The sequence below is a fragment of the Algoriphagus yeomjeoni genome, from assembly GCF_049821175.1.
Classification (GTDB): Bacteria; Bacteroidota; Bacteroidia; order Cytophagales; family Cyclobacteriaceae; genus Algoriphagus; species Algoriphagus yeomjeoni_A.
In genome coordinates, this window is sequence record NZ_CP187512.1 from 1,095,755 (window position 1) to 1,326,440 (window position 230,686).

The 230,686-nt window shown below is 39.4% G+C and carries 196 protein-coding genes, 4 tRNA genes, 1 pseudogene and 1 riboswitch (2 of these 202 cut by a window edge); of the genes and pseudogenes, 94 read left to right on the forward strand and 107 right to left on the reverse strand.

Annotation, left to right across the window (positions count from 1 at the left end; all coding sequences use genetic code 11):
- Together ACPUEN_RS04455 and ACPUEN_RS04460 are read left to right on the forward strand one after the other, a co-directional pair.
- On the forward strand, positions 1-325 hold the 3' portion of the coding sequence (locus ACPUEN_RS04455) for a DUF5675 family protein (RefSeq protein ID WP_425638844.1). It extends 104 nt beyond the left edge of the window; the window shows 325 of its 429 coding nt (coding positions 105-429); its start codon lies beyond the left edge, outside the window; it ends in the stop codon at positions 323-325.
- Positions 301-537, forward strand: coding sequence for a hypothetical protein (locus tag ACPUEN_RS04460; protein ID WP_425638846.1), 237 nt, complete (start codon positions 301-303; stop codon positions 535-537). Before ACPUEN_RS04455 ends, ACPUEN_RS04460 begins: the two co-directional genes overlap by 25 nt.
- A 239-nt stretch (positions 538-776) precedes the next feature.
- Here ACPUEN_RS04460 and ACPUEN_RS04465 read toward each other — a convergent pair whose 3' ends face one another.
- On the reverse strand, positions 777-1,685 hold the full coding sequence (locus tag ACPUEN_RS04465; RefSeq protein WP_425638847.1) for a pirin family protein: 909 nt from the start codon (positions 1,683-1,685) through the stop codon (positions 777-779).
- Between the two features lie 228 nt (positions 1,686-1,913).
- Positions 1,914-2,930, reverse strand: coding sequence for a glycoside hydrolase family 43 protein (locus ACPUEN_RS04470; RefSeq protein ID WP_425638848.1), 1,017 nt, complete (start codon positions 2,928-2,930; stop codon positions 1,914-1,916).
- Positions 2,931-4,060: 1,130 nt separating this feature from the next.
- Between ACPUEN_RS04470 and ACPUEN_RS04475 the strand changes: the two genes are divergently transcribed.
- Positions 4,061-5,011 (forward strand): NmrA/HSCARG family protein, encoded by a 951-nt coding sequence (locus ACPUEN_RS04475; RefSeq protein ID WP_425638849.1) that lies wholly within the window; start codon positions 4,061-4,063, stop codon positions 5,009-5,011.
- 90 nt (positions 5,012-5,101) lie between these two features.
- Here ACPUEN_RS04475 and ACPUEN_RS04480 read toward each other — a convergent pair whose 3' ends face one another.
- The 3 genes and pseudogenes from ACPUEN_RS04480 to smc form a co-directional block, all read right to left on the reverse strand.
- On the reverse strand, positions 5,102-6,643 hold the full coding sequence (locus tag ACPUEN_RS04480; protein WP_425638851.1) for a M28 family metallopeptidase: 1,542 nt from the start codon (positions 6,641-6,643) through the stop codon (positions 5,102-5,104).
- Between the two features lie 344 nt (positions 6,644-6,987).
- Positions 6,988-7,466: pseudogene (gene tnpA, locus ACPUEN_RS04485) on the reverse strand (IS200/IS605 family transposase).
- Between the two features lie 205 nt (positions 7,467-7,671).
- A complete protein-coding gene (smc, locus tag ACPUEN_RS04490; RefSeq protein ID WP_425638853.1) occupies positions 7,672-11,211 on the reverse strand; it encodes a chromosome segregation protein SMC in 3,540 nt (1,179 codons plus the stop codon).
- A 322-nt stretch (positions 11,212-11,533) separates the two neighbouring features.
- Here smc and ACPUEN_RS04495 point away from each other — a divergent pair, with 322 nt between their 5' ends.
- The 4 genes from ACPUEN_RS04495 (at position 11,534) to ACPUEN_RS04510 (ending at position 14,318) form a co-directional block, all read left to right on the forward strand.
- A complete protein-coding gene (locus ACPUEN_RS04495; protein ID WP_425638854.1) occupies positions 11,534-12,151 on the forward strand; it encodes a hypothetical protein in 618 nt (205 codons plus the stop codon).
- Between the two features lie 264 nt (positions 12,152-12,415).
- Entirely contained in the window at positions 12,416-12,910 is a 495-nt protein-coding gene (locus ACPUEN_RS04500; RefSeq protein WP_425638855.1) for a ubiquinol-cytochrome c reductase iron-sulfur subunit, read from the forward strand.
- Positions 12,910-13,449: a YceI family protein gene (locus ACPUEN_RS04505; protein WP_425638856.1), complete on the forward strand. Its 540-nt coding sequence runs from the start codon at positions 12,910-12,912 to the stop codon at positions 13,447-13,449. The genes ACPUEN_RS04500 and ACPUEN_RS04505 overlap by 1 nt, the downstream gene beginning before the upstream one ends.
- A complete protein-coding gene (locus tag ACPUEN_RS04510; RefSeq protein WP_425638858.1) occupies positions 13,449-14,318 on the forward strand; it encodes a DUF5777 family beta-barrel protein in 870 nt (289 codons plus the stop codon). Before ACPUEN_RS04505 ends, ACPUEN_RS04510 begins: the two co-directional genes overlap by 1 nt.
- Before the next feature lie 110 nt (positions 14,319-14,428).
- On the opposite strand, the gene ACPUEN_RS04515 is transcribed toward ACPUEN_RS04510, so the two are convergent.
- Positions 14,429-16,021: a hypothetical protein gene (locus tag ACPUEN_RS04515; RefSeq protein WP_425638860.1), complete on the reverse strand. Its 1,593-nt coding sequence runs from the start codon at positions 16,019-16,021 to the stop codon at positions 14,429-14,431.
- A 132-nt stretch (positions 16,022-16,153) separates the two neighbouring features.
- Between ACPUEN_RS04515 and ACPUEN_RS04520 the strand changes: the two genes are divergently transcribed.
- Both ACPUEN_RS04520 and ACPUEN_RS04525 read left to right on the forward strand, forming a co-directional pair.
- On the forward strand, positions 16,154-17,065 hold the full coding sequence (locus ACPUEN_RS04520; RefSeq protein WP_425638861.1) for a helix-turn-helix transcriptional regulator: 912 nt from the start codon (positions 16,154-16,156) through the stop codon (positions 17,063-17,065).
- A gap of 135 nt (positions 17,066-17,200) precedes the next feature.
- A complete protein-coding gene (locus ACPUEN_RS04525; RefSeq protein WP_425638862.1) occupies positions 17,201-18,763 on the forward strand; it encodes a S8 family peptidase in 1,563 nt (520 codons plus the stop codon).
- A 79-nt stretch (positions 18,764-18,842) separates the two neighbouring features.
- Here the strand turns inward: ACPUEN_RS04525 and ACPUEN_RS04530 are convergent, their stop codons facing one another.
- From ACPUEN_RS04530 to ACPUEN_RS04560, 7 genes are all read right to left on the reverse strand, one after another.
- Positions 18,843-19,148, reverse strand: a complete 306-nt coding sequence (locus ACPUEN_RS04530; RefSeq protein ID WP_425638863.1) for a DUF3784 domain-containing protein — start codon at positions 19,146-19,148, stop codon at positions 18,843-18,845.
- 154 nt (positions 19,149-19,302) lie between these two features.
- A complete protein-coding gene (locus ACPUEN_RS04535) occupies positions 19,303-20,184 on the reverse strand; it encodes an ORF6N domain-containing protein (protein ID WP_425638864.1) in 882 nt (293 codons plus the stop codon).
- Positions 20,185-20,339: 155 nt separating this feature from the next.
- Complete coding sequence (locus ACPUEN_RS04540) at positions 20,340-22,445, reverse strand: M28 family peptidase (protein ID WP_425638865.1); 2,106 nt, start codon at positions 22,443-22,445, stop codon at positions 20,340-20,342.
- A gap of 2 nt (positions 22,446-22,447) precedes the next feature.
- Positions 22,448-23,617: an NlpC/P60 family protein gene (locus ACPUEN_RS04545; RefSeq protein WP_425638866.1), complete on the reverse strand. Its 1,170-nt coding sequence runs from the start codon at positions 23,615-23,617 to the stop codon at positions 22,448-22,450.
- Positions 23,618-23,700: 83 nt separating this feature from the next.
- Complete coding sequence (locus ACPUEN_RS04550) at positions 23,701-25,002, reverse strand: amidohydrolase family protein (protein WP_425638868.1); 1,302 nt, start codon at positions 25,000-25,002, stop codon at positions 23,701-23,703.
- Positions 25,003-25,023: 21 nt separating this feature from the next.
- Positions 25,024-26,409, reverse strand: a complete 1,386-nt coding sequence (locus tag ACPUEN_RS04555) for an amidohydrolase family protein (protein WP_425638869.1) — start codon at positions 26,407-26,409, stop codon at positions 25,024-25,026.
- A gap of 4 nt (positions 26,410-26,413) precedes the next feature.
- Complete coding sequence (locus ACPUEN_RS04560; RefSeq protein ID WP_425638870.1) at positions 26,414-28,105, reverse strand: amidohydrolase family protein; 1,692 nt, start codon at positions 28,103-28,105, stop codon at positions 26,414-26,416.
- Positions 28,106-28,423: 318 nt separating this feature from the next.
- On the opposite strand from ACPUEN_RS04560, the gene ACPUEN_RS04565 reads away from it, so the two are divergent.
- The 5 genes from ACPUEN_RS04565 to ACPUEN_RS04585 are packed head-to-tail and all read left to right on the forward strand — an operon-like array spanning position 28,424 to position 34,229.
- Entirely contained in the window at positions 28,424-28,786 is a 363-nt protein-coding gene (locus tag ACPUEN_RS04565; RefSeq protein WP_111610154.1) for a response regulator transcription factor, read from the forward strand.
- 48 nt (positions 28,787-28,834) lie between these two features.
- Complete coding sequence (locus ACPUEN_RS04570; protein ID WP_425638872.1) at positions 28,835-30,349, forward strand: HEAT repeat domain-containing protein; 1,515 nt, start codon at positions 28,835-28,837, stop codon at positions 30,347-30,349.
- A complete protein-coding gene (locus ACPUEN_RS04575; RefSeq protein WP_425638873.1) occupies positions 30,342-31,805 on the forward strand; it encodes a glycosyltransferase family 2 protein in 1,464 nt (487 codons plus the stop codon). The genes ACPUEN_RS04570 and ACPUEN_RS04575 overlap by 8 nt, the downstream gene beginning before the upstream one ends.
- A gap of 4 nt (positions 31,806-31,809) precedes the next feature.
- Positions 31,810-33,039 (forward strand): YaiO family outer membrane beta-barrel protein, encoded by a 1,230-nt coding sequence (locus ACPUEN_RS04580; RefSeq protein ID WP_425638874.1) that lies wholly within the window; start codon positions 31,810-31,812, stop codon positions 33,037-33,039.
- Positions 33,039-34,229, forward strand: a complete 1,191-nt coding sequence (locus ACPUEN_RS04585) for a hypothetical protein (protein ID WP_425638875.1) — start codon at positions 33,039-33,041, stop codon at positions 34,227-34,229. Before ACPUEN_RS04580 ends, ACPUEN_RS04585 begins: the two co-directional genes overlap by 1 nt.
- Here the strand turns inward: ACPUEN_RS04585 and ACPUEN_RS04590 are convergent, their stop codons facing one another.
- On the reverse strand, positions 34,230-36,236 hold the full coding sequence (locus tag ACPUEN_RS04590) for an LTA synthase family protein (protein WP_425638876.1): 2,007 nt from the start codon (positions 36,234-36,236) through the stop codon (positions 34,230-34,232).
- 17 nt (positions 36,237-36,253) lie between these two features.
- Between ACPUEN_RS04590 and ACPUEN_RS04595 the strand changes: the two genes are divergently transcribed.
- From ACPUEN_RS04595 to ACPUEN_RS04615, 5 genes are all read left to right on the forward strand, one after another.
- Positions 36,254-36,859: a class I SAM-dependent methyltransferase gene (locus ACPUEN_RS04595; protein ID WP_317046649.1), complete on the forward strand. Its 606-nt coding sequence runs from the start codon at positions 36,254-36,256 to the stop codon at positions 36,857-36,859.
- Positions 36,860-36,868: 9 nt separating this feature from the next.
- A complete protein-coding gene (locus tag ACPUEN_RS04600; protein WP_425638878.1) occupies positions 36,869-37,114 on the forward strand; it encodes a DUF3253 domain-containing protein in 246 nt (81 codons plus the stop codon).
- Between the two features lie 42 nt (positions 37,115-37,156).
- Positions 37,157-37,735: a peptide-methionine (S)-S-oxide reductase MsrA gene (gene msrA, locus ACPUEN_RS04605; protein ID WP_425638879.1), complete on the forward strand. Its 579-nt coding sequence runs from the start codon at positions 37,157-37,159 to the stop codon at positions 37,733-37,735.
- Between the two features lie 38 nt (positions 37,736-37,773).
- Positions 37,774-39,441 carry a DUF6909 family protein gene (locus ACPUEN_RS04610; RefSeq protein ID WP_425638880.1) on the forward strand — a complete coding sequence of 556 codons (1,668 nt, stop codon included), beginning with the start codon at positions 37,774-37,776 and terminating at the stop codon, positions 39,439-39,441.
- A gap of 65 nt (positions 39,442-39,506) precedes the next feature.
- On the forward strand, positions 39,507-39,848 hold the full coding sequence (locus ACPUEN_RS04615; RefSeq protein WP_425638881.1) for a hypothetical protein: 342 nt from the start codon (positions 39,507-39,509) through the stop codon (positions 39,846-39,848).
- 41 nt (positions 39,849-39,889) lie between these two features.
- Here ACPUEN_RS04615 and ACPUEN_RS04620 read toward each other — a convergent pair whose 3' ends face one another.
- Genes ACPUEN_RS04620 through ACPUEN_RS04635 form a run of 4 tightly spaced genes read right to left on the reverse strand, consistent with a single transcriptional unit; the run spans position 39,890 to position 44,353 of the window.
- The gene (locus tag ACPUEN_RS04620) at positions 39,890-41,281 is read right to left on the reverse strand and encodes a prolyl oligopeptidase family serine peptidase (RefSeq protein WP_425638882.1); all 1,392 of its coding nucleotides are present in this window, start codon (positions 41,279-41,281) and stop codon (positions 39,890-39,892) included.
- A complete protein-coding gene (locus ACPUEN_RS04625) occupies positions 41,274-41,765 on the reverse strand; it encodes a GyrI-like domain-containing protein (RefSeq protein WP_425638883.1) in 492 nt (163 codons plus the stop codon). The genes ACPUEN_RS04620 and ACPUEN_RS04625 overlap by 8 nt, the downstream gene beginning before the upstream one ends.
- Positions 41,766-41,796: 31 nt before the next feature.
- Positions 41,797-42,450 (reverse strand): SGNH/GDSL hydrolase family protein, encoded by a 654-nt coding sequence (locus ACPUEN_RS04630; RefSeq protein ID WP_425638885.1) that lies wholly within the window; start codon positions 42,448-42,450, stop codon positions 41,797-41,799.
- A gap of 34 nt (positions 42,451-42,484) precedes the next feature.
- A complete protein-coding gene (locus tag ACPUEN_RS04635) occupies positions 42,485-44,353 on the reverse strand; it encodes a gamma-glutamyltransferase family protein (protein WP_425638886.1) in 1,869 nt (622 codons plus the stop codon).
- A gap of 325 nt (positions 44,354-44,678) precedes the next feature.
- On the opposite strand from ACPUEN_RS04635, the gene ACPUEN_RS04640 reads away from it, so the two are divergent.
- The 3 genes from ACPUEN_RS04640 (at position 44,679) to ACPUEN_RS04650 (ending at position 47,429) form a co-directional block, all read left to right on the forward strand.
- Positions 44,679-46,073 carry a DEAD/DEAH box helicase gene (locus ACPUEN_RS04640; RefSeq protein WP_425638888.1) on the forward strand — a complete coding sequence of 465 codons (1,395 nt, stop codon included), beginning with the start codon at positions 44,679-44,681 and terminating at the stop codon, positions 46,071-46,073.
- A 76-nt stretch (positions 46,074-46,149) separates the two neighbouring features.
- Entirely contained in the window at positions 46,150-46,977 is an 828-nt protein-coding gene (locus tag ACPUEN_RS04645; protein WP_425638889.1) for an N-acetylmuramidase domain-containing protein, read from the forward strand.
- Between the two features lie 5 nt (positions 46,978-46,982).
- Positions 46,983-47,429, forward strand: coding sequence for a DinB family protein (locus ACPUEN_RS04650; RefSeq protein WP_425638890.1), 447 nt, complete (start codon positions 46,983-46,985; stop codon positions 47,427-47,429).
- A gap of 67 nt (positions 47,430-47,496) precedes the next feature.
- Here ACPUEN_RS04650 and serA read toward each other — a convergent pair whose 3' ends face one another.
- Complete coding sequence (gene serA / locus ACPUEN_RS04655) at positions 47,497-49,389, reverse strand: phosphoglycerate dehydrogenase (protein WP_425638892.1); 1,893 nt, start codon at positions 49,387-49,389, stop codon at positions 47,497-47,499.
- A gap of 223 nt (positions 49,390-49,612) precedes the next feature.
- On the opposite strand from serA, the gene ACPUEN_RS04660 reads away from it, so the two are divergent.
- Genes ACPUEN_RS04660 through ACPUEN_RS04670 form a run of 3 tightly spaced genes read left to right on the forward strand, consistent with a single transcriptional unit; the run spans position 49,613 to position 50,777 of the window.
- On the forward strand, positions 49,613-50,131 hold the full coding sequence (locus tag ACPUEN_RS04660; RefSeq protein WP_425638893.1) for a DUF4920 domain-containing protein: 519 nt from the start codon (positions 49,613-49,615) through the stop codon (positions 50,129-50,131).
- Between the two features lie 5 nt (positions 50,132-50,136).
- Positions 50,137-50,343, forward strand: coding sequence for a hypothetical protein (locus tag ACPUEN_RS04665; protein ID WP_425638895.1), 207 nt, complete (start codon positions 50,137-50,139; stop codon positions 50,341-50,343).
- Positions 50,344-50,402: 59 nt separating this feature from the next.
- Entirely contained in the window at positions 50,403-50,777 is a 375-nt protein-coding gene (locus ACPUEN_RS04670) for a DUF983 domain-containing protein (RefSeq protein WP_425638897.1), read from the forward strand.
- Here ACPUEN_RS04670 and ACPUEN_RS04675 read toward each other — a convergent pair.
- Positions 50,774-52,309, reverse strand: coding sequence for a BCCT family transporter (locus ACPUEN_RS04675; protein WP_425638898.1), 1,536 nt, complete (start codon positions 52,307-52,309; stop codon positions 50,774-50,776). The two genes, ACPUEN_RS04670 and ACPUEN_RS04675, sit on opposite strands and share 4 nt — an antisense overlap.
- Positions 52,310-52,387: 78 nt before the next feature.
- Here ACPUEN_RS04675 and ACPUEN_RS04680 point away from each other — a divergent pair, with 78 nt between their 5' ends.
- The 6 genes from ACPUEN_RS04680 (at position 52,388) to ACPUEN_RS04705 (ending at position 58,369) form a co-directional block, all read left to right on the forward strand.
- The gene (locus ACPUEN_RS04680; protein WP_425638899.1) at positions 52,388-52,768 is read left to right on the forward strand and encodes a DoxX family protein; all 381 of its coding nucleotides are present in this window, start codon (positions 52,388-52,390) and stop codon (positions 52,766-52,768) included.
- A gap of 116 nt (positions 52,769-52,884) precedes the next feature.
- Positions 52,885-53,562, forward strand: coding sequence for a TetR/AcrR family transcriptional regulator (locus ACPUEN_RS04685; RefSeq protein ID WP_425638900.1), 678 nt, complete (start codon positions 52,885-52,887; stop codon positions 53,560-53,562).
- Positions 53,555-55,264 (forward strand): peptidase domain-containing ABC transporter, encoded by a 1,710-nt coding sequence (locus ACPUEN_RS04690; protein WP_425638902.1) that lies wholly within the window; start codon positions 53,555-53,557, stop codon positions 55,262-55,264. The genes ACPUEN_RS04685 and ACPUEN_RS04690 overlap by 8 nt, the downstream gene beginning before the upstream one ends.
- 5 nt (positions 55,265-55,269) lie before the next feature.
- A complete protein-coding gene (locus ACPUEN_RS04695; protein WP_425638904.1) occupies positions 55,270-56,625 on the forward strand; it encodes an HlyD family secretion protein in 1,356 nt (451 codons plus the stop codon).
- A complete protein-coding gene (locus tag ACPUEN_RS04700; protein ID WP_425638905.1) occupies positions 56,622-58,010 on the forward strand; it encodes a TolC family protein in 1,389 nt (462 codons plus the stop codon). The genes ACPUEN_RS04695 and ACPUEN_RS04700 overlap by 4 nt, the downstream gene beginning before the upstream one ends.
- A 74-nt stretch (positions 58,011-58,084) precedes the next feature.
- A complete protein-coding gene (locus ACPUEN_RS04705; protein WP_425638906.1) occupies positions 58,085-58,369 on the forward strand; it encodes a DUF1330 domain-containing protein in 285 nt (94 codons plus the stop codon).
- Between the two features lie 69 nt (positions 58,370-58,438).
- Here the strand turns inward: ACPUEN_RS04705 and ACPUEN_RS04710 are convergent, their stop codons facing one another.
- Positions 58,439-59,074: a peroxiredoxin gene (locus ACPUEN_RS04710; protein WP_425638908.1), complete on the reverse strand. Its 636-nt coding sequence runs from the start codon at positions 59,072-59,074 to the stop codon at positions 58,439-58,441.
- Positions 59,075-59,262: 188 nt separating this feature from the next.
- Here ACPUEN_RS04710 and ACPUEN_RS04715 point away from each other — a divergent pair, with 188 nt between their 5' ends.
- The 6 genes from ACPUEN_RS04715 to ACPUEN_RS04740 all read left to right on the forward strand — a co-directional run bounded on the left by ACPUEN_RS04715 (position 59,263) and on the right by ACPUEN_RS04740 (position 63,765).
- Positions 59,263-59,595: an arsenosugar biosynthesis-associated peroxidase-like protein gene (locus ACPUEN_RS04715; RefSeq protein ID WP_425638909.1), complete on the forward strand. Its 333-nt coding sequence runs from the start codon at positions 59,263-59,265 to the stop codon at positions 59,593-59,595.
- A gap of 3 nt (positions 59,596-59,598) precedes the next feature.
- A complete protein-coding gene (gene arsS / locus ACPUEN_RS04720) occupies positions 59,599-60,651 on the forward strand; it encodes an arsenosugar biosynthesis radical SAM (seleno)protein ArsS (RefSeq protein WP_425638910.1) in 1,053 nt (350 codons plus the stop codon).
- Between the two features lies 1 nt (position 60,652).
- Positions 60,653-61,246, forward strand: a complete 594-nt coding sequence (locus ACPUEN_RS04725) for a TIGR04282 family arsenosugar biosynthesis glycosyltransferase (protein ID WP_425638911.1) — start codon at positions 60,653-60,655, stop codon at positions 61,244-61,246.
- Between the two features lie 113 nt (positions 61,247-61,359).
- On the forward strand, positions 61,360-61,983 hold the full coding sequence (locus ACPUEN_RS04730) for a DUF6134 family protein (RefSeq protein ID WP_425638912.1): 624 nt from the start codon (positions 61,360-61,362) through the stop codon (positions 61,981-61,983).
- Positions 61,976-62,683, forward strand: a complete 708-nt coding sequence (locus tag ACPUEN_RS04735; RefSeq protein ID WP_425638913.1) for a TIGR04283 family arsenosugar biosynthesis glycosyltransferase — start codon at positions 61,976-61,978, stop codon at positions 62,681-62,683. Before ACPUEN_RS04730 ends, ACPUEN_RS04735 begins: the two co-directional genes overlap by 8 nt.
- A gap of 20 nt (positions 62,684-62,703) precedes the next feature.
- Positions 62,704-63,765, forward strand: coding sequence for a VOC family protein (locus ACPUEN_RS04740; RefSeq protein ID WP_111610123.1), 1,062 nt, complete (start codon positions 62,704-62,706; stop codon positions 63,763-63,765).
- A 6-nt stretch (positions 63,766-63,771) separates the two neighbouring features.
- Here ACPUEN_RS04740 and gap read toward each other — a convergent pair whose 3' ends face one another.
- On the reverse strand, positions 63,772-64,782 hold the full coding sequence (gap, locus tag ACPUEN_RS04745; protein ID WP_425638914.1) for a type I glyceraldehyde-3-phosphate dehydrogenase: 1,011 nt from the start codon (positions 64,780-64,782) through the stop codon (positions 63,772-63,774).
- 190 nt (positions 64,783-64,972) lie between these two features.
- On the opposite strand from gap, the gene ACPUEN_RS04750 reads away from it, so the two are divergent.
- From ACPUEN_RS04750 to ACPUEN_RS04760, 3 genes are all read left to right on the forward strand, one after another.
- Positions 64,973-65,044 (forward strand) — tRNA-Glu (locus ACPUEN_RS04750).
- Between the two features lie 49 nt (positions 65,045-65,093).
- Positions 65,094-65,168: transfer RNA gene (locus ACPUEN_RS04755), tRNA-Glu, on the forward strand.
- Positions 65,169-65,349: 181 nt separating this feature from the next.
- Entirely contained in the window at positions 65,350-68,769 is a 3,420-nt protein-coding gene (locus tag ACPUEN_RS04760; RefSeq protein ID WP_425638916.1) for a HEAT repeat domain-containing protein, read from the forward strand.
- 521 nt (positions 68,770-69,290) lie between these two features.
- Here ACPUEN_RS04760 and ACPUEN_RS04765 read toward each other — a convergent pair.
- From ACPUEN_RS04765 to pdeM, 11 genes are all read right to left on the reverse strand, one after another.
- Positions 69,291-70,754, reverse strand: coding sequence for a hypothetical protein (locus ACPUEN_RS04765; protein ID WP_425638918.1), 1,464 nt, complete (start codon positions 70,752-70,754; stop codon positions 69,291-69,293).
- Positions 70,755-70,766: 12 nt separating this feature from the next.
- Positions 70,767-73,631, reverse strand: coding sequence for a TonB-dependent receptor (locus ACPUEN_RS04770; RefSeq protein WP_425638919.1), 2,865 nt, complete (start codon positions 73,629-73,631; stop codon positions 70,767-70,769).
- 321 nt (positions 73,632-73,952) lie between these two features.
- The gene (gldC, locus tag ACPUEN_RS04775; RefSeq protein ID WP_111610941.1) at positions 73,953-74,291 is read right to left on the reverse strand and encodes a gliding motility protein GldC; all 339 of its coding nucleotides are present in this window, start codon (positions 74,289-74,291) and stop codon (positions 73,953-73,955) included.
- 93 nt (positions 74,292-74,384) lie between these two features.
- Entirely contained in the window at positions 74,385-75,044 is a 660-nt protein-coding gene (locus ACPUEN_RS04780; protein ID WP_425638921.1) for a CoA transferase subunit B, read from the reverse strand.
- A 51-nt stretch (positions 75,045-75,095) separates the two neighbouring features.
- Complete coding sequence (locus ACPUEN_RS04785) at positions 75,096-75,791, reverse strand: CoA transferase subunit A (protein WP_425638923.1); 696 nt, start codon at positions 75,789-75,791, stop codon at positions 75,096-75,098.
- 11 nt (positions 75,792-75,802) lie between these two features.
- Complete coding sequence (locus tag ACPUEN_RS04790; protein ID WP_425638925.1) at positions 75,803-76,726, reverse strand: bifunctional riboflavin kinase/FAD synthetase; 924 nt, start codon at positions 76,724-76,726, stop codon at positions 75,803-75,805.
- Complete coding sequence (truB, locus tag ACPUEN_RS04795; RefSeq protein WP_425638926.1) at positions 76,713-77,399, reverse strand: tRNA pseudouridine(55) synthase TruB; 687 nt, start codon at positions 77,397-77,399, stop codon at positions 76,713-76,715. Before truB ends, ACPUEN_RS04790 begins: the two co-directional genes overlap by 14 nt.
- A gap of 1 nt (position 77,400) precedes the next feature.
- Positions 77,401-78,195 (reverse strand): undecaprenyl-diphosphate phosphatase, encoded by a 795-nt coding sequence (locus ACPUEN_RS04800; RefSeq protein ID WP_425638927.1) that lies wholly within the window; start codon positions 78,193-78,195, stop codon positions 77,401-77,403.
- Positions 78,196-78,204: 9 nt separating this feature from the next.
- Positions 78,205-78,417: a DUF3098 domain-containing protein gene (locus ACPUEN_RS04805; protein ID WP_425638928.1), complete on the reverse strand. Its 213-nt coding sequence runs from the start codon at positions 78,415-78,417 to the stop codon at positions 78,205-78,207.
- Positions 78,418-78,422: 5 nt separating this feature from the next.
- A complete protein-coding gene (locus ACPUEN_RS04810) occupies positions 78,423-79,313 on the reverse strand; it encodes a cell division protein FtsX (protein ID WP_425638930.1) in 891 nt (296 codons plus the stop codon).
- Positions 79,314-79,362: 49 nt separating this feature from the next.
- Positions 79,363-80,019 (reverse strand): ligase-associated DNA damage response endonuclease PdeM, encoded by a 657-nt coding sequence (gene pdeM, locus ACPUEN_RS04815; protein WP_425638932.1) that lies wholly within the window; start codon positions 80,017-80,019, stop codon positions 79,363-79,365.
- An 80-nt stretch (positions 80,020-80,099) separates the two neighbouring features.
- On the opposite strand from pdeM, the gene ACPUEN_RS04820 reads away from it, so the two are divergent.
- Positions 80,100-80,543, forward strand: a complete 444-nt coding sequence (locus ACPUEN_RS04820; RefSeq protein ID WP_425638934.1) for a DUF2147 domain-containing protein — start codon at positions 80,100-80,102, stop codon at positions 80,541-80,543.
- A 43-nt stretch (positions 80,544-80,586) separates the two neighbouring features.
- Here the strand turns inward: ACPUEN_RS04820 and ACPUEN_RS04825 are convergent, their stop codons facing one another.
- The 13 genes from ACPUEN_RS04825 to ACPUEN_RS04885 form a co-directional block, all read right to left on the reverse strand.
- Complete coding sequence (locus ACPUEN_RS04825) at positions 80,587-81,642, reverse strand: homoserine O-acetyltransferase family protein (RefSeq protein WP_425638936.1); 1,056 nt, start codon at positions 81,640-81,642, stop codon at positions 80,587-80,589.
- A gap of 8 nt (positions 81,643-81,650) precedes the next feature.
- Positions 81,651-82,955, reverse strand: coding sequence for an O-acetylhomoserine aminocarboxypropyltransferase/cysteine synthase family protein (locus ACPUEN_RS04830; protein WP_425638938.1), 1,305 nt, complete (start codon positions 82,953-82,955; stop codon positions 81,651-81,653).
- A 167-nt stretch (positions 82,956-83,122) separates the two neighbouring features.
- A riboswitch (SAM riboswitch) is annotated at positions 83,123-83,231 on the reverse strand.
- Positions 83,232-83,321: 90 nt separating this feature from the next.
- Positions 83,322-83,969, reverse strand: a complete 648-nt coding sequence (locus ACPUEN_RS04835; protein ID WP_425638940.1) for a carbonic anhydrase — start codon at positions 83,967-83,969, stop codon at positions 83,322-83,324.
- Complete coding sequence (locus ACPUEN_RS04840; RefSeq protein WP_425638941.1) at positions 83,966-85,507, reverse strand: SulP family inorganic anion transporter; 1,542 nt, start codon at positions 85,505-85,507, stop codon at positions 83,966-83,968. The genes ACPUEN_RS04835 and ACPUEN_RS04840 overlap by 4 nt, the downstream gene beginning before the upstream one ends.
- 110 nt (positions 85,508-85,617) lie before the next feature.
- The gene (gene argH, locus ACPUEN_RS04845; RefSeq protein ID WP_425638943.1) at positions 85,618-86,952 is read right to left on the reverse strand and encodes an argininosuccinate lyase; all 1,335 of its coding nucleotides are present in this window, start codon (positions 86,950-86,952) and stop codon (positions 85,618-85,620) included.
- A gap of 2 nt (positions 86,953-86,954) precedes the next feature.
- Entirely contained in the window at positions 86,955-88,025 is a 1,071-nt protein-coding gene (locus ACPUEN_RS04850) for a M20 family metallo-hydrolase (protein ID WP_425640149.1), read from the reverse strand.
- A gap of 21 nt (positions 88,026-88,046) precedes the next feature.
- On the reverse strand, positions 88,047-88,847 hold the full coding sequence (gene argB / locus ACPUEN_RS04855; RefSeq protein ID WP_425638944.1) for an acetylglutamate kinase: 801 nt from the start codon (positions 88,845-88,847) through the stop codon (positions 88,047-88,049).
- Positions 88,848-88,860: 13 nt separating this feature from the next.
- Positions 88,861-89,832, reverse strand: coding sequence for an acetylornithine carbamoyltransferase (locus ACPUEN_RS04860; RefSeq protein ID WP_425638945.1), 972 nt, complete (start codon positions 89,830-89,832; stop codon positions 88,861-88,863).
- Positions 89,833-89,849: 17 nt separating this feature from the next.
- Positions 89,850-90,980: an aspartate aminotransferase family protein gene (locus tag ACPUEN_RS04865; RefSeq protein WP_425638947.1), complete on the reverse strand. Its 1,131-nt coding sequence runs from the start codon at positions 90,978-90,980 to the stop codon at positions 89,850-89,852.
- 179 nt (positions 90,981-91,159) lie between these two features.
- The gene (gene argC / locus ACPUEN_RS04870; protein ID WP_425638949.1) at positions 91,160-92,128 is read right to left on the reverse strand and encodes an N-acetyl-gamma-glutamyl-phosphate reductase; all 969 of its coding nucleotides are present in this window, start codon (positions 92,126-92,128) and stop codon (positions 91,160-91,162) included.
- Entirely contained in the window at positions 92,121-93,314 is a 1,194-nt protein-coding gene (locus ACPUEN_RS04875; protein WP_425638950.1) for an argininosuccinate synthase, read from the reverse strand. The genes argC and ACPUEN_RS04875 overlap by 8 nt, the downstream gene beginning before the upstream one ends.
- A 37-nt stretch (positions 93,315-93,351) precedes the next feature.
- Positions 93,352-94,035 (reverse strand): GNAT family N-acetyltransferase, encoded by a 684-nt coding sequence (locus tag ACPUEN_RS04880; protein ID WP_425640151.1) that lies wholly within the window; start codon positions 94,033-94,035, stop codon positions 93,352-93,354.
- A 416-nt stretch (positions 94,036-94,451) separates the two neighbouring features.
- Entirely contained in the window at positions 94,452-95,711 is a 1,260-nt protein-coding gene (locus tag ACPUEN_RS04885; RefSeq protein ID WP_425638952.1) for an aminotransferase class V-fold PLP-dependent enzyme, read from the reverse strand.
- Between the two features lie 228 nt (positions 95,712-95,939).
- Between ACPUEN_RS04885 and ACPUEN_RS04890 the strand changes: the two genes are divergently transcribed.
- The 4 genes from ACPUEN_RS04890 (at position 95,940) to ACPUEN_RS04905 (ending at position 101,898) form a co-directional block, all read left to right on the forward strand.
- Positions 95,940-96,647 carry a DsbA family oxidoreductase gene (locus tag ACPUEN_RS04890; RefSeq protein WP_425638953.1) on the forward strand — a complete coding sequence of 236 codons (708 nt, stop codon included), beginning with the start codon at positions 95,940-95,942 and terminating at the stop codon, positions 96,645-96,647.
- Positions 96,648-96,762: 115 nt separating this feature from the next.
- Complete coding sequence (locus ACPUEN_RS04895; protein WP_425638955.1) at positions 96,763-97,875, forward strand: BamA/TamA family outer membrane protein; 1,113 nt, start codon at positions 96,763-96,765, stop codon at positions 97,873-97,875.
- 225 nt (positions 97,876-98,100) lie between these two features.
- Entirely contained in the window at positions 98,101-100,524 is a 2,424-nt protein-coding gene (locus tag ACPUEN_RS04900; protein ID WP_425638957.1) for a TonB-dependent receptor, read from the forward strand.
- A 36-nt stretch (positions 100,525-100,560) separates the two neighbouring features.
- Positions 100,561-101,898 carry a hypothetical protein gene (locus ACPUEN_RS04905; RefSeq protein WP_425638958.1) on the forward strand — a complete coding sequence of 446 codons (1,338 nt, stop codon included), beginning with the start codon at positions 100,561-100,563 and terminating at the stop codon, positions 101,896-101,898.
- Between the two features lie 115 nt (positions 101,899-102,013).
- Here the strand turns inward: ACPUEN_RS04905 and ACPUEN_RS04910 are convergent, their stop codons facing one another.
- The gene (locus ACPUEN_RS04910; RefSeq protein ID WP_425638960.1) at positions 102,014-102,925 is read right to left on the reverse strand and encodes an SMP-30/gluconolactonase/LRE family protein; all 912 of its coding nucleotides are present in this window, start codon (positions 102,923-102,925) and stop codon (positions 102,014-102,016) included.
- Between the two features lie 9 nt (positions 102,926-102,934).
- On the reverse strand, positions 102,935-103,813 hold the full coding sequence (locus ACPUEN_RS04915; protein WP_425638962.1) for a hypothetical protein: 879 nt from the start codon (positions 103,811-103,813) through the stop codon (positions 102,935-102,937).
- A 233-nt stretch (positions 103,814-104,046) separates the two neighbouring features.
- On the opposite strand from ACPUEN_RS04915, the gene ACPUEN_RS04920 reads away from it, so the two are divergent.
- From ACPUEN_RS04920 to ACPUEN_RS04930, 3 genes are all read left to right on the forward strand, one after another.
- Positions 104,047-105,126 (forward strand): oxygenase MpaB family protein, encoded by a 1,080-nt coding sequence (locus ACPUEN_RS04920; RefSeq protein WP_425638963.1) that lies wholly within the window; start codon positions 104,047-104,049, stop codon positions 105,124-105,126.
- Positions 105,127-105,406: 280 nt separating this feature from the next.
- Positions 105,407-105,541 (forward strand): DUF2752 domain-containing protein, encoded by a 135-nt coding sequence (locus ACPUEN_RS04925; RefSeq protein ID WP_245947028.1) that lies wholly within the window; start codon positions 105,407-105,409, stop codon positions 105,539-105,541.
- Complete coding sequence (locus ACPUEN_RS04930; RefSeq protein WP_111610970.1) at positions 105,534-105,914, forward strand: TM2 domain-containing protein; 381 nt, start codon at positions 105,534-105,536, stop codon at positions 105,912-105,914. The genes ACPUEN_RS04925 and ACPUEN_RS04930 overlap by 8 nt, the downstream gene beginning before the upstream one ends.
- Before the next feature lie 103 nt (positions 105,915-106,017).
- Here the strand turns inward: ACPUEN_RS04930 and ACPUEN_RS04935 are convergent, their stop codons facing one another.
- From ACPUEN_RS04935 to ACPUEN_RS04955, 5 genes are all read right to left on the reverse strand, one after another.
- Complete coding sequence (locus ACPUEN_RS04935) at positions 106,018-106,983, reverse strand: c-type cytochrome (protein WP_425638964.1); 966 nt, start codon at positions 106,981-106,983, stop codon at positions 106,018-106,020.
- Between the two features lie 307 nt (positions 106,984-107,290).
- Positions 107,291-108,136, reverse strand: coding sequence for an alpha/beta hydrolase (locus ACPUEN_RS04940; RefSeq protein ID WP_425638966.1), 846 nt, complete (start codon positions 108,134-108,136; stop codon positions 107,291-107,293).
- 33 nt (positions 108,137-108,169) lie between these two features.
- The gene (locus ACPUEN_RS04945) at positions 108,170-108,619 is read right to left on the reverse strand and encodes a GNAT family N-acetyltransferase (RefSeq protein ID WP_425638968.1); all 450 of its coding nucleotides are present in this window, start codon (positions 108,617-108,619) and stop codon (positions 108,170-108,172) included.
- 33 nt (positions 108,620-108,652) lie between these two features.
- Positions 108,653-110,092, reverse strand: coding sequence for an alpha-L-fucosidase (locus ACPUEN_RS04950; protein ID WP_425638970.1), 1,440 nt, complete (start codon positions 110,090-110,092; stop codon positions 108,653-108,655).
- Between the two features lie 106 nt (positions 110,093-110,198).
- Positions 110,199-110,909, reverse strand: a complete 711-nt coding sequence (locus ACPUEN_RS04955) for a hypothetical protein (RefSeq protein WP_425638971.1) — start codon at positions 110,907-110,909, stop codon at positions 110,199-110,201.
- A 48-nt stretch (positions 110,910-110,957) separates the two neighbouring features.
- On the opposite strand from ACPUEN_RS04955, the gene ACPUEN_RS04960 reads away from it, so the two are divergent.
- Together ACPUEN_RS04960 and ACPUEN_RS04965 are read left to right on the forward strand one after the other, a co-directional pair.
- Positions 110,958-111,485, forward strand: coding sequence for a HEAT repeat domain-containing protein (locus ACPUEN_RS04960; RefSeq protein WP_425638973.1), 528 nt, complete (start codon positions 110,958-110,960; stop codon positions 111,483-111,485).
- Between the two features lie 51 nt (positions 111,486-111,536).
- Entirely contained in the window at positions 111,537-112,169 is a 633-nt protein-coding gene (locus ACPUEN_RS04965) for a hypothetical protein (RefSeq protein WP_425638975.1), read from the forward strand.
- 3 nt (positions 112,170-112,172) lie between these two features.
- Here ACPUEN_RS04965 and hrpB read toward each other — a convergent pair whose 3' ends face one another.
- On the reverse strand, positions 112,173-114,659 hold the full coding sequence (hrpB, locus tag ACPUEN_RS04970) for an ATP-dependent helicase HrpB (protein WP_425638976.1): 2,487 nt from the start codon (positions 114,657-114,659) through the stop codon (positions 112,173-112,175).
- Positions 114,660-115,000: 341 nt separating this feature from the next.
- On the opposite strand from hrpB, the gene ACPUEN_RS04975 reads away from it, so the two are divergent.
- The 3 genes from ACPUEN_RS04975 (at position 115,001) to ACPUEN_RS04985 (ending at position 120,736) form a co-directional block, all read left to right on the forward strand.
- A complete protein-coding gene (locus tag ACPUEN_RS04975; protein ID WP_425638978.1) occupies positions 115,001-116,230 on the forward strand; it encodes an FAD-dependent oxidoreductase in 1,230 nt (409 codons plus the stop codon).
- Between the two features lie 6 nt (positions 116,231-116,236).
- A complete protein-coding gene (locus ACPUEN_RS04980) occupies positions 116,237-117,199 on the forward strand; it encodes a glycosyltransferase family 2 protein (RefSeq protein WP_425638979.1) in 963 nt (320 codons plus the stop codon).
- Positions 117,200-117,439: 240 nt separating this feature from the next.
- A complete protein-coding gene (locus ACPUEN_RS04985; RefSeq protein ID WP_425638981.1) occupies positions 117,440-120,736 on the forward strand; it encodes an amidohydrolase family protein in 3,297 nt (1,098 codons plus the stop codon).
- A gap of 255 nt (positions 120,737-120,991) precedes the next feature.
- On the opposite strand, the gene ACPUEN_RS04990 is transcribed toward ACPUEN_RS04985, so the two are convergent.
- The 7 genes from ACPUEN_RS04990 to ACPUEN_RS05020 form a co-directional block, all read right to left on the reverse strand.
- Positions 120,992-121,708, reverse strand: a complete 717-nt coding sequence (locus ACPUEN_RS04990) for a spheroidene monooxygenase (RefSeq protein WP_425638983.1) — start codon at positions 121,706-121,708, stop codon at positions 120,992-120,994.
- A 347-nt stretch (positions 121,709-122,055) separates the two neighbouring features.
- On the reverse strand, positions 122,056-122,901 hold the full coding sequence (locus tag ACPUEN_RS04995) for a glycosyltransferase family 2 protein (protein WP_425638984.1): 846 nt from the start codon (positions 122,899-122,901) through the stop codon (positions 122,056-122,058).
- Positions 122,898-123,545 (reverse strand): hypothetical protein, encoded by a 648-nt coding sequence (locus ACPUEN_RS05000; protein ID WP_425638986.1) that lies wholly within the window; start codon positions 123,543-123,545, stop codon positions 122,898-122,900. The genes ACPUEN_RS04995 and ACPUEN_RS05000 overlap by 4 nt, the downstream gene beginning before the upstream one ends.
- Positions 123,542-124,375 (reverse strand): 3-keto-5-aminohexanoate cleavage protein, encoded by an 834-nt coding sequence (locus ACPUEN_RS05005; RefSeq protein ID WP_425638987.1) that lies wholly within the window; start codon positions 124,373-124,375, stop codon positions 123,542-123,544. The genes ACPUEN_RS05000 and ACPUEN_RS05005 overlap by 4 nt, the downstream gene beginning before the upstream one ends.
- A gap of 320 nt (positions 124,376-124,695) precedes the next feature.
- Complete coding sequence (locus ACPUEN_RS05010) at positions 124,696-125,202, reverse strand: DUF2911 domain-containing protein (RefSeq protein ID WP_425638989.1); 507 nt, start codon at positions 125,200-125,202, stop codon at positions 124,696-124,698.
- 161 nt (positions 125,203-125,363) lie between these two features.
- The gene (locus ACPUEN_RS05015) at positions 125,364-126,512 is read right to left on the reverse strand and encodes a Gfo/Idh/MocA family protein (RefSeq protein WP_425638990.1); all 1,149 of its coding nucleotides are present in this window, start codon (positions 126,510-126,512) and stop codon (positions 125,364-125,366) included.
- A 146-nt stretch (positions 126,513-126,658) separates the two neighbouring features.
- Positions 126,659-127,795, reverse strand: a complete 1,137-nt coding sequence (locus tag ACPUEN_RS05020) for an MBL fold metallo-hydrolase (RefSeq protein ID WP_425638991.1) — start codon at positions 127,793-127,795, stop codon at positions 126,659-126,661.
- Between the two features lie 290 nt (positions 127,796-128,085).
- Here ACPUEN_RS05020 and ACPUEN_RS05025 point away from each other — a divergent pair, with 290 nt between their 5' ends.
- On the forward strand, positions 128,086-128,544 hold the full coding sequence (locus ACPUEN_RS05025) for a (2Fe-2S)-binding protein (protein WP_425638992.1): 459 nt from the start codon (positions 128,086-128,088) through the stop codon (positions 128,542-128,544).
- Positions 128,545-128,546: 2 nt separating this feature from the next.
- The gene (locus ACPUEN_RS05030; RefSeq protein WP_425638993.1) at positions 128,547-130,712 is read left to right on the forward strand and encodes a molybdopterin cofactor-binding domain-containing protein; all 2,166 of its coding nucleotides are present in this window, start codon (positions 128,547-128,549) and stop codon (positions 130,710-130,712) included.
- Between the two features lie 242 nt (positions 130,713-130,954).
- Here ACPUEN_RS05030 and ACPUEN_RS05035 read toward each other — a convergent pair whose 3' ends face one another.
- Positions 130,955-131,299: a hypothetical protein gene (locus ACPUEN_RS05035; protein ID WP_425638994.1), complete on the reverse strand. Its 345-nt coding sequence runs from the start codon at positions 131,297-131,299 to the stop codon at positions 130,955-130,957.
- 104 nt (positions 131,300-131,403) lie between these two features.
- Here ACPUEN_RS05035 and ACPUEN_RS05040 point away from each other — a divergent pair, with 104 nt between their 5' ends.
- Entirely contained in the window at positions 131,404-132,543 is a 1,140-nt protein-coding gene (locus ACPUEN_RS05040; RefSeq protein WP_425638995.1) for a cysteine desulfurase family protein, read from the forward strand.
- A 73-nt stretch (positions 132,544-132,616) separates the two neighbouring features.
- On the opposite strand, the gene ACPUEN_RS05045 is transcribed toward ACPUEN_RS05040, so the two are convergent.
- Together ACPUEN_RS05045 and ACPUEN_RS05050 are read right to left on the reverse strand one after the other, a co-directional pair.
- Complete coding sequence (locus tag ACPUEN_RS05045) at positions 132,617-133,198, reverse strand: nucleotidyltransferase family protein (RefSeq protein ID WP_425638996.1); 582 nt, start codon at positions 133,196-133,198, stop codon at positions 132,617-132,619.
- Positions 133,199-133,307: 109 nt separating this feature from the next.
- Positions 133,308-134,417 carry an XdhC family protein gene (locus ACPUEN_RS05050; protein WP_425638997.1) on the reverse strand — a complete coding sequence of 370 codons (1,110 nt, stop codon included), beginning with the start codon at positions 134,415-134,417 and terminating at the stop codon, positions 133,308-133,310.
- A 107-nt stretch (positions 134,418-134,524) separates the two neighbouring features.
- Here ACPUEN_RS05050 and ACPUEN_RS05055 point away from each other — a divergent pair, with 107 nt between their 5' ends.
- From ACPUEN_RS05055 to ACPUEN_RS05065, 3 genes are all read left to right on the forward strand, one after another.
- Positions 134,525-135,001, forward strand: coding sequence for a hypothetical protein (locus tag ACPUEN_RS05055; RefSeq protein WP_425638998.1), 477 nt, complete (start codon positions 134,525-134,527; stop codon positions 134,999-135,001).
- Positions 135,002-135,138: 137 nt separating this feature from the next.
- The gene (locus ACPUEN_RS05060; RefSeq protein ID WP_425638999.1) at positions 135,139-135,939 is read left to right on the forward strand and encodes a polysaccharide deacetylase family protein; all 801 of its coding nucleotides are present in this window, start codon (positions 135,139-135,141) and stop codon (positions 135,937-135,939) included.
- A gap of 27 nt (positions 135,940-135,966) precedes the next feature.
- Positions 135,967-137,499 (forward strand): acetylxylan esterase, encoded by a 1,533-nt coding sequence (locus ACPUEN_RS05065; RefSeq protein WP_425639000.1) that lies wholly within the window; start codon positions 135,967-135,969, stop codon positions 137,497-137,499.
- A 61-nt stretch (positions 137,500-137,560) separates the two neighbouring features.
- On the opposite strand, the gene ACPUEN_RS05070 is transcribed toward ACPUEN_RS05065, so the two are convergent.
- On the reverse strand, positions 137,561-138,667 hold the full coding sequence (locus ACPUEN_RS05070) for an Ig-like domain-containing protein (RefSeq protein ID WP_425639002.1): 1,107 nt from the start codon (positions 138,665-138,667) through the stop codon (positions 137,561-137,563).
- Positions 138,667-139,791, reverse strand: coding sequence for a hypothetical protein (locus ACPUEN_RS05075; RefSeq protein ID WP_425639004.1), 1,125 nt, complete (start codon positions 139,789-139,791; stop codon positions 138,667-138,669). The genes ACPUEN_RS05070 and ACPUEN_RS05075 overlap by 1 nt, the downstream gene beginning before the upstream one ends.
- Positions 139,792-140,061: 270 nt before the next feature.
- Here ACPUEN_RS05075 and ACPUEN_RS05080 point away from each other — a divergent pair, with 270 nt between their 5' ends.
- Both ACPUEN_RS05080 and ACPUEN_RS05085 read left to right on the forward strand, forming a co-directional pair.
- Positions 140,062-141,213 (forward strand): hypothetical protein, encoded by a 1,152-nt coding sequence (locus ACPUEN_RS05080; protein WP_425639006.1) that lies wholly within the window; start codon positions 140,062-140,064, stop codon positions 141,211-141,213.
- A complete protein-coding gene (locus ACPUEN_RS05085) occupies positions 141,213-142,430 on the forward strand; it encodes a ChbG/HpnK family deacetylase (RefSeq protein WP_425639008.1) in 1,218 nt (405 codons plus the stop codon). The genes ACPUEN_RS05080 and ACPUEN_RS05085 overlap by 1 nt, the downstream gene beginning before the upstream one ends.
- Before the next feature lie 24 nt (positions 142,431-142,454).
- Here the strand turns inward: ACPUEN_RS05085 and ACPUEN_RS05090 are convergent, their stop codons facing one another.
- Complete coding sequence (locus tag ACPUEN_RS05090; RefSeq protein ID WP_425639010.1) at positions 142,455-143,366, reverse strand: oxidoreductase; 912 nt, start codon at positions 143,364-143,366, stop codon at positions 142,455-142,457.
- A gap of 185 nt (positions 143,367-143,551) precedes the next feature.
- Here ACPUEN_RS05090 and ACPUEN_RS05095 point away from each other — a divergent pair, with 185 nt between their 5' ends.
- Entirely contained in the window at positions 143,552-145,576 is a 2,025-nt protein-coding gene (locus ACPUEN_RS05095) for a M13 family metallopeptidase (protein ID WP_425639012.1), read from the forward strand.
- Positions 145,577-145,631: 55 nt separating this feature from the next.
- On the opposite strand, the gene ACPUEN_RS05100 is transcribed toward ACPUEN_RS05095, so the two are convergent.
- Positions 145,632-147,074 (reverse strand): M20 family peptidase, encoded by a 1,443-nt coding sequence (locus ACPUEN_RS05100; RefSeq protein ID WP_425639014.1) that lies wholly within the window; start codon positions 147,072-147,074, stop codon positions 145,632-145,634.
- A 196-nt stretch (positions 147,075-147,270) separates the two neighbouring features.
- On the opposite strand from ACPUEN_RS05100, the gene ACPUEN_RS05105 reads away from it, so the two are divergent.
- Positions 147,271-147,525 carry a hypothetical protein gene (locus ACPUEN_RS05105; protein ID WP_425639016.1) on the forward strand — a complete coding sequence of 85 codons (255 nt, stop codon included), beginning with the start codon at positions 147,271-147,273 and terminating at the stop codon, positions 147,523-147,525.
- Positions 147,526-147,646: 121 nt separating this feature from the next.
- Positions 147,647-150,490, forward strand: coding sequence for a M16 family metallopeptidase (locus ACPUEN_RS05110; RefSeq protein ID WP_425639018.1), 2,844 nt, complete (start codon positions 147,647-147,649; stop codon positions 150,488-150,490).
- Positions 150,491-150,732: 242 nt separating this feature from the next.
- Here ACPUEN_RS05110 and ACPUEN_RS05115 read toward each other — a convergent pair whose 3' ends face one another.
- A complete protein-coding gene (locus tag ACPUEN_RS05115) occupies positions 150,733-152,778 on the reverse strand; it encodes a glutamine--tRNA ligase/YqeY domain fusion protein (protein WP_425639020.1) in 2,046 nt (681 codons plus the stop codon).
- Positions 152,779-153,078: 300 nt separating this feature from the next.
- Between ACPUEN_RS05115 and ACPUEN_RS05120 the strand changes: the two genes are divergently transcribed.
- Complete coding sequence (locus ACPUEN_RS05120) at positions 153,079-154,599, forward strand: GH3 family domain-containing protein (protein ID WP_425639022.1); 1,521 nt, start codon at positions 153,079-153,081, stop codon at positions 154,597-154,599.
- On the opposite strand, the gene ACPUEN_RS05125 is transcribed toward ACPUEN_RS05120, so the two are convergent.
- The 3 genes from ACPUEN_RS05125 to ACPUEN_RS05135 all read right to left on the reverse strand — a co-directional run bounded on the left by ACPUEN_RS05125 (position 154,583) and on the right by ACPUEN_RS05135 (position 158,218).
- Positions 154,583-155,248, reverse strand: coding sequence for a hypothetical protein (locus tag ACPUEN_RS05125; RefSeq protein ID WP_425639024.1), 666 nt, complete (start codon positions 155,246-155,248; stop codon positions 154,583-154,585). The genes ACPUEN_RS05120 and ACPUEN_RS05125 overlap by 17 nt on opposite strands.
- Before the next feature lie 302 nt (positions 155,249-155,550).
- Positions 155,551-157,134 (reverse strand): CHRD domain-containing protein, encoded by a 1,584-nt coding sequence (locus ACPUEN_RS05130; RefSeq protein WP_425639025.1) that lies wholly within the window; start codon positions 157,132-157,134, stop codon positions 155,551-155,553.
- A 625-nt stretch (positions 157,135-157,759) separates the two neighbouring features.
- The gene (locus tag ACPUEN_RS05135) at positions 157,760-158,218 is read right to left on the reverse strand and encodes an Hsp20/alpha crystallin family protein (protein WP_425639027.1); all 459 of its coding nucleotides are present in this window, start codon (positions 158,216-158,218) and stop codon (positions 157,760-157,762) included.
- A gap of 520 nt (positions 158,219-158,738) precedes the next feature.
- Here ACPUEN_RS05135 and ACPUEN_RS05140 point away from each other — a divergent pair.
- Entirely contained in the window at positions 158,739-159,587 is an 849-nt protein-coding gene (locus ACPUEN_RS05140; protein ID WP_425639029.1) for a prohibitin family protein, read from the forward strand.
- A 241-nt stretch (positions 159,588-159,828) separates the two neighbouring features.
- On the opposite strand, the gene ACPUEN_RS05145 is transcribed toward ACPUEN_RS05140, so the two are convergent.
- Entirely contained in the window at positions 159,829-160,584 is a 756-nt protein-coding gene (locus tag ACPUEN_RS05145) for a sulfite exporter TauE/SafE family protein (protein WP_425639031.1), read from the reverse strand.
- Positions 160,585-161,135: 551 nt separating this feature from the next.
- On the opposite strand from ACPUEN_RS05145, the gene ACPUEN_RS05150 reads away from it, so the two are divergent.
- Both ACPUEN_RS05150 and ACPUEN_RS05155 read left to right on the forward strand, forming a co-directional pair.
- Positions 161,136-161,546 (forward strand): response regulator, encoded by a 411-nt coding sequence (locus tag ACPUEN_RS05150; protein WP_425639033.1) that lies wholly within the window; start codon positions 161,136-161,138, stop codon positions 161,544-161,546.
- Between the two features lie 168 nt (positions 161,547-161,714).
- A complete protein-coding gene (locus ACPUEN_RS05155) occupies positions 161,715-162,905 on the forward strand; it encodes a SpoIIE family protein phosphatase (protein WP_425639035.1) in 1,191 nt (396 codons plus the stop codon).
- 56 nt (positions 162,906-162,961) lie between these two features.
- Here the strand turns inward: ACPUEN_RS05155 and ACPUEN_RS05160 are convergent, their stop codons facing one another.
- From ACPUEN_RS05160 to ACPUEN_RS05175, 4 genes are all read right to left on the reverse strand, one after another.
- The gene (locus tag ACPUEN_RS05160; protein ID WP_425639037.1) at positions 162,962-163,495 is read right to left on the reverse strand and encodes a fasciclin domain-containing protein; all 534 of its coding nucleotides are present in this window, start codon (positions 163,493-163,495) and stop codon (positions 162,962-162,964) included.
- 181 nt (positions 163,496-163,676) lie between these two features.
- Complete coding sequence (locus ACPUEN_RS05165; RefSeq protein ID WP_425639039.1) at positions 163,677-164,360, reverse strand: 4'-phosphopantetheinyl transferase family protein; 684 nt, start codon at positions 164,358-164,360, stop codon at positions 163,677-163,679.
- Between the two features lie 18 nt (positions 164,361-164,378).
- Positions 164,379-168,542: an amino acid adenylation domain-containing protein gene (locus ACPUEN_RS05170; RefSeq protein ID WP_425639041.1), complete on the reverse strand. Its 4,164-nt coding sequence runs from the start codon at positions 168,540-168,542 to the stop codon at positions 164,379-164,381.
- An 11-nt stretch (positions 168,543-168,553) separates the two neighbouring features.
- Positions 168,554-169,780, reverse strand: coding sequence for a HupE/UreJ family protein (locus ACPUEN_RS05175; protein ID WP_425639043.1), 1,227 nt, complete (start codon positions 169,778-169,780; stop codon positions 168,554-168,556).
- Between the two features lie 138 nt (positions 169,781-169,918).
- On the opposite strand from ACPUEN_RS05175, the gene ACPUEN_RS05180 reads away from it, so the two are divergent.
- The 10 genes from ACPUEN_RS05180 to ACPUEN_RS05225 all read left to right on the forward strand — a co-directional run bounded on the left by ACPUEN_RS05180 (position 169,919) and on the right by ACPUEN_RS05225 (position 185,334).
- Positions 169,919-171,001 (forward strand): ornithine cyclodeaminase family protein, encoded by a 1,083-nt coding sequence (locus ACPUEN_RS05180; RefSeq protein ID WP_425639045.1) that lies wholly within the window; start codon positions 169,919-169,921, stop codon positions 170,999-171,001.
- Positions 171,002-171,090: 89 nt separating this feature from the next.
- Positions 171,091-173,331, forward strand: a complete 2,241-nt coding sequence (locus tag ACPUEN_RS05185; protein WP_425639047.1) for a TonB-dependent receptor — start codon at positions 171,091-171,093, stop codon at positions 173,329-173,331.
- A 4-nt stretch (positions 173,332-173,335) separates the two neighbouring features.
- Positions 173,336-174,481 carry an acyl-CoA dehydrogenase family protein gene (locus ACPUEN_RS05190; RefSeq protein WP_425639049.1) on the forward strand — a complete coding sequence of 382 codons (1,146 nt, stop codon included), beginning with the start codon at positions 173,336-173,338 and terminating at the stop codon, positions 174,479-174,481.
- Entirely contained in the window at positions 174,478-176,010 is a 1,533-nt protein-coding gene (locus ACPUEN_RS05195; RefSeq protein WP_425639051.1) for an amino acid adenylation domain-containing protein, read from the forward strand. The genes ACPUEN_RS05190 and ACPUEN_RS05195 overlap by 4 nt, the downstream gene beginning before the upstream one ends.
- Positions 176,011-176,031: 21 nt before the next feature.
- Positions 176,032-176,793 (forward strand): phytanoyl-CoA dioxygenase family protein, encoded by a 762-nt coding sequence (locus ACPUEN_RS05200; protein WP_425639053.1) that lies wholly within the window; start codon positions 176,032-176,034, stop codon positions 176,791-176,793.
- Complete coding sequence (locus ACPUEN_RS05205; protein WP_425639055.1) at positions 176,793-177,020, forward strand: phosphopantetheine-binding protein; 228 nt, start codon at positions 176,793-176,795, stop codon at positions 177,018-177,020. Before ACPUEN_RS05200 ends, ACPUEN_RS05205 begins: the two co-directional genes overlap by 1 nt.
- Before the next feature lie 8 nt (positions 177,021-177,028).
- The gene (locus ACPUEN_RS05210) at positions 177,029-181,147 is read left to right on the forward strand and encodes an amino acid adenylation domain-containing protein (protein WP_425639057.1); all 4,119 of its coding nucleotides are present in this window, start codon (positions 177,029-177,031) and stop codon (positions 181,145-181,147) included.
- Between the two features lie 81 nt (positions 181,148-181,228).
- Complete coding sequence (locus tag ACPUEN_RS05215) at positions 181,229-182,695, forward strand: SLC13 family permease (protein WP_425639059.1); 1,467 nt, start codon at positions 181,229-181,231, stop codon at positions 182,693-182,695.
- Between the two features lie 539 nt (positions 182,696-183,234).
- Positions 183,235-184,629 (forward strand): sensor histidine kinase, encoded by a 1,395-nt coding sequence (locus ACPUEN_RS05220; protein WP_425639061.1) that lies wholly within the window; start codon positions 183,235-183,237, stop codon positions 184,627-184,629.
- A 24-nt stretch (positions 184,630-184,653) separates the two neighbouring features.
- On the forward strand, positions 184,654-185,334 hold the full coding sequence (locus tag ACPUEN_RS05225; RefSeq protein ID WP_425639063.1) for a LytR/AlgR family response regulator transcription factor: 681 nt from the start codon (positions 184,654-184,656) through the stop codon (positions 185,332-185,334).
- 52 nt (positions 185,335-185,386) lie between these two features.
- Here the strand turns inward: ACPUEN_RS05225 and ACPUEN_RS05230 are convergent, their stop codons facing one another.
- On the reverse strand, positions 185,387-186,259 hold the full coding sequence (locus tag ACPUEN_RS05230) for an AraC family transcriptional regulator (RefSeq protein WP_425639065.1): 873 nt from the start codon (positions 186,257-186,259) through the stop codon (positions 185,387-185,389).
- 363 nt (positions 186,260-186,622) lie between these two features.
- Entirely contained in the window at positions 186,623-187,009 is a 387-nt protein-coding gene (locus ACPUEN_RS05235; protein ID WP_425639067.1) for a hypothetical protein, read from the reverse strand.
- A gap of 467 nt (positions 187,010-187,476) precedes the next feature.
- On the opposite strand from ACPUEN_RS05235, the gene ACPUEN_RS05240 reads away from it, so the two are divergent.
- Positions 187,477-188,154 carry a fibrobacter succinogenes major paralogous domain-containing protein gene (locus ACPUEN_RS05240; protein ID WP_425639069.1) on the forward strand — a complete coding sequence of 226 codons (678 nt, stop codon included), beginning with the start codon at positions 187,477-187,479 and terminating at the stop codon, positions 188,152-188,154.
- Between the two features lie 373 nt (positions 188,155-188,527).
- On the opposite strand, the gene ACPUEN_RS05245 is transcribed toward ACPUEN_RS05240, so the two are convergent.
- The 6 genes from ACPUEN_RS05245 to ACPUEN_RS05270 all read right to left on the reverse strand — a co-directional run bounded on the left by ACPUEN_RS05245 (position 188,528) and on the right by ACPUEN_RS05270 (position 192,560).
- On the reverse strand, positions 188,528-188,812 hold the full coding sequence (locus ACPUEN_RS05245) for a GIY-YIG nuclease family protein (RefSeq protein WP_425639070.1): 285 nt from the start codon (positions 188,810-188,812) through the stop codon (positions 188,528-188,530).
- 113 nt (positions 188,813-188,925) lie between these two features.
- Positions 188,926-189,210: a GIY-YIG nuclease family protein gene (locus ACPUEN_RS05250; protein WP_425639072.1), complete on the reverse strand. Its 285-nt coding sequence runs from the start codon at positions 189,208-189,210 to the stop codon at positions 188,926-188,928.
- A 113-nt stretch (positions 189,211-189,323) separates the two neighbouring features.
- Positions 189,324-189,608 carry a GIY-YIG nuclease family protein gene (locus ACPUEN_RS05255; RefSeq protein ID WP_425639072.1) on the reverse strand — a complete coding sequence of 95 codons (285 nt, stop codon included), beginning with the start codon at positions 189,606-189,608 and terminating at the stop codon, positions 189,324-189,326.
- A 59-nt stretch (positions 189,609-189,667) separates the two neighbouring features.
- A tRNA-Thr gene (locus ACPUEN_RS05260) sits at positions 189,668-189,740 on the reverse strand.
- A gap of 99 nt (positions 189,741-189,839) precedes the next feature.
- On the reverse strand, positions 189,840-191,942 hold the full coding sequence (locus ACPUEN_RS05265) for a DUF349 domain-containing protein (protein WP_425639074.1): 2,103 nt from the start codon (positions 191,940-191,942) through the stop codon (positions 189,840-189,842).
- Positions 191,943-191,990: 48 nt separating this feature from the next.
- Positions 191,991-192,560 (reverse strand): YqgE/AlgH family protein, encoded by a 570-nt coding sequence (locus ACPUEN_RS05270; protein WP_111611034.1) that lies wholly within the window; start codon positions 192,558-192,560, stop codon positions 191,991-191,993.
- Between the two features lie 103 nt (positions 192,561-192,663).
- Here ACPUEN_RS05270 and pdxH point away from each other — a divergent pair, with 103 nt between their 5' ends.
- Positions 192,664-193,296, forward strand: coding sequence for a pyridoxamine 5'-phosphate oxidase (gene pdxH / locus ACPUEN_RS05275; protein ID WP_425639076.1), 633 nt, complete (start codon positions 192,664-192,666; stop codon positions 193,294-193,296).
- Here pdxH and bshB1 read toward each other — a convergent pair whose 3' ends face one another.
- From bshB1 to ACPUEN_RS05315, 8 genes are all read right to left on the reverse strand, one after another.
- Positions 193,297-194,016 carry a bacillithiol biosynthesis deacetylase BshB1 gene (gene bshB1, locus ACPUEN_RS05280; RefSeq protein WP_425639078.1) on the reverse strand — a complete coding sequence of 240 codons (720 nt, stop codon included), beginning with the start codon at positions 194,014-194,016 and terminating at the stop codon, positions 193,297-193,299.
- A 12-nt stretch (positions 194,017-194,028) separates the two neighbouring features.
- Positions 194,029-195,072 carry a peptidoglycan DD-metalloendopeptidase family protein gene (locus ACPUEN_RS05285; RefSeq protein ID WP_425639079.1) on the reverse strand — a complete coding sequence of 348 codons (1,044 nt, stop codon included), beginning with the start codon at positions 195,070-195,072 and terminating at the stop codon, positions 194,029-194,031.
- A 9-nt stretch (positions 195,073-195,081) separates the two neighbouring features.
- Complete coding sequence (gene trxB, locus ACPUEN_RS05290; RefSeq protein ID WP_425639080.1) at positions 195,082-196,026, reverse strand: thioredoxin-disulfide reductase; 945 nt, start codon at positions 196,024-196,026, stop codon at positions 195,082-195,084.
- Positions 196,027-196,204: 178 nt separating this feature from the next.
- Positions 196,205-197,068 (reverse strand): sigma-70 family RNA polymerase sigma factor, encoded by an 864-nt coding sequence (locus tag ACPUEN_RS05295; RefSeq protein WP_057936313.1) that lies wholly within the window; start codon positions 197,066-197,068, stop codon positions 196,205-196,207.
- Positions 197,069-197,135: 67 nt separating this feature from the next.
- The gene (pnp, locus tag ACPUEN_RS05300) at positions 197,136-199,277 is read right to left on the reverse strand and encodes a polyribonucleotide nucleotidyltransferase (RefSeq protein WP_111611039.1); all 2,142 of its coding nucleotides are present in this window, start codon (positions 199,275-199,277) and stop codon (positions 197,136-197,138) included.
- Between the two features lie 98 nt (positions 199,278-199,375).
- On the reverse strand, positions 199,376-199,651 hold the full coding sequence (gene rpsO / locus ACPUEN_RS05305; RefSeq protein ID WP_057936311.1) for a 30S ribosomal protein S15: 276 nt from the start codon (positions 199,649-199,651) through the stop codon (positions 199,376-199,378).
- 60 nt (positions 199,652-199,711) lie between these two features.
- Entirely contained in the window at positions 199,712-201,502 is a 1,791-nt protein-coding gene (locus ACPUEN_RS05310) for an LptF/LptG family permease (protein ID WP_425639081.1), read from the reverse strand.
- A gap of 71 nt (positions 201,503-201,573) precedes the next feature.
- Positions 201,574-201,969 (reverse strand): START-like domain-containing protein, encoded by a 396-nt coding sequence (locus ACPUEN_RS05315; protein WP_425639082.1) that lies wholly within the window; start codon positions 201,967-201,969, stop codon positions 201,574-201,576.
- Between the two features lie 257 nt (positions 201,970-202,226).
- On the opposite strand from ACPUEN_RS05315, the gene ACPUEN_RS05320 reads away from it, so the two are divergent.
- Positions 202,227-202,300: transfer RNA gene (locus ACPUEN_RS05320), tRNA-Met, on the forward strand.
- Between the two features lie 238 nt (positions 202,301-202,538).
- Complete coding sequence (locus tag ACPUEN_RS05325; protein ID WP_425639083.1) at positions 202,539-203,855, forward strand: Nramp family divalent metal transporter; 1,317 nt, start codon at positions 202,539-202,541, stop codon at positions 203,853-203,855.
- A 103-nt stretch (positions 203,856-203,958) separates the two neighbouring features.
- On the opposite strand, the gene rplT is transcribed toward ACPUEN_RS05325, so the two are convergent.
- From rplT to ACPUEN_RS05355, 6 genes are all read right to left on the reverse strand, one after another.
- Positions 203,959-204,303, reverse strand: a complete 345-nt coding sequence (rplT, locus tag ACPUEN_RS05330) for a 50S ribosomal protein L20 (protein WP_091691840.1) — start codon at positions 204,301-204,303, stop codon at positions 203,959-203,961.
- 111 nt (positions 204,304-204,414) lie between these two features.
- On the reverse strand, positions 204,415-204,609 hold the full coding sequence (gene rpmI / locus ACPUEN_RS05335) for a 50S ribosomal protein L35 (protein ID WP_087941465.1): 195 nt from the start codon (positions 204,607-204,609) through the stop codon (positions 204,415-204,417).
- A 25-nt stretch (positions 204,610-204,634) separates the two neighbouring features.
- Positions 204,635-205,189, reverse strand: a complete 555-nt coding sequence (gene infC / locus ACPUEN_RS05340; RefSeq protein WP_111611045.1) for a translation initiation factor IF-3 — start codon at positions 205,187-205,189, stop codon at positions 204,635-204,637.
- Positions 205,190-205,276: 87 nt separating this feature from the next.
- The gene (thrS, locus tag ACPUEN_RS05345; RefSeq protein ID WP_425639084.1) at positions 205,277-207,223 is read right to left on the reverse strand and encodes a threonine--tRNA ligase; all 1,947 of its coding nucleotides are present in this window, start codon (positions 207,221-207,223) and stop codon (positions 205,277-205,279) included.
- 109 nt (positions 207,224-207,332) lie between these two features.
- Complete coding sequence (locus ACPUEN_RS05350; protein ID WP_425640153.1) at positions 207,333-208,448, reverse strand: 6-bladed beta-propeller; 1,116 nt, start codon at positions 208,446-208,448, stop codon at positions 207,333-207,335.
- 129 nt (positions 208,449-208,577) lie between these two features.
- Positions 208,578-211,055 carry a DUF5686 family protein gene (locus tag ACPUEN_RS05355; RefSeq protein ID WP_425639085.1) on the reverse strand — a complete coding sequence of 826 codons (2,478 nt, stop codon included), beginning with the start codon at positions 211,053-211,055 and terminating at the stop codon, positions 208,578-208,580.
- A 165-nt stretch (positions 211,056-211,220) separates the two neighbouring features.
- Here ACPUEN_RS05355 and lhgO point away from each other — a divergent pair, with 165 nt between their 5' ends.
- Positions 211,221-212,423: an L-2-hydroxyglutarate oxidase gene (gene lhgO / locus ACPUEN_RS05360; protein ID WP_425639086.1), complete on the forward strand. Its 1,203-nt coding sequence runs from the start codon at positions 211,221-211,223 to the stop codon at positions 212,421-212,423.
- Between the two features lie 170 nt (positions 212,424-212,593).
- Here lhgO and ACPUEN_RS05365 read toward each other — a convergent pair whose 3' ends face one another.
- The 6 genes from ACPUEN_RS05365 to ACPUEN_RS05390 form a co-directional block, all read right to left on the reverse strand.
- On the reverse strand, positions 212,594-214,111 hold the full coding sequence (locus ACPUEN_RS05365) for an FMN-binding glutamate synthase family protein (RefSeq protein WP_425639087.1): 1,518 nt from the start codon (positions 214,109-214,111) through the stop codon (positions 212,594-212,596).
- Positions 214,112-214,160: 49 nt separating this feature from the next.
- Entirely contained in the window at positions 214,161-215,126 is a 966-nt protein-coding gene (locus ACPUEN_RS05370) for a YheT family hydrolase (protein WP_425639088.1), read from the reverse strand.
- Between the two features lie 59 nt (positions 215,127-215,185).
- A complete protein-coding gene (locus ACPUEN_RS05375; RefSeq protein WP_425639089.1) occupies positions 215,186-215,533 on the reverse strand; it encodes a hypothetical protein in 348 nt (115 codons plus the stop codon).
- Complete coding sequence (locus ACPUEN_RS05380) at positions 215,514-216,743, reverse strand: NAD(P)/FAD-dependent oxidoreductase (protein WP_425639090.1); 1,230 nt, start codon at positions 216,741-216,743, stop codon at positions 215,514-215,516. Before ACPUEN_RS05380 ends, ACPUEN_RS05375 begins: the two co-directional genes overlap by 20 nt.
- A gap of 37 nt (positions 216,744-216,780) precedes the next feature.
- Entirely contained in the window at positions 216,781-218,319 is a 1,539-nt protein-coding gene (locus ACPUEN_RS05385) for a helicase HerA-like domain-containing protein (protein ID WP_425639091.1), read from the reverse strand.
- Between the two features lie 89 nt (positions 218,320-218,408).
- A complete protein-coding gene (locus tag ACPUEN_RS05390; protein WP_425639092.1) occupies positions 218,409-218,816 on the reverse strand; it encodes a DUF4332 domain-containing protein in 408 nt (135 codons plus the stop codon).
- A 223-nt stretch (positions 218,817-219,039) separates the two neighbouring features.
- On the opposite strand from ACPUEN_RS05390, the gene ACPUEN_RS05395 reads away from it, so the two are divergent.
- Complete coding sequence (locus ACPUEN_RS05395) at positions 219,040-219,777, forward strand: molecular chaperone DnaJ (RefSeq protein ID WP_425639093.1); 738 nt, start codon at positions 219,040-219,042, stop codon at positions 219,775-219,777.
- A 259-nt stretch (positions 219,778-220,036) separates the two neighbouring features.
- Here the strand turns inward: ACPUEN_RS05395 and ACPUEN_RS05400 are convergent, their stop codons facing one another.
- Complete coding sequence (locus tag ACPUEN_RS05400) at positions 220,037-220,639, reverse strand: tetratricopeptide repeat protein (RefSeq protein ID WP_425639094.1); 603 nt, start codon at positions 220,637-220,639, stop codon at positions 220,037-220,039.
- 10 nt (positions 220,640-220,649) lie between these two features.
- Positions 220,650-221,465 carry a 2,3,4,5-tetrahydropyridine-2,6-dicarboxylate N-succinyltransferase gene (locus ACPUEN_RS05405; RefSeq protein ID WP_425639095.1) on the reverse strand — a complete coding sequence of 272 codons (816 nt, stop codon included), beginning with the start codon at positions 221,463-221,465 and terminating at the stop codon, positions 220,650-220,652.
- Positions 221,466-221,615: 150 nt separating this feature from the next.
- On the opposite strand from ACPUEN_RS05405, the gene ACPUEN_RS05410 reads away from it, so the two are divergent.
- The 10 genes from ACPUEN_RS05410 to ACPUEN_RS05455 form a co-directional block, all read left to right on the forward strand.
- Positions 221,616-222,608: a hypothetical protein gene (locus tag ACPUEN_RS05410; protein WP_425639096.1), complete on the forward strand. Its 993-nt coding sequence runs from the start codon at positions 221,616-221,618 to the stop codon at positions 222,606-222,608.
- Between the two features lie 314 nt (positions 222,609-222,922).
- Complete coding sequence (locus tag ACPUEN_RS05415) at positions 222,923-223,585, forward strand: metal-dependent transcriptional regulator (protein WP_425639097.1); 663 nt, start codon at positions 222,923-222,925, stop codon at positions 223,583-223,585.
- Positions 223,582-224,496, forward strand: a complete 915-nt coding sequence (locus ACPUEN_RS05420) for a metal ABC transporter solute-binding protein, Zn/Mn family (RefSeq protein ID WP_425639098.1) — start codon at positions 223,582-223,584, stop codon at positions 224,494-224,496. The genes ACPUEN_RS05415 and ACPUEN_RS05420 overlap by 4 nt, the downstream gene beginning before the upstream one ends.
- The gene (locus ACPUEN_RS05425) at positions 224,493-225,281 is read left to right on the forward strand and encodes a metal ABC transporter ATP-binding protein (protein WP_425639099.1); all 789 of its coding nucleotides are present in this window, start codon (positions 224,493-224,495) and stop codon (positions 225,279-225,281) included. The genes ACPUEN_RS05420 and ACPUEN_RS05425 overlap by 4 nt, the downstream gene beginning before the upstream one ends.
- Position 225,282: 1 nt before the next feature.
- Positions 225,283-226,575: an iron chelate uptake ABC transporter family permease subunit gene (locus tag ACPUEN_RS05430; RefSeq protein WP_425639100.1), complete on the forward strand. Its 1,293-nt coding sequence runs from the start codon at positions 225,283-225,285 to the stop codon at positions 226,573-226,575.
- Complete coding sequence (locus tag ACPUEN_RS05435; protein ID WP_425639101.1) at positions 226,565-227,461, forward strand: metal ABC transporter permease; 897 nt, start codon at positions 226,565-226,567, stop codon at positions 227,459-227,461. Before ACPUEN_RS05430 ends, ACPUEN_RS05435 begins: the two co-directional genes overlap by 11 nt.
- A gap of 13 nt (positions 227,462-227,474) precedes the next feature.
- A complete protein-coding gene (locus ACPUEN_RS05440; protein WP_425639102.1) occupies positions 227,475-227,927 on the forward strand; it encodes a thioredoxin family protein in 453 nt (150 codons plus the stop codon).
- Positions 227,924-229,306 carry a tRNA uridine-5-carboxymethylaminomethyl(34) synthesis GTPase MnmE gene (mnmE, locus tag ACPUEN_RS05445; RefSeq protein ID WP_425639103.1) on the forward strand — a complete coding sequence of 461 codons (1,383 nt, stop codon included), beginning with the start codon at positions 227,924-227,926 and terminating at the stop codon, positions 229,304-229,306. Before ACPUEN_RS05440 ends, mnmE begins: the two co-directional genes overlap by 4 nt.
- Before the next feature lie 158 nt (positions 229,307-229,464).
- Positions 229,465-230,607, forward strand: coding sequence for a tyrosine-type recombinase/integrase (locus ACPUEN_RS05450; RefSeq protein WP_425639104.1), 1,143 nt, complete (start codon positions 229,465-229,467; stop codon positions 230,605-230,607).
- Between the two features lie 4 nt (positions 230,608-230,611).
- Positions 230,612-230,686: the 5' end (the start) of a hypothetical protein gene (locus ACPUEN_RS05455; protein WP_425639105.1), read on the forward strand. It continues 768 nt past the right edge of the window; the window shows 75 of its 843 coding nt (coding positions 1-75); its start codon is at positions 230,612-230,614; its stop codon lies off the right edge, out of view.

Below are 230,686 nucleotides of genomic sequence, written 5' to 3' on the forward strand. Positions count from 1 at the left end.
CTTTAGTACTGGGTCGGCATGCATTGAAGAAGGCATCTATGAACTTCTGCCTGTGCATTCCGAGGAAAAAGGTTGGGAGATAGGGACTGGGGAAAAGGGTAAGGTCTCACACTACGCAGGTGATGGAAAACTGGAACCCAATACCATATATCCTGTAACCTGCTATAGAGCGGATGGTACTCCACTATTCACCAAACTGGCTTTTTTCAAGTTGATGGAAAAGCTGGAAGCTGAATGGGAGCGTGGGGAAATCGTAGAGTTGCAGATCGTGTCAGAAAGAGTGCCTTATCTCCTCGAATCATGTCTGGAGCAGAGCTACTCTTAAGTCTGGCTGGGGTGGTGACCATGATGCTGCTTTCGGTGATTGCCTACTTTCTAAAACTGCTGATCGAAGATACCAGGCAGCTGAGAGATGAATTGGCCAAGCTGAAGGAGCTCTTTTACCGCTTGGAGGCAGAACAAGCTCTGATCAAGAATGTGATGCAGCGCACCAGAATTCCGACTGGCAGAAGGTCAACAAAAACAACAGGAAACTGACAACTGACAACTGAAAACCGCCAACCGCCAATGACGGAGCTTTTGAGCTGGTGTTGATGAATTGAATTTGATCTTACAATGAATTAAGCCGGAGAGGATTCCTCTCTGGTTTTTTTGATTCTATATATTATAAGTGCGAATCATCATTCGCTATATTAACTTTCAAGGTATTACCCGTGGTAGTCTTCTAATAACTGGAATTTTACCCTAACCATTGAGTTTCATTTCCAGTAATGACTTCATGAAAGAGCCCCCGGTTCAGGCCCTCCGGCTGGCTTAGACTTATCTTCCGGTAGAGGAACAAATTCCTGATTATCGGAAGGAGGTAAAAGAATTCGGCCTTGCTTCCAGTCTTCCTTTGCCTGCTCTATGCGCTCCTTGCGGCTGGAAACGAAGTTCCACCAGATATATCGGTCTCCTAGATGCTCACCACCCAGCATCATAAGCGTGGTTTTTTCTTTTGCTATAATCAATGGATCCACCCCTTTGGAAAACACGAGTAGTTTTCCGGCAGGATAGCTTACGCCATTCACCTCCAAACTTCCTTTTACAATATAGACACCTCTTTCGCTATGTCCGGTTGGAATACCAAATCTAGCTTTCGCTTGCAGTTCCACATGTAGATAGAAGAGGGGAGAGCTGGTTTTTACATCAGATTTCAAACCGTAGGCATCGCCTGCTATCAGCCGCATCCAAACGCCTTTGTCCGTAAAAACCGGTAATTCTTCTGCCGCATAATTTTTAAAGGCAGGATCTGATTCCTCGTCTTTTTCAGGTAGTGCCACCCAGGTTTGAATCATTTCCAAACCTCCAGCAGACAAGACTTTTGGATCTTCAAACCGCTCACTGTGGGATATTCCTTTTCCAGCCGTCATCCAATTTACTTCACCGGGTTTGATCAGTTGCTCCACGCCCAGACTATCCCTATGGGTTACATTCCCATCTAAGAGATAGCTCACCGTAGAAAGTCCGATATGCGGGTGAGGCAACACATCCAGATTGGTGGTGGCCGGAACACTTACCGGACCTGCATGATCCATAAAAATAAAGGGACCAACCATTCTCCTCAGCTGAAAAGGAAGAATACGCTTTACCGAAAATCCGGGTGTAATGATTGCTTGGCGGGTATTAATGACGATATCGAGCATGTTGAATGCATTTTATATAAATCTGATCTCTTTCTCTAATTGAGTTTATTCTATTGCAAGTCTCCAAAACCGAGGAGTCCAAATCCCCCTTGCCCCTTTAGAATTATCAATGGTCAATTATCAATGGTCAACTTCCAACTTCCAACTTCCCAACTTCCAACTTCCCAACTTCCAACCTCCCAACTTCCAACTTCCAAACTTCCCTACTTCCAACCTCCCAACTTCCCACTATGGCACATAAGGCCCAACAACCTCCAACTTGTCACCCGTTAAGTCCACTTCAAACAAGTGAGGGATTCTGATGGTCCGGCCATTGACGGATTTATGGCTATGAACACTCATCAGGGTTTTGTTGTCAAAAGAGGTGAACAGCATCCCATGCCCAAAATTAGGAGGAGTGATAGGATCTTCTTCGTGGATCCAAGGACCGTCCAAGGTGCCACTTTCTGAATAGACTACTCCTTGCACATAGTTGTCATAAATCCAGCTTGTCCAGATCATTCCAAGTCTGCCACTTCCTGTTTCAAATAGAAAAGGCCCATCCGTTACTTTATTGGGAACGTCATTTCCATTTGCATCTTTTTCCCTACTCCAGGGAGAATCGCTGGCCTTGAAAAGTAATTTCACTTCACCCACAGAACCACTTAAATCAGGTTTCAACTCAATTTTCTCCATCGTTCCATTGAGGTTTTGCAACCATTCGTAGCAATAAACCATGTAAGGCTTTCCGTCCCTATCTATCCAAAACGTCCCATCAAGCGTAGGTTTGTCAGCTGGCAGATAGGTAGGATCCTCCATGGGAACGAAAGGTCCAGCAGGTTCATCGCTTACCAATACATGACTTGCCCGCCGTTCAATCACATTCCCAGCTACCGTATCAATTTTCACATCCCTATTTGTGAAGGTGGCAAAGTAGTAGTACTTGTCCTGATAATTAAAAAGCTCGGCTGCCCAGATCATAGGTTTTGGACCCATCCAGGATTCAGGGTCAGTTTCGGTCACTCGATAAGGCCCTTCCCAGCTTTTCAGGTCTTTGCTTTTCCAAAGCATCCCACCTGTCCCTGTCATAAAATACTGTTGGGTTTCCTGATCTGCCAGAATAAAAGGATCACTCAAGCGTATAGAATCCAAAGGAACATTTTTTCTAACCGTTGGGCCATTCTGCGCATTGGTGACGATGGCAAAAAGAAAGAGAAGTAAGGTAATAGAGAGTTTTTGAAAAGTGGCTTGGAAGTCTGATTTCATAAGAAGATCAAAATGTGAATTTGGGAAGGTTAATTGAGAGTAGTTCCTAAAATACGAATAATTCATCAGGCGGGAAGACTTTACAGCTAGCATTAGCCCTTTCGGCTCAATAAAGGAATTCGGGATAACTTCTGGTTTCCACCTTGCTGGCACTGGGGTCTGGTTTCAAAAAATGATTTTGGGCCAGCGCTGTTGAAATAATTCATTCCAAACCCAGGGTTGCGTCGTGCCTCCTTACCCTGGACTAGGATATTGCCGCCCTTTCAGGGCTATATCTCATGTTTGAAACTCTGGGCTACCGATATGCCGTACCTCTGGGACTTTTCTGCTTGCCACTAGATTAAAGAAAAATTTTAAAAAGCACATTGGCTAGTTTTTAGGGCGGGGAGGAGGTCGTGGCAGCGGGCCAGGCGGCTGGTATGAGGGGGGAAGCTTTGCCACGACTTGGATTTTTGGTCCTTTTGGGCCAAGCCAAAAGGACATAAGAAAAATTAGCCTTTCGGGTAAATAGAGGAGTTAAGAGGTACCTCTCGTTTCTATCTTGCTGGCATAGGAATTTCTTCTCCAGATGACGTTTTTGGGCCAGCGCTGGCGAACAATTAATTCTACTATAGCCAGGTTTGACCCCGATAGCTCGGAGCTCGGTCAACTAATAGTTCGTCCCTATGGTACTTTTACTAAAAATGAAGTTTAATAAAATAGGCGTTAAAATCAGCTAGTTAGCGTGGATATTCATCAATTTTTTTCTTTCTTGTACTACGCTTTTAGCATAAGAAAACCAACCAACTTTTAATATCCATCTGGGCATACTACCAGGAATACTGCTTATTGTTTTATAAACTATTTAATAAGAGAGCTCTGCTCTTACTTTCCTGATTGTTTAAGCAAAAGAGTCTGTCCTGTAGTGTTTTATCGATTACTATAGTAGGGTAGCAATATCAATCGTACCGTATTTGTTTGCAGGAAATATGTCCTGCTTTTTAATAAATGGCATAAATACCAGTACTAGATCACTTGAATAAGTTATTGAATTTGAATACCAAATAAATAGAAAGTGGAGACCAGCTACCACTTAAAAAAACGGCCCAAGCCTTAGATGCTTTTGGGGAAAGAATAACTAAAAATTAACCATGGAAAAAACTAAAATTATTACCGTATTTGGTGCCACAGGGGCACAGGGGGGAGGACTTGCTAGAGCTATTTTATCCGATCCCAACTCAGAGTTTAAAGTAAGAGCTGTAACCAGAAATGCTACTTCTGATAAAGCAAAGGCTTTGGCACAATTAGGGGCTGAAGTAGTAGAAGCAGATATTGATGATGCTGCGAGCATTAAAAAAGCAGTGGAAGGAGCTTATGGAGCATTCTTCGTTACTTTTTTCTGGGAGCATTTTTCTGCCGAAAAGGAATATCAGGAAGTATCCGATTTCGCGAAAGCAGCCAAGGAAGCTGGTTTGAAGCATGTAATTTGGTCCACACTGGAGGATACCAGAAACTGTGTGCCACTGGATGACGACAGAATGCCAACGCTGCAGGATAAATACAAAGTGCCCCACTTCGATGGAAAAGGTGCCGCGGATAAACTTTTGGTGGATGCTGGCTTGCCAGTTACCCTATTAAGAACTTCTTTTTTCTGGGATAATTTTATTCATTTTGGAATGGGACCACAAAAAGGGGAGGATGGAAATTATTACATCGCATTCCCTATGGACGACAAGAAATTGGCAGGTATGGGAGCAGAAGATATTGGCAAATGTGCCTATGGTATTTTCAAAAAAGGCAATGGCGCAATTGGAGAAATGATAGGTATTGTGGGTGAAAAGTTGAGTGGTGATGAAATGGCCGCAAAACTTTCCAAAGCCCTGGATATTAATGTGATTTATAATAGTGTGAGCCCAGAAACTTACCGCAGTTTTGGCTTCCCAGGGGCTGATGACTTGGGTAATATGTTCCAGTTTAAGAGGGATTTTAATAAGGATTTTAACGATGCCCGTAGCGAAGAATTGTCTTTGGAGCTGAATCCGGAATTACAAAACTTTGACAAATGGCTTTCTGAAAATGCTGCTAGTATTCCGATAAGTTAAGCCTCTTATAAAATCAAAGACTGGCAGGTGTTTCCGTAAAGAGATTATTCATGGAATTACCTGCCAGACTTATTTACTAACGCATTTGATTTATTCTAGCTCAACTTCAGGATTAACCGGTCTTAGTTTGCTGTCCGATTTCCAAGCCGGTACAGTTGCTCCATTGGCCACCTTTTCTACGAGTCCATAAAAAAACGTGTTGAACTTTGCTGCTGCTTCCCAGTTTATCTTTTGCTTGAGATCATCCTTTGGGGTATGGTAGCCTTCGCGGTACCATTGTCGGTAGATTTTTTCGCTCTCAGATCCTGGCTCAAAGCCAAAGACAAAATTGATAGCGGGAATTCCCTCTTCAATAAAGCTCCACTGATCTGAGCGTCGGATGAGATTACGTTCGGGTTCGGGATCGTTCTGAACTTTGATCCCCATACTCGTGGCCACAGCCCTCGCATCGTCCCCGAGGGTAGTTTCATCCAGTGCATGGACGGTCATGATCTCCAGTGGAAATAGCGGGCGGAGTTGATCCAAGTTGATATTTGCTGCGATGCTTTCTTTGGGTACAGGAAGGTGTTGCATCGTATACTTTGAGCCAAGCAATCCTTTCTCTTCACCTGTGACGATTGCAAAAATCAATGGCCTTTTAAATCCCTTTCCGGCTCGCCGCTCTGCCAATTGAATTAGCAATGCTACATAAGCAGCATCATCCAGCGTACCATTATACAAACTGTCTCCATCCACTGCTGTGCCATAGCCGTAGCCATCCAAGTGTGCGGTAAGCACAATTGCCTGATCGGCAAGACTAGGATCGGTGCCCGGAAGGCGGGCAAGGATGTTTGGGGATTGTAAGGAGCGATTCGATGTTGTGAAACTTGCACTAAAGCGGTCTGGCACTTCAAAAACTGGTAGTGGCTTGCCATTACTGCCCAAATCGATCAGTTCTTTTGCATTTTGTCCACTGCCTTCGATTAGTTTGTCTAAGGCATCAGAACCGGCATTAATACTAAAAGTTGGGAACGTAGCTGGCGTAAAGGTTTCACCAGCTAATCGAACAGATCGACTGTAAGCAAAGGGCCATCTTGGAGGCTCTATGATAAAACCAGGATCTGCGATGAAGAGGATTCCCAAGGCACCGGCTTCAGACATAGTTCTAATTCGGTCCCCATTGCTAGGGAAATCTTCGCGTCTCGTGCCATGGCAGATTACCAACTTGCCCTTCACTTGGCTTGTGCTTGTAGAATCACAGTATCCACAATAGATAATCGGAGCATCAACTATCTCTCTGGCGCTTGCAGGCGAGGCTTGGATATCATGTAAGAATTTGAGTTCCCGGTCGCCCACGGTGATTTTGGCTTGAGTGATTGCTACTTCCTCCATCGGCACTTCTTGAAACCAAGTGCCATTTTCTCCCAGTGGTTCTAGTCCTGCAGTAGCAAATCTCTCCGCAACTACAGCTGCTGCCCGAGCATAGCCGGGCGAACCTGTATCGCGTCCTTCCATGGCATCGCTGGAAAGGACAGTGGTGGTTTCCCACCAAGCTTCGGTATCTTCATTGAGTGAAGGTGAAGTTTCGCTTGGTTTATTACATCCAGTAAAGAGTAAAACAAGAAGGAGGAAGGAGGGGAGAAGGCTACGCATTGTGAAAAGATTTTTTTAAGATAGGGGGAATTCTTTGAATATTGTCTAAAATGAATGGGCTATAAGATTGGGCTAAAGCCCACTTTCTATTCTTGATATTCTGATTGAGGAATGGGCTAAAGCCGCATTCCTATTCAGTTGATCTGCCTTTGATTTGGCTGAAATCATTTGGGCTAAAGCCCTTATATATCTTGATTTAATGGAATGGGCTAAAGCACCATTCCTATTCAATTGGATTGCATTTAAAATTAGCTGAAAACTATTGGGCTAAAGCCCTCTTTTCTACACATGATATCTTAATGGAATGGGCAAAAGCCGCATTCCTATTCAGTTGGATTAATTTATTAAATCTTAATTGAATTCCCTCCTGCTTTAGCTGGAGGAAATCCATCTTTCATTTTCTGAAAGCCATATTTGAGATGAATTCCTCATTTTCCTCCTGAAAAATCTTATTCCTATGATGTACTTCCTGATTTTTGATATAGTCTCGGACCTTATCCAACTGAGATTCTGAAACTGATACCGCAAAATATTCATCCTGCCATTCAAATTTCTCCAGAGTTAAGTTATTCTTATTGATCCAAAAAGCTGATTCACCCTTTATAAGCATCATTGTTTTCTCGATGGTTTGAGCGGTTCTCAAAGAAACCAAACAATGACAATGGTCTGAGTACCCATTGATGAAATCCACAAAAATCCCTTTACTATGGGCATTTTCACGAATGTGATTCCAAACCTTCAATCTGAGTTCTTTCGAATTCAAATAAGGTACTCGGTTTTTAGTACTCCAAACGAAATGGATGTAGACTTTTACAAATGGCATAATTGAAAAAAATGAATGTTAAAAAGATTTTGGCTAAAGCCAATATAGAGAATAATATATCCATTTGGAATGGGCTAAAGCCACATTCCAATTCAATTTAATTAAAAATAAAGAATCAGATAAAACCACATTCCTATTAAAATATAGTCTGATTGAATTGCCTCCATAATCAATTCCCTCCTGCTTTAGCTGAAGGATATTAAATTTAAACCAACTCCCTCAAATCCACCGGAACCACTCGTGATACCCCAGCCTCTATCATGGTAATTCCATAGATAATATCCGTACTGGCCATGGTGCGCTTGTTGTGAGTCACGATGATAAACTGACTCTCTCCGCTGAACTGCTGGATAATCTGGTTGAACTTGTCAATGTTAGCATCATCAAGGGGGGCATCCACCTCATCAAAAATACAGAATGGGGCGGGCTTCAGCAGGTAGATGGAGAAGAGTAGGGATGTGGCAGTCAATGTCTTTTCCCCACCCGAAAGCTGGTTGATACTAAGAGGACGCTTACCCTTTGGCTTGGCCAAAATCTCAATAGCAGATTCCAACGGATTACTTGGGTCTACCAAGGTCAAATCACAGTCATCCTGCTCGGTAAAGAGCGAGCGGAAAACCTTTACGAAATTTTCTTTGATCTTGGCAAAGGCATCCAGAAAAGTTTCCTTGGCTACCTCGTCTATCTCTTTAATCGTTGTGATCAAAGACTCTTTGGCTTTAATTAGATCTTCTTTTTGGGTGGTGATAAAATCATAGCGAACCTTGATCTCGTCATAGGCTTCCATAGCCATCGGGTTGATAGGGCCTATTTTCTCCAGTTTATCTTTTTGCTTAGCCACTAAATCTCGCAGGGTTTCTTCTGCAAATTCTCTGAATTCTTCGTCAATCTCAGGGTTTTCCGCCATCAAATTATCCAGATCCAAGTCAAACTCCACGCTGAGTCTTTCCTTCATTCCGGTCATTTTCAGCTTTATTTCATTGACTGCATTTTCCAGTTCATGAATCAGATGATCATAACTTTCCTTGGCTTTCTGAATACTTCGAATCTGCTGATCCGTGTCATCAATCTGCCCTCGGGAAGCATAATAGTCCTTCTCAGCTTCCTGCACGCCCTTTTCTATGCCTTCCTTCTCTGCGTACAACTCGATCAATTCATCGTCCTTGACCTCATTGTTGTCCAAGAGAGATTTGACTTCTGTGTCCAACTGGGATAGCTCGCTCTGTGAGTGGCCGATCCTGTCCTTGGATCCCTCATAGGCAGTTTGCTTGAACTCTATTTCCTGATCCAGGCTTGTCACGCGGTTAAGATGCTGATGATAGAGAATGTTTTCGGCATTGAAAGCCTGGGACTTTTCGGAAAGGGAAGCCGATTCCTTCTCATAGGATTCGTTTAGTTCTTCGAGTTCATCCTGCAAGGCTTCAAACTCAGCCCGCTCCTCAAATAGCTGTGGTTGAATCTCAGTCAGACTTTCTTCGATGGAAGCGATCCGATCCAGGATATCCTCCCGTTTGTTGGCATTGGTGCTTAGTAACTCGGCCAGCTGTTCCTTCTTGGTGCGTACAGAGACAAAGTCCTGGTTAAGGGCATTGATTTTATTTTGCCACTCTTCCAGTGTCTTTTTATAACTGATTTCCTTCAGCTTCATCAGTTCAGACAGCTTGTTGTCCAGATTGTTTCTGGTGCTGCTGACCTTCTTGTTTAAATCCTTGATTTCCCGGTCCAGCTTCTCCAGGTTCTTGGCTCTACCTATTCTTTTTCCTTCGAAAAGCCCTACGGAACCACCGGAAATACTGAATTTCCGCTTGGTGTATTTGCCGTTTTCAGAGATGAAAATAGCCTCAGTATCCTGCGGAAAATCCCGGTGCTCACCTTGGACGATGTAGACATTATCCAAAATGAAATTGATCAAGCGGGAATATTTGACATCAAATTCTATAATCTCCGTAGCCGCAATGGCATTGGCAAAAAGCTTATTTTGGCTGGGTTTGAAGCGCTCAAAATGCTCCAAAATAAAGAAGTTGGCTTTGCCGCGGGCAGAATCGCTTAAGAGTTGAATGGCGGAAATAGCCTGAGACTCCGTATCCACCACATAATAATTCATGTAGCTATCCAGGTAATTCTCTATTGTCACCCTGTACTTTTCCGAGGTGGTTAGCAAATCGGAGAGGAGGGGCATGTCCTTGCCCCAACTTTGATTTTTCTTCAGGAATTTGATGGCTTCGGGGAAACCTTCCAGATTCTCAACCAGAGACTTGGTAAGATTGTATTCATTGGTTTTAGAATCGAGTTTTCGGGAGGACTGTGTCAATTCCTCGCGGATCATTTCGATCACCCGATTGGTCTCTTCGATCTTTTGATCCAGTTCTTCCTGTTTTGTTTTAAGTTCCTGAAAGCCTTTGGTAGACTCATCCAGTTCGGTTTTGAGGGTAATGATTTTCTCCTCAAAATCCACCAAGTTTGCTTCCTGAGAAGAGTCATCTGAAGATGTCCGCTCCAGTTCCTGCTTCAGTGTGGAAAGCTGAATTTGCTTGATTTCTATGTCCTTGCTTAGTTGATAGACTTTTTCTTTAAGCGTTTCAAAGTTTTGGTTGATGGTTTTTTGCGCCTGCTGCTTTTCTGCTTGAATTAGCTTTTGGCTTTCAAAAGCTTCCCGAAGTTCGGAAACGATCATTTCCTTCTCAGCAAGCATCTTCTCGGCAGATTCTTTTTCCTGCTGAAGGGATCGAATACTAAATCCCGCACGGTCGTTTGACTTACGGTCAGTATCGATCTGCTCGCGCAATTTCTGAGATCTATCTTCCAGAAATCGTAGTCGCTCATTCTTGATTTTCTTCTCCGATTCAAAGGAGCGGATCTTATTTACATGTTCGTTAAGTGCCTTTTGGCGACTTGCGAGCAGCTTTTCTTTTTGGATTAAATCAGTCTTCAACTGACTTAGAAGAGCTTCTTTATCTGTGACCTGAGTTTGGAGTAGAAGCTTTTTATCCCCTTCATCCTGAATTTTCTTGCTGGCATCTATCAGCGACTTTCTGTATTTCTCTATGCTTTTTTTCGCCAGGTTAATACTTGCTACCCGGTAATCCTTCTTTATCTCAAAGTACTTGGAAGCCTGTTTTGCCTGCTTTTCCAGACTTTTCAGGTTCTTTTCGATTTCGAAAAGCACATCTTCCACACGTGCCAAATCATCGTCTGTGTCCTGCAGTTTTCGGAGCGTTTCCTTCTTTCTGTTTTTGAACTTGGATATACCGGCTGCTTCCTCAAACAATTCACGGCGAGAGTTATTCTTATCGTTCAGCAGTTCATCGATCATCTTCAACTCGATAATAGCATAGCTGTTTGAGTTGATACCTGTATCCATGAAGAGGTTGGTGATGTCCTTCAGGCGGCAAGTGACACCGTTGATCTGGTACTCGCTATCTCCCGATCGGTAGTAGCGACGGGTGATGGTAACGTAAGTGTATTCGGTAGGGAGTAGGTTTTTGGTGTTTTCAAACGTGAGTGAAACTTCGGCAAGATTGGATGGTTTCCGGGTTTTGGTACCGTTGAATATCACATTCTCCATCTTATCGGAGCGGAGCATACGGGTTTTTTGCTCGCCAAGGACCCAGCGAATTGCATCGACTACATTGGATTTGCCGCAGCCATTTGGCCCAACTACACCGGTGATTCCCTTGTCGAAGTTGATCACCATTTTATCCCCAAAACTCTTAAACCCTTTGATCTCCAGCTTACTGAGCAGCATCCTTTTTTAGTTGTATTAAATAGAGAAACAAAATAAGATCATTTGAGTCATTGTCCAAGGATTTGAGTATTCAGTTTTCAGTCTCAGTGATCAGGTTGTGAAATTATCAAAGTTCAAATTCAAATTTCAATTTTCAAGGAGACACAAAATCACATTGCGTACTCAGTGTCACACTCCGCGAACTGCAACGCCGCCGTTCGTGTCACACGAACGGTAATTCAAAATTCCCAAGGAGACAATTTTCAATGCTCAACTTCAATGTTCAATTTTCAAGGAGACACAAAATCAAATTGCGCTCTCAGTGTAAAACTCCGCGAACTCAGTGGTTAAAAACTCATCAGTAAAAAACAATGCAACTCTTAATGAAATCGATTATCTTACCCTCGTGGATTTAGGAAATATCGTTTATATCGTCGCAGTGTTGGCCTATTTTATTTATCAGGCTACCAAAGGCAAAAAGAAGAATCAGACTGAAGATCAGGCAGAAATGTCGGGTGAACCTCAGCAGAAGCCAGTTACTTTTGAGGATCTGATGCGGGAAATCCGTGATGCCCAAAAGCCGAAACAGCCTGAGCCTGCCAAACCGAGAATGCAGCCTGCCTCTGTAGCTCAAGCCAAAGAAGTGGTTTATGAACGAGCTGGGGACACCACTTCCAGACCTGAGTGGAGAGCAGATCCAGCTCCTGCAGTTAAGAGATTTCCTACTAAGAAAATTGAGGAGGATGACGATGAGATTCAGCATTATCAAGGAGCGTTTGAGCAAACTAAATCCGAGCTTACCCGAACGTCTAAGGGCATTCCGGAAATTCCCTCACTCAAAGAGGTGGCAGAAGAGTCTTCGTCCACTAGCAAAAGCCGCTATGCCCGAATGCTAAAAAATCCTCAGTCTATCAAAGATGCCATCGTACTGAAGGAGATTTTGGACAGAAAACATTTTTAGAAAGTCAGAGAGAGTAAGGCTAAAAGCTGAAGTCTGAAAAATAAAGTGATAATTCTTAAGTCAGAGTGGCTATAGGATGGGATGTTTTCAATTTTTTTCCATCAGTTTCAAGAAATTAATTCTGATCCGGTGTCGGCTACAACCTTCATTTTTTTATGGTATATTAAAGTATTATTGCTTCCGACCGCAGCCAAATAATATTTTATGTAAACAACTTAATCCAACTTGAGTTATAAGCTCGTAACTACCAAAAAAAATATAATTATGGAGCTGATCAAATCAAAAACAGGAACCCTAAGTCAATCTCGTAGGGATTTTATAGAACGTGCAGGAATCACTGCAGTAATGTCAGCATTTGGTATAGGCTTTTTTACTAGTTGCTCAGATTCTGAAGATGAAAACCCGAACAACCCAACTACGACACCTCCAGGAAGCACCAATGGAATCACAGTTTCAGGTAGTACAATTACTATCAATTTAACTGCTCAAACTGGACTGGCAGCAGCAGGCGGATGGTTATTGGTGCTGAGTGCGCAGACTCTTGTGGTCAATGTAGGAGGAGCTTACATGGCAATGACCTCAGTATGTACACACTCTGCCTGTGATCGCAATTGGACCTTTACAAATAGCAGGTTTACTTGTACTTGTCATGGCTCTCAGTTTGACACCTCTGGAAATGTCCTTCAAGGACCGGCAACTCAACCTTTGCAATCATATGGAACTGCTTTGAATGGAACTACTTTGACAATCACCAAGTAATGAAACGCCTTCTATTTATCATCTACTTTATTACCACAGTTGCACAGGCGCAGACTTTCATTACGGAATCAGGATATGTGAATTTCCTTTCCAAAGCTTCATTGAATGAATTTAATGGCGAGTCTGACAAATTAAATGGGCTAATTGACCTGGATAAAAATCTATTGGATTTCTATATAGATCTTAATACTCTGGAAACTGGAATAGGACTTCGAGATAAACACATGCGAGATAATTACCTGGAAACGGATAAGTATCCCTTTGCAGAGTTTACTGGAAAAATGAACACAATTCCTTCATTAAGTACAGGGTCAAAAAGTTCAGTAACTGCTATTGGTACTTTTAAAATACATGGAGTGGAGCGGCAAATTCAAGTCAAAGGAACCTTAAGTAAAAATGCGAAAGGTGAACTGGAATTAGAAGGAGGGTTTAATGTCCTCTTATCAGATTATAATATAGAAATACCAAAACTGGTGTTCTATGAGCTTGCAGAAAAGCAGGAAGTTACACTCAAAGCACTATTTAAACCCAAAAAATAATGAATCGATCGCTACTATTGATCCTCTTGGGGATGTTGCCATTTTCACTTTTCGCGCAGCTGGAAAGAAACTTAGCTAATCCAAATCAACCGGTGGAATTGATTTTCCATGCCCCAAGACATATCAACTTGCTGACTGTGGAGCCTCTGAGTAAAAAGTCCATGCACTTTGCGATCATGCATACGTTTGGTACGTTAGACGGAGGAATTCAAAACCTCTTTGGACTGGATAATGGGGCAAATATTCAATTCAGTTTTGAATTTGGATTGTCTGAAAAATTCTCCTTGGCGGCTTCTAGATCAAGCAGAGACAAGGTTTATAATGTCTTTGGACGCTACCATATTTTCCAACAAACTCAGAATGGAAGCAAGCCTTTCTCCTTGAGTGTGGCTGGTGGCGGGGGAGTCAATTCATCGAATTATGACTTTCTCCCAGAACCTGCTCCTAACTTTTCGGAGCGGATGAGTTACTTTGGACAGGTGATGCTAGCTAGGAAGTTCTCTCCGAAAATCAGTTTTCAGTTGACCCCAATGTTGGCTTATTTCACTGATCCTAGGCCTGTGTATCAGATCGAGGGCACAGATAATTTGTATGTGGCTCTAGGATTTAGTGGAAAGTTGAAGATCACTGAGCGCTCTTCTTTAGCATTACAATTCATCCCTAATTTGAATACAGATCTGAGAAGTAATTTTGGGATTGGTTGGGATGTAGAAGCCGGTGGACATGTTTTTCAGATGTATTTCGTGACTTCGCAGGCGCTAAATGAGCAGTACCTTTTGGCAGGTGGAAATGGTACCATCGGAGACGAGTTTAGATTAGGCTTCAATGTCAATCGAATCTTTGCCACAGGTCAGAAACGCAAAAAGTAATAGAAATTAATTTAGATCCGAGGGAAAATCTAACCTGTTTTTACCTCGGATCAAGTTCCTACATCCTACTTCCCACTTCCCAACTTCCTGACTTCCCACTTCCCAACTTCCTACTTCCCAACATCCAACTTCCACTCACTTACAGTAATATTCCCAGAACGTTGACTTTCTACTAGCTCATAATTCTTGCTGAGCCAGACTGAAATCACATCGATGTCTTCCTGTTCTTCAGGATAAGCATGCAGGTAATAATCGTAAATCAATACTTTCAGTCGTTCTGGTTGAAGGAGGGAATCTTGAGGAAATTGGTAAAGAGAAAGAAGCTTTTCCTGTGCCAAAGTATCATCAGCTAAAAGCACTTTTTTACTAAAATCCAGAAAGCTGTGAGTATATATATTCTCCTTTGAATCAGCGTTTTGAAGATCGGTAGTTAATGTATGAATTAGATTATTGTATTGCTTGAGGTTCTTTTGATAATAGATAGAATAGATAGCAGGAAGTAGCAGGATTAGTCCAAAAAGTGCTGTGGAGATCTTCTGATTTTTACTATAAAGTGGTAGGAGAAATGCAGCATTAAAAGCAGCCATTTTCCAGTCTTGAATCAGCATGGCAACTACTATTCCTAAGCCTAGAAGCATGCCTAAGTAGCTTTTCCACTTTGTACTAACTTGCCAACTCCTCCATTCAGAAGTAATCAAAAATGCCAATATTGGAATTAGAATAATGAGGTGGCGGGGATTGAGATAGATGGGATTGTAGAATGCCAAGGTGGAACTCATGAACCAAAAACCAATCAAAAGACAGGCGAGTGCTAAGCTGAATACTCTTGCTGCAGAATTTCCACCTTTCCATCCTTCTATTATTCCTGGTACCGCAAAAACCATCCAAGGCCAATAAGCTCGCTCAACGAAAGTTAGGACTGGAAGTATCGTTAATCGCTCCAAGATGGACCAGAATCCTTTGTCAGCATAGGTGTAATCTGAGATGTAATGTCCAGCATTGATGGAAGTGATACGATGTAATGGATTTCCGAATTCAATCCAGAAATAGCCCAGATAAGCTATTCCTAGCAATATTGCTGTACCGATTAAGCTGTAATAAAATCTCCAATTCAATTCCTTTTCTTTTAAATCAAAGTAAAATAGCAGAAGAGGAAAAGGAGCTAGAAATACGATGGTTTCCTTGGTAATGAAACCTATAAATAGAGCCGAAATCATCAGTATTCCAGAAAATATGGGTTTGCTTTTTCTAGAGGTAGCTGCTACAGGAAGCAAGGTAGTCCACAGAACCAAAAGGCTGTCAGGATATACTTTTGTCAGGAAATGAAGGAGATAAACTTGGGTACAAATCCAACCGACAAGAACCCAAGTTAGACTTGCTTTTGGAAGTACTTTGACCAATAGAAATATAGTGATGACGTAACTCAGCAGGGAGATTAGAGAGATTTTATGCGGATCAAACCCAAAAATAAGCCCGATCAACCCAGCAGGCACATAGGCTCCCCAGCGGCTGGAGAAATGATAATCATTCACCTCCATGCTCCCGTCCCAGAATTTCTGCCCTGCGAGTAAGTAATAGACATCATCGCTAAATGTAATCCCATCGAAGCCGAAGAGCCAGTACGCGATAAGGAAGAATGTGCCTAATGCAAAAGCTGAAAATTGCGATTTAGTTAAAAATGGATCATGTTCTAAGCTTTTCATTAAGCTAAAATTAGAAGGAATTTTATTCTTCTTGAGATTATTTGTGAGATAGATTTACTGACAATACGCGTCAATTACTGAAATAGCTAAACTCATTTGTTTACTTTTAACTTTCCAAATTCACTACCTACCATGAGCCAAGCAGGAAAGATAGAGCAGCAAAAAATTCTCCGCGTTTTCAAATTGATTAATCTGCTTCAAAGCAATATAGGAAAGCCTGTGCATAGGCTTGCTGAGCTGTTGGAGACGGATGAGCGTACGATCTATCGCTATTTTAAGCTTTTGGAAGCGCTTGGTTTTGAAGTAGTGAAGGAGTTTAGTAAGTATAAAATCCAGCAAAAGCCGGGAATGGATCATACGCTTAATTATGGGACTTTCTCCCAAGAAGAAAGCCAATGGCTGAGATCTATGATCGAAAGTCAAGGCAAAGGGAATTTGCTTCATGATTCCATTATTAAAAAACTGGATGTACGATCTGAGGTGAAGCAGGGGACCGAGCAACTGTTCAAAGCTAACCTCAGCAGATTAGTAGATGAGATAGGTCTTGGAATTCAGCAGAAAAAGCAAGTTTGGTTGAAGGATTATTATTCGCTCAGCTCTGATACTACCAGTGATCGCTTGGTAGAGCCCGTAGCTTTTTCTTCAAACTATGAGACTATTCATGCGTTTGAACCTGCTAGTAAAAGCATGAAAGTTTTTAAAATTGAGCGGATAGGAGAAGTCGTGTTGAGTCAAGGGACATGGAAATTTGTAGCCAAGCATCAGCTACCGGGAACTCAACTTTTTGGATTTACTGGAAAGAATAAGTTTCAAGTCAAATTGAAGCTAAGCAAAAAAGCATATCAACTGATGATGGAGGAGCATCCGAATGCCCGTCCTTTTATGTCTATAAAGAACAGAAACCAGTATTACTTTGAAGGTGAAATCCCTCAATTACCTGGATTGGCTAGATTTATTTTGGGCTTGCCGGGTGAGATTAAGGTGGAAGAAGGAGAGGAGATGAAAGCCTATTTGAGCGAGCAACTTTCCAAAGTGCTTGTTTAGGCAGTAGGGATTATAACATGCTTTTTAGGTGAATTCAAAGCTCGTTAGAAACAATGCTAGACTAATATAATGATTGCGGTTTTTCATATATTTTTTTTAACTTATTGATTATCAATTTTTAAAACCAATATTTTTATGAAGAATTTAAAGAATAATCAGATTTTTGGGCTGATTTTTATCGCCCTTTTTGTAGTCTCTTGTAGTACCGAAGAGCAGCCAGTGGTCTCCCAAGTGGAGTTTACAGAATCAAATACCGAAGTAATACCATCTTCAGAAATCGACCAGATTATCCTCAAATCTCTACAGGAATCCGGTGATTTTATCTGGGGAAATCAATCCGATGAATTGATCTGGAGTGCATTGATTCAAAGTGATTCTATTCTAAGCATAGGCTATCAGGCCAGCGGAAAAGAGTTGGTCAATGCTAGAATTGGGTTGGAAGCTGTGGATAGTCCAGAGATGAAGGAAGCAGCTGGGAAAATCATTGGCATGATTTCAGAAATTTCCTCAAAACAATCAACCTCAAATTTGAGAGAAACTGATGAGTCCGAAATTCATGAGGATTTGCCTTATCTGGAAATTAAAGTTTCCAGTCTGGAAGCACTTCAAAATCTAAGGGAAATGTCTGAGGTAAGGTACTTCGAACCTCGAAGCTATGAGTTTGATTACAGCCTTTTAAACGATAACCCATACGCAAGAATAAGCAGTGATTCTGGATGTGAGAATGAGCCTCAAGCTATTTCAGGATCTGACTTTTCGATTATAACCCCTGGGGCAAAATCCTCTTGGAATTATGATCAAATGGGTATTTCGCAAGCCTGGTCACAAAGTACTGGTGCAGGAATCACAGTTGGAGTGATAGATACGGGTCTTTCTCCAGATCAACCTTCTTTGAACGCTTGGTTCAATAGCGGGCAATCCAGTGGCAGAACTGTTCAGAGCTTTGGTACTTATAAAACGGGTTATTGGTGGTGGAAAAAATACGATGGTCCGAATGATCAATGTGGTCATGGAACAGCAATGGCTGGAGTGGTGGCATCCCCAAGAAATACGGTTGGAAATGCGGTAGGTGTGGCTTACAATTCTAATTTGATCAGCGTTCGTGGGACAAGTGATGTGATTTTTAATTCCGGGAATGAGAAGGATGGAGTAGCTGAAGCTTTGGTATTACTTGGAAAAAGATCAGATGTAAAAATTATCAGCATGTCTATAGGAGATTTATTTTCCAACTCCAAAGTGGCAGATGCCATTCGTTATGCTCATAATCGAGGCAAATTGATTTTTGCTGCAGCAGGCACTTCTACTACGTTTACGAATTGGGTAGGAGTGATATTTCCAGCCACGATGTCTGAGACTGTGGCTATTACTGGTGTGAAAGAAGGAAATGGCTATCAGCGATGTGATACCTGTCATTCTGGTTCCCAAGTCGAGTTTACGGTAGTCATGGAAAGGAGTGGCTCGAATACCAAGCCATTGACTACCGCACTTTACAGCAATGATCCATCCACAGTGGGCGGTTCTTCTGTGGCAACAGCCACCGCCTCCGGGATAGCAGCATTGGTTTGGGCAAAAAATCCAAGTTGGAGTAGGGATCAGGTACTTTCCAAGATGCGTTCAACCTCAGATCTTTATCCTGCCAAAAATGGAGAATTTGGCTACGGGAATTTGAATGCAGCAGCTGCAGTGTTGATCAATTAATTTCTTTTTGAACAACAAACGGGCTTAGAGATTAATCTAAGCCCGTTTTTTTATTGTTTTTCGGACTGAATAGTACAATTTACCTTGAACGATTGTTCACTAGTATGTTCCCAAAAACTATCAGCACTATCATACCTACAATAGTCACTAATACCCAAATTCCACTTAAAGATGGTTTATTTAACCAAATTGAAACTAAGTATCCCGCGATAGAAATTAGTCCCATCACTCCAAATACGATAGCAGCAAAAGTTGGGAGCGCATTTGATTCAGCATTTTCTTTATCTCTATTGGATAAGCTATTGTAACCCGCCAATAGTCCAGGATAAATCTTGACTGCAATAGCGATAGCTATAAAAAGTAAGCCTATGTAAATGGTTTCCATGAGGATTAGATTTATTGGTTAACCTTAAGCAATTTTTATAGGAATTTTAAAGCTAGTTAACAAGGGTTTAGTTTGTTGTAATTATTTTGCCACTCCATAAGTATTTTATACAGTTACGGAGTGGGACTAATCAACTTGCAAATGTTTGACTTCGTCAGTTTTGAGCTTTTAAATTGAGAAGAAATTGAGCAGTCTCTGCATTCATTTTAGAAAAAGCGAACCACTTCTTCCCTAGATCTTTGATTGAAGCCCCAAAGTGGCACATATCTTTTCCGTCGAGAAGAAGAAAACGGTCATGGGATTTTTTGAGCTCATAGATGTTAATCGGTTCAAATTGTGAGTTGTGCTTCTTTAAATCCAGTAGCAACTGTTTACTAACAGTATTAGTATAGCAATCTACCTGTACATTTGGCTTTCTTTTACTGAGAAGTAATAATACCGTTTCATCCAAATAATTGTCTATCAATAGAATGTGAGAATTGGCACTTTTGATAAGTTTAGCGACAAAGGAATATGCATCGAAAACCTGTCCCTCATAGAAGATTCCCTGTTCAGGGAGTTTTGGATCATTTTCCAATGCTTTAAATATTTTCTCAAATTTCTGATCAGATTCGATCTGTTTAAGCTCAAGGAGATCTACTCGTTGTAGAATTCCTTCTCTATTTGTAATCACTTTTCGCATTTCTACGAATGCTTTCATCAGCTGTATGCTTACCTGAACTGCTATTGGACTTCTCAAAACAGCCGAGAGCATAGCCACTCCTTGATCCGTGAAAGCATAAGGTCTCCTTCTCAGTCCCATCTTCTTATAATTGGAGGTCACAATTTGTGACTTCCAATTCTCAAATTCTATCTCAGATAATTGAAATCTCAATTCTTTAGGAAAACGTTCTATATTTCTTTTTACTGCTTGGTTGAGTGCTTTGGTTTCTACTTGGAATGCTTCAGCAATATCCCTGTCTATCATTACCTGAGTATCGTGAATAGTCAATACCCAGTTTTCAAAATTTGTGTTGATCAGATCGTTGCTTGTCATAAAAATTTTGCTCACTAAATTAAAAAGCTAGATAGGAAAAAACCTTAGTCTAAAATAAGCATATAACAAGATAAAACCAATCTCCTATAGCGAAAAAAGGACTCAGAAATTAATCTAAGCCCTTTTCTTAAGTCTATAGTCTAATGTCTAAAATCTCATTTCAGACTCTTAGTCATATCCTCAACTTTCTTACTTAAGTCTAGAATTGCTTTAGAATAACGGGTATCCCATTCTTCCAGGCGTTCGGTTGAATTGGTTTCTACCTCGTATTTGATTCCTGGCAATATCCACGAAGCATATCCTGAAAATGGATCAGTGCTTACATAAAGAGACCTGTACCAGCTACCGAAATACATTCCTTTGGGATCTATCCAGCTCTTTTCCAATCCAATTAAATCTTCGTTCAATGTGGAGATTTGCTTCTCTGATAGTTCACCTGATGCTAAAGCTGCATTCATAGCTGTCTGATATGCAGCTGAACTAGATTCAAGCTTTTCAATAGCAGCATCTACTTTGTCAAAGGAAGTGAAATTGGAATCCATTTCTTTCACGGATTTCACGGCATTATCGAAATGCAGTCTCAAATCCTGCGCATATCTGGGTACATCGTAAGGAATGATTGTAGCATTTGCCAAGCGTAAAGTCAATACTCCGATCACAGAAGCGACAGTTCCGCCCATTTTGAAAGTAGGGTCTACAAATTTGCTGTAGTAGTGGAAGTTATCATAGTTGGAGTGATAAGCAGAAGTTCCGCCTGTTCCACCACTCAAGCTAGGTACACCTGCATACATGTAAAATGCAATATGGTCTGATCCACCTCCAAGATTTCCGATTCTCGGTTCCTCATTTTTTCCAGCCCAAACTTGAAATACAGTTTTGGAGGAATCTGGATAAGCTACTTCTTTTGTAGCTTCGATGATCAGATTTTTGAGGGTTGGAGCTGCAGAAACACCAAAGTTTCTACCAGAAACTCCTGCATCAAAATTCATATAAATCACTCCCTTAGCTCCCAGTTCCTCCTCAAATTGTTCAACCCATTCCGTAGAACCGATCACACCTTGCTCTTCTGCATCCCAATGTCCAATCAAAATAGATCGTTTTGGAGCTTCACCATTCTTAATTAACTCGCCCATAGCTTCTGCCAAGGTCAACAGCATCGCAGTGCCTGAATTCGGGTCAGTTGCACCAAAACTCCAGGCATCGTAGTGACTCCCTAGGATGATCCATTCGTCAGGATATTCGCTTCCAATGAATTTCCCGACAATATTATTGGCGCGGATAAAATCTACTGGCTGCTCTACTTTCACCCGAACTTTCAAGTCGGAACCTCCTGTAATTTTATATTCAAACGGCAATCCTCCTTGCCACGCTTCAGGTACTGAAGATCCTTTCATTCTACTCAAAATCTCCTTTGCAGCACCATAACCAATAGGGGAAACTGGAATCGTGTGGAAAGCCACATCCTTTGGGTCTAGGCGCTTTACTTTCTTATCTCCATCAAGCGGAAGTGCAGGTTCGAATGGAGTCAATGGGTCTCCCGTGTAATCCAAAGTCAATAAAGAGCCTCGCTGGATAGTGGTTTCATTATAGAAAGGACCATCTGGATACACATCTCCTTTTCCAAATCCTGAATCTTTTGGATCAGTGAAAATGATCAAGGCCGCAGCTCCATATTGCTCCGCAAATTTTGCTTTGAATCCTCTGAAATTTCCTCCATACCTAGCGATGACTACTTTTCCTTTTAGATCAACACCCATTTCGGCCAGTTTCTCGAAATCAGCTTTGACACCATAATTAGCATAAACCACCTCTGCGGTCACATCTCCAGATCCAGAGTAGGCATTGAATCCCTTGTAAAGTCTCGGGTCATTGGAAAAAGGGTCGCCTTCAATAGGACCTTCCTGTTGAGACAAGATGATTTTTTCCGGGGTAATGATTTCCAAAAGTGATTCTCCTGGATGATTTGGCAGGTAGACATCGTAAGGGTAGGAGGTGACGTCCATTCCTGCATCAGACATCACTTTGGTCATATAGGCTGCTACGGCTTCATTTTCCGGAGTTCCTGCGATGTGCGGAGCTTTGGTCAGTTCTTTCAAATGAACTTTGAACCGGTCGTAATCGACTGCTTTCAAATATTCCTGTTCAAGGCTAGCCTCCTTACTTTTATCCTGAGGAAAAAAGCCTGTGACTTGCTGTGCATTGGCAGAAAGGGTTAAGGCAGCTGCAAGGGCAATTCCTAAAAATGGTTTGTTTACTGACATGGTTAGTTATTTGTTAAAAGCTCTGAAACTGATAAAACGTGTTCGGAAGGTACATTTATAATTCTTTTTGTCCTTAAATACCTTCCTAGTTCGTATTCATCATAATTTGGGTTTGTCGGGTCAAAGCTAGAGATTCTGACTAGGCCACGGGAATGTATAAACTCTCCATTTCCTATCCACATACCCACATGAACCACACGTTCTTTTTTCTCTGGAGTGCCTTTTACTCCGAAAAACAATAAGTCCCCAACTTGAAGCCTATCCCAATCTTTATCCGCATCGACTAGCTCGCCTTCGTTGATTTGCTGAGAGGCGTCCCGGGGAATAATCTGTCCATTGAGGTAATAGATCGTTTTGGTAAATCCACTACAATCTACACCCTTAATGGATGTGCCTCCCCAGAGATAGGGAGTTCCCATCATTTGCTTGGCTGTAGTTATCAATGCTTCTGGTGAAGTATTTCTAGAGGCTATCCAGTCTTCCCAAATCATAGTTTCCGCAAAAGGGATATATCCTAATCTACCATCCGGCAAACTTACTTCTGCATAACTGTGATTTTCTCCTTCAAAGGTCAAAATATCACCAGCTACGACATCTGAAATCATATTCTCTTGTCTAGGTGAATCCCATACATGACCATAAAGTGAAGTGTACACTATTTTCGGTTCCTTAAACCACTGTTCCAATTCTGCCTCTGACATCAAATGAATTCCAGCTCTGTCCACCCAAGAAAGGTAACCGTCCGGAGTTTGGACAAGAAACCAACCGTCATCTTCTTTGAGGACGTTGAGTGGGGTTCCCATCAATGCTTGAGTTGCAAGTTCGGCTGAGTGCTTAGGGTTGCTTCTGATATTTGCCACTGAGATAGTGACCAAAGCTTTGGTTTTTTCACCTAAAGCTGCCTCTGGCAAACGAGTGACAGCATCAATAAAATTGATCTGTTGTGAATTCAGTTCTTCGATTAAAGACAGTAATTCTTCTGGCTGATCCGTTTCACCTTTAAGAGAATCATTTTCAAAGTTCAAGTCCCAAAGGGCTACCCGTTTATCCGGTGCGACTTCAGCTCTTTTCGCTTCAATGAGTGAGTTTACTTCTTCATTATTATTCTTGTTTTCGCAGGAAATAAGAACAGTAATCAGCGATACTACAATTGGGATATATATTCTTTGCATAACAGGGGCAAAATAAAAGAAAACCACAAGCAAAGCCCAATATCCGGACTCTTCTTGTGGTTTTAATTGAATTGTTTCTAAGATTAATTGACCTTCAACCCAGGAGAACGATCTAGGAACTCTTGGTAAAGTCTGATTTGACGGTTTGATAGAGGCATTCTATAGCCTTCGATAAACACATGCATGATATTGGTTTTGGTCTCAAAAGGATCACCATCTGCCACGATCAAGTTGGCTACTTTGCCAGCTTCTACCGAACCATACTGATCAGCTAAGCCAAAGATCTCAGCAGGATTAATCGTAACTGCTTTCCAAGCTTCTTCTTTACCCATGCCATAAGCTGCTGCAAATGCAGCGAAGAAAGGCAAGTTTCTTACGTTCTCTTGGTCATCTGTTCTGATGGCAACTTTCACGCCTGCTTTGGCCATTTTACCTGCGTTAGCATAGGGTGCATCGTAACGGTCAGATTCACGGGTAGGAAGTGCTTGGATAGGACCTGTGATCACAGGTATTTTGGCAGTAGCTATAGAATCCGCAACTCTCCAGCCTTCAGAAACGCCTGTAAAAATGACTTTAGCACCTTTTCCTTCTACCCATTTGATAGCAGCAAGGATATCAGAAGCGGCATTTACTTCAATCAAAAGTGGAAGTTCACCGGTGGTTGCTTTAGCCAGCTGAGCCATTTCAGGGTAATAGTCTAATTCTGCACCATCTGCTATAAGCTTGTTATAGCTTTTTGCATTATCCCAAAGATCATTTGCCTCTTTCAGTGCTTTCTCGTTTGCCTTCTTGATATCCTCATCAGATCTACGGTCATATCTTCCTCGGCGACCGGAGCTTGGGAAGTTCATCACAATTCCTTTGAATCCTGCAAACATCTGGTCTGGCGTATAGCCATTAAGGTTGATCAAAGCTGCTGTGCCCGGGAATAAGCCTCCTGCTGGTACTGTAAGCACTGTAGTTACGCCAGATACTCTAGTCACTGGGATAGCAACAGAGTTTGGATTCACTGCGGTCAAAGCCTGCATATTAGGAGAGAAATTACCGATTTCAGCATAATCTACAGTCTCAGGGACTGAGCTCACTTCCACCAAACCAAGTTTGGTGCCACCGTCGATCATACCTGGATAAATAAATTTTCCAGTGCAGTCAATTACTTCAGCTCCATCTGCAGAAATATTAGGTCCAACTTCCTTAATTTTTCCATCTTCTACCAGTACTGAGGTATTATTTAATACGCCATTTGTGATGGTGACTACCGTCGCATTTTGAAGTAAAAACTTACCTGGTCTTGGTTTGATAAATTCCCCGTCGATCTGAGCCATTGCCATCATAGGCAACAAGGCAAAGAGGAAGGCGATAAAGATTTTATTTAGTCTTTGCATGTCTTCTTTGATTACGGGTGATTATTGATTTAAAAGGAAAAGTGATTCTGTAGTCTCGAAAAGACTCTCAGTATCCTGCATACATCTGCTGTCATGACCTTCGTAAATCATAACTGGCTCCACCATTTCGGTAGCACTGACTTTCATACGCTGATCATCTTCATCTTCCTTGATGTCGAAATACTTCACACCATCCACAAAGGTCATTTGAGGTACCGCATAGGAGGAGAGAGGATGACCTTCAAAGATCACCAAATCTGCCTGCTTACCTTCTTCTATAGATCCTACTTTATCAGCAATCCCTAATTGTTTTGCTGGATTGATTGTAATCATAGATAGTGCCTGCTCATCAGTCATTCCACCATAGCGCTGAGTTTTCGCAGCTTCATGGTATAAGTGACGGATCAATTCAGCATCATCAGAGTTGATTGAAGTGATCGCACCATTTTCAGTTAGAATAGCTGCATTGTAAGCGGTAGAGTAGTAAACTTCAAACTTATAAGCCCACCAGTCAGCAAAAACAGAGGCTCCCATGGTATATTCTGCAATTTCTGGTGCCACTTTGAAACCTTCATTGGTATGCTGGAAAACTAGCTTGGTGATTCCAAAATCTCTGGCCACGTTGATAAGCATATATATCTCATCAGCACGATAGGAGTGACAATGGATTATGATTTTGCCGTCAAGAATGTCAGAAAGGATTTCTAGTCTTTCATTATGAACTGGTGAAAGAGCAGTGCTTCCTTTCTGGGATGCCGCTGCATTATATTCAGCCCAAGCTTTTTTGTATTGAATCGCTTCGTTAAAACCATTTCTAAGGATCGCTTCTACACCCATTCTCGTCCGTGGTTGGATGCCATTTCCTCTACCATGAACTCGGGTAGGGTTTTCACCCAAAGCGAACTTAATGGTACGTGGTGCTTCTTGCATGATGATATCTGCTGGATCTGTAGATCCCCATCTATGTTTCAAAGTAGCGTTTTGGCCACCAATGACATTGGCAGATCCGTGCATTGCATGGGAAATAGTGACACCGCCTGCAAGGGCACGGTAAATTCCAACTTCAAATGGATTCACCATATCTTTCATTCTCACCTCAGCTACAATAGGGGAAGTAGCTTCGTTGACTACATCCAAACCTAAATGCGAGTGTGCATCTATGATACCTGGCATGAGGTATTTTCCAGTAGCATCAATGGTCGTCACTCCATTAGGAGCATTTAGATTTTGACCTACCTTTTTGATAATACCATCCTGAACTAGAACATCTGAATTTTCAAGTGTTCCCTCTGTAACCGTCAATACGGTAGCGTTTTTTATCAATACACTGCCTTTTTTCACTTGAGCTGAAGCAAACTGAATACTCAGACCCAACAGTGCAGCAAGAAAATAATTTACTTTTTTCATCTGATTACTTGTTTGCGATTAGAGTTGGAGTGAGTGTGCCTTTGAATGGAAATGAACCAAACTCGCCGACTGTCATAGTGGCGTCATAGCTGCCTTCGCTTACTTCGCCGGATACATCTACTGTAATGTCCATGCCACTGGCAGTGACATCAAATGAAAAAGACAAGGAGCTTCCATTCAAATTTACATTTTTGATATCTGAAGTTGCCTTACCAGCTCCAGAAGGATCGTCATACGTGATGGTTCCAGAATAGTCTGAACCATCTTTTTTAATGACAAGAATACCGCCTGAAGATCCAGCAGGGCTTTCAGAAGTATATTCCCAAGTACCCTCGATTTTCATTGCTCCATTGCCATCCTTTGCAGCTTTCTTTTTTGCTTTTGTTTCATAGTCATAGATAATACCATCTACTACCATGTGCTTTATTTGAGCATCTTCAGTGAAAAGAGAATCGGTACTCAAAATCAAGTTTGCCATTTTCCCTTTTTCAATTGAGCCAGCCACCTTTGTCAACCCTAGGATTGATGCAGGGTTTGTAGTCAAAGCGGCTAGTGCAGCTTTTTCAGAAAGGCCGCTAGCGATCATCTTTTGAAGTGCTTTCATGATGTCACCAGATTTTACACCTACGATAGAGAATGCGAATGGAATTCCAGCTTCTTCCAGTTTTCCAGCTTGAGCTATGGCGTCATCATACGCTTTTTTCACTCGGGCATTCAACGCCTTTACTTCGGCTGTAGCATCTTCTTTCTGAGCTTTGATAGCTTTGTCATCAGGAATTTCCAGTTTTACCAATACTGCTGCTCCAGAAGCTTTTATTACATCAAGCACTCCTTCGTATTCTTCCAAACCGGTTAAAACTAACTTGAAACCTTTCTCTTTTTGAAGACTGATAGCTCTTCTGATTTCCAAATCTGAAGAAGTAGTAAACATAACCGGAATTTGGCCTGTGGTTATTTCTTGCATAGCACTATAAGTAGGAGTGATCTCAGGGCGCTTCAAACCAGCCACCGTACTATACTTCTGAGATCTTTCTGAAGTAAGTTTTGTGTTATCATACACTTCTCGGAATTTAGCCATGACACCAACTGCAGTACCAGGATACATTCCTCTGGAACCTCTAAAATTGGCGGCCAACGCTGTGTTTTCCTTCAGGATATTAGTTGAGTTTTCAGATCCTAGTAATACAATTGCAGTTTTTCCGGCTATCATTCCGCCTTCAGGAGAGATCTGAACAATTGTAAACCCGACTTTCCGCAGGTCATCAACTTTGCTATCCTTGATAGAAAATTGATCTACTGCGGATCTCCAAGGAGTAATACCTGCGATTTCGTCAGATGGATTGGAAGACACAAAGTCATCTGGCCTTTCAGGATCCTTTGGTCTGGTAATACCTACATCACTAGCACCAGCTATAAATCCTGGATAAATGAAAAGTGAATCTCCAGCAATCGTTTTGGCTTCTTTAGGTAAAGCGAGATTATTTCCGACGCCTTGGATCAGTCCGTTTTTTATAAGGACTGTGGCTTTTACACCAGCTTGTCCAGGAGATGTGAAGACGGTTGCATTTGTTATTGCATAAGTATCAGTGATTGGTTTCTTTCCCGAGGGATCACTTTGGGCTAATGCCAAAGTAGAAGAAAGCAATCCAGAAACCATAAAGCAAAAAACACCTGCATACAGTAGTGGTTTTTTCATATGATTGATTTGATTTTTAAGAAAATGAGGGTGATTGACAAATTCAATAATAAGCTATTTATCAAAGGTTGAATAAGGTCAAATCCCTACAGGTTGATGGTTGTTTTTCTGAAAGCAAGCTAATAAAAGGGATTTCAGAATCCTTTTGGAATTATTTTTGACTCCCTATTATTTGATCAATGGCAAGAAATTGGATTTGAAATGCTATTTTAAATCCTCAAGAAACATCCTTACTTAAGAAGATTTATTTGACTGGTTAATTCGCTATTGTTTTACACTTAAGATCTTATATTTGACCCTAGCATCACCCAAAAAAAAATGAAAAAAATCCTGATAATTGAGGATGATTTACTTATTTCTAGCTTAGTTCAGTTTCGCTTAAAAAAGGATGGTTACGATACGGTATTGGTAAAAGATGGCAATGCTGGTATTGCTGCAATAGATAGTGAAATACTCGATCTAATTATTACTGACGTAATGATACCTTTCAAAAATGGAATTGAGATCATCCATCATGCAATTAAAACTAAACCGCAAACCCCTATAATAGTGTTAAGCTCTCTTGGCGAAGAGGAAAAAGTTGTTCTGGAAGCATTCAATTTGGGTGTAGCAGATTTCATTCCTAAGCCATTTAACCCGAATGAGCTTGCTATTCGTGTTAAACGGATTCTTAGATTATAATTCATGAAAGGTAAAAGAGCCATAGTACTTGTGTTCTTACTTTTTTTAATGGCCAAAACCAATGAGGTGCTAGGCCAAGAAGAGCAAATACTGCCCGATTCGGCTTCATTTGTCCAATTTTTAATCAATCAGGGTGAAATTCCTGGTTTGGAATTTCGGTTGATAGATGCAGCTGATAGTACCACTTTGGACAGTATAATAATAGGAGATACCAAAATAGGGCTGATCTCTAAATACGCCACAGCCTTGACCAAAAGGGATAGTCTTTTTCAGTCTGATTCAGTTTCTGCTGCAATTCAATTTTTGATCTACAAGGAGCAAAACACATACCCCGCAGCTTTAGAATTTGTATCAAACCTGCTACGTAACGGTGATATTATAGCAAAAACACCAACTAATGTGAACGGGAAAGACGTGATTTCCTTAGCAAATAAAGAGCGTTATTCCCCTACGTTATCAGGTACATCTGCCTATTTTGGTGATTTTAAAATATTTGCGATTTCTGTCATAATTTCCCTCTTTTTCGTTTTTGCATTTTTGATGATCCTCTTTATGCTGATTTTCAAAGCCAGGAGAAACAGGAAGGAAGTTTTATTGACCGTTTACGATGAGCAGGTGGTGGGTCCGCTTTCTGAAATACTTTTTGAAAAAAGCCTTGAAGAGTTAGAATCACTCAGCGATGAAGAACTTTACCAAAGTTTCCCAGCAAAACAACTGAAAAAACCGCTATACAACCAGGTTCTTGTGGAGCGTATTTTGGCTCTAAATAAGAAGATGAAAGGGGACTTTAAGTTGAAACTGAAGGCTCTTTATAAAAGGCTTCAGTTAGATAAGGCCACTATGGATAAGCTGAAAAGCTCTAAATGGGACAAGGTGGTGACTGGTTTGGTGGAAGTGAATGAGATGGATTTGGGTGAGGCAATAAAAGAGGTTCAGAAGCTTGTCAATTCTCCAAATTTCCACATTCGTTCCCAGGCTGTAGCGACAGTATTAACCTTATCAGAAGATATCAATCTTTCTTTCCTTCGGGATCAGGCCTTTCCGCTTTCCAGATGGCAGCAAATGAATTATTTACGGATCATAAAGTATTTGTCTAGCAATAGAGAGCTAAAAATTGAGAACTTATTTGATTCTGAAAATCAAAGTATCAGGTTATTTGGGTATAAGCTAGTTCGAGTAATTGGCCGGGTAGATTTACTAGCTAAGTTGGAGGAAAAGTTTGCGGGTGTTACCGAAGTAGAAAAGATTGAGATCATTAAAACATTCGAATATTTAGGGGTGCCAAGTCATACTGAGTTGGTCAACTCAAGCCTGAGGTCAGAAAACACACAATTAGTCATCATGGCTGCCAAGGCTGCAGGGACTATAGGTGATGAGCAGTCTGCTAAGATTATATTGGAAATATTAGCTGGTAATCCTAGCTTCAGACTAAAAATGACCTTGCTGAAAAGCCTGCAAAGTTTAGATTCGGCCAGCTACACCGATTTCGTAAATCGAGATTTGGCCCTAGATACCCAAACGATCAATAGCCACCTTTCAGACCCACTTTTGATAGATGTATAGTTTTTTATTTTATCTGATAATGGAAGTGCTAGGAGTTATGTTTTTACTCCTTAGCTTCTCTGTAATCACTACCTACATTCTGATCATGATTCTCAGCGCACTTGAAATGAGGGATCATCGAAGAAAAAACCAATTTGCTGATTATCAGGATATTATTACATCGCCGATCGCCCCTAGTGTATCGATTTTGGCACCAGCATATAATGAAGCGGAGAATATAGTTCAAAACGTAAAAAGTTTGCTTTCTCTTCATTATGGTAAGTTTGAGGTGATTATCATCAACGATGGATCTAAAGATGATACCCTGTCAAAGCTCATCAATGCATTCGAATTGGAAATCACTGATTTTGCGTATAACGAAGAAATTGATGCGGCTCCAGTTAGAGGGATTTATAAATCCAAAAATCGTTCATACAACAGACTTGTGGTCATTGACAAAGAAAATGGCGGAAAAGCAGATGCTCTGAATGCCGGTATTAATGTTTCATCCAAGGAAATACTGGCATGTATCGATGTGGATTGTATTCTTTCCCATGAGTCACTGACTCGAATGGTCAGGCCATTTATGGAGGAGACAAACAGGAAAGTCATCGCAGTAGGCGGAGCTATTGGGATAGCTAATAACTGTGATGTTCAAGATGGTACCGTAACTACATATAGAGTTCCAACCTCACCTTTGGGAAGGTTCCAGGTAATAGAATATTGTAGAGCATTTTTGATGGGGAGAATGGCCTGGGCTCGAGTGAATGGCTTGATGCTTATCTCTGGAGCTTTTGGATTTTTTAATAGAGAATTGGTCGTGGAAGTAGGCGGTTATTTCCCAAAGACCGTCGGTGAAGACATGGAATTGGTGGTACGAATGCGTCGCTATATGGAGGAGAGAAATATCCCCTATAAAGTCGGTTTTGTACCCGACCCACTTTGCTGGACGGAAGTTCCAGAAGATGGGGCGGTTCTTTCCCGACAGCGAAATCGCTGGATGCGGGGAACGATCGAAACCTTACAGCTTCACCGGGTAATCCGATGGAATCCAAATTATAAGATTATGGGAATTATATCTTATCCCTATTGGAGTGTGTTTGAGAAAATGGCTCCAGTACTGGAATTACTTGGACTGCTCTACACCTTGGTTCTCATTATAATTGGTGATTTCTCTGCTTTTTATTTCATCGCATTATTTGTTGTGTTGTATTTGCTATCCATATTGGTATCCTCCTTCAGCATTTTGTATGAGCAGCTTTCATATAATAATTACAAGGATAAAAAGGATCTCAATAAGCTGATTATGACCGTTTTTCTAGAGCCGATGTTTATTCACCCGAAGATCGTTTATTGGGGATTAGGCGGACATTGGGATTTTATAAAAGGAAAAGGTGGCTGGGGTCAAATGATCCGTACTGGCTTTAAAAAGTCCGAAGACAAAAAGAATATAGAGCCAACTACCTTAAATTCTTAACCGTATGCAAAAAGCCCTTATTCTTCTGTTTTCTTTCCTGCTATTCTCCATAAGTCTCAAGGCTCAGGATTCATTTGACCCAGACGTATTGCTTGTGGATGCCAGAACTTTGATTTTGGATGGAAAATATGCAGAAGGAAGGAAGATTGCGTTTAGAGCGCTGTCCAAATATCCTGAGTATGCTGATATTTTAATTTTAGTAGGTAGAAGCTATGCTTGGGAAGGTAAAAACGATTCAGCATCTATTTATTTGGAGCGTGCGATAATAGCTTCCCCAGCCTATGAAGATGGATATGTAGCATCTTTAGATAATTTGTCTTGGGCAGAGCAATATGATCGGGCAGACGCAGTTTTGGCTAAAGCGAGAGAAAACTTAGGTACACCGCTTCCAAATGCAATCCGGTACAGGGAATCCAGATTGCTATACTACCGAGAAGATTACAATGCTGCCTATCAAATAGCAGAAGAGCTTTTTAAGAAGAAATATAAGAATGATAACTTGCTAGAGTACATGCAAAACTTGCAGCGCCTGAGAAGAAATAATGCGGTAGGGGCCACCTACGATTATGACTCTTTTGAAGGTGAGCTTACTCCTTGGAATACCTTTTCTTTTTATGCAAGGACCAGGACTAAGTTGACGGGAACACTGATAGGGAGAGTGACACAATCATCACGATTTGATGGTAATGGGACTCTTTTTGAATTAGATGCCTATCCTTCTTTAGGTAAAAAAGCTTATGCATATCTTAATGTAGGTGGTTCAAACGCAAGTTTTTTCCCTGATTTTCGATTAGGAGCTTCAGTTTATTTCAATCTTCCGAAAGCATGGGAGGTAGATGGTGGATTTCGATACTTACAATTTGCAGAGCCTACTTACATCTATACCGCTTCCCTCGGAAAATATACTGGCAATTGGTGGTTTAATCTCCGTGCGAATTTAATTCCTGGTACTGGAAATAGCTTGGGAACTTCTGCGAACTTGCAGGCTCGGTATTATTTCAAAACTGGTGAGGATTTTTTCTCTTTGCAGTTGAGTTCTGGGGTTTCTCCGGATGAGGAAACCCGTGATCCAACCCAACTTTTGAATTCATATAGGGCAAGAGCCGGATACCAGCAGTTGCTGACAGATCGCTTTATGGTATATGCATTCACGGGGTATAGCCGCGATGAATTGGGACCAGATCGATTTAGAAACAATTTGAATTTTTCATTGGGAGTTGAATACAGGTTTTAATGAAAAAGCTATTTACTCAAGAATCCATAATCTCGCTAAGAAGGATATTTCCTATCCTGTTTGTATTGATTGTAGTACCCTTATTTAGCTATTTATTTTGGCTTATTTATCCCTCTAAAGACTTGGAGGTTTTGGTTGTTGATAAAACGGTGCCCAACGACCGTTATCAAGAGCATCAATCAATTTTCTGGGCATTAGAGCATTTGAAATTCAGGAATTCGGTAGGAGAATTTTACGATAAGGAACGAGATTATATTGGGTTTTATCCTGATACCTCCTCTTCATTTGGAACTTTTAAAGACTTTACGCAACTGTCTGAAAAAGAAATAGTAAAGAAAGCCAAAGAACTTGATGTTCTCTTTTACACGGATACTTACGGAGTATTTGAAAATGATTTTATTAAAGTGGACCCTGATGAGTTATCTAAGAAGATTTACGGCGGACTGAATCGAGGAGACATTAACTTATTGCGTGAGGCAGCTTCCCAAAATAAAACCATTATTGCAGAATTCAATACTATGGCTTCACCTACACCGCTGGGTATAAGAACTGAGTTTGAGAATTTGATGGGAATCAAATGGACAGGTTGGATAGGGAGGTATTTTGATCAGATGGATACTACGATCAATAAGAATATCCCCAAATGGTTTATTAGTCAATACCTGGAGCAACATGAAAGAAACTGGGTTTCTCCAGGTCCAGGAATTGTTTTTGTCCATGAAAATGGAACAGTGGAAGTATTTACAAATGGGGTAGATTATTTTGGTGAAACACCAAAGATCCGCACACAAAAAATCAACAAACACGGATTCAAGCTGCCGGAAGTTGTACCTTATCCTGATTGGTTTGATGTAGTATTGATCGAGCGTGATTATCAGGTGATTTCCTATTACGATATAGATCCTTCTGATTTAGGTAACGAAAAGTTGCGGGAAATGGGGCTTCCAAGGTTTTTCCCTGCCGCAGTAGTCCGTGATGAAGGAAAAGGACAGTATTATTATTTTTCCGGTGACTTTTCGGATTTGGGAACTCAAATGGGCTCTGCTCACTTCCAAGGATTACCAAGTCTCTGGCGAGGCTTTCATATTTTGTCAAATTTTAATGATCGACAGAGCTTTTATTGGAATTATTATTATCCTCTATTGTCTCAAGTTTTAGAAAAAACCTATAGAAAACAAGACCGGGACTAGCTAATTATCAGTAGGTAATAGCTTCCTGGTTTGGACTACGTAGTTGTTTTTGTTTTTGAAGTCTTCAAATTGTCCCGTTAATTTATTTTTGATGTTTTGATCTTCAATGGGATCAATGTTCAGGCCATCAGAAATTACAAACAGCTGATTATCCGACAGAAAATATTCACCGTCCACATACTCCATCAGCTGATTTTTGTTTCGCATCAAAGGCATTGCTATTTGAGATTGGAATACTCTGGAAGTATCCATAACCTGTCCCAACCAAATGTCTTCCTGAGGAAGTTCTATGCCAACTTGTGCCTGTAAAAACGCTAATAAAGAAGGGGTGATTTCAAAGTGACTTATCATTCCTTTAAAATAGGTGGGCTTGTTGATCAGCGGAGAATAGATAATCACGGGCACGTGAAAGCGATCCAGTCTAGAAGCCATGGGGATGTCTGGTAAGCGGTGATCCCCTGTGAATACAAATATGGTATTGGCAAATTCGGGCTTCTCGCTGTAGGTGGTAATAAAATCTTTTACGGCGTCATCTGCATAAAGAATGGTCATGTAGATATTCTGATAATCTCGGTATTTTGCCTTCTTAGCTTCTGTCAGGTTGAGGTAGTTTTCCAGATGATCTTCAAATTTCCGAGAATAGAACTCCCGCTCAGGCACTAAATATGGATCGTGGGAGGTGATAGTCTGGAATATTCCTAATTGTGGTTTTTCACTTGATCTAGGGAAGTATTTAAGCCCATTGTTGAAAATTTCCTTGTCACCATAACCCCACGTGAAACCATTTGCAGGAGGCATTTTACTGTATTTTGGATCAAAATCATCTATATCTATGATCTGAGTGACATCTGAAAATTCTAAGAATTCCTTTTGGTGATCAAAGTTCACATCACTACCAATGGTGAAAGTTGACTCATAGTCATTATCATTTAGAATACTAATCAAGCTCCTGTGATTCGGAAAGTCTTCAAATAACTCTTGAAAACCCCTTTCTCCATAAGGAAGTCCGGCAAAAACACCCGGTAAAACACCGAAAGTTCTTCCAGTTGATGAAATAGCATTAGTCCAAACTAGACTATGAGCCTCCAGTGAATCTAGAAAGGGCGTAAAACTCCCCAAATAAGCATCTTTGCCTGAATAGGCTTTACCCAAACTTTCTATCAGGACAAACACGATGTCTGGGGCAGTGGACAGACTGTCAAAATAAGGGCTTAATACATCTGGGTAGTCTGCCTGATGTAGAAATGGGTAAACCGGATCTGTATATTCCTTTCTAATGAATAAACCTTCATTGGAAGACCTCAGGTAGAAATCGAAATAATACTCATTGGTATAGGCGAAGTAGTCAAATGCTTGCTCCGACAGATATTTTGATTTGTTGAGCTGAATATTGGCTTTAGTTTCGTCAAATTTTTCAGGGTCGTTAATGGGAATAAAGTAAAATAAAATTACAAACCAGTAGGTGCTAATTGTAAATGAGATTGATGTCTTTAAGCTGAAATTCAGGTATTTATTGGAGAAATGAAAAATGTAAAAAAGGATAAAAATGACTAGAATTCCACTTCCTATACTCAAGGAGTTGAGTTGACCTGAAGATTGTACAGTTAGAATAATATCATTTACATTATAGGCAAAAAGATCTTTTCCGAGCGGGACAAAAGTTTTGTTGAAATAGAAAAGTAAGGAAGTTTGAACGAGTAATGCAATTACTAGCCATGATCTGGTAAACCATTTGGCAAACTTAACTGAAATCAAACTATTAGTTAAGTGGAAAATAAAAAGCAAGCCCAGAAAATATAGAATCCAAGTGATATCCTCATAAAAACTATAGCCTATAACAGCACGGAAACTGATGCGGATAGGATGAGTCTTGAAAATTAAAAGTAATTCTGCGACTCTCAACAAGAGCATTAAAGTTGAGAAAATCAGGGACATACTCCAGAAATTACTGAGAGTTGTTTGAATTTTTACAGGAAGGTTAGATCGAATTTCAGCCTTTTGGGCCATATTTACGCGACAATTTTATGGGTGAAGACTCAAAAGATAGGGCAAAATCAGGTATCTTCAAGGAGAGAATCAAAGATTATATGGGTAAATCGGATTTGTTGTTGGAATTATACAGCAACTTAAGCACAACAGGAGCGGTAACTTTCAGCTCAAAGGCATTAGTTAATAAAATGTTATCGCATACCAATCTGCAAGGTGCTAAACTAATTGTGGAACTTGGAGGCGGGGACGGAAGCATTACGCAGGGGATAGTAGATCGGATGGACCCAGGTTCAGAACTTTTAGTTTTTGAGATCAGTAAATCTTTTTGCGAATCTATGGAGAAGATGTTTCCGCAGCAAAATGTCCGCATTATTAATGATTCTGCTGAAAACATTGCCGATTATTTAGAAGGAAGGAAAGTAGATTATATTTTATCCTCATTGCCTTTTAGTTTTATTCCCCCAGAAGTGAAAGACGCTATTCTTTCCAACTCCAAAATTGCATTGAATCAAAGCGGTTATTTTATACAGATATGCTATTCTTATCTGTTGAAAAACCTTTTTAAAAAGCACTTTGATAAAGTTAGTTTAAGTTTTACTTTAAAAAACCTTCCACCAGCATTTGTGATGGTATGTAGCTAAACCCTAGCCATGGAAGTTCTTAGAACAGCCATTTTAGATAAGCTCCAGCGAAATAAAGGAGAAACATTCAGCACTGCTGAAGTTGTCATGCAAATGTACCCTGAAGATTGGGAGCTCTTTCTCGAAGAGGTAAATACTACTGCAATAGCACTACAGCAAGAAGGGCTTGTGGCGATTACTTCGTTTGATGAGGCTATTAATCTCAATTTTTTAAAGTCGAATTCTTTAGAGCTCACTTCTCCAAGCAAAACTTAAGAAGATTCTCCCGGGTTGGATATTCAAGATGTGCAATAAGCTATGGGTGAAGTCTTAGAATTGCCAAAAACTGAAGTGCAGATTCCTAAAGGATTGGACCTAATTACCTTGGGTGCTGGTTGCTTTTGGTGTATAGAAGCAGTTTTTCAACGAATTAATGGGGTTGAGAAAGTAGTCTCAGGATATTCAGGAGGATTTAAAGAGAACCCTAGTTATGAGCAAATTGGTAGTGGAACTACGGGACATGCAGAAGTAATTCAGGTTTACTTTGATCCTGAAGTAATAAGCTTAACTCAACTTTTGGAGATTTTTTGGGCTACACATAATCCCACAACCCTCAACAGGCAAGGAGCTGATGCAGGCCCACAGTACAGATCTTCTATTTTCTACCACAATCCTGAACAACAAAAGTTAGCAATAACTTTAAAAGCCCAATTAAATATGTCTAATGTGTTTGAAAGGCCAATAGTAACAGAGATCACAACCTTTGCTAACTTTTATCCAGCAGAAGATCGATACCAAGATTATTTCAACCAAAACGGTACTCAACTTTACTGTCAATTCGTAATTCTACCAAAAGTGAGTAAGCTGAAAGAATTTTTTGCAGAACGCTTAAAATAGTATTTAGTACTTTTGCCTTGCAAAACCCACTTGCATTTATGAAGAGAACTAGAGCACATGAATCCAGAGCTGCGATCGAGCGATTGTATATTACGATGAGACACCTTTTTACCAGAGGTAGCTATAAACCAATGGGAGTATCGGGTGAAAGTCTTGTTGATGCATTACGCGTGTTGAGTCCTGAGATCTATGGATTGGTTACGGACAATGAAAAAATCGAATTGGATGGTTTGCTTTACGTCATGGAGCGACTTCCAAGAGGCATTGAAGAGTGTCGGTTTGTACGGTTGATCAGTCGGGAAGGCTATGAAACTTCAAAACTAGAGGCGATTGTTCCGGCCAAGCGTAAGAGAAATTGCTACAGGTTGGATGAGCATATCATGTATGTGGAAATGACCCGCGGTCGCTCTGATATCTATGATATTTTGACACACCTCACATTTTTATACATAGAGTCAAACAAAATCTATAACAATAGCACCGATCCAAAAGGGAAAATTTCTACCAATTGGCTGATGCTCGAAGAGTTTGTACAAAAGGAAGCGGCAGGTGAGGAGTTTGAGAAGGAAGCAGCTTCTGCATACTTAAGTCACTTGATCGGTAGAACTTACGAAGAGACGATTCAGGCTGTAGATAAATTTGAGAAAAGTAATAATTCCAATAGCCTATTTTCCATTGTTTATCACATGGGAAAACTAGCACAGGAGGAAGCAACCAAAAATCTGGATCGGGAGATTTCATTTTCCACTACACTCAGAGAGCGAATCGGCCATCACGTGTATGGAGAAATGTGGGCAAGAAGAATAAAAATTGCCTTGGATAAGCACAATTTACTGAAGCGTCCTATCCACATTATTTCAGCAAATCTTCACTCGGTTGTGAATACAATCTACGCCCCTCAGCTGCTTGGATTAAAAAACTACGAATCACTTGAAAAGGTGGTAATGGATATTTCTGTCAAAGCCAAAAACAATAAAGGTCAGGCCATAGATAAATATGCTGCAAATCACGGGTTTATCAATCTTCCCGATGAGTCAGGGACCAACATTGGCGCACAGATCATAGACACCGCACTTTTGGAGAAAGATGAATTAATCCCTGGAGTGAAGTTGCCAAAAGAGCTGTCGAAGCGACCAGTGTTTGTGGTGATGGATTACGCGTTTGGTGAGCAAGCCTATGAGTGCTTTGATGAGTTGCTTAAGCCATATAATAAAGATGGAAAGCAGATTCCGCTAGATGTGGTTTCTACTTCTATTATGGGAAAAGCTGGTATTCTATATGGAGGAAAAGGTGATCTGATGATTCCAAATGCCCACGTGTTTGAAGGGACCGCGGATAATTATCCTTTCAAAAATGAACTGAAAAAAGCTGATTTCGAAGGTTTTGGACTGGGCGTCTATGAAGGGCCTATGATTTCGGTTTTGGGTACTTCTCTTCAGAATAAAGACATCCTGACCTACTTTATGGAATCTTCATGGAAAGCAGTTGGTCTTGAAATGGAAGGTGCCCACTACCAAAAGGCCATTCAGTCGGCATCCAAAATCCGTAAATCTATTCGCTCCAATGTGAAAGTACTTTACGCTTACTATGCTTCTGACAATCCATTGGAGACTGGAAGTACGCTTGCTTCAGGAGCTCTGGGGATGGAAGGAGTGAGGCCTACCTATTTGATTACCTATAAGATTTTGGAGAAGCTATTTGGGTAAAACTAGTAGGCTGGGCTGTAGCGTTTGGCCTTTTTTTTTCGTGTAATTCATAAAGTGCTACTCCTATGAAATATGATTTAAGCCTATTCTTATTGCTTGTACTTTTTCTTCAAGGATGTCATGAGGATAATTCCTTAAATACTCTTGTATTTTACTGGGATCAAACTAGTTGTTCTGATCCATGGAATACAAATTCTAACAACTCCAATAATGAAATCCTTCAAGCTGTTGAGGATTACCTGCGTGATCATGGAGTGAATGGAGCAAGAGTAATATCTATTACGGGAAATGGAGTTGAACAAGTTTGCGAAGCATGTTTTTGTACAACAGGAACACGAATAAACGTGAAAGTTCCCACAACTCAAAAGAGTAAAATGATAGCTTTGGGATTTAAGGAATCAAGCTAAAAGTAGAATAAACGGTAACAGGCTGTAAAAGTGTCCAGGTGTTAATCTTGGACACTTTTTTCTTTAGTCTGTGAAAATAACCAAGGATATAAGCCAGGTTCGTTAGTAACCAGATGCCAGATATTGTGGCTCTCCTTTTCGTATTCTGTGTATTTTGGAGATTTACCTGCAGCTTCCATGGCGGCTATCATTTCTCTGGATCCAGATACGGGTACATTGATATCCTTTTCACCATGAAAAGCCCAGACTGCGACATCATTAATCTGAGAAGCTAGATTTGGCTCACCTTCACCGCAAACGGGAATGGCAGCGGCAAATAAATCAGGTCTTTTGGTGATAAAGTGCCACGCACCGTAACCACCTCGTGAAACGCCCGTGATGTATCGGCGACTTGGATCTATGTTTTCTTCTTGGTCTAATGCTTCTAAAGCCTCGAATACCAATTGATCAATAACAGGGGTGTTTGGAACTCCGCCCCAGCCTTCGCCATCGGGACAGAAGGGCACAAATATGTACGAAGGAAATTTTATTCGATTCACATTTTCTGAAAGGATTAATGCAGCACTTGCTTCATAACCACTGTAAGGAAGTGAAATAACTACTGGATATTGCTTTGTCGAATCAAAGTCAATTGGCTTCAGCAGCAGGTATTTTAGACTATCTCCTTGGCTTCCAACAAACATATTTTCTTCAAACAGGGACTTCATTTGAGCGGCTCTTTCCTGATTTTTTCCTTGCCAATAATGGGACATATAACTTTCCCTTAGAAAAAGAAAGCCACTGGCAACAAAAGCAACAAGCATCAAAAATTTGAAAATCACATATCTGTTATCCTCGAGTTTGGAAGCAACTTCATTCGTTGATTTTAATTCCTCCCGGAAAGTTAGAACAAAGAAAATCGGGATCAGAGTTGTACTTAGGGATGTCCAGCGTGAAACTTGCTCAATCATCCGAAGTGTTGAGTTTTCTTGAATACTTAAAGCAAATAAGCTCAGAAACAAAAGAAGGCTACTACTGAAAAGGATCAGAATCCCTGCTAGTTTAAGCCATTTTTTTTGAGATGCATTTGAATATACAAGGGTGCCACCAAATGCCAGTAAAGAGCACAATAGGAAAATTATTATGGTAAAATATATACTTTCAAGGCTTCGATCAGCTATCAGCCTATATAGCACAATCATCTGAACTAAGGTGAAAAGGGCTGTAAGCAATAAGGTATAAAAGGCTGGTTTATAGTCTTTGTGATAAAAATACTTAGCTAGGATAGCAGTTCCTGCGAAATAAATAATGTTAGATAGAAGGAAATAATACCCATACACGTCCAGGAAAAACACCTGTGCTCCAATCCCTATATATGCTCCTGCATGGAGAATACCCGTAATCACGGTCAAAATCATGGTAAATACCCCGAAACTGTATTCACTTTTATTCATGGCTTTTGGGTTTTATCGGAATCCAAAACTCCTCCTCGGAGTCCGGGTCATTATTCTTGTATTTTTCTCCCATCACAGCAAAATGAGGTCGATGATCCAATTGGTATTCTGAACTTGGAAGCCAAGTTCCCAAAATATATTGATACATGGCTGGAGCTTCGCTGTCCAGACCTTTGAAACTAAAAATAGCATAAAGTCCTGATGGTATGGTAAGTGTTTCCAAATCATCTGGAATAAATCCATGATCATCGACTTTGACTGCTGCCCATTTATCGAACTCATTTGCAGGAGAAAAAGCATCGAAATAGGAGAGGGAATCATATACTTCTACAGAATACAGATCATCGCCTATACTATTCAAAATCTCTTTTTTTCTAGGCATAAAAGATTTCCAAAGCTCCTGAGTTCTATTGTTCAAGAAGTTCATTCTCACTTTCTTTCCTACGAGTAATGTTTCAGGAAGATTTTTAATAGTTGGTGCCATCTTAAAATTTTCAGGTTGTTTAGGTGAATATTCAGTCCAGCTGTTTTTCTAAAAAGCTACTAATATTTTCCCCCAATAACTTATATCCCTTTTTTTTATAATGCACATCATTTGAACCTATTCCATGATTCTTGTGAATCTTTTTTGACTTTTGATATATGTCATTGATTAGTACATCATGTTTTTTCATCACGGAGATCGCAGCAGTATTGTATTTTTGTGGATCAGTTGTAAATCTGCCAGCTTCTTCTTCTGGAACATAAGTGGTAGTCACAAAAATCAATTTAGCATCTGTTTTTGATTTGATATGGGTCACGAGTGAGTCTAGATTTTTAGCATATTCCTCCACCGAATAAGTAACTGTCCCATTGACCTTATCTCGGTTACCATAAGGTTTTGCGTCAACATGTCTGTAAGCAAGGTCCCACAAACCCCAATTAAACTGTACAATGTCCCACTCTTCATCCCCAAGCCATTCGTCTATTTTTTCCAGCCCTGTTCCAGTATGCTGAGCATTGCCAGGATTGTGAGTGACTGTTGCTTTGCCTTTGAAATGATCTATTACAAATGGTGTATATCCAATCGAAATAGAATCTCCAATAATCAAAATATTAGGCTGTTTTACCCTAAACGCAGTTAAGCAAAGTAAAATCAGTAAGGCGTAGGATAGATTATTTTTGTTCATTCTTTTAGAATATTTAGGCTTTTTGATTGATTAGCTACCAGGCTATCCCGTAATCATCTCCATAATCACTACTCCCTCCCCAGAAGGTTCCATGCTTCCAGTCAAACCATATCGCGTTGACTGGTCCAGAAGTCTTGTTCCATAATTCTAAGTTGTAGCCTTTTTCTGCTAATTCTTTACGTAACCAAGTTGGTGTATCTTCTCTCACAACCATAGCTCCTGGACGCGATTCATGATCTCCAAAGGAGCTCTGCATTTGATAGGAATTGAAATTTGCTGCTTCTGTAGCTTCCTGAACATTCATATCGAATTCCACAATATTCAAGAAAAGCTGCAAAAGATTTTGATCCTGAGAGTCACCTCCTTGTACAGCAAATGCAAGAAGGGGTTTGCCATCTTTCATTGCGAGACTAGGTGTTAGGGTTACTCTGGGCCTTTTTCCTGGCTCGGGAAGATTGTATGGGCTGAGTTTTTCATCCAAGACGAAACTTTGCATTCGCTGTGACAAGCCTACTCCTGTATTGCCTGCAGCTACCGCAGGAATCCAACCGCCACTTGGAGTGACAGACACTACCCAGCCTTCAGCATCTGCAGTTTCCACAGAAGTTGTACCGCTTTGAAAGCCAGAGATAAATTGCTCGTCAAGAGTGGAATTGAACTGATCTGGAGTAAGCGAAGCCATGGCCTCTTGATTCTTGTTTAGAATATCCAGGTAGGGATTAGTTCCACCTTGAAAAGGATAGGGGTCACCTGCGGTGATTTTTGGATCGTTTACTTTTCCTATTAATTTGGATCGTTCTTTCGCGTATTCTTTCGAGAGTAACCCTTTCATTGGAGATTCAACAAAAGCTGGATCCCCATAATAAAAATCTCGGTCTGCAAATGCCAAATTCATTGCTTGATAAACTGTATGGATGTAATTGGCGGAATTGTATCCCATAGACTTAAGGTCAAAATTCTCCAGAATATTCAATGATTGAAGCAAGACAGGACCCTGAGTCCACTCTTGCAATTTGTATACATCAATTCCCTTGTAATTGACGTGCAGTGGCTCTTCTATTTTCACTTTCCAATTAGCCAAGTCGGCTTCCGTAAAAAGTCCACCTTGTTCCCGTGTTCCTCTTACAATTTCCTTGGCAATATCGCCTTTGTAAAATCTGTCATATGCAGCGTAAATAGCTTCCTTTCTAGATTTACCTTCAGACAAGGCTTTCTTTTCCGCTTCCACTAGTTTGGAGAGTGTTTGGTATAGATCATCTTGTATGAAGATTTCGCCTGGGACTGGGGCTTCTCTTTCATTTCCTAAATGTGGTAAGAAGATCTTTTTTGAATAAGGCCATTCTTTAATTCGAGCTTTCTGAGACTCCATCGCATTAGCAGTTTGTGCTTCGATAGGATATCCTTTAGCAAGTTCCATAGAAGGTTTGAGGACCTGCTCTAGACTCATGGTGCCATATTCTGCAAGCATGGTCATTATACCGCCGGGAGTTCCAGGAGTAGTGGCTGCCAGGGGTCCATATTGAGGTGGGTAATCCATTCCCTGAGATTTATAAAACTCAACTGTAGCTCCAGTGGGAGCATATCCCAGTGCATTGATTGCAATTACCTTTTTGGTATTTGGATTATAAATCAATGCCTGCGTTTCTCCACCCCATGAAAGTACATCCCACATAGTTGAAGTGGCCGCAATCATCGCGCAGGCAGCATCTACGGCATTTCCACCTTGTTGAAAAATAGTAGCTCCGGCAGTTGCCCCTAGTGGTTTTCCAGTAATCGCTACCCAGTTTTTTCCATGAAGTATGGGTTTATTGGTGGGGGTAGTTCCAGCTCCCAAGCCAGGTAAACCTTGGCCAAAGGAGTTTATACTCAGTAATAGGAATGTGATTAGATATATTTTTTTCATAGGATAAGGATATTTAACCTTGGTTTTTATCAAAATGGGAGTATTAAGCCTGAGTTTCTTTAAAGTTTTAGAGAGTTCATCTAGACTGAGTATCAGAAAATTGAATCATTTTGACATATGACTATAAATAAAAAGACTTATTGAACCTTTTTCAATATAGTGTAATTGATAGATTGTACCCAGAGAGAATCGCTGAAACTTCTATTCTATGGGGGTTTTAGCACTTTCTAAAACCCAACTATTTGTGTTTCTGTACAATTAGGGGCTATATTTGAAAAGGCGTAAACGAAAGCGCCACCTTTTTATAATACTACAATCACTCAATTTGGACTTCTCATCATTTAATTTCGAAACCTCGCTCCAAGAAGGACTGGATGCAATGGGTTTTGAAAAACCAACTCCAATCCAAGAAATGGCCATTCCGGTCATCATGGAAAATAAAGATCTTATCGCATGCGCCCAGACTGGGACTGGTAAGACCGCAGCATTTATATTACCGATTCTTAACAAGATCAGTAAGGATGGAACCACTACATTAAACACGCTGATATTGGCACCAACCCGTGAACTTGCTATTCAGATCGATCAGCAGATTCAGGGTTTTTCTTATTTCTTGGGAATAAGCTCAATACCGATTTATGGTGGTGGAGACGGCATCGTCTGGGAGCAGCAAAAGAAAGCCCTTGAAACTGGTGCAGAAATAATCGTGGCTACGCCAGGGCGTCTGATAGCTTTGCTGGCTGGGGGGAAAATAGATCTTTCTACGCTGGAGCATTTGATTCTGGATGAAGCAGATCGAATGATGGATATGGGATTCTCAGATGATATTCTGAAAATTGTCAATTACCTTCCTAAAGATCGGCAGACAGTACTTTTCTCAGCTACCATGCCTCCCAAGATCAGGCAGTTTAGCATGAAGTTTCTGAATAATCCTGCAGAAATATCTATCGCCATAGGCAAAACCGCAAAAGGTGTGACTCAATCCATGTACTCTGTGTACGATACGCAGAAGGAGGAATTGGTCAGAAACATACTTTCTCAAAAAGCTTACGAAGCAGTGATCATTTTTGCTTCTACTAAGGATAAAGTAAAGTCACTTTATAAAGTATTAAGAAAGCAATTTGAAATAGAAGCTTTCCACTCAGACCTGGAGCAAGTAGAGCGTGAGAAGATTATGTCTGCCTTTAAAAATAAGTCTGTTAAAATCCTGATTGGAACAGATATTATTTCCCGCGGGATAGATGTGGTAGGGATTGAATTGGTCATCAATTATGATACGCCATCTGATCCTGAGGATTATGTGCATAGAGTAGGACGTACAGCCAGAGCTGATATGGAAGGCGAAGCGATTACTTTCGTCAATCCAAAGGATCAGTATAAGTTTGATAATATTGAAAAGCTGATTGGGATGAAAATCACCCAGATGCCTCTACCAGAAGGCTTTGAAACTGGACCTACATATACAGGAACTGCTTCCAAAGGCAAGTCTGACTTTGGGTCAAAGAAAAAATCCGGTTCTAGTAAAAATAAAAAGTCTGCTTCCGGGAGCAATAGAAAGCCTTTTCCTCGAAGAGAAAATTCTAACCCTGAATCTCCAAAAGAAGTTAATCCAAAACCTGTAGAAGCTAAAAAGCCAGCCGAGCCTAAGGTTGAATCTGAGCCGAAACCAGCTAAGCCTGGAAAATTTGGAAGGCGTAAAAATGTGATAGATCCGGAGTAAGGGATGCTCAAACAAATTGCTATTATGAAGTACTTCAATTACATTGAAGTACTTTTTATTTTTAAACCTAATAGCAATGCAATACATTAAGCTCAAATCGAGAGGCTCTTCTGTATCTTTTTTACAGGAGCTCTTAGGAAAGATTGGCTATGAAATCCCCTCTTCGGGTTATTTTGGAGTTGAAACTGAAGTAGCAGTCAAAGATTTCCAAGGAAGAAACCAGCTAGTAGTTGATGGGGAAGTTGGAATTAAGACCTGGACCATGCTTTTTGATAAGACTAAACCTGCTGATGTGTTTGGTAGTATCTTCCTTGGGGAGCAAGACTTGATAGATTTTGCAAAAAGGTATCAGGTCGATCTCGCAGCCGTAAAGGCCGTGAATGAAGTCGAAAGCTCTGGTAAAGGTTTTTTTATAGATGGAAGACCGAAGATTTTATTTGAAGGCCATATTTTTTGGAGGCAATTGAAAGCTAGGGGAATAAACCCTGAAGATTTTGCCAACGATACAAATCAAAATGTCCTTTATAAAAGCTTTAACAGAAAGCATTACTTAGGCGGAACTAGAGAATATGAGCGGTTGGAGCAAGCAGCTTCTATTTCTCCCGACCCTCGATTCAGAGAGGCAGCTTTAGCTTCTGCATCCTGGGGAAGTTACCAGGTGATGGGCTTTCACGCAATTCCGCTTGGATATCCTTCCGTTCAGCAATTTGTTGATGAAATGCACAAGCATGAGAGAAATCACTTGGAAGTATTTGGACGATATATTTTAAAGAATGGTTGTTTAGAGCATTTGCAGACTAAGAATTGGGCGAAATTCGCTAAATGCTACAATGGCCCAGCATATGCTACCAATAAGTATGATGAAAAGATGGCTAAAGCCTATTTGAAATTTTTAAAAGATTAAACGCTATGGTACTGAAAGAATTAATAAGACTTTTTGAGCGGGATATTGAGCGGTTGAAAGCAGAAATCAACGCATATTCCAAGGAAGAAAATCTATGGAAAGTGGAACACAACATTACCAATTCGGCAGGTAACCTTTGCCTTCATTTGGTGGGGAACATGTCTAATTTCGTAGGAAAGGAGATAGGCGGATTCGACTACACTCGAGATAGAGAATTTGAATTTGCGGGTAAGAATGTTCCAAGAGCTGATTTAGTTGCTATGGTGGAGAAACTCCAAAATGTAGTGACCGCCAGCCTGGAGGGACTTGATGAGGGGATGTTAGAAAAGGATTATCCGTTGGAAGTATTTGGTGGTAAAATGTCTCACAATTTTTTCCTGATTCACCTCTTTGGCCATTTTAGCTACCATTTAGGCCAGATCAATTACCATAGAAGGTTGCTTGATAAGTAAGATCGACGTATAAACCAAAAAAGTCCCGAATTATCGGGACTTTTTTGGTTATAGAAAATTTTAAATCCTAGTATAAAACTCTAAAGCGGATAGTGCCTGGAATATGCTTCAAAGCATCAATCGCTTCGTTGGAATAAGCTTTATCAATATCTGTGATCACATAACCGATCTTCTCATTAGTCTTCAAATACTGTCCCACGATGTTGATTTCGAAGTTTGCCAAGATCTGGTTGATTTTAGCCAATACTCCGGGCTCGTTCATGTGAATGTGAATCAGTCTATGCGCATTCTGCAAGAATGGCAACTGGATATTCGGGAAATTTACAGAGTTGTAGGTGTTGCCTGTGTTGATGTATTCCATGATTTTTCCTGGAACGAAGCGTGCGATATTTTCCTGGGCTTCTGATGTACTGCCTCCGATGTGTGGAGTAAGAATTGTGTTTGGCAGACCGATGAGTTCTGAGGTCAATGGTTCTGTGTTGTTTTTAGGTTCTTCGGGAAACACATCCACTGCGCAACCTGCGAGATGACCGGAAAGAATTGCGTCTCTCAAAGCAGGAATCTCCACCACATGTCCACGACTTAGATTGAGCAATATGGCGCCCTTTTTCATCAAGGCGATTTTGGATCTGTCCAAGATATTTTCGTTCTCTTTTCTGCCATCTACATGAAGTGTGATCACGTCGCATGTGCTTAGCAACTCATCTAAACTGTCGATTTTGGTTGCATTCCCAAGTGCTAAGCGCTCAATCACATCGTAATAGAACACGTTCATTCCCATACTCTCCGCAAGAACCGAAAGCTGGGCCCCAATATTTCCGTAGCCAATAATTCCCAGTTTTTTACCTCTGATTTCAAAACTTCCGCTTGCAGATTTATCCCATTTGCTTTGGTGGAGAGCAGCAGTTTTATCTGCAAAACCTCTCATCAGGAAGATGATCTCTGCGATTGCCATTTCCACCACAGATCTGGTGTTGCTGAATGGCGCGTTGAATACCGCTATCCCTTTTTCCTGACAAGCTTCCAAATCAATCTGATTGGTACCAATACAAAATGCACCAACTGCGATCAATCGATTGGCATTTTCCAGGACCTTACGCGTAATATTAGTTTTGGAACGGATACCTATGATGGATACATTCTTGATTTTCTCGCAAAGTTCTTCCTCAGACATAGCCGAGCTTACTACTTCTACTTCGTAGCCTTCTTCTTTGAGTAAATCAACACCGATTTGGTGGACATTTTCAAGGAGCAATACCTTGATTCTGCTTTTCGGGTAAGAGAATTTCGTGTTCAAATTATTAACGTATAAGATTTCATCTAAACTAGGCGCAATGTGATCAGCCTCTTTGGTTACTTTAGGACGATTTACATTTTCAGTAAATGCATAGAACTTATTGGCTAGGCCGGATTTTTTGATTTCATAATCAGTATATCCATCACCAATCACATAGATTTCGCCTTCTAGATTGATTTTTTTGATCGTTTCCGCTTTTCCATTATTCTGAGAGAGAGGATTGTCACGATTGAAGTCTACAATGTTATCTGCATCATCATAGACAAATTCATTTGCAAAAACATTGTTTTCATGAATTCCATAAGCTCCTACTATGGGTATAATGAAGTCCTTGAATCCATTGGAAACGATGTAGATGTTTTCAGAATTTTCCTGAAGAAATTCCTTATTTCGCTCAAAGGACTTGGAAACTTTCTTTTTCAAAGCAGCAATCAAATCAGTGATTTGGGATTTATTAGCTTTGAGTATGTCAATTCGTTGGATCAAACTGTCACGAAAGGTCACATTTCCTTCCATTCCCTTATCGGTAATGTCCTTTATCGCTTGTAGTTTTTCTTCTCTTTGAGGATCATTTAGAAGACTGATTTCGCCAAGGATATCGAGGGCTTCTACTTGAGTGAATGTGCTATCAAAATCAATGATAAACTTAGTCGGATGAGGCATGTGCAGGGTCAATAGGTTAATTCGAGTGTAAAATTACAGGATTGTTAAAAAAATTGAAGTTTTATTGAAAAAATTGTTTCAAATCTTTTTCGCAATCGATTTATTTGTAATAGATAGGCTAAATAGGCAGGAATTCCGAATTGCTATAAGTTTGCCAAACATTCGAGCTTTCCTTTTTCTCTCCAAATCTTAGGCGTATTTTTGAGCCTAAATCATTAACGCTATGAAGAAATCATATATAGTTATAATAGGACTAGGAATTGCATTGGCCACTGCCTGTCAAAATCAAAAGGCTGATTCAGCTGCTGAGGAAGTAGTAACGGAAGAAAGCTCAGTTAAAGAAATTCCTGGTAATTACGGAGCAGAACTTGAAGTTGCTGGGGTAGTTTCTCCTGCGGAAATGATTTCTGTGGTAGAGAAGGAAGGAAACTTTGAAGGAAAGATTGCTGGTGAAATTAAAGAGGTATGTACCAAGAAAGGCTGTTGGCTGACTATGGACCTACCAAATGGAGAAAGCATGCGCGTGACATTTAAGGATTATGGTTTTTTTGTCCCTACCACTTCCCAAGGATATCCAATCATTTTGGAAGGCGTAGCTGTATTGACAGAGACAGATGTTGAAACGTTGAGACATTATGCTGAAGATGGTGGAATGAGCAAAGAGGAAGTTGCGGCTATTACTGAGCCTAAGCGTGAAATTACCTTTGAAGCTGTTGGAGTTGTGATTAAAGATAAAGCTTAATTTATATGCCAATAGCGCTTGATAATCTGCGTGTAGGTAGAAAATATCAATTGGTGAATATGGGTGAGGTGCGGCAAGTTGAAATTGTAGCTCGTTTGCGAGGTGCAAATTTCAAAGTCAAGGATCTCGACACCCTGGAATTCTACACTATTGAAGAACTACTTCAATGGGGCATTGGTAAGGATTACGATATAGATGAGATCTATCGCTAGAAGGCTATTTTGATAGCCCTTTCTTATTGGTTATTCGCCATTTTCAATACTAATCAGACATGAGTAATAAAAGTACTATCAAAGCAATTGCAAAAGCAAAATGTCCGCAGTGTCACGAAGGGGATTTATTCTCAGTACCTGTTTACAGCTTTCGCAAATTGTCCGATGTAAATAAATCTTGCTCCGTTTGTGAAGCAAACTTTCATGCAGAACCCGATTTTTTCTACGGAGCAATGTATGTGAGTTATGCATTCTCGGTGGCATTGGTTATCACAACCATGGTAGCATTAAATGTACTGATGGAAAGACCGGCGTTGTGGATGTACCTTACTACTGTGGCCGTTGCGAATGTGATTTTGTTACCAATTATGCTTCGGTATTCCAAAGTATTATACCTCTATAATGTTGGGAAATTGAAATACCGAGGGTATTAATCATTCAAGTATTTTTTGGGTGAAATAAGAATCATCAATAGGCAAACGGATACTAATATTAGAAAAAAAAGTGCCGGTAGCCCTCCAATTACTGATAGAATTCGAACCCCATCGATTCCTGAAAAAGTAATCATAACCCAAGATAAGAAGCCGATTAGGACTCCCCAGATCACTTTCAAATTTGTATCTGATCGAAATGGATCTCCAGTTTGCTTTTTCATACTGATACTTGCCAAAGCATCTGTGCTGGAATCTGCGGCTGTTCCATAGGAAATGAAAATACCAAGGATGAAGAGTTGGGCAAATACTTTGAAATAGCCCATGTCTTCAAAAACCTTATAAATAATTGATTCAGGCCCAGAATTTAGAAATAGATTCTTATAAATAAGAGGATTATCAGCTGCAAAATCCAAGGTAGTTCCTCCGAATATTCCCATCCAAATCAAACAAAAGAGGGCTGGAAAAAACCAGTTTACCAATAGAAACTCTCTGACAGTTCTACCAATGGCTATTTTCCCAAGGAATAGTGCTGTCATTGGTGCCCAGGCCATCCACATGGCAAAATTGAAAGTGGACCAATCGTAGGTCCAAGTATTTCCTGCACCACTCAGCTGTAAGCTGAGGTCTGTGAAGTTGCTGAAGTATTCCCTGAAGCCAATTCCAATTGAATTGAATATTTGGGCTTTTTCTCCTAAAATCACAAATAGGATAGCGATCAGGAAAAAGAAGCCCAAATTAAACAGAGACAGGTTTTTGATCCCTTTTTCGATACCTGTCGAAGCAGAAATTATGAAGGTTATTAAGATTGCGAGCGTAATTAATCCAGTCAGAAAAGTAGGGTCTAGCTCAGGGAAGAAAGCTAAGAACCCTCCTGATAAACTGAGAATTCCTGCACCAAGTGCTGCGGCCATACCGGTCACAAGAGCGAAGAGGCTAAACATATCTAATCCAGTTTCCCAGAATCGATGAGGAGAATTTCCTAAAATAGGTCTAAGCATGATGCCCAGACTAAATCGACTTTTGCCTGAATAATACATTAATGCAAAAACTAAGGCAGGAATTGCATAAATAGCATAGGGTGTAAATCCCCAGTGAAAAAATAAAGCCCCCAAGGCAAAAGCCTTAGCTTCTTCTGAATTAGGTTCAAATCCTCTGAAGTCAGGTGGAAAAAGGAAATGGGAGAGGGGCTCGGCACTTCCCCAAAACAAGATCCCAACTGCTATGGTTGTGCAGAGAACTATTGCAAACCAGCTTAGTCTGTTCAATCTTGGAACAGCACTCTTTCCACCGATTTTATAGTTGCCGAGAGGCGAAAAGAATACGGTGACTGTGAGTAGCGTCATGAGTAAAGAAACCCAGCTGATTCCTAAGGAAAAGTTGATGAGAATGATTTGCTGTATATTCCTGAAAACTGAAATAAAGGTTTCTGGGAATATGATGCTACTGAAAACTGCAACAATTAATAGAATGAAAGGTGGCCAAAAGACCCAATGGCGAACATTAAAACTGAAAAATGTAGTGTTTCTTATCATGAATCAGGAAGATACCGGATTTCGAATTCCTACAAAAATGAGTGAATATTTCGTGTTTAAATCCTAACAGCATCTCCAATGAATAAAATTAAATCCATTGCACTTTATATAATGGCCATTTTTTACATACTAGCTGGTCTCAATCATTTTATTAATCCAGAGGGTTACATGAGATTGATTCCAGAATACCTTCCCAATCATTTCCTTTTAAATTTAATGGCAGGGATATGTGAAGTTAGTTTTGGTATAGGTCTATTAATTCCCAAAGCAAGGCCTCTTGCATCCTGGGGAATAATTATCATGCTTATAGCTTTCATTCCTACTCATGTCTATTTTATACAGCTAAATTCCTGCGTTGAAAATGGACTTTGTTTACCACCTTGGACAGGTTGGTTTAGGTTAGTGATAATCCATCCTTTATTGATTTATTGGGCATACTTATACACTTCTAAGGAGTAAAGAAAATCCCAGAATTTAATAGGATTTCAAAATGTTGTTAGTATTACTAACTTTTTGAAAGATTTGTTAACTTTTTCAATAGATCAGCGTTATGAGGGTAGTCAAAAAGAATTTTTATGGAGAATTTGTTGAATAACATCAAGATGGAGGTGCATGATAATCTCTACCTTAAGGAACCATTCAGCTCTGAGCTGGGTAGTTCTATAGTGCAGGAGGGAGCTATCCTCATTCGTAATTTGGGGATGGAAAATTTTACCTTTAAAAAATTGGCAATCCATATTGGTGTCACAGAAGCAGCCGTTTATAGATATTTTGAAAATAAACACATGTTGTTGCTGTATCTTACCGCCTGGTATTGGGCTTGGATGGAAGTCAATTATGTGTATGCTACTGCAAATTTGGATAGCAGCAAGGCCCGACTTACCATTGCCATGAAACTTATAGTAAATGGCCCGTTTTTCATGAGAAACGCACATTTAGACCCAGAAAACCTACGAAGCATAGTCGTTAATGAATCACTCAAAGGATACTTGACCAAGACTGTAGATGTAGAGCATGAAAATGGAATTTTTGCTCAAGTTTATAATTTCGGTGAGCGTATTTCTGAATTGATTTATGAGATAAACCCCACTTATCCTTATCCAAAAACCTTGGCTTACACAGTCATGGAGGCCAGTTTACTTCATGCATTCAATGCCAAGCATTTACCAGGTATGACGGAGCAGTCCCTGGATTCTAAAAACCGTCTAGTCTTTTTTGAAGATTTAATAATAAAGGCAATTTCTAATGAATAATTCAAATACAACCACTCCGATAAAGCGATTTTTCAATCTGCTGAAAGAGGAAAAGGACCAAGTATATTCTATTTACTTTTATGCAATATTGAATGGTCTGGTAGCGCTTTCTTTGCCACTCGGTATACAGGCGATCTTAAACTTCGTGCTGGGCGGTAGGATCACTACTTCTTGGGTTATTCTAGTTTTGGTGGTTGCTGCGGGGATAGCTTTCGGAGGTTTCTTGCAAATTTCACAACTACAGATCACTGAGAAATTGCAACAAAGAATATTTGCAAAATCAGGTCTTTCCTTGGCTTATAGATTGCCAAAGATCAAGTCAGAGCTTCTACATGGATCTTATGCGCCTGAGATTGTAAATCGTTTTTTTGATACAGTGAATCTCCAAAAAGGTGTCTCGAAAATTTTGGTGGAATATTCTACTGCCCTAATACAAGTGATTTTCGGATTAATACTCTTATCCTTTTATCACGCCACATTTATCCTTTTTGGAATTGTGCTGGTTCTGATATTGATCACAATATTCTATTTCACCAGTCCTAAAGGAATGGCTACAGCGCTGAAAGAGTCCACCTACAAATACGAAACGGCTTACTGGTTGGAGGAAATTGGAAGAACGCTAAATACCTTTAAACTAGTAGGAGGGAATTCGAAGCTTCCCATTCTTCGTGTAGACAAATTGCTCAAGCGATACATTGATTTTAGATCGAATCACTTCGCTGTTTTGATACTACAATACAAGGTTTTGATTGGGTTCAAAGTTTTGATTGTCACCAGTTTGCTCATAGCAGGGAGTTTGTTGCTGATCAATGAGCAGATCAGTATAGGGCAATTCGTAGCGGCAGAGGTGATTATCCTAATGGTAGTTAACGCGGTGGAGAAGTTAATTCTTTCCTTAGAAACAGTTTATGATACGCTAGTGGCTTCTGAGAAACTTGGTCAGGTCATGGATATCGAGCTTGAAGACCACAAAGAGTCAGAGAAGGACATCACGCAGCAGTCCAACGGGATCAAGCTGGCGATGGAAAATCTTGTTTTTCAGCCAAAAGATGTGAGTAAACCTATCGTAAATGGAGTCACACTCACTATAGAGCCAGGAACCAAAGCAGTAATTACCGGCAAAAGTGGCAGTGGTAAAAGTGCTATGCTAGCACTCTTTTCTGGCCTTTATCAGACCTATAGAGGCATAATTAAAATCAATGATCTTTCACTTGAACTGATTCATTTGGATAAGTACCGCTCTGTAGTAGGTGACTGTATGGAATTGCAGCAGATATTCCACGGATCGATTTCCGAAAACATCCTAATAGGAAGAGAAATTGATAAGGGTCAAATGGATTTTCTTATTGAATTGGTTGGTTTAAAGGAGTTTATATACCAATTACCCGAAGATTTGAATACTATATTGCTTCCAGAAGGAAGAGGGCTTTCCAGGAAAATGGCTCAGGCAATTATGCTTGCTAGGGCACTAGTAGGCCAGCCTAAAGCCATAATTTTGGAAAATGCACTGCAGCATCTTGATCAAGATGTAAAGGAACGGGTACAATCTTACTTATTTCGAGGAGATTGGACTTTGCTAATGGTTACCCAAGATAAAGATGTAATCCAATCCGCCAATCAGGTAATCGTGATGGACAATGGGTACCTGCTTTATCAAGGAAATCAATCTGGATATCAAAACTTTTTAAACCCTAACTCATAAGGAAAATGTTAAATATCTCTGAAAATAAAATCTTGGATAGAAGCCATTTTGAGCATGCCGAAAGCCTCAAAATGACTGTTGCGAGCAAGCAAAAGAAAAGGAGAGTTAGGATTCTTTTTGTGTCCTGCTGCGTAGTGTTTCTTATACTCTTCCTTCCTTGGACCCAGTATATCCGCTCCAAAGGCTATGTGACGATGCTACAGCCAGAGCACCGGGCTCAGACTATACAATCGGTAATTGCCGGAAGAATAGAAAAATGGTATGTGAATGAAGGTGTTTTTGTCTCCAAAGGAGATACGATTGTGAGTATCACAGAAGTGAAAGATGAGTATTTCGATTCTTTGCTTCTGCCTAGAACGCAGCTACAAGTACAAGCCAAAAACCTATCTGCGTTGTCTTATAAGGAAAAAGTAAAGGCTTTGGAAAGTCAGATAGAAGCTTTGAAACGAAATAATATCCTGAGAAAAGAGCAGGCTAGAAATAAATTGGAAATGGCCGAGTTAAAAGTGGAATCGGATAGTATTCGGTTTGAGCAGGCCAAAGTAAATTTTGAAATCGGAGTGAGACAATTGGGAAGAGCGGAAAAACTATATGAAGAAGGACTACGCTCACTCACTGATTTAGAAACCCGCAGACTTAAGTTTCAGGAAGTACAGGCTAGTGTCATTGGTGCTGAAAACAGTTTGCTGAGTAGTAGAAATTCCTACATCTCAGCGGTGCTGGAGCTTGATGCGATAGATAACGACTTTAGAGACAAGCTATCTAAGGCAGAATCTGATATGTTCACAGCTCAATCCAGTCAATATGATGCGGAAGGTTCAGCCACAAAACTGGAAAATCAATATTCCAACTATGAAGCCAGAACAGGATTTAGACATATTTTGGCTCCTCAGGATGGATTTATAGCAGAAGCTATTCAAGTGGGATTAGGAGAGACCATCAAAGAAGGTGATCAAATAGTGAATATCGTACCGTCAAATGGTAAACTCGCTGTAGAGATGTTTATCTCTCCGGTAGATTTGCCGCTAATGGAAGTAGGGAAAAAAGTACGGTTCATCTTTGATGGCTGGCCAGCAATTGTTTTTACTGGGTGGCCTAGAATTTCCAATGGTACTTTTGGAGGTGTAATAGTAGCTGTAGATCAGTTTGCAGGCAAGTCTAATCAATTCAGAGTGTTGGTAGCAGAAGATCCAGAGGAGGAGCCTTGGCCATCAGTATTGCGTGTAGGTTCTGGAGCAGATGGAATCGCCCTACTCAACGATGTGCCTGTTTGGTATGAACTCTGGCGTCAATTAAATGGCTTCCCTGCGGATTTCTACACCAGAAAAGAGAAAGAACAAATAGCAAAAGGACAGAAATGAAAAGATTATTTTTTACTTTCTTACTTTTAATCTATGGATTAATTACCTATGGTCAAGATACTGATACATTGAGGTTTGAGTCGTATTTGGAATGGGTGAAATCTTATCACCCTATTTCTGCCCAGGCAGATATTATGCTTACCATGGGAGATATGGAAGTCCGAACTGCAAGGGGCGGTTTTGACCCATTACTGTACGGTAATCTTGACGAGAAAAGCTACGACGAAAAGGCCTATTATGATAAAAGAGAGGCAGGGATTTCTATCCCAACTTGGGCTGGAATAGAACTCAACGGAGCTTTTGAGCAGAATACTGGTCAATACCTAAATCCTGAAAATTCTGTTCCTACTGGAGGATTGCTTTCCGCCGGTGCATCGATTAACCTTGGCCAAGGATTAATATTGGATGATAGAAGGGCTGGCTTAAGAAAGGCTCAGATTTATCAGCAATCTACACAATCTGAACGCCAAAGGCTTCTAAATGAATTGTATCTACAGGCAACCGGAGCTTATTGGAATTGGTCTTTGGCTTTTGCAAATAGGGAATTACAAGCGGAAGGTGTAGAACTAGCCAAAGTTAGGTTTAGGGGCATCAAGATTAGTTTTGAGCAAGGAGATTTTCCTGCTATAGATACAGTTGAGGCTGCAACACAACTTTTGAACAGGGAATACAATCTGCAAAAGGCCGAAAATGAGCTTTTCATGCGCACTCAGGATCTCAATAATTTTCTTTGGGATGATTCTGGAAATCCGATTGCATTAGACGCTCAGATTAAGCCAGAGGAGTTATTTTCGGATCAGCCTCTGCTCCTGAATGAGGAGGAATTGCGGATTTTGATTGCTGATCATCCAGAATTAATGTTAGCAGATTTCGAATTAGCTAGTTTGGATGTAGAAAGACGCCTTAAAGCCCAACAGATTATTCCTGTAGTAAAACTGAAGTATAATTTTCTAACAGAGAATCTCAATCAATTTGATCAGGCAGGCTTCTTTGAAAATAATTACAAATGGGGATTGACTGTTTATACGCCTCTGATGTGGAGAAAAGCTAGAGGAGGCATGCGTTTGGCGGAGGCCAAAATAGATTTTAAACAAAATTCTAGAGACTTGAAAGAACTTCAGCTTCGTACAAAGCTTGAGAATGAAATCAATAGTTGGAATGTAGTGAATGATCAGATTAGCACATACACAAGAAATGTAGCTGCTTTGGAAATGTTACTTCAAGGGGAATTGAGAAGGTTTGAGATAGGAGAGAGTAGCTTGTTTTTAGTCAATAGCAGGGAGGTTTCTGTCTTCAGTTCCCGAGTTACCTTGAATGAATTACTATCTAAAAGAAAAATTACTTATGCCAAGACTAGATTTGCTGCCGGTGTAGGATTTGAGTAAATTAGATACTTGCTATGCTAAATCCAGTATTAGATAGTTACCGTAATTTAAATTGAAACCAAATATCTGATTTTATGCCTGCCTTTGTAATAGTGGAAGTTGATATCACAGATCCTGAAAAGTACAATGTTTATAAGCAACTGACTCCTGCGACAGTGTCTGCTTTTGGAGGAAAATTTGTTCTACGCGGAAATCCTGTAACTGTATTGGAGGGAGAATGGGATCATGAACGACTCGTCATGCTACAGTTTCCTACCAAAGAAAAAGCTGAAGCTTGGTATAATTCGGAAGGATATCAACATGCTAAATCTGTGAGAGAAGGGGCTGCTAAAGCCAAGTTTCTCTTGATAGAATCATAAATTCACTTCGCAAGAATGAATCAACAAAGGCTTCCATTCGGAAGCCTTTGTTGATTCATTATCAGTGAATTATAAGTCTGGCTGTGGGGTGGTTCTCAAGTAAGGTTTGATCACTTTATGTCCCTTTGGGAATTTGGTAGGAATATCCTCGTCCTTTATTGCTGGAGCGATGACCACGTCTTCTCCTTGCTTCCAGTTAGCCGGAGTTGCTACAGAGTAGTTAGCCGTCAACTGAAGCGAATCAATCACCCTAAGTAGTTCTTCGAAATTTCTTCCGGTACTAGCTGGATATGTGATAATCAGCTTGATTTTCTTATCGTTTCCAATCACAAATACGGAGCGAACGGTAAAGTTTTCATTCGAGTTTGGATGAATCATATCATACAATTCAGAAACTTTTCTATCCTCATCACCAATAATTGGAAAGTTCACATTCGTACTTTGTGTTTCATTGATATCGGAAATCCAGCCTTTATGACTTTCTACTCCGTCCACACTCAAGGCCATCACCTTAGTATTCCGCTTTGTAAATTCGTCCTTGAGCTTAGCTACAGTCCCTAGTTCCGTAGTACAAACTGGAGTATAGTCTGCTGGATGTGAAAATAGAATTCCCCATCCATCCCCTAAATACTCGTAAAAATCAAGTTTTCCTGCTGTGGTGTCGGCCGTAAAGTTTGGGGCCGTATCGCCTAGTCGTAATGCCATGTCATTTATTTTTTAAAAGTTCTTTATTAATTCATCAATATAACGCTCCCATATGCTTTCGGTTCATGTATTTCAAAATCTTTGTGAAAAAATCATTTAAGCTAAACCCATTTGGAAAAATGAGGGTTGTAAGTCCAATTACTTCTTTTACTTCGTAAATAAATACTATACCAAAACACCCTTTACTTATGAAAACTTACTACAATCCAGAAGATCTCAAAAAATTTGGTAAAATAGGCGAATTTCAGAAGCCTCTTGCAGACAAGTTTTTTGAATACTATGGAGAGGTATTTGCCGAAGGCGCACTGACTGCCAGAGAAAAATCTTTAATCGCTCTTGCCGTGGCACATGCTATACAATGCCCATATTGCATCGACGCATATACTACAGATACAATGGAGAAAGGCTGTGATGAGGAACAAATGATGGAAGCAGTGCATGTAGCAGCAGCCATCAGGGGCGGAGCTTCGCTAGTTCATGCCACCCAAATGATGAATAAAGTGAAGGAAATTTCAATGTAATAAATGAAATCACTCAAAGCACAACATCACCGACTCTCCAGTTCAGAGGAAGAAATTCAAATTTTGGAAAGCGACATGCCGGGCTTTTCGGGAGATCGGTTTGCTTCTGAACTTGAGAATTCAAATCTATTCCCATTAAAACCTACCCAAATTGAAATACTTCAGATCAATTTGGGGAAAATGTGTAACCAGGTTTGCAAACATTGTCATGTAGATGCAGGACCTGATCGCAAAGAAATCATGACTCGCGAGACGATGAAGGAATGTCTTGAAGTCATCAGAAATCACGAAATAAATACGATTGATCTTACAGGAGGTGCACCTGAGATGAATCCAGATTTCAGGTGGTTTGTAGAGCAGGTAAGAGCTATAGATTCAGATATAACAATAATTGTACGTTGTAACCTTACTATCATTCTTGCGAATCCGAAATACCATGATTTGCCAGAATTCTTTAAAAATAATAAGATAGAAGTTGCTTCTTCCTTACCGTATTTTACAGCGATGAAAACAGATTCCCAGCGGGGAGATGGAGTTTTTGGTAAATCTATCAAAGCACTCAAATTACTCAATGAGCAAGGTTATGGGGTGGAAGGTTCAGGTTTGATTTTGAACTTGGTTTATAATCCTTCCGGTGCATTTATGCCGGCAGCCCAAAGTGGTTTAGAAGCAGAATTTAAAAAGCGCCTTTCAGACAATTTTGGAATTACCTTCAATTCACTTTTCACTATCACCAATCTCCCAATCAGTCGCTTTCTTGAATATTTGCTGAGAAGCAATAATTATGAAGTTTACATGGAAAAGCTGATAGAAAGCTATAATCCAGTAGCTGCAGCTGGAGTGATGTGTAGAAATACCATTTCTGTAGGCTGGGATGGATATTTATATGATTGTGATTTTAATCAGATGCTTGAGCTAAAAGTTTCATCAGAAGATTCACAACACATAAGAGACTGGAATCAGCAATCACTTAATTCACGTGAAATAATCGTTAAAAATCACTGTTTTGGGTGCACTGCTGGAGCAGGTTCAAGTTGCGGGGGAACTACTGCTTAGGATGAAGGATTGTATTCTTATTTTTCAAAAAAATGCTGAGCTAGGTAAAGTGAAAACAAGGCTTGCTGATAGTATAGGGGATCAAGCAGCCTACGATGCTTACCAGCGATTGGTGAAATACACACATAGAATTACCTCGCAAAGTCCAGCTCAAAAACTCCTGTTCTTTTCGAGTTTCTTGGAGCAAGACCTTGCTCAATATCCAACTGATTACAGGTTTGAACTTCAGTCAGGTGATAATCTTGGTGAGAAAATGAAAAATGCCTTTGATCAACTGTTTAAAGAGAAATTTGATCGCATTTTAGTAATAGGAACAGATTGTGCAGAGATAACGTCAGAATTGATTTCTGAAGCATTTAATAAGTTGAATACTCATGAGGTGGTCATTGGGCCAGCGCATGATGGAGGGTATTATCTTCTTGGTATGCAGAAATTTATCCCAGGTTTATTCGAAGGCATACCTTGGAGTACGGATGAAGTTTCTGCATTAACTATGAATTATCTAGAAAGAAATTTCATCTCTTATGCGCTACTTCCTACGCTATCCGATGTGGATTATGAGGAAGATTGGGAAAGGTTCAAAGACAAAATTTAACCTATCTATTTCTCTTATATTTGGTTAAATTAAGAGAAACAAGCCATCTTAATTCAGGTTATACACGTTTACAAAAGGTCCTAATCACACCTGAAATTTCTTTTCTCAACTATATGGTATCAAAAGTCTATAAGTCTGTAAGTTTTCTACTAGTACTCTTTTCACTTTTATCTGGATTGAGTTTGAATGGCTTTAGCCAAACTAAAACGAATACCTATGACATTGTCCTTGCTGGATTTACAATTGGTACAATGAAAGCTGATAAAACCACCTCAGCTAAAGGAGAGGATTATCAGATCCACAGCAATGTGGAGTTTTGGTTTTTTGGTAAAATTCATGTGGAATTTCTCCAGAAAGCCCACTATGCAAATGGTCAATTAATGAAGGCTACTACTAATTCGGACTCTAATAGAGGGAATTTTGTGACAACTGTTGTTTGGAATAAGGACCATTACGAAGTGGATGCCAATTCTTATAAATTCCACAATGAAGAACCAATTAATCGGGTAATTAAAGGAAGTACCGCTAGGTTGTACTTCCATGAACCAAAGCCCGGTGATGTGCTGATTTCTGAAAATTTTGGAATGCTAACCACGGTTCGTGAGATAGAAAAAGGCGTTTACGAAATCGATGTGAATGGAAGTATGAACCGATTCTATTACGAAGGCGGTGTGTTACAAAAGGTAGTACTGGAAAATAACATCAAGAATTATTCGATAAAGCGAAGAGTTGACTGAAATAAATAGGATTTCTGTAATTATTCCCTGTTTAAATGAGGAAGCAAATCTGAAAGAGTTGCTTCCTTTTCTCAATGAGCATGGAGGGGACAAACTCTCAGAAATTATAGTTTCAGATGGAGGATCAGAAGATAATTCTATAGCTATTGCTAAGTCCTATGGTGCTATCTTACTCCACTCTCCAGTCCGCTGCAGAGCCACACAATTAAACCTTGGAGCACAAAAAGCCAAAGGAGATATCTTATATTTTGTTCATGCGGATACAAGACCCGTTAAAAGTTTCGCGAAGATCATCTTACGAAGTTTAGCTGAAGGAAAACGAGTAGGTTGTTTTCGTTACAGATTTGATGCCGATACCATTTTTTTGCAGGCTAATTCCTGGTTTACGAGATTCAACAGTTTGTTCTCAGGTGGTGGAGATCAATCGTTATTTATAGAAAAATCATTTTTTAATAAGTTGAATGGATTTGATGAATCATTCACTATTATGGAAGATTTTGAACTTGTAAGAAGGATACGTCAAAAATCTGATTTTCATGTTCTTTCATACGAAATGACAGTTTCGGCACGCAAGTACATGGATAATAATTGGCTAAAAGTTCAGCTTGCTAATTTTACAGCATTCGCTCTTTTTTTGCTAAAAGTTAAGCCAGCTTCAATCAAAAGTTTATATTTAAATTTTTTAAGCCGTAAAAATTAAAATTGCATAACAGTAGTTGAATGAATCTAGCGACAATTAATGGTATCCAACAGGTTGGGATAGGAGTAAAGGATGCGAATCAAGCCTGGGCTTGGTACAGAAAGGCATTTAAGATGGATGTGCCAATATTTCAAGATAGTGCTGAGGCTAAGTTAATGACTCGATATACTTCTGGAAAGGTTGAAAGCAGGCATGCTATTTTGGCTCTCAACATGCAGGGAGGAGGAGGTTTTGAGATTTGGCAGTACACTTCCAAAGAACCTCTGGCATCTGAACAAGAACTGACTTGGAAAGATTTGGGGATTTTGGCTGTAAAAATGCGTTGCCATGATATCCAAAAGACGCATAAACATCTTAAAAGTGTAGGTGCTCAGATGCTAGGTGAGCCTGTCAAAAACCCTATTGGTATCTGGCATTTTTATGTGAAAGATCCTTACGGAAATACCTTTGAAATCATAGAAAATGGTTCGTGGTTCAGTAAGAATAAGGATCTTACCGGCGGAGTTTTGGGTGTGGTGATCGGAGTGTCTTCCATAGATGCTGCTTTACCTACTTACCAGAAGCACCTGATGCAATCAGAAATTCTTTGTGATAAAACAGGAGTATGGGAAGATTTCGTTCAGGTAGGCGAAGGGTCTTCAACTTATAGAAGAGCAATCTTGCAAGGCTCCTCGGTGATGACAGGAGCTTTTGGTAAACTGTTTTGCCAGACACAAATTGAATTATTAGAGACCGAAAGTCAACCAAGAAATAAGGTTTTTGAAAACAGAAACTGGGGAGATCTCGGTTTTATTCATCTGTGTTTTGATGTGAACGGGATGGGAGCTATCAAGGAAAAACTTGCGCAAGATGGCATAGAACTAACAGTAGATAGCGGTAATGAATTTGATATGGGAAAAGCTGCTGGAAGATTCTCCTATTTGGAAGATCCAGATGGTACTTGGATAGAAATGGTTGAAACATTCAAAGTTCCAATCATGGAGAAACTTGGCTGGTATCTGCACTTGCACAAACGCGATAACACTAAGAATCTTCCAAACTTTATCGTAAAACTCCTTTCTCTTAATCGTGTAAAGGCTTAATATCAATCAATTTTTAGAAATCAAGCGGGCTAGGTCTACCAAACGGTTGGCGTAGCCCGCTTCATTATCATACCAACCTACCAACTTGATCATTTTGCCTTTTGCAGATGTCAATGCAGAATCAATGATACAGGAATGAGGGTTTCCAATGATATCAATAGATACAATAGGGGAGTCTTCCACCTCCAAGAATCCTTTCAAATATCCATTACTTGCTTCTCTAAAGGCTTCATTAATTTGATCCTCTGTCACCTCTTCTTTCAATTCCACTATCATGTCAGTCAATGAGCCGTCCGGAACCGGAACCCTCATCGCAGAAGCTTCTATTCTGCCAGCCAATTCTGGAAGTATTTCATCTAAAGCCTTCCCAGCGTTAGTCGTGGTGGGTATGATAGAATAGGCTGCTGCTCTAGCTCTTCTGAGGTCACGGTGAGGTGCATCATGGAGGTTTTGATCATTGGTGTAGGAGTGGACAGTTGAAGCAAAGCCCTTTACTACACCAAATTTATCATCTAATACCTTCACCATAGGAGCCAAGCAATTTGTAGTACAGGAAGCATTAGAAACTATCCTTTCTTCACCAGTCAATATTGAATCATTGACTCCTAAGACTACCATTTTGATTGTAGGGTCTAGGGAAGGAGCAGAAATAATCACCTTTTTTGCTCCTGCGGTTAGATGCTTTTCCGCTCCTGATCTAGCGGTAAACCTCCCGGTACATTCTATAACTATATCTATATCTAAACTTTCCCAAGGAAGTTTTTCGGGGTCAGCAATTCCAAATAGTTGAATTTCCTGGTCATTAACTTTCAGATTCGAATTTTGGATTTCAATTTTACTTGCAGATTTGCCATGAATGGAATCGTATTTCAACAAGTGGGCAATGGCTGTTTGATCTGCTAAATCATTGATAGCGATTAGGTTAAATCCTTTTTTTTCCAGGATTAATTTTGCTGTATATCTGCCTATTCTACCAAATCCGTTAATGGCAATTCTAATGTCTTGAGTTGGTTGCATGGTAAGTTTTCAATTGAGAGATCAAAAATAGGAAAAACAGTCACAAACCTTTCCAAGAAAATTTTATTCCTTTGGACTCAGCTTTTTAGCGCGAAACAAAAGAAATTTTTGAAGTCAAATTGGTTTTAAAAACTTAACACTCTATATTTGCACAACCATTTGAAAAAGCAAGTTTTTCAAGGTCATTAATGGTCGGTTCGTCTAGGGGTTAGGACGTATCCCTTTCACGGATAAAACACGGGTTCGATTCCCGTACCGACTACATTGTCGCCTGAATTTCAGGAAGTTGTGAATAATTTTTGATTTATTATGGTCGGTTCGTCTAGGGGTTAGGACGTATCCCTTTCACGGATAAAACACGGGTTCGATTCCCGTACCGACTACCAAGACGTTAAAGCTCAATCCCCGCTTTGTCTTAAGAAATTTTTGTTTTATGGTTGTTAGTGGTTAAAGTGAACAAAATCCCGATCTCTGGTCGGGATTTTGTTTTTATAGCCTTTTTGATTAGTGGCTAAAAAGCCATTTTTAATTTTATTAATTTCAAGATTAGAATAATAAAATTAACCTATGTCTCAACCCAAAATTAAACTACACTACGCCAAAATAATTTTGGCTGCTGCAATTCCATTGTTGATCTCATGTAGTAAAACTGAAAAAGTAGATCTACGTGAGCGCACATTGACTAAGGAGGAAATTGCTCCCATGGTTCAAGCAGCCGAAGGCGGAATTAACGCTACTTTAAGCCCAGGATTAAAGCTTTCACTTTGGGCAGTTGACTCACTTGTTTATGATCCTATTTCTATTCAGGTAACTGATGATGGTAGCTTGTATTATACCCGAACTAATCGCCAGAAAAACTCTGAGTTTGACATTAGAGGGCATCAAGAATGGGAAATAGAGTCAATAAGTCTTCAAACTATAGATGAGAAAAGGGCCTTTCTTCAAAAGACGCTATCGCCGGAAATGTCTGACAAGAACACTTGGTTAGCTGACGTGAACGGTGACGGATCGCACGATTGGCGTGATATGACTGTAGAAAGAGAAGAGTTGTACAGGCTGGAAGATAAAGACGGCGATGGGCTAGCTGATTATTCTCAAATTATGGTTCAGGATTTCAGTGACGTCACAAATGATGTGGCTGGCGCTCTACTGAAATTAGACGATAATTTATTTATTGGAGTAGGTCCAGATGTATGGAGGCTCACAGATAAAAATGGTGATGGTATCATGGATGAGAAAGAATCTATTTCTCATGGCTATGGTGTTCATATTGGATTTGGTGGTCATGGTATGTCCGGACTAGAACTTGGTCCCGATGGTAGAATTTATTGGGGAATTGGAGATATCGGGTTCAATGGTGTTGGTCCTGATGGTACCGAATGGAAGTATCCAAATAGAGGAGTTGTCGCCAGATCCAATCCAGATGGAAGTGATTTTGAGGTTTTCGCAATGGGCGTAAGAAATACCCATGAATTTACTTTTGATGCCTATAATAACCTGATCTCAGTTGATAATGATGGAGATCATCCAGGTGAAAGTGAGCGATTGGTTTACTTAGTGAACGGTTCAGATACAGGATGGAGAACCAACTGGCAATTTGGTAAATACCGAGATCCCGATAACAATACCTACAAAGTTTGGATGGATGAGAAGCTTTTTATCCCAAGACATGAAGGACAGGCCGCCTACATCACTCCTCCAATCCAGAATTATATCAATGGACCAACTGGAATGGTTTATAACCCTGGAACAGCTTTAGCTGAAAAGTGGAAAAACACCTTTTTCGTGGCTTCATTTGTAGGGAATCCGACTCGTTCAGGTATTCATGCATTCAAACTAGAGCCTGATGGGGCTTCATTCAAAATGTCGCAGACAGAGAATATTATGTCGGGAGTGTTGGCAACTGGACTAGACTTTGGACCTGATGGTTCTTTATATTTTGCGGATTGGATTGAAGGCTGGAACACCAAGAATTATGGGCGAGTGTGGAAAATTGAAGATGAGGCTGGAGCAAATTGGGAAGCTAGAAAAATCACTGCTCAGGTGATGAAAACTGATTTTAAAACACTTACAGATGATGCTCTTTCTGGTTATCTAAGTGATGAGGATATGCGGATCAGGAGAAAAGCTCAATTTGAATTAGCCAAAAGAGGAGACAAAGGAATGGCTGTTTTCAAGACAGCGATAGCACAGAAATCAAATCAATTTGCAAGAATCCATGGAATAGTTGGCATCAGCCAACTGGCTAGAATGGAGAAAATGGATTATGCTGATGCGCTAATCCCACTGTTGAAAGATCAGGATGCTGAGATTCGTGCACAAGCTGCGAAGTGGCTTGGAGACATAAAACATGCGAAAGCTGGTGATGCTCTTTTGCCTTTATTAAATGATGACGAAATCAGAGTGAGATTCTTTGCCTCTGAAGCTTTAGGAAGAATAGCTTACGAACCGGCTATTAATGGCTTGATCGGAGTATTGGAAGCTAACAATGATGAAGATGCATTTCTACGTCATGCAGCAAGTTTAGCTTTGGCACGAATCAATAAGAAACAGCCGATTCTAGCTCTAGCATCTCACCCTTCTGATGCGGTTCGTCTAGGAGCTGTTTTAGCACTACGCAGGATGGCTGATCCAGGGATTGCAACCTTCTTGGCTGATAACAATGAATATATCGTTACTGAAGCTGCGAGGGCTATCAATGATGATTTTTCAATTGAAGGAGCTTTACCTGCTTTGGGAGACTTGTTGGTTACTACAAAGTTTGAAAATGAGCCATTACTTAGAAGAGCAATCGGTGCAAACTTGCGAGTAGGAACTCAGAAATCTTTGGATAACCTGAAAGCCTACATTGCTAAGCCAAATGTAAATCCTGTCCTAAAAGCTGAGGCAATTGCTACATTGGGCACCTGGGCTAAGCCATCGGTGCTTGATCGTGTAGATGGAAGAAATAGAGGTGCGGTGGAAAGAGATCTAGCTCCAATTCAATCTTCAGTGAAAGAAACTCTTATCAGTGCTTTGAATGATAGAAACGAAGAAATTAGAGTTGCTAGTGTGAAAGCAATTGGGAAACTAAAGATCGCCGATGCTGAACCTAAGCTGATTGCCCTACTAAGAAGCGATCAATCTGAAAATGTTCGTGTCGCGGCAATTTTAGCACTTTCGGTTGCTAACCCAGGTTCAATTTCTACTCCAATTGAGATAGCTATGAAAGATAATTCCAGAGCTGTCCGCGTGGTTGGATTAGATTTACTGACCAAGACTGACATTTCTCAAGATCTTATGGTAAGCTTACTTCAAGATGTCATCCAAAACAGAACTACTACTGAAAAGCAAGCTGCTTTGATAAGTTTAGGGAATCTAGAAAATTCAGCTGAACTACCACTTTGGACTACACTTTTGGATGATTTATCTAAAGATAAATTACCAAGTGAAGTGATGATCGAATTGGAAGAAGCGATAGATTCAACAGGTTCAGCAGATTTGAGGACTAAATATGATAAGATCCAAGAAGAAAGAACCGGTGGAGATTTAGTTGCGCTTTATAGTGGAGCATTAGAAGGTGGTAGCGTCCGGGCAGGGAGGAATATTTTCTTCCAAAATCAAACAGCTCAATGTATCCGTTGTCATGGATACGATGATATGGGCGGTGTAGCAGGTCCGCATTTGAATGGAATCGCTAATCGGGTCACTAAAACTGAATTGCTGGAAGCATTGATTAATCCTAGCAAGCGCTTAGCTCCGGGTTATGGTATAGTGCAGCTTGAACTGAAAGATGGCACAACGATTAATGGAACATTGATGGAGGAAAAAGAAGATGGTTTGCTAGTAAAAGTAGGAGCTAAACCAGACACTTTAATTATGAATAGCAGTATCACTGAGCGTAAGAACTCTCCTTCAAGTATGCCAGATATGAAGGGATTGCTCACTAAAAGGGAAATTAGAGATCTAGTAAGCTTCTTAAGTACCTTGACTAAAGAATGGGAATAAGAAAACTGGTAAAAGTTATAATATCAATAGGGATCAGTACAGTTGTGCTGATCCCTTTTTCTTTAAAGGGTTTCCGCGGTTTCTAGCTTATGATTTGGGAGACTTAAACCTTATAAAGTTTGCACTATAGAAAGTACAAATGCTTTTATATGTAAATCCGCTTTGTTACCAGTAAATAGATAAAAGCGACTTAATAGATGGTATACCCTAACTTTGAGGCCGCTTCGGTCTTCGGTCATCGGTCTTCCAGCCAACCAAGCAAAGAATCTAAGGTGACTGGCATCATTGCGGATAATCATATGATTTAAATTTTGTTGCTTTCATTACTAATGAACCTGAGTAGGAAAATTTCTCTGGTATGACTCAATAATTAAATCAACACTCTATTACTAGGAATTTGACTGTTGATGATGAGGATTTCTGGAGGGTTAGTAATAAGTTTCAGTTTAATCTGAATCCTGTTTAAAAAGTAAAAGCCACCTGAACTAATCGGGTGGCTTTTAAAATGGATTTAGTGTTACTTATCTCGGAAGATCATTTCCTATGAATTTGTTCGGGTTAGTGTTTGGAATATTAGAACTCCACTTTTGATTAATCCGATCAATGAATAGATTAGCAACAAAAGCATGAGCTCTGGCATTCGGATGAACTCCATCCAGCGAAAAGCCTCCATTCGGTGGTGTAATGGATGCTGTAAGCCCGACGCCACCTGAACTTACTTGACCAGCCAATACTCTATTCAACAAATCGTTAACGTCAACTAAGACTAATCTTTCCGAATTTGACTGAACGGCTGCACTAATAAAGCCATTGAAAGCAATGATTTTTTGTTGAATTTCTTCTTGTTCCTGTGGTATCAAAATAAATTGGTCTTCAACAGGAAAAGTAATTCCCCTTAAAAGTGCGGGATTTCCTCCTACGGGTTGACCTAACGCTTGTGAAAGTGTCAAAGTAGCTTTGTCTGTTGGCTTACTCTGTCTAAGCGTTGGTAAACCTAGCCCGGTTAGATCCGTCAATGACTCGTCTGCTATTACAAAGGCATTTTGGCCAGACTGAAACTGAACTCTTCTTAACTCTTCCTCTTGTACTGTAATCAAGCCGAATGACCTAGCCTGAGCAAGACCTCCATTGTAGGCAGCATAACCTTGATTAGCTTGATCTGCTTGTGCTTGACTCAATGGCAGTGCATTCCAAGGAACAAGGTTGAAATAAGGTAAAACTGCCAGACTTGGTATGTTGGCTACAGCACCTTTGGCAGTAGCATTTGCCTGAAGCATAGTACCTAATGCAGCACTAAGCCTTTGTTGAAAATCCGTGTTAGAAGTTAGAATAGCTGGGTTGGAGGCTCCACCTGTGGCATATCCTAATATATCATTGTTTCCCAACCAGAAAGTGAAGAAAGTTCCCCCATTAGCTAGAGCAGCTGCTGCGTCTCCAATTACCGTTGAAGTCCCGGGATTAGAAGCAAACCTTTCATAAAGTCTATTGTAAGCAGGATTTGCCGGAGATGCAGGACCTCCTGTCTGAGGTATTAAAGCTGTCAATAAGGTGATTCCAGGAACACCAAAATTATTTAGGTTAGCTTTATCCCCAGTAAAATTACCAGGAATATCTCCTGCACCAATAGGAGATGGACCTATAGCACCTGTTTGAGGATTTACAGAAAGCACAAGTCTTCCCAAAGGTCCCTGAGGCCCCATTTGGAAAAAGCCATTGGCAGAATTAATATCTGGTACATTGAAGTCACCTCCACCATTTAATTTTGCCTGTTCTGCCAAAATAATTGCGAATGAATTTTGTTGCCCTCGATTATAAAGAGCTCCATCCATATATCCTGCTGTAATAGAATTACCCACAGAAATTATCTTAGTGAAATCCGCTGATCCAGATGTTGATTCAACAATTGCAGGCTCCGGAAATTCGTATGTACAAGCTACAAATGAACTTAGTACGAATGAGTATATTAATTTATTAATGATTTTCATTTTGTCTATTTATTAATTTAACAACTCATCAAATGTGATAGATAGATAATATATCGCACCAATAGTAGGACCTCCAAAGTTTTGAAAATTTCTATTGTTGAAAATATTCGAACCGCCTAATTTGACAATAGACTTCAGCTCTTTTAGCTTGTAACTTACTTGAGCATCAAACGTATGGATCTCCGGTACATCGCCTATAGCAAATGTCGATTCCCATCTAAAGGCACTTTGATATCTATATGTCAATCCAAATCCTACTTTCTCGGTAAGCTTTCTATTTCCAAAAGTGATATTTGTCTTATGTTCAGGAGTATTGAAATCACTCAGGAAGTCTTCTCCAATAGTTGTAATCAATTTGTTGAAATTATAATTACCCCCAATAGTAAAATCACGTGGTAAATTATATGTTAAACCAATGGCGGCACCATGTGCTCTCACGTCTTCGTCCACGATATTTGTATAGGTTTGGAAAGTGTTTTCCTGCCCTGGAGTCGTGATAGGAGTTAATAAAGTAGGTGCATTAATGGCATTTATTGCTCCTTCATCCGTATTTGGTAAAGCTCCAGGGAAAATAGGTCCTGGTGCTTTCCTAACAGAAGTTTGTGTAATGAAGTCATTGTAAATATTATAATAGTAAGCAACATCAATTAACAATCTGTTGGTTGCCAGCAAACTTTTATAGCCTATTTCAAAGGATTGAACTCTTTCAGGACGAAGCTCAGGTAAAGAAGTGACTTGCTCCAACAATCCCGTAGCTCTTGGGTCAACTGGTGATAAGCCAGTGCCTACAGCGGCTACATAATTATTGACAGATGCTAAAGAATAGGCATTGTTGAAAATGTCATACTTTTCTCTGTAGTAGGGTAGGCCACCAATCAATCGTGACGATACAACATTCAGATCAATATGCTGACCTTGAGTTGTAGGGTTTCTAAATCCAGTCTGATAAGAGACTCTTATATTATTATTCCCTTGAGAATATACTCCCGAAATTCTTGGATTGACTTGTCCTTTGAAATTTTCATTTTTGTCATATCTAATCGATCCTGTCAATTTCAATTTATCATCGAACACTGTTTTTGCGCCTTGAGCAAATGCCCCGAATTCTTGGATAGTAATTTCATTACCTTCAACGTCTGCAAAAATGGTCCCGTTAGACCTCAAATCATAAACTCTATAGGAACCGCCCACTTGAAGCTCCATAAAATCAATTTCATTCTTGAAATTATATTGACCTTCTAGCATATTCATTCTGGACTGATCGTCGAATAATGATCCACTTGGAATCACTTCAGATCTCACAGCTGTTTTAGCAGCTTCGAATTCAGGGGTTCCTGGCATCAATCTACCTGTATCAGCTGCTCCTCTTGCAAATTGGTGTGCTGTCGCTTGCTGAGCTGAAGTACCTAGCTGACCAGGTGTCACCCCTTGACCTAAAAGATTTTGAAGATAAGCTCCTGCATATTGACCAAACCAAGCTGAATTTGATTTCCATCTGTCGTTAATCACAACACCTGTTAAGTCAGCTATATAAGAATCTCCTGAATTTTCTATCGTCGTATAACCTCTTACGAAATAGTTATCACCTTTTAACTCTAGTTTGTGTTGGATAATGGAGAAATTGGACAAAGAATACCTTTGCGCACCTGTATATACAGATGTCCCTGCTCCATAATTCATTGTATATGAAAGCTCAGAATTATCTGATATTCTGTAATGAAGCGCTCCATTTAACTTCAAGTTAGTAGCATTATAATCTACCAGATTTACTTCGTCATAACCTGTCCTGGATACTATTTGATCTGGAAGACTGTTTGCCGCTGGTCCAAAAGCCTGCTGAATTGCTGCAACATTTCTTAAAAGACCAATATTATTTGAAACTTCATCACCAAAAACGTGAACTCTATTAGCTCCTGGGTTGAAAGGTAAGTCACCTTGACCTTCTACATTCAAATCAGTTTGATCAGTTCCATACCAGTCTGTTGCTTGCATATATGAAGCATTGATTTTAAATGCAAATTTGTTGTTAAATGCTTTTGCATACCGGATAGAGGCTTCATACATCGGCTGCGGACTTGTTGGTTCGCCTGCTTGTCCATTGATGTGGTTAACGCCTTGCTTGTAAAATGCACTGAGGCCTTGATATTCAAATGGGCTCTTGCTATTTACTAGCAATATCCCGTTGAATGCGTTGGGACCGTATAGTGCTGAGGATGCTCCTGGGATAAATTCTACAGATTCCACATCAAGTTCTGATGGTCCGTTCAAATTTCCAATTGGAAAGTTCAAAGCAGGAGCCTGTGTATCCATACCGTCAGTCAATTGAACAAACCTAGTATTACCGGTGGAATTGAATCCTCTAGCATTGACAATTTGGAAGTTGATGGATGAGGTAGTGACATCAACGCCTTTAAGGTTAGCAATTCCTTTATAGTAGGTATCTGCTGGAGATTCCCTAATGGATAAAATATCCATTTTTTCAATCGATACTGGAGATTTCAAAATACTCTCTTCCATTCTCGATGCTGATACTACCACTTCCTGTCCAAGGATGGAAGATTCTACCATTTGTACATTTACAATAGCTTCTGCAGAGGTCACCTCTATTTCCTGCTTAGTAAATCCCACCATCGAAAACACCAAGGTTAAAGGAGGATCTTGATTTATATTCAGGGAATACTCGCCGGAAAGGTCAGAAATGGTTCCGATTACCTTTCCTTTTACTAAGATGTTGACACCGACTAAGGTCTCTTTGGTATCTGCATCTGTGATGGTTCCAGAAACTATTGTCTGAGCAATAGCAGAACCAAATGAAAGGGAAACCAAGAATGTCAATATGAAAACTGAAGTCTTGGCTTTAATTGTAAAATTGCTCATAGGCTATTTTAGTTATTGTTGTGGGTTTATGAATTTAGGGTGGAAATTCATTAAGTATAACGCGAAAATTACCCTAATAAATGAATAATTGATATTTAAAATCAGGATTTTGATATGAATCAAAAACTGTGAAATAGTGTTAAAACTGGAAACTGAGGCATTCAATTAAAAATCTAAAATTAATCGTTGTCTTTATTATTAATACTCAAACGACTTACCTGTTTTGTTAGAAATTCTTAAAAAATTATTTTTTTTCCAAACTGGAGAAAAACAAAAAAAGCTCGGACTTTGCCGAGCTTTTCACTGTTTAATATGAGATAATTATTGACCCTTGTTCTCTTCGTTAACATGCTTAACTAAGCGATCGCATAATTCCTTAATCTCTTCAGACATGTATTCGTCAGCAGTGCTATTCAAAATAGTTTGTGCCATCCCTCCTAAAATATCTATATAAAAACGCTTCATTTCTACCACTGACATTTCTTCTGTCCATAGATCGATTCGAAGCGTACTATGATTTTGATTGTCCCACACGTTAAGGCTAATGCTCTTTGTGTCTTCAAGGCCGGTACCTTCTTTATCTGAAGCATCCCATTTAATGGTTTTTGGAAAGCTGTTTTCGTCTAAATCTACTTCGAACTTAATCTCTGATTTTTTCATAATATGTTTTGATCCTTCTAGAATCCCGTATTGATTCTGCAAAATTAATCAGGTTAACTTCTTGAGCATTGCCTGAGTTCCTTTTTCCAGACTTTATTCAAAAATCATTTCAGGAACATCGCCTTGGACAATCAATTTCCCTGCAGTTTTCGATTTAATTTCTTCCACAGAAACTCCTGGTGCTCTCTCCTTTAGTATAAAACCACCGTCTTCGGAAACTTCTAAAACAGCTAGGTCAGTCACAATTTTCTTGACGCAGCGAATACCAGTGATGGGAAGGGAACATTCAGGTAGTAATTTGGATTCTCCAGACCGAGAGCAATGTTGCATAGCCACAATAATATTATCTGCTGAAGCTACCAGATCCATGGCACCGCCCATTCCTTTAACCATCTTCCCTGGAATCTTCCAATTAGCGATATCTCCATTTTCAGAAACTTCCATGGCTCCTAAAATGGTTAAGTGAACATGTCCGCCTCGAATCATTGCAAAGGACTCTGCTGAATTGAAAAGCGCTGAGCCTTTTGCCATGGTGACGGTTTGTTTTCCGGCATTGATGAGGTCTGGATCAATTTCTTCTTCGGTAGGAAAGGGACCAATACCTAGTAATCCATTTTCTGACTGAAGTACTACTTCCAAATCATCTGGAATGTAGTTGGCAACTAGCGTGGGAATTCCTATTCCTAAATTTATGTATTGCCCATTCTTCACCTCTTTGGCGATTCTCTGAGCTATTTGATCTTTTGTAAGCATTTTGGGTTTGTTTTAAGTCAGTAGATGAATATGAAAAAAGCTTGTTCGTGCTTATTTCGAAATGGTTCTCTGCTCAATTCTCTTTTCATAATCTTTCCCTTGGAAAATACGCTGCACGTAGATACCAGGTGTATGAATCTCATTTGGATTGAGCTGACCAGCTTCCACCAATTCTTCAACTTCAGCAATACAAATTTTTCCAGCAGCAGCCATCATAGGATTGAAGTTTCGTGCAGTGCCTTTAAAAATCAAATTCCCGGCTGTGTCGCCTTTCCAGGCTTTAACAATGGAAAAATCAGCCTTTAGCCAGTTTTCCAACAAGTACATTTTTCCATCAAATTCCCGGATTTCTTTTCCTTCTGCGACTTCAGTTCCAACTCCAGCTGGAGTATAGAATGCTGGAATTCCTGCTCCACCAGCACGAACTCGCTCTGCCAGTGTTCCTTGTGGGATCAAATCCACCTCGAGTTCTCCATTAAGTAGTTGCCTCTCAAACTCAGCATTTTCTCCTACATAGCTTGAAATCATTTTCTTGACCATTCGCTTTTTTAGCAAAAGACCTATACCGAAATCATCCACTCCAGCATTGTTTGACACGATGGTCAAGCCAGAAATATTTCTTTCTAAAAGTGCTGAAATACAGTTTTCTGGAATACCGGTCAAGCCAAATCCTCCCATCATCAGCATACTATTACTGGGGATATCAGCTACTGCTTCAGTTGCATTCTTTACAGTTTTGTTGATCATATATTTTGGGTTTATAGTAAGTTCTTGGCATTCTTCTGATCGAGAAAAAGTTGTTGTTTTAAAGCTTCTAATCCATCAAATTTTTTCTCTTCTCGAAGGAATGCTTTTATATAAATAGTGATCTGTTTATCATATAAATCACCTTGAAAATCGAATAGATTTGCTTCAACGGTTTTCTTTGTTCCGTTGACTGTCGGACGGTTTCCAATGTTCAGCATAGCTTTATACTGTGATCCATTTACTAAAGCTTCTACAGCATAAACGCCATCCTTGGGGATAAGTTTGTAATCATTCGGAATGTGAATATTGGCTGTAGGAAAACCAATTGACCTACCGATCTGCTGTCCTTTGATTACCAAGCCATTTAATTCGTAAGGTCTGCCTAGGTAATTGATTGCTGTCGCTACATCACTAGTCTCCAACGCATTCCTGATTTTAGTGCTGGAAACACCTATATCTTCCACATCTTTTCTCGAAATTTCCTCCAAATCAAACCCATATTGCTTATGGTGAGCTTGCAGATACTCAAAGCTTCCTTCACGATTTTTCCCAAATCGATGATCATATCCTATTACCAGTTTTTTGGTTTGAATAGAATCTACAAGTACTGACTCGATAAATTCCTTAGAAGAAAGCTGAGAGAATTCCTTAGTAAATGGAATGGTGACTAAATGGTCAATGCCAAATTGCCGAAGTAGCTTAGCTTTTTCCTCAAAAGTGCTCAATAACCTAAGATTATGCTCGTCAGGATAAAGAACTAGCCGAGGATGCGGCCAAAAAGTAATAAGAACCGTCTCGCCATTAATTGAACGAGCTAGTTCTCGGATTCGATGAAGGATTTTCTGATGGCCAAGATGCACTCCATCAAACGTCCCACTAGTAACTACAGCGTTGGAGAGCTTCGGGAAATCACTTAGGCCTTCATAGATTTTCATGTGGTGTTCTTGCTTTGATTTCTTCTACCAAAGGTAAAAGCTCATGTGCTTCTGAGAGTTTGAAATTACCAATTCTTGTCCTGCAAAGCGAACTCATGTACGCTCCAACATTTAATTTCTCACCAAGATCTCTAGCCAAACTCCTGATATAAGTCCCTTTCGAGCAAACAATTCTAAACTCTACGATCGGATTTTCAAACTTAGTGATTTCAAATTCACTCACAGTCACAGGACGTGGATCCATTTTTACTTCTTTGCCTTTTCTCGCTGATTCATACACGCGTTTACCATCTACTTTGATGGCTGAGTGCATAGGAGGGACCTGAAGAATATCTCCCGTAAGTTCTGCAACTGCTGCTTTTACATTTTCCAACGTAATATGTGTAGGATCTGCAACTGGAACAATAGGCTGTTCCAAATCAAAAGAATCAGTAGTGGAACCGATGACGAAAGTGCCAGTATATTCCTTTTCCTGTCCCATGAATGAATCGATCTGCTTGGTCATTTTGCCTGCGCACACGATAAGCAATCCAGTAGCCAGTGGATCGAGTGTTCCAGTGTGTCCTACCTTTTTGATTTTCAGTGCATTACGAACTTTTCTTACTACATCAAAAGATGTCCATTCGTATGGTTTATCTATTAAAAATACTTCTCCGTAAGGTTGATCTTGCATTCTATAAATATAATCCTGCTACAATGGCTATCACACCCGCGATAAGGCAATAGATAGAAAAATAGCTGAGTTTACTGTTTTTGACTAGTTTGATCATCCAAGTACAGGCAACGATACCCGCTACAAAAGCAGCGACAAATCCTGCACTCAGATACCCAATTCCTTCAGTTTCCAAAGAAAGGCCACCATCTAAAATGTCTTTGGCTATTTTACCCAAAATCAATGGAACAACCATCAGGAATGAGAATCTAGCCGCTTTTCCTTTATCAATTCCCAAAAGAACTGATGTGGAAATAGTAGCTCCGGAGCGTGAAATCCCTGGAAGAATAGCGATTGCTTGAGAAATGCCAATTATCAAAGCCTGTCCGAATGTTACAGGTTGATTTGTGAATTTAGCTTTGTCTGCTAAAAAGAGAAGAAGCCCTGTCAGGATGAGCATACAACCAACAAAGACAATTTGACCATCAAATAAGGATTCCAATTCCTCTGCGAAAACTACCCCTACAATGGCAGCCGGAATCATGGATAAGACTATTTTAGAAACAAATTGTGTTTCCGAATTCCACTGGAATTTGAATAAGCCTCTAAAGATTTCTGCTATGTCTTTTCGGAATACAACTATGGTACTTAGAGCTGTCGCAAAATGGACCACAACTGTAAACATCAAGCCTTCTGCTGGCATTTTACCCTCTCCCAAAATTGCCTTTCCTAATTCTAAATGACCACTGGAGGAAACTGGTAAAAACTCAGTCAATCCTTGGATGATTCCAAGGATAATTGCATCAAATATTTCCACGCTTATTTACTATTTATTGCTCTCTGTTTTGGCAAAAATGGCATAGAATTCAAAAATAAATCCAGCCAAAGTAACGATTGGGCCGATTGTCAAACCCAGTATGCCATTTCCATGAGGCTCCCTGTCCAGTCCTATAAGGACGAAGCCAAGAATAATAAGCCCGATGCCTATGAACATCAACTTGTAGTTTTTTCTGGAAAAGGGGAAAGATGATTTGCTCATATTTATTAATAAAGTTCGTCTAAAGACATATTTAAATACTTATTCACAGCACGCAAGGTACTTAGTACAGATAGGATTCCACCCACTGTGATTAAAATTCCGAAGAGAACCAGTAACAATTGCTGATTTTGGAGCATGGCAAACCCTTCAATATTTGCCTGAGTGTATTTCACCAATCCAAACAATATAACCGAGGCAAATCCTCCCGCCATCAATCCAAATAGAAATGCACGTGAAAGAAATGGCTTCCTAATAAATCCTCTGGTAGCGCCGACTAATTGCATCGAGCGAATCAGGAAACGCTGAGAAAATAAAGCCAATCGAATAGTGTTATTGATCAGCATTACCACAGTAATAATTAAAATCAGTATAAATCCACCCAATACTAAGCTTACTTTAAGTAAGTTTTTGTTGATGGAATCCACTAGATCGGTCATGTAAGAAACCTCAAAAACTCCAGGAATTGCCTGAATTTCCGAAACAATAGCTTCCAATTGCTCTGAGGTCTGGAATTCTTCTGCAATAGTTAACACAAAGCTGTCTCGTAGTGGATTATCCTCCAAGAATTTGGTGAAGTCTTCCCCCGTACTTTCAATGAAAGTTGCCGCTGCTTCTTCATCCGAAACAAACTTAAGATTCAGTGTATCACCTTTTTGAAGGATAAAAGAGCGTTTGGATAAATTTTCGTTAATGGCATCTAGTTCGTCTTGCTCCAAGTTTTTTTCCAAGAATACCTGAACTTCGATATTCTCTCTGATCATACTTGTGAGTGTTTTGGCCTGAATCAAAATCACCCCGAAAAGACCGACAATAAAAAGTGAGAGGGTAGTGCTGAATAGAACGCTTCCGAATTTGAAATGCCCTAGTGTCTTTTTCTTTCTTGGATAATTGGCCATAGATTATGATTTCTGCTCAAAAGTAACTTTCCCCAAGGATATTGCCAATCTATTCGTGAGAAAGGATTTTAATCACTTTTTCTCCACTTATTCCAAAAATTTGATCATTTGGCTTTCGCTTCACTAATGATAGACCTGTGAACCGACCAAAAGCCGGAAGTATCAATTGATTTTCACCCAAATGGAAACAAGAGATACGAAGAGATTGTCGTCCTTTTCCCCGAAGGCGAACTCCAGGATGTAAGTGTCCACAGAGGTTTAATTTGCCTTCAGGAATTTTTTCTGCTGGCTCATGAGTGAGAAACAAATTCCCCAATTCGACAGGTTTTTCGTGAATTTCAAATAAAGATTGTTTGTAAGCAATTGGTGCTAGAACGTCGTGATTTCCTTTAACTAAATGAAACCTAGTATAAACAAAGCTCGACAAGTAGGAGTTTAAATGATCCCATCGCTCATTCCAATCACTATGGAATAAGTCTCCTAAGACATAAAAATCAGTTGGGGTATATTTTCCAATAAGTTCTTTAATGCACTGTAAATCATGTAGATGTATAGGTTCTGGAACTGGAATACCTGATTTCCGAAAGTGCGCTGCTTTCCCAAAATGTAAATCGGCGATAAGTAAAGTCGAAGTTTCTGCAATCCAAATTGCTTTCTCAGGTAGTAAATGAAGGGTAGTACCAGAAAACGTAATACTCGGATGCATGAATACTTGGGTATGATTTTAGGGTATACTTGAATAGATTCAAAACTACCTCAATTATAGGTTTACTAAACTGATTTTTTATGAAAACTTGTCAATTTGCTTCAATCGTTATTTTGTTGGTATTACTAGTCAGCCAAAGTGTATCAGCTCAATCCAAGTCAAAAATCATAGGTATATGGTATAATTCTGATAAAACAGCTCAGATTGAGATCATGGAAAATGCCGATGAAATGATTGGTAAACTTGTCTGGATTCAACGCGAAGAAGGAGATCCAGCCGTTTTCACTGATTTAGTAAATGCTGATACTAGTTTAAGAAATCGGCCACTGATGGGTCTTACCATTTTAAAGGGCCTAAAATTTAAAAATGGGATCTGGTCCGAAGGAGAAATATATGATCCAGAATCTGGATTAAGTTACAACTGCGAGCTACAACTTAAAAAGAAGGATATTCTAGAAATAAAGGGATTTCTTGGAGATACTTGGGTTAGTAGAACGGTAGAATGGAATAGGGTAAAAAAATAAGGCAGAGATTTCTGCCTTATTTTTTGTTCGATTTAATTACTAATTAGTGCTTCTGCTGCAAATAAAACGACTTAAGAATATAAGAAAGCTGCTCAAATTCAATCAGAAATGCATCATGCCCTGCCGTTGAGGTTATTTCCTTGTAAGTACCTTTTTTTACTTTTTGACTGATATACTGAGACTCTTCTGGCAGAAAAAGCAAATCAGAGTCAACTCCAATCGCTAATACATTTGCCTCAATTTTACTAAGCGCAGCATCCAAACCGCCACGATTTCTTCCCAAATCATGGGAATCCATCGTTTTGCTTAGTGTCCAATAGGAGAGCGCATTGAAGCGTTTTGAAAGCTTTTGTCCTTGATACCTAAGGTAAGATGCAGCTCGGTAGTTATCCAATTTATCATCCGAATCAGACTGTTTTCTCAACAGATCTTTTGGATGTCTATACGTGAGCATAGCAATGGCACGAGCTGTTTCAAGACCCTTTCGACCGGCAGATTCAGTGTTTTCACCCCAGGTGCAGTCAGATTCTATCGCCATGCGCTGCGTTTCATTGAAACCAATCACCCAAGGAGTAGTTTTCCCCGTTGAGGCGAGTATTATGGCATTTTTCAATTTATTTTCTAAAATAAAAGCCCACTCAAGACCTACTTGCCCGCCAAGAGAACCACCAATTAGCGTATGAATTTGATCTAATTGAAGATGAACCCTTAAGCGTTCTAGCCCAACTGCTAGGTCTCTGCTGGTCAATTGAGGAAAATCGTAATAATATGGCTCACGGGTAGTTGGATTCTCGCTTAGCGGCTGTGTGGAGCCATAGCAAGATCCCAATAGATTAGCACAGATGATAAAATAATCTGCAGGATCGTAGAATTTATCTTCTCCTATCAGACCATTCCACCATTCTGAGGCTTTAGAATCCCCTGTAAGCGCATGAATAACCCAGATCACATTGGATTTGTCTGAATTGAGCTGCCCATAAGTAGTATAGGCAATCTCAATTTCAGACAGAATTTCTCCAGATTCCAGATGTAATGGTGTACTAGAATGAAATGTTTCCTGAGTCATAGTAATTAAAGCGTATTGACTTTTAAGGTTCATTTGAACAATTAGATTTTATCGAAAGCTTGCTGCAAATCAGACTTGATATCATCGATGTGTTCGATACCACACGAGATTCTTAATAGAGTAGGAGTTACACCTGCTGCTAGCTGCTCTTCATCAGAAAGTTGCTGGTGCGTAGTAGCAGCTGGCTGGATAATTAATGTTTTGGCATCGCCTACATTTGCTAGATGAGAGATCAATTCCAGATTATTAATAAGGTTTGATGCTTGCTCTTTATCGCCTTTCAGCTCAAAACTTAAAACACCGCCAAAGCCATTTCTCAAATATTTTCTAGCCAATGTGTGGTATGGAGAAGAGCTCAAGCCAGGATAATTCACCTTCTGAACAGCCGGATGTGCTTCTAACCACTGTGCCAGAGCCAAAGTGTTGGCTGCAGTTTTGTTAACTCTTAGAGAAAGTGTCTCTATTCCTTGGAGTAATAGGAAAGAATTGAAAGGACTGATAGCAGGCCCAAAGTCTCGAAGTCCTTCCACTCTTGCACGAATTGCAAAAGCAATATTTGGGAGTCCTAGTGGGTTGTTTTCACCAAAAACTTCCCAGAAATTCAATCCATGATATCCTTCAGAAGGTTCTGAGAATTGCTTGAATTTACCATTTCCCCAATTGAAATTACCTGCATCTACTATGATACCTCCAATGGAAGTTCCATGTCCACCGATCCATTTGGTAGCGGAGGAAGTCACAATATTGGCTCCATGAGCAATAGGCTGGCATAAGTATCCACCCGCACCAAAAGTATTATCAACTACCAAAGGAATGTGATGCTTTTTGGCAACAGCTGCAATAGCTTCAAAGTCAGGAACATTGAACTCAGGATTACCAATGGTTTCCAGATAGATCGCTTTGGTTTTATCGTCAATTAGTGCCTCGAAATCAGCAGCATCTTTTCCTTTAGCAAATCTGGCATCAATACCGATTCTCTTAAAAGCAACCTTAAACTGATTGAATGTGCCTCCATAGAGAAATGAGCTGGAAACAAAATTATCGCCCACTTCCATGATATTATTCAAGGCTAAAAATTGGGCAGCTTGACCTGAAGCTGTAGCTACTGCTGCAACTCCACCCTCTAAAGCCGCTATTCTTTTTTCAAAAACGTCTGTAGTCGGATTCATGATCCTGGTGTAGATATTTCCGAATTCTTTTAGCCCAAATAAATTTGCTCCATGCTCAGCTGAGTTGAAAACATAGGAGGTGGTTTGATAGATAGGGACTGCACGGGAATTAGTGGCTGCGTCGGGTTCCTGACCTGCGTGTACTTGCAGTGTGTCGAAGTGAAGGTTTTTTGACATGATGTTTTGGATTTATGGTTTGAAAAAGAAAATGCAATAAAAAGCCAACATCGAAATACATCGAGATTGGCGAAATTGAATCAACACATAAATAAAGCTAGGCGCTTTACCAATGTTAAAGTTGAGATTGAAATATGAGGGGAGTATCCTGAGTGCATTATTATATGAACTTATAGTTCCAAAAGAGAATAGCTCTATTGGCAGGAATTGGCACCTTGGACTTTCCAGGTTGCCAGAGGGTCTATGAGCCTGTCTCTCGCCTCTTCTTTATAAATCCAAGCACTAAAAGTGATAGGACATTGCAAATAAAGGGTCAGCGAATAAGAAATCAAAATTTATTCTCATTCGCTGACCAAAAAACTAAATTTATTTTTCCAACTCCGAAGAGTCAAACCTGAATATTGGGTTAATGCTTTCTAGATCAGGTTCAATATTGACCAGTTCTTTTACCAAACCATCTTTAAGACCATAAGCCCACCCGTGTATGGTTGGCGCATTTCTGGATTTCCATGCTTTCTGTATCGTTGAGGTTTTGATCAAGTCCTGGCATTGCTCAATCACATTCAACTCTACCAGCTTATTTACTTTATCCTCATGAACTTCGATTGCATCGATTTCCTTCTTGTGGATATTGTAAACTTCTTTGATATTAAGTAGCCATTTATTGATGATTCCGTAGCTCTTATTTCCTAGAGCTGCATCAATTCCTCCGCAACCATAGTGACCACACACAATAATATGTTCCACTTTCAATACAACCACGGCATATTCTAACACGCTCAGCAGATTGAGGTCCGTATGAACAACCATATTGGCTATGTTTCTGTGAACGAATATCTCGCCAGGGTCGGTTCCTGTAATTTGATTTGCAGGAACTCTACTATCGGAACATCCAATCCAAAGAAATTTTGGAGATTGTTGTTTTTCGAGTCTTCCAAAAAAATTTGCATCAGCAAGTTTTTGATCGGAAGACCATGCTTTATTCTGAATTAATAGTTTATCGTAAGGGCTCATAGTTTTTGGTGTGTTTGATATTGATATCCTTCTATTGTAATTCTTATGTTTTTATCGGGACTAGATTCGATAAAGTCATTTAAGACTTCCTGTATGTCATGATCAATGAATTGTGCCTTGTGAGCACTAATAATAACTTTACTACCAGCAGGAATCGTTGATAAATGTTTCATTAACAAGGCTTTATTTAGAAATGAAACGTCTTTTTGCAACTTTACAAGGTAGTTGCCATTCAATTCAGTCAAGGTAATAGCGCGAACGAAATTTGTTTTCATGACAAAGAATAATCCGAATACCATGCCTATGCCTATTCCAACCAAAAGATCGGTGAACAATATGGCTATCACTGTGACAATAAAAGGAATGAATTGATCCCAGCCATTTTTGTAAATACTGATAAATATTGAAGGTTTTGCAAGCTTGTATCCAACTAAAAATAAAACTGCCGCCAGGCAACTAAGCGGTATTAAATTTAAAATATTAGGTATGCTTAACACCAGAATCATTAATAGTATTCCATGAAATACTGCAGACATTTTTGTTTTTGCTCCGGAAGCAACGTTGGCTGAACTTCTAACGATCACCGCTGTGACAGGAAGTCCTCCAAGAAGACCAGACACCGAATTGCCTATCCCTTGAGCTACCAGTTCTCTGCTTGGTGGGGTGATTCTTTTCATTGGATCCAGCTTATCAGCTGCATCGATACTTAGGAGTGTTTCTAGACTTCCAATGATTGCAATTGTAACTGCTACTATCCAAAAGGTGCCTTCAGTGATCATGCTAAAATCCGGAAAGGTAAGTAAATCACCGAGTTGTGAGAAATTTTCCAAAACAGGAATACTTACCAAATGATCCCCACCCAACTGCCACTCAGGCTTCCAAAACCCGTATAGAAAATTGATTAAAATCCCTGATAGAACTGCCCACAGCGCTCCTGGAACTACTCCAAAAATCGCATGATTTTTAATTTTAGGTCTTTCAAAAAGGATTAGAATGGCCATTGCTATCAACACTATTGGGATAGCACCTACACTTGAATATTGTATAGCATACCAAATTTCAGAAAAAGTGTTATGATCATCGGCTTGCAAAAATGACTCGTCACCCATCAAATCAACATCATAACCCAGTGCATGTGGAATTTGCTTTAATATGAGAATTAAGCCTATGGCTGTAAGCATTCCTTTAATAACAGCATGCGGGAAGTAATATCCAATTATACCTGCTTTGGCGACCCCTAGCCCTAATTGAATTAATCCTGCAATAACCACTGTACCTAGAAATAGCTGAAATGTCCCCATACTATTAATAGAATCCAACACGATTACTGTCAATCCAGCAGCAGGGCCACTTACGCTTACATTCGATCCAGATATAGATCCTACAACTATTCCGCCCACAATTCCTGCGATAAGACCGGACATGGGAGGAGCTCCACTAGCAACCGCTATTCCTAAACATAGTGGCAATGCCACTAAAAAAACCACCAAACTGGCTTTTAAATCATACTTTAAATTACTTCCGAAAAGACTATTCATTCTAAGGGTTTATTGCAATGTGTATTTGAGAATTTTATTCTCCATTTCTCATAAAAATAAATTATTGTGTTGACTCATTCTAATTAATGACACAAAACCTATCAAATTACTTATTTTAAAAGATCTTTTATGGCTTGCTCAACGGCAAAAAAATTAAATAGTTTGATAGCCGATTGCATTTTGTCCTGGATAGCGTCGAGATTTAGGTTGCCAATACTACCCTCATGAGTATGATTTAAAGTAGTTTGATCTGGTGCAAAATTATCAGACTCTATGTCCATTCCTACTTGCTTATACGCATCTCTGAATGGCATTCCTTTTAGCACCAAATCGTTAACTACCTCCACAGAAAATAGATGCTTATAGAAAGGGTCCGAAAGAATATCCTCTTTTACTTTAATGGATTTGAGCATAAATGTGGTCATACTCAAACAGGAATTCAAGCTTTCTATTGCCGGAAAAATCTCCTCTTTCAGCAATTGTAAATCTCTGTGGTATCCCGTGGTGGTATTCGTCAAAATCATAGAAACAGCATTTGGTACTGCCTGAATCTGATTCGTTTTTGCTCTGATCAGCTCAAAAACATCAGGATTCTTCTTATGTGGCATAATGCTGCTTCCAGTTGTTAAGTCATCAGGAAACTTTATAAATGCAAAATGTTGGTTCATAAAAATACATACATCAGCAGCCAATCGGTTTAGCGTTCCAGCCATTCCAGCCATGGCGAAAGACAGGGTACGCTCAGTTTTACCACGACTATTTTGAGCATTGAGAACATTATGATGAAGATCTGCAAAACCTAAAAGATGCGTAGTCATGGTTCTGTCTAGCGGAAAACTGGAGCCGTATCCAGCCGCAGAACCTAATGGGTTTTTATTGGACAAATCGAAAGCTGCCTTGAGTAAGCCTAGATCTTCGGATAAACTTTCTGCAAAGGAACTGAACCAAAGTCCAAAAGAAGACGGCATGGCAAGTTGCGTATGGGTATAACCTGGCATCAGGTCATCTTTGTGCTTTTCTGCTAACTTGATCAGCAGGTCAAACAACTCGATACTTTCTTCTACCAATCCGTGAATTGCTGCTCTATAGTATAATTTTAGATCAACCAAAACCTGATCATTCCTACTTCTGCCGCTGTGAAGTTTCTTACCTACATCACCGAATCGCTCTGTAAGTAAAAATTCTACTTGAGAGTGTACATCTTCTACGCCAGGAGCAATTTCAAATTGGCCTTTCTCAATTTCAAAATAAATATCCTTTAAGCCAACTTGTAATATTTCATTCTCTTCGGTAGTCAAAAGACCGATAGAAGAAAGCATTTGAGCATGAGCCATAGAGCCAAGCACATCGAACGGAGCTAATATGATATCAAACTCTGGATCTCGTCCAATAGTAAAAGATTCAACTTCCTTTTTACTTCCTATTTCTTTTTGCCAAAGTTTCATTTCTAATTAGTTTGAGTTAGCATCTCAGCATAAGTATCAAGAATCTTGATGTAGCCTTCGATACCTTTCTGAATTTCGTTCAAATAAATGTATTCATCTGCAGAATGTGACCTAGCTGAGTCTCCAGGGCCAATTTTCACAGAGGGGTAGGGGATCAATGCCTGATCTGATAGGGTAGGACTCCCGTAGGTTTTTAATCCAAGTTGCTCTCCAACTTTAAGTATCAAATGGCCTTCCGGTACATGGGAAGATTGAAGTCGTAAGGAGCGAGGAATAAGCTCTGCGCTTAAGGTGGATTTCAATTCTTCAAGTGCTTCTTCCAGGGAATAAGCATCTGTGACTCGTACGTCCAATACAAATTCACAAAGATCTGGCACTACGTTATGCTGCTCCCCAGCATGAATTACGGTTGCAGAGACTTTTGTTTTACCGAGGAATTGTGAGACTTTTTGGAATTCAAAATCTTTGATTTTCTGTAAATCGTCTAACGCAAGATAAATCGAGTTGACGCCTTCTTCACGGGCAGCATGTCCAGCTTTACCATAGACCTTCGCGTCGATGACCATCAGGCCTTTTTCTGCCACTGCCATTTCCATTAGGGTAGGTTCACCTACTATTGCCAGCTCACATGCTGGAAGTTGATCAATAACCGACGCAATCCCGTTTTTGCCTGAAATTTCTTCTTCAGCCGATGCAATCATGATTAGATTGAAGGGTAGATTTTTCTCATAAAAATGCGTAAAAGCAGCCATCAGACATACTAAGGGTCCTCCAGCATCATTGCTTCCAAGTCCAAAAAGCTTTCCGTCTTGGGTAATTGCATGAAAAGGATCTTTGGTATAGCCAGCATTTGGCTTGACCGTGTCGTGATGGGAATTCAGCCAGATAGTAGGCTTGCTTTTATCAAAAAGGGCAGTGAAAGCCCAAATATTATATCCTGATTTATGAACTTCAATATCTCTAGCAGTGAAAAATTCTTCTAAAACCTCAGCAGTAGAACTTTCTTCCCTAGAATAGGATGGTATTTCTATTAGTTGTTTTAAAAGCTGTACCGCATCGTCATATAAACCCATTGTTGATTTCAAATTTTTGATTTAGTACAAGTCGTAGCGACTTCTCTCAATGGTAGTTCCCGATAGTTTTCCCTTTGCTGCCAAATGAAGGTTTTCTGCTTTTCCAATCCAAACATGATTTACCCCTTTTTCCAATGCCTCGAATGCATTATCCAATTTAGGGATCATGCCGGAATGAATGACATTTTCCTTACGGAGCTCTTCATAGATATCCTCATTAATCAATGGAATGATGGAATTTTCATTTTTCTCATCAATCAAAACACCGCTTTTGTTAAAACAGAAGTACAAATTTACCTGATGCTCTTTGGCTAGGCTTGTAGCTAGCGCAGATGCAATACTGTCCGCGTTTGTGTTGAGTAACTGGCCTTTTGCATCGTGAGTGATCGCATTCACAACTGGAAGTAAATCACCGGAAAGTAAATGATCAATTAACTTAGTGTTAACTTCTTGAATATCACCAACAAATCCGTAATCAATTCCTTTAACTGGCCGCTTGATAGAGCGAATGATATTTCCGTCTGCTCCAGTCATTCCAATCGCATTTACTTTCAGCGCCTGAAGTTTAGCCACTAGATTTTTATTGATCAATCCAGCATATACCATCGTCACAACATCCAAGGTTTCCTGATCAGTAATCCTTCTCCCATCCACCATTTCTGGCATAACGCCTAATGATTCTCCGAATCGAGAAGCCATGACTCCACCACCATGAACCAGGATTTTATGTCCAGGGAATTTCGCGAATAGAGCCAAAAATTCATCTAGCTTTTCAGGAAAGTCGATGACGTTACCTCCGATTTTAATAATATTTATTTTCATTGGGCGTAAGTCTTTAATTATTACCTAACAAATGGCTAATTACTGCCTGAGCCGCGAATATTCTATTTTTTGCTTGTTGCTGAACCAAAGATCGAGATCCATCTAAAATTTCATCTGATAATTCAAGGTTCCTACGAACTGGCAAGCAATGCATGACCTTTGCATTTTTCGCATTTGCAAAATGATTTTCCGTAAGCATCCAGGAGTCATCAGTAGAAAGAATCTTTCCGTAATCATTGAAAGATGACCAGTTCTTAACATATACAAAATCAGCGTCTTCAAGTGCTTTACCTTGATCATATTCTATGGTAGCGCCTTTAGTGAATTTCTCATCCAACTCATATCCTGTGGGATGAGTAATGGTCAAATCATGATCCATTCCAAGGGTCCATTCCGCAAAGGAATTGGCTACCGCATGGGGAATAGCTTTGATATGTGGACCCCAAGTCAATACCACTTTTGGTTTCTTTTTACCTGACCAATTTTCACGAATAGTGATCTGATCAGCCAAGCTTTGCAATGGATGGCGAGTGGCAGATTCCAAGCTTACCACGGGAACTCCTGAATACTTTACAAATTGAGAAAATGTAAAATCACTCATATCTTCCTCCTTATTTGTCAATGAGGGAAATGCCCGAATCGCCAAAATATCAAAATACGAACCCAAAACTGCGGCAGCATCTTTGATATGCTCAACTGTTCCTCGGTTCATCACAGCACCATCATGAAGCTCCAACGCCCAACCTTCCTTATCCATATTTAGCACAATTGGCTCCATTCCTAGATTCAGCGCTGCGAGTTGAGTCGAAACTCTAGTTCTCAAGGATGGATTCAAGAATATACAGCCAATTCTTTTTCCTTGACCTTTAATATTATCTAGAAGGGGATTTGACTTATAAGTAAGCGCACTTTCGATCAGTTGATTTCCCAGATCGATGTTTTCAAATTGTGTAAAGTGGATAAGTGGCGATTTGTCTGTTGCCATTAGGTTGGTGGATAGGTTTAAGCTAAAATTTCTTTCAATGCGGTTAAAAACGAATTTAATTGATTCCACTCGATATTTAAAGGTGGCAGGAGTCTTATAGTATTCTTTCCTGCTGCGCTTCCTGTGAATAAGTGGTATTTTTTTACCAATTCAGTACGAACTGGCCCTGCTTCGCGATCTAAGTCAATGCCTATCATTAAACCTTGTCCTCGAACCTCAGTAATTCCAGGTATATTTTTCAGTTCCTGAAGTAATCTTTCTCCCAAAATGGAAGCTTTTTCCATAAGATTTTCCTTTTTAATCACTTCTACAACTGCCAATCCAGCTGCGCAAGCCAAATGGTTGCCCCCGAAAGTAGTTCCCAGCAAACCGTAAGTGGCTTTGAATTCAGGAGAAATCAAGATTCCGCCAATCGGAAAGCCATTTCCCATGCCTTTTGCCATGCTGATGATATCTGGTTTAAATCCATGTGCATGTTGGTGGGCAAAGAATTTACCTGTTCTGCCAAAACCTGATTGGACTTCGTCTAAAATCAATTTGGCTCCGTATTGCCTAGCCAAAGAAGATAAACCAAGGAGAAAATCTGTACTTGGAACCTGAATTCCATTTACACCTTGAATTCCCTCAATTATAATTCCTGCGATCTCATTGGTTTTCAATGCTACTTCAACAGCATTCAAATCTTCCCAAGGAAGAATATGGAAGTCCTCACGGGCATTGCATGGGGCAACGATTTTCGGATTGTCAGTTAGCGCGACAGCTCCTGAGGTTCTTCCATGAAAACTGCCTGAAAAAGCTATAAAACCTGATTTTCCAGTTGCGAAAGAAGCCAACTTGATAGCATTCTCATTAGCTTCAGCTCCTGAGTTACACAGGAAAAGTTCATAATCAGGATAGCCTGAGAGCTCACCTAGCTTCTCTGCATATTCCTTTTGGATTGGAATCTGAACAGAATTGGAATAAAAAGCGATCTGATCCAATTGATCTTTGATCCGCTTCACATAGTGAGGATGCGTGTGACCGATAGAAATGACGGCATGGCCGCCGTATAGGTCTATATATTCTTGCCCGTTTTCGTCCCAAAGCTTAGCTCCATCAGCTTTGGCGATGGTGACTGGGATCAGCGGATAAACATCGAATAATTTCATTTTTATTTACGATTGACGAATTTGGATTTACGAGGCCAAGATGAACTTCATAAGTCAAGCTCTAAAGTTGAAGAATAATGAATGTCGAATGATGAATTTCGAATTTCAAAGTGATCACCAAACGATCTTGAATCTTGATTCTAGTGTCTTTTGTCTAGACATGTCTAGCGTCTAATATCCTAGAACGCTATACTTTTCAGATTTAAGCCCATCCTTTCTTCAAGTCCAAATGCTAAATTGTAATTCTGAACGGCCTGTCCGGAAGCACCTTTGAGCAGGTTGTCAATCGCTGAATAAATCACCAACTGTCCAGCTTCTTTTTGCACATGAACAATCGCTTTATTCGTATTCACTGCTTGTTTCATATCGATATCTAAATCTGAAACATGGGTGAATGCAGCGCCTTTATAGAAATCCTTGTAAGCTGCGACAGCTTCTGCCTGAGTTCCTTCGAATGGGAAATAGGCAGTTATCCAAATGCCTCTAGGGAAATTTCCACGATAAGGGACGAATAGAATTTCGGAAGAAAAGCTTGAATTTAGTTGGGTGAAAGTCTGGTTAATCTCCTTGAGATGCTGATGAGTAAATAGCTTATAAACAGACATATTGGATGATCTGTAACTGAAGTGAGAGGTCTCAGCCAATTTCTTGCCTGCCCCCGTACTTCCCGTTACTCCTGAGATTTGAACCGTGTTTTTTACCCAGCCTTTTGCGATGGCTGGAAGTAATGCCAATTGGATCCCTGTGGCAAAGCAACCTGGATTGGCAATCTTTTTAGCAGACTTGATTTTACTAGCATTCACTTCTGGTAGCCCATAAGTGAAGCCGTTGGATTCGTCACGGAAGTCAGTTGACAAATCGATTAGAACTGTTTCTGGAGAAAAATTATGTTGCTCTAAAAATCCCTTAGTCTCACCATGAGGCAAACCCAAGAATACAGCCTCGATTCCTTCGGTTTGCACTTCGTCAGTGAAAACCAAGTCGCAATCCCCAATCAGATCAGGATGAACCTCAGATACTTTTTTCCCTTTCTGGCTATTGCTATGTACGTACATTAGGTCGCAAGCAGGGTGATGAACCAGGAGACGAAGTAATTCTCCTCCGGTATATCCAGCTGCGCCTATGATCGCTGTTTTGATTTTAGTCATTGTCTGAGTTTACCTTATGGAAGATTGAGGTCTGGTTACCCAAAATACGGGTAAAGCCTTTTACATCATCCGCTGTATAGCCCTTGTTCATTTCTCCGTAGCTACCAAACTTGTTTGACATCAAGTCATGCTCAGAAGTAATTCCCAGTAAGGTAAAGCGATATGGCTGAAGCAATACTTTGACATCCCCACTAACGTATGTTTGAGTACTTGCCATAAATTCTTCCAAGTTTCTCATCACTGGATCTAGGTAATGTCCCTCATGCAGGTGATTGCCATAGAATTCAGCTAATTGATTTTTCCAGAAAAGTTGCCATTTGGTGAGGGTATGCTTTTCTAACAACTGATGTCCTTTTATAATGATTAATGGAGCTGCAGCTTCGAACCCAACACGACCTTTGATGCCTATAATAGTATCGCCAACATGGATGTCGCGACCAATTCCATAAGGTCCAGCTAAAGCTTGTAGAGCCTGAATAGCTTCTACAGAATCCTCATATTTCTTTCCATCTACGCCTTTCAATTCGCCTTGTCTAAAAGACAAAATAACTTCCAAAGGCTCGATAGCAGTTGCCTTGGTAGGCCAAGCGCTATCTGGTAGGTAATCAGAAGAAGTCAACGTTTCTTTTCCTCCTACAGAAGTACCCCAAATTCCTTTATTGATAGAATAGGCGGCTTTCTCGAAGTTCATCGATACCCCATGCTTTTTCAAATAGTCAATTTCCTCTGCACGACTCAATTTAAGATCGCGGATAGGGGTGATGATCTCTATGTCCGGAACGATGGTTTGGAAAATCATGTCAAATCGAACCTGATCATTTCCAGCTCCTGTAGAACCGTGAGCTACAGCTTTTGCATCAATTGATTTGGCATATTCTGCCAAAGATTTTGCTTGAAGAATACGCTCAGCAGATACAGAAAGTGGGTATGTTTGGTTTTTTAGCACATTGCCAAAAACCAAATATTTAATTACCTCATTATAATAGGTATCCATCACATGGAGAATTTTGAAAGAGGCTACACCTAAAGTTTTTGCCCTTTCTTCTACATCTTTCAACTCTTCTTCGGAAAACCCACCTGTATTTACTAAAACTGCATGGACCTCATAGCCCAGTTCTTTGGAAAGATGCAAGGCACAAAATGTGGTATCTAAGCCTCCACTATATGCTAATACTATTTTCTTCATTTTAATATGATTTTTGCTTCCAAAAGGAAGAATTGATTTATAAAAAGATGCTTGAAATGCTGTCCTTGGATTTGTTCAATTTAAGCAACACATATTTCTTTAATCTTACCCAACGATCAAATAATTTAAGATCCTTTTTGAAATCCTCTCGAAGTGCTAATTCCTGAGTATGGTTTCTTTTAGAGTTGGGATCGTAAAGCATCGCTGTACAAAGGCAATTTTGCCTGTTTTTACTCATCAAAATCTCGTAATTGACACAGCTTTGACAACCTTTCCAGAATTCATTGTCGTCAGTAAGATCTGAGTAGGATACAGGGATATAACCCAACTCAGAGTTGATTTTCATCACCGCTGCACCTGTCGTCAATCCGAAAATATTGGAATCGGGGTATTTCAAACGGCTAAGTTTGAATACCTCATTCTTAATTTTCCTTGCCAAACCGTATTTTCTGTATTCAGGAGAAACGATCAAACCGGAGTTAGCTACATATTTACCGTGTCCCCAAGCTTCGATGTAGCAGAAACCTGCCCATTTACCATCTGAGGTCAATGCGATTACAGCTTTGCCTTCATCCATTTTGGTTTCCACATAAGAAGGACTACGCTTGGCTATACCAGTGCCTCGAGCTTTTGCGGAGTTCTCCATCTCGTCAGTAATTTGAGTGGAGTATACCTTGTGGGTAGGATTGGCTACAATAATTTGAAATGAAATGTTATCCATTAGGGATGGCATGTGTTAATTCCGTGAGTCGGAAAATTGGTAAATAAATCAAAGTGTAAAAGGGCGGGTACGTACTCCACGTAGGAATACAAAAATTTATCAAAGGGTTAAACCCTATAGAAAAATCTACACGTCCTTATAGGAGTGAAAAAAGCAATAGCATCAGCTTTCAGCGCTATAGAAGTAGCTTGAAAGAAAGATGGTGCTATGTGATTTACTTGTATCATGCGTAATAGGGAGGCAAAATTCATTCCTTAGCAAGGAAAATGCAAGAGATTTTAGGAATTATTTAGTGTAAAAGCCCAATTATTACAGAATTCAGAAAAAAGCAAGGTCTATATTGGCTAAATAAGCATTCTCAGAATAATATTTGGGTAATAATTATCAAAAAGGCAATTGTACAAAGCTAAATGAAACTAGGCATTCCCAGACATTTCTTTCAAAGCAAATACGAATTTGTCTAGCTCTTTTTCTGAAGTATAGATATTTGGGGAAATTCTACAGCCTTTCACACCTCCCGATCCATTAATTGCCACAGTATAGATTTGATACTTTTCGATTAAGGTTTTGGCCATGTCTGCAGGGCTCATAGCATCCAAACCCACATTGGCAATTGCACAGGAGCGATGAGGGTCTTTGGGAGTATTTACATTAATTCCGGGAAGTCCACGGACCTGATCAGACCAATAGCGCTGAATATATCTCAGGCGTTCATCCTTTCTTTTGCTTCCTATTTTATTATAAAAGTTGATCGCATCTATGACCGAAAGATCTGTGGAAACGGCGTGAGTACCTGTATGATTAAGATTTAAAAGGGTCTTTTGATCCAATACATAAGGAGCAAGAAGAGGACGTATTTGCGCACTTTTGCCTTTTTTGACATAAAGCATTCCGCAGCCCAAAGGTACACTGAGCCACTTGTGTAGGCTGGAACCATAATAGTCACAATCCAACTCTGAGATATTGAAATCAAAATGGCCTACAGCATGAGCTCCGTCCAGCATGATCTCTACACCATGTCCATGGGCCATATCAGCTATTTTGCGCACAGGAAGTATATGTCCGGTGATATTCACGATGTGCGGAACCATCATCAGCTTTGTTTTTGAAGTGATGGCTTTTTCATAAACATCCACGATTTCTTCATCATTATCCGGATGCATCGGGATATCAATTCTCTTGACTTTTATTCCATATCGTCTTTCAGCCAATTCAAACATATTGAGCAAACTCTCATAATCCTGGTTGGAAACGATGGCCTCGTCACCATCTTTCCAAGGATAGCCTGAAATGATCAAATCAATAGACTCAGTTGTATTCCTAGTCAGTACGACTTCTTCCGGAGAAGCTCCAACAAGATCCGCAACCATTGCAGCACTTTTGGCCTTATTGTCCCACTGCACCGTCCGCATATAATTGGAAGCTTGGTAATTGACTTCTCTCAGATGCTTAATATAATTTTCCAATGTCTCTTCAGGCAAAAAGCAGTAATAGCCATTTTCCAGATTGATGTAATCAGGTTTCAGCTTATAAGCTGCGCGGATTTGATCCCAAAAATCAGCAGCATTAGGATCAAGATCTGAAATTGATTTTGCCAGTGCTTTTTCTGTCGAAAAAATTGTCCCAGAGCCAATTCCAAGAAAGGCCAATGATTTTAGGAATTTCCGCTTATTCATAGAAGTGATGATTAAAGTATGTAGCTAACAATCCAAACAATCAATAAGATGATTGCCAACCAGGCGATCCAAGGGGAGCGCTGAGGGAATTCGAATTTACAGATAGGGCAAATTTTGGCTTTGGAATCTATCTCCATAGCGCAGGACGGGCATTCTTTGGTTTTCAAATCGGATGAACTCTTTTGGCTTAATTTCTATTTCATCATAAGTTAATTAAAGAATTTAGCTATGAAAATAGAAATATGGTCAGATGTAGCATGTCCTTTTTGCTACATAGGCAAAAGAAAAATAGAGAAGGCGATTGCAAAATTTCCTCAGAAAGATAAAATCGAAATCGAATGGAAGAGCTTTCTACTCAATCCAGATCAGGTAACTCAACCAAATAAGAGTTCGCTTGAATATCTATCAGAAGCGAAAGGTTGGTCACTTGAGCAAACAAAAGAGATTACAGCTAATGTATCCAATATGGCTGCTCAGGAGGGTTTGGAGTATCACTTGGATAAGACAGTAGTCGCAAATACCAAGAAAGCTCACCGAGTGTTGCATCTAGCTAAAACTGCTGGTAAAGGTGATGTGATGAAAGAAAGTCTGCTAAAAGCCTATTTCACTGATTCGCTAAATATCGATGATGATGCAGTTTTGCTTGGTTTAGGACAAGAAATTGGATTCGAATCTGCAGCAATTCAGGATGTGTTGTCGTCTGATAAATTCGAGAGGGAAGTTGATCAGGATATTTATGAATCCCGTCAATTGGGAGTAAAGGGAGTTCCATTCTTCGTACTGGACAGAAAGTTTGGGATCTCAGGTGCACAGCCGGATGAGGTCTTTGACCAGACACTTGAAAAAGCCTGGAATGAGTTTGCCAAGACTAATCCTGTACTAAATATGGCTGAAGGAGATGGAGAAGCCTGTGATGTGGACGGTACTAATTGTTAATAAATCGAGCTCTGCTATTCAACACAGGAAGAGTGATCTTGCCGATTCTAGTTTTTGAAAACATCCATTTTGTAACCATCCGGAAACCATTAAATCACTACACTACAAATTTTTATTGCTACTGCTGATTCAGATCTGGTTTAGTCAGGACTGTAAATCACAAGGTTTTGTGAAGCGTTATATTAATAGTTTGATTAATGATACGTCAGACATTAGCAGGCCACAATTTCTAATCTATCCAACTTTGGCTTATTCACCTGAGACTAGTTGGGAGATTGGTCTTTCCTCGTTATATGTTTATTATGCGAGTCGGGACACCACCAATAGATTAAGTGAGGTAAGTGGATTTACTTTTTTCACGCTTGAAAATCAATATGGACTTTGGTTTGATCATGCCTTATATTCAGACCAGAGTAAGTGGTTTTTCTTGGGAAGATTGCGGTTTCAAAGCTTTCCTTTAAAATACTATGGAATAGGAATGGACAGTTCGCCGGATTACTTGGCCTTGGTAGATGCAAATCAAGTTTTGATCAAAGAGCGCGTGCTTAGAAAAGTAAAGAATAATCTCTTTGTTGGTTTAGAACTAGATTTTCAACGATTGGGAGGAGTAAACTTTGAATCATCTTCAGAAGCTCCTGATTTTGAATTACCTGTAGGAAGTGAAGGATCCACCAATTTTGGGATAGGTGCGGGAATTGTGTACGACAATAGGCACAATGTGCTGAATGTACGTCATGGGTTTTTTTCTGAGCTTGGATACCTGAAATACTTTGAAGGAATTAGTAGTTTTGAATTCAATTCAGTGATCTCAGATACTAGGATCTATCGTCCCGTAGGACAACAAAATGTGTTTGCAGCACAGCTTTTGGGACAGTTCAATACTGGAGATATTCCATTTAATCAATTAGCCTTGATGGGAGGGGATAGCATGATGCGTGGTTATTATTCTGGTCGTTTTCGTGATAACAATCAGCTAGCATCTCAGATAGAAATGCGTTTTTTGCCTCTTCCCTTAGGGTTTTCCGAGCGAATAGGTGCAGTTGCATTTGCCGGTGTAGCCACAGTTTTTCCTGATTTTTCTAATCTCAACTTAGATAAAATTGTTTGGTCAGCAGGGGCTGGTCTTCGCTTTTTACTTTTTCCTAAAAAGGATATTTATACGCGTCTTGACTATGCGCTGACTCAGGAGGGATCTGGGTTCTATATTTTTATCGGAGAGGCTTTTTAAGAGATTTTATCCTGATTGTCTTATTGAAAACATAAGATTATCTCTTTTTGGTTTTCTGATTTTAATAAACTGAAAATTCCAATTTCACTAGTAAGTATTGGTTCATAGACTGTTAGATTCTTCTGAGAGAATTTCGCTCAACTAATTTCCAATATTTTTTATCCTTATTTAGATTAATTATAATTAAGCTTTAGATTTGCTGCTATATTCAACTATAGGCGGCGTATGAAAGCAAGTTTTACTTTTCTCGTATTTATTATAGGTCTCTTCATTTCTCTTGTGAGCTCCGCTCAAACGGGGAAATTAACGGGTTTTTTGACTTTTGAAGATGGAGAGCCGGTAGCCTATGCTGCCGTATTTATTCAAGAATTGAAAAAACAAGCATTAACCGATGAAAGGGGTAGATATGAACTAGCAGATGTTCCATTTGGGGCTCATCAGGTGCAAGTAAGTAGCATTGAGATCCAAGGACTTAACTTCAATATCCAAATTGACAAACCTAGAATTCAGCTGGAAACTGTCGTAAAAAGAGCAGGTGAAAAGGTGCTGGATGAGGTAGAAGTGACGGGTGAATCAATAAAAAATGAGGTTGAAAAAACCGGATTTGCTGTAAATGTAATAGAGACAAAAAGAGCTTCATTACAATCCCTGCAAACCAATGATCTATTAAATAGATCAGTAGGAGTGAGAGTTCGTCAAAATGGTGGTTTAGGATCTCAGGTTTCCTATAATCTGAATGGTATGTCTGGCAATTCAGTCCGCATTTTCATCGACGGAGTTCCTATTTCCACTTATGGCGCATCCTTTAGTTTGAACAGTATTCCTCCAGCATTGATTGATCGAATTGAAGTTTACAAGGGGGTGATTCCAGCTCATTTGGCTGATGATGCGCTAGGTGGAGCAATCAACGTAATCCTGAAAAAAGGGGCAATGAATAATGTGACGGCCTCTTTGTCCTACGGATCCTTCAATACACAGCAAGCAAATGTCAGTGGGTCTTATCGGAATTCTAATTCTGGATTCACCGTAAAAGCTTCGGGTTTCTACAATTTCTCAGACAATGACTATGAGGTTTGGGGAAAATTCGTGAGAAATATCCTAGCAAACGGCCGCTATGAATACGTCCGAGCTAAGCGATTCAATGATGCCTATAAATCTGCTGGGGCTAATATTCAGGTTGGTTTCACAAACGTTAAATGGGCTGACCAATTCTATCTGGGACTTAATGTATCAGACGATTACAATGAAATCCAGCATGGCACCTACATGACGATACCGTATAAGGGTCGATTTACAGAGTCTCAAGCGAAAGTTGTTAGTGTCAATTATGTCAAATCAGACTTCCTTACAAATGGACTAGAGCTGAATTTCAATGGAATGATCAGTGACCGTAAGCAGGTCGTGAATGATACTGTTAAATGGAATTACAATTGGTTTGGGGAGCAAAGTATTGGTCTAAATGGTAGCCCAATCTTAAGGCCAAACGGCGCCCAACAAGGAGCTCCAACTATCAATCACATCAACCGAAATATTGCCACTTTCAGAGGCGGAGCGACTTATTCCATTTCAGAAATGCATCGAATGGTATTTAGTCATATGTATTACACCATAGATAGAACTCAGCGTGATTTGATGAGACCTGCCCGAGAGCGTGAGTTTATTGGAACACGGGATTTGACTAAAAATATATCCGCTTTTGCCTATGAAGCGACACTGTTTGAGTCAAAGTTTAAAGCAAATCTTTTTGGTAAATATTATCAACAGGAAATCGACCGAATGGATCCGGTTTTGGTAACCCAAAATGGAGAAACTGTAAAGTCTGAAGATAGGGTATCAAGTAAAAACACAACTTCTGGCTACGGATTGGCAACTTCTTATGCTTTAAATAACAGCCTGACAATGCTACTTTCAGCGGAAAAAGCTGTGCGAATGCCTTCTGAAAATGAAATTTTCGGTAGCCCAGGAGAAAATATCATTGAAAATATAGGGATCAGGCCTGAGGTCAGTAACAACCTTAATCTAGGACTACGCACCGGACCCTACCAGCTAAATTCAACAAGTAAATTGACCATTTATGCTTCAGGATTTTTACGGGATACAAAGGATAAAATCGTACGAAGAATCAATCCTAGATTGAATGATGCGGTACAGACAGATCCATTTGAAAATTTGGGAAAAACAAAGTCTATCGGGTTTGAAGGAGAAATCAACTATACCTGGAATGACAATTTTAGTGTTTTGCTCAATTTCTCCAAGTTCAATTCTGTATTCAATATTCAATATGATCCAAATGGAAATGAATACACCTATTACAATCGACAGCTACCGAACGAACCATTTTTCACAATTAATTCTACCGTACAGTACGGTTTTAAGAATGTAATCCAAAAACGTTCTGCTCTGAATTTCTACTACAGTTTTGGCTTTGTAGATCGCTTTTATACCACCTGGTTGGAAATAGAAGATTTTCGGACCCCTCGGCAATTCATCCAAGACATAGGATTGAATTATGTTTTCCCAAGTGAAAAGCTGGTGGTTAGCGCAGACTTGAGAAATCTTTTTGACCAGCAAGCTTACGACAATTTTGCTGTTCAAAAGCCAGGTAGAGGCTTTTACCTGAAACTGAATTACACCATTAATAAATTTTAAATCAACCTATTGTAATTAACCAATCACAAGTAAATTATGAAAAAGCAATTCTTATACTTTTTGACACTTGGAGTCCTAGTGAGCTCTTTAACGCTTATCGGCTGTAGCGACAATGGCGGTGATCCTATCGTTCCTCCAGTAGAAACCGAAGGCAGATTCATCACAGTAGCAGGAGCCTTGATGGGAACTAATCCTGGTGATGGCAACGGAGGAACGATGGTTTATTCTGTGACAAAAGAGGAAGCTAAGGACCCTGAAAATCAGATTAGTGTATATACAGAGGGGTTTGGAGTGAAATCAAACAGAACCGCTCGTCTTCAATCTTCAGAAGATGGCTCTACTTTATTCAATATCGCTTATACGGGTGATAACGGCGGGGAATTCTCCAGATATACCGTTAATGGGGGGGGCAATTTCGTCCAGTCCGATGTGTCAGTGAATATTTCCCAGTACGCAGGCACTTCGCCTCGCTGGTTGAAATTATTTGACGGGGACAAGACAGGTATTGCGCTAAACATGGCAAATATTGCAGCGAACAATGCGCCGACTGAAGAAGATCCTAATCCGACCACCCCTTTTGAATATTATAGAGGTGTGGCTACGATCTTGGCTTTGGATTTACAGGAGTCTTTGATAAGTAACTATGTGCAGTATGAAATCCCTCTTACCGAAGAGGAGGAAGCTGCTGGCCATACAATTTTCAGACTGGATGGATCGGTACTCAATGCTGCTAAAGATAAGTTAATCATCGGTACTTGGATGCGTAAGTACAATGTGGAGACTGGAGAAACTGAAGGTGACTATGAGAGATTGGGTAGCAAATCTGTGGTGGTAGATTACCCTTCTTTTGCCAACCCGACCGTGATTACTTCAGCTGTAGGACATGGTGATAATAGCGGCTACAGAAGTCACTACAGCTACCTAGCTGACGATGGAAATATATATCAGGCTACTGAGCGAGATCCAAATGGCTCCCATATCCTGAGAATCAATCAGAACAATGAATATGACGATTCATATGTTTTCAGTCTGAATAATGCACTTGGATTGTCAGGAGTGACTATTGAAGCATGGAAATACGCTCAAAACGGAAAAGCATTTGCTTTAATTTCTCATGATGGAGCAGAAAATGGATTCGTAGTATGGATGGATCTGAATGCCAGAACGGCTTCTATTGTAGACCTTCCTTATGATGCTGATTTGGAGTTCAACCAATACCAAGGTTTTGTGGTAGATGGAGCAGATGTGTATATCGCGATCACGCCAGTAGGTAAAAATGGCAACATTTACATTATTGATAGCAATACTGGTGTTGCTAGCAAAGGTGCTACTTTGGTGAATCAGCCAGGAAATCACTACATCGGTATTTTCTAACTCATTTTCTATTATCAGCCTCCCTAAGTAGAAGCTGACAATAAAAACATAAAAAACCCGGAAGACTGATTTTCTTCCGGGTTTTGCTTTTAGGGTTTATTTCTAGAATTGTTTTTTACCAAACTCCTCTGGTTTTCATCTGTAAAGTATAAACTGCATCGGAGGCGGTGATAAATAGGGTTTTTCTATCAAGGGAACCAAATACCACATTCGCTGTCCAGCCTGCAGGAACTGGAATGTGCGCGATCTGCTCACCATTTCTATTAAATACTGTAACACCATTTCCAGTGAGATAAACATTTCCTCTCTCGTCTATGGTCATGCCATCGGAACCCATTTCGCAAAACAGCTCCTTGTTGATCAAATAACCATCTTCCCGCACTTCATACCTATAGGTCTTCTTGGCTCCGATGTCAGATACATAAAGATATTTGCTGTCTGGCGTCCCGACGATCCCATTTGGCTGAACCAGATCTTCTGCAACTGCGAAAAGTTCTGTCCTATCAGCTGATAAAAAGTACACATTTTGCCCTTCCTGTTCGGATTCTTTGCTTCGTTCCCAGTAAGGTCTTGGATATAGTGGATCAGTAAAATAAATCCCACCTTTTGGTCTAACCCACAAATCATTTGGGCCATTGAGTTTTTTTCCTTTGAAAGCTGAAATCCAAACCTCGTGATTGCCATCTGTATCAATAGCCCAGAGTTCGTTTTTATTGTCTGCAGCTGCAACCAGGGTGCCGTCAAGCATAAAATACATGCCATTTGATCTTCCTGTATTTTCCTTGAAAACACTGACTTCGTTAGACAAGGCATTCCACTTATGGATTCTGTTATTTGGTTGATCCGTGAAGAAAACATCTCCAAATCGATTCACAGCCGGGCCTTCCGTGAACTCAAAGCCGTCTTGTACTTTCACCAATTCAGCATTTTTGGCGACAATGCCTTTTTTGTCTTCTATTTCTTGAGAGAATCCCTGCGTTCCAATCAGAAGCGCAGCCATTAATAAGGACGATTTAATAGGGTTCATAGATTAAAATTATTTTCTGTTCATTGCTACCACGAGCACATTTAAATCTTGACTGTAGGCCATTCGGGTGATTTTTTCATGGGTGTCGGAAGTGATTTTTCCAATTGATTCCCATTCTGTATTGTTATATTTTCTAATAAATATTTCATTTCCTGAAGCCATCAGGAGATGATTTTTATCCAACCAGATGAAATCCTGAGAACCTTCAAGCCCCCCAAGATATACTTCTCTTTCTCCATTTTCAATATCATAACTTTTAATAATTCCCGCTTCAGCTGCAGAAGGCTCAGTCATATAGGTGATTTCTGAGGTTTTTGGTCGCTTATGAATGGATCGAGAGATGGCTGAATCTATTTCTAATAAATCATTTCTTCCTTTGGCATAGATTAACTTATTTGGATCACCTAGGATAAACATCGCTGCTTTATTATCATACCAATCGTAGTACCCGACAGGTTCTATGTCATCGTAAAGTAATTCTGCGGGTTCAAAAGTCAGGGGATATAACCAAATTCTTTGTTTTTTATCAGGCTCAGATACTACTGCGGAAATGTACATTCCACAGTCTGTAATCATAGGTGAGTTTTCATTCCTATCAGAAGTTCTACTCATATTGGTAAACTTCTTTAAGTTGAAATTATAAACTATAATATCAAAATTGTCATTTTCATCAGCAGCAGAAAAGACCATTTGATACTCATTGATAAAACTGGGCTGATTATCATATTCCGGGCGATCCGTCAGTGCATAGGCAGTTTCAGTCAATAATTTAAGGTTACCTCCCTTTCCGCTAGTATTGATTACCCAGAGGTCAGTGCCAACTTGAGCGAAGCCTGAAAATGATCCAAACAGAATAGAAATAAGCACTAGGCACAAACTCTTTTTCATATGATTATAATTTGTCTTTTAAAGGCCATATGGAATCTCGCCTGGGAGATAATCATCCCTCTGTTTGTCGCTTCCGACATGCTCGATTTCATGTGTTTATAATTGTTTTTTAATGGTCACATGGAATCTCGCACGGTGGATAATCATCCCTCTGTGTGTCGCCTCCGACTTGCTCGATTTCATATGTTTACTGAAATTTTTTAACCAAAGTACAAAATCAAGGTTAGAATGCTGTGAGCAAACTAAAACTATACCAGAATATCGAATTAGATCAATTGCGGAAAATACAAGACCCATCTGCAGATAAATTGGTTAGCCTATTAATCAAGAATCCCGAATTAATTACCCTAATAAACTCTTGGAAGGAGATTCCCCCTAAAATTGATGAATCATATCCCCAGGAGTTTCAGAGCTTTTTTAATTTTTACCTAAGGCAAAATGAAATCCCCGAGGATATATTAATCAAAGGTCAAAAACTCTTTGATCAAAAAGGTGACTTATACCTAGCCATGCTAGGATTTTACTCGCTGCCATATGCTTATGCGTTTGGTGATGGGGCAGAAGTACTGGTTAGATCTAAGCGAATTCTCAGTGATATAGGCCGAAGATTAGGAGAGACAGGCAGCTTCATCTTGGATATTTTCGAGCCAGGGGCATTTCTCACAAAGAAGAAAGCCTTCCTGACCTGCGCCAAGGTCCGTTTGATACATGCTTTTAGCCGTTATTTTATATCAAACTATGGCACAGATTGGAAGGAGGGTTTTGGTAAACCTATAAATCAGGAAGATCTAATAGGAACCAACCTTTCTTTTAGTCTTATAGTCATTCGAGGCTGGAAAAAAATAGGGTTTAAGGTAAGCCCTGATGAAGTTTCCGTAATTATGCAGTATTGGAAATGGGTTGGTCGATTGATGGGAATTAATGAAAAGTACTGGCCAGAAAATCCTAAAGAGGCATTTGCACTTGAAAAACTTATTCGAAAAAGGCATATAAAAGCTACTGATGCTGGCAATCAATTGATTCAAGCCTTGATTGCTTATTATAAATCAACTATTCCAGATCCTATTATATCAAGTCAAGTGGTACCTATTCTGAATTTTTTTTTAGGTAAGGAAGTTTCAAAAGCACTCGGAATTGAATCCGCAGTGCCTGTGAATGGGGAGTTGCTAGGTTTGGTTTTTAAATTTTCTGGCTGGAAAAATTATGGCGGGAATAAAGGATACTCACAGGTAGCACGACAAAATGAATCAAATCAACTAGCGCTATACGGTCAAAAGCTGGAAATTAAACTACCGGAATTTAACCGTTCATAACCGTACACTTTTATGTACGCTTGCATTCACCTATTTTAGCTAAAACTGTTAAAAAACGTGTTTGGAGGCCTTTTTAATCAATGGCATCTTTTTCGTACATCAAGTAAACATGAAGGTAATCACCCGATGGATATCAATCTTGCCGCTAGAGTTGATCTTTTGGATCGGAAGTTTAGTAGCAATTATTCTCTTAGATCCTCATGGAGGGAGTCATTTAAGCCTCTGTCCTTTGAGTCAACTGGGAATTGATTGGTGTCCTGGATGCGGCCTGGGACGTTCTATGAGTCTTCTTTCAAAAGGAGAGTTTCAGGCTTCCTGGGAAATGCATCCACTTGCTTTGCTAGCGTATGCGGTTATTATCTCTCGAATTTGGCAACTTATTAAAAACTTAAAAACAACACACAATTATGGCTAATGTATTAAGACATCTTCCTGAATTGGAAGGAATGGAACTGGGTTACATCCAGGGTTTGATGAAAAATATGGACGAGGATCAAGCATCTCTTTTCGCACAGGTTTATCGTGCTAGAAGAAAGGACTCTCAGATGATTTTGATCTTAACTCTTCTAGGCTTCTTTGGCTTTGCCGGACTGCATAGATTTATTCTTGGTCAAATTGGATTAGGAATACTATACATTTTGACGCTTGGACTTTGCTTTATTGGTACGATTGTCGACTTGGTAAATTACAAGAGTCTTGCCTACGAGTATAACATCAAGGTGGCTCATGAGACTATGAATATGTTAAATGCGAATTACCCTGGTGATGTGACAAACACCACCACCTAATTATAAACTTAACCAATACAAAAGCCGGAAGTAATTCCGGCTTTTTTGGTTTGAGAGAACGCATATTAATTTTCAAGTATTAGGTATTTCTATCTGATTCGGACTATTCTTTCATTACCACAGTTTTTTCAATAAGATTTTTAGTAGGGGGTAGTGAATTTAAATATCTATAAATTGCTCGCATATCTACCTCATCCATCATTGCAAAGCTTGACCAGGGCATTGGAGTTCCCTCATGTACTAATCCAGATTTAAGGCGAGTAACGAAAGATTCTTCATTCCATGTTGCTAATAATCCCGTTTCTGGATCAGGTGTCAAATTTGGGGTAGTGAAAAAGGCATTCTTTTCTTCAAAAACTAATCCTCCGGAAAATTTGGGACCAAGAAATTCTCCACTTTTTAAATCCCTTGGTGAGTGGCAACCTGCACAATTGGCTACTGAATTGGCTAAATATTCGCCGTATACAGCGGTGGCTTCTTGTTTAAGAGCCTTCTTCGGTGTGGCTCCAGGTGTTGTAGGCTTTATCATTCCAAATGCAAGTACAGCTTTACCAAGGAAGGTATAATCGGAGGCCTCTATTTTTTTGGATACAGGAGGTCTTGATCTTAGAAATGAAATGATAGCATTTAGATCTTCTTCAGTCATATTCTCAAATGGCATGAAAGGAAACAATACTCTTCCATCATGCCCCACACCAAATCTCATCACTCGCGCAACTTCCTCATTTGTCAATGATCCTATTCCAGTTTCTACATCTGGCGTAAGATTTCTTGGCCTGAATATTCCCGGAGGAATTACTATTTCATTTCCACCTGCTAGTGGCACCAATTCTCCTGCGCTCATTGCATCGTAATCTTCAGGTGCAATATGGCATGTGGCACAATGTGCAGGTCCATAAATTAAATATTGTCCTCTTGCTAGTACAGTTGAGTCAGTGCTAACCGATACTGACGGGAATGGGGCATCATAAGATTTATTCCATGCAAAAGAGACGTAAGTAAATAATGCTACACAAATGAATAAAACACCTAAAACTAGGTAACCGAGAACTTTGAAGATTTTTTTCATGGTACACTGAATTAAAAATTGAAGTGATGATAAAGAATGGTATTTCTTCCTACTAGGAAAAAGTATCCTGATTAAATCACTGTGACTAAAAATAGTGGTTGTTATTCTTGATATTAACAGCATTAATATAAGTATAAAAAACAATAATAGTAATATATTAATCTTTGAAAAATACAACTATAAGCCTAGCAGTAAAACAATTCTAATATTGGAACAGTGAAAATAGATGATACTCCAAATTTTTTTTCATTTGAAATACCTAAAAAATACTTTGCAACACGACTGTTAAAGTTGCAGAAATTTGCCCTTACTTGATGATAATTTGAGGGTCTTTTTGAAGGTAGCCTAATGATTGAAGAAATTCATCCGTAGCTTCAACTGTCTGTTTATAATTTTCAAAATTGGCATAGTTAAAGAAGCCATGCGGCTGATCATCATACAAAATCAAATCACACCTACTGCCAACTTTTTCCATGACCATTTTATAATATTCACCTGTGACGACTGGGATTAATGCGTCTTTGGTGCCAAGTAAAAACAGGGTAGGAGGAGCTCCATCCTTAATGTTATGAAGAGGCGAAAATTCTTTGAATTGGTCCCCAATTCGCTCGTATCCATAACCTCCCGGACCATTATCTATTACAGGATTGAATAAAACCAACGCATTGGGAATGGGACTAATCGATAAATCATCTGTCGACTCATTATAACCGTCTATCAAAGCAGTGGCAGCAGCCAAATGCCCACCCGCAGAACCTCCAGATCCTATGATTTTATCTTGGTCAATATGGAATTTACCAGAATTTTCCCTCAAAAACCTGATGGCGGATTTGGCGTCTTTTACAGATTCGTATGGACTAGTTTGATGCTGGTTTCGGGTTCTATAGTCAACCAAAAAACAAACGATGCCTCTTTTGGAAAAGTAATCAGCTTGATGTTCAAATTGAGCCCTACTGCCTGAATTCCAACCACCGCCAAAAAAAAATACTAAGGCAGGATAATTTTCCTTATTCACCATTTGCTCAGGGTAATACACTTCCATAATTAGCTTAGTGGTATCCAATTCTTTGTAGATAAAAGACTCTTGAGCTACGGAAATTTGAATTGCTATGAAAATTAAGAAAATACTGATCAAAGAATTTTTCCTACACATCTCCAAAACTTGTTTTAGTGGTTAAATTAATTTTTACACCTGAGTGGTCATTTCAATGTGTTCAATGCCATCTTCTAAGTATGTTTCTCCTGCATTTTCAAATCCCAGAGACTTATAGAATTCATTTAGATATGTTTGCGCTCCAATCCTTACAGTGCAGGAACCGTACTTTTCTGAAATAAAGGCAAGAGAGTCTTTCATCAACCTTCTTCCTGCGCCAGTACCTCGAGCTTTCATGTCGCTTACAACCCTGCCTATGGAAGGTTCATCAAAAGATGCACCTGCAGGTAGCACTCTTGCGTAGGCCACTAAAAAATCATCTGCCACGATCATCACATGGTCGGCCAATTGATCCTTATTATCCGCATCCTGAAAAACACAATTCTGCTCTACAACAAACACTTCATTACGAAGTCGGATAATAGCATACAACTCATGATTGCTGAGCTCTTCAAAAGGCTTTATTACTGTGGTTAATTCCATCTACTTGTGTGTAATCGAATGGTGAAATCTACTTTATTCTGAAATGTAATTCAGAACAATGGCAGGAGAATTTTTATGTTTTTGCAGAATGCTCTTAGGAATTGAAACCAAAGTTTTTCCATTTTCTGTTCTCCATTTTAGAGATTTACTCTCTCCAAGAATAGTGATTTTACTTCCCTTTTTAGGAGGGTTAAAGCTCCAGGAGATAGTTTCTTCTAGTTCTTCATTCTCTTCCAACGGCAGCAAAGCATACATCTCTTTGGCTTTACCTTGAGTGAAGTAAACCTTTTCATCCTGAAAAGTTTCGATTGCTCGAGTATTGTAGATTCCAGCACCATTTACTTCAAGCCACTTTCCAATTTCCTCCAATCTAGCAACTTGCGCAGGAAGGAAAAGACCATCAGCTGTTGGACCAACGCCAAGTAATAAATTTCCGCCTTTGGCGACGATTTCAATTAATAGATGAATGACTTTGCGAGATGGTTTAAACTTATCATTTGGAACATAGCCCCAAGCTCCGCCTAGCGTAATGCAGCTTTCCCATGGATCTGATGACATAGTTGCAGGTATTCCCTGCTCAGGAGTTCTGTAGTTTTCGAATGGTCCATGTACCGTGCGATCCACGATGAGTATTCCTTCTTGGTTATTTCTTACCATTTCGGCAACCTTCGGCATATTGATTTCCTGATCAAAATCCGGAATCGGTGCCCCCCAACTAAGCACCTCTTCATTGACGGTGGATTTTGGTCTTACCCAGCCTCCGTCAAGCCAAAGAATATCTATTTTACCATATTTGGTTGTAATCTCATTAAGTTGATTGTGGGTGAACTGCACGTACTGATTCCATCTCCAAGGATGCTTTCGGATGTCATAATTTACATTTCGATCCGGAGTAGCTCTGTAATCCCACCAATAATATTGTGAATGCCAATCAGGCTTAGAAAAATAAGCTCCAATCATCATATCTTTTTCCCTAAATGCATCAAAGACATGCTTAGCTACATCCGCTTTTGGGTTGTTTTTAAATGGCCCATTTGAAATTTTGTAGTCTGTAAACTGAGTGTCAAACATATTGAAGCCATCGTGATGCTTGGTGGTAAAAACCACGTATTTCATACCGGCTTTCTCAGCTGCATTAGCCCATTGCGAGGGATCAAAACCAGTGGGATCAAACTTTTTACTTAAGTCCCAATACCATTTTTTATAATCCTCATAGCTCTGGGTAGTATCTTTTCTATTGATCCAATCTTCATTTACTATACTCCAAGATTCTACTATTCCTGGTACCGCATAGATTCCCCAATGGATCAAAATTCCAAACTTCTGATCTCTCCATTGCTCAAGTTTCTCGGCCACTTTTGGATCAGTGGGATATTCATATTCAGAAGAAGTAGGATGCAGCGTGTTCTGTGCTTTGGCTCCCAATGATATCACAATTAATAAAAGGAATAGCCAATTTAGTTTATTGGTCATGGTAATTAAATAAAAGAAGGATTTAAGGAATGATCATTTCTGATGCTAAAGATAAAATGCATAACAAGGCCTTACAAGTTTCGTAAATCAATTGAAGTATTTCAACTCACCAATTATCATCATCCTCAGTTTTGCCTACATCAAGTTTATCAGTCTGGTCAAAAACCTCCTGTCCTTTCTCAGAAAGTGTCAAATGAATCCCGTTCAATTTCTTATGAATTGCTTGTAAAGTTTCAAAATCAGGATGTTGAACATGGAAGGGTATAGTAATCATGTTCTCTGCATTCTTTGAGAAAGGAGTTGGCGTTTCACTTCCAAAGAAGTAGGGCCAAAGCGTTTTTCCACAGCTGATTCCCCACGTTGTAATGGCATAATTCTCTTCGTATTGCTGCAGTCGCTGGTTGATGTCTTCAAAAAACTGTTCTGATTCTCCCAGCCTTAATCGTGATCCAGCTCTGGATTTACCTTTGGTTTTGAGGTATTTAATCTGACTTTTTCCTTGTTTTTGGCGAACCATGTAAGCTCGGAAAACTTTATGATCCAGCATTTCACCATTATGAAAATAGCCCGTAACCGCTATGCCTGCTCGGATCAATACCAAAGCAAGATGGAAATCATCTTTTACAGAAAGAATTCCAGCCTCATTTGGAGACATATTCCAAGGAAGGGAAACCCGAGCTAGCCAAGACTCAGAATCCGATATTATCCATTGATGTTTAGCCTTTTCATATGATCCATCTAAACCCTGTCTATTGCTGAGCTCCAGAATTGACTGGTACTTTTCAAGACTTATTAACTTTGGATTGCCGGAAATCATAGCGGGGGAGGCTTTTCAATTATATTTGCACAAATAAACCGAAAAATCATGGACGAGGAAATCCAAAGCTTGATCAAGCGTATGAGCGATCCCAATGAAAAGGAAGCTTTTTATTTTGCAGATAAACTTGGGAAAAAGCTTAATGAAAGTGGTAGAGACGCGATTATTGAGTTGGTTAAAGGCGATAATTGGGAGATTTCTTACTTAGCTTGTCGTGCGCTTTCGCAATCTCCATACAATGAGGAGTCGCTCGATGCGATTTTTGAAGCTATTAACGATAAGAAAAATAGAGCTCATCAAGGAGCTTTCGTTCAGATTTTGGAGGAATTCGATTTGAGTTTGCGCTTTGTGGATATTTTTAGGGTTTTCCTTTTTGGCAACTTTAAGGCTCAGGCTTTAGCCAAAATGTATTTGGATGAGGTGGAGTTTGATATGACTCCGCGCACCCTTCGGAAGGCTGAAAAACATTGGAACCATTATTTACACAACCCAGAAGATGAGGGAAGTCTTCAGTTGAAAAAATCGGAGGTTGAACCAATCTTAGCAGAAATTCGAGAATTATTTTCTGAGGAATAACAACATTCGCCCGATTTTTGTGTTTTTATAGTACAAAAAAGGAATGTTGTCATGAGGAAAAAGGATGTTATTTGTCTGCACTCGGAATTCTTCAAGGAAAATGGATTTGAATTAAATCAATCGCAATTGTTCTTTGAAAAGGTTTTTCCCCATGGGAAACAGATAATTTACGTCCATTTTGTAGAAGGATCCGATGAAATTTGGGTTGAATATCACCTTGGAATTCGTATAAATGAAGTGGAAGAATTGGTAAAAAAGTTTCTTCCAACACCAATTGAATACGCTGATCAATCCATCACATTAATACAAACCCCGAACAATTTGGGGAATTTTCACCCAAGAAAAATTAGGGTGTCAAATCCAAAGCAGTTGAGAGAATTAGTTTATTCAGTAGAAAATTTCTTTTTAACAACGGGTTTCAAATGGCTAGATCAAATGATAGATCCTATTATCCTTGAGCAGGAATTTTTGGATCATAAGGAAGATCCATTTGAATCTTACAATATGGTGGAATCAGCTTTCCGATCTACTGGGCTTAGTAAACTCTACAATCCAGAAGATTACCCTATCCTGAGACAGTCTTTTCTTGAAAAAATCAATTCTGAAGAAATGACACCTTTTACAATAGCCGCTTTTCTTCAATTCCTGAATTACTTAGATAACTTTAATCCTGTTGCTGCTTAAAGTTTAATTCTTCCTTTTCACACCTCTTACGGCTTCAGCAGATATTGGGTCTTCAGGCCATTCATGCTTTGGATACCGTCGTTTCAGTTCCTTTTTCACTTCAAAATACCCATTTTGCCAAAAGCTTTTCAGATCCTGAGTAAGCTGAACAGGTTTATATCCTGGTGAAAGCATCTCAATCAAGACATTTACTTTTCCATTATTCACAGTCGGGGTTTCTAACAAACCAAAAAGCTCTTGAAGTCTAACTGCCAAAAGAGGGATTTCTTCCTTTCGGTATTCTAGTTTTACTTTACTCCCAGATGGTACTTCAATACTCGCTGGTGCAAGCCTATCTAATTCCTTTTGTTGGTCAAAATCAAGAGAATGCAACAATATTTGACTCAAGTTTAACTTTTTGAAATCATCATTTTTCTGAATTCCTTCCAAGTATGGTTTTATCCAATTTTCTGGATTTTCACAAAGTGATGCAACTGACCAGTCTGGCCAATTTTGATCAGGATACCATTGTTTCAAGGATTGTATCCGTAGAATCAATTGCTCTACATCCTCATTGAAATCAAGTAAATACTCACCTTCTTCGCGGATCGCTTCCAGGATTGCTTCGGTCACATCTCCTTCAGAATACTTTGCCAATGGCCGCGTGCCTAGGATAATTGATCCAATCCGAATTTCAGAATGTGCCTGTAAGCCACCTTTTTTTCTATCCCATTTTAAGACTTCTTTTGCCTTTAACATAGGCGCCAAATCTTTGGGATTGATCGGAGCAGCCATCCAGATTTTGCCCATTCCTTCCCGTGCATCCACATGAGCTACTGCAAGCCAAGACTCATGAGCCAAATCATCCTTATGCCCGATCTGAGCGATCTTTCCATTTGCTAATTGGAACTGGGCGTTATTTCCTGGACGAGCTGCAGCGATGCGCTCAGGATAGGCATAGGCTAGAAGCAGGCCAGTTTGCCAAGGATCAACAGGGCTATTTTCTGGCTGAATAGAAAACATCTTGCGGTAAGATGCTGCCATCTTTTCTATTTTCTTAATCCTAGGAATACTGACATTGTGCTGACGGAATCTTCGAAGTGCTTCTATTCGTAGATTCAAATCCACACCGACATCTGGCCCCAGTGGATCTCGTTCATCCAAAATCGCTGCTATATCCGTCGCCAAACCAAGCTGATCAATCTCCTCTGCATTGATCAGCATGTGCGCGATTCGTGGATGAGTTGGCAGTTTATGAACTTCCTTCCCGTGTGGGGTGAGCTCCCCATCTACTATCGCTTCTATGGATTCCAGTGTCTTTTCTGCCAAAGCTAATGTACCAGCCGGAGGGGGAGTGAGCCAAGTCATGGAACGGATGTCCTGCTTTCCCCAAGCTTTCATATCCAACACCAAACCAGTCAAATCTGCTACCATCAATTCCAGCGTTCTAAACTCATTCAGTTGATTTTGAATGGCTTGTGTCCAAAGTCTGTAGCTGTGACCCGCGGTCAATCGACCAGCACGACCTGATCTTTGATCGGCTGAATCCTTGCTGATTCTATGTAAAACCAAGCGAGATAAACCAGATCTTGGGTCAAATCTGGATGATTTGGCGAAGCCTGAATCTACTACCACTTTTACTCCCTCGATAGTCAAAGAAGTTTCCGCTATATCTGTGGAAAGTACAATCTTTCGCTTTCCGGAAGGATGAGGCATGATCGCTCTGTTCTGATCACCTGGAGACAGTTGCCCATAAAGTGGCAATACCAGATCGTTGGGAAGTGCTTTTCTTAAAATATCCTGAGCCTTTCGGATTTCACCTTGACCAGGCAAAAACACCAAAAAATCCCCCTCATGAACTTTGGTCAATGGAATAATCTGCCTTGCGGTATCTTCTCCAATCGAATATTGATCGACCTCGTTCATATAATTCACTTCCACAGGATACTGCCGACCCTTACTTTCGATCACGGTTGATCCGAGCAAACCAGAAAGCACTTTCGCATCTATGGTAGCAGACATCAAAAGGATTCTAAGATCAGGCCTTAGTACTTGCTGCACTTCCCGACAAAGGGCTAGAGCGACTTCAGAATGAAGGTTTCTCTCATGAAATTCATCAAAAATCACCAAACCTACATCTTCCAGTGCATTGTCTGAATGAAGCATACGAGTCAATATTCCCTCAGTAATTACTTCCAATCTTGTGTCGACAGATATAGCCGATTCGAATCGAATTCTATAGCCTATTAGGTGACCCAACTTGGTGTCTGTCATAGATGCCATGCGTTGAGCAATCGTCTTTGTCGCTAATCTTCTTGGTTCCAGCATGATGATCTTTTTGCCAGCCAGCCAGGGTTCATCAAGTAAGGTTAAGGGTAGGAGTGTGCTTTTCCCGGCACCCGGAGGGGCTTGGATGATCAGGGAGTTAGCAGAAGAAAGCTGGGATTTAACTTGAGGAATAATCTCCGCTACCGGGAGATCAAAAGAAGAAGGATCAAAATTTTCGAGCATGGGCTGCAAAAATAGGATTTCTTAGGTAGAAAGGGAATTGTGGTAATAGGTAAAATCTTTACCCTAAAAAGGCTTTCAATTTCAAATAGGAAATAAAAAAATAAGAACGTGACAGATTATCTTCTACAAACAATTTTTCAAGGTCACAGCTCTAATAAAATCTAGGTATTTGAACTCATCCTGCGAATAGGTCAATATTTGAATAAATGGTAACGCTTGCTTATTAAATTTTAATGTTGCTAATGAGACCGTTTATATAGATTATAGTGGGATTAGGGCTCAATTCGCCTATTTTTGGGTTGAATGAATGATGATTTTTAACTTTTAAAAGACTTAATAAATTGAAAGATAAGAGAATTGCAATCCTTGGTGCTGGGGGATTAGGTGTTTGCACAGCCTTAGAGCTAGCAAATCGTGGCTATACAGTTGATGTTTATGAAGAAAATAGTGCTCCAGTAAAAAAAGCAAGTTATGTCCAAGAGGGAAAAATTCATCTAGGGCTGATTTATGCGATGGATCGAGATTTTCATACAGCTAAGGAGATGATTAATGGGGCATTACATTTTATTTCCTATCTGAAGAGGTGGATTGAAATCAATCCTGAAGATATTATTTCCACCCCTTTTTACTATGGTGTTCATACCGGTTCATTGATGAGCCCAGAAGAAGTATCTGTACATTATCAGCGTTGCAGTGATTATTTTGCCGAGGCTAGAAAACATTTCAAAAAAGACTACCTCAATCTATTTGAGTCTTTAGAAGTATCAAAGCTGGCAAACTCCCAAATTGGAGATATTGCGAATCCAGAATATATGTCTGCGGTTTTTCAGACTACCGAATACGCGGTAGAGCCAAGAATTATTTCAAAAAAGCTAACAGAAGCGATTGTTTCCCACCCAAATGTTAATCTATTTCTCAATACTAAAGTCACGGCAGTTTCTGATCAGGGAAATAGCCTAAAAGTTCATTTTATTCGTGATTCCAAGGTGGATTCGGAGAGCTATTCTGAGGTAATCAATGCTACTTGGAATGGTTTGCTTGCTATAGACAAAACTATGGGTATAGAACCCCCTCAGAAATGGTCACATCGCTATAAATTTGGCAATAAAATCTTCATCCCCTTAAAGCCTGATGATTTACCATCTCTTACCATTGTACAAGGTCCTTTCGGGGATACTGTAAATTTCAGAGATAGAGGTCTTTTTATGTCTTGGTATCCAGTTGGAAGGACAGGCTGGTCTGAAGATTACCGGGCTCCTGAGTGGGATACTCAGTATTCTGAAGAGGAGCGAATGGAGGTATTCGAACAAAGCTTAGCTAAAATTGCACTTCGGATCCCGAAGCTGAACAAGCTTAAATTCGAAACTAAAGACATCAGTCCTGTAGGTGGCGTGATATATGCCCATGGCAATAAAGATGTAGATTCTGCAGAAAGTAAGTTACATACGCGTTTTGAGGTGGGTATGCGATCCTTTGGTAATTATCACACAGTCAATACAGGTAAATACACCATTATTCCTTTGCTGGCTGTTACCATAGCTAATCAGATTACTGGAAAAAACCTAAACTAATTCTCCTTGAAAAGTCCGCTAATATCCATCATAATAGCTACCTATAATTCCAGTCATGTGCTTCGCTATGCAATGCAAAGTGTACTGGATTCAGATTATCAAAATTGGGAAATGATCGTGGTTGGAGATTGCTGTACTGACGATACAGAAGAGGTGGTCCTAGGCTTTAATGATCCTCGGATTTCCTTTTCAAATTTGGAGCAAAATAGTGGTCAACAAGCAAGACCAACCAATGTAGCACTCGGAAAAGCAAAAGGAGAATATATTGCTTTTCTGAATCAGGATGACCTTTACTTTAAAGATCACTTAAGTAGGTGTGTGGTGGAAATCATGCAATTCCAAGCTGAGTTTATGATTGTTCCTGGGATCAAAATTTCTCCTTCGACTCCCCAAGACCTAGATAATAATTCATTTGCTGCCGAAATGTATGCGGTTCATCCAAAGGGGAAATTTTCAGCGCACATATTTAGTATTGCATCTACTTGGTTTGTGCATCATTCTGTTCCAAAAAAAATTGGAGATTGGAAAATGGAGAAGGAACTGTTTGTCACTCCTTCACAAGAATGGCTTTTCCGTGCACATACAAAAGATATTGCTTTTCATTTTCCGCAGCGTGCGGGAGTTATCATTATTCATAGTGCAGAACGAAAAGGGTTTTATACAGAGAATAAAAGCTTCGAACACGATTATTTCTTCTCTAGAATACATGATCTGGCATTTAAACTAAGCTTATTAGAAAAAGCAGCAGTGAAAAGTTCAAGTGATTACAATCATCAAGTTTTCGTGAACCGCAGTAATCCTATTCGGAGAATGATAGCTAAGCTTTTTCATCGGATTTTGAAAAGCTTTGGTATTCACCCAACTACTTTTCGACTTTATTTGAAATGGAAAAAAAGAGGGAAATACATAGGACATTTAAAAGCTATTGCTGAGCAGCCTAAAGAGGAAGGCGTAATTGAAAAGTCCTAATAGAGATTTGTCAGTATCCTACTGAGCGTTAATGCTTGTATGGGCACTAGCTGTGAGTTAGTAACTAAATCGTTCAATCCACCTAAATTTGGTATTCGTTTGCAGTCTCAACTGCTCAGCATCACATACTTATAACTCGAAGAATCGAAGCAAACTTCGCTTACCTCTCATCCTAAACTCCTTTTACATAAAGCATTATCGTAGTAGATTGGATGTTTTAAATCAACCAACCACCCAACTATGAAAAAGCTCATTCTAGCAATGCTAGCCTTGACTTTCTCTTTTGCAACATTTGCTCAAGATGATTCTGCGAAGTCAGAGAAGAAAAAGGACTTACCGCTTGAATCAGGAAGAACCTTTGACTTTGACCTTTCTGAAGGTTCCTGGATCGCTCTCGATGTCAGCCCTGATGGAAAATCCATTGTTTTTGACTTCTTAGGAGATATTTACAGTATTCCGATAACAGGCGGTCACGCTACCCAGCTTACATCCGGAATGCAGTTTGATGCGCAACCTAGATATAGTCCTGACGGTAAAAAAATTATTTTTATCTCAGATGAATCAGGCGGAGAAAACGTCTGGACCCTGAACTTAGATGACAAAGAAAAAAAGCAAATCACTAAAGGAAACGACAATAGATACCAAGGACCAGAATGGATTCCTGATGGAAAATACATGATTGCATCCCGGCAAGGTGGTGATGGATCGCATAAAATATGGCTTTATCATGTGGATGGTGGTTCAGGCGTCGCGCTGGTCAAAGAACCAAATTCATTAAGAATGCTAGAAGGAGCATTTAGTGATGAGGATCAATATGTTTGGTTTTCAGAACGTAGTGGTTCTTGGACCTACAATGCACCCATGCCTCAATACCAGATTTCTAAGTACGATCGAGAATCAGGTGAGATGATTGAGCAGTCTTCTCGCTATGGTTCAGCTTTTCGTCCAACTCCTAGCAGTGATGGGAAATGGTTGGTTTATGCCACACGACACGAAACCGAAACAGGATTAATTCTGAGAGATCTTGCTACAGGGGATGAGAGTTGGTTGGCATATCCTATTCAGCACGACGATCAGGAATCCAGAGCATCAAGAGATGTACTTCCGGGATTTTCTTGGACTCCTGATGACAAAAGCATTGTGATCTCTTACGGTGGTAAAATTCACCAAATAGAGGTAGCTAGTAAAAAGGCTATTGAAATTCCTTTCAGAGTAAAAAGTAGCATTCCTTTAGGTCCAGAGTTGGATTTCGACTATCCAATTTCAGATGATGAAAAATTCACTGTTACTCAAATCAGAGATATAGCCCCATCTCCAAATGGGAAGCAATTGGCATTTACGGCTCTAAATGAGTTGTATCTATTGGATTTGCCAAATGGCACACCGAAGAAACTTGTGACTTTGGATGAAACCCAAGCAGAGCCAACATGGTCTCCTGATGGGCAATGGATTGCCTTTGTCACTTGGGAGTCTGAAGGTGGAAAACTATATAAAATAAGACCTAACGGGTCTGACTTAACTCAGCTTAACAAAGCTGATGGTGTTTTCCAAAATCCAGTCTGGAATAACGACGGGACTAAAATCGTTTTAATCAAAGGTCAGTCAGAAGATTTTAGAAATGCCCTCCAAAGAACAGCATTTAGAGGTACAAGTGATCTTATTTGGATCTCTGCCAATGGCTCTGAAAATAACTTTATTTCTTTTACCAATGGCAGATCAAATCCACACTTCACCAAAAACTCGGATCGTATTTATTTATCAGGTAGGAGTGGATTAGTTTCAATTCGCTGGGATGGGACTGACGAGAAAGAACACGTGCAGGTGACAGGAAAATCAGCTCCTGGTTCTTCCAATGCTCCAAGAGCGGATTGGATAAAAATGGCCAGAGAAGGTGATCAGGCATTGGCAGCTATTGGAACGGATTTATTTGTGGTAACGGTACCTCAAGTGAGTGAAAAAGCGCCAAGTATTTCAGTTTCTGACGCAACAAAATCGGCTTTTCCAGCTCGTCAGTTGACAGATATTGGTGGTCAATTCCCTGCATGGGGTTGGGACAGCAAGACAGTTCACTGGGCTATTGGAAATGCTCACGTTGCATATTCACTAGATGATGCCAAAGCTTTTGAAGTACAAAAGGAAGCTGAAGCAAAGGCGAAGAAGGAAACAGAAAAAGATACGGATACTAAAAAAGAAGCTGAAGAGAAGAAAGACGAAGATAAAACATCAAAAGAATACGAGCCAATCGAACGTAGAATCGAAGTAAAGGCAGATCGAGATATCCCTCAGGGAACTGTACTCCTTAAAAATGCTCGTTTGCTGACAATGAAGGATAATGAGGTACTAGAAGGCACTGATATTCTAATTGAAAACAATCGCATTAAGGAAATTGGGAAAGACATTCAGGTGGGAAATAAGGTCAAGGTTATTGATGCTACTGGAAAAACCATTCTTCCAGGATTTGTAGATACTCATTCGCACTTCCGTCATCCCGTGAATTTGCACAGAGGAGAGTTCTGGCCTTACCTGACCAATTTGGCTTTTGGTGTAACAACTACCCGTGATCCCCAGACAGCAACGACTGATGTATTGACTTATGGTGACCTAGTGGATGCAGGCAAACTTATTGGACCAAGAATTTACTCTACTGGCCCAGGCATTTTTGCAAGTGAGAATGTCAGCAGCTTAGAAAATGCCCGAAAAGTCATGAAACGCTACAGTTCTTATTACAATACAAAAACTGTAAAAATGTATGGCGCAGGAAATCGTCAGCAGCGGCAATGGATTATTCAAGCGGCTCGGGAGCATAATATTATGCCTACTACTGAAGGGGGGCTTGATTTTAAGAATAACCTTACGCAAGTAATTGATGGCTATCCAGGTCATGAGCATTCCTTTCCGATTTTCCCATTGTACAAAGACGTGATTGACTTGGTAGCTTTTTCAAGGACTGTCTACACACCAACATTATTAGTGGCTTATGGCGGACCTTGGACGGAAAACTATTTCTACGCTACAGAAAGCCCTCACGACGACCCTAAGTTGATTCATTTTATGCCACATTGGAACTTGGACTCTAGAACCCGAAGACGCAACGATGGCTGGTTTATGGAAGATGAATATGTACATGTAGAGGAATCAACCTTTGCAAAGGACTTGGTAGAAGCTGGTGGTCGTGCGGGCATTGGTAGCCATGGACAATTACAAGGTTTAGGCTATCACTGGGAGCTTTGGGCGGTGCAATCTGGAGGCATGTCTGAATATGATGTACTTAGAGTTGCGACCATTCTTGGTGCTGAAGCAATAGGATTAGATCAAGATTTAGGAACCCTGGAAGTAGGTAAACTTGGGGATTTGGTAATACTAAATAGCAATCCATTGGACAACATTAAAAACTCTAAAGACATCAGTCATGTGATGATGAACGGGAGATTATATGAAGGAAATACCTTGGATGAAGTGCATCCTGAAGTGAAGAAAATGCCGGAATTTTGGTGGCAAGATTATGCTCCAAAGGATGTGCCGGGGGTAAAACCATAAGAATGAACTCAATCCAGATCTTACGATTTGTCTTGACAATAAGTCCTTTGTATTTCCCTTTCGCATTGATAAGCATTATGTGAGCAGTCAGTATTTACTACCATGAAGGAAAAGTAGAGATTTAGGTCAAGCAATTATTGAATTTAGCCTCATTTATTGCTTGACTTATTTTTAAACCAGAAGCATTTATTGATCTATTTCTGATTTAGTGCCATTTTACTATTCTTGTTTATTACTCCTCTAATTCCCGCTTTTTTAGAGTAATTTATCCAATTGGTAATCTAAATTACCCCAACTTCCTTCAGTTCTGTAAGGGATAAAATTTGCAAAAAGCTCTTCAGCATACCAGCCCAGCTCACGCGTTTTTTTGATCACTTCCATGTGAAGAGGATTTCCATAAGCGTAATTATGCATAGCTTCATATGATTCCCATATGCTAAAAGTAGCTTGCATAAACCAAGGGTATTCTCCTATCCCAATGGAATATATCGAACCTTTGACCTCATCTACTTTTTTTCCCAAAGAGGGGACTTTACTCCAGAATTTAGGGAGGAACTTTAGCTTTATCCTTGCTCTAGTGATTACCGCTATGGGCCCAGTTGGTTTGATAGCCTGTGTTTCATAGGGGTTAGTTCCAAACCAGAGGCCATGTGCTCTCGTAGTTTTCAGAAAGATGGTGTACAGTTCGGAGGTTCTATTTCTAAATTCTAAAAAAGTCTTTGAATTTTGCATGAATTCATCTGCATACGCTTCTGATTCCCAGACACAGTGGAGCGCATAAATGTTAACATTCAGCATTTTAGAAAAACCATTCTTTCCGCCACTACCCATCAATTTGAAAAAACTAAGCCCAGGTACTTTGGCAAATTTTTTCGGAGCCTTTTGCATTTGCGCGAATATCCAGAAGGCATTTAATCCTTCAAACCTTAATAAGGTAACTGTACTGACCTGAGAAACTGTTTGATCAATCATAGATGGAGGTTTGCTTGTACCAACTCTTCAAAGCAAGAAATTAACTTCCTGCTTAATGATTTATATAAAAAGATGTGCCATCTCTAAAAGTGTAGTACCAGGTTTTCAGACAAGTACCGACCAAGGCAAATTCTTATCTACATAAATCATAATGTAAATTCTGTAGTAGAGCTTATTGTTTTAAAAAGGCGCAAATAATTGAAAAGCATCCTATGATATTAATTCAACCTAAGACTTAGCAACTATTAGAGGGTCTTTTACTAAAAATGGTATTACTTTTTGAGTATTTGGATTCTAAACGGTATTTCCGGACTATATGCCACCGTACAGACTAAAACCTTCAATTATCAAATCCTCAAAAGGGATTTGATGTATTTTTTAAAGAAATATCCTGAACCACTAGTAAGAAAAGTATACATACTAAAATGAATATATCTGAAAAAATAAAAATGTATCATAGCAAAATCCCGGGCTGTTTCCTGCTTTTTCTTTGATCGAAATATGCCTGAAGAATTGTACCTGTAGAACGAAGAAGTAAACGACTGACCAGCTATTTTTCCTTTAATTTTAAAATAAGAAAATAACACCATATCCATAGCGAAAGCTTTGTAGATAATAGGATTGGACATAAGCGATTTAAGGTCATTTCTAAACATCCATGTCGAGACATGCCCTAGGTAATGAATTGTTTTTAATACTTCAGGCTCAAAGATTCTGTCCTGCACTGCCTCCACAAAGCTGCTGAGATTTTGCCTTTGGTGTATGTAGCTTGAATAGACTAAACTGACCTCAGGATTTTCATTCAGAAATTGATACTGCTTTTGCAGTTTCTCATTATCGATCCAATAGTCGTCACCATCGCATAGACAAATGAATTTTCCTCTTGCCGCCTTTAAGTTCTCAAGGAAGTTAAACCGTCCAGTTTTCTTTCCTCGGATGAAAATCTTATTGTTTGGATCTCTTTTAAACAATCGAATTGTTTCCGGATATTTTTTTGCATATATCTCACAGATTTCTCCTGTACGATCCACGCTGCCGTCTTCTCCAACAATAATTTCAAAGTCAAATTCTGTTTTTTGGCTTAGAAGACTATCCAGGCATTGCGCAATGTACTCTTCGTGTTGAAATGTCTGGACGCAGATGGATACCAAGGGTGAAGAAATTATTGGAAGAGCTGAATCGTTTGTGATCATTTTTGACGAACTACTTTACACGGATTACCGAAAGCAATGCAATTGGCAGGAATATCTTTCGTAACTACACTGCCAACTCCAATAGTTGTGTTTGGACCTATGCTGATGTTATCCTTAATAACTGCCCCAGATCCAATTAAACAGCCTTCTCCAATGTTAATCATCCCAGAAAGAATTGCACCTGGGTTGATATCAGTAAATCGCCCAATTGAATTGTGATGCCCAATTCTACAGCCACGTTTCAGAGAAACGCCAAATTCAATTTTGCTCTGAGCGCTGATAATTACCCCAGGTTCTACTAAAACGCCGGTTGAAATTAAACTAGAAGGAGCGATGTAGGCACTAGAGTGAATTAGTTGAGTATACCTTGATTCTGAAATTCCATAAGAATTCAAAAAATCTTCAAAAATTGCCAATTTGTTTTCAGGGCCTGTTGCGCCAAAGAATAGCTCATCTTCTTCAGGTGGGCAACTTCCAGCTTCTTTGATCTCAATAGAATAGATTTTCATAGGCATGAAAGGTTCTATTCCAAAGTCCTTATTTGGGTAAAACACAAACTCATTTTGCAAATTTATTTCGGAAATAAGGTCCAAAAAAATCGCTGCACTGTCTCTTGAGATCCCAACAAAGCTTATTTTACTCATTTTTTACGATTGTAAAAGCCCAATTCTCCAAGTTCTTTTGGTGAAAAAAGTTGTTTCGAATGAAGGGACATTATTTCATGAACTCGTAATAACAAGTTCTTATTGGTAGCTAATTTTCCTCCTTTTTGATCAAACCAGATATTATCTTCTAATCCTACACGAACTCCATGTCCCATAGCAATAGAAGCCCCATTTACTACAAGTTGATTTTCTCCTAATCCTGCTAAGCTTGTGAAATGATCTGATGGAATATCTTGTAAAGCTGCTCCTATGTGCGAGAAACTAGCCTGCATCCCTGCAATATTTCCAAACAACAGGTTCCAGTAAAAGGGACCCTCAATCAAATTCTTTTTGATCAGGTATTTCCCATAATTTATCATACCTAGGTCAAAACATTCTAATTCAGGCACAACCCCATATTCCTTCATCTTGCTGGCTAGACCTAATATTGTGTCTGGGGAGTTAGTAGAAGCTTGGTGTTGGAAATTTAGTGACGATAGTGTTAAAGAACACATATCTGGCTGGAGTTCAATCACTTCAGATCTTTTGTGTAATTCGGGAAAATTTCTTCCTGAGCTACTGCCACAAATGATCAAGTCAGGACAATGCTTTCGTACGCCTTCAAATATCTCCTGATAAACAGATTTTCTATACGTAGGAGTGCCATGTAAGTCACGCGCATGGAGATGAGCAATGGTAATTCCTATTTCGTATGCCTCGTGGGTTTGCTCAATAATTTCACTTGGACTAATTGGAATGTGGGGAGTTTCTAATTTGGTAGGAACCATCCCAGTAGGGCAAAAATTAATTATGGTTTTTTTAGAATTCATTTTTATAAAAAGCCTTTCAAGATCAAAAATTAGTGAATATTTCTTCAGTTTTCTTTGACTGTGATTATTAAGTTCATGTTCTCAAATTATTAAAAATCTAAATGTAATGATAATTAAAGTGCTATTCGAATACAAAAAAACAGTCTTATAAACGCTGGATTAGGAGAGCTTAGGTTTTTAAAATAACAATATTTTGTTTAAAGCCCTATTCAAATTTTGACTCTACCTTGAGTAATTCCTGCGCTCAAAACTCTTGAATCATACCCAAAAAAAACCACGAGATAAATCCCGTGGTTCAAAATTAATATAGAATGAAAGTCTTATGAACCTAGCTTTGCAGATGCTTTTCCGTATTCCCATCTGATTTCAAAGCTTGTTGGCTTCACTTCATAAACTAGACGCTCTTCCAACGAAGAAGTTTGTCCTGAAGGAACTGAAACTCTTAACACATCCTCTGCAGAGTTATAGTCAAATGCTCCCCATTGCTTCGCAACTTTATTGAAGATAAGGGTCGAAGAGGTTTCACCTGGAATCACAAAAAAACTATAAGTGCCAGCAGGCAACTTTTTTCCTTCTACCATGATATCCTTAGAAGTAGTGAACGTAGTAGCTTCATTAGCACCAGCTCTCCATACTTCTCCCAGAGGAACTAAATCACCCCAGATTACACGACCTTTAACTGCCGGGCTGCTGTAATTAATTGTGATTTTGGCATCGCCGACCATTCCTTCTGCAGTTTTGGCAGGACTAGCTTTTTCTTGAGCGTTAGCCGCAAAGCCTACAAATACAAGTAGGACTAAGGCTAAAAGATTCTTTTTCAAATTCATTGTCATTGGTTTTAGATTTGCCATCAAAATACGACATTTTATTAAATCAGAAAGTCATTCATTATAGGAATGTAGTCTAATGTCGAGTGTGCGATGTTTTTCAGTTATAAATTATCTTTCATTAACATTTGACACCATCATCCCATTTTCCAACTTACTTTTTAAATCTTAACCCAAGCTTCTTTGGTGTTACTTTCTACAATCGCCTCACCAATGATTAATTCTCTCAAGCCATCAGCAAAAGTAGGGAAGGTAGGAGCATCAGGTTGCTTGCCATCTCTTATAGCCGCGTATACTTCTTTGAAAAGTTGCTTGGAAGTATCTGGGAAACCTTCTTGGTGGCCTCCTGGGAAACTTACTAAAGATCGAGCTCCTTCATCTACCAATGCAGGGTCTTTCATCAAAATAGAGTTTGCAGTGTCTCTCTTACCGATCCAAAGTTCATTTGGCTTCTCAGCATTGAATTCAAAATTGGCTTTAGAGCCAGAGATTTCAATATTCAAACGGTTTTTTCGACCCGCGTTCACTTGGCTTACGACGATAGAACCTGTGCGTCCATTGTCAAAGCGAAGCATGATCGTCGCGTAATCTTCAGAAGTCACTTCATATTCCTCGTAGTCCTTTGGATCAAGAGCTTTTCCAGAGAATGATTCCACTGCCTTCAAAGGCTTCAAACGAGTAGGATGGACGATAGAAAAATCAGCCATAACCGCTGTAACTTTCAACCCAGTCACATATTCTGTCATATCCAAAAGATGAGATCCAATATCTGCCACAACTCTTGAACCACCAGACTGCTTTGGATCCAATCTCCAGCTGTAATCAGTTTTGTGAATCAACCAATCTTGAAGATATGAGCCCATCACGGAGTAAACATCACCCAATTCGCCTTTTTGACGCATCACTCGCATCTGGCGTACCATTGGGTAATATCTTAAATTGAAATGAACTGCATTAATCAATTCGGTTTCCTTTGCCACCTTCACAAGCTCTTCAGCTTCTTCGATTGTCATCGAAAGTGGTTTTTCACACACTACATGTTTACCGGCAAGCATACAGGCTTTTGCCTGCGGAAAGTGAAGGAAATTCGGAGTACAAATATGTACTACTTGTATGCTGTCATCTTTCAGCATGTTATCAAAAGTGTAGGCATTAGGAATACCAAGCTCTGCGGCTTTGGCATCTGCCACTTCCTGATTTACTTCTACGAGGCCAGTTACCTCGATATTAGGAATTCTTCTAAGTGCTTCTAAATGAGCTGGGCCGATAAATCCGGTTCCCACGATAGCTGCTTTGATTGTCTGAGCCATAGGTTTTTTAGGTTGTTTTTTGTTTAATTTCAAAATGTCAAATTAGGAAAAATGCCTCAAAACATTCCAATTCCTATAAAGTGATTTCAATACACTATCTAATTGGGTTTTGAAAATGACTTTAAAAATATATAAAATCTGGATTTTTACTGTTTGGAAATCATCTGTTTAGACAGAACTGAAGGCTCTCGCCACCATTTACGTCTTGTCTGAAGATTTTTATCCAATTCAATGAATTCTCCTATCTCTGGAATATAAACCGGTTGGTTTATTTCATTAGACTTTGCGATTACTCGTTCTACTGGATCTGTCCATGAGTGCATGGCTAGCGTAAATGCTGCCCAATGTATTGGCATAAAAGTTTTAGCTCCGATGTCTTGAGCTGCCTGTGCAGTCTCTTCCGGAATCATGTGAATATCTGTCCATCGGTAATTATACTGACCGCATTCCATCATAGCGAAATCAAATGGACCATATTTCTCACCGATTTGCTTGAAGTGCGGGCCATATCCACTATCACCACTGAAAAAGATGTTATCAGATTTGCCTTGAATAACCCAAGAACCCCACAACGTAGAAAAACGATTGTTCAACCCCCGACCTGAAAAATGACGCGCTGGAGTTAAGGCGAGAAGCAAGTCATCCGCTTGAATCTCATCCCACCAGCCTAATTCATGGATTTGCGAAGCATCGACTCCCCAATCTTCAAAGTGAGCACCCATTCCAAGTGGCATGTAAAAAGACTTTGTTTTGTCCTTTAGCTTTTGAATAGAACCATAGTCTAGGTGGTCGTAGTGATCGTGAGACATAATGATCATATCGATTTGAGGTAACTTTTCAACTTCGATTGGAAGCTCCTTGCTATATCTTTTTTTGCCAAGCAATGGATTTGGAGCAGGAACATCACCAAACATTGGGTCGATCAGGATAGTTTTTCCATCAATTTGAAGTAAAAAAGATGAGTGTCCAAACCAAACCAGTCTTGTAGGATGATTCTTATTTACTAGTTCTAAGGAATCCCTTCGTTCAATTGGTAGTTCAAAATCCGGTCTTCGGGTAGGATCATTTTTGAAAAACTCAGGAAGCATTTTGATGGCTTCAGTAAAGTCCATATCCATGTTTGTAGGCATGAGATTACTGAATTTCCCATCTTTGAAATAGTCTAGCTTTTCATACTGAAGGACTTTTTCCTTTGAAGGATTTGCACCGAATTCAGGACTGAGATTTACAAATAGTATAGCGACAATGGCTATAATTATTATAAAAGAAATGAAGGTGATCATTAGGTGTTTTATTGTTTTAAATAAAAACTTAAGCATACAGAGCTGTAAAAGCGGGGATTAAACTATTGGCTTTAACTGAATATTAGCACAAAAGGTGCGAAGAGGTGGATTTTTATTTATTTCAAATAGCAATGAATTTGGTGATTTATCCAAAGCTATAAATTATGTGTGCTCTTAAAACGCAGCGTCGTTGTGTCGCCGTGAGAGATTTACCTATCATTTTATATAATCGGTTTCTATACTCCTCTCATTTTCTTTATCTTAAACGTGTTAAACTTAATTAATAACCCATGGCAATAATAAATCTTAAAATTAACGGAAAGGCTCATTCGGTTGATGTAGAAGAAGATACCCCACTTCTTTGGGTGCTTCGCGATCATCTAGGATTAGTCGGCACGAAATACTCTTGCGGAGTCGCTCAATGTGGCGCCTGCACTGTTCACCGAAATGGAGAAGCTATGTTTTCCTGCATTACTCCTGCAGCAAGTCTTACTGAAGATGAAATAACAACTATCGAAGGACTTTCAGAAAATGGAGACCATCCGGTCCAAAAAGCCTGGGCAGAAGTAGACGTGGCTCAATGTGGTTATTGTCAGGCTGGACAGATCATGAATGCTTCAGCTTTTCTAGCTAAAAATCAAGCTCCATCTATGGAAGAAATAGATGAGGCAATGAACAGAAATATCTGTCGCTGTGGTACATATCATAAAATCAGAGAAGCCGTTGCAATGGCTGCTAAATCCAAATAATCATGGCAACACTGACAAAAGCATCAAGAAGAGATTTCCTCAAAATAGCCGGTACAACCGCTGGAGGATTATTTATAGGCTTCAATTGGATGAGTTGCGACTCACCAAAAATGGAAGTGCTGAGCAATGAAGAAGTGCTTGCAAATGCACAAAAATTCAATGCATATCTTTCCATAGCTCCTTCCGGAGATGTGGTGATTTATTCTCCGAATCCTGAATTGGGACAAAATATCAAGACTTCTTTCCCGATGGTAGTAGCCGAAGAACTCGATGCAGATTGGAGCAGAGTTCGTGTCATCCAGGCAAATCTGGACACAGATCAATACGAGCGCCAGCTGACGGGTGGCTCTGGAGCCATGCCTCACTCTTGGGAGCGGCTTCGCAAAGCAGGAGCTACAGCTAAATATCTTTTAGTAGCTGCTGCCGCAAAGAAATGGGAAGTATCAGCTGATGAATTGAGTACTTCAGAAGGTATTATCTACCACAATGCAAGTGGGAAGAAAATTGGTTATGGTGAAGTAGCAAATGATGCAGCGCTATTAACTGCTCCTGAAGAGGTGACTTTGAAGGATAAAAAAGACTTTAAAATCATAGGTACGCCAGTAAAGAACGTTGAAAACGCTGCGATTTTTACCGGAGAGCCACTTTTCGGGCTAGATTTCTATAGAGAAGGAATGCTTCATGCCATGATTCAAAGAGCTCCTTTCGGGATGAAAATCAAATCCATAGACGATGCTGCGGCTAGAAATGTAGCTGGTGTCAAAGACGTGGTAACCTTCGAGAATAGTGTTGCAGTTGTAGGAACTTCTACTTGGCCACTGATGAAAGCCAAAAAGCTTTTGAAAGTGGAATATGAGGCAGATGGAAAAGTGGAAAGTTCTGCGGACCATGATCAGATTTTCAAAGACTTACTTGCCAATGGAAAGGCCGAAGTAAAGCGAGAGGATGGCAATGTAAATTCAGCGTTCAAAAATGCCGCGCAAGTAGTGACAGCGGAATATCAGTGTCCTTTCCTTTCCCATTCGCCTATGGAGCCAATGAATTTCTTTGCGCATGTACAGGCTGATAAAGTGGAGTTGATTGGACCAACACAAACTCCAGAAAGTGCCAGAAGAGCAGCTGCTGAGGTTTCTGGAATTGCTCCTGAAAATATTAGCGTTGAAATTACCCGATTAGGCGGTGGATTTGGTAGAAGACTTCGTGCAGATTATGTTGCTGAAGCTGTGCATGTATCCAAAATGATGAATGCGCCAGTAAAGCTTACTTGGAGTAGGGAAGATGACCTGACCGGCGGAGCATATCGACCAGCAGTTAGATATAGATTCGAAGCTGCATTGGATGCGGATGGAAATATGACTGGTTACAAACTCCGTGGAGTAGGTATGAATGCTGGAAATAGTACTAGAGAACATAATTTTCCATCAGGAGCAGTTGAAAACCTACTGATTGAAAATGTGAACTATAATTCTTCTATTACCACTAATGCTTGGCGTGCTCCGATTACGAATTTCTTGGCCTATGCCGAGCAATCGTTTCTGGATGAAGTGGCTTTAGCTGCTGGAAAAGATCCGGTTGCATTTAGGTTGGAATTGATGGAAAAAGCGAAAGCTAATCCAGTTGGAGGGGAACTACGCTATGATGTGGATCGTATGATCGGCGTAACAAAAACTGCAGCTGAGAAATCGAATTGGGGTAAAAACCCGAATGTTAAGCAAGGATTTTCTGTTTACTTCTCTCATAGAACCTATGTGGCTCAAGTCGCTGATATTGAGATGGAAAACGGAACCCCAACACTAAAGAAAATACATGTAGTAACAGACTGTGGAATGGTCGTAAATCCAACCGGAGCTGATCACCAGGTTCGTGGTGGAGTAGTCGACGGAATGGGACATGCAATGTATGGTAACCTGACTTTCGAAGGGGGGCTACCTACCCAAACAAACTTTGATAAATATCGACTGATCAGAATGAAGGAAGTTCCAGCAGTTGATACTTACTATGTGGATAGTGGCTTTGACCCAACTGGACTAGGTGAGCCTTGCTTGCCTCCGACGGGTGGTGCTATTGCGAATGCTATCTTTAATGCAACTCAAAGAAGATTAAGAAGTCAACCGTTTATCGAGCAGAAGGAATTCACTGATCTTAATTTGGGCATTAAGAGAGCCTAAATAGTAGCTAGACGTTAGACATAAGTATCAAGAAAATAGAGTCACGATTCAAGAGAAAAGCACTTCCAGAATTAGTTGGAAGTGTTTTTTTTTGATAATGAACCTTGTAATAGTTTATTAATCCTAATTATATTTTTTTGGTCGAATCTTATCTTGGATCTTGATTCTTGGCTCTCACTACTTATGACTTAAATCTAAATACTTATGTTTTGCTACTTGATGCCTACTTCTTGATTATAACATTAAATTTCGTCCATCTCTCTTTCTGGCCAATAAGGTCCTTTCAGATTCAGTTTATCATTTTCGATTTCAAATGTGATTTTCATGCTATCTCTCTTTTGATCGTGGATTGCAAGACAGGCATTGTAGTGAATCAAGTCAAATTCTAGGTCGAAATTTCCTTCTGTTTGGTCTTTGAAATGGATTTCAGAAGCCAAATCTACCTTTTCTGCGAGCGCTCCTTCTTTCTTGAAATAATAAGAGAGGAATATCCCTAAATCTTTTTTATTATCGGATAATACCAATTTAAGTTCATCTGAAGTTGGCTTTTTGGTTGATGGCAGAGTTAAGGTCCAAGTTACTTGCATCCCTAAAATTACTAATTTATTGTTTGATCACCATTTATCACACTATGCGAATTATGATTGATATATGTAATTCCTTGAGCTAGAAAATTCCCTATTTTGCACTCATGAATTACCCCATTTACCTTGATTACAATGCTACTACTCCTTGTGCTCCAGAAGTCATAGAAGTAATGATTCCTTGGTTTGGAACTCATTTTGGCAATGCGGCGAGTAAGTCTCATGCTTTTGGTTGGGTGGCTGAAAATGCCGTAGAAGCAGCGAGGGAACAGGTAGCAAATCTGATTGGTGCCCAGGCGAAAGAAATCATATTTACCTCAGGTGCTACTGAAGCAATTAACCTTGCAATCAAAGGAACATTCGATTTGTATAAGGGCGAAAAACAACATTATATCACCTGCGAAACTGAGCATAAAGCGGTTTTGGACTGTATGAAATCTATTGAGGAATCAGGTGCAGAGGTGACTTATTTACCAGTGGACAAGAATGGAAATATAAGTTTAGCTGATCTGAACACTAGCATTCTTCCTTATACAAAAATGATTTGCCTGATGTGGGCAAATAATGAAACTGGTATAATTCATCCAATCTCCGAAATAGCAGAATTGGCAAAGGAAAAAGGAATTGTCTTCTTTACAGATGGGGTACAAGCTGCCGGGAAAACTTCGATGTCGGTAAAAGGCATTCACTTGATGGCTTTTTCAGCACATAAACTCTATGGCCCAAAAGGGATAGGAGCGCTATACGTCAGACATAACCATTCATTGCCTAAGCCTCTTGCACAGATTCATGGAGGCGGACATGAGAAAGGTTTTAGAAGTGGAACATTGAATGTCCCCGCAATTGTGGGTTTTGGGAAAGCTGCAGAAGTCAGATTGGATGAAATGACTGCAGAATCTGAACGACTCAAAAACCTCCGTGAATTACTGGAAAACAAGCTTTTGACTATTCCAGATACTTTTTTGAACGGAAGTCAGAATAAACTTTCCCATGTGACGAATATTGCTTTCGGTGGGGTAGAGGGGGAAGATTTACTTCGCAAAGTTTGTCAAAAAGTAGCCGTAAGTTCTGGTTCTGCTTGTACTAGTATATCTCCAAAACCATCCCATGTACTTCAAGCAATGGGATTAGATCCAGATCTTGGAAGAGCTTCAATTCGATTTAGCCTGGGGAGGAATACTAGCGAACAAGATATTTTTGATGCTGTGGTGTGGGTGGAGAAGGTGGTTGAGGAACTCAGGTTGTAAGGTTTGGGGTGCCAAAGTTGTAACGTTAGTCTGTACCAACTTTACAACTTTCTAAACTTTACCACTTTTCACCCTACAAATTCAAATCTCTCAAATCCTCCTCAGTATCTATATCAACTTTGCCTTTTGGGAAGGCTACTGTGACCATATCATCTTCATGAGCCATTGCAATTCCTTTGGCTCCTTCATCACCTGTTAAGGCCATCAATTCCTTGAAATAGGTACTCCCGAAAAGAATAGGTACACCAACAGTTTTTGAATATGCACAGGCGACAATGCCCTTACCTTCTTTCTTCTGGGTGGCAATTAACTTATTTAGGATCTTTGCATCTACAAAGGGTTGATCGCAAAGCATGACGATCACCTGATCAGGCTTATCAAGTTTGAGCATGTATTCTAAGCCAATTTTTAAACTGGAAGACATCCCTTTTTCGAAATGCGGATTTGGAATATTCGGAATACTTGCACCTGAAAAAGTCTTTTTGATCTCATCACGATTTGCACCAAGAACCAAAACTCTTTTGTCCACTTTGGCATCATTTGCAGCATCGATGGCGAGCTGGAGCAAGGTCTTTTCCTTGTATTTTGCTATCTGTTTTGGGTAGCCAAGTCTGGTTGATTCTCCTGCTGCTAATATGATAATTCCTGTTTTCATCTGTTTATAATTTTATTTTTAATGGTCAGATGGAATCTCGCCTGGTGATCCCGACAGCTATCGGGACATCCCTCTGTGTGTCGTTTTCGACATGCTCGATTTCATGAGCTTAATCGTGTATTGGGCCTTTCTTATTTCGCAGAAAGGTACCTTGTTTTTTTGCCAAAACCGCTTTCACTTCTGCCAAAATGGATAAAGCGATCTCCTCTGAACCCTCAGCGCCAATATCCAAACCCATAGGAGAGTAGATAGCATTCTGATTTACAGATGATCCATTTTTTTCCAAACGCTCGATCAACTTTTCAGATTTCTTTTTAGGGCCCAAAATTCCAATGTATGAAAGGCCCAAAGGCAAAAGATCTTTTAGCACCTGAGCTTCATATTCGAAATTGTGGGTCATTAAAAGTGCTGCTGTATTAGTATCCATTTCCAACTGCTGAACGACTTCATCTCCAGAGCCAGTAATAATCCCGACGGCAGTTGGAAACCGTTCTGGTCTTGCCAGATTTTTTCTTCCATCAATGACAAATACCTCGAGTCCCAGAATAGCCGCCATTTTGCATACCGGAATTGTATCATTTCCAGCTCCGAAAAGCAATATTCGGATAGCGGGCTTGATTGATTCCATGAATACTTGAACATCATCCAATTCCTCATATTTCTTGATAATATGATGGGAAAAGTCATTTACGTTAATTTCATTTTGAATCTGTGACCAAAGTGCAGGATCTAAGCTTTTTTCATTTCCAAAAGTCTGAGTTCCTTTCAATAGTACCTTTGTTCCAACTTGTTCCTGCTTGGAATATTTCACTGAAAATACAGTGATCAATCTGCTAGTTACCCGATCTTGAATAGCGATTTTCAGTAATTCAATTGGGTTTATAGAATTTTGATAATCAATAGGTTCTATCAATACATGTATAATTCCATTGCAGCCTAAACCTACTCCAAACTTTTGATCATCTTCATCAGTGGTGTCATAGGTTACAAGCATGGATTTTTGCTGGAAAATCACTGTCTGAGCTTTGCGAAGCGCATCTCCCTCGAGACATCCACCGGAGATCGCTCCAGTCAATTCCCCGTCTTCTGACACCAGCATTCTTGCCCCAGGACGACGATAAGCCGAGCCGTCTACTTGTACTACTGTAGCGAGCGCGACCTTCTTACCTTCTATTAGGAAGATTTCATACGCTTTGATGATGGATTGTATTTCTTTCATTGAATAAGTATTGTCCTAAATAGTAGAAGTTCTTTATCATTTTCAAGAAGATTCATTTCGACGGTAAGGATTTTAGTAAAAATATAGGTCATGATATAACTTGCAGTATGAAAATCCCAAGTCTAGCCCAACTTAAAAAAGAACTCAGCTACTTAAATGAAAAGGAATTAATTGAACTGGTGGCTGATCTCAGTAAGTTTAGCCGTGATAATAAATCCTACCTTTTTTTTAAACTCAATGAGAAAGACAATCCACAACTCTATGTAGAAATGGTGCAGGAGGAACTAGAGCTTGATTTCCAAAAGGCAAGGGGTGACCATTCATACTACGCGAAAAAAGCTGCTCAAAAACTTCGGAGGAAGATGAACAAGCTACTTAAGCTGAGTAAAGTTAAAACTGATCAAATCGAAGTTCTTCTGTTTTTCTGTGAAAAATTAAAGGAATACGGTTTTCTCAGACATAGAAATCAAGTGCTGGATAATATCTATCAAGTGCAGTTGGCAAAAGCGGTTAAACTTATTTCAGGCTTACATGACGATTTACAGTTTGACTACGAGGGTAGAGTAGAGGAGTTGACTAGTTGATGTTTAAGCTTCAATATCGACTGTTTAAAGTCATCTGAGGACCGCTAATCATAATTTGTGACGCTAAGTTTTTTGCAAACACTGGATTCAATCTGAAAAACCATAAATTCAGGAAACCCAACCTAAAACCTAGTAGAATGAATCCAATTTTCAGAATCCTATTGATAGGACTTCTCTTTGCAGTGCATTGCAGTTTTGCCCAAAAAACTACTTCCACACGCTGGCAAGGCAAGCAAGCCGCAGTAGTTTTGACTTATGACGATGCGCTGAATGTCCATTTGGACAACGTAGTTCCAGCTTTGGAAGCTCATCAACTCAAGGGCACTTTTTATCTTTCAGCTTTTTTCCCAGGAAGTAAAAGCAGAATTGAAGATTGGAAAAAAGCAGCTGCTTTAGGCCATGAGTTAGGTAATCACACCCTCTATCATCCCTGCGATGCTTCATTACCCGGAAGGTCCTGGGTTTCAACTGACAATGATTTACATAACTATACTACAGAACAAATTCTTAAAGAAATCCGCATGACGAGTGTGTTTCTGGAATCTCTGGATGGACAAATAGAACGGACATTTGCCTACACATGCGGAGACACGGCAACAGGTGAAGGTTCTTTTATGGAGGAAATCGAAGATGATTTTGTAGCCTCCAGAGGTGTGCGTGGAGCATTGAATGTGATTGGAAATATCAATTTACTTAATGTAGATAGCTATGGAATCAATGGGGAATCGGGCGAAGAACTGATTCAATTGGTGAAAGAAGCTCAGGAGAAAAATGCGCTGATTACCTTCCTTTTTCATGGAGTAGGAGGAGAGCATAACCTAAATGTGTCTCTGGAGGCTCATCAAATGTTATTGGATTACTTGGCAGAAAATAAGGAAACTATCTGGACTACAACCATGCTGGAAGCAGCAAAACATGTAAAAGAACTTCAAAACTGATACGCTCAATATACCTTAAAACCTATAATGAAAAAGACAATTTTATTTACGCTACTTCTAGGAATTGGTGGTTTGTCTTCTGCTCAAACGACTAAAGTAGATTCCTCTAAATATCCCACACCAGTTACTTTTACAAATGAGCAAGACCACGCAAATATGCAGCAGCAATTGGGTATCAAAGTGCTTCGTCCAGGCCCGAGTGGCAATGAATCTGCTCCAAATGCCGCAAACTATGATGAGACAAAAGCCAATCCTTGTCCTGAGCTTCCAGATATTCTAACTACCGATGCTGGTCAAAAAGTGACTTCAGAGGAAATGTGGTGGCAAACTCGTAGACCTGAATTGGTCGATGCCTTAGAACGTGAAGTTTACGGCAAACTTCCAGAAAATATTCCTAATGTGAATTGGGAGGTGAAAATCACGGATCGGGAATTTGTAGCTAGAACTCCTGTGATAGCTAAGCAAATCATTGGACATGTTGACAATAGCGCATATCCTTTGATTGAGGTTGACATCAATATGATGCTGGTAGTGCCAGCAAATGCCAAGGGACCAGTTCCGGTGTTAATGATGTTTGGCAGGCCTTCTTTTCCGGCTCCAGCTCAGCCAAATGGAGAGGATATGGAAATATTAAACACCTCCTTCAAGGAAATGATGATCAAGAATGATCCTTCCCTGCAAGCGCTTTTTGATAAATATCCAGCTTACAATCCAGTCACTCGATTGCCTGGTCCAAGTTTCTTTGCGCCAGCTCCAAATGGCTATTCTCCATCCACTGAGCAATTGCTTGCTGCAGGCTGGGGATATGTGACCATCGACCCAAGTAGCATACAAGCTGATAATCATGCTGGAATTACCAGAGGAATCATAGGTTTGGTGAATAAAGGTCAACCACGTTCTCCTGAAGATTGGGGTGCACTTCGTGCTTGGGCATGGGGCGCCGCAAGAGCTTTAGACTTCCTGGAAACAGAACGCTTGGTAGATGCTAAAAAAGTGGGAATTGAGGGGGTTTCACGGTATGGAAAGGCAGCTTTGGTGACTATGGCTTTTGAGCCTCGCTTTGCGACAGCTCTAATAGGTTCATCAGGAAAAGGCGGAACTACACTTCACAGACGAGTTTTCGGTGAAGCTGTTGAAAGCCTTACCGGGGGAGAAAATTACTGGATGGCTGGAAATTACATGAAGTATGGAGCTGAAGAGTCTGTCTTTGGAAGAATGGATGGCTGTGATTTACCTGTAGATTCTCACGATATGTTAGCGTTGTGTGCACCTAGGCCTGTTTTTGTGAGCTATGGAATTCCTGAAAAAGGCGATGCCAAATGGCTTGATCAAAAGGGAAGTTATATGGCTGTGATTGCTGCTGGGGTTGCCTACAAACTGTTAGGATCAACAGATTTGGGAGTTTCAAATGATTACATGAAAGAAGAAATGCCGCCTTATAATACCGATATGTTGGACGGAGATTTGGCATGGAGACAGCACGATGGAGGACATACGGATGGTCCGAATATGCAGCACTTTATTCCTTGGGCAAATCGGGTGTTGGGTTACGAAAAATAATTTGGGATATATTGGCAAGATTAGTGATGCAAAATCACGTTTGAAGTGAAGGAGTTAATCCTTATTCCTTCACTTCAAACTCAATAAATTGAAATTCTGCACCCTCTTGTTCAGAAGTCTGAATTTCCAGATCAGTTTCAAATAGCCTATTCAAATTGTTACCTGCTAGATCCTCCAATCTACTTGAAATCCTAACCTGGTACTTTCCTTTGTTCCAATTTGAATCAGGAGTGAATTCTATACTCTTTTCCTCAATTCCAATTGTCCACTCGCCTGCGGTTTCTTGATTTTCGTGTGATATAATCTTGAAAACTTCATTGAGCAAACTAAAATCGAGTGATTCTTCAAATTTAACTTTTAAGGGTGATTTGGGTCCTGATCTTGGAATTTCCAACTGCCATTCTAGCGGAGCCGGAGAAATACTATCTCTGGCTACCACTACAAAATCCTTTGAATAGTCCCGATCTAAAACTCCACCATTTAATCCTTTCCAATCAGAAGAAATAATCAGCCTATATTTTTCAGATTTACTCAATGGAGCTCCCATTTTTTGATTAGGAATCAGGTCACGTTTGATTCTTCCGGGATCAAGCCAGACTGTCAGCATTGTCTGATCATCATTCCAAAGCTCAGGTTGTAAGTCCAAGAAAACCCCTGATAGCGTATCAGTATCACCTTTAATTAGTGTTAAATAGTTGACGGATTGACCTTCACGCATTGGTTTGGAAAACTTCAAAAAGAGTTTTAGGAGATTTTCTGGAACACTGTCCTGTGTAGGGTAGATTTCTATTAGTGAAAGATCAGATTCATTCGAGTCTAGGTTAGGAATTAATACATCTCCCAGTTTTTTATCACCATTAAATATTGCATAGCTCTGCCCTCTTGTGAAAGGGATCAGTGGCGAAAAAATAATCATACCGCCTTCTTCTTTTAATTCTCCAAGGATTGGGACTCGATTACCTTCTTGCACTAGCCGAACTTCTATTTGAGAATTTCCGAGTTCATAAATGCTAAGTTTCTCCAATTGAAGTGCTACTGCTCTATCATTTTCCCAAACAATGGAAATAGCTTCCTCCGTCTCATTTGTACAGGAAAATTGGAATAGGACAACAAAAAAAATCAGGTTACGCAATCCACATAACCTGATTTTAATAAGCTCAATCATCATTATTTTGTCAAATTCTCAGCTTTATCTGATGACCAAAGATCGAGAGAGCCATTTGATTTCTTTTGTAAAAACACCATCGTCCCATCGTCCATTTTGGCTAATTGCTGTACATCGGTGAGTGGCGTTGATTCAAAGTCAACTCCATCCGTTTTGACATTATCAGCTAAAGGTTCTGTCAAGGATCCTTCAAAACTTTCAATATCCTTAAAATCAACTTGGAAAACAGGATGTCTTGAATTTGCCATAACCAGGTATGATTTACCATCTTTTTTCATACTTATCAGGTCTAGCGGTTGATTACCATTCCCCATCTCAGCAATAGTTCTACCTTTTACATGAGTTCCAGCTTTCAATTCGTCCAGCGGAAACAAAACCAGAGGAGTACAGGTGTAGCTAGCAATCAAATACTCTTTGCCATTCACTTTGCCAGTGGTAAAAGCTTTAATAGGTGAGGTAGTCTCATATCTTCCATGTGCTGCGTGAAAAATCTCCAAAGAGGCATAATCCTGCGAATCTGTGAAAGGAAATGGAATGCTTCTGAAAGTTGAGCTGAATTCCTTATTAGATAGACCACTTACCATCAATTTGCCATCAGAATAGTCTATATCAGAAATAGTGGAAACTCGTAGTGATCGGCCTCTTCCATCTTTATCATCCACACCAGGTGAATTGTTAAGTTGCACTTCTGCAAATTCCACGTCCTTGAGAGTGACAGGAGCAAATTTACCCTCCGCCAAAGTCATTAAAACTGGAGTACCGTCCCCAGATTGAATTGCTAGATAAACCTTCTTGGAAATTGGATTAACGGCAATATCCAAAATAGAAATATTGTCTGATGTAGTGCCTAGAAGAGTAGCGATTTTCTGATCAATCGCCTTCACATCGATAGAAGAAACTGATTTTGGGCTCTTTACATCCTTGGTGTTTACTGCATAAACTGCTGCGCTTTTGGAGTCTCCAATAAATAAAATTCCTTCGGGACCAAAAGCCAAAGAGGAAATAGACTTGACCTCCGGACTACCCACCTTTAGGTTGTAGGGCAATTCATCATTACCTCGAAAGGTCATAGCGGCCAGAACCACCATGACTGTGCTTAATGCAACTAGTAATACTGACTTTTTCATATTGCGCTTTAGTTTAAGTATATCTTATTGTTAAACAGGAATTTATACAAAATTAAATTCGATTCAAAATAACTCTTTACAAGCGGTAGAAGAGAAATTCAATCAGCTAATTCAAGTCTTAAAGAACATCTGGCAACAAATTGTTCAATAAAAATTTTATCCAGAAAAGCTGTCAACCAATCAGTTAACTGGAATATCTGTAAAAATTAATTACTTTGTAGGTAGTTTGTTTTGAATACTTTTTCTCAAAATTTTTAATAACTACAGAATATGACAGGACTAATAGTATTAGATACTTTTATCAGTTTGGTTTTCATTTTCCTCTTGTACAGTCTCTTTACAATGACTTTGATTGAATCGCTCACTTCAATTTTTAGCTCAAGAGCTAAGAATTTGATGGCAGGAATTGAACGGTTGTTAGCAGATGAAAATGAGTCAAATAAAACCAACCATACCATTGTAAATTTATTTTGGGCTTCCACAAATAGTCTACTTACAAAAGCCTTTTACACTCATCCATCAATTAGGTATCTAGGGCCAAAAGGTATAAACAGTAAGCCTTCATATATAAGTCCTAATAGATTTAGCGAAACACTTGTTGACTTGTTACAAAAGGGAACGAATAGTAATGCAGTAGAAAACATTAGCGCCGCTTTGGGGATAATTCCAAAGTTTGAATTAGGAGAGCTAGAAGGCAATATCAAAGAGTTAGAGGAGGAAATCAAAATACTAAAGGGTATTGAATCTGTAGACGAATTTGAAGTTGAATCAGCTAAGCAAGAGCTGTCTTACCTCAAGTTAGAATTGGATAATAGAACCAAGACAAAGAATCCATTTCTCCCAGAGGATTTTAATTTAGGCACAGATACCAAATATCAATTCAATCTACTTTGGAATGAAGCCGGCGATGATATAGAAAAATTCAAGGGATTACTTGAACAATGGTATAACGATCAAATGGATAGGATTTCGGGTTGGTATAAAAGGAAGTTATCGCTTCTTACTTTTATTCTCGGGTTTATAATTGCTTGTTCATTCAAGGTAGATACCATTCAATTAGCTATGGAATTGTCAAAAAATGAAGATTTGAGAGCAATCTATGTGGAAGGTGCTAAAGACATGATTGCTAACAATCAAACAGTGGATAGCATAAAACTTGAAGAGAATAGGCAATATTTTGATAAAAAGCTGCAAGAAAACAATCTTGTTTTTTCTGTAACTGATATCAGTTTTAAAGACATAAAATTCTTGAATTGGATAGGATTCTTGATCACGGCCTTTGCAATATCCTTAGGAGCGCCCTTTTGGTTTGACCTGCTGAGTAAGCTGATGCGCGTAAGAACCTCATTGCAGCCTGCAGCACCATCGTCCTCAGGTATTTCTACTTCCAATGACGGGAAAAACACCAAAGCAGTAGGATAATGGAGACTTACAAAGGAATAGTAACGAAATTGGTGAATACTAGAATTTTCAAACCATCGGTAAATGCACCAAAATCCCAAGAACTTCAGCCGAGATGGGATGTGGAAATTTCACATGCCATAAGAGGTGAACTTCATCGAGGTATTGATATTTGGTATGTTTTGACAAATCGTACTTTCGTATGGAGTGGAGCAGTTTTTACCAGCCAAAATATCCCAATCCTAGCAAAGCTATATTTAGTTACGGCTGATGATATTGGGGTAAATAAGGAGATCGATCTCGGCGCAAAACTTGCCTTAAAAAACGGATTGATTAATTCAATAGCTGTGCTAATCAATCGTACAGCTGATGCTGATGATGAGCACTTGGAAAGTCTTCATAAATTTCTCAATGAAACAAAAGGCACTAATACGTCCGCGCCTTTGGCACATACTACTCATGTAGGATTGCATTATACTATTACATCAGGCAGGCCTGTTTCTCCTATTGAAGAAGTTAAAAATCTGGTTGATGAAAATGGATATTTTCCTGAATACAAGGGTTTGGATAGCAATTATGCTACTGATAGCTATGTGCAGCAAGCCATGCGTGAATTAGAATCCCAATACACCAAATTTAAAAGAGTTTTTAAGAGAGAACCTGCGCACCTTACTTCTCATCACGATGTTCATACATTCACCTATCCACTTTTCAATTCAATTCACAGCTGGGCGATTAGCAAAAAAATTCCAATCCGTTCCCATAGTTTTTTGCCCCCCATAAGGAGAGAATTTTATGATTTGGGTGTGAAACTGAATTTACCTTCAATTGATACCATGAATTCCTGGTCTATAAAATTGGGATGTCAATCATCAACAGACCATACTATGGTTGGACATTATGGGCCAGCACCTTTTCTTCCATTGATTAGCTATACTAGTGTGATCAGGAAGAAGCATAAAACCTTAGATGATGGGATTTATGATTTTTTGGCAAGTACAGATCAGACTCGGGAGGTTATGGTTCATATAATCAAGTCGGACCTCACAAAAAAAAGGGAGTTTAAAGATCACTACAAGCCATTTGTGAAAGAATATCCTGGAGTAGATACAAGGTATTTTGCAGGACGAGTTGCAGAATATGTTTCTTTGCAGACGAGGAAAACAGCTTTGGAAGGAAAGTTAAACTCCTATTTCATTCCATTTGATTTTATACTTCCTGAAATAAGGAACGTTTAATAAGGTTTGAAAAAACAGGAAGGTTTAAACATTAAATTTTTCTCCTGTCATCTCTTCTGCTGCTGTCCATAGTTTAGATGCGACTAGTAGATCATGTGATCTTGAAGAAGAATTCACCACTTTAGGCGCACCTTTGATTTCTTTGAAACCAGAAGGGCCAAAATATTCACCGCCTTTGACAGTCGGATCCAAAGCTGCTTTTAAAGTAGGTAAAGCTCCAGCTTTGGCATTTTGTCCAATTAAGGAAGCAAATGGAGAGAATAACTTAGCGCCTATATTAGGCAAAAGGTGGCCTAAATTAGTACTTGAGAAACCCGGGTGGGCTGCAAGAGATTTTAGCTTTAACCCCTTATCATCTATCCTTCTTTGGAGTTCGTATGCAAAAATCAAACATGCCAACTTACTTTGTCCATATACTTTCCAATTGGAGTAGTTTTTTTCAGCATTCAGATTGCTAAAATTTATCCTCGCATTTTTATGGGCAAGACTGCTCAGCATCACTACTCTTGATCCTACGGTGTTTTTAAGTATAGGAAAAAGTCGATTAACCAGTAAAAAATGAGCAAGGAAATTCACGCCAAATTGACTTTCAAAGCCATCTTTTGTTTTTTGAAAAGGAGGCATCATAATTCCTGCATTTGCTATTAAAAAATCAAGTCTGCTATACTTTTCACCAAATTCCTCTGCAAAATCCCGTACAGATTTCAGGCTGTTTAAATCAATGAGAATTATCTCCAAATCAGCGTCGGGGACTTCCTTGATCATTTTGTGCATTGCCTTTTGAGCTTTGGCTAAGGAACGGCAGGCTAGAATGACAGTAATTTCCTTTTTTGCCAATGCCAAGGCTGTTTCATAGCCTAGACCAATATTAGCTCCTGTGACAATGGCAACTTTACCTTTTTGGGATGGAATAGATTCCAACTTAAATGTCTTCATAAAAAATATACTATTTTTTAAAAGTATAGACTTGCTTGATAAAATAATAACTACTGATAGTGAGCAATTTAGTGTAAAAAGCTTCACAAAAACAGCTGAATTTTCAATTCATAGGAAATGCTTTTATAAACGGTGTTTGAGCACTTAAAGAAATCGATTAACTTTTTCACAAAATATTAGCCCTTATGAAAAATCTACTGTTCGTCCTGTTAATACTATCCATCTCCTGCAGCCCAGAAGGAGAAACTAATGAGTCAAAAACGGCTCGAAACTTTGTGGAAGTATCAGAAATAGACACATCGATAAAGCCAGGTGACAATTTCTTCATGTATGTAAACGGCATCTGGTATGACACCGCAAAGATCGCAGATGATCAATCTGGTGTGGGATCCTATTCTTTTCTAAATATTCCTCAGAAGAAATTACTTGAGAATATTTTGGAGGAGATTTCTCGAGCTGAAAATCCAGCAGGAAGTATAGAACAGAAAGTAGGCGATTTTTATGCTTCGGGTATGGATACTGAAGCCATCAATTCCAGAGGGTTTGAGCCCATCAAACCTATTCTTGAGGAAATTGAATCAATTTCTGATTTACCTTCTTTATTGAGTTTTGTGACAGATGAAATCAAATCAAATAGTGAATCTATTATTGGGTTGGGTATTTCTCCCGATGCCGAAAATAGCAGTATTAACATTGCACATTTTAGCCAAACAGGGCTTGGATTACCTGACCGGGATTATTATTTCAAATCGGATTCTTCCACCTTGGCAATTCAACAAGCATACCTGGACTATTTGGCTACGCTATTCCAGTTAACCGGAACAGATGAAAGTACAGCTCTGAAGAATGCACGGAGTGTGTATGCGATTGAGAAAAAGCTCGCTGAATCTCATAAAACCCGAATCGAGCGAAGGGTTGTAAAGGAAAACTACCATAAAATGGCAGTTTCCGAACTGGATAAGAAGCAACCAAATATCCGTTGGTCAAGCATGCTGGATCAACTTGGGCTGGATGCAGATTCGGTAGATGTGAGGCAACCGGCTTATTATGAGACTTTGAATAGTATGCTAAAAACAGTATCCATTTCAGATTGGAAGAACTATATCAAAGCCCATACTTTATCGTCTTATGCTGAGGTTTTAAGTAAGCCTTTTGAGGACGCTTCTTTTGCATATGAAAAGGTAATCTCAGGACAATCCACCCAATTGACGCGAGCACAGCAAATGGTGCAAAAGGTAGATAGACAATTAGGGTTTGCTTTAGGTCAATTATACGTAAAACGCTATTTCAATGAAGATGCCAAAAAACGGGTCCTTGATTTGGTGAATAATCTTCAAAAAGCTTTTGAAAGCCGAATCAACCAATTGGACTGGATGAGTGACAGTACTAAAACTCAGGCAAAAGAGAAGCTTTATGCGATCACAAAAAAAATAGGATATCCAGACGAATGGAGAGAATATGATGTCAGCATTGATCCCACTAAGTATTTTGAAAATGTACTTGCACTTCGTAAAGATCAGAGTCAGTATCAATTGGATAAGTTTGGTAAAGCTCCAAACAAGCTAGAGTGGGGTACGACTCCATCTACTGTGACAGCGTATTATAATCCTTCTTTGAATGAAATAGTTTTTCCAGCGGGCATTTTACAATATCCTTACTTCGATCTATATGCTGATGATGCGATCAACTACGGTGGGATCGGTATGGTGATTGGCCATGAGTTAACTCATGCTTTTGATGATCAGGGAGCGCAATATGATAAGGATGGTAATGTAAAAAACTGGTGGACTGAGGCAGACTATGAGAAGTTCAAGGGCAAAACTCAGCAACTGATTGAGCGCTATGACACCTTCACTGTTTTAGATTCAGTTCATGTGAAAGGCGCAATGACTATTGGAGAAAACACTGCTGACAACGGTGCTTTATACATTGCATATGAAGCATTTAAACTAACTGAGCAGGGTCAGGATACTACAAAAATCGATGGATTCACGCCAGATCAGAGGTTCTGCCTTTCAATCGCCAGAATCTGGAGAGTCAAAACAAGAGATGAATTTTTGAGAACGTACGTGAATACAAATTCGCATTCTCCAGCCGTGTGGCGTGTCAATGGTCCTTTGATGAACTTCGATCCATTTTACGCGGCATTTAATATTCAGCCCGGTGACGTAAATTATAAGTCAGAAGCAGAAAGAATCAAGATTTGGTAAAAAGCTGGGAGACTAAGGGAAAAGACTTCCTTAGTCTCTCGACTTTATCAATGAATCAGATTTCATTGAATTTTTTCATCAGTTGATAAGTAAACTGAATGATTTCCTTATAGTTTTCTTTAGATATTTTTTCGTCTATTCCATGAAATCTACTCATAGTTTCCGGGCTAATTCGAAGGGGATAGTACCTATACACATCGTCGGATATTTTATAAAAATAACGTGAGTCAGTTCCTCCTCCAATTAATCCAGGGACTACCACTGTCTCAGGAAAAACAGACCGAACTGTTGCTTCTAAAAGCTTATATGAATCTGAGTCAATTCTCGAAGAAGGTGATGGATTAGTCAAAAACCCTGATTTTTCTACTCGTACTTTATCACTGATGGTATTCTCAATATGCTCTTGAACGGACTCTATTGTTTCTCCTTGAAGAATTCTAAAATTAATGGTAGCCTCTGCAACAGTTGGAATCACATTGTTCTTCACTCCGCCATCAATGATAGTTGGAGCTGTGGTTGTATGTGAATTGAGTGCTTTCAAAATAGGGCCTTTCAAAAGCCATAGATTAGCAAATGCAACTTTCTGAGCAAACGGCATTTCAGGCCCTAAATATTCAAGTTGGTAGCGCACAGGATCTACTAATCTGTATGGACGCTGATTATTTTCCAAGTCAACAATTGCTTGGGCAAGCATTCCAATTGTATTTTCTCTTGGCGGAGCAGAACTATGACCACCATTTGTTTCTACAATTAATTTAAATGAGGCAAATCCTTTTTCCGCAACATTGATCATAGATACTGGTTGATCAATTCCCGGCACCATTCCTTCAGCTATCATTCCACCTTCATCTAGGGTAAAGGCAGCACGAATGCCTTTCTCTTCCAGATAATCAGCGATTTTAGCTGCACCATTTGCCCCACCAACTTCCTCATCGTGACCAAAAGCAAAATAGATTGTTTGATTTGGGACAAATCCTTCTTTAATAAGCATCTCCGCACTTTCAAATAAGGCAATGAGAGATGATTTGTCATCCATAGTTCCACGTCCAATTATATGGTCTTCTGTGATTATACCTTCAAATGGTGCAGCTTCCCACATTTCCATAGTAGGGACATCTACCGGCACCACATCCTGATGTGACATTAGGATAATTGGTTTTTTCGCAAGATCAGAACCTTCCCAAGTATAAAGGAGGCTGTATTCACTGATTTTGGTTAACGACATTGTCTGATGCACCAAAGGAAAAGTTTCCGCCAAAAAAGCATGAAATCCATTGAATGCTACTGAATCTGGGATAGCATCTTCACTAAAGGAAATCGTCTGAAACTGTATGGCCTTTGATAGATTTTGAAAAACATCATCAGAAATTGTAACAGGCTGGATAGGCTGTGGTTCTACCTGTTTAGATTCCATTCTAAGGGCATTGAAAATCAAAACAGCCGCTAATAGGAGAACCAAAATAATTAGACCTAAAAATATTTTTGTAATTTTCTTCATGTGAAATCGGTATGAGGTTGGGGGATAATGTGTTGAATATAAGAAAGTAGGCTGAATTCTTTGAAATTGATTTTAATCCTAATTAGAATTGGCTCTTTGCTTCAAATTCGGATAATCACAATCTCCCCGGATATTTTCAGATCTTTATCCTACTTACACAGCAAAACTTCGCACACTAATCATTTGAAATACCCCTATGTTTGAAGGTCCTGATTATCCCAAATCAATCACTGAAGAAGAGTTTGAATCCTGGTTAGAAGAGGGTAGAGCAAGTAAAATCAGCTATCATTTTTTGCTGATTGTATGGAATGTGTATGATGAAAAATATAATCCTGTTTATGTGGAAACTAGAGATGAACTAGCCAATTATGAATTATACCCTGATGCCAGAGGTTCCGAAGCATTGATTGCAGTTTACGATCTCTATTCCGAAAGTAGGGTTAGTCTATAAGATTATAGCCTATTTTCGATAAAATGCACATTTCCATTTAATTAGACTTTCCGATCAACCAATAAGTGGTGGATTCAAGTAAATATTTCTATTAATTCGCGGTAAGAAAACCTTCCTATCTATGTTGAAAAAAATCACCTCACTTGTACTACTTGTGATCCTCGCTGCCGCTTGTAGCAAAAAGACTGAAACTGCGCCACGAGAGTTTAATGTGGAATTTGAAAAATTCAAGCTGGACAATGGTCTAGAAGTTATTTTTCACATCGATAAGTCAGATCCAGTAGTGGCAGTTTCACTTACGGCTCACGTAGGTTCAGCGCGTGAGAAAGAAGGTAGAACTGGCTTTGCCCACCTTTTCGAGCACTTACTTTTTCTGGAATCAGAAAACCTAGGAAAAGGAGGATTGGATAAAATGACAGCTAGAATAGGAGGGTCTGGAGCAAATGGTTCTACCAGTCGTGATAGAACAAATTACCTTCAAACTGTGCCAAATGATGCATTGGAGAAAATGATATGGGCAGAAGCTGACAAGTTGGGTTGGTTTATAAATACGGTGACTGATCCTGTTTTGGCTAAAGAAAAGCAGGTGGTGAAAAATGAAAAAAGACAGGGAGTTGACAACCAACCCTACGGCCATACTTCTTATGTGATTGATAAAAACCTCTATCCTGAAGATCACCCGTACAATTGGCAGGTAATCGGCTCCTTGGAAGATTTGCAGAATGCAAAACTAGAAGATGTCAAGGAGTTTTTTAGAAGATGGTACGTTCCAAATAACGTTACACTTACAATAGCTGGTGATTTTGACCCAAGACAAGCTAAAGAATGGGTGGAAAAGTATTTCAATGAAATAGCTGCAGGTGAGCCCATAGCCCCACTTACTCCAAGACCGGGGAAAGTGGAAACCATCAAAAAACTTTATCATGAAGATAATTTCGCGCGTCTTCCAGAGCTGACCATGACTTGGCCTACTGTGGAGCAATATCATGCAGACTCCTACGCTTTGGATGTGCTGACGGATTACCTATCCAGTGGAAAAGAAGCTCCTCTTAATGTCGTTTTAGTAGATGATAAAAAACTAACATCTAATGTCAGGATGTACAATAGGACTTCAGAATTAGCTGGGCAAGCACAACTTTCTGTCCGCGCGTATGCTGACAAAGATTTGGATGAAGTAGCTGCCGCTATAGAAATGGCTTTCGCCAAATTTGAAAAAGAAGGCATCTCCGAAAAAGACCTAGCACGTATTAAAGCAGGTCAGGAAACACGTTTTTACAATGCTCTTTCCAGTGTTTTAGGAAAAGGAGTACAGCTGACTCAATACAATATTTTTGCTGAAGACCCTGGCTTTATCAATCAGGATATTCAAAATGTTTTGGCTGTCACGACAAAAGACGTGATGCGGGTTTTCAACCAATACATTTACGGTAAGAATTACATAGCTACCAGCTTTGTACCTAAAGGGAATTTGGAGGCTACACTTGAAGGGTCTGAGAAAGCTAAAGTCGTAGAAGAGCAAATCGTACAAGGAGCCGAAGAAAGCTTCGATGCATCGATTCAAGCGGAATATGAGCGTGCGCCATCTACTTTCGACAGGTCTGTTGAGCCTCCTTATGGCAAAGCGCCTGAGGTGACTATTCCAGCTGTTTGGGAAGATTCACTCGGCAATGGCTTACAAGTATATGGCATTGAAAACCATGAAGTTCCATTGGTTCAGTTCAATATGATAATTGATGGTGGACAACTATTGGATGATCCTAATAAAGTGGGTGTTGCCAATCTTTTGGCTCAGTTGATGACAAAGGGGACTGAAACCAAAACCACCGCTGAATTGGAGGATGCAATTGATCAATTGGGAGCATCAGTGAATGTTTATGCAACTACAGAAAATACAACCATAGCTGTAAATACATTAAGTAGAAACTACGATCAGGTGATGGACTTGGTGAAAGAAATCATTCTGGAACCAAGATGGGACTCTGTTGAATTTGAACTCGCCAAGCAGGCGACTTTGAGTAGAATTCGTCAACTGGAAGCTAGTCCAAACATGGTAGCTCAAAATGAATTCAATAAGCTGTTGTACGGAGAGGGTAATATTCGTTCTCAAAACATCTTGGGAAGCATTAAATCTGTAGAGGCGATTACATTGAATGACCTGAAAAATTATTATGATAAATACATTTCTCCTTCAGTTACCCGAATGCATGTAGTGGGTGATTTAGGTAAAGTGAATATTATCGCCTCTCTTCAAGACCTGGTAACTGACTGGGAAAGTAAGGACGTGAGCATTCCTGCTTATGATGCGCCATCAAGACCAGAGAATGCACAAGTTTATTTTTATGATATCCCAGATGCTAAGCAGTCCATGTTACAGTTTGGATATCCCGCGATGGCTTCTACCAATCCTGACTATTACCCTGCAGTGGTAATGAATTACATCTTGGGAGGTGGTGGCTTTGCTTCCAGATTGACTCAGGAACTCCGTGAAGGCAAAGGATATACTTATGGCATTCGATCTTCTTTTGCAGGGGGAAAAGTAGCCGCTCCATTCAGTATAAGCAGTGGAGTGCGAAGCAACGTTACTTATGAGTCGGCTCAGTTGGTAAAAGACATACTTTCAGACTATGCTTCCACCTACACTTCTCAAGATTTGGAAACTACTCAAAGCTTTATGATCAAAAGTAATGCTAGGGCCTTTGAGACGGCTGGGGCAAAACTGAATATGCTGGAGAATATCAGCGAGTTTGGCTGGGATCCAGATTACATGAAGGATAGAGAGAAAATAGTAAATGAAATGACTGTGGAAAGAATTCAGAATTTGGCAGGAAACTATCTTGATCCAAACAAGATGATTTGGCTGATTGTTGGAGATGCCAAAACACAACTGGCAGGTCTGGAAAAACTAGGCTTTGGAAAGCCAATTCTTATCAATGAAGAGAAGGTTTCGATGGAAGTGGACAAGTAGGTAATAAAAATCGTCCCTTTAGACACAGAAAAAACCTTCTGCTTATTTAATAGCTACCATAGTTTGCCCCAAGGTGGCAGTCAATATTTTACTGTGACCTCACTGTCTAGTTTTTAGAGAAGCAGGACTACTTCCATTAAGGTAATTTATTGATACAAAAATATCGCCCGCTGAACATTCTCAACGGGCGATTCTAAACTAGAAACTGCGATTAGACAATTTCAAATCTGAAACTTCTAATTTTAAATTTTTCCAGCTTCTCCAGCCAACTCCTCATTCTCATCTGCTAAGCCTGCTTCAATAAATTCAGCAATTTCAGCGTTTCTTTCTTGGCCATTTGCCAGCAAAACCCCCAAAGCAATCATCACTCCGATACGGGTTCCCACTTTTTTAGCGGCAGTATTGAATAGTGGAGCTAATTCCTCATAGCTCACTTCCTCTGCTAGTTTTGCAATGTCTGCTCTAGCTGCAGCCAACTTATCACCGGAAAGGTTAGTGTATTTCTTGGCGATTTTTTGAATCTCATTTATTGCAGATCGCTGTCCCTGAGGCTGTCCTCCACCTTGGTTTTGTTGCTTTGCAGGCTGATTTTGTGGTGCAGAAGAAACTGGAGCTTGCTTTGCCCAGGAATCTCTCAAGCCCACCGTCTTATTGAATACTAGGTTCTCGGCAGTAGAGTCCTTATCCAAAGTAAAATAGCCTAGCCTCTGAAACTGAAACTTATCATCCAGTGTAGCATCTTTTAGAAATGGCTCTAAGTAAGCTTCTTTGATAATTTTTAAGGAATCTGGATTAACAAATTCCATGAAATTCTTGTCCTCATGACTATCTGGAGCTTCATCCAAAAACAATCGATCGTATTCTCTAACTTCCGCCTTAATAGCATGTTGGATAGACACCCAATGAAGCGTTCCTTTTACTTTTCTAATACTAGCTTCGGTACCAGATCCGGATTTTGAATCCAAGTCAACAGTACAATGAATTTCAGTAATGTTACCCGCAGCATCCTTCACCACAGACTCACCTTTGATGATATAGGCACTTTTCAGACGAACCTCATTTCCCAAAGTCAAACGGAAAAACTTGTTTCCAGCTTCTTCTTTGAAATCTTCGCGCTCTATGTAAAGTTCACCAGAGAATGGTAAATCATGTGTTCCTGAGTTAGGATCTTCTGGATTGTTTTCTGCAGAAAGGATTTCTGTTTTTCCAGCTGGGTAATTGGTAATCACCAATTTCACGGGATCCAAAACGCCCATCACTCGGGTAGCTGTTTTGTTCAAATCTTCCCGGATACAGTATTCCAATAAGGAAACATCTGTTACTGAGTCACGCTTGGAGATTCCTGAAAGATCAGAGAATTTACGAATTGAATCAGGCGTATAACCTCTTCTTCTCAAACCTGAGATAGTAGGCATGCGTGGATCATCCCAACCCGATACAGTCTTGGTCTGAACCAGTTCAAGAAGCTTCCGCTTGCTCATTACGGTGTAGCTCAGGTTTCTTCTGGCAAATTCCCGCTGCTTTGGTCTCAGTTTAGCTGGGTCATAGATTTGATCCAAAAACCAATCGTATAACTCGCGGTGCATCTTGAATTCTAAGGTGCAAAGAGAATGTGAAATCTGCTCTACGTAATCAGACTCACCGTGGGCCCAGTCGTACATAGGATAAATGCACCATTCAGTGCCTGTACGATGGTGTGCTTTGCGCACAATCCTATAAAGAAGAGGATCACGCATCAACATATTGGAAGAAGCCATGTCAATCTTAGCACGAAGCACATAGCTTCCTTGCTCAAATTCACCAGCCTTCATTCTTTCAAATAAATCTAGGTTTTCCTCAACCGAACGATCCCGGAAAGGTCCAGCAACTCCGGGTGTTGTTGGTGTTCCTTTCTGCGCAGCCATAGCTTCTGCAGACTGCTGATCCACGTAGGCCTTACCTTCTTTGATCAGTTGAACTGCCCAGTCATAGAGCTGCTGGAAATAGTCTGAAGAGTAACATTCCGTTGCCCATTGAAATCCCAGCCATTGAATATCGCGCTTGATTGCGTCTACATATTCCTGCTCTTCCTTGCTTGGATTAGTGTCGTCAAAGCGAAGGTTAACGGGTGCATTGTGCATCTCACCCAAACCGAAATTCAAGCAAATAGAAGCTGCGTGGCCAATATGTAAATAGCCATTCGGCTCGGGTGGAAAACGAAAACGAAGTTTGTCCGGAGAAAAGCCTGCGGCCAAATCGTCAGCAATGATTTGTTCTATGAAATTAAGTGAGTCTTTTTCTTCTGTCATGGGTAAAAATTGAATTTCAAAATTAAGGCAATTGACTTGAAAAGCAATTAATGAATGCTGAGGTTGTATCCAGAAAGGGTTGTAATGATTTAAAAATTTCAAGATTGAAATATTGAAAAAATAGCTCCAAGTGAGCGATAGGATAAAAATGCCAATGTATCAAAGTGAAGTACTCACTACCAAGAATGTCGTGAATCCAACTTCATAAATTGAAAATACTATTGCTTGGTATTTCTCATTTGAAATTTCTGACTTTACCCGGAGGCATGGCCTTTGTTTAATTTCCCAAAAAAAACACATATGGCCATACTAGGTAAGCTCGTAAAAGCGGGAATAGACATTACTTCAAAACTACAATTTGCAGAAGACACACCTGAAGTCTCTCAAGAAAAACAGCTTCGAGAGCTTCTTACTGAAGCCAAAAACACAGCCTTTGGAAAGTATTATGGATTTGAAGAGATCCTGAAATCTGAAGATCCTGTTTCTTCATTTAGAAAAGAAATACCAATATTCAATTACCAGACTATGCACGAGCAATGGTGGGCTAGGCAAGAGCGATTGAATGATATTACTTGGCCAGGCAAACCTGATTTCTTTGCAAGAAGCAGTGGAACGACTGGAAAAAGCAGCAAAAGAATTCCGATAACCAAGGAATTCATGGCTTCCATGCGGTCAGTTGGATCTTCCATGATTAACTCCCTTCATGAATTTGATTTTCCAGAATCACTTTTTGAATCTGAAGTCTTGATGTTGAGCAGCTCGGCAAACTTGGATGAAAATGATCAGGGCTTCAAGGAAGGTGAGATTTCAGGAATCAATGTGAGCAATTTCCCCGATTGGTACGACATTTTCTACAGACCGGGAAAAGACATTGCGGCCATTTCTGACTGGGATGAACGTGTAAATGCAATTGCAGAACAAGCTCCCGAATGGAATATTGGAGCTATTGCTGGAATTCCCTCTTGGGTATTGCTCATGCTTCAGCGTATCATCGAGCTCCATCAACTTAAAAGCATACATGACATTTGGCCAAACTTGCAGGTGTATGCCACAGGAGGAGTTGCATTTGAAACCTACAGGGAGGATTTCGAAGCGGTATGTAAAACTCCACTTAGAATCCTGGATACCTACTTAGCCTCAGAGGGATTTATCGCCTATACCAGCAAGCCTGATACTATGGCTATGAAACTAGCTTTGAATCACGGTTACTTTTTTGAATTTATACCTTTTGATGAGCGAGGAATAAATGAAACCGGAGATCTATTGAGCAATCCTTTGGTGTTGGGAATTGATGAAGTAGAAGTAGGGAAGGAGTATGTATTGATATTAAGCTCCTGTGCTGGTGCTTGGCGGTATGCAATTGGAGATGTAATCCGATTTGAAAGTCTTAACCCGCCACAGATAAAGATCACTGGAAGAACCAAATTCTTTCTCAATGTAGTTGGATCCCAGCTTTCGGAAGAGAAAATGGATAAGGCTATTTTGGAATTAGCCGAGGCAAACAAAACAACTATCAACGAGTATATGGTGGGAGCAATAAAAAATGAAGCAGGTGATTACATCCATCAATGGGTATTAGTATCTGAGGTTAAACCAAGTGGATTAGCTAATAAATTGGATGAGCTGTTGAAATCAGCCAATAAAAATTATGCGGTAGCCAGATCCAAAGCACTTAAGGGCATTGATGTGAAGGTGATATCCAAGGATCAGTATACCAGTTATTTATCTTCTACCAATAAAAAGGGAGGACAGACGAAAACTCCTAAAGTCATGAAAACTGAAAAAATGAATGCCTTACTTGAGTTTATATCTCAACCTTAGGTAAAACTGGCACTAGTTCATCTGGGCATAGTTCAGCGCCACGAATAGTCATGTAGTACTTTTTGATCTGATCCTGATATGCCGGAGAAATAAAATCGTTTTCAAGTATATATTTTTTGGCAGCAATCACATCCTTTCGGAAGCCGTGCCGAATTGCAATGCTATCCGCTTCATGTTCCCGCTCACGTTTGTATTTATCGGAAAGCACGTAGCGAATTCCATAAGCAATCATACCAGCATTGGAATGATTTTCATAATCCACAATGTGTCCAAGTTCATGTGCAAACCAACCACGCAATACATTCTCTGGTAAATCAGCTATGTATAGATCATCTGAGTCAAGTACTTTTTCAGCTACATCTAACTTATACTGTCGGTTTTTTCCAAAAATATCACTGAGATTAATCACCGGCTGAGCCTGCATAGTAGAGCTGCCTAGGTTGTTTTGAATGACATCAAATCCATAGCTGTGGAGTTCCTTATACTGCTGCCAAACATCGAGAAAAGCTTTTTTGATGTTTTCATTTATTCCTGCAGAAAAAGCAGGAGAGCTGGTGTTCTTTACGCGGGTTTTCTCAAGACTGAATGATATACCAATCAAAACGGATACGATGATTAATCCACCAATAAATTTGTATTTGTGTCGCATTACTATCTATTTAAACAAAGAACATACCAGAGGACTTTTGGTTTTATAAAGTAAAATATCATATACATGAAGTAAGAATTCAATTTGTCTATACACTAGGTATTTTCTCTTTTTGTTTTTAACAAACACGGAAATGACACCCTTTTATTCTTCTTTTCTTTAGCAAACTCAGTATCTAGAGATTTTTAGTTAAGAATAGAAGGCTGTGCAATAAGAGGCCAATCGAACATAAATTCCTTTATCCATAAAAAAGCCCAGGCAATCAAACCCGGGCCTTTCAACTCTAATCAACTCAACTAAACTTAGTTTGCGTTACTTCCGATATTTCCCTGAGCTACAACTACTCCAAGTTCAGCCATAGAAAGATGCACATTGACGTAGCCATTGTACATCAACAACTGATCGTAAGTAATGGCTGTCATATCATCTAAAGCAACAATATTCGTCATACTCATCCCTGAATTACCATCTACCGGAGTAAAGGTTACTTTAATCCCTCCGCCTATGGCTGCAGTATTTTCATGAATGTGAGCTGGATGCTCGCTTCCTGGAATTGTATTTTGTACTTCCAAAGTTGCTAGTGTTGTACCATTTACTCTTTCTTGGAACGTCACCATTCCACTGATTCCCGGTACATCTTTTTCACCCAAAACATACATTTTAGATTCGCCAGTCAACTCATTTTGTCCAATATCACCCTGAGCAACTAAGGTAGATAAGGCATCTGCAGAAAGGTGCACATTTATATATCCATTGAAATCCATCAGATCATCGTATCCAACCATTGTCTCATCGTCCAACATGGCAAAATTCGTTTGACTCATTCCAGTTGCTCCGTTAACTGGGTTGAATGTGAATAGTATTCCACCACCTTGAAGAGCTGTATTCGCGTGAATATGTGCAGGATGCATTCCATCTTCTGGGGTATTCATTAATTCTAATATTGCCAAAGCTTCACCGTTCATACGCTCTTTAAATGTCGCAGTACCGCTGATTCCAGCTACATCTTTTTCGCCTAAGTCATAAACCTTTTCTACGCCTGTTAATTCGTTTTGTCCTATGTCGCCCTGAGCAACTAAAGTTGACAATTCGTCTGCCGAAAGGTGAATATTTACGTATCCGTCAAAGTCCAACAATTCATCATAAGTAATAGGAGTACTTTCATCCAACATCGCCACGTTGGTAACACTCATACCAGAAGTCCCATCTACAGGCGTGAAAGTAACTGCAATTCCACCACCTTCGGCAGCAGTATTAAAGTGTATGTGCCCCGGGTGCATTCCACCGTCAGGAGTTCCGTTAAGCATGATTTTAACCAAGGTTTCATCATTTTTACGCTGGCTGAATGTAGCAGTACCAGAGATACCAGCCACATCTTTTGTACCTAAATCATACGTCTTAGACTCCCCGGTGAGCACATTTTCTCCAATATCACCCTGAGCAACAAGCGTGCTTAGGTCTGATGCTGAAGCGTGCACATTAATGTAGCCATCGAAGTTTATCAACTGGGAATAGGAGATAGCAGAGCCGTCATCCAAGGTATTGACTGTCACGGAGCTCGTTCCTGTGCCACCCATTACAGTGCCTAGAGTTAGTGCAATATCGCCACCTTCTGCAGCAGTATTAAAGTGAATGTGGGCTGGATGCATCCCACCTGACGGCGTGCCTGAGAGCATCAAGTTGATTGTCGTCGTGTTATCGTCATTTTCGATAAATTCCGCCTTCCCGGAAATACCTGGATTGGAAACGGATGCTAAATCGAATGTTGTGGTCATGCCAGTTGGCATAGGCATTGGCATGGGTTCTTTGTCGTCGTCGTTACAGCTAAAAAGAATAGCGGAAAAGAGTAATAAAATTCCTCCAAAGAGATGTTTTGAATAATTCATAATCATTGAGGTTAGTTAAAATTGATTCTGATTAATGCTTCCAATTTGTTTGGTTGCATTTTTAGCTACGAAGTGAGTATCTCAATTGGATTGCTTGGTTCTATATTTTCTCAAAAAATCTAGTACGGAGGGAGAGAAGGTGTTTAGTAGCGTGTAGCAGAAAATTTAAAAGTCGTCAAAGAAGGGATTGCTTGGTAGCCCCAGTTCCTATAAAAATTTAAACTGGGGTTAAAGCATTTTCTAACATTCAGAGTTATAGTATATAGGTTAGATATACTGGTGAAAAATGTTTCAGGCAAATAGTTTACATCTAATCCACTGATCTATTTTCCCCATTTTTATTGGTAGAAAAATATCTGATTTTATGAACTAATCCGCTACTATTTAGCCAATAATCCAATTCTTGTGATTCTGACCCATCCAGCAGTGCTTGGGCTTTTTTTTATATTCCTTTTCCAACAAACTGGAGTCAAAACTTACTTTTTCAAGGATAGTTTTGTAATAGTTAAGAAATGATCCTTTTTCCATTTTTATTAAATTTTTGGTAGTGAAAAATCTTCCTCAGGTTCAGAAATAAGATTTAAAACAAATGAAGGCAACCTCAACTGAGGTTGCCTGGTAAATTTTAAGAAATTTGAATGGTCTTAACGGGCTTCTTCTTGGCTTCCTCGCGCTTTGGAATATTCAATCGAAGTACACCGTCTTGATAAGTCGCTTCAATCTTGTCATTTTCTACTGTATTAGGCAAATAGAATGAGCGCCTAAATGATTGATAGCTGAACTCTTTGCGTGCGTAGGTTGCTGACTCGTCATGATCTTCAGATGTTTTCGAAGTTTCAGCTTGAATGCTCAACGTATTATTATCAAGCTCTACTCTGAAGTCTTCTTTTTTCATACCAGGCACAGCCATTTCAACCTTGAAATCACTATCCGTTTCCAGAATATTCACACTAGGAAGTGTACTTTGGCTGTTGCTTCTGCCAATCCCGGCTGAATCCAGCCAATTAAAAAACCCACCAGTTGGGAAGTCATCAAATAGGCTTGTAACTGGGCTATAACCGTTTCTTTTCATTAATGTGTTCATTGCTTTTTACGTTTTAAGGATTAAACAAATAAACAGTCTTGATAGGTAATCCAGCTGCTAACCTTGAAAGATTACTGAATCAAGAAATTAATAAATTGAACCGCGATTCGACAGTAAAAAAACAAGTTATATGCCATCTGATCTGAAGAATAAATTTTGTCACTTTTTTCTGAAAAAATGACAGATTTACTAAGAATTCAAGTGTGTAATTTGACAGTTTTTCACGCTGTATTTGTATGAAACGACGTTTTCCTTTTACTTCAGAGCAAGAGATTTGAACGTTAGAGATTTGCGTTGCATAGGCTAGCCTTTTTGGCTGAACACTTTTATCCCAAGGCAGTTTCAATTTCATGTATAATATCTCAGGAAATCATTCCTAATAGGGAAAAACCTAATTTTATTTAGCTCTTCGAAAAGGAATCTTATCAGGTTTAATTCTGAAATCTGAAAGAATGGGTGGATATTAAGCCTTCTAGTGAGGTACGGACTAAACTATAGCTGTGCCGCAAAACAATAAAACATGAATAATCAAAATATGAGTCAATTTAACAGTGTATTGGAAAAAGGTCCCATGAGAAAATTAGTTATCGTCGGGATACTGGTAGTTATTCTATTTATCCTGAAGCCTTGGGTGCAGATTGGAGCAGGGGAAAGAGGAATAGTTTTGAATTTTGGAGCTGTTCAGGACAAGGTTTTAAGCGAGGGAATTCATTTTAAAATCCCGATCGTTCAGACTATTGAGATCATGGATGTGAAAATCCAAAAGGTAACGACAGATGCAGCTTCTTCCTCTTCAGATCTTCAGGATGTAGATATGTCTGTAGCTCTAAATTATCATGTAATTCCTGAGGATGCGAATTTGGTTTATCAGACGATTGGAGTTCAGTTTAAGGAAAGGATCATTGATCCAGCCATTCAAGAAGTAATGAAAGCTGTTTCTGCACGCTACACCGCTGAGGAATTGATTACCAAGAGACCTGCTGTAAGTTCAGAGATGAGAGAGGCTTTGACCACTCGATTATTGGAGTCAAAAATAGCCGTAGATGCCTTCTCAATTATCAATTTCAGCTTTTCTCAGACCTTCACGGATGCGATTGAAGCAAAGCAAACGGCAGAGCAGAATGCGCTCAAAGCTAAGCGTGACCTGGACCGGATCAAGGTGGAAGCGGAGCAAACCATCGCTGCAGCAACTGCAGAAGCAGAAGCTTTAAGATTACAGAAGATGAATATTTCTCCGGATTTGATTGAGTTGAGAAAAATTGAAGCTAATCTAAAAGCTATTGAGAAATGGAATGGTATTTTGCCTGAAGTTACTGGTGCAGGTGCAATTCCATTTATTGGAGTGGGAGAAGCAGCGAAGAAGAATTAGTAAAGAGCAGGAATACGGGAAACTGACCACAGAAGTGTTCAGCATTAGCCTTTTAAGGTTTAGATTTTATTAAGGCTACCGGATGTCCTCACTCGGTAGTTTTTTGCTTCCTGACTTTGAATACTGTTACCTCATATGCAGGGATGGCACTAATTATGCCAGTGAAGTTATGTAGTATTTAAGAACTTATTGATACTTCTCATGCTAATTGGAGGGTAAAAAGGTGAGGTTTTACTTCAACTTATTTAAACATAATTATTATCGCTCCCAAAGCTGTCAATACCAATATCATCTTTCTGAAAAAGACTTCATCGATCATCTTTATTAGTTTAATTCCCAGTACAAATCCTAAGATTATTGCTGGAATCAATTTCAGATCCAGTAGGAGGGTTTCCTCTGAAATAGTATGCCAGATAAAGAAATGAAAGGGTAATTTAAACACGTTGATAATCAGGAAAAGCCAGGCAGCGGTGCCAATAAAGTGGTTTTTGGGAAGTCTCATTGCTAAAAAATAAATATTAGATATTGGACCAGCCAAGTTTCCAACCATAGTAGTGAATCCTGCCAGAGTCCCAACTCCACTTGCAAAAGCCCAATGAGTTGGGACTTTTTCTACTTTTTTCTGATCCCACCACACGATAATACCCAAGACTAGGAAGATAATGATGGCCATTGCAATTTTAAAGATTTGCTCGGGAAGATCCATACCAATCCAACTGCCCAGAATTATCCCCAAAATCATCCAAGGGAGAAATTTAACCACGTATTTCCACTGGGTATGTCGATTGTAATAGATCACTGCAAAAATATCTGCGACCACTAATAGTGGTAAAACGATACCTGTTGACTGCTTGGCTTCAAAGGCAATTGCCATGAAGGTCACATTGATAATGGCTATTCCTTTGATACCAGCTTTGGACAATCCGATGACAAATGCAGCTAAAAAACTAAGAATCCATGAAGTGGTACTGATCTCAGAGGCAATAGATAAAAACATAGATATTGGTTAAAGGAGAAGTGCAAAAATAATTGAGTTTTCGAAACTAATTCCTTCCATAAAAAGAAGGGGTTTTGAAGGAATAATTATGAGAAATCAAAAATAGGGGATCATTTATTGGGGTCGAATTGAAGTTTTTTTAAAGATTGCGAAAAGATGATAAGTGTGGTATTTGGATTTCTTGAGAAACCTTTGACTATAAATTTTCTAAAGTCATTGGTTGAATTGGCATCATTTCTCAAAGTTCTATTTACCTTGTTGACCTTTAATACTTTTTTTGTCACTTGATGCCTGAGTATGAAAATGTTTAGTATTTCTTCTAATTAAATCATTAATGCTGAACCTTCCGATCAACTTACTCAGCTTGCTGTCAGAATATTTAAGGTTGATGCAGGTTACATTTTTTTTTGATGAAAGCAGAGAGTAACATTAAAGGAAGCGAAGGGAACAGGGCTTTAATAACCAAAAAGCAGGTAGCAGATTTGGGGGTCGTACAGATATTAGGAGTGAGAATGACAACGGAACCGTTGTACCCTTAGAATTACTTAATTATGAAAATTAAACTTTTATTAATTGATGATGATCGAATTTCTCTTTTAATAGCTAAAAAATATCTTACTAACCATGGTATTAAAGAATTGGTGGAAGAAATTATTGCATTTACTGAGGCTGAGGATGCATTGAAGCTACTGAAACAAACAAAATCTAATCAGGATCAAAATCTTTTTTGGATTCTTTTGGATATCAATATGCCGAATATTAACGGTTGGGAATTTTTGAAGCTGGTTGAAAAAAATAAGTTGAAAAATCTGTTAAAAGTAGTCATGTTGACTTCTTCAATCTCTGAGGTAGATAAGAGCATGGCCACCTCATTTGATATGGTACATGGGTTCTTTACAAAGCCATTGACTCAAGAGAAATGTGAAGAATTTAAGGCCTTAATTAACCGTAAAGCAAATTGATTTTTTTAGAGCTAGGATAAAACCTTTCTTAAACTTAAAGGATTTTGACCTAATCTACCTTAAAATATTTCTCCGGTTCAAGTAAGATTGCTTTGGTTTCAAGCTAGCGATTCTTAGTTTAGAATTGAGATTAGTGAATACTAAAAGCACTTTTTGTTTGAGATTGGAATGAGCCCAAAAGAAATAGTATCGTCATATAAAGAATTTGAAGATTTGTTGATCAAGGCAACAAATACGGTAAATGAAGGGATTACTATCAGCTCTATGGACCAAATAGATAGACCTCTTGTTTTTGTCAATGATGGTTTCGAGAGATTAACTGGATATTCTAAAGAAGATGTCATCGGAAAAAATTGTCGTTTCCTGCAGGGTGAAGAGACAGATCAAACTACGGTAGATATTCTGAGAAGAGCCATCAAAAAAGGTGAACAGGCAACTGTAGAATTGCTTAATTATAAGAAAGATGGAACTCCATTTTGGAACAGACTTTCTATTACTCCACTAAAAGATACCAATGGATTGACTACTCATTATGTCGGAGTACAGTCTGATATCACTGAGCTCAGAGAAACTCAGAAAAATCTTAAGTCTGCAAACAAGGAGTTAGCTTTGTTCCAGGATAAAATCAACTTTGAACTGGAAGAGGCTAGGAGAGTCCAGAATTTCATACTTCCATCAATCTTACCCTCTACCAATAAACTTAGTTTTGCTTCAATTTTTGAACCCATGGATCAAATTGGCGGAGATTTTTATGATATTCTTGAAATTGGAAAAGGAATTTTTGGAGTATTGATCGCCGATGTCACGGGACATGGAATCCAGGCTGCTTTGCTCACTTTTATGACTTCCTTTGCTTTCAAAAACATTGCCCTCCAGACTAGCTCCACAGCTAAAGTAGTCACTGAGACAAACGAGAAACTCTATAATAAAATGCCTCGGGGTTCTTTTATTACAATGTTTTATGCCGTCTATGATTCAAATACTCAGCTTTTAAAATATACACAAGCTGGCCATCCAGAAGGTTATGTAATCAGAGCTAATACCAGAGAAGTTATTCCCCTGACGTCTTTGAGTCCTCTTGTTGGCGCTTTTAGCAAAGAAACTGTAAGCTATACAGAATCAATAGTTAAGCTTGAAACTGGTGACAAAGTTTTACTTTACACAGATGCAATTCTTGAGGTTTGGGATAGCGAAGATGTGATGATGAAAAGGGAGGAATTCACAACATTCTTAATCAAAAACTCTAAACTTCCAATTGATAATCTCCTGAAAGACATAAAGTCATTTTGTCTCAAATTCAGTGGCCAAAGTAGTTTCAATGATGATTTTACTATGGTAGGATTTGAAGTACTTTCATGATAAAAAATAAAAAAGCCTCATTTTGAGGCTTTTCAACTATTACATATTTAGGGCTTTTACATTGCAGGAGGTAACAATACTGCGTCCACAAGGTGAACTACTCCGTTTGATGCATCTACATCTGCCGCTATTACACTCGCTCCATTCACTTTAGCACCGTCTGTTGTAGTGATCGTAATATCTTGACCATTAACAGTGGAAGCTTTCATTCCGTCAGTAAGATCTGTAGAAATAACCTTACCAGGAACAACGTGGTATGTTAAGATTGCAACCAATTTGTCTTTGTTTTCTGGCTTTAACAAGTCTTCAACAGTTCCTTCCGGCAACGCTGCAAATGCCTGGTTAGTAGGGGCAAATACAGTAAAAGGTCCTGCACCTTGTAATGTTTCAACAAGTCCACCTGCTTTAAGCGCTGCAACAAGCGTCGTCAAGGATTCATTCTCAAGAGCTAAAGTCACTATGTCTTTTGGCTGCTCCGCAACTACTTCTTCAACTTCTACAACTTCAACTTCTTCAGTGGAAGTTTTTTCGCCGCTACAAGCAACTGTAAATAAAAGCGCTAGGGCAAATAAATAATTTAATGTTTTCATGATTAATGGTTTTAGTTTAATAGGATAACAAAGTATCTTCAAACTTGTTCAGTTTTATAGAATCTTACTCAGAATTTGTGTGTCTTGATTCTTTGAATGGTATAAAGGTTAATATGGCGGATTAAAATGATGTCAGTAGCATTTGTTACATAATTTACATTATGTTAAATAAAGAATTGAGCTAACATTCAAACGTATATTCTCGATATTGAATCTCCAACTCTTTTCCATGCACCACCACCCCAATTCCAAAGTTTGGAACAACTTCTAAAAATCTGCATTTTAAAACTTCAGGTCCATTTGAATCAGGATGTGATGGAACAATAAGAAATGGCCTATTCATAGTGTTTGTCACAAGAACTTGATCCAAGGGAAACGTTAATCCTTTACCAACCAGTTTGATGTACGCTTCTTTGATGCACCATAATCTAAAAAATGCTTCTGATTTAGTTTTTCCTACTGAGCTACGGATCAAGGATATTTCATCAGAGCCAAAAAAATGATTTGAAATTAATTCTGCTTCAATCTCAGCGTCTAAAAATTCTATATCAACGCCAAGCTCAGCATCTTTGGAAAAGCCATACAGTACATGGCCTTTAGAATGGGATGTATTGAAAAAGATCTTTTTATCAGCGTTGGCTACGTATGGTTTCCCAAGTTTTGTTTGATTTATAACTATTTCATTGGGTTTGATAGCTAAATACCTGGCAAGCAATTGACGAAGTATACTTCTTCGCTTAATGAAATGATTTTTAAAATTTTGATGAATAAAACGATCAGCACGGAATTGCTCTTCTTCAGATAATAGGCTTTCGTCTACATTTGTTAATTCATCAAGCTTCGCAAGCCATAAGTCTACTTTCATACTCTGATCTATTGCAGCTTATTCATCATCCCACTTTCTCAGATTTCTTGCGATTGCATCATTTAGTAATCCTGTGTATGGTTCACGCATCAATTTCAAATGTGGTCCTAATATCTCCTCTTTATCCACAATATTCACCAAGGGTTCCCACCCAAACGTATGCTTAAATTCCCTAGGTGTGGTAATTATTAGCGTATCACATTCGATTTTTTCTGGCTTATATGCAAGAATATATTTTTGCAAAAGGCCTGTATCCTTAATTAATGAAGGCTGTTTTGAACCTTTATTAATTTTCTTCAGCACTTTTTGAAGTAACACTGCGGGTTTCTTAAAGTAGTCCAAGTAGGTGAAAATCTTTCGATAGCCACCTTTGCCAAAAGTTCTTGATTTATCAAAAAACAGCGGAGGATCTATCATGATCAAGTTGACCTTCTCCCCGGCTTCTATTAGTTGTTTAGCCAATTCAAAGGCAACCACATTTCCAATGGAATAGGATAAAATTCTATATGGTCCTGCGTCTTGAATCAATTTAATTTCTTTAAGCCCAAGGCTAGCTATTTCAGCAATATTTTTGGGAACTGATTCCTTCACCAATTCAGGACTAACAGACAAAATACCGTAAACAGGATATTCTGCAGGCAAATGCCTAGTCAATTGACTATAAACAGTTTCATAATAGAATTCACTATGAATGCAGAAAAGTGGCTCCTTAGTTCCTACTGTTTTTATAGGAATCACCCTGTTTATAGGTTTTAAATCTGATTCAACTAAATTTTTATCATCTCTAATTTTTAATGAAATCTCCCTAATAGAGTCTGTTATTTCTATAGGATTTGAAAAGTTGTAGCTTGAATTTAGCTCCTCTTCTACCCTAATCCACTCAAATGTAGAACCTCCATTTTTTTCAAAACTATCCTTAACGCCTATCAATTTTTGGCCAAGAAACTTCTCCCAAACTTTCAAAACCTTCAATTCAAGCATATTTTGAGGTCTTAAGTATTCTTCATGATGGAGAGATTTCACTAGGGTTTCTACTGTAGAGTAGCGAAGAAATTGTGCAGGAGTTACCTTAATACCAATATCTCTGCATCTGGCGATGATCCGAATACTTTGGAGTGAATTCCCTCCAAGCTCATTGAAATCACGATTGACGGGAATTTCATCCACTCCCATTACATCCGCCCAAATACCAGCAATCTGACGTTCTAAATATGTAGAAGGATGTTTAAAAGTAGAAGTTGATGATTTCGGTTTAGATAATGCAGTATCAGATAACGCTTTTAAATCAATCTTACCGTTTGGCAATAGTGGAAAATCCTTCATAGGTAGAAGAATATCAGGCACCATGAACCTCGGTAAATTTTGACGAAGGAAAGTCTCAAATTCCTCCTCAATGATATTTTCACTTGATTTATAGGCTAAAACGATTTGTTGGTTGCTCCCATCTGTGACAAATGATATGGCTGAAACTATACCGGGAAAGCGACTAGCTAACTCTTGAATCTCGGTCAGTTCAACTCTGTGTCCTCGGATTTTAATCTGATTATCTAATCTTCCTAGGTATTCTATCCATCCATTTTCCTGAATTCGCACTAAATCTCCGGTTCGATAAATCTTGCCCCATTCATCAGAAAAGCTATTTACTGTAAATTTTCCGACAGAGTCAGCCTCAGCTAAGTAGCCTTTGACAAGTCCCGCACCAGCAATACAGAGTTCGCCCGGAATGCCAGTAGGTACCAATTCCTGATTTTCATCCAATATGTAGGCTAAGGTGTTATTGCTTGCTAGACCTATGGGAACTCGATGAAAAGAATCCCCTTCCATCACTTCCTGAACGGTACACCAAACTGTCCCTTCAGTAGGCCCATATTCATTAAAAAGACGGATTTTTGGATGCTTTGCAAAGTGCAGCGCGATTAATTCGTTTGGAAATTCCTCACCTGCTAAGATTATTACTTGGAGTTCCTTTCTGTCAATGTCCTTTCCCTGCAAAAGTGCTTGGTAAAGAGAAGGTAACATTAAGGTATGGCTGACCTCTTCCCTGCTGATAATTGACGAAAGTGCTGCTGTATTTAAGGTTTCATTATCCTGAGTAATAACCAATTTCCCTCCTGTACACAATGACCAAAATATCCCCGCCACAGAGCTGTCAAAAGAAAAAGAAGACACTAGTAAAAATGAACTTGGGGACTCTTTATAATACGCTTTCCTAGCAGCTACAGAAGAGAATAAATTATCATGACTAACTAGTACACCTTTAGGCTTATTTGTACTTCCAGAAGTGAAAATCAGGTAAGCATTTTGCGAACTATTTGATTCTTTATCTAACTGAAAGTCATTAGTATAGTTATAATCAAGTGAATCTATTTCTATTGATTCGAACTCTTTTTTGAGCGAAACTTTGGAGTGTATTAATCCACGATGCGTAAGGACATATTTTGCTCCTGACTCCTGTAGATATTGAAGAATTCGTTGATCCGGATATTCAGGATCCAAAGGCAAATATGGCCTGCCAAATTTCAGTATTGCGAGAATAGAAACAACAAAATCCACAGAGCGCTCCATGTAAATTCCTATGGGTTGATCTTGGATTATAGCATGCTTTTCAAGTTCAAATGCTATTGCAGAACTTCTATCATCTAATTCGCCATAGGTTAGTTGTTCAGCACCACAAACTACCGCTGTTTGATCCTTTTTAGCTGACAGGTTATGGAGAATTTCGGGTATTACATTTCCACTACTTTCAGGATGAAAGTCATGACTAAGTCCTGAAGTGAGGAAATCTCTTTCTTCCTCTGATAGTAAGGAATAGCGTTTTAATTCCTGGTCAGGATTATCGCAGATTTCTTCCAAAAGTGTTGCAAAATGGGAAGCAAGCCTTTCTGCAAAGGATGAACTAAATAAATCAGTACTATATTCTATTCCAATTTGGTAAGTCCCTTTATTTAATCCAAAGTGGTGAAGAGTCAAATCAAATTTGGACACATCCAAATCCAGCACTTCAAAATCTACAGGAGTTCCATTGTTCCGAAAAGGATTTTCTCCTGCTGAATGGCCTACAAACATGGCTTGAAAAAGCGGATTGTAACTTTGATCCTTTAACTCTTTGGACGAATTGAGCAATTCCTCATAGCTTTCCTTTTGAGATGAGATAGCTCCGAGTACGTCCTTTTTTACTTCTGTTAGAAGATCCGTAAAGGATTTCTCCGACTCCAAACTACAGCTGATTACTTGGGTATCTACAAAATAGCCAACCATGGATTTGAACTCTTCTTTGTCTCTATTTAGGACAGGAATGCCCACATTTACAGCATCACTTTTTCCATATCTTCCTAAAAGAACTTGAAAGCAGGCAAGAAAAAGATTGAAATCAGTTGTTTGAAGTGATTTGAGCTTCTTTCCCACTTTAGGACTTAATGTTTCCGGGAGTGAAAATCTGGATAACTTCCCTTCATAACTAGGATTTGCTGGTCTTGGATAATCGAGTGGCAACTCCAAAAATGATTCATTGAAAGGCTGAGATGAAGCTTGATCTCCTGTTACTTTTTGAAGTTCCTTTTGCCAAACTGTGTAATCCTTGTACTGAAATTCTGGTACTTCAGATTCAAGTGATTTATGCTTATATAATTTGGCAAAATCTTCCCTTAAGATTCCCATCGACCATGCATCAATGATGATATGATGAAAGGTCATACCAATAGCATAATCTCCACTCTCTAATTGGCAAACAGCAACTCGTATTAATGGATCAGTTTCCAGTCGAAAAGGCTTACTAGCTAAACTCTTAAGCCATTTTTTAGCTTCTAAATTATTCTTAATTTCATCAGATACTTCCAAGCTAAATTTCTTTTCTCTTCGAAATACCATTGCTGGCTCTTCTTGGAAAATCACATAATTACTAGCTAAAACCTGATGTTTTCCTACGAGATTTTCCAAGGCGGATATAAAATCAGTCTGTTTGAAGGAGCTATTCTGAAATTTCCAGATTTCAGAATAGTTATAAACAGCACTTTCAGGATTTTTCTGATAAACAAAGAAAAGCCTACGCTGAGCTATGGACAGCGGATAATAGTCAGAAAGAGGAGCTACAGGGATTCGCTCCTCTTCCGATAACTCTTCTTCAAGGTTTTGCTCGTTTAAATTGAGCCACTGATCTAACAGATCATCCGAATTTCCCTCCATATTCTAAACTACTAAAGGATTCCTTTTTCGAGTAACCAAGTATGGATTTTCATGTCATAGCCGAAAGCTCTCTCAATAATCCAGTAGGTAGAAATTGCGATTAGCAAGAGTGAGAATCCTACTACAATGATGTAGTAAAGTTTAACCCTGCTCAATAAGAATAGGATCGGAAATGCAATTAGAATTATTGCTAACTGACCTAATTCTACACCAATATTAAAACCTACCAATGAATAAACCAGGTACTCGCCTCCTCTGGACTGCTCAGCCAAAACTGATGCAAATCCGAAACCATGAAATAAGCCGAAGATCAAGATGATCAACCATTCCTTTTTATTCAGAAAGGGAACAATATTGTGAAATGCTGCCATACCTATAGATATAGCGATGATAGATTCCACTAATCTGGATGGCAAATTTACAAGTTCTAAAGCGGCCAAACTGAGCGTGACCGAATGAGCCAAAGTGAAAATGGTGATGATTTTAACTACTGAAATTAGAGCAATCTTGAAACTTTTTTCAGGTTCAAAATCCGTGTATTTGATGCCAAGCCAGCGTCTTTTTGGATCTTTTGGCCTGTAGACAATGACTGATGGAATCAGCAGAGCAATTAGAAAAAGAATGTGGTCTAACCCGATCCAAATGTGGTAAACACCGGATTTTACCATTGCCAAAAAGCCAGTCAATACCGAGCCTTCTTCTATATCGAGCGTTTGATTTGGGTTGGAGGTGCCAAAAATCAAGGAAGGAAGGGATTCATTAGCTAAAACGCCTGTTTTCCAATTTCTCTCAATATGTAGCAAGGACTCATGGCTACTTAACTCTTCTACAAAAATCTGATTATAGACCTCAAGTTCAGAGGGCACAGTGTCCATATTTTCAACCTTAAAATTAAATAGAAGAAAATCGTCATCTTTTAATTCCAAGAGACCTATTTCCGTAAAAGTGAGCGCGTGATCTCCATTTACCGAATTGAATTGTAAATGATCTGTAAGGTACTTTGTGATTGCTTGGACCTTTGGGTCATTTTTATCTGGAATAGCTCCATGAGCAAAATCATAGTTAAAAACTTCTTTTATATCAGACTTCTTCAATTCTACCCGACAATCCATTTGACCCTCATATATACTCAAATAAATGTAATTCTGATTTGGTCTGTGGGCCTCTACTCTCAAAACGCTTAGTGTAAAAAATACCAAGAATAGAAAACATGTTTTAATAAAATTAGTTGTTGTCATGGAATGGGGTTTGGATGAGTTCTTTAAGACAAATTTATCTTGAAAATGTTTAGAAATAAGTTCAATTTGTTGACTCTAAAAAACTGAATTGGCCCAAGAGATCAAAATTATTATAAGCCTACAGGTAAAATTAATTAAATGAAGAAGAATCAGGAGAGTATAATTATTGACAGTCACGCGGTAAATCAGATTATAAATACGATAGGTCTAAACCAGGTGATGGATAAGCTTATAGCCAACTTGGAAAAAGCACTGTTAGGCTATTCAAAAGATGAAACTGAAATTCCAATTCGATCAGGATTCAACTATAAAAAACCCTTTCTTGGCTTAGTAGAGTGGATGCCGGTGATGAAAAAAGGTGAAGACGTTTTAATAAAAGTTGTTGGGTACCACCCTGAAAATCCAGAAATTTTTAAGATTCCAACCATTTTATCAACCATTTCATCTTATGATGTTCATACTGGACATTTAAATTTTTTGGTAGATGGGGTATTATTGACAGCCCTTCGCACGGGAGCTTCCAGTGCTATCGCCAGTAAAATGATGGCTAAAAAAGACTCTAAAGTTTTGGGAATTATTGGTTGCGGAGCACAGTCAGTTCCACAGATTCATGCCATTTCTAGGCTTTTTGATATTGAGGAGATTTTAATTTACGATACCGACCAACCTTCCATGGAAAATTTGGAAGAACGAATTGCACCAATAAATCTTGGAATTTCACCACAATCTTCAACTGTAGCTGACATAATTTCAAAATCAGATATCGTTTGTACTGCTACTTCTATTGCACCTGATAAGGGTCCACTTTTTACTGAATTTACGGTCAAACCTCATCTTCACATTAATGCTGTTGGAGCAGATTTCCCGGGGAAATTTGAGCTACCTAAGTCCCTTTTAGAATTAGCCAATGTATGTCCTGACTTTCTAGAACAAGCAATTTTAGAAGGGGAATGTCAGCAGCTTAAATCATCGGATATAGGTCCTAGCTGGATTGAATTGATTCAGGATGAGAAATTGAAAAATAAATATCAGAGCGAATTAAGTGTTTTCGATTCTACTGGTTGGGCTTTGGAAGATCAAGTAGTCGCAAAACTTTTTTCTGACTACGCTCAAGAGTTAGGATTAGGCACTAAAATGAATATAGAATCTTATTCTTCTGATGAAAAAAATCCTTATGGAGTTTTCCTACCTCAACGGGTACAACCGGAAATTTTAGATTAAAACTTTAATTTTTCTCAAACAAAACTTACTGATTTGTGATTATTAGAAATTAAAAATCAATTTCCCTCCAATTATTTAACCTGTTTAATATGCTTAAAAATTTACTTTCCTTGCTTGCAATTGCCTTTGTTGGCGTTTTTTCTGCCCATGGGCAGGCGTTCAAAGGTCGGGTACTAGATAGTGGAAGTTCTCCTATCATAGGTGCTTACCTTATTCATGGTGATTCTGAGCATCATGCGCATACCAATGATTCTGGATACTTTGTGTTACCTGGAGTATCTGCAGGTGATACGCTACAAATCAGCCATATAGGATTTGAAAGACAAGTCTATGTGATAGAAGATTTGACAAAAGAAGTAACAATCAGAATGAAAGATGCTGCTATTGAGTTAGGTGAAGTGGTTTTCAGTCAAGACATAAATCCATTAAATACTTTATCTCGAATTGACCTCAAAACCAATCCGGTGAATACTTCTCAGGATATTTTAAGAAAAGTGCCTGGTCTTTTTATAGGCCAGCATGCCGGTGGTGGTAAAGCTGAGCAAATTTTCCTACGTGGTTTTGACATAGATCACGGTACAGATATCAACATCACAGTAGATGGAATGCCTGTAAACATGGTGTCCCATGCACATGGACAAGGCTATTCAGATTTACATTTCCTGATTCCTGAGACTATTGAGCGTGTTGATTTCGACAAAGGTCCATACAATGCTGATAAAGGTAATTTTGCGACAGCAGGTTATGTGAACTTCCAGACGAAAAGAGGCCTTGATAAAAGTTCTGTGAGTGTACAAGGTGGTAGCTTCAACAGCATGAGAACCGTAGGTCTTTTTAAATTAATTAATGATACAAAAAGTAATGCTTACATCGCAACTGAATATCTTTCCAACGATGGACCTTTTGAATCAAGCCAGAATTTTAGCCGCTTAAACTTGATGGGTAAATATGGGCTGACATTAGAAGATGGTAGCGATATCAGTTTGCTGGCTTCCTATTTCACCAGTAAGTGGGATGCATCAGGCCAAATTCCTGTTAGAGCAGTAGAAAGTGGGCAAATCACAGAATTTGGTGCCTTGGATGATACTGAGGGCGGTGTTACCAGCAGAATGAATTTGGCATTGAATCACACCAAGCTAGTAAATGATCGACTTTTTGTAAAAAACAATGCCTACTACTCAACTTATGATTTTGAGCTTTTCTCGAACTTCACCTTTTTCCTAGAAGATTCTATCAATGGAGATCAAATCAGACAGCGTGAAAACAGAGCTATTTTCGGAGCTGAAAGTCAGGTGACCTACACAAATACATTTAGTGGTGGTGACTATGCACTTCAGTTTGGTGTAGGGCTTAGAAATGACTTTATCCGCGACAATGAATTAGCCGGAACCAAAAACAGAGATAGCGTGAGGTTTGTGACTCAGCGTGGAGATATCACCGAGTCGAACTATTACAGTTATGTGAATTTTGACTTATTTCTGAACAAACTCCGAATAAATCCTGGAATCAGAGTAGATTATTTCAAGTACCTCTATCAGGATCAATTGACACCTGAATACGATCCAGCTTCCCTAACCGCAGCTGTTGTCAGTCCGAAACTAAATTTCATATACACAGTGAATCCTAGCGTTCAGGTCTTTTTAAAGTCAGGCATAGGTTTTCACTCCAACGATACCCGTGTGGTTCTTGAAAGACCTAATAATGAGTCTATTCTTCCGAGAGGCTTTGGAGCTGACTTAGGTGGTAATTTCAAGCTTTCTCCTAGACTCATCGTCAATGGTGCTTTATGGTATCTGGGATTGGAGCAGGAGTTTGTTTACGTGGGTGATGCCGGAATTGTAGAAGCCGGTGGCCGTACTGCACGTAGAGGGGTTGATTTGGGGCTACGCTGGCAGGCAAATAACTGGATTTATCTTGATGGTGATTTCACGTATTCCTACGCCAGAAGTATTGACGATCCTGAGGGAGATAATTTGATTCCTTTGGCTCCAAGAATTACTACGACTGGAGGATTGAGTGTAGAGAAAAATGGATTTGCTGGTGCTCTCAGAGCGCGATACTTGCAGGACAGACCTGCCAACGAAGATAATTCGGTAGTTGCTGAAGGATATACTATTTTGGATTTGAATGCGAGTTACAGCTTCAACAACTTTACCGTAGGTTTTTTCATCCAAAACTTATTGAATTCAGATTGGAAAGAAACTCAATTTGATACGGAATCTAGAATCCGACTTCCAAATGGACAATTGGAATCTTCTCCAGTGAGTGAAATCCACTTTACGCCTGGAACTCCGTTTAATTTCACAGGATTTGTCAAATTTTCATTTTAATTGAATGGAATTTAGTTGGAGCCCCGCGCAATTACAATTACGCCAAGAAGCTATATTATTCTCCGAAGCAAACCTGAATGAGGATGTTTCACAAAAAGAACAGAATAATCTTTTTCCGCTAGAAGAATGGAAAAAGTGTGCTGAATTCGGAGTTCTAGGATGGCCTTTTAGCAAAGAATATGGTGGCAGTGGATTTGATCCACTGACCACTGTTCTTATGCTCGAGGGCTTAGGCTATGGCTGCAAAGACAATGGCCTCCCCTTTTCTCTCAATTCCCAGCTTTGGAGTACTCAAGTGGCTATAAATGCCTTTGGAACAGAAGAGCAAAAGCAAAAATATCTCACAAGACTTATTTCGGGAGCTATTGGTGCTTTCGGTATTACTGAGGAAGGATCTGGTTCAGATACGTATGCCTTAGAAATGACTGCTGAGAAAGTTGATGGAGGCTACATCTTAAATGGAGAAAAGCATTACATCACCCTTGCTCCTCTCTGTGAAATAGCGGTCGTTTTTGCGACCACGAATATCAAATTAGGCAAATGGGGAATCACAGCATTTATTGTGGATACCACAATGGATGGATTTACTAGAAGTGAGGTTCGTGACAAAGTCGGTATGCGAACCACTCCTATGGGAAATCTCTACTTAAAGAATTGCTTTGTGCCGGATGAAAACAGACTAGGGAGAGAAGGTTCTGGACTTAGTCTTTTCAGCTCTGCGATGGAATCTGAGCGTGGATACATCTTTGCAAGTCAAATAGGTAGATTGGAGAAACAATTAGAGCTTTCAATAGCTTATGCCAATACAAGAATGACCTTTGGAAAAAGTATTGGGAAAAATCAATCCATTTCCAATCGTATAGCCAATATGAGGCTTCGTCTGGAAACCTCAAAAATGCATCTTTACAAAGTCGCTTACCTGGATCAGCATGACTTGCCTTTGATGAAGGAAGCAGCCATGGCCAAATTATATATCAGTGAAGCATTTGTAGAATCAAGCATGGATTTTATCCGGATATTTGGTGCCAAAGGAGTTGTAACAGAATATGAAGTTGAGCGTGATTTACGTGATGGTTTAGGCGGATTGATTTATTCTGGTACTTCAGATATTCAGAGAAATATAATTGCCAAATTAGATGGCTTATTATGAATTCAACAACTGAAATATTAAGTAGACTCGTATCTGAAGTTGCTTCCGCAACTCCTAATAAGGTTGCTTTCAGTAGTGTTGATGGCAAGATTACCTACGGAGAGTTAGACAGAAAGAGCAGCCAACTGGCAAATTGGCTTGTTACCCAAGGTGTGAGTAAGGGTGATCGCGTAGGAATACTTATCGAGAAAAATATTTTCACTGCTTATGCTATCTACGGAATTCTAAAGGCAGGTGCTGTACTTGTGGCCCTAGATCCAAGTCAAACTGCTGAAAGAATTGACGCTATTATTGCAGATTGTGATATTGAAGTGATTATTTCAATCTCTGCACATCAACGTATTATTAATCAGATAAATACAAAAAAATTAACTGTATTAGGGTCTAATCAAGGTTTCTCTTGGGAAGAAGTTTTTACCCAAGCTAGCGATACAACTTTAGAATTAACCATTAAATCTTCTGATCAGGCTTATATACTTTATACTTCCGGATCCACGGGGGAGCCAAAAGGAATTGTCCACACCCACGCCAGCGGTATGGCTTATGCAAGGCAATCCTCACGCCTTTACGAAGTATCTCCAGACGATGTAATCGGGAATGTTGCATCACTTCATTTTGATCAAAGTACCTTTGGCTATTTCTCCGCGATGTACTCTGGTTGCAGTGCTTATATTTTCGGAACTAGCGAATTGGTGATGCTAGGTAGCTTTTGCGAAGCTGTTAGAGCGAATAGCATTTCAATACTATATTCAGTTCCATCCCTTTTCATTTCTTTAGTTTCAGGTAATTTTGATCTCAACTTCCCATCAGTAAGATGGATCAAATACGGCGGAGAGTCTTTTCCCCCTAATAAATTAAATGAATTGCAAACAAAGGTTCCTCAGGCTAGGCTTTCTAATGTGTACGGTCCTGCAGAGGTAAATCAGTGTACTTATTTCAACTTTAAGGGTCCAGTTGATCCGGAAAAAGAAGTGCCAATTGGTCGAGTTTGGGATAATACCTCCTACTTGATTTTGAATGAAAATAATCAGCCCGTCCAGCCAGGTGAGCAAGGAGAATTATTGATTCACTCTGCCACCATGATGTTGGGCTATTGGAATAATGATCCTTTGAATGAAAAGTCATTTTATCTAGCCAACATTGAAGGAAACCAAATTAAATTTTACAGGACAGGGGACTTCGTTTATTTAAACAGAAATGAAGAACTTGTCTTTGTAGGCAGAATGGATAGACAGGTGAAAATTAGTGGAATAAGAGTAGAACTTGGCGCCATAGAGCAGGTTTTCAGAAAATGTGAGGAAGTAAAAGATGTGGCTGTTTTCACGTCAAAATCAAATGGAATGAGAGAACTTTGCGCGGCTATAGTTCTAGCAGAAAGTTCCTATGAACTAGAAGACCTAAGGAAAAAGCTTTTCAAACTATTACCTAAATCAAGTATTCCCAAACACCTTTTCGCAGTGCAATCCCTACCTCATTCGGATAATGGCAAAGTGCATTACAGGAAGTTGGAAAAACAGTTTTCAAATTGAAATACCCTCGCTTTAAAATTTATGCTTAGTCAGGATCAAATTAATCAGTTCGAAAAGCAAGGCTTTCTACATCTAGCTAGTTGGTTGGAGGGAGAAAAACTTGAGCAAGTAATTCAGGCTATTGAAAAAATAGAGCAAATGGATGGCCCCGAGTTTTTTAGAGAAAAGACTTCTAAGAAAATCAGGACTGTGTTTGCACCGGAGAAATTCGATTCCTCTATTTTGGATCTAATTAAGAATTCTCCCCTTCCTCAGGAAATAAAGCAGCTTTTAAAGTCTGATTTTTACCTTTTCCAATCAAAACTCAATACAAAAGCCTGCCTCGAATCGGGTGTGTGGAGTTGGCATCAGGATTTTAAGTTTTGGAGGGAAGATGGAATGTTGGAGCCAAAAGCTTTAACTGTTGCGATTATGCTCACTGATGTAGATGTGGCAAATGGACCGATCTTGGCCATTCCCTCCTCTCAACAAGAAGGTGAGGTAAACTCTTACCTGAATAACCCTGATGGTGTGCATGATGAGAATCTGAAATATATGATCAGTCAAAGTACCTTAGCCAGTATGGTGGATAAGTATAGTCCAATTATTCCATTTACAGGAAAAGCAGGTGATGTCCATATTTTCCACTGTAATTTGCTTCATAGCTCGTACCAAAACATGGGTGTGGTGGATAGAAAACTACTTATGTTTACCTTCAACCCTATCGAAAATATCCAAGAAGTCTCAGATCCTAGACCTGAATACATGGTCAAGAGAGACACATCAGCAATAAATCCAAACTAATGCTCGAACAAATTACAAACTATATAAATAAGGAGATTGATATTCTCGTCACCCAAGAAGAGGAGTTGCTTAGTAGTGGATTGATAGATAGCATTACTATTATGAAGCTTATTGCTCATTTGGAGGAAACATATCAGATCAAAGTTCCACCTCAGGATATGGTCATTGAGAATTTCAATACCGTTTCATCTATTAGAGATTACATTGCCCAACAGCAGAATAAATAATAACCAGATTGCAACTATCAAAGGATTCGAGCACTAGCCTCACAGGAAGTCAACAAAGTATTTGGGCAAGTCAAAAAATCAACCCAAGCTCAACAGCAAATTATCTTCCCCATACATTTGAGTTTAGCGCTGCTATAGACCAAGAAGCTTTTAGCAAAGCTTTCAATCAACTTATTGCGCAAAATGACAGCCTAAGAACCGTCTTTCAAGAAGATGAAGATTCTAATGTGGTACAAATCGTTTTGGACACCATAGAATTTATTTTATCTGTAGAAGAACTAGGTGAGCAAGACTCTGATTCTTTTATCAATCGTCGGGTACAAACTCCCCTAGATCTACAAATCAGATGCTTTGATTCGATTTTACTGAAGGTCAGTGATGATAAGTTTATTTGGTACCTCAATATCCATCATATTCTTGCCGACGCTTCCACATTCAAAGTGCTTTTTGATGAAATGTCTAAGCTTTATGAAGCTGAGTTAAAAGGTGAAAAAATTGAAGTCAATAATAAGACAAGCTTTGAATCTTATCGAGAGTTTGAATCCAAAAAAAGAGAAGACAAGAATACCACAGCGGCAGATTACTGGAAATCCAAAGGACAATTTCCAAGTAAGAGCTTAACGCTTTATGGAAACCAAAAAAACTTATCCAATACTAAAGCTACTAGAGTAAGAATCCCCTTTTCTGAAGATTTGAAGGCACTTTTTGAAGAAAAACTTACTACCGATGGCTATCGCTCTTTTAACCCAGATCTGACAAAATTCACTATCTGGGCCACTCTATTTACAGCATTTATTTCGCGTATAACGGGTGAGTCTGTAATAAGGATTGGAAGCCCCTTCCCTAATCGAAACCTAAGCAAATTCAAGAATACAGCAGGACTACTTATTGAAGTGCTCCCAATAGACATCCAGGTAGATACTGAGGACACATTCAAAAGTCTATTTGAAAAGGTTAGGCAGGAGTTATTTGACTTTTTCAAGAATGGTTATCCTGGTGCACAGACCATGGAAAGTTCTCGGGGAATCCACCTGATCGTAAATTATATCCCACTTTATTTTGGGGATTTTGGCACTATTCCGACAAAGACTAATTGGCTTTTTCCAGATCAACTAGACTCCAGTCATCAGGTGCGTTTTCAGGCTTTTGATTTCAACAATCAAACTAATCTGGATTACTATTTCGATATCAATGAGGCTTACTTAACGCCAACTCAGGTAGAGCTTCTTCCTCATCACTTTGAGAAGCTAGTTGAAGGATTTATTGCTGACGATCAATCAAAAATCACTGAAATAGGCTTAGTAACTTCTCAAGAAAAGGACAAGCTAATTTCAAATGGTGATTTCGAAAAGCTAGCTATTCCATCTCTCGATGATTTGCTCAGAAGCTCTATTGAACAGAATTCAAATGATACTGCATTAGTGCTTGCAGATGCTAGGCTCAGCTACCTAGAGCTTGATAATTTAGTGAAAAAGACAAGTCAACTCCTTAAATTTAAAGGAGTTAATCCACAGGATATAGTGGTACTTCACAAGCAAAGATCTATAGAGTATGTGCTATTCGTTCTCGCTGTCTTAGACTTGAAAGCAACATTTGTCCCTGTCCCTGTTGATCTTCCCAAAAAAAGGGTCGAAGGTATTTTGAAGGACTTAAAGCCTAAATTGATCATCAGTGCATCACAGGAATTTGATATCGATCAGCCGGTTATTGATATAAGCCTTGAGGAGATTAGCTTCCTTGAAACAATAGATCAAGAATTGTTAACAAAAGGTGATCTCGATAGATCTGCCTATATTTTATTCACTTCTGGTTCTACGGGTGTTCCCAAAGGAGTTGAAGTAACTTTGGCTTCTCTTTCAAACTATGTAACCGAGGCGAAAAACCTGTACGGCAGAGCTGAGGCGGTTAGTATGCCTTTCTTTACTTCAATCGGTTTTGATTTAACTATTACATCTATTTTTTTGCCACTAATCACGGGTGGTACGATCGACATTTATCCTGAAGGTAAATCTGGGCCAGATGTTTCTATTTTGGAAGTCATAAAAAATAAGGAAATAAACACTATAAAGCTGACCCCTTCTCATGCGAAAATCATTCAGGAAAGTGCCTTAAGTGAATCCAATATTAGAACTGTGATTTTCGGAGGGGAAAATCTTGAAACAAGTCTTGCAAAATCTATACAATCGAATCTTTCAGAAGGCTCCGAAATATTCAATGAATACGGCCCAACTGAGGCTACTGTGGGTTGTATTGTACATAAATATGAATCTTCTGAAGAAAGCAATTCTGTTCCTATTGGCAAATCAATTGCTGGTTGCTACTTCTATATTTTAGACGATGGATTGAATCCGGTGCCTCAGGGAGTACAAGGTGTTTTGTACCTAGGCGGTAGTGTTTTAGCGAAGGGATATTGGAATAATGCTACTCGAACAGCTGAGTCATTTATTAGTGACCCTTTTCAACCTGATCAAAAAATCTATAAAACTGGAGACTTGGTACGACTCAATGCTTCAGGGATTTTAGAATATTTCGGTAGAGTGGATGAGCAAATAAAGCTCAATGGAGTCAGAATTGAAGCTGGAGAACTTGAAACATTAATGAATCAATTCTCTACTATTGAGGAGGCCCATATTGTGGTGGCAGATTCGAATATTGATTTGTTTGAAGCTCCAGATTTTCATTGCAAAAACTGTGGGATTCCTTCGAACTATCCGGATGCTGTTTTTAATGAAGAAGGTATCTGTAATCTCTGTGAATCCTTTGAGGAATATCAAAAAAACGTTTCCTCCTATTTCAAATCCATGGACAACCTCAAGTCAGAGATTTTGGGCTTGTCCAACCATGGGGAAAAAGAGTATGATTGCTTAATGCTACTAAGTGGCGGAAAAGACAGTAGCTATGCGTTGGCAAAACTGGTAGAGCTTGATCTAAAAGTTCTTGCTTGGACCTTGGACAATGGTTTTATCTCGGATAATGCCAAAGAGAACATCAACAATACAGTCACAAAACTTGGTGTAGATCATATCTATGGGCGCACAGATGCCATGAATGCAATATTCAGGGATAGCTTAGAGAGGCATCAAAATGTTTGTAATGGTTGCTTTAAAACTGTTTATACGCTCAGTACCCAATTAGCCTTGGAGAAAAATATCCCGGTTATTGTGACAGGTCTATCTAGAGGTCAATTTTTTGAAACAAGACTGACAGAAGAACTTTTCCTAAAGGATCATTTTGACCCAAAGGATATTGATAAAATCATCCTTGAAACCAGGAAATCCTATCATAGAAGCAAAGATGCAGTCAGCGAATACCTAGATGTATCGATGTTTGAGACTGATGAAGTATTCAGCAAGGTCTCTTTTGTGGATTTCTACCGCTTCAGTGATGTGAGTCTATCCGAAATGTACGAATACCTGGAACATACAATAGGCTGGCAGAGACCTAAAGATACTGGGCGTAGTACAAATTGTATTATCAATGATCTCGGGATTTTTGTCCACAAGAGGAAAAAGGGATATCATAATTATGCCTTTCCGTATAGTTGGGATGTACGAGTTGGGCATAAAAAACGTGAAGAAACGATCGATGAGCTAAATGATGAGCTTGGAGCTGAATCTATCAAAAAACTCATGACAGATATTGGATTGGAAGAGCAAGATAATTCCAAAGAGATCAGGGCCTATTTCAAAGCATCCTCCCAGGTCAATAAAAATGAGTTGGTGGACTATCTGAAGGAATATTTGCCAGCTAATATGATTCCTTCATCCTTCATTCAAATCGACTCCTTTCCTTTAACCTCCAATGGTAAAGTAGACAAGCAGGCTCTTTTGAGAAAAGAAACCAAAAGCGCCAGTCCAAAATCTACACCTATAATAAAACCAAAAAACAAGATTGAAGAACTCGTTCATAGTACCTGGTGCACAGTTTTGAAAATGGATGCTATCGATGTTACAGATTCCTTTATCCCTCTAGGCGGAAATTCTCTTTCGGCTATTCGTATCGTTTCACTTTTAAGTAAACGTTTGAATCTGGAGATTTCTATCCAAGACTTTTTTGAGCAAGATTCAATCAGGAAACTTTCAGCTGGTATAGAAGGAGAGATAAAAAAGCGAATGGGGATTTCATAAGGTCAGAAAATTTAACTTTTGAGACTCCAATTTTTTCACCGGCAAAAAATATGTCTTGAAAAGTTTTAGCTTTAAGGCTTTATGAAAATAAATCTTAAATCATTAGGGCTTTACTTTGGGCCATTAGCTTTTATAATAATCAATTTTTTTGTTGAGTTCAATGGCTTAAATGCGTCTGCTCAATCTATGCTAGCATTAGCCGCTTGGATGGCAATCTGGTGGATTTCTGAAGCCTTACCTATTGCAGCAACTGCTTTTCTCCCATTGATATTGATGCCCTTACTAGGTATTCTGCCTATCGCTGATGTGTCTGAAAACTACATGCATCCTACAGTACTGCTATACATGGGGGGATTTTTGTTGGCTACTGGAATTGAAAAGTGGAGCTTACACCGCAGAATCGCTTTAAATATTATAAATCTCATAGGAACAGATCTACGAAAGATCGTGCTGGGATTTATACTTGCCACCGGAATCCTTTCGATGTGGATATCAAACTCTGCAACTTCTCTTATGATGTTGCCTATTGGCTTAGCTGTGGTAAATCAGTTTAAAGATCAACTTGGCTCCTCGAAACTTGCTATTTATGAAAATCTTGGTAAAGCCATCATGCTTGGAATTGCCTACAGTGCATCCATTGGCGGCGTGGCAACTCTGATCGGAACACCCACAAATATCATTTTAGCCAGTGTAGTTTCAGACTTGTATGGCTATGAAATTGGCTTTAATGAATGGATGTTATTTGGCTTGCCTCTTTCTGCAGTGATGCTTTTTATATGCTGGTATTACCTAGTGAATTTTTCTAATCCCCTACCCGCCCGCTTTAGTTTAAGTGATGGGAAAAGTATTATTAAAACTCAGTTAACTGCTTTAGGTAAAATTTCTTATGAAGAAAAAATGGTGATGATCGTTTTTGGTTTGGTGTGCTTTTCATGGATTACCAGATCATTCCTATTACAGCAATTTTTACCCGGCTTGGATGATACGATTATAGTACTGATTGGTGTAATAGCCTTGTTTATTATCCCTTCTTCAAAAGATGGTGAACGTATTTTGGATTGGAAAACAGCAGAGCGAATTCCATGGGGAGTATTGATCCTTTTTGGTGGTGGTTTAGCTTTGGCGGCTGGCTTCAAAGAAACCGGCCTAGCTGAATGGATAGGAACACGATTTACCTTGATAGAAGGCATTTCCTTCTTCCTTTTACTAGTGATTATCATTGCTTCTGTCAACTTCCTTACCGAGGTGACATCAAATGTGGCTACTGCTTCCATGTTGCTTCCAATACTTGCGTCAGTGGCAGTGAAGCTTGATTTGCATCCTTTTGGATTGATGGTTGGTGCTACCTTGGCTGCAAGCTGCGCATTTATGCTTCCTGTGGCAACTCCTCCAAATGCTGTTGTTTTTGGTTCTGGCTATCTGCAGATGAAGGATATGGTTAAGGCTGGATTTTGGCTGAATATCATTTCGATCATTCTAGTGACTTTGATGGTGTATTTTGTTCTTCCTGGGATGTGGGGAATTGACTTGTTGAGCAATCCTTTTTGATTTGGGATTTACGAATTGAGATTTACGGCATTTCCGTAGTTAGGTAGATCAATTTGTTCTTCAGGCTTTGTAGTAATTCCATACTTCATTATTCGGAATTTATTATTCAACATTCATTGTTACTAGTAAGTCAATGTCGAAGAGTCAAGCTGAGCGAAGTCGAAACCTAGATTTTTTTCTTAAACCTCAATCAAAATCCCTAAATGTTTGGCCTATAAAACTTGCTCCACTCTCCATTGATCTCGGAAATCCAAAATCGTAAATCCCAACTTCTTATTCATCCCCCGAATTCCCCATTTCGTCCCACACTTTTGCAAAGACTTACAGGCACCACTATTCTTGTCCTATCAATTAGGAAGAGAATTAATGAACACCAAGAAAGTCTTTTATTTGCTGATCCTTTTAGCGCTTATTTATAACATCATACTGATGTTTTCGGTAGAAAGCGTGGAGACCGAAAGTGCAGAAAAGATTACCTTGAACATTAAGACAAATCTGATTGAATCAAAGTAATTCAACCAGTTAATTATCAATACGATATGAAATCAAAAAGTTATGTTTTTCGGAATATTGAATGGTGGGTCGTCACCCTCATTTTTATCATCATCGTGCTCACCAATATCATGGATGGTGTTCATTATGGGCAGATTGAAAAGTTTCTAGGGAAAGTATTTATGCCCGTTGTTGTCTATATAGGCTTTTACCTGATGCACTTAGTGATAATACCGAAGTATCTAAGAGACAGAAATGTTGTTCAATTGGTACTTTTCAGTATTCTGACAGCAACCGTAACTGGGGCTTTTTCAGGAATTTGTGCTGCGGGAATGGATTCTGATATAGAACGGTTTTTTAGCTTCTATTTTAGCATTTTAGCCCTCTATCCTGGCTATCTATTGACTGTGATACTGGTAAAAAAGATGCTATTGCCGCCTGTTTTCAGGGACTTTCAATTGTATAATGGCGTCAGGCTATTTATGTTACTCGTATTTTCAGTGGTATTTTTGATAGCCTCTAAGATTTTCGTTAACTCAGGGACCTACATTATACTATTCATAATCTTCCCAAGTATCATTTTCTTTGTCTTATATAATTATCACCTGCTTTACCGAAACAAGATGGCAGGAAATATCAAAGCTTATCGCTGGTTCCTCTGGGGATTGATGGCAGTTATTTCTATCGTGTTTTTTATTATTGCTGTGGAAAATAATGCAGAGGAAATCTTGCTTTTTGGAGTAGGTATGATCCTTTTACTGCTATTCGTGGTATTCCCACTTTCTAATCTGGTTTTTAGAAAATACGAAGATTATATTGGTAAAATTGACACGCTTTCAGTACAAGTAAATCAAAGCACTGCCAACCTGAGTTTCCTTCGCTCCCAGATCAATCCACATTTCCTTTTCAATGCGCTGAACACGCTCTATGGAGCGGCTTTGATGGAAAATGCAGAAAAGACATCCGATGGAATCCAGAAGTTGGGCGATATGATGCGCTTTATGCTTCACGAAAATCAGATGGATAAAATCCCTCTTACCCGGGAAATTGATTACCTGAAAAATTACTTGGATCTGCAGATGCTTCGCTTCAAAAATGAGTCAAATCTGGATGTGGAGATCAAATTGTCTGATGATGTCTGCGAGGGAAACATTGCACCGATGTTGCTGATTCCTTATGTGGAAAATGCCTTCAAACACGGTATCAGCACCAAAAGCAAGTCTTGGATAAAGATAAACCTGAGGTGTTTACAAGGTTCAGTTCACTTAGATGTCGTAAACAGTATTCATCCCAAAAAGCAGACGGAAGATCCACGCGATGAATCAGGCATAGGATTGGAAAATGTCAAGAGCAGGTTGGCTCATTTCTACCCACAAAAGCATAACTTAACCATCGTAGCAAACGATACAGAACACTTCGTACACCTTTCTGTTCAGTTGTGAAACGGCTAAACAAAACATTAAATAATGATTAATTCAATCGCGATAGACGATGAAAACATGGCCTTGGAGGTGATAAAATCTCACGCTTCCAAGGTCCCTTTTTTGGAACTCAGAGCCACTTTTACAGATGCTGTGGAAGGTTTGGAATACTTAAAGGCTAATCCTGTAGACTTGGTATTCTTAGATATCAATATGCCCGATATTTCTGGGGTGGAATTAGCGGCTCTTTTACCAAAAGAAACTCAAGTGATCTTTACCACGGCCTATTCAGACTATGCTGTTCAGGGATTTGAATTGGATGCCATCGATTATTTATTGAAGCCTTTTAACCTTGTGAGATTCCTGAAAGCATGCCAAAAAGCGCAGGAATGGATACAATTACAACCGGGAAACAAGCAGCAATCTCTTTACATCAAAACCTCTGAAGGTCAAGTCAAAGTTAAGTTTAAAGACCTTTTCTGCTGTGAGGCTACCGGCAATTATGTGACTTTTCACCTGAGAAATGAAAAGCTAATAAGCAGAATCACTTTGGCCGAAATAGAAAAAGAGCTTCCCTCCTCTTTTATTAGAACCCATCGCTCCTATATTGTCAATTCTGATTTAGTGGATAAGGCTGAAAGACACCAACTGATTCTGGAAGATCAATCTTTCCCAATTAGTTTATCTTTTGTTGATGAAGTAATGGGGCATTTTGAAAATAGCTGAGTCCAAAAGATAAAATATGGTCGGCGAGCTGTCTTAACTTCGTATTTCTTGTTTATAAAGGTTCAATAAAATCCTTTTTATAAGCCATTGGAGTCTTTCCTATTCTATCTTTAAACTGCTTGTTGAAATTTGACAGAGTAGGAAAGCCACTTTCATAGCAAACCTGACTGATATTCAAATCTTCATCCTGCAGTAACTTGCGGGCATTGCTAATACGTACATCACCTACAAAATCGGAAAAGGATTTATTTACCCGGGTTTTAAAATAACGGCTAAAAGCACTTTCAGACATATTAGCTATAGATGCAACATCACTCAGCGTGATTTTTTCTTTGAAGTTTTTAAGCACATATTCCAATATTTCAGAGATCTTATCCTTTTCATGTGCTGTATAATTGCTTTTATAGTCTGTATTGGTAATTGGATGTAATTCGGAACTATGTGCCAATACCTCAAGAATCTCTAATAGTCCTATGATACTTGCTCCTCCCTTTAGATGAACCAACTCTTTCATCATCTTCATCACCTTTTTATTGGTCTGACCAGTAACTTCAAGGCCTCTATCTGCCCGGGCAAGAAGTTTACCTATCTCTTCAAATTCCTCTTTTTGCAAAGCATCTTTACCTAAGAAGCTCTCTGGAAAATAGATTACGATATCATGCGTATCTAAATTATTTTCTGGATCAAAATAAGCATTATCACTCCTCCATACATGTGGAAGATTAGGACCGGTCAGGACTAAGTCACCTTCTTTGAATGGCTTCATATGATCGCCAATGTAACGAGTCCCTCTTCCTTTTAGAATGACATTAAGCTGATATTCTTCATGTGAATGCCAATATTTATCCAGATATGATTCCCGCAATTCCCTAATAACAAATACTTTGTTGCTAGGGATTTTTGATTTCTGCAATGGCTTTTTCATAGGTTATAGCTGATTTACTCTATATATTCATAGATATCAAGTCATAATTAATCATAATTCAGTCATAATTCAAGCTTATAGTACTTTTATTACGGAATTATTTTATAAAAATTCAATTTTCTGAAGTCTTCAAGCATCATCATTTTGCTATACTTTCGACAGGTGATACATCAAGCTAGTTGTATTATTTAACTTAAAAAATAGAAGATAGTTCTAGGCTAGCCGAATAAAAATAGATCTGAGGCACTAGAAAAAATTAACCAAGACCAATTACTTAAAACTTTCCACAAACAAAAAGGTGATAGAAGTTCTATCACCTTTTTGTTGTTTAGATTTTGGGTGTTTTTACCTCCTTTCTTAACCTTACTTACTTTCTTCTTTGACCCTTGTACCTTCCGCATCAAACATGCCTAGAAGGTCCCCTTTGGCGTTGTCAGCATCTACTTTTTTCAGAAATAAGGTAACATCGTATCCGCTAATGTTAAATGATGTATTGATTACATCACCATTAATAGTAGCAGAACTCATCTTTTTCTCTTCAGTGGCACCTTCTTCTAGAAAATATCCTGTGGTCTTCCCGTCAATTGTTTCAAACCGAATAGGGATTGTAGCATCACCTTCAGGAGTACCTTTAATTAAAACATTCCACTTGCCTTCAAAATATTCCGGTGAGGAAACTGAAGCAGCAAGCACAAAGCTGAGGGAAAGCATGAAAATGATGCTTGACAAAATAAGTTTATTTGATTTCATAGGTGATTTGTTGATTAAATTTTTCTTCTCTCAATATACAGAAAACATAACGTGGTATTTTGAATATTTCCTTGGATTTATTCCATTGATATGAGACTAAATCAAATAAAGTATTGGTGATTTAATTATTGAAAGAATATTCGGTACCTTATCTAGACATGAAGTTTGACCTATTTGATAATCCCTATACTGCAACTTATATAAATTCACTTTACAGCCAAGTAATCAGGAAAGACAATAACGTTGCCATGCATCAGAGCTACCTGTCAATCCTAAATTCAATCAGAAAATAGCCATCAGCAACCGAAGAGTGAGCATAGCTGCATTTTGGATATTCCTTACCACTAACTTCTGATGAATTCGATAGATGCCAACAAATAATGAAAGCTTCAATTGATAAGGAAATATGGATATAGTATCAATTCAGGATACTCAACTAAGAACATTAGAATTCTTAAAATTAACTTATGACTAAATTACATCCACTGGCTTTAATATTTTTACTGTTAATATCTTGTCAGGAGACAGAGGAACCGCGTTTATCCGACATTCCGGAAAATGGTATTGAAATAGGTGATCAGATATGGATGAAAAAAAATCTAGGAATAAAGAAATTCAGAAATGGTGATGATCTCTTTCATGCTACTAATCAAGCAGATTGGGAAAAAGCTTATTTAGAGAAAGTACCTGCTTGGTCTTATTATGAGAATTTAGAAGAAAATGGAAACGTCTATGGACTAATCTACAATTATTATGCAATTGTTGATGGAAGAGAGTTAGCCCCGGACGACTGGAAAATCCCTTCGATTTCAGATTGGAATACCCTGTTTAATTTCCATGGAGGAATTCTCGAAGCAGGGAAAAAACTAAAAAGTACTGAGTATTGGATAAATAGACCTGGAAGCAATACAAATGGATTTAATGCGCTTCCTGGAGGTGAGCGATACATTGGTGGTTACTTTGGCTCAAAAGGGGTAATCGCTTCCTTTTGGACATCTACCACTGAAAATTCTGGCGATATAATAACTGTAGGAATTTCAGACCTTTCTGAAGACTCTAAAATTTTTGTTTCTACATCAAATGCTGCCTATTTTTCTCCTTCACAGGAACTTCCTGGCTATTATTTGAGATGTATCAAAGACTAGTAGTCGTTGAACTCTATTTATTGGTTTTTATTGTGAATACAAGAGGTTTTTTGACTACCTAAAAACCATGCTTGAATAAACATGTTTCCCAGATATTCAGACTGATCCGGTAAAAGTAAGCTGTGGTAGTCCTTTTCTTCCAATCCTTTTTTCAGCAAAGAAAATGGATTTAGTCAAATCCCCCAACTTTTAGGACTGATCCCATTGGACCTCTATTTATTGGTATCTAGGTTGAAAACTAGAGAAGAAAAATGAATCTTAAAAGACGCGCTAAATGCCCTAAAATACAAAAAGGGAAACATTTCTGTTTCCCTTTTTGAGCCTCCTATCGGGATCGTCCCGATAACTATCGCGGACAATGACCTACTGATATTTACTTATACCTTAGGAGTAATTTTTCAGTAATTTCTGGGTACTTTTTAATATTCTCCAAATAAACTCTGGATTTTGATTTTTTGATATGAGATTCTATTCTAACCGCCTGTGCCCTAGTTTCACATTCCAACGAAAAATATAGGCTCCAATCATTTGTAATTTTGGTAGAAGCAGACTGAAAAATATGTGAATTATGCTCTTCAATTCTACGACCAAAATCTTCCGATTGACCAATGTAGAATTGATCTACTTTTACTGAATACAGGATATAGACAACAAACATATAAGTAACGTTTGATGCCCTAAAATACAAAAAGGGAAACATATCTGTTTCCCTTTTTGAGCCTCCTATCGGGATCGTCCCGATAACTATCGCGGACAATGACCTACTGATATTTACTTATACCTTAGGAGTAATTTTTCAATAAATTCTGGGTGCTTTTTAATATTCTCCAAATAAACTCTGGATTTTGATTTTTTGATATGAGATTCTATTCTAACCGCCTGTGCCCTAGTTTCACATTCCAACGAAAAATATAGGCTCCAATCATTTGTAATTTTGGTAGAAGCAGACTGAAAAATATGTGAATTATGCTCTTCAATTCTACGACCAAAATCTTCCGATTGACCAATGTAGAATTGATCTACTTTTACTGAATACAGGATATAGACAACAAACATATAAGTAACGTTTGATGCCCTAAAATACAAAAAGGGAAACATATCTGTTTCCCTTTTTGAGCCTCCTATCGGGATCGTCCCGATAACTATCGCGGACAATGACCTACTGATATTTACTTATACCTTAGGAGTAATTTTTCAATAAATTCTGGGTGCTTTTTAATATTCTCCAAATAAACTCTGGATTTTGATTTTTTGATATGAGATTCTATTCTAACCGCCTGTGCCCTAGTTTCACATTCCAACGAAAAATATAGGCTCCAATCATTTGTAATTTTGGTAGAAGCAGACTGAAAAATATGTGAATTATGCTCTTCAATTCTACGACCAAAATCTTCCGATTGACCAATGTAGAATTGATCTACTTTTACTGAATACAGGATATAGACAACAAACATATAAGTAACGTTTGATGCCCTAAAATACAAAAAGGGAAACATATCTGTTTCCCTTTTTGAGCCTCCTATCGGGATCGAACCAATGACCTACTGATTACAAGTCAGTTGCTCTACCAGCTGAGCTAAGGAGGCTTATTCCCTTATTGTGATGCAAATATAGCCGTTCACTTTATTTGCTCCAAACCCTCAGAAAAGAAAAATCCTATCTTCCTTATTCTGAGTGAGAAAAATTTAAAACTCCCTTAATATTGACAGCTTACTCTTCAATTTTTCGATCTCTTCTTCTGCTTTTTGAATCTTCACATCAAACTGATCTTTCAATTTATCAGCAGTCTTGGAGGCTGCAAAGAATTCCAAATTGTTTTTCCACAAGGTGATGTTATTCTCCAATTCAGAAATTTGCTTACGTATTCCGTGTTCTTTTTTATTCAGTGTTTTTACAGCGTTTGGATCAGATTGTAGTCTATTCAAGTTTAACCTGAACAAGAAATCTTCTCTACCTTCACCCTCAGGACTCAACTTCTCTAAGTAAAGATCAACAGCGGTTTTGAATTGTGCCTGAATCTCCTTCATAGACTTTCTTGGAACGAAGCCAAGGTCATTGAACTCCCCTACTAACTTGGTCAAAGCATCCTCAGAAACTTCTCCACTTTCAGCGGCATCTGTGATCTGCTTGCAGATTGCCTGCTTGCTTATTAGATTCGCTTCGTACTCAGCATTAGATGCCTTATTAGAATCTCTTCTATTATCAAAGAAAGTATCACAGGCAAGTTTAAAACGCTTGTAAAGACTATCTCTACTTTTTTCTGGGGTTGGACCAAGCTTCTTCCAATCTTGCTGAAGTTTCACCAGCGCATTGGCTGTATTCTGCCAATCAGTATTGTTTTTTAACTCCTCTGCTTTGGTAATTAATTCTTCTGCTTTAGCTTGGTTTGCAGCTCGGATCTCATCAAGTTCTTTGAAGAATAGATTCTTGTTATGGAAGAATTGCTTAAATGAAGCCCAGAAAGATTTATTAATCTCCTTACCGGATTCTCTCGGAACTGGACCTATTTTCTCCCAATTCTTCTGAATTTCCAAGATTTCTTTAGTCTTGGTATTCCACTCACGAATTCTATCTGCCTTAAATTCAGCAAACGGCTTCAAAGATTCAATTAGTGCTTCTTTCTGATCCTGATTTGCTTTGAACACTTCTTTTTGACCTTCATAGAAATCCTTTCTACGATCGTAAACTGCATCAGAGGCAGCTTTAAATTTCTGCCACAATGCCTCTTGCTCTTCCCTTGGAACTGGGCCTATATGCTTAAATTCCTCATGAAGCTCGTTCAGCGCTTTGATTGCATCTTTAAGATCTTTCACGTCTTTTAATGCAACGGCTTTATCAACAAGCTCCAATTTACTTTCTAGATTTTTCTTACGATCGAGCTCTTTTAACTCAAAATAGATACTTCTATTATCATAAAAGCGGTCCATCAAAGCATTGTAACTTGCCCAAAGGCTTCTATTCTGCGATGCTGGTACTTGACCAATACTTTTCCACTCCTCTTGTAAGGCTTTTATCGTCGCCATACTTAAAGTAGTTTCCTCACCGTCGACTAGATCTCTAAGTTTATTTAGCAACTCTGTCTTCGCCGCCAAATTGGATTCTTTTTTCTTTTCTGCTTCTTTGCGAAGCGCACCTAGTTGATGACGATATTCGTAATAATACGTATTGAACTCCTTTTCTTCGTCACTTGGTCGGAAATCAAAATCGTCTTCTGCTCCTCCTTCAGCTTTAAATTTCTCTAAAGCTTCATCCTTTTCCTTATGCGTATATTCATCAAAAGCTGCCTTGATTTCGTGGACAAGCTTGTCAATTCTATAGATATTCTCTTGCTTAACCTTACTTTTTAGTAAAGCCACAAGTTCTATTTTAGAAAGTGTAGAAACATCAATCCCCTCTTCATGATGATCGTCTTCATCATCCTCTGAATCACTGTCTTCAGCTTCAGAATCAACTTGTTCAGCAGGCTCAGGGGAAGTTGATTGCTCTTCTATTGGAGCTTCTTCTACAGCTTTTGGAGACACAGCTGCAGGTGTAATTGGAGCTTCGGCAATTTGTTCTTCAATAGCCTCTACAGGTTCATCTGCTTCTACAGATTCCTGAGTTGATTCAGCTTCCACATCGTTCTCCGGAGTTGAGTCTACCTTTGGTGAAGTTTCTGTTATCTGATCTTCCGTAGTTTCTTCGTTAGTTTCAGATTTAATTTCCTTTGCGATACCCTTTACCTCTTCAGAATTGGAGGCTTGAGTCACCTTGTCCTTGTCGGACAAATCATTACTTTTATCAGTCATAAAAACAGTACTATTAGGCGGCAATATGCGCAAAAGTAGGGATTTTGCCTAATTTAATCTTGGATCTAGGGGATAATTTGCTATTACTTTAAACTCTCCTCCCATATTCTTGAGTAGGTTTTTCCAGAGCTCTTCTGGTGTAAAATCAAAAGTTTTCTCATCCAGATTTTCTCTACAAATAATCCAAGTTTCCTCTGATAATTCATCATCCAATTGATCGGAACCCCATCCACTATACCCTAGAAAAAAACGTACTGACTCAGGGTCAAAGAGTCCAAGTTTTAATTTCTCAACTAAAGAATCATAGTCTCCTCCCCACCATATATTTTCTCCCAAAGAAATACTACCATCCAATGCCTTTTCCCCGACATAGATAAAATGTAGGGTATTCTGTTCTACTGGCCCACCTACAAATACTTCTTTGTCCAAAAATCCTAGGGCTTCTACAAGTTCCCCCAATTTAAGTATTGATGGTTTGTTGATAATGAGACCAAAACTACCTTCTTCGGAATGTTCACAAAGTAAAACCACAGAGCGAACAAAATTTTCGTCTTGCAAAAATGGCTCGGAAATTAGAAGATCACCAGCCTTAGGGTTACGTTGTTCATCTTTACTCATTCGCATCTAAATTCTAAATTCTTGAAAAATATAGATCATAATTTTTTAAATGCAATGGCTATGGTAATTTTATATCAAAGAATTTATTGATTATAAACCATCTATGGACATCTCAGCAATACGTAAAGATTACACCATTAAATCTCTGGATATCAGTGATGTAAATGTAAATCCAATCATCCAATTCAAAGCTTGGTTTGAAGAAGCTGTAATAGCTCAAGTTCTCGAAGTTAATGCTATGACTGTTTCTACAATTGGCTTAGATGGGGCCCCAAATGCCAGAATTCTTCTATTGAAAGGCATCGATACCGGTTTTGTTTTTTTTACCAACTATTCTAGCGAAAAAGGAAAAGAACTTGAAAATCACAGTTTAGCTTCTTTAACATTTTTTTGGCCCGAACTTGAGCGGCAAGTGAGAATTCGTGGAAAAATTGAAAAAGTATCAGCTGAAGAATCAGATTTATATTTTTTCTCTAGACCTATAGGTTCACAAATTGGAGCCTGGGTATCACCACAAAGTCAAGTAATCGAATCAAGAGCAGACCTTAATCATCGGCTAACAGTGTTCGAAAAACAGTTTACTGAAAATAGTATATCACGACCACCACACTGGGGCGGATATAGATTACTTCCAAATACAATCGAGTTTTGGCAAGGCAGACCGAGTCGACTACATGATCGGATAAAATATGTACAGAAAGGCGATAATTGGGAAATCGTAAGATTGGCTCCCTGATTACTTTAGGTTAAAAAGATTATCACTTCCAATCATTCGTTCTACTGTGAAGCCTTCACCATATTTCACTAGAATCTTGTGCCCAAATTCCCGAGCTCTAGCTTCTATGAAGGGCAGAAATTCTGGATCTGAAATGAAACTTGCTGGTTCTTCGCTGGATGGATCGTAAAACTGCGATTGGAATGCTAGAATACTATCAATTTTCGTTTGCCAATGCGGCGTAATATCCATCACAAAATCAGGCTCTATGTAATTGTTTTGAATGTAGTGATAAACAAATTTTGGTCTCCACGCCTCTTGATCCACCCCGTTTAGTTGGGTTTTAATCTTACGAAGTCCACTCATAAAGCATGCTGTACTAGCCAGTTTAGAGCCTTTACCATGATCAGGATGCCTATCTGAAACGGCATTTGCCAATACAATCTCGGGTTGATATTTTCTGATCATCTCGATCAATTTCACTTGATGAAATTCATCATTTTGAAAATAAACATCCTGAAAACCTAAATTTTCCCGTGCAGACAATTGTAAAATTTTGCTTGAAGCTTCGGCTTCCTGAAGGCGAATTTCAGGAGTACCACGTGTCCCCATTTCTCCTTGAGTAAAATCAACAATTCCAACTTTATGTCCTTTAGCTACGTGGGATGCAATTGTACCAGAACAACCTAACTCAGCATCATCGGGGTGTGCGGAAAAAACTAATATATCCAGCTTTGTCATTTTTTACTTTGGCTAGCGAACACGGAGGTTCTGTCCTATTCTTAATATTGTACGAGTTGAGATTCCATTTAACCTAGTTAGCGCACTTACAGATACGCCATACTTTCTGGCTATAGATCCCAAATTTTCCCCCTTTTTTACTTTGTGGTACGCATTTGTTCTCGCTTGAACTATATTACCAAAAAGCGCAGGGGTTATTAAATAATTTTGGCTTCGGATTTTATATTCCGGAAAATTGTAAACTTTTTCAGCATCAAAGGCTAAGCCTCTATAGCGGAGTTCATAATGTAAATGTGAACCAGTACTTCTACCCGTATTCCCTCCTTTGGCTATTAAATCACCTGCTTTTACTTCTTGCCCAATATCCACTAGTTGTTTGGATAAATGACCATAAAGAGTTTCTAAGCCATTTTTATGTCTGATAACAATATAATAGCCATAGCCATATCTATCGTAAGATTTCACTCGGACGATACCATCAAAACCACTATAAACGGGGTCTCCGGTATTCAAATCCAAATCTGTACCGTAATGCCATCTTCTCCATCGGTAACCATATGGAGAAGTCACTGGAGTTGTTTCTAGTGGCATTTTCCAATTATATCCAAAAAACTCATCGTATAGACGAATATTTACTGAGTCAGTAAAGGTTTTTGGATCAAAATTATAAATATCAATTTTGTTTGAATCCCAGGAAGAATAATGCTCAAATGCTGTCACCCATATACTGTCAATTTGGATTTGCTCGGATACTTTTATCAGCTGATTTGTGGGTGCCCAAATCATAATATCCTGATCTTCACTTATGATAGACCTAACCCTACCAAGGTTTACATTATTTTCAAAAATAATAGAATCTGTTACGGACGATAATGACCTAAGATAGGATTCCTGATCAAACCCCCTCAGTTCGATATTCTTCCTTTCTTGACCTGCTCCAGCAGGTGGTGTCGTATTATTTTTCTTGATAATCTTTGGAAAAATTTGAGCATTGGCATTTAAAGCGCCAATGCTCAGATTTAAACAAAAGACTACAAATAGGATTGAATACCTCATCTATTGGGTTTAATCATTCTCGAACTCAGCCAAATATCGCTCAGCATCCAAGGCAGCCATGCAGCCTGTACCAGCAGCTGTCACTGCCTGTCGGTAGATGTTATCTTGTGCATCTCCACAAGCAAAAACTCCTTCAACGTTGGTTTTGGTACTTCCTGGGATAGTTTTGATATAGCCGGCTTCATCCATATGAATATAATCTCTGAAGATGCCGGTGTTTGGTTCATGTCCAATAGCAACAAAGAAGCCAGAAATAGCGATTTCTGATTTTTCTCCGGTTTTATTGTTGAAGATCCTTACACCATTTACTTCATCTTCGCCTAGTATTTCATCAGTCTCAGTGTTCCAGAGAATTTGAATCTTAGGGTTATTCATCACACGTTTTTGCATGATTTGAGATGCACGCATTTCGTCTTTACGCACCAGCATGTAAACTTTACTACAAATATTTGAAAGGTAAGAGGCTTCCTCACAAGCAGTATCACCTGCTCCAACTATTGCCACTTCTTGGCCTCTGAAAAAGAAGCCATCACATACTGCACAAGCAGAAACACCCTTTCCATTCAATCTCGTTTCACTTTCGATTCCTAGCCATTTAGCTGATGCGCCTGTTGAAATCAAAACGGTATCAGCATGGATAGTAACTTGCTCATCTATGACTACAGTATGAGGTTTTGTGGTAAAATCAACACTTGTCGCCAAGCCATATCTAACTTGAGTACCAAAACGCTCTGCTTGTTTCCTAAAGTCTTCCATCATCTCCGGCCCGGTAACACTGTTTGGGTATCCTGGATAGTTTTCGACGTCATTGGTAATGGTCAGTTGACCACCTGGCTGTCCACCAGTATATAACACAGGAGAAAGTCCCGCTCTAGAAGCATATATCGCTGCTGTATAACCTGCAGGTCCTGATCCAATGATCAAAACTTTTACTTTTTCAATTTCTGGTTTCATTAATAGGTAATATTAAATCGGGCAAATTTTATGATTTCTGCTCTAGTAACAAAGTTGCATCTTGTTAAAATTCCCTAAGCCCAGGCAAATGAGAATTGATTAACTTCTGAAAGACTAAAGCAAAATGTAATGAAATAAAAAAAGGGGGCTTAAGACCCCCTTTGTATTGTGTGCTTGCTTATCCGAGGTAAGGTTTCAGCGTCTTACTACGGGAAGTATGTCTCAGTCGGCGGATTGCCTTTTCTTTGATTTGTCTTACTCGCTCTCTAGTCAGATTGAATTTCTCTCCGATTTCTTCCAATGTCATGGCATGTTCTCCGTTTAGACCAAAGTAAAGCGTGATTACATCAGCTTCTCTCTGAGTCAAGGTAGAAAGTGCTCGTTGAACTTCCTTACGAAGGGAATCATTCATCAAACCATCATCTGGCTTTTCATCACCGTCATTTTCCAAAACGTCCAAAAGGCTGTTTTCTTCACCTTGTACGAATGGCGCATCCATAGATACGTGACGACCAGAAATCTTCATGGTATCAACAACCTCATTGGCAGTAACTTCAAGCACTTCAGCCAATTCCTCAGGAGATGGCTCACGCTCAAATTTCTGCTCAAGCTCGCTGAAAGTCTTGCTGATCTTATTCAAAGAACCAACTCTATTCAATGGAAGACGAACAATTCTAGATTGCTCAGCAAGTGCCTGAAGGATAGATTGTCTAATCCACCAAACGGCATAGGAGATGAACTTAAATCCACGAGTTTCATCAAATCGCTGTGCAGCCTTGATCAAACCTAGGTTACCCTCATTGATCAAATCTCCCAAAGAAAGTCCTTGGTTCTGGTACTGCTTGGCAACTGATACTACAAATCGAAGGTTGGCTTTAGTTAATTTTTCCAGTGCCAATTGGTCACCTTCTCTAATTCTCTTGGCCAGAACTACCTCTTCATCTGCTGTCAACAGGTCAACTTTTCCAATCTCTTGAAGATATTTATCTAGGGATTGACTTTCTCTGTTGGTAATCTGTTTGCTAATCTTTAGCTGCCTCATTCAGGAATATGATTTGTGAAATTTAATAGTTTATGAAAATCAAATTAATCAAATGTTTCGATTAACCTTAAGAATTTGATGTTGGTTTTTCTGGTTTTGGCAATAAGGCCTTTCTTGAAAGCTTGAATTTGCCAGTTTTCTTATCGACATCGATCAATTTAACCTGTATTTCTTCTCCTGGCTCAAGTACACCGTCCATAGTTTCTACACGCTCATGCTTGATCTCGGAGATATGAAGTAAACCATCCTTACCCGGCATAAATTCCACAAAGGCGCCAAAAGGTTGAATATTTTTTACTTTTCCAGTATAAGTCTCTCCAATTTCAGGCTGAGCAACGATCGCTTTGATACGGGAAAGAGCTGCATTTAGTTTATCTTGATTTGCAGAGAAAATATTGATTTTACCCTGATTATCTACTTCTTCGATAACAATAGTAGCTCCAGTATCCTTCTGGATCTCCTGAATTACTTTACCACCTGGTCCAATCACCGCACCGATCAATTCCTTAGGAATCATCATGATAAATGATCTTGGAGTATGTGGCTTCAATTCAGCCTTAGGTGCTGCAAGAGTCTTGGTAATTTCATCCAAAATATGAAGTCTACCGTCTTTTGCCTGAAGCAATGCTTCTTTCAAAACAGAATAATCAAGTCCTTCAACTTTCAAATCCATCTGACAAGCCGTGATACCTTTAGAAGTACCAGTTACTTTGAAATCCATGTCACCTAGGTGATCTTCGTCTCCCAAAATATCAGAAAGTATAGAGTATTTACCAGTTTTCGCATCAGAGATCATCCCCATTGCGATTCCAGTTACTGCAGATTTGATAGGAATACCTGCATCCATCAATGCCAATGAACCAGCACAAACGGTAGCCATTGAAGATGAACCGTTAGATTCCAAGATGTCAGAAACTATACGGATAGTGTATGGGTTCTCCTCTACTGGAGGGAGTACTTTTTTCAAAGCTCTCATGGCAAGGTTACCATGACCTACTTCTCTTCTTCCTGGACCTCTATTTGGTTTAACTTCACCTGTAGAGAATCCTGGGAAATTATAGTGAAGGTAGAATTTATTGTATCCTGAGATAGTTGCTCCATCCACCATCATCTCGTCCATCTTAGTACCCAAAGTACAAGTGGTCAACGATTGAGTTTCACCTCTGGTGAATACAGCCGAACCGTGAGCAGAAGGTAAATAATCAACTACAGACCAGATAGGTCTTACTTCGTCCAATTTTCTGCCGTCCAGTCTTTTTTTCTCATTCAACGTCAAGTTTCTAGCTGCTTCCTTGTGGATTTTGCTGAAATATGGTCCAATAAGACTCGCTTCATATCCGTGATCTTCACCTAAGCTAGCAACGAACTCTTCCTTAATTTCTTTAATTAAAGCAGAACGCTCAGATTTATTTGCGATAAGCTTACCTACAGAAGCATAAAGCTTGTCGTAAACATCTGCACGCATTTTATCGAAAAGAGCAGGGTCAGACTTCTCGTGATTGTATTCTCTTTTTACTTCTTTGCCTACAAGTCTTGTCAACTCGATTTGAGCTTGGCAATGTCTCTTAATTTCTTCATGAGCATATTGCATCGCTTCCAGCATTTCTTCTTCTTGAATCTCGTTAGCTTCGCCTTCTACCATCAGGATGAAGTCAAGCGAACCTGCCACGATAAATTCCAAAGAAGCCTTTTCTAACTCTAAAGGAGAAGGATTTATTTTCAATTTCCCGTCTATTTTCGCTACGCGAACCTCAGAAATAGGGCCATTGAAAGGAATATCAGACACTGCAAGGGCTGCTGAAGCCGCAAGACCTGCCAATGCGTCTGGAAGCACATCATCGTCACCACTGATTAAAGTAATTGCGATCTGAGTATCTGCATGGTAATCATCAGGAAAAATTGGACGAATAGCTCTATCTACAATACGGCTAATCAAAATCTCGTAATCAGAAAGTCTTCCTTCTCTCTTCAAAAATCCTCCAGGGATCTTTCCCGAAGAAGCAAATTTCTCTTGGTAGTCAACTGACATAGGTAAAAAGTCCACCCCTTCTCCAGCTTCTTTCTTGGATACCACAGTAGCCAATAGCATAGCCTTACCCATCTTCACTACTACTGATCCATCAGCTTGTTTAGCCAAAGCCCCAGTTTCTATTATAATTTCTCTGCCATCTTCTAGTGTGATGGTCTTGGTGATTAAATTCGGTAACATAAATAATTGTTAGTTTGCGTCGTTAGTGGTAAAAGTTTCGGTATAACCTTAAAAATAAAAAAGTAAGGTTCTCACTCAAGAGAACCTTACTAGTTTGGTTATTTTCTGATTCCTAGCTCGGCGATGATTGATCTGTATCGCTCGATTTCTTTCTTGTGAAGGTAATCCAATAGGCTTCTTCTCTTACCTACTAGCTTCAACAAACCAAGTCTTGAGGAGTGATCCTTCTTATTTGACTTCAAATGCTCAGTCAAATGCTTGATTCTGTGTGTAAAGAGGGCAATCTGAGACTCAGGTGATCCTGTGTCAGTAGCAGATTTTAACCGTCCATGATTCTTAAATAACTCTTCTTTAATCTCTGAGGATAAATACATGTTTAGCTAAATTTTGTAAAACAACCACAAAGGTAAGATATATTTTAAGAATATGAAAGCTTAATTCGCTTTTGAGCGAAGAACTTTAATCCTGTTTTGAACACTTTTCCACATGCTCAAATAAAAGTCAGGTTCAAATAATCTGGAGTCTTTTCTGGCCTGCCTCACAAAAAACAACCCAAAGGGAAGTAAGCATAAAATTGAAAACCATGTTCCAAATAAAGGATCTGTTAGCCCTTCTTTGGCCCACTTCTCCCCTGTAATGGTAAGCATGTAATAAATAATGAAGAAAATAATAGATACTAAAACAGGCATTCCAAGTCCACCTTTTTTAATAATTGCACCAAGTGGTGCCCCGATCAGAAACATTGCAAAACAAGCAAAGGCCTGAGTGTATTTCTGGTACCATGCTATTTGGAATCTTCTATAGTCTCTTTTATAGTTCTCTATTTCAGTTTTTCTGATAGAAAAGTTGTTTTTCAAACTTCGGGAATTATTCAAAGCCATAGTAACGGCACTTTGCTTAATTCCTCTACCTACGACTAAAGAATCAATCTCTTTTCTTTCCTTATCAGTCAGCGGAGCAGTTCGAGGTGCATTTAATACAATTTTAGGTTCTGACTTTATAGCCGTATCACCCGAGGCAGGTTTATTTTCTACTTGCCCTTTTACAGGGGACATACTACTAGCTGATTCTTTAACGGTTCTACTGGAAGTAGCTTTAACTGACTTTATTGAAGTGATAGCAGCGTCTTTATCCGATGTTGATAATAATCGAGATTCTGGATTTTCAGTCAAAACAGCACCTGTGTCCTTACTGGTATTGAACTTTAAATTATCCAAAGAATCTTTTAAAGCTTCTTCTCTTCTGAATTTCTCCTGTCTTACAGAGTCATCTATAAATTTACGTTCAGCAATATCAACTGGTGGTTTAAATTTTCTATCTCTAGTAAAAAAGGGATAGATACTTTCAGTACTTTGATAGTTTTGATAAAGCTTGTCATTCAACAAAGTATTGATGGAGTCAAGACCAAGTTTGATTTGAGAGATATTTTTGATTGACCGATTAGTTGACCATGCGTCTTCTGCAGTTCTATTAAGTTTAAAGGTATTATTCAGGTCAAATACAATTTCATTTGTATCGAATGAAGTTCTGTTAAATTCTACTGGTTTTTCTTTTATACCCCTAGTTTGCCTCTCTTCACTGTAATTAATTCCTTGGAACAATGAAAGCTTCATGTAATTTTCATTGAAAAAGGGCTCCATCCTACCGGAATCTGCCAGTGTCATATTTAAATTCCCTGAGGACCCGCCTGCATGGCTGTAAATTATAATGTCTTTGAGGCCGTATTCACCTATTTTTTCATTGACCTTAATGCTGTAGCCAGGAATCCCCGCATAGAACACTCCAGCTTTAATATCTAGTGCCGGAGATTTCATTCGAATATCATAGAGCAAACCAAAGGTTTTAAGGTTCACTTTAGGAACGAGGTAATTATTGGAGAGATAAGCGGCAAACGATAAAAAAATTACAAAAACGCCAATTGGCCGTAATGCCCGTAATAGCGAGATCCCACTGCTTTTTATGGCCGTAAGTTCAAAATGCTCTCCAAGATTACCAAAAGTCATCAAACTAGAAAGTAGTACCGCAAGCGGCAGAGCCATTGGCGATATACTAATCACAAAATAACCAATCAACTCAGCATAGATCCAAAAGCTCAGACCTTTACCAAAAATCTCATCGAAATACTTCAGCATGTTGACGGTCAACAGGATGAAATCCACGACAATAAAAGTCAATAAAAATGGGCCTAAAAAAGACCCAAGTATAAGTTTATCTAGTTTCTTCATTATTTAAACTGCTCACAAGGCAAATACGAAGCCTAGGAACCGAAGTTCAAATTTGGTAAAATCAATCGAGATTACCCACCAATAATATCTTTCAATCTTGATATCAATCCTTCCCAGATTGCGACTAACTCATCATCCTCATAGCTATCCGAGTAATCGATTACTTTCAAGAATAAAGTTTGCGTAAGGTCATTCTCTTCCAATTTGAACTCTATAAAAGCATGATCCGACTCATCAGGATTTTTTGGGTCGTAAAATTCAAATTTCACATGTGAATTACTTCGCTGGGAAGCTAAACGGGCGTAATGATCCTCACCATCAAAATTGAAAATATAATTCTTATCCTCATTTATTTTCACTTCATCGGCAAACCACTCTTCCAATCCACTTGCAGTACTTAAATAGTGGAAAACTATTTTTTTGGAGGCATTGATTTGATAATCAGCCACAAACTTATTTTTAACCATGATAATCGCTTTTACAGGATGTAAAAATTCATTTTTTTAAAGAACGTCAACTTGTTTTTCACAATACAAGACCTCATATTTGCATTCCCATTCGAAAGGGAGGTTTTCTGGATTGATAATATACGGTTGTCAACTAAACTTATTGACTGATGAATGTGCTTTAATATAGGCATTAATTTCAAAAATCAATACCCAAAAAATGTTTCTGATTCACTAGAAACGGTTTGACGTATTTGAACCAACATTTATTAATATTTGGCGAGGTAGCTCAGTTGGTTAGAGCGCAGGATTCATAACCCTGAGGTCGGGAGTTCAAATCTCCCTCTCGCTACTCAAGGCTTTCGGAAACGGAAGCCTTTTTTTGTTTTACCATATTTGATATCTAATTAGAGCGCAGGATTCATATCTGCTAGGGCTGACGGGAGCCTGCTTTAGTAGGTAAATTCAAATCTCCTGCCGACCTATCGGGACTACACAAATGCTTTCAGAAATGGGAGCCTTTTTCTGTTTCCAAATTTTCTAAATATGTCTAGTTCTCTAGAGGGAATTTATTTCCCTATTTTTAGTAGATGACAAGCCCCGAAATAAAAAACCCACCTTACTCCTTTTTTGAAAAACTTAAATTTTTGGGGCCTGGATTTATACTTTCCGCCTCTATTGTGGGATCTGGTGAATTGATCGCTACAACTGTCCTGGGTGCTGAAGGCGGATTTGTCACTTTTTGGGTAATTCTGGTGAGCTGCTTAATAAAAGTTGCTATTCAACTGGAGTTCGGCAAGAATGCGATTGTGACAGGGAAGCCTTTGATGAGTTCTTTCTCCTCATTACCTGGGCCAAAGAACTGGGCAGTTTGGAGCACCCTTTTATTGACCCTATTTAAAATAGTTCAAGTAGGTGGAATGATAGGTGGCGCTGCCATCGCCTTGAGTATGCTTCTGCCACAACTCTCTCCTATTATGCTAGCTTTTTTGCTAGGCGCAATCACAAGTCTATTGATTTACAAGAATTATTATAGTGTAGTTGAGCGAACCTCAATGGTAATGGTACTTGGCTTTACAGTTTTTACATTGGCATCAGTGATTGCAGTTAGCTATAGTCCCTTTGCTTTTACATTATCAGATGTCGCAAGTGGATTGACTTTTAAATTACCCTCAAACTTGATTTTCGTCGCAATAGGAGCATTTGGTATTACTGGTGTAGCCAGTGATGAGATAATCGCCTATACCTACTGGTGTTTGGAAAAAGGCTATGCAAAATATGCTGGAGAAAATGACGGTAGTGACGAATGGAAAGTCCGGGCTAATGGATGGATAAAAATCATGTATTTAGATGCCCTCGTTGCAATGGTGATTTATACAGTAGTCACAGCAGCATTTTATCTTTTGGGCGCTTCTATTCTGTATGGCAATGAAGATATTCCAAGTGGAAATCAACTCATAGAAACTTTAGCTAATATTTACACTCAAACTCTAGGCGAAAATGCACGACTTGCTTATACAGCAGGTGCCTTTTTTGTTCTTTTCTCTAGTGTGTTCGCGACGCTTGCTTACTGGACTAGGCTGTTTCCGGATATTTTCGGTGAGCTTGGCTGGATAAAGTGGGAAGACCTGAAAACAAGAAAAAAATGGGTAGCTATATTAGCTTGGGCTTTACCTATTCTATGGGCTCTGGCATTTGCATTTGTAAACCTGCCCTCCTTTATGGTGTTGTTTGGAGGCGTAGTTGGCTCTGTCCTTCTAATTGTAGTCGTCTATGCCGCTGTTTGCTTTCGATTTAAGAACAACAGATTAAACTTAGCTTCTGGCGCTTTTTCAACTATGCTATTTTGGCTAAGTGTGATTTCCATAGGGTTGGTATCTGTCTACGGAATAGTGAAGCTTTTCTAATAGCAAATACTAGATAGAGTTTAAAAATTCGTTCTAAAAAATGATCTAAAACAAAAAAAGCCTTCCCGAGGGAAGGCTTCTAATAAAATAAGACAGTGCAACCTTATTTTACTCTTTCAACTACAGCTTTGAATGCTTCAGGGTGATTCATGGCTAGATCTGCCAAAACCTTACGGTTAAGTTCGATTTCACCTTTCTTCAATAAACCCATTAATTGAGAATAGGATACGCCGTGCATTCTTGCACCTGCGTTGATACGCTGAATCCACAAAGCTCTGAATTCTCTTTTCTTCGCTTTACGGTCTCTGTACGCATACTGAAGACCTTTCTCATACTTGTTTTTGGCTACTGTCCATACGTTGCTACCTCTTCCGAAATAACCTCTTGTGGCTTTTAGCACTTTTTTTCTTCTTGCTCTTGACGCAACCGCGTTTACCGATCTAGGCATAGTGTTTTGTTTTTTGACAGTTGGTGTTCTGAATATTCAGAATCTTGATTACCAAACTATCTGGTGAATAAATAAACCTTAATTATTTGATTTTTAAGCTACTGCAGAGAATCAGATTCTCAACATGTCTCTTACTCTACCTTCGTCAGATTCGTGGACTAGACCAGTTTTGGTTAAGTTACGCTTCCTTTTGGTAGCTTTCTTAGTTAGGATGTGGCTTTTGAAAGCGTGTTTCCTTTTGATTTTGCCGGTTCCCGTTAAAGCGAACCTCTTCTTTGCACTGGATTTGGTTTTTACCTTTGGCATTTTGCTGTATTTATTTAGTTGAAATTTATTTCTTTCCTGCCTTCGGAGCGATGAAGATGTTCATTCGTTTACCTTCCATTTTTGGAAGCTGCTCTACAGCTCCATATTCTGCAAGTGCCTGAGCAAATTTCAATAGCAACATCTCTCCTCTTTCTTTAAAGACAATGCTACGACCCACGAAATGTACGTAAGCCTTCACTTTTGCGCCTTCTTTCAAGAAGTTGATGGCATGCTTCAATTTGAAATTGTAATCATGATCATCAGTATTCGGTCCGAATCTGATTTCCTTCAAAACAATCTTCGCCGCATTAGACTTGATCTCCTTCTGCTTCTTTTTCTGCTCGTATTTAAACTTCGCGTAATCTAGAATTTTACAAACTGGAGGATCGACATTTGGAGAAATCTCTACAAGATCCAGGTCATTTTCCTGAGCGAGTTTGATGGCTTTATCTGTAGGTAACAGTGCATTTCCACCTTCTACAAAATCTCCAACTACCCGCACTTCACGAGCTCTGATTTTCTGGTTTACTTTATAAGGTTCTTCTTGTCTACCTCTATAGGGTTGTCTTTGGTTTCTCAAGTTTGCGTTGATTGTTTTTATGAAATTGGATGCAAATATCGGAATTATTTCTAATTAAGAAAAACTGAATTAAATAATACAGTCTTATTACTTACTTAATGATGATGAAATAATGCCTTGAAAATAAGTTATAAACTCCTCCGCTGAGAAGTTACCTAGATCTCCTTCACCATGTTTACGGACAGAAAGCTTCCGCTCTTCCTGCTCCTTTTCCCCCACTATAAGCATGAAAGGCACTTTTTTAACTTCAGAGTCACGGATTTTTCGCCCGATCTTTTCATCTCTGTTGTCTATAGAACCTGATATACCCACCTCTTCGAGGATTGACTTAATTTCTTCAGCATATTCTACATATTTTTCTGAAATAGGTAAAATATTGATCTGCTCAGGTGAAAGCCATAGTGGGAAATTACCTGCACAGTGCTCTATGAGCACAGCGACGAAGCGCTCCAGAGAACCAAAAGGTGCTCTGTGAATCATCACAGGTCTGTGTTTCTGATTATCCGAGCCAATATATTCCAACTCGAATCGTTCAGGTAAGTTATAATCCACTTGGATAGTTCCCAACTGCCATTTTCTTCCCAAAGCATCCTTCACCATAAAGTCTAACTTAGGGCCGTAGAACGCCGCTTCTCCAAGTTCAGTGACTGTATCCAATCCTTTTTCGGCTGCTGCTTCAATGATGGCTGCCTCTGCTCTGTCCCAGTTTTCATTACCGCCTATGTATTTGGTAGGATTCTCTGGATCTCTCAAGGAGATCTGGGCAGTATAATCTTCAAAACCCAATGCTTTGAACACGTACAGAACCAAGTCAATCACCTTGATAAACTCTTCTTTCACCTGATCTGGTCTACAAAAAATGTGCGCATCATCCTGAGTAAAACCTCGAACACGGGTCAAGCCATGAAGTTCTCCGCTCTGCTCGTAGCGATATACTGTTCCAAATTCCGCATAGCGAATCGGCAACTCTTTATACGAATGTGGCTTATTCTTATAGATCTCACAGTGATGCGGGCAGTTCATTGGCTTCAGCAAAAACTCCTCTCCTTCATGCGGAGTAGTAATTGGCTGAAAGGAATCCTTTCCGTATTTCTCGTAGTGGCCAGAAGTTTCATACAACACTTTGTGACCAATATGAGGTGTGGTCACCTGCTGGTATCCTGATTTGTCCTGCGCTTTTTTCATGAAGTTCACCAATCGCTCACGCAGAAGCGTGCCCTTTGGAAGCCAAAGCGGAAGTCCTGCTCCTACTTTCTCAGAAAACATGAAAAGCTCCAATTCACGACCAAGCTTTCGGTGATCGCGTTTCTTGGCTTCTTCAAGCAACGTTAAATAATCAGTAAGCTCTTTGGCTTTTGGAAAAGTCACACCATAGATACGGGTAAGCATTTTGCGCTTCTCGTCACCTCTCCAATATGCTCCGGCTATGTTTGTCAGCTTTACAGCCTTTACAAAACCTGTATTTGGAATATGTGGACCTCTACAAAGATCCACGAAGTTTCCCTGCTGGTAGAAGGTTATTGAACCATCCTCAAGTCCTTCCAAAAGATCAAGTTTATACTCATCTCCCTTTTTCTGGAAGTAGTCAACCGCATCTTTTTTGGAAATATCAGTTCGGATGTATTCATTCTTCTCACGAGCCAATTCGATCATTTTCTTCTCGATGGCTTCCAGTTCGGAACCGTCAAGAGTTTTATCCCCGAAATCTACATCGTAATAGAAACCTGTTTCGATCGGAGGACCGATGCCGAATTTGATGCCTGGATGTAGTGCTTCCAATGCTTCTGCAAGCAAGTGAGCGGAAGAGTGCCAAAAAGTATTTTTGCCTTCTCCGTCATTCCAGGTCAATAATTGAATGGAGGAATCGGCATTAATAGCTCGGGTAGCATCCCAAACCTGTCCGTTTACTTTTGCGGCTAGAACGTTCCTGGCTAAACCCTCGCTGATACTTGCAGCAATCTGTAGTCCGGTAGTTCCTTTTTCGTACTCCTTCACAGTGCCATCCGGAAGGGTAATTTTAATTTGTTCTGACATTTGTGTGTTTATTTCTGCCCATACAAAAAGGCATAAAGATTAAGTTGCAAATATGCACAAGTGAGAGGCAATCAAAAAATATATGGGAAGGGAATATGGAAATGAGGGGTTATTTTTTAACTGTATAAACGATTAGGACGGGATTCTCGGAGTCTTTAGCAGCAAAAGCTACCTGAGCAAAGTTCTTTCCTTTGCCTTTCACATATTCCTCAAATCCCTCCTGACCGAGTTCGGCTTTCTTTTTTTGCAAATCTTTGAAAAGGGTTTTTCCAGGTAGATAAAAACCAGTTTTATCATCGCGAAAGTGATGGGAGAATGAAAAAGGATCAAAGCTTTCATCAATATCGTTTTTTAATCGTCCTTCTATAACATGGGGCGTTTGGTTTTTTCTATTAAAAAAGACATTGTAAAAATCCTTTTCAAACTTAAAACCTGAATATAGTTGGGAGTCAGTTATGTACCAGGAAAATGGTAAAAAGTACAATTTTGCTTTGTTATTAATAAAGTTCATTAGATCTGGCGGACTTAAATCTTGACTTTTTTTCTTTAGCTCATCAAGCTGTTGTGCATACTTTTCGAAATCAAATATAAATTTTGGAATGGCCAGTCCTGATTTAAGCAACATTATAGTATCATTAAATGGTCTTCCAACGTAGACTCCATCATTTTTCATAAAAGAACTTCTGCTAGGGTAGTTTCCGTAATACCCTTCTTCATCGTAAGGAAAAAACTTCAATGTATCCTTGAAAACTTCATTAACACTTTCGACAAAATAACTGCCTGGCTCCCTCACATTTTTAAAAAAATAATAGCGTTTTTCCTCCTCGGAAAATATTCCAGAACCTACATGTTTAGCTAACTTTTCCTCTCTGAGAAATTCTCCATCCAAGCTAAACCACATCAACTTAGGTGGATAAACTCCCAATAATAAAACTTCATTATTAACAATAATGGCATCATCAAAATCAAGGTATTTCTCTGGCCCCTCACCAAATGCCCTGATTTTTGAAAGAAACATCCCTGCTTTATCGAAAATTTTAATGCATTTGCAACCGAATATATCGAGAGTAAAGATCTTGTCTTCATGGAAGAAAATCTTATTCAAACCTCCAAGTTGAGCATCTTCTACATCATCCTTCAGCCATATATACTCTATCTCAGATTCAAAAAACTCAGATAGTTTTCCCTCTCTAGCTTCGGAAAGGTCAACTTTTATGGTTTCCAATCCATCGGGAGACTGCTCTGAAATTCCTTTTTCATCCGAGGAGCAGGAAATGAAAAAGAAGTAAAGTAGGAACAGTAAAAGCAGAGAGTCATTTTTCATCTACCCAAACTACTAAATAGAATCCAATAACTAAAGAATAATTTGCCCTGAAATCTTAACTGCAAATGGCTTGGCGCCAGGGTTATCCAAATAAGTTATTCTATGGAAAAAGTCTATTCTGAAGAATTTGAAAATATTCTCTACTCCATAACCTAGCTCTACATAAGGCTTTGTAGGATCCAATCTTCCAAATGTTTCTATAGTATTGCCACCTGGATCTACTGTAGGTGCATTGGCTATATTTTTATTGCTGACAGAGCCATATAGAAAATTTGCATTTCCTACAGCACGCCATTTAAGCTTTTTGAGTAAAGGAACCTTGTTTAGAAGGAATCCCTCGAAATAATGCCTATACCTCAAACTTGCATACTGATCTGAGGCAAATTCATTGAAATTCATCGTATTAAAAGCTGCAGAGGTATAGAACAAGGTCTCGTTACCCAAGTGGTTTTTCAGTATCGGATAAGGAACCTCTCCAAAAACCTTGGCTGCATCAAATTCATAGCGGGAAACACCGAACATTCCCATATTCAGTCGCTGATATACGTAAAAATTCAACTTGGAATAGGATATATCTCCACCCAGCCATTTCATGCCTTTAGCATAGCTTAACTCAAAAATTGGCCATCTCAGTGGCCCCAACGATGATCGCTCATTGTCATTGATCAGGATGGTTTCGTCCCGCCCATATCTCAATCCAATCTTGGCTTCGGTAGTTTCAAAATTAGACCTGTACTCCCCGGTTCCCTTTTCCAGGTAATAGAAATCATAGAGTGGCTCAAATTTCATAAAGCTCAAATCAGAATACATCAGGAATCCTTTGAAAAACTCCCTCTGAAAATTCACCTGATGTTTTCTGCTGAAATACGGCCTCCTAAGCGTACCAAACCTACTAGCTGCCAGGAAAATACTGTTTCCCTGTAAACTGGAAATTTCCAAGCCGACCTGATCAATTTCTTTTTGGGTAGAAAGTGAAACTGAAGTCCAATGTAACCTATCCAAAATGCGAGTGACCTTTGCAGAATACTTCAGCTCGGAATCCTTAAAACCATAAGCTCCGTAGCCATATAGTACCCATTTGTCACTGAATTTAAGATTGGTTCGGAAGCCCATTCCTAGCCTCACTCCTTCTATATCATTGTAATTAAAAAAGCCGGGCCATGGGCCAATATCTACTTTTTTGAAAGGCAAATATCCTGTACCAAAGAACTTTAGGCCTTCAGAATAAAAGCGCACTATAGGGATTCTCTTCAATGTGTCCACCATCTGAAGCACTGCTAATTCTTGCTCAGAAAGTACATCTTGACGATTTTCCTTCCAAAATTCCTCGCTTGCCTCGTCAAAGTCAGGCAGCAAAGTGACGGACTGGTTGAAAAAGGAAGTTGGTTGAGGCTCACCAACCTCTATGCTGTCAGCAGAAGTGTAAAATTTGGCTAGCAAGCCCGCCGTATTAGGAGTGATCTGCCCAATTTTAATCTGAACGCGTGTTTTCGCAGGAATCAATGGACCAGCAGTCGTAGGCTTCAACTCCTGTTGAATTTTGATTCGCTCAATGAAGTTTAGGTTTGCTTCCTTCGGTATCGTCAAATCCACCTGCTTCAAAGCATAGGTCTCTTTATTAATCCAGATAGTCCCAGAAAACGCCAGGTCCTGCTCTCTTAAAGGATAGACTTTCAGGAGGTAGCAGGAATCATTTCCCACCAAAACTGAATCCATCAAATCATAATCGTAAAATTGCTTCCACCCATCTGCAATCGGCGAGACAAATTCCTTTCCCACGATGGAAAGCCAGTTTTTGTAGAAATTATATTCCTGAAATGCTGAACCCGTAATTTGAGACGTAGTGGATCCATCTGTAATGCCAACACCGGTTACTTTTGATTTTACAACTACTTCTTTTCTGAGTTCGGGGTTATTTCGAAAATAAAATTTAGACAGGGTTTCAGAGAAAAATACAGGTAAAATTTTCTCCCCTTCGTCATTAGTAAGCTGCTTAATTGAATCTAATACTGCAGTGACTTTTTGAACTGTTTTCCGCCTAGTAAAATCCTCAGACACATGATCAATGTCGATTTCTATCTTGGTATAATTATTTGTCTGATAAGCTGATAACTCTCTTTTATCAAAGTATTTTTTCCGATCAACTGTTTTTCGAATGATCTCAAAAGCAGGATTTTCCCCAGCTTCAAATACAAAAGCTTCCATCTCAAAATCGGAAGGTTTAAGCTGAAAGTTTACAGTTTGCTCAGGCAGTTGCTCTAAGACTTTGACACCTGTGATGTATCCAAGGTAGCTCACCGTAATGCTATCTGTGAGTGATCTTGCAGACAGGCTGTAATTACCCTCAAAATCAGTAGAAATTCCTACCGAAGTACCTTTCAGTAAAACAGAAGCAAAAGGAATAGGGTCTCCAGTAGCGGAATCAGTTACTTTGCCTTTCACCACAAATTGGCCAAAGGACTGCGCAGAAACGAGAAAGAAGAGGAGGAAAAAATACTTGCGGATCATGTAATAGTGGCGGCACAGTCAATAATTCCTGCAAAATAAATTCATTCACCATGCAAATCGCTACCTCTTCCCTTAAAAATTGTAATGAAGTAATAAAAGTGAGTTCAATTCGGAAAGGAATTTTGAATAATCCACTAGTATATTTGAAGCTTTAAACCCAGAAGCATGATATACGATATAGCAATTATTGGTGGTGGAATTGTAGGATTGGCAACTGCGCTGAAAATTCAAAAAGCTAGACCTGATCTGAAAATTGTCATTTTGGAAAAGGAGGATCAATTGGCAAAACACCAAACCGGTAATAACAGCGGCGTAATTCACTCGGGCCTTTACTACAAGCCAGGTTCACTGAAAGCAACGAATTGCATTGGCGGATATCATGAATTGATTCAATTCTGTGAAGAAGAGAAAATTCCATTTGAGATCACTGGAAAAGTAGTTGTGGCGACACGAGAAGAGCAAAAACCCTTGTTGAATAACTTGTACGAGAGAGGTATTCAGAACGGCTTGGAAGGCACCAGATATATAACTATGGAGGAGCTCAAAGAATACGAGCCACACTGTGCAGGTGTAGCCGCACTTCATGTTCCTCAAACCGGAATAGTGGATTATTTCAAAGTTGCATTGGCTTATGGAAGAAAGATTGTTCAAAAGGGAGGCGAAATTCTATTGAACAATAAAGTACTGGAAATCAATCAACAAGAAGGAATCAATTACATAGAAACTTCCAAGAAAACTATCCAGAGTAAATTAGTAATTAACTGTGCAGGTCTCTATTCGGACAAGGTTGCTCAAATGAGTGAAAAGGATCCGATTGATGTTAAGATCATTCCATTTAGAGGGGAATACTTTAAGCTGAAAAAGGATAGGGAATTCTTGGTGAAGAACCTGATTTACCCGGTGCCAGATCCAAACTTCCCATTCCTTGGAGTGCACTTCACCCGCATGATGAAAGGTGGTGTGGAAGCTGGACCAAACGCAGTTTTGGCCTTCCGAAGAGAAGGATATAAAAAATCCCAGATCAATCTAAGGGAATTAGCTGAATCCCTGGCCTGGCCTGGATTCCAAAAAGTCGCTGCGAAATATTGGCAAACAGGTTTTGGTGAGATGTATAGGTCTTTTTCCAAGGCTGCCTTTACTAAGGCACTGCAAGAATTGATTCCGGAGATTCAGGAATCTGATCTTGTAGAAGGCGGTGCAGGCGTGAGAGCTCAGGCTTGCGACCGTACTGGTGGTCTTTTGGATGACTTCTCAATTAAAGAGTCAGCTCATGCAATCAACGTATTAAATGCCCCTTCTCCCGCTGCTACAAGTTCATTCGCGATTGGCGGAACGGTGGCTGAATTAGCTCTGAAACGGTTTGATTAACCTTTGAGGTGTTAGCCATCAAATGCTTAAGAAGGCAATTTGAAGGCTCTCCTCGAAGGTTTCTTTTGAAATTCATATTGGCAGTTTGGCGTATGTCATAAGACTTTGCGCCAAGCTGCTATTATTAAACTGCGCCTCTGCGCCTTTGCGGGATCATTTTACCCCTAAACCTACACCTGAGTATTCACAGAATCAGGTAAATATCTATTCGCAAGCTTAATCATCTCATCACCTTTAACCAAGTCACTGGCGCTAAGCTCCGAAGTATGTTTGTGGCCTGAAGCTCCTAGAAGTTCCTGAACTGCATGCACAGTATTCTTATGGAAATTATACACCCGCTCAGACTTATCGGTAACTACTAATCCTCCTACCAAGCTTGCTCTCTGAGTAGCTACTCCAGTTGGACATTCATTGGTGTTGCAACGAAGGGCTTGTATACAGCCTATGCTAAACATAAAACCACGTGCAGAATTGCACAAATCAGCTCCAAAAGCAATATTTTTTAATATCGCAAACGCAGAGATTGCCTTTCCTGATGCTATGATTTTGATGTGTTCCCTGATCTGAAACTTCTCCAGAGTCATTCGAACAAAAATAAGCGCAGGTTCCAGCGGTAACCCAACGCTATCTGAAAATTCTAAAGGAGCTGCTCCAGTTCCTCCTTCTGCCCCATCCACAGTGATGAAATCAGGATAAGTATGCTTTGCTACCATTTCTTTGCAGATAGCTGTAAATTCCTCTGTTCTGCCTATACAGAGTTTGAACCCCACAGGTTTACCACCAGATAATTCCCTCACTTTAGCTATGAATTGTATCAATTCAATAGCATTGGTAAATGCACTATGTGAAGGTGGAGAAACTATGGTCATTCCCGCTTTCAAACCACGTATTTCAGCAATTTCTTTAGTGTTTTTTATTCCAGGCAATACTCCTCCATGGCCCGGTTTTGCTCCTTGGGAAATCTTGATTTCAATCATTTTGACTTCCGGCCAATTTGCCTTTTCTGCAAATTGTTCCTCGCTAAAATTCCCCTGCTCATCACGGCATCCGAAGTATCCAGTGCCTATTTGCCATACCAAATCTGCCCCTTGACGGTGATAAGACGAAATTCCACCCTCTCCAGTATTATGATAAAACCCACCTTTTTTGGCACCCAGATTCAAAGCTTTGATGGCGTTTGAGCTCAATGAGCCAAAACTCATTGCCGAGATATTCAGGATAGACGCGGAATATGGCTGCTTACAAGCTTCATTTCCTATTACCACTCGTGCATCCTCATCATTAGTATGGACTGCATAGATAGAGTGCCTTAAAGCCATGTAATCTTCTCCATTGATTTCCCGCTGTGTACCAAAAGGATGCGTGTCATTTACATTTTTAGCTCTTCTATATACCAAGGATCGAAGGTTTCGACTGAAGGGTCTTCCATCTGTGTTTGTTTCTATAAAATACTGCTGAATCTCTGGACTTATTTTCTCTAATAAATACCTGAAATGTCCCACAACCGGGAAATTTCGAAGGATAGCATGCGACTTTTGGTTGATATCATAAATACCTATAACCAAAAGGATTACAAGTATACCCAGTATAAAATATCCGAATTTGAACTGAACAAATTGGAAATACCACATTAGAAAAAATGTAAGCATGGCCAATAGCATCAAGCTACCGAAAAACATTTTTTTCATATCAAATTCTTTTGATGATTTAGTGCACAATATAACAAAAGACTTAGGGCTAAGCCGGATTCAGAAGGAATTCTTGAACTCTATGTTCTGCCCAGGTAAACTCTTGTCCACTCAGTACAAAACCTGTGTGTCCGCCCCTTTTTGGCATTTCCAATGTCAGCAAATCTAACTTTTCTGCAAGAGAAATAGGATAGCACTCTGGTCCAAGAAGTGGATCATTCGTTGCATTTAGGACAAGCGTTGGTATTTGAATGAAAGGCATCCAGTTGTCTGCACTTACTGTTATATAAAAATCAATAGCATCCTTGAATCCATGAAGTTTAGCCGTGAAAAGTGTATCAAAAGCATCAAAATCTTCGACTTTATCAAGTAATTCAAGATCTATCAAATCTGGATACTGAGCTGCTTTTGCTTTTATTTTAAGTTTGAGTTTACCTAAGAACTTATTCTTATAAAAAGCATTTCTCCTCAACTTTAGCGTATTGGCACTGGAAAGTAGATTACAGGGTGTAGAGTACACAGCTGCCCGCTTTATTTCGAAGGGAAGATCACTCCCCTTCTCACCTAAATACTTGAGCGTCTGAGCCCCACCCATACTGATTCCTGTCAGAAAAATCTCTTTGTAGGAATGGTTTTTAAGTACATGAGTAATGGTAGCATCCAAGTCATAGCTGGCTCCATGATGATAAAGGATTGGCCCTAAATTGATTTCTCCGCCACATGAACGATTATTCCAAACAAGTACATCTATCTTTTTGGAATTGAATAGTTTAACCATTCCCCGTGCATAATGGCGCTCAGAATCTCCTTCTAATCCATGGGATATAATCAGTAGTTTTGAACTTCCCACTTTTGCCCAGTCTAAATTCAAAAAATCGCTATCAGGTGTATCTATCTTTTCTCTGGTATAGTGTACATCTTTCACTTTTCTAAAAAGACTGGGGATTATAGTCTCCAGATGTCCATTGAAAAGGTATGCAGGTGGTCCGCTATAAGTTGATTTGATAATAGGCATAAACCCCAAAAATAAGAAGCTTTGAAAGAAAATAAGGCTTCTATTAGGTCAAAACTAGTTTAAGTTAATTCGAAAACTCGCTTGATAGCAATCTCCAGTTTTCTCTGCAAATTCCGGTAATGGTTGGAAAAAGCAGGACCCTCAAATCCCTCACTTTCAATTATTTCTTTACCCAGTTGCAATTCATCTGTAATTTGCAATAATTCAAACATCGCCAAAGTAGGCTTCAGCTTATGCCGAATTTGCTGAAGTTTTACATCATTTTTTTCCAGTGAACCCTGAGCATAAACTTCTTTTAATTCAAGGAGACCTTTATGTATGGCTAATGTCAATTCTTTTTCAAATTCTTTGTCTCCATCAGCCATTCCAGAAATAAGCTGATTAAGATCAGGATAGATTTGTTCCATGTTGGTTTTTTGATGAGGCTATGCCAGCTAGAAATCCTGTGGACCAAGCAGCTTGAAAATTAAAGCCACCGGTAATTCCATCAATGTTCAAGACTTCCCCGGCAAAGTAAAGGTTAGGGTGAAATTTACTTTCCAAGGTTTCCGGGTTCACTTCGCTCAAAGAAATTCCCCCAGCAGTTACAAACTCTTCTTTAAAGGTGGTTTTACCTTCGACTTTCAAATTATAGCAAAATAAATTCTGTACCAACTTATTGATTTGCTTTTTCGATAGGGATCCATATAATTGTCCATTTTCTATCCCTGAAAGCCTAGTAAAATGCTCCCATAGCCTTCCAGGTATATCAAAAAGTGTATTGCTCTCTACTTTTCGATTGGGATGTGCAAGAATATAGCTCTTGATATGCGCATTATACTGCTGCTCACCAAACTCTCCATTCCAATTGATCAAAGCAGTAGCGATATAGTTTTGATCTTTTAGCCATTGTGCCCCAAAGGCAGATAATTTCAGAACTGCAGGTCCACTCACCCCCCAGTGGGTGACAAGCACAGGCCCACGATAATTCAGTTTGGTGCCTTCGATTTTGACAATACCATCTGTTACAGATAAGCCCATTAGCTCTTTGATAGATTCTTTTGGGGTATTAAAAGTAAAAAGTGAAGGAATAGGATCTAAAACACTGTGATTTAAATTATTGAGAAAGGAATAATTATCTATTTTTGGATGGCCACCGCTAGCAATTATTAATTTGTCGACTACAAAAAAACCGGAATCTGTCTCAAGTTTATATTGGTTTTCAATGTGAGTAATTGACTTAACTCCGCAAGATTTCAGGATGGTGATTTTAAGTTTCTGAGCTTCCTTGAGAAGAGCATCAATCACAGACTGAGAAGAATCTGAAATCGGAAACATCCGTCCATCTCCTTCAATTTTGAGAGGAACTCCTCTGCTCTCAAACCAAGTAATCGTGTCTTCAGATTTGAATTTTGAAAAGACCTTCTTTAAAAATTTCTCTCCTCTAGGATAATTCTTTACCAATTTTGATATTTCCATAGGTCGGTGTGTGACGTTACACCTTCCGCCGCCTGATACTTTTACTTTAGACAAAAGCTTGGGTGACTTTTCGAAAATTGTAACGTCTCTTCCTGCACCACTTGCATGGATTGCTGCAAAAAATCCCGCAGCTCCCCCACCAATTACTCCTATTTTCAAAACCTATATTCTATTGAATTACAACTATTTAGCATACCTACCTTTTTCTAGAAAATGAACCTAAAATCCCTCTAGTTAATTCTCTGAATATGGTTCTACCCAACTGTCTAACCATGGTGTTTTTACTCAGCTCCTCAAATAATGAAGCATCTTCTGCAGTTCTTTTGGTAGTCCTTGTGGAGGATTTTGGTCCAGGTAATTCAGCTTTCTTTTGAGTTTCCTCCAACTCAGTCATTTTTTTCTCCAATAATTCAAAAGCACTTTCACGGTCTAGATCTTGATTGTACTTATAGATCAATCCAGAATTTTCGACCACCGCATCAATTTCCACTTCATTCAAGATATCCATGCGGGTAATCGGAGCTCTAACTAAGGTGTGAGCAAGTGGAGTTGGAATACCTTTTTCATTCAAAGCTGTGATTAACGCTTCCCCAATTCCCATAGCAGTCAGGACTTCTGAAGTCTCATAGTAAGGTGAATCTGGGTAGTTTTCGGCGGTCTTAGTGATCGCTTTACGATCTTTCGCAGTGAAAGCCCTTAAGGCATGCTGAACTTTCAGTCCTAATTGACCTAGAATATTATCAGGAACATCAGTCGGAGTTTGCGTACAGAAATACACTCCCACACCTTTAGATCTAATCAATTTGACAATTGCCTCTATTTTCTCAAGGAGGTCATTGGAGGCATTGGAAAACACCAAATGTGCTTCATCAATAAACAAACAAAGCTTTGGCTGATCTGCATCACCTTGCTCTGGGAAAGTTTCATAGATTTCCGATAGCAAACTGAGCATAAAGGTTGAAAACAGCTTTGGCCTACTTTGAATATCAGTCAACCTAATTACTGAGATCACTCCTTTTCCATCTTTCTTCCTTAAAAAATCTTCAACTTCGAATGACTTTTCGCCAAAGAATCGCTCTGCGCCTTGCTGCTCCAACTCGATAATTTTACGCATTATCGTATTCACTGAGGCAGAAGAAACCTGACCATACTCTTTTTGAATGGCTTCTTTGCCCTCATTGGTAATAAACTGCAACACACGCTTCAAATCCTTAAGATCCACCAAAGGAAGATGGTTGATATCACAGTATCGGAAGATAAGTGAGATTACGCCTTGCTGAGTATCGTTTAATTCAAGTATCTGAGCGATTAGAACTGGACCAAATTCAGAAACAGTAGCCTTTAACCTGACTCCTTTTTCGTCAGAAATAGACATGAGTTCAATCGGTAAACCCATCGGTTCATAATCAACACCGATCACCTCGGATCTATTCTTTATGAAATCATTGGCAGTTCCGGGTTGTGCTAGGCCAGACAAATCACCTTTCAAATCCATCAGTACAGAAGGGACACCTTTCAATGCCAGCTGCTCTGCAATCACCTGTAGTGTTTTGGTTTTCCCTGTACCAGTTGCACCTGCAATTAGACCATGCCTATTCATGGTTTTCAATGCAATCCTTATTTGTGCTCCGGTCACTGGTACTCCATCTAAAACCCCTGTACCAAGGATGATTGAGTCTTTTTTATATTTTTGACCCTCGGCCAAATGGGTAATGAATTCTTTTGTCTTACTCATGTTCAAAGTGATTGAAAAACCAAACTACAAAAAAAACCTTGATGCCATGAGCAAAAAGGTTTTCGATGAAAAAGTTATTTGGAATAGTTTTAATGAGTTACCATTGGCTCAAGTGACTTAGCTTGCTCAATAAAGTCAGCAACCTTGGAAGCAGCAGGCACAACTCTAGTTAATCCTTTTTCTTCCTGAGTTTTAACCAGAGCTGCATGAAGATTCTCAGGATTTCTTGTTCTTAATTCCTTCACAGTATCTACGCCAGCAGCTTTCAGCAGTTCTGCAAATTGACTTGCAACACCGTTGATTCTGAAAAGATCCGCCATATTTACCCAAACAAGAACCTTGCTTTCATCTAAGCCTGAAGCCTCAGCAATTGCCTTTCTTCCTGCTTTAGAAGCACCTTTTTCTAGCAAACCTTCTACAGTAGACACTCCCGCTGCAGCAAGTTTCTCTTTCATTGCAGGACCTATACTCTCGATCATTGTGATTGGTTTTCCCATTTCTTTAATTTTTAGGGTTAAAGTTTATGACTGTAAATTCTAAAGTTGAGTTCAAAGCATTAGAATTTCAACCATTGAAAAGAATTTGTTCCTAAAATAAAGACAATTTTTAACTTCTAAAATCCATTGTGCAGATTATGGAGAGATTTCCCCTTTTGGAAACATTAACTTTACGTTTTAGAAACTTCTACCTTTATTGCTTCACTAGAAAAACAATATCGCTTTGAGCTTAAAATTTCACCATCCCCTACTCCTTCTTAGTTTTATCTTGCTGCTGACCACTAGTCAGGTGTCGCTTGCGCAAATTGGTATCAACCTTGGACAGACCGATCAATGGATGAAAGGCGCAAAGGCTGCAATTGAAAGAAGTGATTATGAAACTGCTAATTCAATATTTAGAAATCTAATAGATTCAGGGCAACCACTTCCTGAAGAAATGCCTTACCTGTTCGCTGAAACGCTTTTTCAGTTGAAACAATACGATAATTCTGCCAATTTTCTAAATAAGTACCTAGAGCTGACGGGTTTCACCGGAGACCATTATCAGGGAGCACAGGAACTTCAGCAGCGATTGGAAGCTCCACTAAAGGAGATTCAGGAATGTCAGCTATGTGATCGAAGAGGCTATCGATACAAGACTTGCTTTACCTGTGAGGGTAAGCGCCAAATCGAACAGGATTGCAACTATTGTAAAGCTAAAGGCGTGGTTGGATGTAGCCGCTGTAACGGTTCGGGTATGATCACCAAAGTGAATATTTTCAAAATTGTGGAGTATTTCGAATGCGAAAGATGTGCTGGAAAAGGCAGGTTAACTTGCCCAGTTTGTGAAGGAAGTTTGAAGGAAGTCAGCTCTTGCAGAACCTGTAATGGAAGCGGCAAATTAAGCTCTGAGGATATTTGCAACCATGTAGTTGATGAAGCCCACGCACATGTAGAAGTGAAAACTGAAGCTGTACGTTAGAATTTAGTCGCAGTATTCAGTCGCAGTTTTCAGAATGACCAGTCGCAGTATTCAGTCACAAAGTTTATACAAGCACCAAAGCTGCGTTCGGTAAAAGCCCCATATAAGCGAAGCGAGATACTGGGTGAGAGCTGGTAGAGAGTCAGCTTCTGAAGAATAATGATTACTCTAAGCCGTGACCTCTGCGATTTCCGCGTTACTAAAGTGTCCCAAGCGGTTAAAAAAAGTCATAAAAAAACCGGCATTTGCCGGTTTTAACTTATTTACAATATTTATTGAACGCTTCAGCTGCTCCGGGATATTCCAAGGCTTTGGCGAGTTGAAAGTCCTCACATGAGGCTCCCACTTTTTTCATCGCAACCTTCAATAAACCTCTATTAAAGTACGCCTGTCCAAAATCCTTATCCACTGCGATTGCATTTCCATAAGCTTTCAAAGCTTCATCAGGCTTGCCAAGTTGGTGAAGAGCTCTGGCTTTCATAAAAGATGCCATGGCAGGTGCTCCTGGTATTTCTGCCGCCTGATCTGAATATAGCAAAGCATTTGTGTAATTCTTTTGATTGTAGTGCACATTTGCTAGGCTTAGAAGAACCTGAAAATTATTAGGTTCTACCTCAAGCGCCTTCTCGAAATCAGCTTTTGCCTCCTCATAATTCCCTTGCTCCTCATTCGCTCTACCTCTATTGTAAAGCATGCGAACATCGTTTGGCTTGAATTTTAAATCCTCTGTATACTCATTCGCTGCTTTTGCATATTCTCCTCTATTGAAATATACATCACCTGAACTTGTCTTCTTTTCAGAGCAAGACCAAAGAGAAACTGAAAGAAAAAGGACGAATATCGCTTGGATACTTATTTTCATTATTGTTGGTTTATACTGCTACACTATTGTCTCGTAGCGCATCATTTAGAGATGTTTTGAGGTCTGTAGAGGCTTTCCTTTGTCCTATAATCAAAGCGCAAGGAACCTGAAAAGTTCCTGCAGGGAAAGTTTTCGAAATGGAACCAGGAATAACTACAGAACGCTGTGGCACAAAACCTTTGTATTCTACAGGCTCAGCTCCAGTCACATCTATGATCTTTGAACTTGCCGTCAAAGTAACACCAGCGCCAATTACTGCTTCCTTACCTATTCGAACACCTTCTACTATGATGGCTCGGGAACCAATAAATGCTCCATCTTCGATAATTACTGGGGCTGCTTGGATTGGTTCTAATACTCCTCCAATACCTACTCCACCACTTAAATGAACGTTTTTGCCGATTTGCGCACAAGATCCTACAGTAGCCCAAGTGTCAACCATCGTGCCACCCTCTACATATGCTCCTATATTAACATAACTTGGCATCATCACTACTCCAGAGGCTAAATATGCTCCATAACGAGCCACAGCGTGAGGAACTACACGAACACCTTTCTCCGCGTAGTTAGTCTTAAGAGCCATTTTATCATGGAATTCAAAAGGTCCTACTTCTATGGTCTCCATCTTTTGAATAGGGAAATAGAGAATTACAGCCTTCTTCACCCAGTCGTTTACCTTCCAGTCACCTTCTTCGGTAGGCTCAGCTACACGCAGAATACCAGCATCCAGATCAGCTATGACGGCTCTAATTGCTTGTTGAGTAGTTTCTTCTTTTAATAATTCCCGGTTGTCCCAGGCCTTTTCTATGATAGTTTTCAGTTCCATTATTTTGGTTAGTTTCGTTTAATGAGTGAAAAATCAGCTTCCCTAATACCAGTCTTAATTGCGTCTAGCCTTAAGCCCGCCAAAGATACGAGAGCTTGGGGAAAGCTTGGCCTTTCACTACGAGAAACAGGGCTATATCAGCTAAATTTTATGGGATTTTCACAAATACCCCTAAAAAATTACGAAGATGAAAAGTATTATACCTCTCTTTCTAACAGCTCCTCACTTTGGGGAAGATTATTCTTGCAGCTAACTTTCATAAGGGTGCTTTCTCAGGTCCGCCCAAAAATCCTGATTTGCTGTACCTACGAATACCTCCCAGTAGCAGTATTTTTCAAGGGGATTTTAGGCTATAAATTAGTCTATGATGTACAGGAAAACTATGTTAGAAATCTTGATTTAAATCCTGATTTAAGCTCGGATAAGAAGCAGAAAGCAGCTCGATTAATCAGGGGTATGGAAAGTATTAAAGGTGTTGATCTATTCCTTCTCGCTGAGAAATGCTATCAAGATGAAATGCCCGATAAGTCTCCTTTTTTGATCTTGGAAAATAAATATGCAGGAGAAATAAAAAGAGTTTCATCAATCATACTCACCAAAAAAGAGGGCTATAATTTTTTGATTTCGGGTACGCTAACGCCAGCTTTTGGCACGCTCGATGCTATCTATTGGTTCAAGGAAATCTTGAAAGAATCCCCTAAATCTTCGCTCAAAATCATCGGTCATTGTACCCTGCCAAGTTTCCAAATTGAACTGGAAAAAGCCTGCAAAAACACTACGCAGATTCAGCTCAATGCCTCTGATTTACCTGTCCCACATGAGGAGATTATTGCAGAATATTCATCGGTAGATTTTGCCCTTTTGCCCTACCAAAATAGAGAAGCAATCAAGGATAAAATACCAACAAAACTTTTTGAATCTGCAGCTCTGGGAGTGCCTGTTTTGATAGGGGGAAATCCAAAATGGCTAGACTTTCTGTCTCCATTTTCCGGAGGGTTTCCAATAGATTTTTTCGACTTACCTAACGCAACCATCCAATTTCAAGCAGCCCTAAAAAAGGAATACTTCACCCAAATTCCTGATGATACAATCCTGTGGAAATCTCAACACGAAGATTTTATTAGCGCTATTGCTTCCCTTTAAGTTCTAAACAGGATGTGGATTACTATCCACACTTATCCACCTATGCCCTATTTTCTACACTCATTTCCGCAAAATGGAAACTGAGATATTTTTGTCTTTTCAGAGAAAAAGTCAACATACCGGATATTACAAATGACTTAATATCAAATATTTAATTCATTATTCAATACCGACTAATCTTATTTTTAGACACCTCTAAAACCCTAAACACATTTCAAAATGGGTTATCCACAGGCGATTTAGCCACTATTGAATATATTTTTAGCTATATCTAAATAAATTTTTATATTTGTCTCAGTACAAATTGGAATACCATGACCTTAACTACTGCTGAGGAGAATTACCTGAAAGCGATCTATCACTTATCGGACGGAGGAACTAAAAGTGTATCCACAAATGATGTGGCTGCAGAGATGAAGACGAAGCCTGCTTCTGTATCCGACATGCTAAGAAAGCTGGGTGACAAGAAGGTGATCGAATACCGAAAATATTACGGAGTAAACATCACAGAAGAAGGTAAAAAAAGGGCACTCACTACTATCCGAAAACACCGACTCTGGGAAGTGTTTTTGGTAGACAAATTACAGTTCGCCTGGGACGAAGTTCATGAGGTAGCAGAGGAACTGGAACACATCCAATCTCCCCTATTAATTCAGCGCTTGGACTCCTACCTGAACTTCCCAAAGTTCGATCCACATGGTGATCCAATTCCCGATGAATATGGAGACGTCAGAGACAGACCTAGATTGGCTTTGATCGAAATGGACATTGACCAATCTGGTCAGATCGTGGCAGTAAAAGACAGCTCAGCCGCCTTCTTAAAATATCTGGATAAGGTAGGCGCATACATCGGAGCCCGAATCAAAATATTGGACAAAGTGGAGTTTGACGGATCCATGGAAATTCTCGTCGATCAGAAAAAAACACTCTTTATGTCCAAGGATGTCGCAGCTAATATTCTGGCAATTCAATCATGAGGAAGCTCCTTTACATAGTACCTTTTCTCCTACTTTCTTTTGCCTGCAAATTTGAAAACAAGGAAGAAAGATTGAAGCCAAAAATCGTGGCGACCACGAGTATTCTCGCTGACGGAATCAGAAACATCGTAGGCGATAAAGCGGAAGTAGTAGCACTGATGCCGGCGGGCGTAGATCCTCATTTATACAAAGCTTCCGTTCGCGATCTTGATCTTCTGCAGGAAGCTGATCTTGTCATCTATCACGGACTTTTCCTTGAGGGAAAAATGACTGAGATTTTTGAGAAGCTGGCATTTAGTCAAAGCTTGATCAATGTATCAGAAGAAATTCCCCAAGATCTTTTATTGAGATCCGGACCTGAGGCGCACTCTGTAGATCCACACATCTGGTTTGATGTGTCACTTTGGTCCAAAGCTTTGGCGCACGCCTCAGAAGAACTGATCAAATGGAAGCCAGAGTGGAAAACCTCAATCACCACAAATACCGAGTCGTATCTCAGTGATTTGGCGGCTTTGCATCAAGACAACCTCACCAAGGTTGCGGAGCTTCGCAAAGCCAATCAGGCCCTGATCACTGCTCATGATGCCTTCTCCTATTTTGGGAAAGCTTATAATTTGGAAGTTCTGGGATTACAAGGTCTATCTACACTAAGCGAGCCTGGACTTAGAGATTTGACTGGTTTGGTGAGCTTCATCGTAGAGCGAAATATCCATGCAGTTTTTGCGGAGCAAACCATTTCCCCAAAAGCAATAGAAGCTGTGGTCGCAGGATGTGCGAACCAAAACCATGAGATAAAATTAGCAGGACCACTTTACACAGATAGCCTCGGTGCTGCTGACTCCCCTGCCGGAACTTATATAGGAATGGTAAAAACGAATGTTCAAGCAATTTTTGAAAGCCTAACGAAATGATCATAAACGTAGATTCTCCCATTTTAGAAATACATGACCTCACCGTCAGCTACGATCAAAGTCCAGTTTTATGGAATGTGGATTTGAGTTTACCGTCTGGAAAGCTGATTGGAATACTTGGCCCAAATGGTGCTGGAAAGTCAACTTTAATCAAGGCCATCATGGGCTTGATTCCAACGTCAGGAGGCTATGTCAAGCTTTTTGACCGGGAGTTAAATGACGTCCGAAGCCGCATTAGCTATGTTCCCCAGCGAGAATCTGTGGATTGGAATTTCCCAGCTTCTGTTTTGGATGTAGTAATGATGGGTACATATGGCAAGCTTGGCCTTTTCAAGAGACCTGGAAAAAAGGAAAAGAAAATAGCCATGGATTGTTTAGAGAAGGTCGGGATGCAATCTTTTGTAGATCGACAAATCTCAGAGCTTTCTGGAGGTCAGCAACAGCGGGTTTTTATCGCTAGAGCTTTGGCTCAGGAAGCAGACCTGTATTTGATGGACGAACCTTTTGCCGGAGTGGATATGGCTACAGAAACAGCAATCTTCCAACTTTTGCAAGAAATGACCGCTGCGGGAAAGACGGTCATCGTAGTACATCACGACATACATTCTGCCATGAATTACTTTGATTGGATCATCATGCTGAATCTTCACCTAGTCGCATCCGGACCAAAAAAGGATGTAGTAACGGAAGAGCTTTTGAGAAAAACTTATGGTGGAAAACTAAATCTTCTCACCAAGGTTACTGACATCATCAGACAAAAAGACTTTAATCCTTTGAAAAATTGATATGAGTGACTTTGTCTATTTCTTCACATTTCAGGATGCTTCCATTGCCTTTGTGGTAATTGGAATCACGCTTTTGGGCATAGGCTCAGCATATGTGGGAACGTATAGTTTTCTAGACAAAAAAGCCTTGCTTGGCGATGCTATTTCCCATGCGGTACTTCCGGGGATCTGTTTGGGATTTATGCTGGCTGGAGAAAAGAATCCGTTATACATCGTGACTGGCGCATTTCTATCCGGTGCCTTGGCAACTTTTCTTACCTCTTGGCTAAAAAGCAAAACCCGGTTGAGTGACGATGCAATCATCGCTTCCATCCTATCCATCTTCTTTGGATTCGGTGTGGTGCTACTCACGGTAATTCAAAAATCCGGAAATCCGGAAATGGCAGGACTCAACCAGTTTATCTTCGGAAACGCCATCGCCATTCTTGAGGAGGACCTTTATATCTATGGAGGCCTGGCAATAGTAATCATCCTTACGCTGACAGCCTTTAAGAAGGAATTTTCAATGCTCGTCTTCAATGCTGACTTTGGAAAATCAATTGGCTACCCAATGGGAGCCATTCGACTGATCTTTAATGTACTGATGATATTAGCTGTAGTGATCGGAATTCAAGCCATCGGAGTAGTATTGATGGCTGCTTTGCTGATTACTCCGGGAGCAGCAGCTAGATTTTGGACCGATAAACTCGGAAGGCTATTGTTGATCGCTGGAGCATTTTCGGCAGTGTCCGGAGTAATAGGCACCTACATTTCCTTTGTAATTCCCCAGATGCCTACAGGCCCGTGGGTAGTAGTTTGCCTATCCATGTTTGCATTGATTTCCTTTCTATTTGCCCCAAAGAAAGGAGTGCTTGCCCGATACATTGCCAGAAGACATTACCTCAAAAAGACACATCAAGATCACTTACTCAAGTTGATTTACCATGGTTTAGAGAGTGGAAAGCAGAACTTCCCTATAGAAGAAATCTATCAGTCTTTTCCCTACAGAAAGAGAGAAACGAAGCATACTATTGATGAATTAATCAAAACTGATCTACTTACTATAAATCAGGGTTTTATAGACTTCACATCTAAAGGAAAATCTGAAGCAAAACGAATAGTAAGACTTCATAGACTTTGGGAACTTTACCTCAATGAGTACATGAATATTGCCCCAGATCACGTGCATGATTCAGCAGAAAAGCTGGAACATATCCTTACCCCTGAACTCGAAGCTTTACTTGAGAACAGACTAAATTATCCTAAACTCGATCCTCACCAGGAGACTATCCCCCGCGACAACGATGAGCTTTGACCAAAACGCATTTCTGATCATTTTCACCGCCAGCTTGATCTCTATTTCCTGTGGATTGCTTGGGGTATTTATGATGCTTCGCAAAATGTCCATGACTGGAGATGCCATTTCACATGCGGTCCTCCCGGGGATTGTCATTGGTTTCTTTGTGTCAGGAAGCCAAAGAGGACTTGAGGTTATCATTGGTGCTGGTATTTTAGGGATTTTGGCTACCCTACTGATAGATTGGCTGAAAAACAAAGCTAAAGTTCAATTGGATGCATCTATAGGAATTACATTTACCCTTCTTTTTGCTATAGGAATTATCCTGATAAATATGCTGGCATATAAGGTCGATTTGGATCAGGAATGTGTGCTATATGGAGAGATTGCCTACTTACCAATTGACCTTTGGATTACCGATGCTGGCTTTAGTATGGGCCCTAGAATCACCTATCTCGCAGTTTTGAATTTAGTTTTGGTAAGTGCTTTTATATTCTTGCTATACAAAGAGTTAAAGCTTACTAGTTTTGATGAAAACTTTGGTTTGGTGATAGGTCTTCCAGCGGGTGCAATCAACTTAGCGTTGATGAGTATGGTATCCTATACAACAGTAAGTAGCTTTGAAGCTGTGGGAGCAATTTTGGTTGTAGCTTTATTAGTGGTCCCTCCTGCCACAGCCTTCCTTTGGACCAAAAAATTAACATCTCTTATCAAACTTACCTGCGGGTTAGGTATTTTTATTGCATTGGCAGGATATTACGCTGCATATTTGGTAGATAGTTCGATTGCTGGCATGATGGTGGCAGTAGGTGGAATCATCTTTCTGGGAAGTGCAGCAATTAAAGGAATCCGGCCTAATTGGGCATTCGGAACTTCCACACCCAGCAAACCGTTGGAGATTTGAATAATAGAGGTATATGAAGAGATTATTGATAATAGGTCTATTCTTGGTTGTTGCCAACTTTGCGCAAGCACAGGAGAAAATCGAATGGCTGAAATTTGAGGAGGCAGTGGCTGCTACTGAAGCAAACCCAAAGATGCTTTTTGTGGACGTCTATACCGATTGGTGTGGCTGGTGCAAGAAGATGGACAAGGAAACCTTCACTGATCCTGCTGTGATCAAATACATCAATGAGAAATTTTACGCAGTAAAAATGAATGCTGAAGACGACAAACGAAAGTTTGATTTTAAAGGCAAGCAATATACAGAGGCAAAGATGGCTAGTGCCATGCGCGTGCAGTCCTACCCTAATTTTGTGATCATCGATCCAACTTTACAAAACATTACCCAATTGCCTGGATTCAGGCTTCCAGTAGAGTTTCTTGACGGACTAGGTCAGATAGTTCATAATGGATTTGGACCAAAATGAGTTTTTCACTTTCTGAGCAAAATGATACCATCATAGCATTGGCAACGCCGCAGGGTGTTGGAGCTATTGCGGTAATCCGTCTTTCCGGCAAAGACGCTATCACGCTTACCAACGAAGTCTTTTTTGGGAAAAATCTGGAGAAACAAGAATCTCATACCATCCATTTCGGTACTATACGGGATGGTGAAAAGATCATAGATGAGGTTTTAATCTCCCTTTTTATAGCCCCAAAGTCTTTCACTAAAGAAAATGTAGTGGAAATCTCCACTCACGGTTCATCCTACATCATTAACCAGGTTCTTAAACTCTTCATCCGAAAAGGAGCTCGACCTGCTAAGCCAGGAGAATTCACTCAGCGTGCATTCCTGAACGGACAGTTTGATCTGGCGCAGGCTGAAGCCGTAGCAGATCTGATTCATGCAGATTCTGAAACTTCACACCAGGCTGCACTAAGTCAAATGCGTGGTGGATTCAGTTCTGAAATACAAGAGCTTAGATCTCGTTTGATTCATTTCGCTTCCATGATAGAATTGGAACTGGATTTCGGCGAGGAAGATGTGGAATTTGCCAGTCGGGAAGAATTACGCGCGTTAGTAGAGCGTTTGCTTCGGGTAGTCGAAGAATTGATTTTAAGTTTTGATTTGGGAAATGTGATCAAAAATGGAGTACCTACGGTAATTGCTGGAAAGCCAAATGCCGGAAAGTCCACCCTACTTAATGCCCTACTTAATGAGGAAAAAGCTATCGTCTCTGAGATTGCCGGAACTACACGGGATTTTATTGAGGATGAAATCAATATAGGTGGAGTAATCTTCCGCTTTATAGATACCGCAGGTTTACGGGAAACTACAGACACCATCGAAGCAATCGGTGTGAGCCGAACTCAGGAGAAAATGAAGTCTGCTTCCTTGATTTTGTACCTCTTTGATTTGGGTGATACGGACTTGGTGGAAATCAACCGAGACGTCAATAAACTGGAAAATCAAGGCGTGCCCTTCCTGAAAGTGGCTAATAAGGTAGATAAGGGTAATACTGAGTTAATCAGTGAGTTGAAAGAAAAGCATCCTGATACTATTTTTATCTCTGCAGGAAAAAAAGAAAATCTGGAAGACCTTAAAGCCAGAATTCTTGTGCTGGTAAATCTGGATAAATTCCGTACCGGAAATACGGTGGTCACTAACGTACGTCATTACGATTCCTTAGTCAAAACCCGTGAGTCTTTATTGGATATTCTTGGCGGTTTAGACAACCAAGTAACCAATGACTTTGTGGCTATGGACATCCGCCGCTCTCTTCACTTCCTTGGTGAGATCACAGGTGAAATAACCACAGATGACCTCTTGGAGAACATATTTAGGAATTTCTGCATCGGTAAATAAATCGAGTTTTTTTTACTTGACTTTATTTGATTTCAATTGACTGTCAGTTATTTATAGGTTTTTAATTTTCCTTTATTTGAGTTTAGTTGTACATTTGTTACAACTACTGTACAACTTGAAGTCAAAAAGTTGTACAAATGTACAACTGAGGTATAGAAATGAAGATTACTTTAAAAGAGAAAAAGCTCTCAAACGGAATGATTAGCCTTTATATAGAGTATTATAAAGGTTCCACCACCGATTTGAATGGCAAACGCAGTCATATTCGAGATTTCGAATTCTTGAAAATTTACCTGCACCAGGTTCCGAAAGATGCTGTTGAAAGAAAAGAGAACAAAGAGAACCGGAAACTTGCTGAGGATATCCTATCGATAAGGCAGAGCAATTACATCCAGGGAAAATTTGAAATCAAAAACCTGTCAAAGTCAAAAAGGCAATTCTTAGACTTTTTTACTGAGAAGATGGAAGAGAAATCCAACTCAGTCAAGAACTATGGAGTCTGGCAATCTGCTTACTCCCATCTCAAAAATTGCATAAGCCCAAATTTTCTTTTCGATGAGATTGACGATAATTTTGTAAAAAGGGTAAAGCACTACTTTGAAGTAGAAGCACGAACTAAAAGCAACCTACCCCTATCCCAAAACTCCAAATACTCCTATTTCAATAAATTCAAAGCCTGTCTGAGAAGTGCTTTTGATGATGGGTATATTTCCATCAACTATGCTGCTAGGGTAAAAGCTTTTGAGCAGGCAGAAAGCCAACGAGAATACTTAACCTTTGAAGAACTTCAAGCCTTAGTTAATACAGACTGCAAATATCAAGTTTTGAAGAAGGCTTTTATATTCTCCTGTCTTGTAGGATTGAGATGGTCTGACATCAATAATCTCGTATGGTCAGAAGTCAGAGATGAAGGTAAAAATCTCTTTAGAGTAAATTTCAGGCAGGAAAAAACGGATGGCGTAGAATACCTCTATATCTCTAAACAGGCAAGGGATTTACTCGGTGACAGAAAATCTCCTAAGGATCGGGTTTTCATTGGTCTCAAATACAGCGCTGTTTATAACAATGAACTGGTTCGCTGGTGCAATCGAGCCGGGGTATTCAAGCATATTACTTTTCATAGTGCCAGGCATACCAACGCTGTCCTACTTCTTGAAAATGGAGCAGATCTTTACACCGTTCAAAAAAGGCTAGGCCACAAGGAAATAAAAACCACCGCTATCTATGCTAAAATCGTTGACCAAAAGATGCGGGAGTCAGCCCAAATTATTCCTCAACTTAACTTGGATTTGAAACTTTAAAACAATGGAAAAATCAAACCCAAAAATTCTTTTATCCACCTTATTCATTTTATTACCAGTCATTTTTTACACTGGCATA

Bases quoted from the DNA above. Each gene is read 5' to 3' on its own strand.
- ACPUEN_RS04460 (WP_425638846.1), top strand. From the start codon at position 301: ATGTCTGGAGCAGAGCTACTCTTAAGTCTGGCTGGGGTGGTGACCATG.
- ACPUEN_RS04465 (WP_425638847.1), bottom strand. From the start codon at position 1,685: ATGCTCGATATCGTCATTAATACCCGCCAAGCAATCATTACACCCGGA.
- ACPUEN_RS04470 (WP_425638848.1), bottom strand. From the start codon at position 2,930: ATGAAATCAGACTTCCAAGCCACTTTTCAAAAACTCTCTATTACCTTA.
- ACPUEN_RS04475 (WP_425638849.1), top strand. From the start codon at position 4,061: ATGGAAAAAACTAAAATTATTACCGTATTTGGTGCCACAGGGGCACAG.
- ACPUEN_RS04480 (WP_425638851.1), bottom strand. From the start codon at position 6,643: ATGCGTAGCCTTCTCCCCTCCTTCCTCCTTCTTGTTTTACTCTTTACT.
- smc (WP_425638853.1), bottom strand. From the start codon at position 11,211: ATGCTGCTCAGTAAGCTGGAGATCAAAGGGTTTAAGAGTTTTGGGGAT.
- ACPUEN_RS04500 (WP_425638855.1), top strand. From the start codon at position 12,416: ATGGAGCTGATCAAATCAAAAACAGGAACCCTAAGTCAATCTCGTAGG.
- ACPUEN_RS04505 (WP_425638856.1), top strand. From the start codon at position 12,910: ATGAAACGCCTTCTATTTATCATCTACTTTATTACCACAGTTGCACAG.
- ACPUEN_RS04510 (WP_425638858.1), top strand. From the start codon at position 13,449: ATGAATCGATCGCTACTATTGATCCTCTTGGGGATGTTGCCATTTTCA.
- ACPUEN_RS04515 (WP_425638860.1), bottom strand. From the start codon at position 16,021: ATGAAAAGCTTAGAACATGATCCATTTTTAACTAAATCGCAATTTTCA.
- ACPUEN_RS04520 (WP_425638861.1), top strand. From the start codon at position 16,154: ATGAGCCAAGCAGGAAAGATAGAGCAGCAAAAAATTCTCCGCGTTTTC.
- ACPUEN_RS04525 (WP_425638862.1), top strand. From the start codon at position 17,201: ATGAAGAATTTAAAGAATAATCAGATTTTTGGGCTGATTTTTATCGCC.
- ACPUEN_RS04530 (WP_425638863.1), bottom strand. From the start codon at position 19,148: ATGGAAACCATTTACATAGGCTTACTTTTTATAGCTATCGCTATTGCA.
- ACPUEN_RS04535 (WP_425638864.1), bottom strand. From the start codon at position 20,184: ATGACAAGCAACGATCTGATCAACACAAATTTTGAAAACTGGGTATTG.
- ACPUEN_RS04540 (WP_425638865.1), bottom strand. From the start codon at position 22,445: ATGTCAGTAAACAAACCATTTTTAGGAATTGCCCTTGCAGCTGCCTTA.
- ACPUEN_RS04545 (WP_425638866.1), bottom strand. From the start codon at position 23,617: ATGCAAAGAATATATATCCCAATTGTAGTATCGCTGATTACTGTTCTT.
- ACPUEN_RS04550 (WP_425638868.1), bottom strand. From the start codon at position 25,002: ATGCAAAGACTAAATAAAATCTTTATCGCCTTCCTCTTTGCCTTGTTG.
- ACPUEN_RS04555 (WP_425638869.1), bottom strand. From the start codon at position 26,409: ATGAAAAAAGTAAATTATTTTCTTGCTGCACTGTTGGGTCTGAGTATT.
- ACPUEN_RS04560 (WP_425638870.1), bottom strand. From the start codon at position 28,105: ATGAAAAAACCACTACTGTATGCAGGTGTTTTTTGCTTTATGGTTTCT.
- ACPUEN_RS04565 (WP_111610154.1), top strand. From the start codon at position 28,424: ATGAAAAAAATCCTGATAATTGAGGATGATTTACTTATTTCTAGCTTA.
- ACPUEN_RS04570 (WP_425638872.1), top strand. From the start codon at position 28,835: ATGGCCAAAACCAATGAGGTGCTAGGCCAAGAAGAGCAAATACTGCCC.
- ACPUEN_RS04575 (WP_425638873.1), top strand. From the start codon at position 30,342: ATGTATAGTTTTTTATTTTATCTGATAATGGAAGTGCTAGGAGTTATG.
- ACPUEN_RS04580 (WP_425638874.1), top strand. From the start codon at position 31,810: ATGCAAAAAGCCCTTATTCTTCTGTTTTCTTTCCTGCTATTCTCCATA.
- ACPUEN_RS04585 (WP_425638875.1), top strand. From the start codon at position 33,039: ATGAAAAAGCTATTTACTCAAGAATCCATAATCTCGCTAAGAAGGATA.
- ACPUEN_RS04590 (WP_425638876.1), bottom strand. From the start codon at position 36,236: ATGGCCCAAAAGGCTGAAATTCGATCTAACCTTCCTGTAAAAATTCAA.
- ACPUEN_RS04595 (WP_317046649.1), top strand. From the start codon at position 36,254: ATGGGTGAAGACTCAAAAGATAGGGCAAAATCAGGTATCTTCAAGGAG.
- ACPUEN_RS04600 (WP_425638878.1), top strand. From the start codon at position 36,869: ATGGAAGTTCTTAGAACAGCCATTTTAGATAAGCTCCAGCGAAATAAA.
- msrA (WP_425638879.1), top strand. From the start codon at position 37,157: ATGGGTGAAGTCTTAGAATTGCCAAAAACTGAAGTGCAGATTCCTAAA.
- ACPUEN_RS04610 (WP_425638880.1), top strand. From the start codon at position 37,774: ATGAAGAGAACTAGAGCACATGAATCCAGAGCTGCGATCGAGCGATTG.
- ACPUEN_RS04615 (WP_425638881.1), top strand. From the start codon at position 39,507: ATGAAATATGATTTAAGCCTATTCTTATTGCTTGTACTTTTTCTTCAA.
- ACPUEN_RS04620 (WP_425638882.1), bottom strand. From the start codon at position 41,281: ATGAATAAAAGTGAATACAGTTTCGGGGTATTTACCATGATTTTGACC.
- ACPUEN_RS04625 (WP_425638883.1), bottom strand. From the start codon at position 41,765: ATGGCACCAACTATTAAAAATCTTCCTGAAACATTACTCGTAGGAAAG.
- ACPUEN_RS04630 (WP_425638885.1), bottom strand. From the start codon at position 42,450: ATGAACAAAAATAATCTATCCTACGCCTTACTGATTTTACTTTGCTTA.
- ACPUEN_RS04635 (WP_425638886.1), bottom strand. From the start codon at position 44,353: ATGAAAAAAATATATCTAATCACATTCCTATTACTGAGTATAAACTCC.
- ACPUEN_RS04645 (WP_425638889.1), top strand. From the start codon at position 46,150: ATGCAATACATTAAGCTCAAATCGAGAGGCTCTTCTGTATCTTTTTTA.
- ACPUEN_RS04650 (WP_425638890.1), top strand. From the start codon at position 46,983: ATGGTACTGAAAGAATTAATAAGACTTTTTGAGCGGGATATTGAGCGG.
- serA (WP_425638892.1), bottom strand. From the start codon at position 49,389: ATGCCTCATCCGACTAAGTTTATCATTGATTTTGATAGCACATTCACT.
- ACPUEN_RS04660 (WP_425638893.1), top strand. From the start codon at position 49,613: ATGAAGAAATCATATATAGTTATAATAGGACTAGGAATTGCATTGGCC.
- ACPUEN_RS04665 (WP_425638895.1), top strand. From the start codon at position 50,137: ATGCCAATAGCGCTTGATAATCTGCGTGTAGGTAGAAAATATCAATTG.
- ACPUEN_RS04670 (WP_425638897.1), top strand. From the start codon at position 50,403: ATGAGTAATAAAAGTACTATCAAAGCAATTGCAAAAGCAAAATGTCCG.
- ACPUEN_RS04675 (WP_425638898.1), bottom strand. From the start codon at position 52,309: ATGATAAGAAACACTACATTTTTCAGTTTTAATGTTCGCCATTGGGTC.
- ACPUEN_RS04680 (WP_425638899.1), top strand. From the start codon at position 52,388: ATGAATAAAATTAAATCCATTGCACTTTATATAATGGCCATTTTTTAC.
- ACPUEN_RS04685 (WP_425638900.1), top strand. From the start codon at position 52,885: ATGGAGAATTTGTTGAATAACATCAAGATGGAGGTGCATGATAATCTC.
- ACPUEN_RS04690 (WP_425638902.1), top strand. From the start codon at position 53,555: ATGAATAATTCAAATACAACCACTCCGATAAAGCGATTTTTCAATCTG.
- ACPUEN_RS04695 (WP_425638904.1), top strand. From the start codon at position 55,270: ATGTTAAATATCTCTGAAAATAAAATCTTGGATAGAAGCCATTTTGAG.
- ACPUEN_RS04700 (WP_425638905.1), top strand. From the start codon at position 56,622: ATGAAAAGATTATTTTTTACTTTCTTACTTTTAATCTATGGATTAATT.
- ACPUEN_RS04705 (WP_425638906.1), top strand. From the start codon at position 58,085: ATGCCTGCCTTTGTAATAGTGGAAGTTGATATCACAGATCCTGAAAAG.
- ACPUEN_RS04710 (WP_425638908.1), bottom strand. From the start codon at position 59,074: ATGGCATTACGACTAGGCGATACGGCCCCAAACTTTACGGCCGACACC.
- ACPUEN_RS04715 (WP_425638909.1), top strand. From the start codon at position 59,263: ATGAAAACTTACTACAATCCAGAAGATCTCAAAAAATTTGGTAAAATA.
- arsS (WP_425638910.1), top strand. From the start codon at position 59,599: ATGAAATCACTCAAAGCACAACATCACCGACTCTCCAGTTCAGAGGAA.
- ACPUEN_RS04725 (WP_425638911.1), top strand. From the start codon at position 60,653: ATGAAGGATTGTATTCTTATTTTTCAAAAAAATGCTGAGCTAGGTAAA.
- ACPUEN_RS04730 (WP_425638912.1), top strand. From the start codon at position 61,360: ATGGTATCAAAAGTCTATAAGTCTGTAAGTTTTCTACTAGTACTCTTT.
- ACPUEN_RS04740 (WP_111610123.1), top strand. From the start codon at position 62,704: ATGAATCTAGCGACAATTAATGGTATCCAACAGGTTGGGATAGGAGTA.
- gap (WP_425638914.1), bottom strand. From the start codon at position 64,782: ATGCAACCAACTCAAGACATTAGAATTGCCATTAACGGATTTGGTAGA.
- ACPUEN_RS04760 (WP_425638916.1), top strand. From the start codon at position 65,350: ATGTCTCAACCCAAAATTAAACTACACTACGCCAAAATAATTTTGGCT.
- ACPUEN_RS04765 (WP_425638918.1), bottom strand. From the start codon at position 70,754: ATGAAAATCATTAATAAATTAATATACTCATTCGTACTAAGTTCATTT.
- ACPUEN_RS04770 (WP_425638919.1), bottom strand. From the start codon at position 73,631: ATGAGCAATTTTACAATTAAAGCCAAGACTTCAGTTTTCATATTGACA.
- gldC (WP_111610941.1), bottom strand. From the start codon at position 74,291: ATGAAAAAATCAGAGATTAAGTTCGAAGTAGATTTAGACGAAAACAGC.
- ACPUEN_RS04780 (WP_425638921.1), bottom strand. From the start codon at position 75,044: ATGCTTACAAAAGATCAAATAGCTCAGAGAATCGCCAAAGAGGTGAAG.
- ACPUEN_RS04785 (WP_425638923.1), bottom strand. From the start codon at position 75,791: ATGATCAACAAAACTGTAAAGAATGCAACTGAAGCAGTAGCTGATATC.
- ACPUEN_RS04790 (WP_425638925.1), bottom strand. From the start codon at position 76,726: ATGAAAATCTATGAAGGCCTAAGTGATTTCCCGAAGCTCTCCAACGCT.
- truB (WP_425638926.1), bottom strand. From the start codon at position 77,399: ATGCAAGATCAACCTTACGGAGAAGTATTTTTAATAGATAAACCATAC.
- ACPUEN_RS04805 (WP_425638928.1), bottom strand. From the start codon at position 78,417: ATGAGCAAATCATCTTTCCCCTTTTCCAGAAAAAACTACAAGTTGATG.
- ACPUEN_RS04810 (WP_425638930.1), bottom strand. From the start codon at position 79,313: ATGGCCAATTATCCAAGAAAGAAAAAGACACTAGGGCATTTCAAATTC.
- pdeM (WP_425638932.1), bottom strand. From the start codon at position 80,019: ATGCATCCGAGTATTACGTTTTCTGGTACTACCCTTCATTTACTACCT.
- ACPUEN_RS04820 (WP_425638934.1), top strand. From the start codon at position 80,100: ATGAAAACTTGTCAATTTGCTTCAATCGTTATTTTGTTGGTATTACTA.
- ACPUEN_RS04825 (WP_425638936.1), bottom strand. From the start codon at position 81,642: ATGAACCTTAAAAGTCAATACGCTTTAATTACTATGACTCAGGAAACA.
- ACPUEN_RS04830 (WP_425638938.1), bottom strand. From the start codon at position 82,955: ATGTCAAAAAACCTTCACTTCGACACACTGCAAGTACACGCAGGTCAG.
- ACPUEN_RS04835 (WP_425638940.1), bottom strand. From the start codon at position 83,969: ATGAGCCCTTACGATAAACTATTAATTCAGAATAAAGCATGGTCTTCC.
- ACPUEN_RS04840 (WP_425638941.1), bottom strand. From the start codon at position 85,507: ATGAATAGTCTTTTCGGAAGTAATTTAAAGTATGATTTAAAAGCCAGT.
- argH (WP_425638943.1), bottom strand. From the start codon at position 86,952: ATGAAACTTTGGCAAAAAGAAATAGGAAGTAAAAAGGAAGTTGAATCT.
- ACPUEN_RS04850 (WP_425640149.1), bottom strand. From the start codon at position 88,025: ATGGGTTTATATGACGATGCGGTACAGCTTTTAAAACAACTAATAGAA.
- argB (WP_425638944.1), bottom strand. From the start codon at position 88,847: ATGAAAATAAATATTATTAAAATCGGAGGTAACGTCATCGACTTTCCT.
- ACPUEN_RS04860 (WP_425638945.1), bottom strand. From the start codon at position 89,832: ATGGCAACAGACAAATCGCCACTTATCCACTTTACACAATTTGAAAAC.
- ACPUEN_RS04865 (WP_425638947.1), bottom strand. From the start codon at position 90,980: ATGAAATTATTCGATGTTTATCCGCTGATCCCAGTCACCATCGCCAAA.
- argC (WP_425638949.1), bottom strand. From the start codon at position 92,128: ATGACTAAAATCAAAACAGCGATCATAGGCGCAGCTGGATATACCGGA.
- ACPUEN_RS04875 (WP_425638950.1), bottom strand. From the start codon at position 93,314: ATGAAGAAAATAGTATTAGCATATAGTGGAGGCTTAGATACCACATTT.
- ACPUEN_RS04880 (WP_425640151.1), bottom strand. From the start codon at position 94,035: ATGGATAACATTTCATTTCAAATTATTGTAGCCAATCCTACCCACAAG.
- ACPUEN_RS04885 (WP_425638952.1), bottom strand. From the start codon at position 95,711: ATGAATAAGCGGAAATTCCTAAAATCATTGGCCTTTCTTGGAATTGGC.
- ACPUEN_RS04890 (WP_425638953.1), top strand. From the start codon at position 95,940: ATGAAAATAGAAATATGGTCAGATGTAGCATGTCCTTTTTGCTACATA.
- ACPUEN_RS04900 (WP_425638957.1), top strand. From the start codon at position 98,101: ATGAAAGCAAGTTTTACTTTTCTCGTATTTATTATAGGTCTCTTCATT.
- ACPUEN_RS04905 (WP_425638958.1), top strand. From the start codon at position 100,561: ATGAAAAAGCAATTCTTATACTTTTTGACACTTGGAGTCCTAGTGAGC.
- ACPUEN_RS04910 (WP_425638960.1), bottom strand. From the start codon at position 102,925: ATGAACCCTATTAAATCGTCCTTATTAATGGCTGCGCTTCTGATTGGA.
- ACPUEN_RS04915 (WP_425638962.1), bottom strand. From the start codon at position 103,813: ATGAAAAAGAGTTTGTGCCTAGTGCTTATTTCTATTCTGTTTGGATCA.
- ACPUEN_RS04925 (WP_245947028.1), top strand. From the start codon at position 105,407: ATGAGTCTTCTTTCAAAAGGAGAGTTTCAGGCTTCCTGGGAAATGCAT.
- ACPUEN_RS04930 (WP_111610970.1), top strand. From the start codon at position 105,534: ATGGCTAATGTATTAAGACATCTTCCTGAATTGGAAGGAATGGAACTG.
- ACPUEN_RS04935 (WP_425638964.1), bottom strand. From the start codon at position 106,983: ATGAAAAAAATCTTCAAAGTTCTCGGTTACCTAGTTTTAGGTGTTTTA.
- ACPUEN_RS04940 (WP_425638966.1), bottom strand. From the start codon at position 108,136: ATGTGTAGGAAAAATTCTTTGATCAGTATTTTCTTAATTTTCATAGCA.
- ACPUEN_RS04945 (WP_425638968.1), bottom strand. From the start codon at position 108,619: ATGGAATTAACCACAGTAATAAAGCCTTTTGAAGAGCTCAGCAATCAT.
- ACPUEN_RS04950 (WP_425638970.1), bottom strand. From the start codon at position 110,092: ATGACCAATAAACTAAATTGGCTATTCCTTTTATTAATTGTGATATCA.
- ACPUEN_RS04955 (WP_425638971.1), bottom strand. From the start codon at position 110,909: ATGATTTCCGGCAATCCAAAGTTAATAAGTCTTGAAAAGTACCAGTCA.
- ACPUEN_RS04960 (WP_425638973.1), top strand. From the start codon at position 110,958: ATGGACGAGGAAATCCAAAGCTTGATCAAGCGTATGAGCGATCCCAAT.
- ACPUEN_RS04965 (WP_425638975.1), top strand. From the start codon at position 111,537: ATGAGGAAAAAGGATGTTATTTGTCTGCACTCGGAATTCTTCAAGGAA.
- hrpB (WP_425638976.1), bottom strand. From the start codon at position 114,659: ATGCTCGAAAATTTTGATCCTTCTTCTTTTGATCTCCCGGTAGCGGAG.
- ACPUEN_RS04985 (WP_425638981.1), top strand. From the start codon at position 117,440: ATGAAAAAGCTCATTCTAGCAATGCTAGCCTTGACTTTCTCTTTTGCA.
- ACPUEN_RS04990 (WP_425638983.1), bottom strand. From the start codon at position 121,708: ATGATTGATCAAACAGTTTCTCAGGTCAGTACAGTTACCTTATTAAGG.
- ACPUEN_RS04995 (WP_425638984.1), bottom strand. From the start codon at position 122,901: ATGATCACAAACGATTCAGCTCTTCCAATAATTTCTTCACCCTTGGTA.
- ACPUEN_RS05000 (WP_425638986.1), bottom strand. From the start codon at position 123,545: ATGAGTAAAATAAGCTTTGTTGGGATCTCAAGAGACAGTGCAGCGATT.
- ACPUEN_RS05005 (WP_425638987.1), bottom strand. From the start codon at position 124,375: ATGAATTCTAAAAAAACCATAATTAATTTTTGCCCTACTGGGATGGTT.
- ACPUEN_RS05010 (WP_425638989.1), bottom strand. From the start codon at position 125,202: ATGAATTTGAAAAAGAATCTTTTAGCCTTAGTCCTACTTGTATTTGTA.
- ACPUEN_RS05015 (WP_425638990.1), bottom strand. From the start codon at position 126,512: ATGGCTCAGACAATCAAAGCAGCTATCGTGGGAACCGGATTTATCGGC.
- ACPUEN_RS05020 (WP_425638991.1), bottom strand. From the start codon at position 127,795: ATGATCACCTTCATTTCTTTTATAATAATTATAGCCATTGTCGCTATA.
- ACPUEN_RS05025 (WP_425638992.1), top strand. From the start codon at position 128,086: ATGGCAATAATAAATCTTAAAATTAACGGAAAGGCTCATTCGGTTGAT.
- ACPUEN_RS05030 (WP_425638993.1), top strand. From the start codon at position 128,547: ATGGCAACACTGACAAAAGCATCAAGAAGAGATTTCCTCAAAATAGCC.
- ACPUEN_RS05035 (WP_425638994.1), bottom strand. From the start codon at position 131,299: ATGCAAGTAACTTGGACCTTAACTCTGCCATCAACCAAAAAGCCAACT.
- ACPUEN_RS05040 (WP_425638995.1), top strand. From the start codon at position 131,404: ATGAATTACCCCATTTACCTTGATTACAATGCTACTACTCCTTGTGCT.
- ACPUEN_RS05045 (WP_425638996.1), bottom strand. From the start codon at position 133,198: ATGAAAACAGGAATTATCATATTAGCAGCAGGAGAATCAACCAGACTT.
- ACPUEN_RS05050 (WP_425638997.1), bottom strand. From the start codon at position 134,417: ATGAAAGAAATACAATCCATCATCAAAGCGTATGAAATCTTCCTAATA.
- ACPUEN_RS05055 (WP_425638998.1), top strand. From the start codon at position 134,525: ATGAAAATCCCAAGTCTAGCCCAACTTAAAAAAGAACTCAGCTACTTA.
- ACPUEN_RS05060 (WP_425638999.1), top strand. From the start codon at position 135,139: ATGAATCCAATTTTCAGAATCCTATTGATAGGACTTCTCTTTGCAGTG.
- ACPUEN_RS05065 (WP_425639000.1), top strand. From the start codon at position 135,967: ATGAAAAAGACAATTTTATTTACGCTACTTCTAGGAATTGGTGGTTTG.
- ACPUEN_RS05070 (WP_425639002.1), bottom strand. From the start codon at position 138,667: ATGATGATTGAGCTTATTAAAATCAGGTTATGTGGATTGCGTAACCTG.
- ACPUEN_RS05075 (WP_425639004.1), bottom strand. From the start codon at position 139,791: ATGAAAAAGTCAGTATTACTAGTTGCATTAAGCACAGTCATGGTGGTT.
- ACPUEN_RS05080 (WP_425639006.1), top strand. From the start codon at position 140,062: ATGACAGGACTAATAGTATTAGATACTTTTATCAGTTTGGTTTTCATT.
- ACPUEN_RS05085 (WP_425639008.1), top strand. From the start codon at position 141,213: ATGGAGACTTACAAAGGAATAGTAACGAAATTGGTGAATACTAGAATT.
- ACPUEN_RS05090 (WP_425639010.1), bottom strand. From the start codon at position 143,366: ATGAAGACATTTAAGTTGGAATCTATTCCATCCCAAAAAGGTAAAGTT.
- ACPUEN_RS05095 (WP_425639012.1), top strand. From the start codon at position 143,552: ATGAAAAATCTACTGTTCGTCCTGTTAATACTATCCATCTCCTGCAGC.
- ACPUEN_RS05100 (WP_425639014.1), bottom strand. From the start codon at position 147,074: ATGAAGAAAATTACAAAAATATTTTTAGGTCTAATTATTTTGGTTCTC.
- ACPUEN_RS05105 (WP_425639016.1), top strand. From the start codon at position 147,271: ATGTTTGAAGGTCCTGATTATCCCAAATCAATCACTGAAGAAGAGTTT.
- ACPUEN_RS05110 (WP_425639018.1), top strand. From the start codon at position 147,647: ATGTTGAAAAAAATCACCTCACTTGTACTACTTGTGATCCTCGCTGCC.
- ACPUEN_RS05115 (WP_425639020.1), bottom strand. From the start codon at position 152,778: ATGACAGAAGAAAAAGACTCACTTAATTTCATAGAACAAATCATTGCT.
- ACPUEN_RS05120 (WP_425639022.1), top strand. From the start codon at position 153,079: ATGGCCATACTAGGTAAGCTCGTAAAAGCGGGAATAGACATTACTTCA.
- ACPUEN_RS05125 (WP_425639024.1), bottom strand. From the start codon at position 155,248: ATGCGACACAAATACAAATTTATTGGTGGATTAATCATCGTATCCGTT.
- ACPUEN_RS05130 (WP_425639025.1), bottom strand. From the start codon at position 157,134: ATGAATTATTCAAAACATCTCTTTGGAGGAATTTTATTACTCTTTTCC.
- ACPUEN_RS05135 (WP_425639027.1), bottom strand. From the start codon at position 158,218: ATGAACACATTAATGAAAAGAAACGGTTATAGCCCAGTTACAAGCCTA.
- ACPUEN_RS05140 (WP_425639029.1), top strand. From the start codon at position 158,739: ATGAATAATCAAAATATGAGTCAATTTAACAGTGTATTGGAAAAAGGT.
- ACPUEN_RS05145 (WP_425639031.1), bottom strand. From the start codon at position 160,584: ATGTTTTTATCTATTGCCTCTGAGATCAGTACCACTTCATGGATTCTT.
- ACPUEN_RS05150 (WP_425639033.1), top strand. From the start codon at position 161,136: ATGAAAATTAAACTTTTATTAATTGATGATGATCGAATTTCTCTTTTA.
- ACPUEN_RS05155 (WP_425639035.1), top strand. From the start codon at position 161,715: ATGAGCCCAAAAGAAATAGTATCGTCATATAAAGAATTTGAAGATTTG.
- ACPUEN_RS05160 (WP_425639037.1), bottom strand. From the start codon at position 163,495: ATGAAAACATTAAATTATTTATTTGCCCTAGCGCTTTTATTTACAGTT.
- ACPUEN_RS05165 (WP_425639039.1), bottom strand. From the start codon at position 164,360: ATGAAAGTAGACTTATGGCTTGCGAAGCTTGATGAATTAACAAATGTA.
- ACPUEN_RS05170 (WP_425639041.1), bottom strand. From the start codon at position 168,542: ATGGAGGGAAATTCGGATGATCTGTTAGATCAGTGGCTCAATTTAAAC.
- ACPUEN_RS05175 (WP_425639043.1), bottom strand. From the start codon at position 169,780: ATGACAACAACTAATTTTATTAAAACATGTTTTCTATTCTTGGTATTT.
- ACPUEN_RS05180 (WP_425639045.1), top strand. From the start codon at position 169,919: ATGAAGAAGAATCAGGAGAGTATAATTATTGACAGTCACGCGGTAAAT.
- ACPUEN_RS05185 (WP_425639047.1), top strand. From the start codon at position 171,091: ATGCTTAAAAATTTACTTTCCTTGCTTGCAATTGCCTTTGTTGGCGTT.
- ACPUEN_RS05190 (WP_425639049.1), top strand. From the start codon at position 173,336: ATGGAATTTAGTTGGAGCCCCGCGCAATTACAATTACGCCAAGAAGCT.
- ACPUEN_RS05195 (WP_425639051.1), top strand. From the start codon at position 174,478: ATGAATTCAACAACTGAAATATTAAGTAGACTCGTATCTGAAGTTGCT.
- ACPUEN_RS05200 (WP_425639053.1), top strand. From the start codon at position 176,032: ATGCTTAGTCAGGATCAAATTAATCAGTTCGAAAAGCAAGGCTTTCTA.
- ACPUEN_RS05205 (WP_425639055.1), top strand. From the start codon at position 176,793: ATGCTCGAACAAATTACAAACTATATAAATAAGGAGATTGATATTCTC.
- ACPUEN_RS05215 (WP_425639059.1), top strand. From the start codon at position 181,229: ATGAAAATAAATCTTAAATCATTAGGGCTTTACTTTGGGCCATTAGCT.
- ACPUEN_RS05220 (WP_425639061.1), top strand. From the start codon at position 183,235: ATGAAATCAAAAAGTTATGTTTTTCGGAATATTGAATGGTGGGTCGTC.
- ACPUEN_RS05225 (WP_425639063.1), top strand. From the start codon at position 184,654: ATGATTAATTCAATCGCGATAGACGATGAAAACATGGCCTTGGAGGTG.
- ACPUEN_RS05230 (WP_425639065.1), bottom strand. From the start codon at position 186,259: ATGAAAAAGCCATTGCAGAAATCAAAAATCCCTAGCAACAAAGTATTT.
- ACPUEN_RS05235 (WP_425639067.1), bottom strand. From the start codon at position 187,009: ATGAAATCAAATAAACTTATTTTGTCAAGCATCATTTTCATGCTTTCC.
- ACPUEN_RS05240 (WP_425639069.1), top strand. From the start codon at position 187,477: ATGACTAAATTACATCCACTGGCTTTAATATTTTTACTGTTAATATCT.
- ACPUEN_RS05245 (WP_425639070.1), bottom strand. From the start codon at position 188,812: ATGTTTGTTGTCTATATCCTGTATTCAGTAAAAGTAGATCAATTCTAC.
- ACPUEN_RS05250 (WP_425639072.1), bottom strand. From the start codon at position 189,210: ATGTTTGTTGTCTATATCCTGTATTCAGTAAAAGTAGATCAATTCTAC.
- ACPUEN_RS05255 (WP_425639072.1), bottom strand. From the start codon at position 189,608: ATGTTTGTTGTCTATATCCTGTATTCAGTAAAAGTAGATCAATTCTAC.
- ACPUEN_RS05265 (WP_425639074.1), bottom strand. From the start codon at position 191,942: ATGACTGATAAAAGTAATGATTTGTCCGACAAGGACAAGGTGACTCAA.
- ACPUEN_RS05270 (WP_111611034.1), bottom strand. From the start codon at position 192,560: ATGAGTAAAGATGAACAACGTAACCCTAAGGCTGGTGATCTTCTAATT.
- pdxH (WP_425639076.1), top strand. From the start codon at position 192,664: ATGGACATCTCAGCAATACGTAAAGATTACACCATTAAATCTCTGGAT.
- bshB1 (WP_425639078.1), bottom strand. From the start codon at position 194,016: ATGACAAAGCTGGATATATTAGTTTTTTCCGCACACCCCGATGATGCT.
- ACPUEN_RS05285 (WP_425639079.1), bottom strand. From the start codon at position 195,072: ATGAGGTATTCAATCCTATTTGTAGTCTTTTGTTTAAATCTGAGCATT.
- trxB (WP_425639080.1), bottom strand. From the start codon at position 196,026: ATGAAACCAGAAATTGAAAAAGTAAAAGTTTTGATCATTGGATCAGGA.
- ACPUEN_RS05295 (WP_057936313.1), bottom strand. From the start codon at position 197,068: ATGAGGCAGCTAAAGATTAGCAAACAGATTACCAACAGAGAAAGTCAA.
- pnp (WP_111611039.1), bottom strand. From the start codon at position 199,277: ATGTTACCGAATTTAATCACCAAGACCATCACACTAGAAGATGGCAGA.
- rpsO (WP_057936311.1), bottom strand. From the start codon at position 199,651: ATGTATTTATCCTCAGAGATTAAAGAAGAGTTATTTAAGAATCATGGA.
- ACPUEN_RS05310 (WP_425639081.1), bottom strand. From the start codon at position 201,502: ATGAAGAAACTAGATAAACTTATACTTGGGTCTTTTTTAGGCCCATTT.
- ACPUEN_RS05315 (WP_425639082.1), bottom strand. From the start codon at position 201,969: ATGGTTAAAAATAAGTTTGTGGCTGATTATCAAATCAATGCCTCCAAA.
- ACPUEN_RS05325 (WP_425639083.1), top strand. From the start codon at position 202,539: ATGACAAGCCCCGAAATAAAAAACCCACCTTACTCCTTTTTTGAAAAA.
- rplT (WP_091691840.1), bottom strand. From the start codon at position 204,303: ATGCCTAGATCGGTAAACGCGGTTGCGTCAAGAGCAAGAAGAAAAAAA.
- rpmI (WP_087941465.1), bottom strand. From the start codon at position 204,609: ATGCCAAAGGTAAAAACCAAATCCAGTGCAAAGAAGAGGTTCGCTTTA.
- thrS (WP_425639084.1), bottom strand. From the start codon at position 207,223: ATGTCAGAACAAATTAAAATTACCCTTCCGGATGGCACTGTGAAGGAG.
- ACPUEN_RS05355 (WP_425639085.1), bottom strand. From the start codon at position 211,055: ATGATCCGCAAGTATTTTTTCCTCCTCTTCTTTCTCGTTTCTGCGCAG.
- lhgO (WP_425639086.1), top strand. From the start codon at position 211,221: ATGATATACGATATAGCAATTATTGGTGGTGGAATTGTAGGATTGGCA.
- ACPUEN_RS05365 (WP_425639087.1), bottom strand. From the start codon at position 214,111: ATGAAAAAAATGTTTTTCGGTAGCTTGATGCTATTGGCCATGCTTACA.
- ACPUEN_RS05370 (WP_425639088.1), bottom strand. From the start codon at position 215,126: ATGCCTATTATCAAATCAACTTATAGCGGACCACCTGCATACCTTTTC.
- ACPUEN_RS05375 (WP_425639089.1), bottom strand. From the start codon at position 215,533: ATGGAACAAATCTATCCTGATCTTAATCAGCTTATTTCTGGAATGGCT.
- ACPUEN_RS05385 (WP_425639091.1), bottom strand. From the start codon at position 218,319: ATGAGTAAGACAAAAGAATTCATTACCCATTTGGCCGAGGGTCAAAAA.
- ACPUEN_RS05390 (WP_425639092.1), bottom strand. From the start codon at position 218,816: ATGGGAAAACCAATCACAATGATCGAGAGTATAGGTCCTGCAATGAAA.
- ACPUEN_RS05400 (WP_425639094.1), bottom strand. From the start codon at position 220,639: ATGAAAATAAGTATCCAAGCGATATTCGTCCTTTTTCTTTCAGTTTCT.
- ACPUEN_RS05405 (WP_425639095.1), bottom strand. From the start codon at position 221,465: ATGGAACTGAAAACTATCATAGAAAAGGCCTGGGACAACCGGGAATTA.
- ACPUEN_RS05410 (WP_425639096.1), top strand. From the start codon at position 221,616: ATGGGATTTTCACAAATACCCCTAAAAAATTACGAAGATGAAAAGTAT.
- ACPUEN_RS05415 (WP_425639097.1), top strand. From the start codon at position 222,923: ATGACCTTAACTACTGCTGAGGAGAATTACCTGAAAGCGATCTATCAC.
- ACPUEN_RS05420 (WP_425639098.1), top strand. From the start codon at position 223,582: ATGAGGAAGCTCCTTTACATAGTACCTTTTCTCCTACTTTCTTTTGCC.
- ACPUEN_RS05425 (WP_425639099.1), top strand. From the start codon at position 224,493: ATGATCATAAACGTAGATTCTCCCATTTTAGAAATACATGACCTCACC.
- ACPUEN_RS05430 (WP_425639100.1), top strand. From the start codon at position 225,283: ATGAGTGACTTTGTCTATTTCTTCACATTTCAGGATGCTTCCATTGCC.
- ACPUEN_RS05435 (WP_425639101.1), top strand. From the start codon at position 226,565: ATGAGCTTTGACCAAAACGCATTTCTGATCATTTTCACCGCCAGCTTG.
- ACPUEN_RS05440 (WP_425639102.1), top strand. From the start codon at position 227,475: ATGAAGAGATTATTGATAATAGGTCTATTCTTGGTTGTTGCCAACTTT.
- mnmE (WP_425639103.1), top strand. From the start codon at position 227,924: ATGAGTTTTTCACTTTCTGAGCAAAATGATACCATCATAGCATTGGCA.
- ACPUEN_RS05450 (WP_425639104.1), top strand. From the start codon at position 229,465: ATGAAGATTACTTTAAAAGAGAAAAAGCTCTCAAACGGAATGATTAGC.